This is a genomic window from Clostridium sp. AN503, from assembly GCF_040719375.1.
Lineage (GTDB): Bacteria > Bacillota > Clostridia > Lachnospirales > Lachnospiraceae > Brotaphodocola.
Genome location: NZ_JBFDTP010000002.1, coordinates 749091 through 979776 on the forward strand (window position 1 = coordinate 749091; position 230686 = coordinate 979776).

The window sequence follows — 230686 nt, forward strand, 5'->3', positions numbered from 1 at the left end:
TCCGGTGGCAAGCTGCAATGAAAAGGATTTTCAGAACCTGATGGATGTTTACATGGATGCCGTGCTGCATCCCAACATCTATAAAGAAGAAAAGATCTTCCGGCAGGAGGGCTGGCACTACGAGCTGGAATCTGAGGATGCGCCGCTGATCTACAACGGCGTTGTGTACAATGAGATGAAGGGCGCTTACTCCTCCCCGGAGAGTCTGCTGGACAGCTTTACCCAGAAGACGCTGTTCCCGGACAACTGTTATGGGAAGGATTCCGGCGGTGATCCGGCATTTATCCCGGAGCTGACCTATGAGAAATTCCTGGATTTCCACAGCACCTATTATCATCCGTCCAACAGCTATATCTATCTCTATGGAGATATGGATATGGCAGAGAAGCTTAAGTGGCTGGATGAGGAGTATCTCTGCCATTATGAGGAGCGGACGGTGGATTCACGGATCCCGGAGCAGAAGGCGTTTGACCAGCCGGTGGAGCGGGAGCTGCATTATTCCATTACGGACGGGGAACCGGAAGAGGATGCAACCTATCTGTCTGTGAATACGGTTGTGGGAACGGACTTGGATCCGAAGCTGTATGTGGCGTTCCAGATCCTGGAATATACCTTGCTGGATGCACCGGGAGCGCCGTTAAAACAGGCGCTGATCGACGCGGGCATCGGCAAGGATGTGATGGGCGGATACGAGAGCGGGATCTTACAGCCGTTTTTCAGCGTGATCGCAAAGGATGCGAACCCGGAGCAGAAGGGCGAATTTCTTGCGGTGGTAAAGGGCACGCTGCGGAGGCTGGCGGACCAGGGGATCAATAAAAAGAGCCTGCTGGCAGGCATGAACTTTTATGAATTTAAGTACCGGGAAGCGGATTATGGCTCTGCGCCAAAGGGGCTGATGTATGGTCTCCAGTGTCTGGACAGCTGGCTGTATGACGGGGATCCGATGATGCATTTACAGTACCAGGAGACCTTTGATTACCTGAAAAATGCAGTCCATGAGGGCTTTTTTGAACAGCTGATCCGTGATTATCTGCTGGATAATCCGTTCGAGGCGGTGCTGGTGGTAAGCCCGGAGAAGAACCTGACGGCAAAAGAGGATGAGAAGGTGGCAAAGCGCCTGGCGGACCATAAGGCGTCCCTCAGTGCAGATAAGATCGCCGGACTGATCGAGGATACCAAGGCGCTGAAGCTATATCAGGATACTCCGTCCACGCCGGAGGCCATGGAGAAGATCCCGCTTCTTAGCCGGGAAGACATTGATAAACAGGCGGAGAAGTTTTATTGGACCGAGAAGACAGAGGACGAGATAAAAGTCCTGCACCACAACTTCTTTACGGCGGGGATCGGTTATCTGAAGGTGCTGTTCATGACGGATACGGTGCCGCAGGAGGATCTGTATTATGTGGGGCTCTTAAAATCCGTGTTGGGCAGTGTGGATACGGAGCATTATACCTATTCCGATTTGACCAGCGAGATCCATTTAAACAGCGGCGGCGTGGATTTTTCCGTGTCTTCCTTTGCAAATCTGCAGGATGAGGAGAAGTTTACCGGTGCATTCGTGGCGAGTGTTCGGGTGTTGTATGACAGGCTGGATTTCGGTTTTGGGATTCTGGAGGAGATCTTGAATCATTCTGTCTTTACCGACAGGAAGCGTCTGGGTGAGGTCATCCAGGAGACCCGCTCCCGTGCCAGGATGAAGCTGGAAAATGCGGGCCACTCCACGGCGGTTTCCCGGGCCACCTCCTATTTCTCCGCTACCTCCTGGTACAATGAGATGACAGGCGGAACCTCCTACTATCATTTCCTGGAAAAGATCGCTAAGGATTACGAGACGGAGAAGGATGCCATCGCTGCGAAGCTTCAGGAGGTGTGCGGGAAACTGTTTACCCGCTCCAATATGCTGGTGAACTATACAGCGGATGACAAGGGGTATGGGTATCTTCCGGAGAGTTTAAAGCTTCTGGTTTCCAGGCTGCCGGAGGGAGGCGGCGAGCGGTACCCGTTCACCCATCCGGTGGAAAACTTAAATGAGGGCCTCAAGACCTCGGCTCAGGTGGATTATGTGGCGCGGTGCGGCAATTTCAGAAAAAAAGGGTATGAATATACCGGCGCGTTGAAAATTTTGCAGGTGATCTTAAGTTATGACTATCTATGGCTGAACATCCGTGTGAAGGGCGGCGCTTACGGCTGCATGAGCGGGTTCGGACGGTCAGGCGAAGGGTATCTGGTCTCCTACCGGGACCCGAACCTAAAGGAGACCAATGAGGTTTATGAGGGGATTCCTGCATATCTTGAGCAGTTTGACCCGGATGAGCGGGACATGACCAAGTATGTGATCGGGACCATAAGCAATTTAGATACGCCGCTGACTCCGTCCATCAAGGGCAGCAGAGGCCTGTCTGCCTATCTGTCGGGTGTGACGGAAGAGATGCAGCAGAAGGAGCGCGACCAGGTGCTCGGCGCGACCAGGGATGATATCCGGGCGCTGGCCGACCTTATCCGCGCAGTACTGGCAACCGGCAGCTTCTGTGTGGTTGGCAATGAAGAAAAGATCGAGGCAAACCGCGCCATGTTTGGCGTAGTGGAGAACCTTACGAGAGGATAAAAGAAAGTCTATGACAAAGAAGATGGAAACACAGGATATCGAAAAACTGATGGAGACGCTGGGCAAACCGGGAGAGAATGACGGGGCGTCGTCGAAAGACCAGGCTGGCATGCAGAAAAAATCCGGTTTCGTGACGCTGATCGGCAGGCCCAACGTGGGCAAATCCACGCTGATGAATCACCTGATCGGCCAGAAGATCGCCATCACCTCGGATAAACCGCAGACCACCAGGAACCGCATCCAAACTGTGTACACGGATGAACGCGGGCAGATCATTTTCCTGGACACTCCGGGCATCCATAAGGCCAAGAATAAGCTTGGCCAATATATGGTCAATGTGGCGGAGCACACCTTGAAGGAGGTGGATGTGGTTATGTGGCTGGTGGAGCCGACCACCTTCATCGGGGCGGGGGAGCGGCATATTGCGGAGCAGCTGCGCACGGTAAGAACTCCGGTCATCCTGGTCATCAACAAGATCGATACACTGAAGAACCAGGAAGAGATCCTGACCTTCATCGACGCTTATAAGGATATCTGCAATTTTGCGGAGATCGTGCCTGTGTCGGCTCTGAAGGAGAAGAACACGGATCTTTTGACGGAGCTGATCTTTAAATACCTGCCCTACGGTCCGCAGTTTTACGATGAGGATACGGTGACGGACCAGCCTATGCGCCAGATCGCGGCAGAGCTGATCCGGGAGAAGGCCCTGCGCCTGCTAAATGAGGAGATCCCTCACGGCATTGCGGTGACGATCGAGAAGATGACGGAGCGTTCAAACGGTATCATGGATATTGAGGCGACGATCGTCTGTGAGCGGGACTCCCACAAGGGCATCATCATTGGCAAGGGCGGCGCCATGTTAAAGCGCATCGGTTCTGCCGCCAGACGGGAGCTGGAGGAGATGCTGGAGACAAAGGTCAACTTACAGCTCTGGGTAAAGGTGCGTAAGGAGTGGCGCGACAGCGAGACCCTGATGAAGAATTATGGCTACACGCCTGAGAAATAAGCAGCGTAAAAGGGAAGGTCGGTTTGGAAATTGAGGGAGACGACAAATCTGACGGGGATGGTATTAAAGGCCACCCCTTCAGGAGAATATGACAGGCGCCTGGTCCTTCTGACCCGGGAGCGGGGGAAGCTGACAGCATTCGCCCGCGGGGCCAAACGGCCGGGCAATCAGCTGATGGCGGTGAGCCGTCCGTTTGTGTTCGGGCAGTTCCGGCTGTTTGAGGGGCGGGACGCCTACAGTCTGCAGAGCGCAGAGATCAGCAATTATTTTACGGAGCTTGCCGGGGATGTGCAGGCGGCCTGTTACGGCTCCTATTTCCTGGAACTGGCAGACTATTACTGCCGTGAGAATGTGGACGGCACCGAGATGCTCCTTCTGCTCTACCAGTCCATGCGGGCGCTCTTAAAACCGGCGCTGCCCGATGACCTGGTGCAGTTAGTGTTTGAACTGCGCGCCATGGTCATCAATGGAGAATATACAGAGCATCCCCCGCGTGCGGTCAGTGACTCGGCCACATATGCGTGGGAGTACATTATCGCCTCTCCGATCGAGTCATTATATACCTTTGTCTTGACGGAGGAGGTGCAGAGAGAATTGAAAATCTGTGTGGATATCAACAAAAAGAAGTTTATCGACCGGGAATTTCATTCTCTGGAGATCCTGGAAATGATGGAATTTTCATGTAGGTATTGAAAATCCCGGCATTTACAGGTATAATCCAAAATAGCTGTGCGCAAAAGCGCCGGCATAAGGTTTTAGGAGGAAAATTATGAAAAAGAAATATGCTGTGCTGGCGGCTGGCAGTCCTTACAGGAATACTGATCACCGGATGCGGGCAGAAGGCAGCGGCTTCCGGGTGGGAAGCCAACGAGAACAGTATCTACGTGAGCAAAGGGCTTGAGGTAGAGAGCGCACTGATCTATACATCGGAGAAGACCAATGATCTGTACACGCAGGATGGGCTTGCTTCTTTTGTAAAGGAACAGATCGCGGTTTATAATGCAGCACAGGGAGCGGCTGAGGCTGCGGAGAATACAGAGGGCGGCGAGGCGCTTCCCGTGGCGCTTAAGAGCTGTACGCTGGAAGGGCAGACAGGAAAGCTGGTCCTGGATTACAAGACTGCGGAGGACTTTGTAAAGTTTGCGCAGGAAACCGGGGACAATACCAACACGGTAACCGCCCTTACAGTTGCAGATATGGCAGGCGGCCTGCCGGAGGACTTGAAATTCACCGCACCGGACGGCAAAGCTGTGGATGCAGCAGAGGTGTCGAAGCTGTCCGACGCCCATGTGGTTGTCGTGGAGGGCGCCGCGACTGTTTATACGGAAGGCAAGGTTGCCTATGTATCAGAAGGCGTGACAATGAAGAGGGAGAATGCGGTACAGACTGCGGAAGGCAAAAACTGTATCGTATTTAAATAATTATTATTAATAATTCGGAAGAAAGAGGTTATCTGACATGGAAAAGACGATGGAAAAGATTGTGGCGCTGGCCAAGAGCAGAGGTTTTGTATATCCAGGTTCCGAGATCTACGGAGGCCTTGCCAATACCTGGGATTACGGCAACCTGGGTGTGGAGCTTAAAAACAATGTGAAAAAAGCATGGTGGCAGAAATTCGTTCAGGAAAGCCCCTACAACGTGGGTGTGGACTGCGCGATCCTGATGAATTCCCAGACATGGGTGGCATCTGGCCATCTGGGCGGTTTCTCCGACCCGCTGATGGACTGTAAGTCCTGCAAGGAGCGTTTCCGCGCCGACAAGCTGATCGAGGACTACATGGACGAGAACGGCATCACCATCGAAGGCTCCGTGGATGCATGGTCCCAGGAAGAGATGAAGCAGTACATCGACGAGAAGAATATCTGCTGTCCCAGCTGCGGCAAGCATGATTTCACTGATATCCGCCAGTTCAACCTGATGTTCAAGACCTTCCAGGGCGTGACGGAGGATGCCAAGAACACCGTATACTTAAGACCGGAGACCGCACAGGGTATTTTCGTGAACTTCAAGAACGTACAGCGCACCTCCAGGAAGAAAGTGCCGTTCGGCATCGGACAGATCGGTAAATCCTTCCGTAACGAGATCACTCCGGGCAACTTCACCTTCCGTACCCGTGAGTTTGAGCAGATGGAGCTGGAATTCTTCTGCAAGCCTGGCACCGACCTTGAGTGGTTCGCCTATTGGAAAGAATTCTGCATCAACTGGTTAAAAGCTCTGGGTATTAAGGATGATGAGATGCGGGCCAGAGACCATTCTCCGGAAGAACTCTGCTTCTACAGCAAGGCCACTACAGACATTGAGTTTTTATTCCCGTTTGGCTGGGGTGAGCTGTGGGGCATCGCAGACCGTACTGATTACGATCTGACCCAGCACCAGAATACCTCCGGCGAAGATATGACCTATTTTGACGACGAGGCTAAGGAGAAATATGTACCGTATGTCATTGAGCCGTCCCTGGGCGCAGACCGTGTGACCCTCGCATTCCTGTGCGCCGCTTACGATGAGGAGGAGATCGGTGAGGGCGATGTGCGTACCGTCCTGCATTTCCACCCGGCCATCGCTCCAGTGAAGATCGGGATCCTGCCGCTGTCCAAGAAGCTGAACGAGGGCGCGGAGAAGATATACGCAGAGCTGTCCAAGTACTACAACTGTGAGTTTGACGACAGAGGCAACATCGGCAAGCGTTACAGAAGGCAGGACGAGATCGGTACTCCGTTCTGTATCACCTATGATTTTGGTTCCGAGGAGGACCATGCAGTGACCGTCCGCGACCGCGATACCATGGAGCAGGTGCGCGTACCGGTTGCTGAGCTGAAAGCCTACTTCGAGGATAAGTTCCGCTTTTAATATGTTCTGATTTCTATCAGTTTACCTTAATTTCTATAGTTTGCGGCGGTTTCTATGTAAGCCGCCGCAGGCTATCATGATTGAATTATCTTATTTGAATCCTGTTGTGAATGTGATCGAATAAAAATTTGTAACCCCTTGACAATATGTCGTAAACGACATATACTGGTACATAGAAGGAGAAAACCTTGAATAAGTTTGAGATTTTGTTTTATCAAAAAGCGAATGGAGAGGAACCGGCAAAAGATTTTATTTTGCAGCAGGATCCTAAGATGAAGGCAAAACTGCTGCGGATCATTGAGATGATTGGGACCAATGGCAATGTGTTGGGAGAGCCTTACACGAAGAGTCTTTCGGATGGCATTTATGAGATCCGGGCAAAACACAGTTCTGATATTACCAGGGTTTTATATTTTTTTGAAGTGGGAGGAAGGATCGTGCTGACCAACGGTTTTGTCAAAAAGACGGATAAAACCCCGCGAAGAGAGATTGAGACAGCGAAGAAATACAGAAATGATTATAGAAGGAGGGCACGACATGACCAGATTTGATGATTTTTTGAAAGAACAGCTTACGGATCCGGAAGTGAAAAAGGAGTACGATGCGTTGCAGCCGGAGTTTGACATTATCCAGGCGATCATCGATACCAGGAAAAGCCAGAATCTGACCCAGAAGGAGTTGTCCGAACGGACCGGCATCACCCAGGCAGATATCAGCCGTATCGAGACCGGGACCAGGAATCCCAGCCTGGATATGCTGAAGCGGCTGGCTGATGGGATGGGGATGTATCTGAAGGTGGAATTTATACCGAAGAAGATGAGATGACATAGTTTAAGAAAGTCCAGGTGCTTACAGGCATTCCCGGACTTTCTTTACAACCAGAGAAATGATCTCGTTCATGGACAGATCCTCACAGCCAACTACATGATGATTGCAGCGGTTGACCGGCATCAGGATCTGGCAGGCGTGACTGCGTCCGATGGCTGCGGCCATCTTTTCCGTAACCTCGCCATAGAGAGAATCGGCGATGACGATTCCGATGGGGCCGATGATGATATCGGAGTCTTTCGCTGCGACGAGCACAGGATTCTCGCCGGTGGCCCCGTAGTCCGCGCCGGCCTTTAACATGGCGCTTGTTGCGATGCTGTTGGTGCCGATAGCCAGAAGCTCCTGCTCCGGAAATGCTTTCTTTAGCTGCTCGATGATGGCCTTGCCCATGCGCCCGCCCTGTCCGTCTATGATCGTGATTTTTTTCATAATGTGCCAGATCCTTTCTTATCCCATAAATATACAGATGATAAACCGATGATGTGTTTTTAAATTCTATCAGAAAATCCTGCTCAAGCGCAAGTACTTTCTGCTTGTGAATCCCTGGATTTGTGATAAAATAGGGAAAGATGGGATTTTAATGAATATAAGGAGGCATAAAGATGGCAAAAGTATATGCGTTGATAGCGGATGGTTCTGAGGAAGTGGAGTGTCTTGCAGTGGTGGATATCTTAAGACGCAGCGGGATTGAGACCGTACTGGTCTCTGCTGGTGAGACGCGAGAGATCGTAAGCTCCCATCAGATCCAGATCCGGGCGGATGCGACTGTGGCAGAGACGGATTTTTCTGATGGGGATGTGATCTTCCTGCCGGGTGGAATGCCGGGAGCGGAGAATCTGACTGCATGTGAGCCGCTGATCGAGGCGCTTCGGCAGGCTGATGATGACGGCAGAAGGATTGCGGCGATCTGCGCGGCGCCTGGTGTTGTGCTGGGACGCCATGGTTTCCTGGAGGGAAAGACAGCAACTTGTTTCCCTGGTTTTGAACGGGATTTCCGGGGAGCTGCAGAGTATACCATGCAGGGTGTGGTGACAGACGGCAATATCACCACGGCCAGAGGACTTGGTTTCGCGATCGATCTGGGGCTGGAGCTGGTGAGGATCCTGGCCGGTGAAGCCGCGGTGGAGGATGTGAAAAAGAAGATCCAGTACAACTGATCTGCGGGAGAGCGCAGCAGGCAGATAGATTTTGCGGAATATATACAGAGATTTACAGAGGAGCCGGAAGGATACCGTCATTGTGAGCGGTGTTCTTCCGGCTTTTATAAGGTTATAGCAGTCATTCCACAATATTATAACTGTAGGTACTACAATATATTGACTTTGATAAAGCGGTGTGATACACTACACAAAAACAAAGTTGCAGGATTGACAGCAGAGTATAAGATGGTGGAGGGCTGGTAATATGGATAAGATAACCGTATTTAAAGGAGATGGGATCGGACCGGAGATCACGGATACGGTCATGGAGATTTTAGATGTGGCGGGGGCCAGGCTGGAATATGAGGTGTTCCGGGTGGGCAATCAGGAATATTTGGAGAACGGAGCGCTGATACCGGAGGACGCCTTTTCCTCGTTTGAAAAAACAAAGATACTTTTAAAATCCCCGATCACCACGCCGATCGGCAAAGGCTTTCGTTCGCTGAATGTGACCATGCGGGAGAAGTATGACATGTATGCCAATATCCGTCCGGCCAAATCCAATAAAGCAGTGAACACCCCGTTCCGGGATGTGGATATCGTCGTGTTCCGGGAGAATACGGAGGATCTTTATGTTGGCGTGGAGGAGTGGGCGGACGAGGATACGGTGGTTGCCAAAAAGATCATCACCCGCAAAGCCAGTGAGCGTATCATCCGCGATGCCTTTGAATATGCCAGGGCACATGGACGGAAGAAGGTTACCTGTGTGCACAAGGCGAATATCTTAAAACAGACGGACGGATTTTTCTTAAAGATCTTCAATCAGATAAAAGAGGAATATCCGGAGATCCTGGGGGATGACCGGATCGTGGATGCAGTCTGCATGCAGCTCGTCCTGAATCCACAGCAGTTTGACGTTATGGTGATGCCGAATCTGTATGGGGATATTGTGTCAGATCTGACCAGCGGCCTGATCGGCGGCCTGGGACTGCTGCCGTCCGGCAATCTGGGAAGGGATTATGCCATGTTCGAGGCCGTACACGGAAGCGCGCCGGATATCGCCGGAAAAGGCATTGCAAACCCGACCGCCCTGCTCTGGTCAGCCTGTATGATGCTGGAACATTTAAAGCAGAACGATGTGGCGGACGGGATCCGCAGGGCCGTTGATAAGGCGCTCTGCAATCTGGATGTGATCACCCCGGATCTGCATGGCAGAGGTAACACGGAGAGTTATAAAAATGCGATCATTGCGCAGCTTGCGTGACTGCACGGATTAGAAAAACCTACAGCAAACCATAAGAATCAGAACAAAGCGAGACGGCATATCAGGTAAAATCGATATGCCGTCTCGTTTTTTTATATCATGGGAAAGTTCTCTATGATATAAAAATTTATTCTAAATCCGTCCCGGAAATTTGAAAAAAATATCAAAAATTTATAAGCTGTTTAAAAAAATATCAAAAGATTTGTAAAAACTCCGGAATATTTTATATACTGTCAGTAAAAAACATTGTAAAATCAGTTCAGTAAGAAACGTTACAGGAACAATGGACGGGAAGTCCTGGTGAAGAAAGGGAGGTTTTACAGGATGAAGAAACGATTTTTAAGTTCACTTATGGCAGCAGCAATGGTGGCGGCGTCACTGGCAGGCTGTGCACCGAAGCCGGTGGAGTCCACGACGGCGGCTCCGGCAGCGGAAGCAGCAAAGACTGAGGCAAAGGCAGAGGGCGGCGAGACTGCTGCGGAGACGAAAGCGCAGGATACGGCAGATCTGCCGGTCTTAAAGGTTGCAGTGATGCCGTTCCTTAACAGTATCCCGATCGAGTATATGATCAACGAAGGCCTGGATACGGCCAACGGTTTCAAGATCGAGCCGGTATACTTTGCAAATGGCGGAGCCATGAACGAAGCGCTGGCGGCGGATCAGTGGGAGGTAGGTACCTTGAGCGCGGCGGCGGTCAACTCCCTGGCGATTTACGGAGCATACTGTATCGCAGATATCGGGCATTCTGAGGGCGGCCTGTATACGCTCTGCAAACCGGATTCCCCGATCGCACAGGTAAAAGGCGCAAATCCCTCTTACCCGGATATCTACGGCGATGCGGAAACATTAAAGGGAGCGGTCATTGCCACGAACACCGGAACCATTTCCCATTTAAACGTGATCAAGTGGCTGGAGAAGTTTGGACTGACCACCGAGGATGTGGAGATCGTACATATGGATTTCCCGTCCGCATATCAGGCGCTCATGACCGGAAACTGTGACGTGGCGGCCCTGAACCCGCCGACCTCCTATGCGGCAGAGGGCGAGGGCATGGTGGTGACTTCCAGCCTGACGAACCTGGAGGTTCCGCAGTTTGATTCCATCATCGTCAGCAACAAGGCGTTTACCGAGCGCAAAGATGTTCTGGTAAACTATGTGAAAGCGTTTTTCCAGGCAACCGATGCACTCCAGGCGGACCCGGATATGGCGGCGCAGCTTCTGCTTGACTGGTATACGGAGAATGGTTCCGAGTCTTCGCTGGAAGCCTGCAAGAACGAGATCGAGACCAGGCCGTTTGTAACCTCTGAGGAGGAGAAGACCATCACCGTCGGCGATTCCGTACAGATAACCGGTGAATTCTGGGTATCCCAGGAGCTGCTTGATGAAGCCAAGTTCCCGGAGATCGCAACCCATATTGATACGACGATCGTCAAGGAAGCGCTGGGTTTCTAAGATTTTGAAGGAGTACAGGAAGGTGTCGGCGACGGCACCTTCATTTTTACCGGGGCGCAGGCCGCGCGGGCCTGGTGGCGGAGAACCCGGTGACAGAAAAGAAAGGTGGTTACTGACGTGACAGAATTGGAGAAAAAGAAACAGCGGGACAAGAGGAAATTTGCGTTTATATCTGTGTGTTCCCTGAGTACATTTTTTATAGTCTGGTACATAGCGACGGCAATCCTGCACCTGATGCCGGATTACAGCCTGCCAAGCCCCGTCCAGGTGCTTCAGGCATTCATCTACAAGTTAAACCACAAGGCGCCGGACGGAGGCACGCTGTTCCAGCACATCGTGGCGAGCTTGAAGGTGGCGCTGAGCGGATATGTGTTGGGCGCGGTGATCGGGATCCCGCTGGGGATCTGTATGGCGTGGTTTCGCAGGATCGATCTGTTTGTCACACCGTTGTTTGACCTGGTGCGTCCGGTCCCGACCATCGCCTGGATCCCGCTTATGATCCTGTGGTTCGGCATCGGCCTTGGAGCAAAGGCAGCGATCATCTTCGTATCCGCCTTTATCCCGTGCGTGATCAACTCTTATGCGGGGATCAAACAGACCAAACCCGTACATCTGTGGGTGGCCCAGACCTTTGGGGCGTCCAGGACCAAAATGCTCTTTACGGTGGCGATCCCAACGGCGATGCCGCTGATCTTCACCGGTCTGCGCATCTCCCTGCAGGCGGCATGGACGACCCTGTGCGCGGCGGAAATGCTGGCGGCCAACAAGGGGTTAGGGTATATGATACAGCTCAACCGTTCCCTTGCAAGGGCGGATCTGATCATCGTCGGTATGCTGACCATCGGGTTTATCGGGACCCTCTTTGCCGTTGTACTGGGCAAGATGGAGAACCGGCTGGTGAAGGGAGGTAAAAAATCATGAAGAAATATTTTACCGGAGAAAAGCTGGAAAAGACCATTTACGCGGTCTGCGCGATCGCAACCTTTTTCCTTGCATGGGCCTTTATCACCACATTCACGGCGGCAAAGGAGACTACGCCCGGACCGGTTGAGGTTTTAAGGCTCCTTGTGGATTCCTTTTTTAAGCCGATCGGAAGATATACCATATATGGCCATCTGTATTACAGTATCCGGCGCGTGCTGATCGGTTATACGGTAGCTACGGTGCTTGGGATCATTGTGGGCATCGCCATGGGCACCTCCCGCTATGCGGAGGCGATCATCAAACCGATCTTTGAGCTGATCCGCCCGATCCCTCCGATCGCCTGGATCCCCCTTGTCATCCTGTGGTTCGGCGTCGGGGAGCTGCCGAAATATGCGATCATTTTTATCGGATCATTTACCAACGTGACCTTAAATGCCTACACTGGCGCCCAGCGGGTAGACCCGACCCTGATCGGCTGTGCCAGAATGCTGGGCACCAGCGACCGGGATATCTTTTTCCGCGTGATCCTTCCTTCCAGCCTGCCCCAGATCTTTGCAGGGATGCAGGTGGCCTTGTCCACCGCATGGATGGCGGTCCTGGCGGCAGAGATGATCGGAGCCCAGGAGGGCTGCGGCTGGATCATCCTGCGCGGCAGTGACACTACCAATATCCCCCTGGTGCTGGTAGGCATGGTGGTCATCGGCGTGGTAGGGCTGTTCCTGGCGACGGTCATGAGAATGGCAGAAAGGAGGCTGTGTTCATGGAACAGAATGGACGTATAGAGAAACCGATCATCACCCTGGAGCATGTCAGCAAGCGGTTTGAGTCTGCGGGCAGGGTCAAAGAGGTGGTAAATGATGTAAGCCTTGAGGTTCGGGAAAATGAATTTGTGGTCCTGTTCGGGCCGGGACAGTGCGGCAAGACCACGATGATCAACCTGATCGCGGGCCTGGAACAGACCAGTGAGGGGACAGTGACCGTAGACGGGAAAAAGGTCGAAGGTCCCGGCGCAGACCGGGGCGTGGTCTATCAGACTACTTCTCTGTTCCCGTTTTGTACAGTCATGGGGAATGTGGAGTTCGGCCCGAAATCCAGAGGGATCGACAAAAAGACGAGACGGGAGCACGCCCAGTATTTTATTGACTTAATGGGGCTGCAGGGTTTTGAGAAAAGCTATCCAAACCAGCTCTCCGGAGGAATGCGGCAGCGCGTGGGCATTGCCCGGGCTTACTGCAACGACCCGAAGGTCATGCTGATGGATGAGCCGTTTGGGCATCTGGACGCCCAGACCCGCTACATGATGGAGGAGGAGCTGGAGAAGATCTGGCAGAAGGAAAAACGGACGGTCGTATTTGTGACCAATAATATCGAGGAAGCCGTATACCTGGCGGACCGGATCATCCTTTTGACCAACTGTCCGACTACGATCAAGAAGGAATATATTGTGGATCTGCCGAGGCCCAGAAGCTATGTGGACCCAGGATTTTTAAAGCTTAGGAAAACCATTTTGGACAATACGGACGAGACACTGTAGGAAAGGAGCGCGTCATGAGTAAAGATAACGTAAAGGTCCGGGTAACCAACCTGACCAAGAAATTCGGAGATCTGCTGGTGCTTGACAATATCTCCTTTGATGTAAAGCAGGGGGAGTTCTTATGCATCGTAGGCCCTACCGGCTGCGGCAAGACCACATTTTTAAACAGTCTGACGAAGCTCTATGACTTAACGGCGGGAGAGATCCTGATCAACGGGGAACCGGTAGACTTAAAGAAACACAATATTGCCTATATCCTTCAGGAGTACTCGGCATTTCCCTGGCTGACCGTGGAGGAAAATGTGAAGTATGGCTTGAAGATCAAAAATCTTCCGGAGGACGAGGTGGTGAAACGCGCCGACCAGGTGATCGGGATGGTAGGCCTTGAGGATTACCGCAGCTATTATCCGGACCAGCTTTCTGCCAGTATGCTGCAGAGAGTGGTGATCGCCCGTGCGTTTGCCGTGCAGCCGGAGCTGCTTTTGATGGATGAGCCATATGGGCAGTTGGATATCTCCCTCCGGTTCCGGCTGGAGGATGAACTGATCCGGCTGTGGAGGGAGACCGGCACCACGGTCATCTTTATCACACACAATATTGAGGAGGCCGTATATCTGAGCGAGAGGATCCTGGTCCTGACCAACAAGCCGACCAGTATCAAGAAGGAGATCATCAATCCGCTGCCATGGCCCAGGGATGTGACAGCCCCGGAATTTGTGGAGATCAGGAACCATGTGACGGATTTGATCAAATGGTGGTAATAGGAGAGCGCTATGGCTGATAAAAGACCCAATATCATATTGTTTATGTGTGACCAGCTGCGGTTTGACGCCCTGGGCTGTTATGGAAACAATCAGATCCATACGCCCAACATAGACCGGATTGCCTTAAACGGCAGCACCTTTGACAATCATTTCGTGCAGAATCCGGTGTGTTCCCCTTCCAGGTGCACGGTGCTGACCGGACGGTATCCGAAGAACCACGGGACCAGGGACAACGGCATCCCGCTGCGGGATTCGGAGATCACCCTGCCGGAAGTCCTGCGGGACAACGGCTATCTCACGGCGGCGATCGGAAAAATGCATATCACGACCCAGTTTGTCCCAAAGGAGGACGAGCAGGATGACTGGCCGGAGGATCACTATGGATTTGATGTGATCCACACGACCTGTGACTGTAAGACTGGGGAATATCTAAACTGGCTGAAGGAGCAGAGTCCGGAGGACTACGAGGAAGTGAAACTTCAGGGTGAGCGGAAGGCAAAGGAGGACCGGGCTTCGGCAGCGGAAAAGGATTTAAGCGGCCCGCCCCAGGTGTATCCGAGCGGGATCAATCCGCAGTACCATCAGTCCCACTGGATCGCGGACCGGATGATCGATCTGATCCAGGAGTCGGAACCTGGGAAACCGTTTTTTGCGTACTGCTCTTTCGTAGACCCGCATCACCCCTTTGACCCGCCGGAGCCATATGCCGGCATGTATGATCCGGATGAGCTGGCGGAGCCTGTTTTTTTAGAGGGGGAGCTTGAAGATAAGCCGCCGCATTTTAAAAAGGCGCGGACGGCCCATGGGTTTTCCAATGAAAAATATGACTACACGAAACTGTCTCCTCATCAGTGGGGGCAGGTGAAGGCGGCGTACTATGGAATGATCACCCTGATCGACGACAACATTGGCCGCGTGCTGGATGCTTTGCAGGAGAAGGGGATCACGGAGGATACGCTGATCATGTTCACTAACGACCACGGGGAGCTGCTGGGGGACCACGGCCTTCTGTTTAAAGGCCCGTTTCACTACGACTGTATCATCAAGGCGCCGATGATCGTAAGCTGGCCCGGCGTGGTCCCGCAGGGGTCGCGCTACAGCCAGGTGACGGAGCATGTGGACATCATGCCCACGCTTCTGGAGTATGCCGGGGTACGCCCGCCTTACGGGGTGCAGGGCTGTTCCATGGCTCCCATCCTCCGGGGGGACAAGGGCGCAGGCCGGGAGTACGCCATGACTGAGTTTAACTGCTATGACTGGGGACTCAGCGTCAAAACCCTGACCGGGAAGAATTACAAGATCACCTACTATGCAGGAGAGGATTACGGCGAACTCTATGACCGCATCCGGGACCCGGAAGAATTCATCAATCTGTGGGAGGATGAAGCATACGCAGGGATCAAAGAATGCCTGCTGAAAAAGCTGATGGACCGAATCATTGAAACCGAGGACCCGCTGCCGCTGCGCATTGGGAAATATTAAATGTCAAACTGAATCTCATGCCGTAGAGACAGGCAGCCCCCGCCTGTCCCCACGGCATGCCCCATTGCCAGTCTCAAGTAATTTAAGCATACGCTCCAGGTGTCCGAATAGATCGGAATGTGATATAATGTTCACGCAGGCAATGAGCAGTGCGAAAAATGGCGGAAGCAAATTTTCGTTGTGCTTGCACAAAAGAAAATTTGCTTTTGCCATTTTTCATAGGGCGAAGCCCGTGAGCGAGATGGAGCGAAGCGGAATCGAGCTGCACTGCGGAGTCGCACTATGAAGTGGAGTCGCGATTTCGTTGTGCTTGCACAAAAGAAAATTTGCTTTTGCCATTTTTCATAGGGCGAAGCCCGTGAGCGACGCATTGAACACTTAGCGAGAGTCAACGAGCTTAGTGAGAAAGCGTACAGAGTAGATGGAGCGAAGCGGAATTGAGCTGCACTGCGGAGTCGCACTGCACTGCGCAGCCACATACGATGAGCAGATAAGGAGGCCACTAACATGCCAGAACAACGAAAAGCACGGCCGTGGAAGCTAAAAGTCCCCACGTCCAGTATGAAAACCAGTCTTTTGACTGCATTTCTGGCGCTGGGCATTTTTCTGACCCTCACGATCTCCCTGATCGGCTATCATATATTTGAGCGGACCATGGTATCGGAGATCGGAAACAACCGGGCCGACGTTCTGCACCAGGTAGGGGACCGGGTACGGCAGGTGAAGTACAATGCTTATACGCTGTCCAACCTGTATTATTACGACCACACGCTGCAGGATCACCTGTTGGAGCTTAAAGGACTTAAAGAGGGCGGTGACCGGGAAAAACGGCAGCAGGACCTCAACCGGTATCTGGAGCGGCTGACCTCCCAGTTTAAAAGCTCATTTCATGAATACAGCATAAGGTTTGACATGGTTCTGGCGCTGGAGGATGGAGGGGGCTACAGTTCCAGTCCGGTGCCGCCGGATTATGACTATATGAGTCCCAGGACCAAGATCTGGTATAAAGATATGCTGGACGCAAAAGGGGAAGTGATCGATATCGCCAACTACAAGGACAAAGCCACGGGGCAGAATTATTTTTCCACGGCGCGGGTGATGGCGGATGAGAACGGGGAAGCCCTGGCCTATCTGATGATCAGTGTGGAGGAGGCGCAGCTCAGGGAGATGTATGAGTCCGTGATCAGGGACAGACAGAACACGATCTATATTGTGGACGGTGAGGGGACGATCATCTCCTGCAGCAACCAGAGGCTGAACGGGTTTAATTTCTTCAATATGAAGAATCTGGACCGGCTCTTTGAGGGCAGCGCCTACACCTTTACGAAAATGCGCGGGAAAGAGATATTATTTACCCGCTATCAGGACCAGGGGTCCGGTTTTACCGTGCTGGAGGAGATCCCTCTGGAGGTGCTGATGGAGCCGATCCGGAATCTGCGTTATATGATCGCCTGGGTGGCATGTCTGGCGATCGGGGCGGTATCGTGGTATGCATGGCTCTTTGCGAAAAGGACGGCGCAGCCCATATCCCAGCTCTGTAACTTTATGCTCCAGGTGGAGGAGGAGAATTTAGACCGTCCCTGCCAGGTGGAGGGATATGTGGAGATCAATATCCTGCGCAACCGCTTAAACCTGATGCTGGGGCGGATGCGGGAGCTGATGCAGGGGATCAAGCAGAAGGAGCAGCAGAAGAGGAAAATGGAGCTGAGCTTTCTGCAGGCCCAGATCAATCCCCATTTTATGTACAATACCCTGTTCTCCATCAAGTGTATGGTGGACATGGAAAAAAATGAGGAGGCATCCCGGATGCTGGTGTCCTTTATCCAGCTTCTGCGCAGCACCCTCTCAAGCCCCAGCGAATTTGTCACGATCCGCGATGAATTCCGCGTGCTCCAGCAGTATGTGGATATCCAGAAATTCCGCTACGATGACGGGTTCCAGGTGGTATTTGAGTGTGATGAGGCAGTGGAGGAGAAAAAGATCCCCAAGCTGCTGATCCAGCCGCTTCTGGAAAACGCTATTTTCCATGGGGTTGAGTTTAAGAAGGGGGAAGGGCTGATCATCATCACGGCCCGGAAAAAGGACGGGGATGTGGTGGTGACGGTGGAGGACAATGGCATGGGGATCGCTCCGGAGGTGATTGAAAAGATCGAACGGGGGGAGCAGATCAACGAGAAGACCCATGTGGGGATCGTCAATGTAAAGGAACGCATCCAGCTTAATTTCGGGGAAAGTTACGGAATGAACATAGAGAGCAGGCAGTGGGAGGGGACGAAGATCGTCCTGACCTTCCCGGCCATTGACTGACAAAAGACAGAGAGGGGATGATGTCATGGTACGTGTGATGGTGGTGGATGATGAGGTGCCGATCCGGCAATGGCTGGAGTTCTGTATTGGCAAGCTGGCGGGATACCAGGTTGTGGGGCTTGCGGCTAATGGGGCGGAAGGCTTTTCCCTATACCGGAAGACTCTGCCGGAGATCGTGATCACGGATATCCGCATGCCGGTCATGGACGGCCTAGAGATGCTGAAACTGATCCAGAACAGCAACCCGGCGGTGGTCAGCGTGGTGCTCACAAGCCATGAGGATTTTGAATATGCGAGAAAGGCGATCAAGCTGGGGGCCTCCGAGTATATCCTGAAAACAGAGATCACGGAGGAGAGCTTAAAGGAGCTCCTTGACAAGGCCGCCAGAACCATGAGAGGCAGCACGGGCAGCGACCGTGAGAAGACCTTTGAGGAGCTTTCCAACCGGAACCATTATCTGCGGTCTCTGGTGCTGAGCCAGCATGCAGGGACGGCCAATGAGAAGCTGCTCAAGGAGTATGAGATCCCTTTGAGCCAGGGGAACTACGCAGCCCTCGATGTGATGGCGGGTGAGGAGGAGTCCATGCGGATCACCCTGCCCCAGGAAGGGATACTGACTAATATCTTCAAGGTGTCTCTGGACTTAAACCACACTCTGATCGTCGGCAACTTGGACCGCAGCGGTTCTGCCAGCGGTTTGCGGCAGCAGGAGGAGATTGGCCGGTACTGCAGGGAGATCATAAAACAGGCGCCCTGCATGATCGGGTGCAGCGACATCTACAGCAGTCCGGGGCGTTTGGGAGACGCCATGCGCCAGGCTCATGACCGGGTGCTGCTGCATTTTTATTATCCGAATACGGATATCTTTTTAAACCAGCCGGTGGGCGTGCGCCAGATTCCCAATGGGGAAAAATATAAGATCCGGTTCAGCAAGGAGCTGGTGAACCAGAATTTTAAAAAAGCGGTGGAGATCAAGGAGAGTATGATGGAGGAGGTGCGGCAGACCAGGCCGACGGATATTGACTATGTGCGGAAGCTGTTTCTGTTCTTTTTGACCTCCCTCTATCACATTACCCGGGATGACATCGACAAGACGGAACAGCAGCTTGGCGAGGTGGGGGAAATGGTACAGGCCGCAGATACCCTGGAAAAGCTGGAACTGGTGATGGAGCGGGGGTTTGCCTCCTGCGGCAGCGCCGCCATGGGCAACTCAGAGTATTCGTCCTCCGTCCGCAGCGCGATCCGGTATATGGAAGAGAATTATGCAGAGCCGCTGGCATTGTCCGATGTATCCTCCCATGTGGGACTGAGCGCGGAATATTTAAGCCGTCTGTTCCGGGATGAGACTGGTGTGAAGTTTGTGGTCTATCTAAATAACCTGAGGCTGAAACACGCGCTGAGGCTTCTGGAGACAACAAATCTCAAGGTGTATGAGGTGGCGGAGCAGGTGGGGTATTCCAATCTGAGCTATTTTTCTACGGTATTTAAGAAAAACTTTGGTCAGAATCCGTTTGATTATAAAAATAGCTGCAAGTAAATCGTATATACGAACGAAAAACAGATATGCGAAAATGACAGAAATTGAAAGTACTTACACAGGTTTTTACTGAAATTTGCACAAGTTTTTCCTGATTTTTGAAGAAAAAAACTTTACTCGCAAAAAAAATATGATATACTAGTACCAGACCGTTGACGGGCTTTTTCTTTGCGCAATTTTGGAGGGAACTGCAACCGGAGGCGGAATGAAACCAGCGGGGGAGACCCTGCATACATGTTGAGGAGGAAAAAACTTATGGCAACAAAGTGGGTGTATTTATTCACAGAAGGCGATGCCAGCATGAGGAACCTGTTAGGCGGTAAAGGTGCAAACTTAGCCGAGATGACCAACTTAGGTCTTCCGGTACCGCAGGGCTTTACCATTACGACAGAGGCCTGTACCCAGTATTACGAGGACGGCAAGAAGATCAATGACGAGATTATGGGTCAGATCATGGAGCATATCACCAAGATGGAGGAGATCACCGGCAAGAAGTTCGGTGACAAGGAGAATCCGCTCCTGGTTTCCGTTCGTTCCGGTGCAAGAGCTTCCATGCCGGGCATGATGGATACCATCTTAAACCTGGGCCTGAATGAAGAGGTGGTTGAGGTTCTGGCAGAGAAGTCCGGCAACCCGCGTTGGGCTTATGACTGCTACAGACGTTTCATCCAGATGTACTCCGATGTTGTTATGGAGGTTGGCAAAAAGTACTTCGAGGAGCTCATCGACAAGATGAAAGCCGAGAAGGGCATCACTCAGGACGTGGATCTGACCGCAGAGGACTTAAAGGTACTGGCTGACCAGTTCAAGGCTGAGTATAAGAAGATGATCGGCGAGGATTTCCCGACCGATCCGAAGGAGCAGCTGATGGGCGCGATCAAGGCTGTATTCCGTTCCTGGGACAACCCCCGTGCGAACGTATACCGCCGCGACAACGATATCCCGTATTCCTGGGGTACCGCAGTGAACGTTCAGATGATGGCATTCGGCAACATGGGCGAGACCTCCGGAACCGGCGTAGCATTTACCCGTGACCCGGCTACCGGCGAGAAGAAGCTGATGGGTGAGTTCCTGATGAACGCACAGGGCGAGGACGTGGTTGCAGGTGTCCGCACTCCGCAGAAGATCGCACAGCTGAAAGAGGTTATGCCGGAAGTTTACGATCAGTTCGTTGCGATCTGCGACAAGCTGGAAGACCATTACAGAGACATGCAGGATATGGAGTTCACTATCGAGGACCGCAAGCTGTACATGCTTCAGACCCGTAACGGTAAGAGAACTGCCAAGGCTGCTCTTAAGATCGCATGTGACCTGGTTGACGAGGGAATGATCGACGAGAAGAAGGCTGTCAAGATGATCGATCCGCGTAACTTGGACACCCTGCTGCATCCGCAGTTTGACGCTGCTGCACTGAAGAGCGCAGAGCCGCTTGCAAAAGCACTGGCTGCATCTCCGGGCGCTGCATGCGGTAAGATCGTATTCACCGCTGAGGACGCAAAAGAGTGGGCTGCAAGAGGTGAGAAGGTTGTCCTGGTACGTCTTGAGACCTCCCCGGAGGATATCGAGGGTATGAAGGCTGCTCAGGGTATCCTGACTGTCCGCGGCGGTATGACCTCCCACGCAGCAGTAGTTGCACGCGGCATGGGTACCTGCTGTGTATCCGGCTGCTCCGAGATCACCATGGACGAGGAGAACAAGAAGTTCACCCTGGCAGGCAAAGAGTTCCACGAGGGCGATGCGCTGTCCTTAGACGGTTCCACCGGTAAGATCTACGATGGCCTGATCCCGACCGTGGACGCTGAGATCGCAGGCGAGCTTGGCCGTATCATGGACTGGGCTGACAAATACAGAAGACTGAGAGTAAGAACCAACGCAGATACCCCGGCTGACGCAAGGAAGGCAAGAGAGCTGGGCGCAGAGGGTATCGGCCTTTGCCGTACCGAGCATATGTTCTTCGAGGGCGACAGGATCGATGCATTCCGTGAGATGATCTGTTCTGATACCGTTGAGGAGAGAGAAGCTGCTCTGGAGAAGATCCTTCCGGTTCAGCAGGGCGACTTCGAGAAGCTTTATGAGGCTTTAGAGGGCAACCCGGTTACCATCCGTTTCTTGGATCCGCCGTTACATGAGTTCGTTCCGACCGAGGAAGAGGACATCAAGAAGCTGGCTGACGCTCAGGGCAAGACTGTTGATCAGATCAAAGCGATCATCGATTCCCTGCATGAGTTCAACCCGATGATGGGCCATCGTGGATGCCGTCTTGCAGTTACCTATCCGGAGATTGCAAGGATGCAGACCAAGGCTGTGATCCGTGCGGCGATCAACGTTCAGAAGGCTCACGCTGACTGGAAGGTTTGCCCGGAGATCATGATCCCGCTTATCTGTGACGACAAAGAGCTTAAGGTTGTTAAGAAGATCGTAGTTGAGACCGCAGACGCTGAGATCGCTGCTGCAGGCATCGACTTAAAGTATGAAGTAGGTACCATGATCGAGATCCCGAGAGCATGTCTGACTGCAGATGACATTGCGAAGGACGCTGAGTTCTTCTGCTTCGGAACCAACGATCTGACCCAGATGACCTACGGCTTCTCCCGTGACGACGCAGGTAAGTTCCTGAACGCTTACTACGACAGCAAGATCTTCGAGAGCGATCCGTTTGCAAAGCTGGATCAGACCGGCGTAGGCAAGCTGATGGAGATGGCGATCAAGCTGGGCAAATCCGTTCGTCCGGATATGCATGTAGGTATCTGCGGCGAGCACGGCGGCGATCCGACTTCCGTAGAGTTCTGCCACAAGATCGGCCTGGACTATGTGTCCTGTTCTCCGTTCCGCGTTCCGATCGCGAAACTGGCAGCGGCGCAGGCAGCTCTGGCAGAATAAGCTTGATTAATAGAATAACAGTATCTTTTATGGGGCCCCGGCGTTTCGCCGGGGCCTTTTTATATTGCCATGGGGATACTCTGTGGGGCAAGACGGGGATGATCTTAAGGGGGGTCATGTGTGAAAAACATTGCTATTCGCATGTTAAAAATGTATAATGATGACAGTAGAATGTATGGAAATAGTTTGAAGCAGACACTGACAGGATATGAGAGGCCGATTGTCCGCAGAGAAATGATTGCCTTAACGGCAGGGAGTATAGAACAGTGATATTTTTATCTGATTTAAAGGGACTTAACAATACCATATTGTGCTTTGACGAGAAAAAGCTCCAGGATAAACTGTCCTTATGCAGAGAATATCTGGATAAAAGCGCAGATTATGAGCTGGAGACAGATACAGTCCTTTTGGATTCGTTTCACTCAGCCACCATTGAAGGGGCAAGGACCACCATAGAGAGCGTCAGGAGATCCCTGCGCGATCCTAAAAGTAAGAGTGACAGAATGGTAGTCAACAATATGAACGCGCTAAATCTGATCTATTCCGGATATCCTGTCTCTGATCAGAGCCTGCGTACACTCTGGGAGACTGTCGTCAAAGATGTCTGTGAAAATGAGCGGTTAAAGGGAGTGAAATACAGGTCAGGAAATGTTACGATATCTTCCTATGAGAGAGTCATTCATACACCGGCGCCTTATAAGAAGATAGAGAGCTACATGGCCGGATTATTCCAATTCATGGATCGCCGGGATTTGGATGCCATATACAAAGCGATCATTGTCCATTTTTATTTTGTGTATATCCATCCCTATTGTGACGGCAATGGTCGGACAGCAAGGATTCTGCAGAACTACAGCCTGTTTCAGGCGGGGTATCCGGGCGTCAGGAGAATCCGTATATCTCAGGCAATCAATTTCCACCTGGGCGGCTATTATAAGTCCCTGGAACTGTCGGAAGTCCCGTCAGTTCTGGATAATCAGGTGACGCTTAACCTAACAATATTTATGGATTACATGCTGGACCGCATCATAGAAGCCTGCCGATCCGCAGAAAAAAAACAGGATCATCTGTCAGCGCTTGAGAAAAAGCTGTTGATAAGAATGTCCAGACGGGGAATCGGCGCGGAGATCACGGTGACTGCGGCGGCGGGGATCCTGGGCATCAGCGACGGATATGCGCGAAAAATCCTGAATGGGCTCAGTAAAAAGGAATATCTGTTTAAAACAAAGATAGAAGGAAAAAACAAGAATCTCTACAGGTTGTTGGTTTTAATTTCAGAGTAGGGGAGGAGAAGAATGAAGAAAAGCAGGTTATATAGAATCGTGGCAACGGTATTGATTGCCCAACTGCTGTCGGTTCCATCGATATCAGCAATGGCGGAGTCCGGTCTGCCCGAATTGAAGCCAGAGTTTATAACAAGAAGCATCACGGATCTGTCGGCTGCTGGTGTCCAGACAGATTCCGATAATCTGATACCGGATGAAGACCAGAGTGTACTAGAGACAGAACCGGGGACAGACCTGGAGCCAGAGACAGACGCGGAGATAGAACCGGAGACAGACCCAGAAGCAGAAATAGAAGAAGACCTGGAGACAGATATGGAGATCGTCTCAGACATCCTGGAAGAACAGGTGATTTCGGCATCTGGCCGTGCAGCCTCTTATAAAGGCGGCGATGGTCTGGAGTTTGCCAGCAGTTCCTCCGCACGTGTGGAGTACACCGTTGATGGTGATGCCAGGGACAGTATATCGTTCTATATGGAGCGTGACCCCGCAACCAATCAAGCAGATCTTCCTGAGCCTGTGGTGCTCCGGTTTGAGCAGGTGGCCGGCGAGGTGGATTTTGGGGAGATCAGGGTCAGCGCAGGAATCCCGAAATCGCCTTATGGTCCGTCGGATGGCCTGAATACGAATGAGATCACAAGAGTACGGATCGAACCGGCGTCCGGATATTTAAAGGCCGGTGAGAGCCTGGAGTTTCAGGTTTATTTTGTGGATCAGGCAGTAGCGGACGGAAAAGAGAATGTGAATAACAACGGCAGGATGCATTTCCTCACAATATCCGGAGCGGGAATAGAAAAGGATATCCCGGTCTATTATGGTGCGGACGGGCTTTATACCGAGTACAGCGCCGATTCAGTGGGGCAGTATGAAGGGACTCCGTTTAAGGATGCGGATACCGGGGCGGTATACAGGCTGGTCGGCCATGTGAAACTGAATGAAGAGGATGCGCCCACAGTCACGATCCGCCACCAGTTTGGCGTTTATACAGACATGATGGCGGGGACAGACGCCCAGGGGAACCCGATCCCTCTGCGGATCAGCCGCTTAAAGCTGAACCCGGATGGGAATTTCACATTCACAAACGGTTCTTATGAGCGAACACCCCAGATGGATGAGCATGGAATGATAACGATCTCCATTAAATTCAAGGAGGATGTGTTCAAAAAGATCAGACGGCAGGCTGAGCGGGATAAAAAAATGCTGTTGAACTATGTTCTTCTGACAGATCTGGTCATGGAATATAATGACGGTTATCTGGCTGGCGGAAACATAAATACTCTGCCGCTGGTATATGCGGTAAGCTATATTCCTCCTTCAAACAACCGGCCCAGCGGCGGAGGCGGAGGAGGAGGTGGTGGTGGCGGTGGTTCCAGTTCGGGATCAGGCGCCAGTGTCTCAGGCTCTGTTGTGGGACCGGGGATGGCTCCGCGCGTGACGAACGCTTCTTCTGAAGATATCGGCTGGGTACAGAAGGACGGTCTCTGGTATTACATGAATGCTGCCAATGCGCCGGTGACAGACTGGCTGCTGGGTACGGACGGGCGCTGGTATTTCCTGGATGCAGCCGGCGTCATGAAGACTGGATGGCTGTCTCTTGGCAGCAAGTGGTATTTCTTGAACGGCGATGGGGCCATGGCGATTGGCTGGGTGCAGGGAGCCGATGGGAAATGGTATTATCTGAATCAGGATGGAAGCATGGCGGTGAACACCACGACCCCGGATGGTTACGCGGTGGATCAGGATGGTGTTTGGCAGTCTGTTTAGAGAAATGAGTGGATATCTTCAAAGGTATCCACTTCTTTTTAGCAGCCCAGGCTGCGTCGGTAATGAAAAAGGGGTTGTTTATCTTTTCAAAAAATAGTACAATTATAGCAAGTGACAGATAAGACATACAGAAAAGCGTTTAGACAGAGAGGGAAGTTACATATGAGACAGGAGCATGGGATGGCGGTGAAGAGACGGGGAATGACAAAGGATCTGGCGGTTTGCGGTTTGTTTGCGTCCCTGATTGCGGTTGGAGCATTTATTAAGATTGTCATCCCGGTTGGAGTGGATACCATGAACTTTACCCTTCAGTGGCTTTTTGTGATGCTGGCGGGGCTGCTTTTGGGTTCGAAGAAAGGTTTTTTGAGCGTATTTACCTATCTAATCATTGGCCTGGTGGGGTTCCCGGTCTTTGCCCGTGGCGGCGGTCCGGCGTACTTGATCCGTCCGACCTTTGGCTTCCTTCTGGGATTTGCGCTGGCGGCATATGCCATCGGCAGGGTCTGCGAGTGGATGCACACCTCAAAACCAGGAGCCTGGTTGTTTGCGGTGACGGTGGGGTATGTGGTCTATTATGGGATGGGGATCTTATATTTTTATTTTATCACTCACATTGTTGTTGTGACTCCTAATACGGTAGGCTGGGCGGCGATCTTCATGATATATTGTCTGCCTACGATGCTGCCGGATTATATGCTCTGTGTACTGGCAGTCATGGTGGCCGGGCGGCTTAAGCCGGTGGTGTCACGGATTATGGAATCATAAGATATGAGTGAATGTAACATGCAATACAGGTACATGGGAATCGGCAAAGCCCGGTTTTCCCGTGTGCGCTGTTTGAGAAAAGTCTGATTTTATCTGGGAATTTCAAGGTTTACCGAGGGGAGCCATTCCTGAGGCTCGTGATCATTATAACAATCCACGGAAGGCATGGAAATAGGCAGAAAAGCAATAAGCAGGTAATAACAAGGAGAATACAGTGATTTTATGGAAAAATACAGGGATAAATATGAAGTATTAAAACAATTTTTTGGTTACGACAGTTTTCGGGAGGGGCAGGAGACTTTGATCGACAGTATTCTCCAGGGTCGGGACACCATGGGGATCATGCCCACCGGTTCCGGGAAGTCGCTGTGCTATCAGATACCGGCCTTAATGATGGATGGGGTCACCCTGGTGATCTCTCCGCTGATCTCCCTGATGAAGGACCAGGTGACGGCGCTGAACCAGGCGGGGATCCACGCGGCATTTTTAAACAGCACGCTGACCATGACGCAGTATACGAAGGCTCTTGCCTATGCAAAGGAGGGCCGGTATCCGATCATCTATGTGGCGCCTGAACGGCTGGCTACCGATGGGTTCCTGGACTTTGCCTTACATACGAAGATATCCATGGTAGCGGTGGATGAGGCCCACTGTGTTTCCCAGTGGGGACAGGATTTCAGGCCCAGCTATCTAAAGATCGTGGAATTTATCCATAAACTGCCAAAACGGCCTGTGATCAGTGCTTTTACGGCGACGGCCACAAAAGAGGTGAAGGAGGATATTATCGATATCCTGATGCTTGAGGAGCCTACCGTGGTGTCCACCGGGTACGACCGCCCCAATCTGTATATGGGGGTGCAGTCCCCAAAGGATAAGTACGCAGCCCTTAAGAATTTTGTCGAGACCCATCCTGGGCAGTGCGGGATCGTGTACTGCCTGACCAGAAAGCTGGTGGAGGAGGTAAGCGGCAGGTTGAAGGCAGATGGATTTTCCGTTACCCGGTATCATGCGGGGTTAAGTGATGCGGAACGGAAACAGAACCAGGAGGATTTCATTTATGACCGTTCTCTGATCATGATCGCAACCAATGCGTTCGGAATGGGAATTGACAAGTCGAACGTCCGGTTTGTGATCCACTACAACATGCCGCGCAGCCCGGAAGCGTTTTACCAGGAGATTGGGCGGTGCAGCCGTGACGGGGAGCCGGGCGAGTGTATCCTGTTCTACAGCGGGCAGGATGTGATCACGAACCAGTTTTTTATAGACAATAACCAGGACAACCAGGAGCTTGACGCGCTGACCCGTCAGATCGTCATGGAGCGGGACCGGGAGCGGCTGAGGAAAATGACCTTCTACTGTTTCACCAACGAATGCCTCCGGGACTATATCCTGCGGTATTTCGGGGAGTACGGCTCCAATTACTGCGGGAACTGCCAGAACTGCATCACCCAGTTTGAGACGGTAGATGTGACGGAGAGCGCCAGGGCGCTGATCGGCTGTGTGTCTGCCTGCCGCCAGCGGTACGGGGTCAATGTGATCTTAGATACGGTGCACGGGGCGAATACCGCCAAGATCCGCCAGTACCGCATGGATGAGAACCCCTTTTACGGGGCGCTGTCTAAGGTTCCAACTTATAGGCTGCGGCAGATTATGAATCATCTGCTTCTGAAGGAATTTTTATCTATTACCAATGATGAATATGCGATCGTGAAGCTGACAGAGCATTCCGACCAGGTCCTTAAAACGGAGGAACCGGTTGTGATGAAGATGGCAAAGGAGCAGGAGCACGCGGCGAAGGGGAAGCCGGAGAAGAAATCCAGGAAAAGCAAGGGCGTGGAGGTCTCTCTGTCCGAGAGCGAGGAGGCGTTGTTTGACAGGCTTCGGACGCTCCGCATGGAGATCGCAAGAGAGGCGAAGGTGCCGCCGTATATTGTATTTTCCGACAAGACTCTGGTGCATATGTGCAGGGTGAAGCCGGGGACCAGGGCGGAGATGCTGACGGTGTCCGGCGTCGGGGAGTTTAAGTTTGAGAAATATGGGGAACAGTTTTTGGAGCTTTTGAAAAATTATGATGAGTAAGGGGAAGGCTATGGTTGAGGTGAGGTTCTATGACCAGGCAGATGATGAGCTTCTCAAGTTTGCGGTCCTGATCGCGAGGTCCGGCGGCAAGTGGGTATTTTGCAGGCATAGGGACCGCAGTACCCTTGAGTTTCCCGGCGGACACCGGGAAGCGGGGGAGGATATTGCAGAGACCGCCAGGAGAGAGTTGATGGAGGAGACCGGAGCGGCATCTTTTTCCATAAGCCCGATCTGTGTATATTCGGTAACCCGGAGTGCGGAGGCAGGAGAGACCGTGGAAGAGACCTTCGGCATGTTGTATGCTGCGGAGGTGGAGTCTTTTGAGGCGGAGCTGCACAGCGAGATCGAGGAGATCTATCTTCAGGATGAGCTGCCGGATAACTGGACTTATCCCCAGATCCAGCCGAAGCTTTTAGAGGAAGCAAAACGCAGGGGCTTTTTATAAAAAGTCATTCTTGCGGGAAAAAGGAGTAAAACAGCAGCTATGGATTTACATTATGAACCGGTTGGGAAGGACAACCGGGAGGCGATATCAAAGCTTGAGATACTGCCGGAGCAGAGCGGTTATATAGAGACGGTGGCCCAGTGCCTGTCGGAGGCGGACCGGGACAGGAAATGGCATCCTGTGGGTATTTATGACGGAGAGCAGCTGGTTGGATTTGCCATGTACGGGTATTTCTTCTGGGAGTATTTCCCGGTTGGCAGGCTGTGGCTGGACCGGTTCCTGATCGACTGCCATTATCAGGGCAGGGGATATGGAAAGGCCGCTCTTATAGGGCTTTTAGAGCTTTTGTCCCGGAAATACCCCAAAAAGAAAGTGTATCTGAGTGTGATCCGGGAGAACAGTACGGCGATCCGCCTGTATCAGGAATTTGGATTCCGATTTAACGGGGAAAAGGATATCCATGGGGAGGATGTTATGGTAAAGGACAGCAGAAGGCAGTAAAGGTCTACGCTTCGTAGGTTGAGGGATCGGGTCCTCCGGTTTATGATATGGGTAGCTTCAGCGCAGCCATGTGCCCCGGTCAGGGTACGGACTGGCTGAGACATTGGATCAAGGCGGTTAAAGCCAGCTATCAGAAAACAGGAGGAACGACATATGAATTACATTACAGGAAACACCATCAGGTCACTGAGGGAGAAAAAGAGGATTACCCAGAAACAACTGGCAGATGTGCTGTCTGTCAGCCATAAGACGGTCTCTAAGTGGGAGACGGACAAAGGGCTGCCGGATATCGGGATTGTGGGGGAGTTGGCGGAGGCGCTGGGCGTTTCCATGGCTGAGCTGCTTACAGGAGATATCGTCACCAACCAGAACCGTTCCGCCAATATGCAAAAAAGCAGCTTTTACGTCTGCCCCGTCTGCGGCAATGTGATCCATGCTGTGGGAGAAGGAGCCTTTTGCTGCTGCGGGATTGCGCTTCCTAAGCTGGAGTCCGAAGAAGCAGACGGGATACACAGTCCTAAGGTAGATATCATGGACGGGGAATATTATGTTTCTGTGGACCATGGGATGACAAAGGACCACTATCTGTCATTTTTTGCTTATGTTTCGTCAAACTGCGTACAGATTGTGAAGCTGTATCCAGAGCAGACCGCAGAGTGCCGGTTTGCCAGGCGGGGTCATGGAAGTATTTATGCTTATTGCAACCGGCATGGGCTGTATGAAGTGCGGGTGTGAGAGAAAAAAGAAGAAAAGAGGAAAAAAACATGTCATACACATTGAAAGAGGTTACGGTCAGGACCGACAATTCCCTGGAGGGAATGAAGAAGATCGAGGAGCTGTGGGCCGATGTTGCAGGCGGCAGGCTTCCGGTCCTGTTTGACAGCGAACACAATTTCCAGCCGGGTATATCCCCGGTGTCCCGTTACAGCAATTATGAGAGCGATGAGAAGGGCAGCTATGATCTGAGCATCATCGGAGTGACGGCTGATTTTTTCCGTCAGATGGAATCGGAGGTCATGGCCGGAAGATACCGCAAATATGATGAGAGCGGTGAGGATATGGGGCAGTGTACGAAGGCGGCATGGGAAAAAGTCTGGGGCGACCAGGCATCCGGGGCCATGAAACGTGCGTTCACTGTGGATTATGAGAGCACAGTCCCGGCAGAATATACGAAGGATGGGAAGGTGCATTGCTATCTGTATATTTCGGTGATCTGATGAGTGATCATATGTGTTGGGTTCTGGGGAGCTGTAATAAGTTTTAGTAAAAGGATAAAGGTCTTCTATGGTAAACATGGGAGGCTTTTATTTTTTTATGTTACTGATCAGATACAACATGTAGTGAAGATTAGCCATGCATGTTCTTAACCGCCAGCATTGTGATTGTCAGCCCTGGCGGGATAAAAACGGGATACAAAAACCAATCAACTGTAAAATAAAGGCACATTGGACTAAAAAGCCAAAAATAATAAAAAATGTAAAAATTTGGATAAAATGCATAAAATTATGATGGAATATTGAAAATATTTATATAATATGCTAGAATCCGGATATGAGTTGGATGCAACATCCAAGTCGTTTGCCTTGGCCAGGACAAAAAGAGAGGAGAAGCTGTGTATGGGACAAGATGAGGAGAAGGAACAATTTGATATCATGGATGGATATCTGACCCTGCAGGAACGGGTTTACCAGATTCTGCGGGACCAGATCCTGACGGGGAAGCTGCCGCCCAATGCCCCATTAAATACAAACAGATTATCCAAACAACTGAATGTCAGCCGGACGCCGATCCGGGATGCGGTAAATAAACTGGTGTCTCTGGGCCTGGCGGTAAAGCTGCCGCACAGAGAGGCGAGAGTGGCGGATTTTATGTCAGATGAGATGTACGAGATCTTCTGTGCACGGGCTGCTCTGGAGGGAATTGCCGCCAGGTCAGCTTCCAGGTACATGTCTGATGAAATGCGCCAGACTCTGGTAGAGCTGGCAGACCGCACCGAGGAATGCTTCCTGAATGAGGATGACGCCGGTTTTATGGAGGCGAACAAGGAACTGCATTTCCTGATCTATGGGAGTCTGAAAGCGCCGATCCTTCAGGATATGGTAAAGCAGCTTTATCTGATATCCCAGCGGAACAGGGAAACCGGCTACCATCTTGCAGGACGGAGCGCGCAGGTAGTCCGGGAACACAAGGAGCTGGCAGATGCAGTCAGGAGAGGGGATGGGGAACAGGCCGAGAGGATTGGCTCGCGGCATCACTATAACACGATCATTAACCTGAAGAAGAAATTTGAAATGTTGCAGAGAGAAAGTAAAGCAGGAAACTAGATCATTGATGGGAAAAAGGAGAGGAACTATGATTAAAATGAAAAAAAGTGCAGCGATCTTATCAGCCATAGCCCTTGTGGCATCCATGGCAGGATGTGGAGGAGGAAGTTCACAAACTGCCGGTGGAACTGCGGCTGAGACAGCGGCATCCTCTGCGGCGGCAGAAGCGGAGAGCGCAGCAGCAGCTTCTGATGGTGAGAAACCGATCATTGGCGTTATGATCTTTGACTATGCCAATAACTATGTCACTTATGTCCGCAATGCGATCACCACAGTTGCCGGTGACGACGTGGAGATCCAGATGGTAGATGCGCAGAACGATCAGGCGCGTCAGGTGGAGCAGATCGATCTGATGATCAATAAGGGAGCCAGGGTCCTTTGTGTGAACGCCGTGGATCCAACAGCTGCATCTTCTATTATTTCCAAGGCAAAAGCTGCTGATATTCCTCTTGTATTCTTTAACCGCTGCCCGTCCGAAGCAGATATGATGAGCTACGATAAGTGCTGGTATGTGGGAAATGACCCATATGAAAGTGGAAAAATGCAGGCGGAAATGGCAATGGAAGCATTTAAGGCAAACCCGGCGTTTGATAAAAACGGGGATGGCATCATGCAGTATGTGATCATTCAGGGGACCATGGGGCATCCGGATGCAGTTGCCAGGACCCAGGCCAATCAGGATATTTTTACAGAGAGCGGATTTAAGGCGGAGCTTTTGGATACTCAGACCGGTGATTTTAAGACGGCGGCAGCAAAAGATGTTATGGATGTGTGGATGGGAAAATACGGGGATGAGATCGAGATGATCCTTTCCAACAATGATGCAATGCTCCTTGGCGCCATTGAGTCCTGTAAAGCAGAAGGCTATTTTGGAGCAGGTGATAAAGTCATGGGAGCCGTGGGAATCAACGCGCTTCCGGAGGTGCTGGATCTGATCGAGAATGAGACGATCATCGGCTCCATTATGTCGAATGCATACGAGGAGGGAGCTTCCATCTATGCCATGGCGCACAATGCCCTGGAAGGAAAAGACGTTATGGACGGCGTGAACGGTGAATTGGGCGGCATGAAGGATCTTAGAGTTCCCTATGTCCCGGTGGGAAAGGACAACGTTCAGATTGCACGGGATATGTATGCCAAGGTGCTGTCAAACTAACATAACCTGAAAAGCCGGGAAACTTTCATACGGAAAGCTTCCCGGCAGTTTTATCAGAGAAAAGAGACGGTGGTGAAACATGACTGAGAAGGAGATAAGCTATATTCTTCAAATGAAACATATCGTGAAGACATTTCCGGGAGTGAAGGCCTTAGATGACGTAAGCCTGGATGTCCGCCCCGGAACCGTTCATGCGTTGATGGGGGAAAATGGTGCAGGAAAATCCACGCTGATGAAATGCCTGTTTGGTATTTATATTCCGGACAGCGGAGAGATCTTTTTCAGAGGACATAAGGTGCAGTTTACAAGTCCCAAGCAGGCTCTGGATCATGGCGTGTCGATGGTCCACCAGGAACTCAACCAGGTGCCGGAGACTTCGGTTATGGAGAACATCTGGATGGGGCGTATGCCTAAAAAAGGGATCGTGGTGGATGACAACAAAATGTACGAGGATACAAAACGTATCTTTGAGAGGCTGGATCTAAGGATAGACCCCAAAGAAAAGATCGGGCATTTATCCGTATCCCAGCGGCAGATGATCGAAATTGCGAAAGCAGTGTCTGCGGATGCCCAGATCGTGGTTTTGGATGAACCTACATCCTCCCTCACAGAGAAGGAGGTGGATCATCTGTTCCGCATCATCAGGACCTTGAAGGATCAAGGATGTGGAATCATATACATTTCTCACAAAATGGAAGAGATCCTTAAGATTTCCGATGATGTCACGGTCATGAGGGACGGACAGTATGTCTATTCCGGGCTTGCCAGTGAGATGAATACAGACCAGCTGATCGCGCTGATCGTGGGAAGGGAGCTTACGAACCGTTTTCCAAAAAAGATCAGTATCCCCCAGGAAGAGATCCTGTTGAGCGTGGAGAATCTGAAAGGAATGTACGGCCCCACTGTGACAGATGCAAGCTTTTCACTCAGAAAAGGAGAGATTCTGGGGATTTCCGGTCTGATGGGATCAAGAAGGACCGAGACTGTAGAAACCATCTTTGGCATCCGGACACTGGAGAGCGGAGCCATGGAAAAGGATGGGCACAGGATCGGCAATCACACTACTCGGGAAGCCATCGATAATGGTTTTGCGCTGATCACGGAGGACCGGAGGCAGAGTGGTATTTTTGCCGGACTGAGCATTGAGTTTAATACAACCATTGCAAATGCAGGGAATTATACAAATCGTTTTGGCGTGCTTGACAAGAAAAAAATGGAGCAGGATACAGACTGGGTGATCGAACGACTGCACGTAAAAACACCTTCCCAGAAGGAGAAGATAGGAAACCTGTCGGGAGGCAATCAGCAGAAAGTAATCATGGGACGGTGGCTTCTGATCGATTCCCAGGTGATGATGTTAGACGAGCCGACCAGAGGCATCGATGTGGGAGCCAAATATGAAATATACCAGCTTGTCATGGAATATGCGGCAAAGGGGAACGGGGTGATCTTCATTTCCTCTGAAATGCCGGAGCTTCTCGGAATTACGGACAGGATCATGGTCATGAGCAATGGCCGGGTCGCCGGTATCGTTGATACGGCGTCCACCTCTCAGGAGGAGATTCTGAGATTGTCTGCCAAGTATTTATAAAAGATAAGGGGAGAAAAAGATGCAAAAAATAAAAAATATCCTGCCGGAGGGGCATGAAAAATCATGGAAGGCCATGGTCTTAGACTGGTCAATCTATATTGTGCTGCTGATCCTGGTTTTTGTGATCATCTATATTGATCCCAAGTTCTTAAGCCTGAAAAATGTATCCGCGATCCTCAGCCAGGCGTCCACCAGAGTGATCCTGGCATTGGGCGTCAGCGGGATCATCGTGCTGGGCTGCACGGATCTTTCGCTTGGGCGCAGCGTGGGTATGGCGGCTATTTTCACAGCGTCACTCCTGCAGGACCCGTCCTACGGCTCAAGAGTATTCCCGGACCTGCCGGAGCTTCCGGTGGTCATTCCGGTCCTTGGCGCTATTGTACTTTGTTCTGTATTTTCTCTGATCCACGGCATGTTTGTGGCAAAACTGAAGGTGGCGCCGTTCATTGCATCTTTGGGGATGCAGCTTGTTATCTACGGTTTAATGTCGATTTATTTTGACGTGGTGAACGATTCCGCGCCCATCGGTGTGCTGAATCCGAAATTCTCAAAAATGGCGCAGGGGGCTTTTGAGTTTGGAGCGGTCCGAATTCCTTATCTTGTCTGCTATGCGGTCATCGCCATTGTTGTGATATGGTTTATATGGAATAAAACTGTGCTGGGGCGCAATATGTTTGCGATCGGCGGAAATTCAGAGGCCGCCAATGTATCTGGCATTAATCTGATCCGGAATATGCTGATCATCTATGTGATCGCAGGGATCATGTACGGCATCGGAGGGTCCCTGGAGGTTGCCAGAACAGGAAGCGCTACCAATGCCCTGGGGGCATCCTATGAGTTGGATGCGATCGCGTCCTGCGTTGTGGGAGGTGTGTCCATGCGCGGCGGCGTAGGTTCCATCGGCGGGGTGGTGACCGGTGTTCTGCTGTTTCAGATCATCAGCTATGGGCTGGTGTTTGCACAGGTAAACCCGTATCTGCAGTATTTTGTAAAAGGCGCGATCATTTTGCTGGCAGTTTCAGTTGATACACAAAAATATATTAAAAAGAGATAGAGCGGGGGAGATCACAATGCAAAAGTTTGATATTCCAGAGACAATGAAAGCAATGACGCTTGCTGCATATGACAAATTAGAGCTGGCAGAAGTTCCGGTACCACAGCCGGGGCCGGGCGAGGTACTTTGCCAGATTAAATCTGTAGCAATCTGTGGGTCAGATCCCAAGATGATCCATGGAGGATATAAGTTTGCCAACTGGCCACCATACTATCCGTTCATTATGGGACATGAGTGGGCGGGACAGGTGGTTGCCGTGGGGGAAGGGGTAAACAGTTTTGCCCCGGGGGACCGTGTGGCTGGCGAGGCTCATGTGGGCTGCGGTAAATGTGATAACTGTAAGAGAGGCCATTATACAGTCTGCTTAAATTATGGCAGGGACGGAGCGGACGGCGGACTTGATATGGGGCATCGCCATTATGGCTTTTACTGGCAGGGAGCGAATGCGGAGTACAATGTATATAAAGAGAGCGCACTCCATAAGATCCCGGATAATGTCAGCTATGACGTGGCGTCCATGTGCGACTGCGCGGGCGTGGCGTTCCACGGGGTGCAGCTGGCAGGAGTGACGCCGGGAGGAACCAGCGTGGTGTTTGGACCCGGCGCCATCGGACTGTGTGCGATGATGGAATGTAAGGCGTTAGGGGCCGGCAGGGTGATCATGATCGGCCGAGGGGCCAAGCTGGAGAAGGCGAGAGAGCTTGGCGCAGATATCTGTATCGATTTTGAGAAGGAGGATCCGGTAAAACGGGTGCTGGAGCTGACAGGCGGTATTGGTGCGGACGAAGTGATGGAGTGCTCCGGTGCGGCAGATTCTCCGATGAAGGCATGCCAGATGGTCCGCAAGACCGGATCGGTGGCGATCATTGCCACTTACCATGCAGGCGATGTGACGATACCGGCAAACACGGTGAACTTCAATGAGATCCAGATCGTTGGTTCCAAGGCGAATCCCAATGTGTCGGAGGAGGTTTTACATTTCTTTTCCACCGGGGCAATACAGGGGGAGAAGCTGATCACACATACCTTTCCGTTGGAGGAATATGAGAAGGCGGTGGATCTGTTTGAGCATAAAAAAGACGGGTCGATTAAAGTAGTAATACATCCATAAGAGAGGGACAATGCAATGGCAGGATTAATGAAAGCGGCGGTGCTTAAGGAATTTGGGAAACCGCTTGTGATAGAAGAAAAAGCAATTCCGGTGCCAGGACCGCACGAAGTCTTAGTACACGTGAGGGCCAGCGGCCTGTGTGTGTCGGATATCCATATTCAGGACGGCATCATCAAAACTGTGAGGACACCCTATACGCCGGGGCATGAGATGGCAGGGATCATCGAGGCAGTGGGTGAGGGGGTGACCCGGGTAAAGAAAGGGGATCACATCGTTACTGCGATCGATATTGTATGCGGTCACTGCAGATATTGTCTGAGCGGACGTACCAATCTCTGCCCGTCCCTGGTCAGGATCGGGTTTGAGCGGGACGGTTCCCATGAAGAATACTGTGTGATACCGGAAGGGAATGCATATAAGATTGCTGACCACATTCCCTTTGATCAGGCAACCAGTCTGACCGATGCGGTGGGCTGTATGTATAATGCGATCAAGAACCGGGCAAGGATCCAGCCGGGCAGCAGGGTGCTTATCCTTGGAACCGGAGGCCTGGGCATGAACGCGATCCAGATTGCCAGGGTGTTTGGGGCGGAGGTATATGCGACCAGCAGACAGCCTGAGAAGCTTAAACTATCCCTGGAAATGGGGGCCGATGCAGTGATCAACACAAAAGAGCAGGATTTAAAGGAGGAGATCACCCGCCTGACCAACGGGGAAATGTGTGATGTGGTGATTGATAACATTGGTATCCGCGGTTCTGTAAATCAGGCGCTGAGCGTGGTCTGTGCGGGGGGACGGGTGGTCGTATCCGGATATAACGATCCTTTGTTTGAGGCGGATTTTCAGGATGTGATGAAATTCGAGAAAGAGATTGTAGGAATCCGTGGAATGACCGGAACAGACTTAATGGAGGTGATCGCGCTGGTGGAAAAGGGGAAGATTGTCCCCTATGTTTATAAAACCCTTCCCTTCCACCAGATCAACGAGGGCCTGGAGATGCTGCGGACCGGCGCGGCGAAGGGACGGGTCGTTATGATGATGGAGGATGGAGCATGAGAGATTATGTGATGGTTGTGGGAAGCGGGATGATGGGAAGCGGGATCGGGGCCATGAGCGCGCTTGCGGGAAATAAGACAGTCCTGATCGATGTGGAGGAAAGCCGCGTAAGATCTGGAATAGAGAAGGCTGTATCCTGCATTCGCCTGCGGGAGCAGCAGGGGCTGAACAGCCGTGAGGAAGCAGACCGGGCAGTGCAGTTACTGGAAGGCAGTACAGATATGGCTGAGTCTGCGGGATCTGCCAGACTGGTGATCGAAGCGATCGTTGAAAATCTGGAGGCAAAGCAGAAGCTTTTTCAGGAACTGGATGCGGCTCTGCCGATAGAAGTCCCGATCTGCAGCAATACCAGTGGACTGCGGATATCGGATATCAGCACGGGGTGTGTTCACCCGGAACGGACCATGACAACCCACTTCTGGCTTCCGGCCCATCTGGTTCCGCTGGTGGAAGTAGTCATGGGTGAGAAAACAAAAGAAAAAATAGCTGTTTCGGTCCGGGATGAACTGAGACGCTGGAAAAAGGCTCCTGTCTTAGTGCGACGGGATCTTCCAGGACAACTGGCAAACCGTGTTTTCCAGGCGATCATCCGGGAGTCCATTGCAATTGTGGCTTCTGGTCTGGCAAGCGCAGAAGATGTGGATACGGCGATCAGCTGCGGCATGGCGATGCGTTTCCCTGTATGGGGGCCGCTAAAGCATTTGGATGCAATCGGCCTGGATCTGGGGCTTTCCGTTCAGGAGACTGTTCTGCCGGATATCAGCGCTGACCGTCATGCCAGTGAATACATACGGAATCTGGTGGCGGAGGGGAAGCTGGGCGTGAAAACCGGCCTGGGATTTTACGACTGGTCAGAGCGGAGCATAGAACAGGATATGGATAAGCGGGATCAGTTTATCATTGAGGCGGTGAAGGCAACTGGACGGCTGAACCGGGAATCGGAGGGAGATAGTTGAAACAGTATTTTGCGCTGGGGAGTTATACGGAAGATATCCTGTTTGGAACAGGAGAGGTTTTTCACGGAAAGGGCAAAGGGATCTCCATATGTGAATTTGATGAGGGGGTTATAACGATGATCGGGGAAATCCAGGTCAGAAACCCTTCGTTCCTGTGTCTGGGAAAAAAGAATAAAAAAATTTATGCAGTGAATGAAATGAAGGAATATAATGGGAGCTTTGGCGGGGGCGTGACCCAGATTTCTTATGATGAAGATTATCATATGGTAATCGAACGGGAATTTCAGGCGAAGGGGACCGACCCATGCCACATCATCATGTCGCCAGATGAGACGTTTCTCTCGGTTGCAAACTTTGCCAGCGGATCGGTCACGGTCTTTCCGATGGATGAGGGCGGGAATATTTGTGGAGAAGGACAACTGTATCAACATCAGGGAAGCAGTATAGACCCGGTCCGCCAGAAAGGTCCCCATGCCCATAGTTCAATCTTTGCACCGGATCAAAACAGGATGTATGTTCCGGATCTGGGTACAGACCGGCTGATGGCATATGAATATAAGGAAGCAGCACTCCGGCTTGATGAGCAGTCGTGCATTTCAGTGCCGGCTGGAAGCGGGCCAAGGTTTGGAGAGTTTGACCGGACGGGAAACCATTTTTATCTGATCAACGAGATCAGCTCCCAGATCATCCACTTTGCCTATTCAGGCGGAAGGATGAGGTACAGAGAAACGGTAAATACACTTCCTGATGGATTTGACGGGAATAACATCTGCTCAGACCTCCACCTCACTCCCGATGGGCGGCGGCTGTTTGCTTCCAACCGTGGGCATGACAGTATTACAGGCTATCTGGTCAAGCAGGATGGAAGCCTGGAGTTTGTCTCACGGACCGGCTGCGGCGGAAAAACGCCCCGCAACTTTGCGGTCGATCCAACCGGGCGGTTTTTGCTGTGTGGGAATCAGGACAGTGATGATATCGCTGTATTTGAGATCAAGGATGACGGTACTCTGAGGCAGATTGGAAAGATGGGGACAGGGTCTCCGGTGTGTATCAGGTTCTTTTAGAGAGAAAAAAAGGTATTTGCAGTATATTCAGTAATTTCAAGAAAGTTGTCAGGTTCTAACCGGCAAACGTGTGCTATACTAGTAAAATATTTAACAGGCACCAGGTCTGGTGGGATACACGGAGGGGAAAAATGGATCTGAAATTTGCTGAATACATTGTAGCGTTGGATGAGGAACGCAGCGTTACAAGAGCTGCGGAAAAAATGAATATCTCTCAGTCTGCCCTCAGCAATTTTCTTATAAGGCATGAAAAAGAGAAGGGCATGAAGATCTTTATCCGCTATAAAAATACCCTGATTCCGACAGAAAAAGGACAACGCTACATCAATGCCCTGCGGCAGATGTGTACCTTGAAGGCCTATGCATACCAGCGTATCAGGGCATGCTGCGGACAGGTGACAGATATCATACGGATCGGAGTGACTCCAAGCCAGGGGATGAAGCATCTGGCGGATGTCTATCCGGCATTTGTAAAAAGTTGTCCTTCCACGAAGCTGGATATCAGAGAGGAATATGGTCCGCGTCTGCGGGAGCTGGTAGCAGAAGATGAGATTGATCTGTTTTTTTGTACCTTGAATGAGGACGAAACAGAAACGGAACACTGGATGACATATAAAACCCATCCGATCCAGCTTGTGGCGACGATGCATAAATATTTTGCAAAGGATCTGGCGGGCAGCCCGGACGGGAGTAGATATTCGGTCATTGAATGTGGACAGCTGCAGGGGATTCCGGTCATTCTTCATGGGGAGGGAACAAGCATGCGGTACGCTCAAGATAAGCTGTTTTTAAAGGAGCGGTTTACGCCGGTGGTGATTGCAGAGGGAAATAACAGCCGTATGATAAAGACGCTGGTAAAACGCGGTCTTGGAGTGGGTTTTTTGCCAGAACATTATGTGGAGGAAGGGGATATGGAGGATGTAGCAGCTTTCCATGTTGATGCCATGATGAGCATATACCGGGGGATCAGTGTGAGGCGGGGCCATCACTTGAGCGAAGCGGAAGCCTGTCTTGCAGATCTGGTCTGGTCCTGTGAGACCAGAAGGGGGGAGGCACATGGAACTGCAGCAGATTAGATATATCCTGGCAATCGCTGAGGAGAAAAATATCACAAAGGCAGCAGAAAAATTGTTCGTTTCCCAGTCAGCATTGAGCCAGCAGCTGCTGAAGCTGGAGCAGGAACTGGGAACGCCCCTGTTTGAGCGGGGCGGAAGGATTTTGGAGTTGACGGAAGCAGGACGGATCTATGTCAATACGGCGGAAGCTGTCCTGAATGTGGAAAAATCCTACTTGGAGGAAGAAGAACAGTATGACAGGAGTACGCCGGTCATACGGATCGCCGTCAGCAAGGAGGTGCCTGTACAGGCAGCGGATAGAATGATAGCAGCCGCTGGAAAAAAACTGGATATGAGGAATACCAGGATCTTTTATGCCTGTCAGGAGGACGGCAGTGAAATGAACAGGCTGCTGTTGGAAAACATGGCGGATATCGTGATCGGGGCATGTGATAAAGCCCAGGACAGTGGAATAGAGATTATTACGCAGGAATCTGAGCAGTTTTTGTTTCTTTACTGGGAAAAAGCGACGAATGAAGGACCAATCCGTGTGTGGTTGTCGCCTGAGTCATGGCAGAGGAGACGGCTGGAGGAGGAGGCACTGCGAAGCGCAGGGATCAGGGCTTCTGTAGTTGGAACCAGTGAACTGCTTTTGACTGAAGCTGCCCAGAGGATGTCAGCCTGTATGTTTTTCCCTAAATCCCAACTTGGAAAACATGTCTGTAGTACGGTAGGATTTACGCAGCAGTTTGCAGCGAAATGTTTAAAAAAGAATGGATAATCATTTATTTTGCTTATGGATTTGATTTAAGATACTTGTTTGACTTATTGGGCTTTCTGCTATATATTCGTATTAGCAGAAAGCTTTTTTATTGCATTTTCCATATATTGGAAGGGCGATACAATGTTGGAAGATAATGGGAAATGTGCGTGTGAAGTGGGCGTGCAGATATTAATCTTATGAAAAGGAGGCAATTATGAAAAGGAAGCTTAATACAAAGGTGTATTTGGCGAGAGAGTTCTATGTGGGGCTGTTCAGTGTGGGCTTGGGCCTGTTTTTAATGAAAGCACCGGACCGGAACCAGGATCTGTATCTGATCTATCCAAAGGTTGTGTTCTGCGGTTTGGTCCTGATCGGGGGAGTGATGGTTCTGGCATCGCTTTTTGGAAACGAGGGAAGCAGTATTGGAAGAGCCAGAATCGGCATCTATGAGCTGTTTATGCTGGCAGTGATCATGCTGGCACGTCCGTTGATCAGTTCTGCGGGTTTGTATACGGCTACATTTCTGATCTGCTTTTCCATAAGTATCCTGATGGAAAAGGACAAAAGCCTGAAAGGGATTTTAAAGACGCTGCTGTTTGATCTGGTCTTGATCTGTGTGCTATATGCAGCGTTTGCAGTGGTATTGCAGGTGAATGCGCCGGAGGCCTGGTTTATTTAGAGAGAAACTTAAAATGTAAAATAAAACAAGGGGGTATTTGAACATGAAGAAAAGAATTACCATGATTTTCGTAACGCTGTTAGCGGTAGGGTTATGTGCATGCGGAAGTTCCGGGCAGAAGAAGGCTGCGCCGGAGGACGCGGGTATTGAGACGAAGGAGGCTGGTAAAGGTTCTGAAGAAACGGCTGAGACAAATGGCCTGGTAGTCTCATGGCCGGAAAAAAATGTGCAGATCAGCGTACCCTATAAAGCGGGCGGAGGTGTGGATAAAGCAGCCCGGCTTGTATGTTCCGAGTTGGAGAAATCGACAGGTAAAACGTTTGTTATTACCAATAAGCCGGAAGGGAATGGGATCATTGCAATCAATGAACTGATGGGACAGGCGCCGGACGGATATAATCTGATGGTAGTTTCCAACCGGGATCTGTTTGGCCATATTGTCAATCAGATCGAGGGTGTGGAATATGGCAAGGACAGTTTTACTTATATTGCAACGCTTCTGGAAGGTGCGGATTCCCTGTTTGCGCAGAACGGTAAATATGCCAGTTTTGATGAGATGATCGAATATGCAAAATCAAATCCCGGTAGGCTTACGATCGCAACATCCAACAATACCGGGTTGGATACGCTGAATCAGATCTGTGAAAAGCTGGGGATCGAGATTTCCGGGGTAGCGTACAGTTCTGGAGCTGATGCATTTGCAGATCTGCTGGGCGGTCATGTGGACGGGGCGTTGGTAGCATTGTCTTTCTATGCACAGGGAAAAGAAAACGGAGTGACGCCTATCCTTACCATGACAGATAAGCAATTTCCAGTGGATGACCTGAAAGTGGAATGCCTGACAGATTATGGGGTGGAGGAAGCTGCCAGTCCCATGTCGCGCTTTTTGATAGGGCCTGCAGGCATGGACCAGGCACTGGTTGACGCTATCGTGGCTCAGATGGATATTGTATACGCAGATGGAAGCAGTTTGAATGCCAGCATCATGTCTCAGTATGACAATCCTGAATATTTGACAGGGGATGAACTCAAGGCGTTTGTGGATGGGAATTTCCAGATGCGTCAGGAACAGGCAGCAGTACAGTAAAACGGAGGAGGGATTTTTGTGGGGGAGATTTTTCAGGCGTTTATTATGACGTTTACTCCTCTGTCATTGCTTGCTGCATTTGCAGCGACTCTGATAGGGATCGTTCTGGGAGCCATCCCGGGGCTGAATGGAGGGATTGGTATTGCAGTGATGATGCCATTTACTTATAGTATGTCACCGACGCTGGGGCTCTTGTTTCTGGGGGGGATTTATATGGGATCCAGTTATGGCGGGGCTATTACGGCAGTTCTGATCAACTGTCCAGGCACGTCCAATGCAACATGCACCGCCATAGAGGGATATCCCATGGCGAAGCAGGGAAGAGGTAAGGAGGCGCTCTATTACGCAGCTTATGCAAGTACGGCAGGCGGTCTGGTAGGTGTCATTGCACTGATCTTTTTCACACCGGCCCTTGCACGCCTTTCGTTGAAATTCGGGCCACCGGAAATGCTTCTGGTATCTGTCTGCGGCCTGGCGATCATCGGAAGTATGTCTGCGGGGAGGGTGAAGCAGGGGATATTTTCGGCGGTATGTGGACTGGGACTAAAAATGATTGGAATGCAGGCCTCTACAGGAATGCCGCGTTTTACCTGGGGAACCAAACTTCTTCTGTCGGGAATTGATACAATTCCTGCGATCATTGGATTGTTTGCTCTTGCAGAAATGGTTAATCAGGCGAATATCCTGGTCAAAGGAAACGCAAAAGTAGAGAAAATGGAACTGGAAAAAGGAAAAACCGCTTTCTTGACTTTTAAGAAGACGTTTTCTTTAAAAGAATATGGCGTTACCCTGTGGAAATCCTCTCTGATCGGAACCATTGTGGGAATACTGCCGGGAACAGGGGGAGCGATCGCATCTTTCATAGCCTATGGAGATGCAAAACGGTCTTCGAAACATCCAGAACGGTTTGGACATGGCGCGGAGGATGGGCTTGTAGCTGTGGAAAGCGCTAATAACGCGGCGGTTGGAGGTTCTATGGTGCCGATGTTGGGACTGGGAATTCCCGGCTCCACAAATTCGGCGATCATGCTGGGGGCAATGACGGTGCATGGATTGGTGCCGGGCTATCAGTTGTTTCGGGAGACGCCGGGGATTGCGTACGGTTTTTTGTTTGGTATGCTGCTTACGGTCATCTTTATGTTTATCATAGGTACATATGGCGTGCCGTTGTTCTCCCTGATCCTTAAGGTGAGGATGGAGCAAATCGTACCGATTGTGATTGCCTGCAGCCTTTTGGGGGCGTACAGCTCCCGCAATTCCATGGCGGATGTGTTTTTCGCCTGTGTGTTCGCAGTGATCGGATTTGTGTTCCATAAATTTGATATTCCCTGTGCTCCCATGCTTCTGGGCTTGATCCTGGGAGGACTGATCGAGAATTATTTTGTAAAGACTGTTATGCTTGCCAATGCAGCGCAGCAGAATGTCCTCCGCTATGTCGTGACAAGGCCTGTGTGTATTGTTATTGTGCTGGTCTGTGCATATTTGATCTACAGCAACGGCAAAGACGCAGTCAAAACAGCAAAGATCAGGAAAGAGATCCATGATAAGAAATAAGGAGATAAGTATGGACAAGTTGAATATCATAATGGTGTTTACCGATCAGCACAATGGCGCGGTGGTGCATACCGCGGGGGACCCGTGGGTCCGTACTCCCAACATGGACAGGCTGGCAGAGGAAGGAGTCATGTTTAAAAATGCATACTGCAACTCCCCGCTCTGTGTTCCCAGCAGGAGTTCCATGTTGTCTGGACAAATGCCGCACAGAACAAAGATATTTAATAATGCACAATGTCTGCCAAGCGACAGGGCCACGTTTGTACACAGCATTGCGGCGGCAGGTTATGATACCGTGCTCTCCGGCAGGATGCATTTTAATGGGCCGGATCAGCGTCATGGATTTGAAAAGCGCCTGGTGGGGGATATTACAACAGCGTCTCTGGGAATATCCTACGCTGAGGATCGCTATGGATATTTTAAGGGCTGTTCCATGCCGGGCAGGGAGTCTATCGAAAAATCGGGAAAAGGAGAGTGCTCCGTTATGGCATTTGACCGGGATGTGACGGACGCTGCCTGCGACTATCTTCATACGAGAAAAGATAAACGGCCCCTGTTCATGGTGGTGGGGATGTATGGTCCGCATCCTCCGTATGTAGGTCCGGAGGAACTGTTTGATTATTACTATCGCGTCCTTCCTGATCCCAGGCCGATGACGGAGGAGGAGTTGCAGGCCGCCCATCCGTTTGAGCGGCGTTTTATGGAGAAACGGAAGATAGGAAAAGAGACTCCTGAGGAGATTAAGCGGGTAAGAGCCGCATATTACAGTATGGTAGAGTATGAGGACAGACTGCTCGGAGAGATATTGTCAGCAGTTGAGGACACCATGGGGATGGAAAACACTTTGGTCTTATATGCTTCCGACCACGGGGACTGCATTGGTGAGCACGGTCTGTTCTGGAAATCCAATTTAAGAGAAGGCGCCCTTAAAGTCCCGATGATCTTCTGCTGGAAGGGGCATACTATGGCCGGGAAAAAGATGGACGGTCTTGTAAGCCTGGTGGATGTGGCTCCCACATTTTTGGAGGCGGCTCAGGCACAGATGCTTCCTGTCATGGATGGAGAAAGTCTGTTCCAAACCATTACAAAGGGCGCAGGAATCCGTGCTGACAGGATTGTGATGAGCGAGATCTGTGATATTAAAGGGGATGATCCGGCGGCAATGATCAGAAAAGGCAGATATAAGCTGTGCCAGTATTATGGGTATGAGGAGTTGATGTTGTTTGATCTGGACACAGACCCAAGTGAACAGATTAATCTGAGTGGAGATGAGGAGTACCGGGAGATTCGGGAGGAACTGCTCGAAGAACTTAGAAAGAGCTGGGATCAGGAGGAGATATATCGGGAGAGATTGCTGGCAGAACAGGACATTGCAATCCGCCGCGGATGGGCCAAAGCGCAGAATCCGGTGCTTTTCTATGATGAGTGGAGACAGGCAGGCACACGGAGGAATCAAAATTATCTGATCGTAGATGGAAACAGGGTTTTTGAAGAAGAGTGATCAGGAGAATATGATATAGATAAAACCCAGCCGGGAGGAACACTTAAATAATTCCGGCTGGGTTTCGATGTAATTGTGTATTATTTACAGAAGTAAGTATAATCTCAGCAGTTTGCCTTTTTATAGATCTGATAGATCATCTCCTCATCCAATTTCTTAAAGGTTCCAATGGTGCGCGTCTGCTGGTAGCTGCACCGGAATGCCAGATCCCTCAAAACGGTGTCCTCCTGAATCCCGATATCTTTATTATCACCGAAGCTTACAGGCATACCCAGGGAGCGGAAATAATCTACAGTAGCCTGGATACCGGCCAGGGCAAGGGTCTCTTCGTCATCCCCATCCAGACCCCAGACATTCTTTGCATAGCGCGCAAACCGTCCCGGCTTCGCGTCATAGACTGCGAGGGCCCAGGAGCCCCAGACCGTGGCGAGAGATGCGCCGTGGGCCGTGTCGAACATGGCGGACAGCTCGTGCCCCAGCTGGTGGACCGCAAAATCCTCGCGTCCGCCGAGGCCGGTCAGCCCGTTGTGGGACAGGGAACCGGCCCACATCAGTTCGCTCATGGCATCATAATCAAGGGTGTCTTTTATGGCGACAGAACCTTTGGCGATCACCGTGCGCAGAGCGCTTCGGCAATGGAGTCGGTCAGCTCATTATCGAGGGGATTGAAATACCGGTCCAGGGTGTGCATCATGATATCGGTGACGCCGCAGGCTACCTGGTATACCGGGAGTGTGTAGGTCAGCTCTGGATTCATGATGGCGAATCTGGGGCGGTTTAAGTCAGAGCTTAAGCCCCGCTTGCTGCCGGTCTCCATATTGGTCAGTACGGAAGAGTTGCTGGTCTCGCTTCCTGCCGCAGGGATCGTCAAAACGGCTCCGACCGGGAGGGCGCGGACAGGTACCTTTCGCTTGCTCCAGTACTCCCATATATCGGTGTCCGGGTTTGCCGCACCGATGGCAATAGCCTTGGCCGTGTCGATGGCAGAGCCGCCTCCGATACCCAGCACAAAATCTGCGCCGGAATCGATGGACAGACGGATGCCCTCGCGTGCGTGTTCTAAGGTTGGGTTCGCTTTGGCGCCTCCGAAAACCTCAAAGGACAAATCGCTTTCCTTTAAAGACTGTTTTATCTGGTCCAGCAGACCGCTGCGGACCACGCTGCCGCCGCCGTATACAAGAAGAACCTTTGAACCCCCATATCTGCGGACGTATTCCGCGGTCCGTCCCTGGGCGCCCTTCCCGAAAACAACTTCGGTGGGGCTTAAGTATGTGAATGCCTGCATGATAGATACCTCCTCTTTTTGGTACTATCATATCACGGTTATACATGATATGCCAGACGGAAAAAGCAGAAGATTTTTATTATGCTGACGGAGCAGGGGCGGATGCTCCGCCTGCCAGTTCATCCAGGGAATGGAACTGGTAGCCCATTTCCTCCCATTTTGTCAAAAGTTCATCCAGTATCTCGGCATTGGTTTTGGAGGTGCTGTGCAGAAGTACGATCGCGCCCGGGTGGATGCGGCCGAGGAGTTTTTTGAACGCTTCCTCGTGGGTGGGCTGTTTATTCTCATACCAGTCCACATAGGCGAGGCTCCAGAAAAAGGTGTCATAGCCTAAGTCCTTTGCCATCTGGAGGTTGGACTCGCTGTATTTTCCCTGGGGAGGACGGTAATACCGTTTCATCGGCTGTCCGGTGACCTCCTGGTACAGGGCTTCCAGGGATTTCAGTTCCTCCGAGAAGGTCTCCGAGGTGGAGATCTTTGACATATCCGGGTGGTGGAAGGTGTGGTTGCCCACGTTGTGCCCTTCAGCCACCATGCGTTTTACCAGGTCGGGACTGGTGTTTATGTAGTTTCCCACCAGGAAAAAGGTGGCCGGGACATTGTGTTTTTTGAGGGCGTCTAAAATGGCGGCGGTGTTGCCGTTTTCGTAACCGGCGTCGAAGGTCAGGTAGATGATCTTTTCCTGGGTATTGGCTACGTAATGGGCGTTGTACTGTTTTAGATAGTCGGGGGTGGCGTTTCCGATGGGAGGCCTGCCCTCCTGCTGAAAGCTCAAGCCCCAGTTGCCGTCGGCTGAGGCGGTGACGGCAGGCTCCTCACGGTGGGTCACATATGCCAGCCCATGGCCCAGAAGAAAGGACATAAGGAGTAAAAAGGCACAGGCCGCGATGCGTTTGCAGTAGAACCGGTCGGGACAGTAAAATCGTTTCATAACAGTCTCCGTATAGAATCTTATTACTGCCAATATATGGATAAAATGGAAATGTCATACCGGTAAGTTTAAGAAAGTTGTCAGATTCTAACAGGAAAAATTATGCTATACTAGGAATACTTAGCGAAGCCGGGCCGTCAGGCGCAGATCAAAGTCAGCGACCATGGCGTGCTGGATAAGAGCTTAGACAGACAACAGGATACAGGAGACAGTTATGAGACAGTGGAAAAAAATTCTGGCTTTAGGCCTTGGATTTACGTTAACATTTGGGCAGGCGGCATATGCGGAGATCATCATCCCGCCTATTTCATCGATTGGCGCGCCGGAGAATGAGACGGCGGGGGCCGGTGCGATATCCGGCGAAGCGCCGGTCACCGGGACAGCGGCGGTCACCGGGACAGCGGCAGCGCCGGGGAATGCCGGGACAGAGGCGGTACCTGGTAATAATGGCACATCCGCGGCACCTGGTAATACAGGTACAGCGGCAGCTCCGGGAAACTCTGGGACAGCATCTGTACCTGGAGGTTATAATGATACCACAGCGATCCAGGAACCGGTGGTCGTGGCGGAGGGCGCTGTGCTGCTGGACGCCTCCACGGGGAAGGTCCTGTATGGGAAGAACCAGGATAAGCAGTTTTATCCTGCAAGCATTACGAAGATCATGACGGCACTGGTTGTTCTGGAACGGTGTGATCTGAAGGATAAGGTGACCTTTTCCTCCACTGCCACGACGAATCTGGAATCCGGGGCGGTATCTTTAGATATCACGGAGGGCGACGTACTGACTGTGGAGCAGTGTTTATACGGTCTCTTGCTCAAGTCGGCCAACGAGATCGGCAACGGCCTGGCGGAGCATGTAGCCGGCAGCGTCAGCGGGTTTGCAGACCTGATGAATGAAAAGGCAAAGGCCCTGGGATGCAGGAATACCCATTTTGCCAATCCTCACGGACTGAATGACTCTACTCACAAGACGACCCCCTATGATATGGCCCTGATCATGCGTGCGGCATTGGAAAATGCTACATTCCGGAAGATCGATACGACTACCTCCTACAGTTTCCCGGCCACGAAGAAGTCGGCGGCAAGGACTATCACCATGGGGCACAAGATGATGTATCCGTCGGATTCCCGTTATTATGAAGGAATTATCGGAGGAAAGACAGGATATACTTCACTGGCGGGGAATACACTGGTAACGGGCGTTGAGAAAAACGGAGTCCGTCTGATCGCCGTGGTCATGAAAGCCAGGAGCACTCAGTATACGGATACCAAAGCGATGCTGGATTATGGTTTTGAGCATTACGCTGCGCTGACAGGTGGCAATGGTTCGGCTGGCGGCGGGACTTTGGCGGGCCCATCCGCTTCTGCGGGAGATTCTGCCACAGGCAGTCAGGCTGCACCGGGCAGCCAGAGCGCGCAGAATGACCAGACTGGCACGGCAGGGGCAGCGGGGACTGTCGCAGCAGGCTGGAAACAGGATGCAGCCGGATGGTATTACATAAAGGCGGACGGTACGCGGGCAGCCAATGAGTGGCAGACCTTAGAGGGGGCTGACTACTGGTTTGACGGGAACGGATATATGGCGACCGGGTGGCGCAAGTTCACCAACGGGGCCTGGTATTATTTTGCCCCGGAGAATGGGAAGATGGTTTTTGGCAACTGGGTTCAGGACGGAGGCGCCTGGTATTATCTGGGAGCGGACGGCGTGCTGCTTATGAATACCACGACCCCGGACGGCAATCGGGTGGATGAAAACGGAATCTGGATCCAGCAGTAAAGGAGTGAGGCCGGTGAAGAAGGCAGAACAGAGTTTGCATAGTAAAAACGAAATGATTGAAAATACAAGAGCGGTGACAAAAAAACAGGCATCGGTGCGCAGATTGTGGAGCGCACTGGTGCCTGCCGCCATTATCTGTGTGCTGATCCTGGGCGGATGTAAAAGCGGAGTGGGAGAAGAACCGCCGGGAGCAGCTCCGGATGAGGCGGGGAACCCGGTGGCGGAGGGCAGTGCCGGCACGGAAGGAAGCTTTGGGCCAGAGCTTGGTGAAGCTGCAGAAAGAGGCCAGAACCCGGAGGATCGAGAGGGCATGGCAGAGGGCCCGGCAGCATCTTTGGAAGCGTCATCTGACTATATCCTCCCCGGCAGTGATCGGGAATTAGTGGAATGGGCGGACGTGAAGAGCCTGACAACAGAGCAGGTCCGGCTTGCCAGGAACGAGATCTACGCCCGCCATGGAAGAGGTTTTAAGTCCCAGGACCTGCAAGCTTATTTTGACGCCAGGCCATGGTATGAGAAGACCGTGGAGCCTGATGACTTCAGTGAGAGCCTGCTGAACGACTATGAGAAGCGAAATATCCGGTATTTGAAGGGGCTTGAGCCGGTGGATGGACTGCCGGGACTTTCGGATGCGCCGTCAAAGCCGGTCGTCGACCAGTACGGATATGAGGGCGGGCACTCGCTGCTGTCATTTGAGCTGAAGCCGGGTACTGTAAAGGACTGTGGGGAATATTATCAGGTGGACGCGGTATTTGCGCAGGCTATTGAGGCACCGGGCGATCTGTCCTATGGGGACCGGATAACGCTGGTATTCAATGAGCTGACTGGAGAGACAAAGACGCTGGAGTACCGGGAGGAAGGCCTTTATCCTTTGAATGAAGGCCCATATCCTTCGGTGTATTATTACAGGAAGCATGAAGATGGCAGTCCGGTTGTGCTCTATCAGGACAGTGACGACAGGGTGGATAAGCCTTTTTACGAAGGGCAGCTCTATATCCGTAAGGATGCCACGAAAGAGATTGATATTGAAAGACTGTCCGCTCCGGTCACGTATGAGGATCTGAATGGGGAATTTAACTGGTATAACGGCGTATTTTTTGACAGGAAGGGCTATGCGGTCCGCCTGGTATTTTACGGAGACTAAAGATGATGAAAGAAAAATTATATACGATCGAACTGACAGATGCGGTAAAGGCGGGAGACGAGTGCCTGTTCTGCTGGCTGGAGCGCAAGCTGGAACAGGAAAATCTGGAATTCGTGCTGGGTTCGTCCTATATGGAAAGTGACATCCGGGAGAAGACCAGTGAAAAAGGTTTTTGCCGCCATCACACAAAGATGATGTATGATTATGGAAACACTCTGGGCAACGCGTGGATTCTCAAATCCCGGATGGAACACATGAACCGGGAATTCAAGGAGCAGATGAAGCGGTATGGTCATGGAAGCAGCCCTAAGAAAACTGCCGGGAAGATATCCCTGTTTTCTGCCATAAAGGCAGGCGGCAGCAAAAATACCAGATCAGCTGTGGGAGAATGGCTGCTTTCGGAGGAGGATCATTGCTATATCTGCAGCCGGATGCAGGAAATCTATGGACGGATGCTGGATACGTTTGTGTATATGCTGCGGGAGGACGCTGCTTTTGGAGCACTTTTGATGGAGTCCAACGGTTTTTGCCTGCACCATTTTGCTGACGTTTTAGAGATCTGCGAGGAAAAATTGAATCCGGCGGAAAGAGAAGCGTGGGTACCCAGACTGGGCGGGCTGATGGAGAAGAATTTAGACCGGATCCAGGCAGATATTGACTGGCTGATCGAGAAATATGATTACCGCAACAAGGATGCGGACTGGAAGCAGTCGAAGGATGCGGTGCAGCGCACCATGCAGAAGCTGACCGGCGGACATCCGGCAGATCCAGTATTCCAGAACAGAAAATAGTGGAATAATCTGGCGGGGCTGGGAGATATTAATGAAAAGCAGAGAAAATAAAAGGAGGCTTTTCATTATGGATTTAAAAAGCAGCGAGACAGCAAAGAATCTGATGCGCGCATTTGCAGGCGAGAGCCAGGCCAGAAACCGTTATACATTTTCGGCGGGTAAGGCGAAAGCAGAGGGATATCCGGTGATCGGATCTGCCTTTTTGTTTACGGCGGAGCAGGAAAAGGAACATGCGGAAATCTTCTATAATTATTTAAAGGAGCTTTGCGGACAGAATATTTTTATTGACGGCGGTTATCCGGTGGACCAGTATGATAAAAGCCTGGACCTTTTAAAAGCGGCAAGACATAATGAGTATGAAGAATACCAGGATGTATACCGGAATTTCGGAAATATCGCGAAGGAGGAGGGCTTTAGCCAGATTGCGGGAACCTTCTATAAGGTTGCGGATATTGAGCGGATCCACGGAGACCGGTTCCAGATGTTCGCGGATTATTTAGAGCAGAACAAACTGTTTGTATCAGATGTGGAGACCGGATGGATGTGCCTCAACTGCGGCTACGTGTTTACCGGCACGCAGGCGCCGCCGAAATGTCCGGTATGCAGCCATGAGCAGGGATATTTTATCCGATTGGAGCTTGCGCCATATATCCGGTAAGCTTATAATAGATTTGATGCAGCGGTGAGGGTACTGACCGGTTGCGATTTGATTTGAATAATCCGGAGGACCGGAGGTTTGAGAGGCAGATACGAATGATAAACAGAGACGTGAAAGCGGTCATATTTGACCAGGATGGACTGATGTTCGACACAGAGCGCATATCGGTGGAGGCATGGCATTTGGTGGGAGAGGAGTGGGGAATCCACTTAGAGGAGGAATTCTTAAGTACCGTACGCGGCATGAATGTGCGGGATGCGGCAGAGCGGTTCCGCCAGGAGTTGGGCGGCTCTGTGGATTACGTGCGTTTTAAAGAGGAAAAGCAGGAGCGTTTTGAGGCCATGCTGAGGCAGCGGGGGATTCCGGTGAAGCCGGGCCTTAAGGAGCTTCTGGCATTTTTAAAGGAGCATGGCTACAAGATTGCCATGGCTACTGCCAGCACAAAAGAATATTCCCTGGAGAATTTAAGAGAAGCGGGGATTGAAGATTATTTTGATTATATCATTACCGGGGATATGGTGGTTCATGCAAAACCGGACCCGGAGGTGTTCTTAAAGTCTGCGGAGGCTCTGGGAGAAAGACCGGAAAACTGTATGGTTTTAGAAGACAGTTTAAACGGTCTGGAGGCAGGGCTCCGGGGTGGTTTTATCACGGTCATGGTGCCGGATCTGACCCAGCCCGACGAGGCGCTCCGCAGCCGGGTGGACAGTGTATGTTCATCCCTGTTTCAAGTAAAGGAATTGCTGGAGGGCGTATCTTAAGTGAGTTCATCTGTAAAAGTGATATCTGCACTGCTGGCGGCTGGAGCCGCGGGTGCAGCCGGAGGCCTGGCCCGTTCCCGCTATGAAAGGGACTGCCTGACCGTGGAAGAGACTGAGATCATATCCCCGAAGATAAAGAAAGCCAGGACGGTGGTTTTTTTGTCAGACCTGCATGATAAAGAGTTTGGAAGGGAAAATGAGAGGCTGTTCCAGGTTCTCCGTGACGTAAGGCCGGACCTGGTGTTGATCGGAGGCGACACCATGGTAGCAAAGGCCGGTGCTGCAAAGCTGGATGTGACGGAGCGGCTTCTTGACGGGCTTTGCAGGATACTGAAAGAGGATGGCTCTTCCGGCCCTGCCGCGTCCTTCCGGATATTCTACGGCAATGGGAACCACGAGCAGCGCATGCGCAGGGAACGTACGGTATATGGCAGCCTGTATGGAGAGTTTCAGGCGCTTTTGAAAGCGTATGGGATCTGTTATCTTTCCAACCGTACCGTACAGTCCGGGGACGACATCTGCATCAGCGGACTGGACATTGATCAGAAATACTACCGGGATCTGGTCCCGGCGAGGATGAAAGCAGAGTACTTGACGAAACACCTGGGAAATGCGGATCGCAGCCGCTTCCAGATCCTGATGGCGCATTCCCCGCTCTTTTTCGACGCCTGTGCGGATTGGGGAGCGGACCTTACACTTTCGGGCCATTTTCATGGAGGTACCATAAGGATACCCGGACTGGGCGGAGTGATGACGCCCCAGTACCAGTTTTTCCTGCCGGTATGCGCAGGAACATTCGAACAAAACGGCCGCTATATGATCGTCAGCCGGGGACTGGGTACCCACTCCATCAATATCCGTATTTTTAATAAACCACAGGTGGTCGTTGTGCGGTTAAGGCCGGAAAATGACTGATGATAAAGTTTTGGCTGTTGTAGAAATCCCTGTTCCCTTGAGTTTCCGCATTTTGCAGCGGCGGCGGGCGGCGGTTCGGATAAACTGGTTTTTGTGACTTTGCAGGTCTTTAGAAGCTGTTAGTCCTCAGGATTTTCTGTTCTGACAGCGGAAGGGGGTGTCTGAGCGTTAGCGAGTTGCCCTTTCCGCTGGCAGGTTTTTAAGAAAATTCTGAGGGCTTACAGATTCTTAAGACCGAAACCGGAACAAAAACCAGTTTATCCGAACCGCCGCCCGCCGCCGCTGCAAAATGCGGAAACTCAGGCTCTTCTTTATTTACAGAACAGGGGTTTTTTGTTATACTGGTAGATACGTGAGAATCCGGGAACAGCCCGGAATGGCGATTTTAGGGAACAGGACAGGAGCGTCATGGCAGTATCAATATCGTACAAGCTGGAAAAGTTTGAAGGTCCCCTGGACCTGTTGTTGCATTTGATTGATAAGAATAAGGTGGATATTTACGATATTCCGATCGTGGAGATCACCCAGCAGTATCTGGATTATATGAACCAGATGGATAAGGAAGACTTAAACATTGTCAGCGACTTCCTGGTGATGGCAGCCACCCTTCTGGACATCAAATCCCGGATGCTCCTTCCCGCCCCGGTGGATGAGGAGGGCGAGGAGGAAGACCCGCGTGCGGAGCTGGTGGCGCGTCTTCTGGAGTATAAGAAATACAAGATGATGGCGCAGGAGCTTGCCGACATGGAAGAGAATGCACAGGGACTGCTCTTCAAAGCGCCGACTGTGCCGAAAGAGGTGGCGAAATACGAGCCGCCGGTGGATCTTGACAATCTTTTAGATGGCCTGACGTTAGCGCGGCTGCAGCGGATCTTTGAGTCTGTGATGAAACGGCAGCAGGACAAGGTGGACCCGATCCGCAGCAGCTTTGGCACCATAAAAAAAGAGCCTGTGAGCCTTGAGGACAAGATCTTAAATGTGCTGGGGTATGCCAGGAAGCACCGCAGCTTCAGCTTCCGGCAGATGCTGGAGCGGCAGAGCGACAAGCTGGAAGTGGTCGTGACATTCCTGGCGATCCTGGAGCTGATGAAGATGGGGAAGATCCAGCTGACCCAGGAGCATACGTTTGACGATATGTATATCGAGACCCTGGAGGCTGAGGGAGAGGAAACAGAACTTGACCTGGAGGAAATTGCAGGTCTGGAGGGATAGATGGGAAGTTTATTTGAAGAGGATGATGATTTCGATCTGGCTGCCATAGAAGCGAGACATGCTGAGATGGAAGCGGAGGCGCTCCTGGACAAGCTGGACGCCGGAGCGGCGCCAGGTGATGCTGAAAAGGACCGTGAGGAAACTGGCGGGATATTCCCGGAGAGCGACTGGGAGGCGATTGTGGAAGCCGTGTTGTTTACCATGGGGAATTCTGTGGAGCTGCGTCAGCTGGCGGTCGCCATTGACCAGAGCGAAAAAGTGACGAGACGGATTGTAGAAAACCTGCAGAAGCGGTATGAGCTTGAAAACCGAGGGATGCAGATCATTGCCCTGGAGGACTCTTATCAGATGAGTACACGGGCCAGGTTCTATGAAAATCTGATCCGGGTTGCAGCGACGCCTAAAAAGCATGTGCTCACGGACGTTGTTCTGGAAACTCTGTCGATCATTGCGTACAAGCAGCCGGTTACAAAGATGGAGATATCCAAGATAAGAGGCGTGTCCTCCGACCATGCGGTGAACCGTCTGGTGGAGTATGGGCTGATCTATGAGGTGGGCCGTCTGGATGCACCGGGAAGGCCGGCACTATTTGCCACCACAGAAGAGTTCCTGCGGAGATTCGGCGTTGGGTCGGCGACCGATCTGCCGACCATGAACCCGGAGCAGGAGGAAGAGATCATTCAGGAAGTGGAAGAAGAGCTGCAGATGAAGCTGAATGAGGTTCCTGAGGAGGGAGAGGAAGTCTCTGAAGGGGAAATGCCTGCGGTAGAGGAGTTGGCGGAAGAGGCAGCAGCGTCAGCGGAGACGGTGGTCGCGTTGGAAGAGGCAGCAGCGTCTGAGGAGACGGAGACTCCTGCAGCAGGGACAGCCGGCAAGCGGCAGGAAACAGATGAGGATGAGAGGAGCAGCAGAGATGCCGAAGATCAGGATTAAATATTTTAATGACAACATAGAAAAACTCACATACATAGGTGGTAAATCGGACTGGATCGATCTGCGGGCGGCAGAGGATCTGGAGCTTGCAGCGGGAGAGTTCAAGCTGATCCCTCTGGGAGTTGCCATGGAGCTGCCAAAGGGTTATGAGGCGCATGTTGTTCCGAGAAGCAGTACATATAAGAATTTTGGGATTATTCAGACGAACCATATGGGTGTGATCGATGAGACCTACTGTGGGGATAATGACCAGTGGTTTTTCCCGGCTTATGCCATGCGGGATACGCAGATCCATGCAGGAGACCGGATCTGCCAGTTCCGTATTATGGAGCACCAGCCGGCGATTGTATTTGATGAAGTAGAGTCACTTGGACATGAGGACCGGGGCGGTCATGGAAGCACCGGCAGAAAGTAGAGAAAGCAGACTGACGTGGAACGATACGAGAGAGAGAATGAGGGGCGCAGGCGCAGCCAGACGATGTCTGGACAGCCGGAACGCAGGCGTGGTCAGACGGCATCCGCTCAGCCGGAACGCAGGCGTTTTCAACCGGAAACAGGAGATGCCAGGCAGGGACAGATGCCTTCCGGACAGGCAAGGGCGCGCGCCATGGCCCGGCGCAGGAGGAAACAGAGACAGCGCAGGATGATCCTGGGCAGTTTGCTGCTGGTGATTTTGCTGATTGCGGGCGGGACCAGCTTTGGCGTGGTCCATTACAGGAATTTAAAAGAGAAGCAGGCCTTCGCATCAGCAGGGATCGAGGCCATGGAGCAGGGCGATTATGAGGCGGCGATCGTAAGCTTTGACCAGGCGCTTTTAAAAGCGGACGGAAAGATCGGGGCCTTTGAAAAAGATGTATTACTTTACCGGGCCGAGGCAGAATATAAGCAGGAGGATTATCCGGCAGCAAAGAATACCTATGAGCTTCTTTTAAAAGAAGACAAAGACAATGCTGAATACAAAAAGGGCATGGTACTCTGTCTGGTAGAGGCAGGCGATTATGGAGCGGCGCTGGACTTAGAGGTGCTTCAGGGGACCGTTTACAACCGGATGGCGAAGGAACAGATCGAAGCCGGACAGTACGACCGGGCGCTGGAATACATTGAGCAGGGAAAGACATTTGCGGAAGAATCGGCGGGCAGGGAGCTTGCGTTCAATGAGGCGGCTGCCTGGGAGTACAAGCATGACTATGCAAAGGCCCTGGAGCTGTTTGAAGCATATGTGCAGAAATATGGCGCGGATGAGACCGCAGAACGGGAGATTGCCTTTTTAAAGACCCGCCAGGGCAGTCATTAAGGAGTATAGATGGCAGAACTTATAGAAGTAAAAGAAGTAGAAGAGCGAGTGATCCTGATCGCAGTCAGTTTAAGCGACGAGGATGATACGGCGGCCTCTCTGGACGAACTGGAGGAGTTAGTCAAGACAGCGGGAGCCGTGACCGTGGACAAGATGATGCAGAACCGGGAGCGGATCCATCCGGGAACCTATCTGGGAAAGGGAAAGATCGAGGAGGTTCGGGAGCGTATCTGGGAGCTTAACGCCACCGGAGTTGTCTGTGATGATGAACTCTCTCCGGCCCAGCTTCGGAATCTGGAGGATGCGCTGGATACCAAGGTCATGGACCGGACTATGGTCATCCTGGATATCTTTGCGGCAAGGGCTACCACCAGCGAGGGGAAGATCCAGGTAGAGCTGGCCCAGCTCAAGTACCGGGCAGCCCGGCTGGTGGGACTTAGAAGCTCCCTGTCCCGTCTGGGCGGCGGCATCGGGACCAGAGGTCCGGGTGAGAAAAAGCTGGAGATGGACCGTCGTCTGATCCATGAGCGGATCGGACAGCTGAAAGCAGAGCTGGAGGAAGTGAAGCGCCACCGGGATGTGATACGGAAACAGCGGGAAAAGGCCCACACGCCTGTTGCCGCGATCGTGGGCTATACTAATGCGGGGAAGTCCACACTGTTAAATCGTCTGACGGATGCAGGGATACTGGCGGAAGATAAGCTGTTCGCAACCCTGGACCCGACCACCCGCGGCCTGGAGCTGGAGAGCGGACAGAAGATTCTTCTGACGGATACCGTAGGATTTATCCGGAAGCTGCCCCACCATCTGATCGAAGCGTTCAAGAGCACGCTGGAGGAAGCAAAATACAGTGATATCATCCTTCACGTAGTGGACTGCTCCAACCCCAATATGGATATGCAGATGCATGTGGTGTATGAAACCCTGCGTGAGCTGGAAGTGGAGGACAAGATCATCGTCACGGTCTTCAATAAGACGGACAAAAAAACAGATGATGAATTTCCGAGAGATCTTAAGTCGGATTATCAGGTGCGGATCTCTGCAAAAACCGGGGAAGGATTAGGAGAGCTTATAGATACCCTGGAAAAGATCTTAAGAAGTCAGAAAGTGTATCTGGAACGTCTCTTTTCTTACCAGGAAGCGGGAAAGATTCAGACGATTCGGAAGTATGGGGAGCTGCTCTCGGAGGAGTACGAGGCGGACGGAATCGCCGTAAAAGCCTATGTTCCGGCAGAATTATTCGCCGGTCTGGTGACAAAACCGTGATGTCCCGTTGGACAGATCAGTTATAAGAAAATGTGATAAGACACAATATCTATGTTTCGCGTTTTTGAGCAAAACTAGATATTGTGTTTTCTTTTTGGCTCTGCTATAATCTATAACATAGCGCGATGATCGCGGTGAATTTTTTGGGAGTATTCGGTGGTTGAACCGGCAGGTGCGAAAGGAGAAAGGGATTTCATGATCAATGTAGTAAAACGCGACGGGGAAGTTGCGGAGTTTAGTCTGAATAAGATCACAGAGGCGATTAAGAAAGCATTTAAGGCTACGGGAAAGGATTACAACAACGAGATACTGGAGCTGCTGTCTCTGCGTGTGACCTCTGATTTCCAGGGGAAGATGCATGAGGGCAGTATTTCCGTAGAGCAGATACAGGACAGTGTCGAGCATGTGCTGGAGCAGACCGGTTATACGGATGTGGCGAAGGCTTATATTTTGTACCGCAAGCAGCGGGAGAAGATCCGCAACATGAAGACGACCATCCTGGATTACAAGGATGTGGTGAACAGCTACGTGAAGGTGGAAGACTGGCGTGTCAAGGAGAATTCCACTGTTACATATTCTGTGGGGGGACTGATCTTAAGCAACTCCGGTGCGGTCACTGCCAACTACTGGCTGTCTGAGATCTACGACCAGGAGATCGCGGAGGCACACCGCAATGCGGATATCCATATCCACGATCTGTCCATGCTGACCGGATACTGTGCAGGCTGGTCCTTAAAGCAGCTTTTGATCGAAGGGCTGGGCGGTATCCCGGGCAAGATCACCTCTGCACCGGCGAAGCATTTATCCGTGCTCTGCAACCAGATGGTGAACTTTCTGGGCATTATGCAGAATGAGTGGGCGGGCGCCCAGGCATTCTCTTCCTTTGATACCTATCTGGCTCCATTTGTGAAAGCGGACAACCTAACCTATCAGGAAGTAAAGAAATGTATTGAATCCTTCATTTACGGCGTCAATACTCCAAGCCGCTGGGGGACCCAGGCACCGTTCTCCAACATCACCCTGGACTGGACCGTTCCGAATGATATGGCGGAGCTTCCGGCGATCGTGGGCGGCAAGGAGATGGATTTTAAGTACAAGGACTGCAAACGCGAGATGGATATGGTCAATAAGGCATTTATTGAGACCATGATCGAGGGCGATGCCAACGGCCGCGGTTTCCAGTATCCGATCCCTACCTATTCCATTACCAGGGATTTTGACTGGTCAGACACGGAGAACAACCGGCTGCTGTTTGAGATGACCTCCAAGTACGGCACCCCGTATTTTTCCAACTATATCAACAGCGATATGGAGCCGAGCGATGTGCGCAGCATGTGCTGCCGTCTGCGCCTGGACCTTCGGGAGCTGCGCAAGAAGACCGGCGGATTCTTCGGTTCCGGCGAGAGCACCGGATCTGTAGGCGTTGTGACCATCAATATGCCGAGGATCGCATATCTTGCAAAGGATGAAGAGGATTTTTACGATAAGCTGGACAATATGATGGATATTTCGGCCCGTTCCTTAAGGGTGAAGCGGGAAGTGATCACGAAGCTTTTAAACGGCGGTCTGTATCCCTATACAAAGAGGTATCTGGGCAGCTTTGAGAATCATTTTTCCACCATCGGGCTGATCGGTATGAATGAGGTGGGCTTAAATGCCAGATGGATCGGAAAGGATATGACGGACCCGGAGACCCAGCAGTTTACCAAGGATGTGCTGAACCATATGAGGGAGCGTCTGGTGATGTACCAGGAGCAGTATGGCGACTTATATAACCTTGAGGCAACCCCTGCGGAGTCCACTACCTATCGTCTGGCAAAACATGATGTGAAGAAATACCCGGACATCAAGACAGCGGGCTGCAAGGGAGACACCCCTTACTATACCAACAGCTCCCATCTGCCGGTGGATTATACCGCGGACATTTTCGAGGCGCTGGATATCCAGGATCAGCTTCAGACCCTGTACACATCAGGGACCGTGTTCCATGCATTCCTGGGAGAGAAGCTGCCTGACTGGAAGGCCGCAGCAAAGCTGGTGCGGACCGTTGCGGAGAACTACCGCCTGCCGTATTATACGTTGTCGCCCACTTATTCGATCTGCAGGGACCACGGGTATCTGATCGGCGAGCACAAGACCTGTCCGATCTGCGGACGGGAAGCCGAGGTATACAGCCGTATCACCGGGTACTATCGTCCGGTGAAGAACTGGAACGAGGGCAAGACCCAGGAGTACAAGAACCGTACCGCATATGATGTGACTCACTCTGTCTTGAGGAAGAACCCGGAAGCTGCAAGGCAGCTGTCGGAGGCTCTGACCGGGAATGAAGGAGCAGTGGAGTCAGCTCAGTCCCGGACTGAGTCCGGCGCGTATCTGTTCACAACAAAGACCTGTCCTAACTGCAAGATGGCAAAGGAGTTTTTGAAGGATGTGGACTATAAAGTGGTAGATGCGGAGGAGAATCCGGAGCTTACCAGCCAGTTTGGCATTATGCAGGCGCCGACCCTGGTGATCGTGAAGGACGGGAAGGTTGAGAAGTTTGTAAATGCTTCTAATATCCGGAAGTTCACAGAAGCATGTGTGAAATAGGCAGGATTCCGATTTAAAAAGAAGGATCGCCAGAACCAAAACTACAGTGGATTTGACAGCACTGTAGTTTTGGTTTTTTGTTTTCTGTTTTAAGGAGTAAAAGAGTGACATCTATATTCCGTGATGGTATAATATGAACACTTAGTGAAGACAAAACAATATTTCAGAAAGGAATATCTGACATGGCACTGCTGCGTGAACTTTTTTTCACATTTGCAAAGATCGGGACCTTTACCTTTGGGGGCGGATATGCAATGATTTCGCTCATAGACCATGAGTGTGTGGAAAAGAAACAGTGGATCACCTCAGATGAGCTGATGGATATTACCGTGATTGCAGAGTCCACTCCCGGACCGATCGCGATCAACTGTGCCACCTATACCGGCTACAGGAAGGCAGGTGTCGCCGGAGCTGTGATGGCAACGCTGGGAATGATACTGCCGTCGTTTTTTATTATTCTGGTCATTTCCATGTGTATGGAGAATCTGCTGAAATATCCAGTAGTTGTAAGTGCATTTCGGGGGATTCGGGTAGCCGTAGGGTTCCTGATCGTTCGGGCGGCCGTAAAGATGATCTGCAAGATGCTTAAGAAATCTTCAGCAGATATCCCGGCCAGGATCCGAAGTGTCAGCTTTGTAGCAGTGTCCTTTGGCATCACACTGGCGCTTGATCTTCAGGGCATCCGGTTTTCAACGATCTACCTGATCGTGACCGCAGGGGTGTTTGGATATTTTCTTTACTTTCTGCAGGAGCGGAAAGGGGCGGCATCATGATATACATCTCTCTGTTTCTGGCATTTTTTAAGATTGGAATGTTTGCATTTGGCGGGGCGTACGGGGCAGTACCGCTCATTCAGGAGAGTGTGCTGGCCCATGGGTGGATGGACGAAGCCATGTTTTCCAATATCGTAGCGATCAGCGAATCCACGCCGGGACCGATCATGGTCAACACCGCAACGTATATCGGGAACAGCCAGGCGGGGATACCGGGCGCTGCCGTTGCTACGCTGGGGGTAGTGCTGCCGTCATTTTTAATCATTCTGGTGATCACATCGATGCTGCATGGATTTCTGAAGAACCGGATCGTACAGGCAGTCTTAAAAGGTGTAAAACCATGTCTGATGGGAATCATCCTCGCAACAGGTGTTTTTATGGTGATAAAAGCTGTTTTTCCGGCAGTCGGGATTCCGAGCGTGGACTGGAAGGCGTGTGCCATCGTCATTTTTCTGGCAGCAGCGGCAGGAGTCAGCCGGTGTGTCAGCAGACGGGAAATATCCCCTGTTTTGCTGATCGTTTTTGCGGGTGTTTTGGGAACCTTGCTGTATTGAGCGGAGGAGACTATATGAAGGTTTACAGTTGGAAGACATTATTGGTGACGGTACTGGCAGGAGGGGCGGGTATTATCTTTTCAGTGTATGGAATGATCCAGGGGCAGATATTGAGCTATTTATGGCTTGTGATTTTTATATATTTTGTATGGAAGGGGATGCATGCCGCTTTAACTGACGAGGGTTACAAAAAGGATATGGAAAATTCTGAGAAGGGGAAACGGGTATACCAGGAGCTGTTCGGGAGATTTGCTCCCATTGCTCCATATGGAGCGCTTTTTTGTTTTCTGGCAGCCGCCATACTGGTCCGTCTGTTTCCGGACCGGATATGGATTGGCATGTGTTTTATCTTTGCGGCGCCGGTTTATCAGTTTTGGCTGACCAGAAAAGTAGGAAAGGAAATGGATAAGCATGAATGACAGAATACCATGGGGATTTTCTTAGGAGGAGATGAAATGTCTGGATTTATCATATGGGCGGCAGCCGGGATTGTGATAATCGGTTTTGGGGTTTTTTCTTTCTGTTTAAGGAAACCGGTGGGATTCTGGGCTAATGCAAGGATGTTTGAGGTGTCGGATTGTAAGAAATATAATGGTGCCATGGGTAAGCTATTCTGCGTGTATGGAATTGTTTTCATTGTGCTGGGGCTGCCTTTGCTTGAGGGGCAGGGTTCCCCGCTTGTGATGTTTTCGGTAATAGGTGTGATGATAGAAACGATTGTGGCTATGGCAGTTTATACCCTGGTCATAGAAGAAAAGTACCGGAAAAAGCAATGATGATTAAAAATGGGAGGTAAATGGAGTATGTGGATATTATTTGCATTGTTGTCTGCCATATTTGCGGCGCTGACCTCAATTCTGGCAAAGGTGGGAATTGAGGGAGTGAATTCCAATCTGGCAACGGCGGTCAGGACTGTGGTGGTCGTCATTATGGCGTGGGGGATGGTATTTCTGACCAATACCCAGAGCGGTATCTCTGAGATCAGTAAGAAGAGCTGGATCTTCCTGATCCTGTCGGGACTGGCAACAGGTGCGTCATGGATGTGCTACTACCGGGCTCTGCAGATGGGGGATGCCTCCAAGGTGGTGCCGATCGATAAGCTTAGTGTCATTATCACACTGGTGCTTGCTTTTGTTTTTTTGCATGAGGAGTTTACGGCAAAATCATTGATCGGATGCGTGCTGATCGGTGTTGGGACTCTGGTCATGGTCCTGTAACCGGAGAGGATCGATACCGGTGGAGACTGATACCAGCGGAAATTGACAGCGGCAACAATATAGAAAATATGGAGTTGACAGAACATGAGTGACAGAATCAACAGAGATGATATGATGGAGCTGACCAGACGGCTGACTCTTTCCCGCAATTCCATCGGAAGGATCGCGGGCTGTTATGTGGACAGGGACGGAGATTTTGATGGGAGTTTTAATACGAATTTTCTGAAATTATCAGCACAGGAGCGGATGAAGAAGCTGAAGCTGGCCAAGGCGGTTTTATTTGCGGAGACCAATCAGAATCTGAAGAAATATGGATTTTCAGAAAATACACGGAAGCCGGGCAGCATGTGGCAGTTGCTCATGGGGATGCGGGAGTGCGGGCTGAAAAATGATGCCCTGATGGACACCTTCTATGATATTATAATGGAAAAATATCGGGCGGATTCGGAGTATGCCATTTTAGTATACCATGGCAGCTATGACGTCCCCCTGAAGGCTTCCGACAAGGAGAGCCTGTGGGATTCGGAGGAGGTGTATACCTATATGATCTGCGCCATCTGCCCGTTATCAGGGGAATATGAGCCGGGAGAGCCCACATGCGGTTTTCTGTTTCCGGCATTCACGGATCGGAGCAGCGATGTGAATCATATTGCGGTATTTAAAGAAGGCGCAGACAACTCCTGTATGGAATTGCTGGAGATCTTGGGAGTTGACAGGAAGCCATCCGGAAATGTGTGAATAGAAGACGGATATGAAGGAGGAAATGTGGAGATGGGAGAGCTTTCAGGATTGCCGAATATTGGAAAAGTAGTAGAAGAACAGCTGAACCAGGTGGGAATCCATACGTTTGAAGACTTAAAAGAGCTGGGAGCGGAACAGGCGTGGTTAAAGATCCAGGAGATTGACGATTCTGCCTGTATCCACCGGCTTTTGGCGCTGGAAGGCGCGCTTAAGGGGGTTAAGAAGACGATGCTGCCGGAAGACAGGAAAGCAGAGCTGAAGGAATTTTATAAGTGGCACAAGAAATAGGTTAGAGGAGAACTGGAGTGAAATTAAAAAATATACTGATCGTGGTAAATGACATGGAGCGGTCAAAGGCTTTCTATAAAGATCTGTTCGGTTTAGATGTCATTCTGGACCAGGAGGGCAATGCCATATTATCGGAGGGGCTGGTACTTCAGGACGCCTCCGCATGGGAGCATGTTCTTGGAAAGGAGATCATTTCGAGGAACCATGCGGCGGAGCTTTACTTTGAAGAACCGGACATCGTGGGATTTGCAGCAAAGCTGGAGAATTATAAAGAGCCGATCCAGTATGTGAACCGGCTGACGGAGCACACATGGGGGCAGAAGATGATCCGCCTTTACGATCCGGATGGGAATCTGATCGAGGTGCGGACACCTGTGTGACCAGAAGGAATCATTCAGGGAGGCAGATGATGAAGTACGGTCATATCATTGTCATATTATCAGCAGTTGTAACGGCGGCGGGCTTTGGAATCACGGGCTGTCATATGATACCGCAAACTACAGCGTCAGAAAGCACGCAGGAGAGTGCAGCTGAAAGTAAGGTTACAGTCCGGCAGGGGGACAAAAGTATATGTCCATATGAAATTGTTGTATCTGCCATGACCTATGAAAAGAGCGCTAAGGCATGGCTCAGCGCAGATGGCGCGAGGCTTTCTCATCAGCTTCCCCAGGTGGCGGATCAGCTGCCGGATATCCAGTGGAAGGATGACTTTTCTGTGGATCTACCAGATGATGTTTCACTTTATTATATAGATCTGTTTGATCGTGAGTATGGGAGCCTGGAGCGCATCTATCCTGACGGGGAGAAAGATGGCGGGGATCAAATGGTAAATTCCATGGCAGGTTTTATGGAGTATGTATCAGAACTTCCCTCAGGCGCCTACTATATTTCTATTGCGGTCAATCGAAATGGCCGGTATGTAGAGTCAGAGGGAGAGTACGAACGGTTTGTGAACGAGTATGCATTTCGGCTGGAGAAATAACAGCAGATTTGAGACAGCGGTTATGGAATGCGGCAGGTGACACTATGGGAAAACAAAATTCTTTTTTTTACGTGCGCATAGAACGGGCAGATGAAATGCCTGTGGGAATGTGGAAACTGGTATTTCAAACGATGTTCAGCAGAAAAATATGGTTCAGCAAAAGCTCCTGGAAGGTCTGGGCCATATGGGCGTTTCTGTCGCTGTGGCTGTTGTCTTCCATGTCACGGTGGCTCCCGCATTTTGAACATATGCTGCCCCGGTTATTGGTCTGGGTGGCGGCCACTGCAGTATTGATGGCTGCGGCTATAGCCGCCGTTGCATTGTTGTGTATCTTTTATCTGAAACATTCCTGGAATGACCCTGAAAAAAGAACGCAGTTTTGTCAGGATATATGGTTTTACGAAGATCATATTCTGGTGGAAAAAACTTCCTGTACCGTAGAGATCCCCTGCGTAGAAATTGCAGATATCAAAGAACAGGAAAATCAGTTTATTCTGCAAATGAATAATGGAAACACTATGATCCTTCCTAAGAAAAGTTTTTTAGAAGGGAATCCGTCAGAATTTTGTGCTTTTATGCAGAAGTCGGTCAGGCTGGCTAAAGAAGCTGCAGGAAGCCAGAGAGTCATCCCCCTATCCTCAAACGGGATGGCTGCCGCATTTACGATTTGCCGCCATAGGTCGATGGAAGGGGCGTATGCTGCAAAACTGTGTGAAACTTGGAGCAATGGGGGAAATAAAGACAGAAGCTGGATCTGGAAAGAGTTCCTGTTTCCGTTTGGAGCGACAACGATCATTCTGATCTGGGTGCTGTTTGTGCAGCAGTCAGGAGCTGTTTGGCATATGGTATTTCCATACTTCCTGTTGACGGAAGGTATCCTGTTTGTCCTGTGCCTGGGATTTACCGGCTGGGGCAACAGAAAGCGAGCTATTCGGAAAAAGCTGAAAAGGGAAGTCCGAAGGGACTGGAATAAGCAGCGGAGGGAAGCCTGTGAGGAGGCATGGGAGTTTCGTTTTTATGATACCTGTTTTAAAAAGTGCATGCAGGGAGGCTCGATCACCTATGGCTATGAAAATATCAGGAGGCTCGTTCTCTGCGGGCAGTATCTGCTGTTTTTGATGGAGCGCCCGGAAGGGACTGCCTATGTCCTGGATTTTGATATGAGAGAGGTGGCCATTCCAGAACAGTTCTGTATGTTTATCCAGGAGAGATGCGGCAGGAAGATAGAAGAAGACAACTATGGAGAGAGATGGAAATGATTGTATATAAGAGACTGAAAAGCCAGGATATCACCCGTTCCCTGTTTGACGGATTTATCAGGACCCAGAAGGTGACAAAGTGCTGGCGCCGGGAACACGGAGAGTGGGTGATCCGGGACGCCGCATTTGTGGACGACTGGGGAGAAGCGGAATACAAAGAGCTGATCCGGTGTCTGCAAAACACAGCTGAGACAGGAGGACTGGTTATGGGGGCATTTTTTGGTCAGCGCCTTGCAGGGTTTGTTTCTGTGGAACAGGCGCCGCTTGGCAGCCGGGGGCAGTATATGGACTTGTCAAGTATCCATGTATCCCATGATATGCGAGGGCATGGGATAGGAAAGAAGCTGTTTTCCATGGCTGCGGATTTTGCCAGGGAAAATGGCAGGGAAAAGATTTATATATCCGGTCACTCCGCAGTGGAAACCCAGGCATTTTACCAAAGCCTGGGCTGTGTAGAGGCAAAAGAGTATGATCCGGCGCATGTAAAGCGGGAACCTTTCGACTGTCAGTTGGAGTATGATGTCACGGCGAGGTGACTGCAGATCGGATCAGGATACAGGTCGGGGAGGATCGTTTTGGACAGAGATTTGATATATGCCATTGTTATACTTTGGATCATCCTGTTGTATGCAGGGATCAGCTCTTACATCAAAGGAAAGTCAAAAATAACGGAAATGGATTCGAGATGTACAAGGCGGACCATGGGTACGATCCGTTATCTGTCAAAGGGACTTTGTTTTGATGGGATTGGGAATATCAATACAAGGGGGCCGGCGAAGGAGTACGGGCTAAAGTATTCGGTGCTCCGGTACATGGTGTACGAGTTTTCCGTGGAGGGTGATACTTTCAGCGGGATTGACGCCAGGGTCCCATTTTCCATATTTTCGGCTGGAAAACCTGGTGAAGAGGTTGAACTTTACTATAATGAGAATAAACCGGAGGAGTTCATCTGCCATAAAGAAGATGTCAATGTCAGATATGGCGGGATGATATCAGCTGCGTTTATAGCGGCATGTATTACCATTTTCATATGTGTTACGTCTGTCTGGGGCTGAATGTTTTCTCCTATGATGTTTGGACAGCCTATAGGCCGGAAGTCCGCTGCGGACTTCCGGCTTTTTAAATGTGTTACGGATTCAGTTCTCCGATCCCGGACACGCCCACATAAATATGGGAGATCTTATACCAGGTTGCAAAGTCGATCACGCCTGTCTGAGGCAGTCCGAAGATGGACTGGAATTCGCTCACGGCAGCGGCGGTAGCCGGGCCGTAGATTCCGTCCGGCGTTACCCGCGGGATTGCGGAATAGACGGTTGCGATGGCGTCAAGCTGTTCCTGGACCTGTTGGACTTTTTGTCCGGTGGAGCCGATGGTCAGGTCATATCCGGGCCAGGAGGCGGGGATTCCGGAGATTTCCTCGGCTGTGTTGATGTACATGCTGTCGCCGTAGTAATGCCGCAGGATCTCAATGGGGCTGTAGCCGCGCTCGCCCAAAGAGCAGGAACCCCACTGGGTCATCCATCCCCGGTTTAAGCACTGTACCTTCCGGCCGTCACAGTATTGGGTGAGGATCGGCTGTTTGACCTCCGGGCGGGACAGATAGTTGTCGAAGATCTCATCTACGATCACAGAAATACTCTCAAAAATATTTCGGCCATAGATCCACTTGTGGTCAAAAGCGGTGGAAGAGGTGATGGTAAAATCATATCCCCGGTTCCGGTAGTGTTCTGTATAAACACGATTTAAAGTAAAGCTCATGATCGCAAGCACATTCGCAGTGATCGTGGCCTGAGGCCAGGTGGCATAGATCTCACTGGAAGCCACGTTTTTGATGTAATCCCGGTAGGGCACATAATAATTGGGGGCGGAGGCATCCGTTGGAACCCCATCGTGTACAATGACAGTCTGCGGGACTACAACACGGCTCAAGACAATCTCGCCGCTCTCCCCGACCGGCTGGATCTCCGGTTCTGCGATCTTGGGCGGATAGTCGCCGTAGAGGGTGTGTTCCGGAATGATGATCGGATTTTCCACTGCCTCCGGGTCGTCTTCCGGCTCTAAGCGCACAGGCTGGATGGCGGTGGCATCAGGCAGAACCTCAGTGCCCTCGATCAATGTTGGCTTAAAACCAGGCGCGGTGATGCGCAGGGTATAGTCTGAATAAGGCTGATTGCTGCCAGGTTCCAGGCTGTATTCAAGCGGCGGAGCGGCAAGCTCGATGTCCTCTGACTGCCCGGAGCTGTTGGTAGTCAGTTCCTCAAGCGTATTTGTGGGAGCGCCGGAGTAGGAGATAGAGATCCTTGCATCCCGAATGGGGAAATTATTGACCATATTTACTACATTTACCTGTAGAAAACCGCTGGACGGAAGCTCTGTGGCGGTGGCTCTCATATCTTTTTTCATAGAAATCCTCAAAGTTTGTGATTACTATTAATATATTTGTTTTGTGGAACAATGTGCCTGGAGATATGAATTTTTATAATAAATCTTTTCCATTATGCTTGAGTTTCCACATTATCAGGTTGCATCTGTGAAAATTATATGATATTCTATACCCACATTGATATTTCAGATATCGATAAAACTCTTATTTAGTCACAAAGATATGAATCAGGCGGATCGCCGGATAATCACAGACAGGGAAAGCAGTGGAGGGGATGGTCTTGTATTTCACGGTAAATTCTATTACAATATCCATATATGGGCAATGTATTCTCCCGGAAGCTGCTGGGGGAGGGGGAATGGCGGGGAGCGCGGGAACTGTACGAATTGATGGATTATGAGGCTCTTCCGGAGCCGGTGAAGCAGATGCTCAACAACTACAGGATCTATGTGCTGGATGTGCGGAGGTTTAAAGAGATAGAACGGTTCCGGACCGACCTGCGGGAGCTGTTTACCTTTTTGCAGAATATAAAAGACAAGAACTCAATGGAGCAGATTGTGCAGAACGATAATTTTTTAAGTTTAGATGAGGATACCTATGAGGCTATGGCGGCCCTGGGAGATATCCCGGACTTTGAAACCATGAAGGACAAGCTTAGGATTGAGGGAGGGAAGATCAATATGTGCAGAGCATTTGAGGAACTGATGGAGAGCAAGTGGCTGGCGGGACGGGAAGACGGCATAGAAGTGGGAAAGTCTGAAGGCAGGACAGAAGGCGCTTTTCTTCAGGCGGAAAAAACGGCTTATAACATGTTCCGGCGAGGATTTTCCGTGGAGGATGTGTCGGTCATCTGTGAACTGGATCATAAAAAGGTCTCTGAACTGTTTGAGAAATGGAAGGGAAAGAATCGGAAATAGAAACCTGATAAACGAATGAGAAATGCTTTCGTTGGAGACCATCTTACTGGGGAAATGCTCGAGCCTGGCGGCTCAATGATTCCGGCATCAGGCCGGACCGTCAGTCTTCATTTCATGCCGGAACAATTAATAAAAAAACTTCTTGAAAAATAAATCGAAATCATGTATAATCTTATCAATTTGGGCTTAGACACGAAAACGCCCGATGGAAGACATGTTTTGTCGAAAGAGAAGCATGATGCAGCTATAAAGTTTTGACTCAGAAAGGACAGGTACCCCAATATATGAAAGCATTTCTCATTCTGGAAGACGGCACCGTATTTGAAGGAACGAGTATCGGTTCCGCAAGGGAAGTTATCAGCGAAATCGTATTCAATACATCCATGACCGGTTACTTAGAGGTCCTTACCGACCCTTCCTATGCAGGACAGGCAGTGGTGATGACATATCCGCTTATTGGCAACTACGGCATCTGTTATGAAGACATGGAATCAGAAAGACCGTGGCCGGATGGCTACATTGTTCGTGAATTATCTCGGATCCCCAGCAATTTCCGAAGTGAGGATACCATTCAGAATTTCTTGGAAAAACATGATATTCCCGGTATCAGTGGTATCGATACAAGAGCCCTTACAAAAATATTGAGAGAAAAAGGCACAATGAACGGCATGATCACGACAAACGAGTATGCTGATCTTGCAGAGCCTTTAAGCCGGATGAAGGCTTATACCGTAAAGGGCGTGGTAAAGGCGACCTCCTGTAAGGAAACCTGTGTGTTAAAGCCTGCGGCAGAGTTTGAAAAGCCGGTAAAGAGAGTGGCGCTTCTGGATCTGGGGGCTAAGAAAAATATCGCCCGCTCTTTGTGTGAGCGAGGCTGTGAAGTGACGGTTTATCCCTGCGATACCACCGCGGAGGAGATCCTGGGAGCAGACCCGGACGGCATTATGCTGTCCAACGGCCCTGGGGACCCCAAAGAGAATGTTAAGATCATAGAAGAGATCCGCAAACTGTATCAGTCAGATGTCCCGATCTTTGCGATCTGTCTGGGACATCAGCTTATGGCGCTGGCTACTGGCGCAGATACCTTCAAGCTGAAATACGGTCATCGCGGTGGCAATCATCCGGTGAAGGATTTAGAGACCGGACGAGCCTACATTTCCTCTCAGAACCACGGCTATGCGGTGGATCCAGAAAGCCTGGATGAGAAGGTGGCGGTGCCTGCGTTTGTAAATGTCAATGACGGCACCAACGAGGGCCTTAAGTATATCGGCAAGAATATATTTACCGTGCAGTATCACCCGGAAGCCTGTCCGGGACCGCAGGATTCTGCGTACCTGTTTGACCGGTTTTTAAACATGATGGGAGGGAATGAATAATGCCAAAAAATCCTGAGATAAAAAAAGTTCTGGTGCTGGGTTCCGGCCCGATCATCATCGGACAGGCCGCGGAGTTTGACTATGCGGGCACCCAGGCCTGCCGTTCTCTGAAAGAGGAGGGCATCGAGGTAGTGCTTCTTAATTCTAACCCGGCTACCATCATGACCGACAAGGATATTGCAGACCGGGTGTATATCGAGCCTCTGACCGTGGAGGTTGTGGAGCAGCTGATCAAAAAGGAGAAGCCGGACAGCGTCCTTCCGACCCTGGGCGGACAGGCGGGCTTAAACCTTGCCATGGAGCTTGAGGAGGCCGGATTTTTCAGGGAAAACAACGTGCGCCTGATCGGAACCACCGCGCTGACCATCAAAAAAGCGGAAGACCGGGAGATGTTTAAGGAGACCATGGAGAAGATCGGCGAGCCGGTAGCCCCCTCCGACATTGTGGAGAATGTGGAAGACGGTCTGCGGATCGCGGAGAAGATCGGCTACCCCGTGGTCCTGCGTCCGGCATACACCCTGGGCGGCAGCGGCGGAGGTATCGCGGAGAATCCGGAAACATGCCGGGAGATCCTGGAGAATGGTCTCCGTCTGTCACGTGTCGGACAGGTTCTGGTAGAGCGCTGCATCGCCGGATGGAAAGAGATCGAGTATGAAGTGATGCGCGACGGCGCTGGCAATGTGATCACCGTATGTAATATGGAAAATATCGACCCGGTAGGCGTTCATACCGGTGACAGCATCGTAGTGGCTCCGTCCCAGACCCTGGGCGACAAGGAATACCAGATGCTTCGTACCTCTTCATTAAACATTATCACGGAGCTTGGCATCACCGGGGGCTGCAACGTGCAGTATGCGCTGCATCCGACCAGCTTTGAATACTGCGTGATCGAGGTGAACCCGCGAGTGAGCCGTTCCTCCGCTCTGGCTTCCAAGGCTACCGGCTATCCGATCGCAAAGGTGGCGGCGAAGATCGCTCTGGGATATACCCTGGATGAGATCAAAAATGCGGTAACGAAGAAGACCTACGCAAGCTTTGAGCCGATGCTGGACTACTGTGTGGTAAAAATGCCGAGACTGCCCTTTGACAAGTTCATCAGTGCAAAGCGCACCCTGGGAACGCAGATGAAAGCGACCGGGGAGGTCATGAGCATCTGCACCAACTTTGAGGGCGGTCTGATGAAGGCGATCCGGTCCCTGGAACAGCATGTGGACTGTTTGCGGTCCTATGATTTTACGGATCTGGACGAAGACGGGTTAAAGAAACAGCTTGCAAAAGTGGACGACCGCCGGATCTGGGTGATCGCCGAGGCGCTGCGCCGCGGCATGTCCTACGATGTGATCCATGAGATCACAAAGATCGACCACTGGTTTATCGACAAGCTGGCGATCCTGGTAGAGATGGAGGCTGCGCTGGAGAAGGGACCGCTGACCCCGGAGCTTTTAAAGGAAGCAAAACGTCTGGAATTCCCGGACAATGTGATCTCCAGGCTCACCGGTGTAGCCCAGGAAAAAGTGAAGGCGATGCGCCATGAAAATGGGATCCGGGCGGCATTTAAGATGGTGGATACCTGTGCTGCGGAGTTTGCCGCTGAGACGCCCTACTACTATTCCTGCTTTGACGGGATCAATGAGGCGGCTGAGACTCACGACAGGAAAAAGGTCCTGGTGCTAGGCTCCGGGCCGATCCGGATCGGACAGGGGATCGAGTTTGACTTCTGCTCCGTGCACAGCACCTGGGCATTTTCAAAGGAAGGCTATGAGACCATTATCGTAAACAACAACCCGGAGACCGTGAGTACGGACTTCGACATTGCAGATAAGCTGTATTTTGAGCCGCTGACCCCGGAGGATGTGGAGAGTATCGTGGACATCGAAAAGCCGGACGGGGCCGTGGTACAGTTCGGCGGACAGACTGCCATCAAGCTGACGGAAGCCCTGATGAAGATGGGCGTGCCGATCCTGGGCACCGCAGCGGAGGATGTGGATGCAGCGGAGGACCGGGAGCTGTTTGATAAGATCCTTGAGGAGTGCCAGATCCCGAGACCCGCAGGCCACACGGTATTTACGGCGGAGGAGGCCAGGAAGGCGGCCAATGAGCTGGGCTATCCGGTGCTTGTAAGACCGTCCTACGTATTGGGCGGCCAGGGAATGCAGATCTGTATCAGCGACAATGATATCGACGAATTTATCGGCATCATCAATCAGATCGCCCAGGACCACCCGATCCTGGTAGACAAATATATCATTGGTAAGGAGATCGAGGTGGATGCAGTCTGTGACGGCACGGATATCCTGATCCCGGGCATCATGGAACACATTGAACGCACCGGCGTCCACTCCGGAGACAGTATCTCCGTATATCCGGCGCCCAGTATCACTCCGGCCGTGGAGGCGAAGCTGGTGGACTACACGGAGAAACTGGCGCGCGCCCTGCATGTAAAGGGCATGATCAATATCCAGTTTATTGTGGCGGATGAGGAGGTCTTCATCATCGAGGTCAATCCGCGTTCCTCCAGGACCGTGCCGTATATCAGCAAGGTAACGGGGATCCCGATCGTGCCGTTAGCCACCCAGGTCATCTGCGGCCACACCTTAAAGGAGCTGGGCTACACGCCGGGCCTTCAGAAGAAATCCGAGTATATCGCCATCAAGATGCCGGTATTTTCCTTCGAGAAGATCCGCGGCGCAGATATCAGCCTGGGGCCGGAGATGAAGTCTACAGGAGAATGCCTTGGCATTGCAAAGACCTTCAACGAGGCGCTTTATAAGGCGTTTGAGGGTGCGGGCATGAAGCTGCCGAAGCATAAGAATATGATCATTACTGTCCGTGAGGATGAGCAGGAAAATGTGGTTGAGATCGCCAGACGGTTTCAAAAGGCAGGCTACAAGATCTTTGCCACCAGAGGGACTGCCAAAGCGCTTAACGCCCACGGGGTAAAGGCTCTGACGGTCCGGAAGCTGGAGCAGGAATCTCCCAATATCCTGGATCTGATTCTGGGACATGAGATCGATCTGGTCATCGATATCCCGCAGCAGGGGGCAGAGCGGAGCCGCGACGGTTTTATTATCCGCAGGAATGCCATCGAGACCGGCGTTCACGTGCTGACCAGCTTAGATACGGCTGAGGCGCTGGCTACCAGCCTGGAAAACAGGGCAAAGGAGCTGACGCTGATCGATATTGCGACGGTAAAAAATATATAAAGATCAGAATCGGGGCCGCGTTTGGAAGTCAGGATCCATGTGCGGCCCCGATCCTGATCTTTTTAAATATTTTTTTGTCAGCAGTCTGCGGCAGATTTTAAGATAACACATGAAATCATGATTATAATGAAACCTGTTACTGTGATTCATGCTGACAGTGGTGCTGCGGGATGCAGTTTATGACAAAAAACTTACATTTTATGTACAGACCTGTACAGAATTGTCGAAAAATGGTAAACTAATGGAATCCATATGGAAAGGAACAGGTGAGGTATGGGACAGGCTAAGGAGCATATGCTTATAGCGGAGCAGATCAGGAAGTCATACCGGGGGCGTCAGATCCTGGATGGGGCGGCTCTAACTGCAGATGCAGGAGAATGCATCGGAATTGTTGGAAAGAATGGCTGCGGAAAGACCACGCTTTTGTCCATTCTGGCCGGGGCTGTCAAAGCGGATTCCGGGAGTATCTGTTACCGGGGCCGGGAGGCGTCCGGACATCCGTCCGTATTTTCTGAGCTGACGGCTTATGTGCCTCAGGAGAATCCGCTGATCGAAGAACTGAGCGTCCGTGACAATCTGCTTTTATGGCACCATGGGAATCGGGCGGACTGCAGGGAAAGCCTGTCATCCGGGACGGCAAAGCTTCTTGGGATCCCGGAGATGCTGGACTATACGGTGAAGAAGCTGTCTGGAGGCATGAAGAAGCGGCTCAGCATTGCCTGCGCATTATCAAACCGTGCACCGGTGCTGATCCTGGATGAGCCGGGAGCCGCACTGGACTTGGAATGCAAGGAGATCATCCGCGGCTATGTAAAAAAACACATGGAAGACGGCGGACTGGTTCTTCTGGCGTCCCATGAGTGGCCGGAGCTGTCGCTGTGTACCCGGACCTGTATCCTGAGAGATGGGATCCTGCATCCGGTTTTGAATGGCTTGTCAGAAAAAGAACTGATTGGGCATTTCTGATCCGGTGGATGAAAAGAAAAGAGGAGGAAGAGATTATGAAATGTAAAAACTGTGGGGCAGATATCCCTGAGAATCAGGAAATCTGCAGTGTCTGCGGAACGCAGGCAGGGTCTGAAGGACAGACTGGAGACAAGGCTGGAAGCCAGGAGGAAGTGACGGCAGAGGCTCCGGCGGCGGACGCGGAGACTGTACAGGCAGAGGCTCCGGCAGCAGAAGAGGAGACTGCACAGACAGAGGCTCCGGCAGCAGAAGTAGAGGCTGCACAGGCAGAAGCGCCGGCGGAAACAATTGTAACAGAGGCGGCAGTGCCGGAAGAACCGAAGAAAAACAACACCAAGCTGATCATCGGTGCGGTAGCGGCGGTTGCAGTAGTTGCGGCTGGCGCATTTGGCCTTTCCAAGATGAATGAGAAGGACCCGAAGCAGACCGTGATCGATGCTTTCGAGAGCGTATACCCGGAGGGACAGGTATATCCGGTAGATGAACTTTTCGGCATCACTCAGTTTGCCGATGAGGCAGGGACTGCCAACTCCGAGGGCAGTATGACATTAAAGCTGGACAGCTGTTCTGATGAGAGTGTCAATGCATATGCAGGCAGCGGCATCCGTGTCAACGGCAAGAGTGATATCACAAACAAGAAATCCTCCGCAGAGCTTGCGGCTATCTATAATGGCATGGATCTGGTGACCTTTAAGATGTATTACGGTGATGACATGCTGAAGGCAGCTCTGCCGGAGATGTCAGGAAAGGTTTTCACCCTGGATCTGGGAGATGGCCTGGCCGATCGCATCAGCCAGTCGCCGGTTGTGGGACCGATGCTTGAGCAGAACAACATTGATGTCACAGGCATGGCGGAGTATTTCACCCAGCTGATCGACGAGGCTGAGCAGAACCAGGCTGAGGGCAAGAGCACTTATGACCTGGAAGGCCTCTGGAACCGCTATAAAGAGGGAAGCAAGGCACAGGAGAACTTCAAGGCAGCGCTGACTGTGGAGAAGGGCGACAAGGCAAGCTTTACCATAGACGGCAGCCAGGAGTCCTGCAAGGGCTATAAGGTACTGGTCAGCAAAGCGTCTATGATGGACTTTTTACGTACCTCCTCTGATTTCTTTTTACAGGATGAGGAGCTGAAAGACCAGTATATGAAGCAGCTTGAGATGACTGTGAAGATGAGCGGGTTCATGGGCGGGAATACCGCTGGTGTAACCATGCCTTCTGCAGAGGAGATGCAGCAGCAGACTTATGAGGAGCTGCAGTCAACCGTAACAGAAATGCTGGATACTCTGGATGCTGTGCTGGATGACGTGACCATGACGGTATATGTGGACAAAAAAGGACGTCTTGCAGCTGTGGACGGAACTACAGTGCTGCATAATGATACAGATGCAGAGGATACGATCAATGTAGCCTTCCATCTGGAACTGGCAGGCGGCGCTTATCTGACCCAGAATGCAACTGCCAATGTAACGCTGTCCAACCCGGCTGATGAAGGGGATTCCATCACTCTGAACCTTGTTAAGCAGGGCACCTATGACGGCAAACAGCTTACGGCAGACTGGTCCCTGGATTTTGTCAGCCTTCCTGAGAATGATAAAGGGAATTTAACCTATACCGGAACCTACAATTCTGAGAGCGGCGATTATCATATGGCTTTTGAGGTAGGAAATGGAGACGAACAGCTTGCGAAGCTCTCTGTGACCGGTGTGATCGACAGCCTGGAAAAAGGAACTTCAATCCATGCTACTATGGATTCTTTAGAGATTTCTGCTGAGAGCGGTTTATATTCTGCAGTATTAAGCGGAGAATATGAGTACAAACCTCTGGCAGGCGAAGTGACTGCTCCGGAAGGTGAGGAGATGGATGTACTGGCTGCAACAGAGGAAGACTGGCAGAACGTCGTGATGGAGATGATCTACGGCGCTATGGGTCTGATGGAGCAGATGGGTGTTTCCTTATACTAAGATACAGGACATAGAAACGGGGATCAGTTATGGCGATGCATCTTACTTTTTTCAAACTTGAATTGAAAAGAGCGTTAAAAAAACTTCCCAATATGGTTTTCGGGGCAATCGTGCTTGGGGTTTTACTGGGCACGATTGCCCTTTTGTCCAGCCGGGCGCTTTATGGGGAAGCGAAGACCGGGCGGATTGCGGTGGGCGTTGTGCTGCCGGAGGACGATCTGGTTGCAAAACAGGCTGTCTCTATGATCAGTTCCCTGGACAGTGTCAAGAGCCTGTGTGATTTTAAGTTTGTGGACAAAAAGGAGGGGCTTGAAGCGCTGCATACAGGCGGGCTCTATGTCCTGATGGAGGTTCCGGACGGGTTTGTGCAGGATATCATGAATGGGACCAATACTCCGGTGAAGCTGGTTTTTCCGGCAAATGCAGGACTGGAAAGCCGTCTTTTCAAGGAGCTGGCAGATGCGGGAGCCCGTACCCTTTCGGCGGCGCAGGCTGGGATCTACGCGGGAGATGAGTTGTACAGAAGCTACGGCCTGGAAGGTAAGATCGGGGAACTGGAGGCGGCGCTGAACAAGATCTTCATGTCTTACAGCCTGCCCCGGGCAGATTATTTCCGGCATTACCAGGTGAATGCTGCAGGTGATGTGGATCTGGTGCATTTTTTCGGGATCAGCGGGTTTGTACTGTTCGTGCTCTTGTCAGCGATCCCCGTTTCCGGTTATCTGATACCCTGGAATACAGGAATGAAGCGGAAGCTCAAGCTGGCAGGAGTGGGCTGCACAGGCATGGCTTTTGGCAGGATACTGGGGCTGGGCGCGCTGTTTTTGACGGCAGTGATCCCGATTGGCGTTGTTTTTGCCCTCAATGGGCAGATCCAGGCGGACGTATGGGTTTTGGCAGGGACGGCAGTCCTTATCTGTCTGTGCGCAGTGCGCTGGTGGTATTTCTATACCAGGCGGCAGGCACACTGCTTGGGGGTACCATGCTCCTGTTCTTTGCCGTCTCTGGACAGCATTTCCTGGCTGGAGGTTTCCTCCCGCTGGTATTCCTTCCACCTGCACTGCAGAAGCTTGCTCCGGTACTGCCTTCCACGATCCTGATGGACGGGGCTAAGATGGCAGTGACCGGTGTGTGGAGCATGGATGCAGTATGGAAGCTGGCTGTGATGGCAGCAATGGGACTTGCCCTGACAGCTGCGATGGAGGTGAGAGAGGGATGAACAGAGCATGGCTGTGGTTTGTGCTTTCCTGTAAACGTTACGTGAGGCGGCTTTCGTTTCTGCTGATCCTCTTGATCCTGCCCCTGGCAGTACTGGGAATCCGTACAGCGGAGGAAGATGGGGCGACAGAGATCAGGGTTTCCGTGTATGCAGAAGGTTCGGAAAATGCAGCACTGGGAGGCGGAACTGGAGGAGGTGCGGAGAAGGCAGCAGAGGAGCTGCCTCTGGAGCAGGCTCTGGCTCAGAGTTTGACATCCGGTAGGCAGGTCCAGGACGGTTCGATCCTTACGTTTTACCTCTGCGAAAGCGAGAAGCAGGTGAGGGAAGATGTAGCGTCAAAACGGGCAGAATGTGGTTATGTGATCGCACAGGACCTGCGGGAGAGGTTGGAGAAGAAGGATTATAAGCGCAGCATCCGTGTCTATTCTGCACCATCCACGGTGGCAGCCGGATTGTCCACGGAGGTGGTGTTTGCGGCGCTGATGGAGCTGTATGACAAGGAACTGTTTGTGGACTATGTGGAAAACGGGGGGCTTTTTGATGAGGCAGCCCCGAAGGAAAGCCTTCAGCGGGAAGCTTTGACCGAGCAGGCGGGAAGCCTGTATGAAACCTGGCTTTACAATGGGAGCACCTTCCGTTTTGTGGCCGAGGCCGTTGACAGGCCGGCTGCTGAAGCAGGATATTCGGATGAGGGAGCGCCGGGATCTGACCAAAAGGGAGCAGTACAGGAAATGGATGCCGTGTTCCCAGTGCGTGGGATCGTGGCAGTCTATATCTTTATTATCGGACTGTACGCCGCGGTAATGAACCTGACAGACGAAGCCAAGGGGCTGTTTCTTGCAGTTCCTTATAACTGCCGTACGGCCTGTCGGATATCAGCCATGGCTGCGCCCATATTTCTGGCGGCAGTGTCCGGAATGGCTGCGCTCTTGAGCGGGGACGCCATGACCGTGTGGTTTCAGGAAATGCCGGTTATGCTTTTGTATCTGGCAGCAGTCACTGGATTTGCATGGCTTCTGCGGGTGATGGTAAAAAGCCCGGAGGTTCTGTGCTGTCTGATCCCGTTTTTCCTGATAGGCAGTCTTTTATTCTGTCCGGTCATCATTGACGCCGGACGCTATTTTCCAGCCCTGGAGACTGTACAGAAGCTGTTTTTACCATGGTATTATCTGAATTATTTTGGCTGATCCATTGTTGGAATACCCGGCCGGCAGTTAAGAAATCCGTAAGAAGTTAAAGATTGCCAGCCGGGTATTTTTGTGGTATAAGTGTATTAACAATCTTAATACACTTATCAATGTGGATTGTGGTAGAAAGGAGAATACGGATGATTCTGCTGGATTATAAAGACAGCCGCCCCATCTATGAACAATTGGTGGAAAAGCTGCAGGAGATGATGCTTCTGGGCATTCTGGAGGAAGACAGCCAGATGCCGTCTGTCCGGAGCCTTGCCACGGAGCTGTCCATCAACCCCAACACCATACAGCGTGCATATGGGGAGCTGGAGCGAGGTGGTTTTATCTATATGGTAAAAGGCCGGGGAAGCTTTGTTGGGAGTATCAGGCGCCTCCGGGAGGCAAAACGTGAGGAGCTGGCGAAGAAACTGGGCGTGGTGGCGAAGGAGGCCATCGGCCTGGAACTGGACAGGGACACATTTGTGCAGATGGCAGACCAGGAGTATGGAAAGATCATTGCAGGACAGCCGCATGGATCCGGTCAAGAATATAACAAGGGGGATGTGACAGTATGATAGAAGCGGTAAAACTGACAAAACGGTTTGATGATATCCTGGCAGTGGACCATATCGACGCGACTATTAAAGATGGCAGCGTATTCGGACTGATTGGAACCAACGGCGCAGGGAAAAGCACATTTCTGCGGATGGTTGCAGGAGTGCTGAAGCCCGATGAGGGGACGGTCACCATCGACGGGATGAGCGTATTTGAAAATGAAGAAGCGAAGCACCGTTTTTTCTATATTTCCGACGATCAGTACTTTTTTAACAATGCAACACCGAAGGATATGATGACTTATTACAAGATCACCTATCCGGGATTTAATGAAGAGCGTTTTCACTCTTTGATGAAAAGCTTTGATCTGAGTGAGAAGCGAAAGATCAACACTTTTTCCAAGGGCATGAAAAAGCAGGTTTCCATTATCTGCGGCGTTTGTGCAGAGACGGAATATCTGTTCTGTGACGAGACCTTTGACGGCCTGGACCCGGTGATGCGCCAGGCGGTGAAGAGTATTTTTGCCAATGACATGGAGGAGCGGCATCTGACGCCCATCATCGCCTCCCACAACCTGCGGGAGTTGGAGGATATCTGCGACCATGTGGGGCTTCTCCACAAGGGCGGCATCCTCTTGAGCCGCGACTTGGATGAGATGAAGATGAAGATCCATAAGGTGCAGTGTGTGCTGCGAGCCGGGGATGGAGCCGGAGGATCTGGTTGGTCTTACGATACTGAAGACGGAACGGCGTGGCAAGCTTCTGACTCTGACTGTACGCGGAGACTTGAGTATGATAGAGTACATTATGCAGAATGCCAACCCGATATTCTATGAGACGATTCCATTGTCCCTGGAGGAGATCTTTATCAGTGAAACGGAGGTAGTCGGCTATGACGTCAAAAAACTTATATTTTAAGCTGATGAAAGAGGATTTGAAGAGCCGTCTGTGGGCGGTGTGCCTCATTGGGCTGGGATTCTTTTTCCTGTATCCCATATGGGTGGCGTTTGCAGCCGGGGATATAGAGAATTTCCAGACGTTTGAAAAGGGCATTGAGTGGTACTCGCAGGAGGTTACAGGATGGCTTTCCTTTGAAAACGGGATGACTGTATTTGTGATGATGCTGACAGGGCTGATCTGCGGGCTCAGTGGATTTTCTTATCTGAATTCCAGGAGTAAGGTGGATTTTTACCACAGCCTTCCGGTGAAACGTGAAAAGCTGTTTATCGCAAATTATATCAACGGGATCCTGATATTGGCAGTGCCATATGCTGCCGCTATGGCCCTTGCCGTACTGGTGGGCATTTCAAACGGCATTGCGGGAGGGCCGCTGTGGCAGACAGCGCTTGCCGCATATGGGCTGCATCTGACCTATTTTATCCTGGTATATACCACGGTTGTGGTGGCGGTCATGATGACCGGCAATCTGGTGGTTGCATTTTTAGGCTGTATGGTATTTTCCTTTTTTGTACCGCTTGCTGCTGCCCTTGCCAATGGATATTTCGGCGTGTATTTTCATACTTATGTTTGGGATACCGGGGAAAAGCTGATGGAGCGCTTTGTGCGCATTTCGCCGGTCATGGAATATACATATCAGGTTTCCAGATACGCTGAAGGAGAAACGGTGTGGACCGCTGCTGTGTTAGCTCTTATTGTGTCGGCAGCGCTTGCGGCGCTGGGATGTTTTCTGTACCGCAAAAGACCGTCTGAGGCGGCGGGAAAAGCCATGGCATTCGCAGCCAGCAGGCCGGTGATCCGCATCCTGATCACACTGATCTCCGCCATGGGACTGAGTGTGTTCTTCTGGACTATGCGTGAATCTACAGGTTGGGCGGTATTTGGGGTCCTGTGCGGTGCGGTGATCTCCCATTGTGTGATCGAGATCATTTACCATTTTGACTTTAAGAAGCTGTTTACCAATTGGGTCCAGCTGATAGGCTGCATCCTGGTATCACTGGCGGTTTTCTTTGTGTTTCGTTATGACCTGGCAGGGTACGACCGGTATCTGCCCAGCGCCGGCAAGGTGGAGGGAGCGGCCGTGGAGATCTCCAGGTTAAGCGACTGGGTTTCCTACGGCAGGACGCGTCATCTGCCGGATGGAGCCTATGACTGGGAATACGACGAGCCGCTGGAGTATGCGGTCGAACATATGAAGTATACGGATGTGGAGAATCTGCTGTCTATCGCCGCAGCGGGGATGGAGGACACCTTAAAGGATGAGGAGGGCGGCGACGCGTATCCTGAGAACGCGCTTCCGTCAGAGACGATAGACGGGGGCATTCAGGGCACTTTCTCACAGATGACCATCTGTTATACCCTAAAGGGCGGCAGAAAGGTTTACCGCAGATATTGGGTGAACCTGGACCGGATCATGCCTCAGATAGAAAAACTGTATGCAAGCAGAGAGTACTTAGAGGGCGCTTACCCTGTGATGTCCATGAAGGCGGAAGATGTGTCCGGGATCTATTATTCTGAGATGCAGAAGGAAATTCGCCTGGATAAGTTGACACAGGAACAGAAAGCGGTTATTCTTGAGACGTATCAGAGAGAATTTGCGGCCATAACACCGAGTCAGATGAAGTCAGAGTTCCCCTCCGGGCTGATCAGGTTTACTACGGAGACGGATGAGGCAGGAATCCAGTGGTGGAACCGGCAGGTGGCGGCGGGCTTTGAAAATTATCCCAAATACCGCTACAGGGGAAGCCTGACAAACCGCAGCTATTATCCCATATATCCGTCCTGCACGGAGACCATAAAGCTTTTAAAAGAGCAGCAGGTTGATGCGGGAAGCTATTTTGAGAACATGGATATCCAGTCGGTTACCATGCGCTGGTACGGACCGTCCGATGAATATGACAGCAGCGGAGTGAGGGAGATCATGGTCACGGATCCAGATGAGATAGACCAGCTGAAAAAAGCTGTGGTGGGTACAGGACGCCGGTATTATAACCAGGTATTTTCCATGTCGGATATCGATGTGGACATAACTGTGGCGGAGGACGGCACTATGCAGAATTACCGCGCAGGCTTTCCACGGGGAAAAGTGCCGGGGTTTGTGATTGAACGGCTGATGGCGGCCAAACCAAGATAAAGGAGTATACTATGACAGACCAGGAATTTGACAGAGAACTGGAGGATCTGATGTCTGAGGATTCGCCGGGAAAGAAGACAAAACAAAAGAAGAACAGGAAATCCTTTAAGTCATGGAGCCGGAAACGGAAGCTCATAACCGGAGTGGCAGCGATCGCTGCCGCTCTGATTGTGGTTTCAGGTGCTTTTGGCGGAAAAAAGGAAGTGGGGATGCCGGTCATGACGGCGGCCCTGACCAAAGGAGAAGTAGAGGAGGTACTGTCCATCAGCGGACCAGTATCCGGTACGGACAGCGCGGAGGTTGTTTCCCGCCTGCATGCCGAGATCCTGGAGATCCTGGTGAAGGAGGGCGACAAGGTGGAGAAGGATCAGGTCCTTGCAAGGCTGGATCCCACCGATGTGCAGAAGGAAGTGGACATTGCCCAGAACGCTTATGATCTGGCGGTGGCGAACCGGGATGAAGCGCAGATCGCGGCGGAGAACGGATATGCCAGGGCAGTTCAGGACAGACAGGCGGCACAGCTTGATTTTGACCGCAAATCGGCCCTGTTTGCAGCCGGTGATATCTCCCAGGCGGAGATCGAAGCGGCGAGGGATGCCTTAAATAACGCAAAGCGCCAGATTACCACCTATACTCTGAAGAATGGGCGTCCGGTGGCGAACGAATCCTTTGACCTCCAGGTAAAGAATGCGGAGTTTGAGCTGGACCAGAAGAAAAAGCAGCTGGATGAGACCGAGGTCACCAGCCCGATCGCCGGTACGGTGGTGCGGGTCAATTCCCGGGTCGGCCGTCTTGCAGATACGGTAGACGATGACAAGCCGCTGTTTGCCATCGACAATCTGGAAAAGCTGGAGATGAAGATCAATGTCAGCGAGTATTCCATCGGAAAGGTGAAGCTGGGCCAGGCAGCAGAGATTTCGGCAGATATCTTGAACGGTGCGACAGAGGAGGGGATCATCACCTCGATCTCTCCTACAGGAGAGGAGAAGGGCGGCGGCTCCACGGAGCGGGTGATCCCCACTACGATCCAGATCCAGAATCCCAACACGGGCCTGATCGCAGGGATCACTGCCCGCGCAAAGATTGTCTTAAACCGTGCTGAGGATGCCTGGACGGTCCCCATAGCGGCAGTGATCCAGAATGATGAGGGTAAATTTATCGCATCGGTGGAAAACAACACGGTGAAGATGGTTCCGGTGGAGACTGGAGTGGAAGGCGATGTGTCTGTTGAGATCAAGGGCGGCGGGCTGACGGAAGGACTGAGTTACATAACCGCTCCGAATGCTGCCCTGCAGGACGGGATGGCAGTGCTTGCCACTCCGGTAGCCTGATAGACGGAGGTCGGATATGAGATGGATAAAAAAGAAAACAGAGCCTGAGCAGGCTGAAAGAGAAGTGATCGAGGATCTGATCCGGCTGGAGGACATGGCAAAGGTGTATGATACAGGAGCCTTGAAGGTCCTGGGGCTAAAGCGGGTCAACTTAACCATCCGGCGCGGTGAATTTGTCGCCATCATGGGGCAGTCCGGTTCCGGCAAGTCCACGCTGATGAATATTTTGGGTTGTCTGGACCGTCCGTCACTGGGACATTATTATCTGGACGGCGTGGATGTGGCGGGGATGGATTCAGATGAACTGTCCAGGATCCGGAACAAAAAGATCGGATTTGTATTTCAGTCCTTTAACCTGCTCTCCAGGATGTCGGCTCTTAAAAATGTTGAGCTGCCCATGACCTATGCCCGGAAGAACAAAAAGCTCCGGGAGGAGAGGGCAGAGGAGCTTTTAAAACGGGTGGGCCTGGGCAAACGTGTCCATCACCAGCCCAACGAGCTGTCCGGCGGACAGCGCCAGCGTGTGGCGATCGCCCGCGCCCTGGCCAATGATCCGCCGCTGCTTCTGGCCGATGAGCCGACGGGAAACTTGGACACTGCGGCGTCTGTGGAGATCATGGAGCTGTTTTGCCAGCTGCATGAGGAAGGGACTACGGTCGTGGTGGTCACCCATGAGGAGGAGATTGCGGCGTTTACAGAGCGGATCATCCGTTTCCGGGATGGGGAAGTCATCAGTGACAGGCCCAACAAACCGAGGAAGCCGGAGATCTTTAAGTCACTGGAAAAGAATACGGATTTTGAGGAGGATGCGCCATGCTGATAGAGAATATGCTGATGGCATTTTCTGCCATACGGGCCAACAAGATGCGCTCTTTCCTGACCATGCTGGGCATTATCATCGGTATCGGATCGGTCATTTCGATCGTATCGATCGGTGATACCATGCGGAATATGTTTGCGGATCTCTATAAAGAGATCGGCGTGACCCAGGCGTACTTAGCCATTGGGTACTGGATTGACGATACGCGTCAGAGCGATTATTTTACGCTGGATGAACTGGAGCGTATGAAGGATGTATTCGGTGATGAGATCGCTTATATAGACAGCGCTGCCAGTACCTCTGCCGATGCAACCCATGGGCACAGGAAGGTGAAGTTCAGCTACCAGGGTATTGATTACAATTACCAGGATGTGCAGCCGGTCAACATCGTTTATGGAAGATATTTGAATGATGGAGATATCAAGGGGCGCAAGAAAAATGTGGTGATGGATACGGACAGCGCGGAGAAACTTTTTGGAGTGGAGAACGCGGTGGGAAAGACCTTCCGCACCACGATCTACGGCAGCACGGATGAGTATACGGTAGTGGGGGTTTACCGGAAGGAGGTCAGCCCGTTCCAGGCTATGCTCATGGGGCAGAGTGACGGCGGGAGCGCCTTTATTCCATATACGATACTAACCTGGCCCAACGACTATTTTTATTATCTCCATGTGTTTGCCAGCGACGATGTGAACCTTACGGATTTTTTTGCAAGGCTGACAGATTATGTGGCGAGGATGAAGGGACGGCAGCCGGAAGATTACTATATGGAGACTGCGGTTGACCAGATGGGTATGTGGGATAACATGCTGGGCGGCCTGTCGGCGGCAGTCGGCGGAATCGCGGCGATATCCCTGCTGGTTGGCGGTATCGGCATCATGAATATCATGTTGGTGTCGGTGACGGAACGTACCCGTGAGATCGGCGTGCGAAAAAGCCTGGGAGCCAGGACCCGGGATATCATGATCCAGTTTTTGACGGAGTCGGCGATCCTTTCGGCATGCGGCGGCCTGATCGGAATCCTGCTGGGCGTGGGATTGGTATCCTTAGGCGGTATGATCTTAGGCGTACAGACGATCGTCCGTCCAATCGTGGTGATGCTGGCGGTGGGATTCTCTGCCATGGTGGGTATCTTCTTTGGGATCTACCCGGCGTCGAAGGCGGCGAAAAAAGATCCGATCGATGCCCTGCGGTACGAATAATACTATAAGGAACAATACGGGATCTGCTCAAATACCGAGCAGATCCCGTATTGTTTCCCCTGCGATCAAAAGCCCGGCTACCGGGGGGACGAAGGAGATGCTTCCCGGCACGGCGCGTTTTGCGGTCACTTCCTCGGAAGGCATGACCGGAGTCAGAGGCTGTTCTTTGGAGTAAAGTACTTTTAAATGACTGATCCCGCGGTTTTTCAGCTCTCTGCGCATCACGCGGCAGAGCGGGCATACAGAGGTTTTATAGATATCGCTTATCTCAAAAAGCTCCGCGTGCAGCTTGTTCCCGGTCCCCATGGAGGCGATCAGCGGAATCTGGTGCTTCTTGGCATATTCCGCAATGGCCAGTTTGGCGGTCACGGTGTCAATGGCGTCGATCAGATAATCGATCTGGCCCATGCCGTCAAGGAGGGGATCTAAATTATCCGGGAGCACAAAGGTTTCGAAGGTATCCACCTGCGCAGCCGGATTGATATCGGCGATCCGCTCTTTCATTACCTGGGTCTTGTATCTGCCCACGGTGCTGTGATAGGCGATGCTCTGCCGGTTTATATTGGTGAGGGAGACGGTGTCGCTGTCAACCAGAGCCAGATGGCCGATACCGCAGCGCGCCAGCGCTTCGATACAGTGGGAGCCGACGCCGCCGACTCCGAAGACTACGACGGTTGAGGCGGATAGTTTTTCCTGTCCATCGGCGCCGATCAAAAGCTCTGTTCTGGAAAATTCGTGCATATCGCATATCCTTTCTTTTAAAACGAAAACCGGCGGGCGCATGGCACATGCCTGCACCGGGCTGCTCCTACATTAAGTTAGCGTCTGGCATCCGTTTTTGTTCTTCGATCAAGTCAGCCAGGGTCACACTGTCCACAACCTGGTCGATGGCGTCCTTTAACTGCTGCCATACTGTTAATGTGGCGCACTGACCCGCCCGCTCGCACAGGTTGATATCGTCATCCAGGCAGGAAACTGGCGATAAGCTGCCCTCGGTCTGGCGGAGGATCATGCCGACCGTATACTCTTCCGGCTTTTTCGTCAGCATATAGCCGCCCTGGGCGCCGCGGATGCTGCGCACATAACCGGCGCGGTGCAGGATGGTTACGATCTGCTCTAAATACTTGTCAGAGATACCCTGGCGGGCGGCTACCTGATTGATCTTGGTGCACTGGTCGGGATTTAAACCGAACTCGATCATCATACGCAGGGCATAACGCCCTTTTGTGGAAATCTTCATAAATATTTCACTCTCCAATCTCTATCAGATTAATAGGATATAAATCTATTGTACAAAATAATCGCAAAAAAGTCCAGTCACCACAAAATATAGAAAGCCATATCAATCAAGATACAGTTCCCGCAGCCGGTTCTTTTCCTGGTCGGTAAGCCCCAGGAACTCCCGCAGGTAATGGTCCATGGAGCCATAGCTCCTGTCGATATCATCCAGGGTCTGTTCCATATATTCCCTGGACACGCCCACAATATTTTTCACTGCAAGGATCAGGGCCTCGTCGTTGGTATAAGCGGCGGCTTTCTGCACAATATAATTGATATTCTGAGCAAGAAACTGATTGGAAAGTTCAAAATCATCCAGGATTGTTTCCCGGTCTGCGCCTAGAGCGGAGAGCAGAAAAGCAGCAGCCAGTCCAGTCCGGTCCTTGCCTCCGGTACAATGCCAGAGAATAGATCTTCCAGGGGGATTTTCAAGAAGGATCCGGAAGAACCTGCGGTAGCCTGTCCGTGCATTTTCGCCGGAAAGAATATCGCTGTAGGTGTGCGCAGTGATCCCATGGCTGGACCTTGCCAGTTCAAGGACAGCGCTAGCGGGATCGGCACTGCTGAAAAAAGATGCGGCAACAGATGCAGCAGAATTGATCGTTGATGCTTCATCGAGGATCTTCAGCTGGATATTCTTTACCCCGTCAATAACAGGATCCGGTCCGGCGGCAATCTCTGTGGTGGTGCGGAAATCAATGACGGTCCCAAGTTTTAAATCCTCCGTCAGATGCCGGATATCCTCCGGAGTCGCACCGGTCATCGCGCCGCTTCTCAGAAGAAGATCCTTCTTCACGGCCTTATGGCCAAAGCCCCGGTAGCCGCCGAGCTGCCTTGCGTTGGCAATACCTGTTAAATGGATTGTTTGCCCATCGACCGTTACAGTATCAGACAATTTCATATCAAAGACCTCCATATGGAAAATATAGTATATTAATTAGAAAGTATAGAGCATATTTTAAGTTTGTCAAGAAATGCCGGTCCCGATCTTAAAATCACCCGTGAGATACCATATGACCTTAATACAGTAATAAGCACAGTATAAATCAAGCACAACTCAAAAGACAGTGCCCTTTATTTTTTTGGTGGGGCGTGATATAATGTTCACGAAAGCAATGAGCAGTGCAAAAAAGGGCGGAAACAGATTTTCGTTGTGCTTGCACAAAAGAAAATCTGTTTTTGCCCCTTTTTATAGGGCGAAGCCCGTGAGCCCGATGGAGCAAAGCGGAATCGGGCTTACGCACTGCGGAGTAGCGGGCAAGCCACCTCAATCTCCCCCGCGCTCACCCACCCCCGATACTAAACAATTCCAGGAGGAAATAAACATGAAAGACGGCTTTTTCCGTGTTGCAGCGGCTACTCCCAAGGTAAAGGTGGCAGACCCGGTGCATAACCGGGAGCAAATATGCATAATGATCGAAGAAGGCGAAAAGAACGGTGCAGGGCTTATGGTTTTCCCTGAACTGTGTCTGACTGCATACACCTGCGGAGATCTGTTCCTGCAGGACACCCTGATCAGAAGTGCAAAAAAAGAACTGAAAAATATCGTAACATTTACCAGAGGAAAACAGATCCTGGTGATCGTGGGCCTTCCCTGGGAACACTGCGGGAAGCTTTACAATGCCGCTGCGCTTATCTGCGGGGGCCATCTGCTGGCCATCATACCAAAGACCAATATCCCGAATTATAATGAATTTTATGAGCAGCGCTACTTCACTGCCGGGGCGAAGGAACCCACCGTGACGGATTGGGAGGATGATTTCGTACCCATCGGCACCAGCATTCTTTTCAAATGCAAAGAGATCCCGGAGCTTGTAGTGGGCGCTGAGATCTGCGAGGACGTTTGGGTGCCGTCGCCGCCCAGTATCCATCATGCCATGGCTGGAGCCACCGTGATAGCCAACTGTTCTGCCAGCGATGAGGTGGTCGGCAAAGACGCTTACCGCAGAGAGCTTGTCGGCGGACAGTCGGCGCGTTTGATCTGCGGATATGTCTATGCGAACGCAGGAGACGGGGAGTCTACCCAGGACCTGGTTTTCGGCGGGCACAATATCATTGTCGAGGACGGGACAGTCCTGGCAGAGTCTGCCCGGTTCGAGACAGGCATTATCTATGCAGATATGGATCTGGACCGGATCGTCTCAGAGCGGAGAAGGGCCAGCACCTTTCCTTCCGCAGAATATGAAAAATACGTGCTGCTTGATTTTTCCCTGGAAACAGGCCTTATGGAATATGCACAGCAGAAAAAAATGCTGCGGAATATAGACAGCCGTCCGTTTGTGCCGCATGATGAGGCAGAGCGCAGCAGCCGTTGCGAGGAGATCTTTATGATCCAGGCCATGGGTCTTAAGAAGCGCCTGGAGCATACTGGTGTCACTCATGCGGTGCTGGGGATCTCCGGCGGCCTGGACTCCACCCTGGCCCTGCTTGTGACGAGACGGGCATTCGACCTGCTGGGAATCGACAGAAAGCAGATCCATGCAGTGACCATGCCGTGCTTTGGCACCACGGACCGCACTTACCAGAATGCCTGCAGGATGACAGAGAAGCTGGGAGCCTCCCTGACCGAGATCGACATTAAGAAATCCGTCACACAGCATTTCGCCGATATCGGCCATGATATGGACGATCACGACGTCACCTATGAGAACAGCCAGGCGAGGGAGCGGACCCAGGTACTGATGGATGTTGCGAACCAGGTGGGCGGCCTTGTCATTGGCACAGGGGACATGTCGGAGCTGGCTCTCGGATGGGCTACCTACAACGGGGATCATATGTCCATGTACGGAGTCAATGCATCGGTGCCGAAAACCCTGGTCCGCCATCTTGTCCGCTATTGCGCGGATACCTGCGGGGAGCCGGAGCTTGCGGCGGTGCTGCTTGATGTATTGGATACGCCGGTCAGCCCGGAGCTGCTGCCTCCGGAGGACGGAGTGATCTCCCAGAAGACGGAGGATTTAGTGGGTCCTTATGAGCTGCATGATTTCTTCCTGTACTATGCCCTGCGCTTTGGATTCATGCCTTCCAAGATTTACCGGATGGCTCTTGCGGCATTTGAGGGAGAATATAATAAAGAAGTCATTAAAAAATGGCTGAATGTATTTTACCGAAGATTCTTTTCCCAGCAGTTTAAACGTTCCTGCCTGCCGGATGGTCCAAAGGTCGGGTCTGTGTCAGTGTCCCCGAGGGGCGATCTCAGGATGCCCAGCGATGCTTCGGTGAGGATCTGGATGGACGATCTGGCGCGGATTGACGGTTGATGAAAGGAAATACAGACGTGATAAGCAGTACGACAAATAAACAGGTCAGATATGTAAATGCATTAGTAAAAAAAGCAAAGACACGCCGTGAGGAGGATCTGTTTGTGGCAGAGGGCCTTCGGATGTGTTCTGAGATCCCCAAGGAAAGGATCCGGGCGCTTTACGTTTCAGAAAGCTTCAGGAAGCAGCCGGAATACAGCCGTCTGACAGCCGGAGTGCGTCAGGTGGAGGTTGTGACGGACGAGGTGTTTAAGGCCCTGTCCGACACCCAGACACCGCAGGGCATCCTGGCGCTGGTGAGGCAGTACCATTATACACTGGACGAAGTGGCCCGCACAGGAAGAGAGAGCCAAAGGCCAGCGCTCCTTATGGTCCTGGAACGGCTGCAGGACCCGGGGAATCTGGGGACGATCCTGCGGGCGGGAGAGGGCGCCGGAGTGACCGGGGTCCTTATGGATTCCGGCACTGCGGATATCTACAATCCGAAGGTGATCCGTTCCACCATGGGATCCGTGCTCAGGATGCCGTTCGCCTATGTGGAGGATTTAGAGGAGACGCTTCGCGGCTTAAAGAAAAAGGGCATCCGCCTCTATGCCGCCCATTTAAAAGGAGAGCGCTCTTACGATAAAGAGGACTACACGGCAGATACCGGTTTTTTGATCGGCAATGAGGCCGGGGGCTTAAGCGACGCCATTGCCGGACTGGCAGACACCTATATCCGGATTCCCATGGAAGGTCAGGTGGAGTCCCTAAATGCCGCAGTCGCCGCATCGGTCCTGATGTTCGAGGCCGCAAGGCAGAGGCGGGGCTGACAGCAGAGACATGTACAATTTGCCGAATGTTCAGAAAAATTTAAGCTGCGTGTCAGATGAATGTGATTGTAAAGAACCTGGAATTATAGTATGATATAACTATTCAGGACGGCCGAAGGCCATACAAGAAGATGCCCGTCCGTAGCCATCGTACAATCTTGTACAGATATAAAAAGGAGGTTCCCAGGATGACATCCATTTATTGGCTGGTTGCTTTTGTAATACTGGTAGGGATTGAGATCGCTACCATGGCGCTTACTACCATATGGTTTGCCGGAGGCGCGTTTGTAGCCTTTCTGCTGTCTCTATTCGGCGTCCCGCTGGAGGTTCAGCTGGCAGTATTCGTGGTGGTATCCTTCATACTTTTGTTCCTCACGCGGCCGTTTGCATCAAAGTATGTGAACAGCAATACGGTGAAGACCAATGCGGACAGTCTCGTCGGAAAGGAAGCCCGTGTCACGGAGGAGATCAACAATGACCTGGGCACAGGGACTGCGGTTGTAGGCGGCCAGGAATGGACTGCGAGGGCGGCAGAGGACCCGGAGATCTATGGGGTAGGAACCAAGGTCCGGATCAAAGAGATCCAGGGCGTGAAACTGATTGTCACTACATCTAAGGAGGACATTTAAATGGGACTTATTTTTTTCTTTATCTTGCTGATCATTATTCTGTTGATACTGGTATCCTGTGTGCGGATCGTACCTCAGGCGCAGGCGCTGGTCGTAGAGCGGCTTGGCGCTTATCTGGGCACATGGTCCGTGGGTGTGCATTTCCTGATCCCGTTCTTTGACCGTGTGGCAAAAAAGGTGATCTTAAAAGAGCAGGTCGTGGATTTCGCGCCGCAGCCAGTGATCACAAAGGATAACGTTACCATGCGGATCGACACGGTTGTATTTTTCCAGATCACAGACCCGAAGCTTTTTGCTTACGGCGTGGAGAACCCGATCATGGCGATCGAGAACCTGACGGCCACAACTCTGAGAAATATCATCGGCGACCTGGAGCTGGATCAGACCCTGACCTCCAGAGAGACCATCAACACCAAGATGCGGGCGTCCTTGGACGTCGCCACTGACCCGTGGGGCATCAAGGTAAACCGTGTGGAGCTTAAGAACATCATCCCGCCGGCGGCGATTCAGGACGCTATGGAAAAGCAGATGAAGGCAGAGCGTGAGCGCCGTGAGTCCATCCTCCGTGCAGAGGGTGAAAAGAAGTCCACGATCCTGGTTGCGGAAGGTAAGAAAGAATCCGTCATCCTGGATGCGGAGGCTGACAAACAGGCGGCTATCCTGCATGCGGAGGCTGAAAAAGAGAAGCGTATCCGTGAGGCGGAAGGTGAGGCTGAGGCGATCCTGAAGGTTCAGCAGGCCAACGCCGAGGGCATCCGTTTCCTGAAGGAGGCGGGCGCCGATGCTGCGGTGCTGCAGCTTAAGAGCCTGGAGGCATTTGCGGCGGCAGCCGACGGCAAGTCCACCAAGATCATCATCCCATCCGATATCCAGGGCATTGCCGGACTGGTGAAGTCCATCACGGAGGTTGCAAAAGAGAACTAAGTAATACTGAGACCGGGTATGGATCTGTCCTGTGTATACAGGCAGACTCATATCCGGCTTTTTCCATAAAAACAGGATCAGGGGGGATGGGATGAAACTTCAGATTGATGCAGACAGGCCATATGGGATCGTGCTGGAGGGAGGCGGAGCCAGGGGCGCTTATCAGATCGGCGCATGGAAGGCGCTTAGGGAGGCCGGCATACAGATAAAAGGGATCGCAGGAGCTTCTGTAGGCGCTTTGAATGGGGCCCTGATGTGCATGGACGACTATGAGAAGGCGGAAGATATCTGGAAAAATATCACTTATTCCCGGGTGATGGATGTGGATGACAGCCTGATGGAACAGATCCGTGGAGTGAATTTAAAAAAGCTCAATCTGGATCTGAAGATCGTGGCGGAGCAGGCGGTCCGGATATTCCGGGACGGCGGTTTTGATGTGGCGCCTTTAAAGGCGCTGATCGGGGAGGCCGTGGACGAAGAGCGGATCAGGCGATCGGACCGGGAACTGTATGTGACTACATTTTCTGTGGATGATATGAAGGCTCAAATCATTGATGTGAAAGGGCTGCCGGATGGAGAGATATCCAATGCGCTCCTTGCAAGCGCTTATTTCCCTGCATTTAAAAATGAAAAGCTCAGCGGCAAACGTTATATAGACGGCGGGGGCTTCAACAATGTTCCGGTCAACGTGCTGATGGAGCGGGATTATAAGGACATTATCGTCATACGCATATATGGGCTTGGGTTTGATACGGAGAAGGTTGTGGAGATCCCGGAGGATGTGAAAGTAGGCCATATCGCTCCCCGTCAGGACTTGGGCGGTATCCTGGAATTCGACAAAAAACGTGCGAGAAAGAACATGCAGCTTGGATATATGGATGCAAAACGTTACCTTTACGGTCTGGCCGGACGCAGCTATTATTTTGACGCGCCTCAGTCGGAGGCATATTACTTTGACAAGATGATGTCGGAGCTGGCCCTGGTCAGCCATTATATCACACCGGAGTTAAATGAAGAAGAAGCGGCGCGGCTGAACGGATACCGGGCATTTACCGAGCAGATATTCCCTGCCATGGCCCGTGAGATGAAGCTTAAGGCTGACTGGGACTACAAAGAGCTGTACCTGGCGGTCCTGGAGGAATGGGCCAAGGAGATGCGGATGCCGCGGATGAAGGTCTATACACCGGATGAGGTGGTGCATAAAATACACTTGCGCATAAGAACTTGAGTTTCTGCACTTTGCAGCGGAGGCAGGCGGGAGATCGGACGGCATGGTTTTTGTTCCGGTTTCGGTCCTAAGAAGCTGTAAGCCCTCAGAATTTTCTTAAAGACCTGCCAGTGGAAGGGGCAACTCGCTAACGCTCAGACAACCCCTTCCGCTGTCAGAACAGAAAATCCTGAGGGCTAACATCTTCTAAAGACCTGCAAAGTCACAAAAACCATGCCGTCCGATCCCCCACCTGCCTCCGCTTCAAAATGCGGAAACTCAAGCATAAGAAAACTTGACAGTGTTTTGCCGGTATAGTAAGTTATAGGTATCAGTTTTTTAGAAAAAGACAGGACAGACGGAGGAGAGACAATTATGGATTTAAAAGGAAGACATTTTCTGACGCTCAAGGATTTTACCCCGGAAGAGATCTTATATCTTCTGGATCTGGCGGCAGAGTTAAAGAGAAAGAAAAAGGCGGGAATCCTGGTGGACAGCCATAGAGGAAAGAATGTGGCTCTGATCTTTGAAAAGACCAGCACCAGGACGCGCTGCTCCTTTGAAGTGGCAGCCCATGATCTGGGGATGGGGACCACCTATTTAGATCCCAAGAGCTCCCAGATCGGGAAAAAGGAGAGCATTGCCGACACGGCCCGTGTGCTGGGGCGTATTTATGACGGCATTGAGTACCGGGGATATGGACAGGAGATCGTGGAAGAACTGGCAAAGCATGCAGGTGTCCCGGTCTGGAACGGACTGACGAACGAATATCATCCGACCCAGATGCTGGCGGACATGCTCACCATCCGGGAGCAGCTGGGGCGTCTGACTGGCGTGAAGCTGGTATATATGGGCGATGCCCGCTACAACATGGGGAATTCCCTGATGATCACCTGCGCAAAGCTGGGCCTTCATTTTGTGGCCTGCGCTCCCAAAAAGTATTTTCCGGATGCGGCTCTTGTGAGACAGTGTGAAGAATATGCGGCAGTTTCCGGAGGCACGATCACACTGACCGAGGACGTGGCTGAGGGCACGAAGGGGGCGGATGTGATTTACACCGATGTCTGGGTATCCATGGGGGAGCCGGACGAGGTTTGGGAGGAACGGATCAGGGAGCTGAACCCATATAAGGTGACTATGGATGTAATGGACAACGCTGGGGATCAGGCTATATTCCTCCATTGCCTGCCTGCTTTCCATGACTTAAAGACCGAGATTGGCAGTGAGATGGCAAAACGGTTTGGCATAAGCGATATGGAAGTGACCGACGAGGTGTTTGAGTCGCCTAAGTCCCGGGTTTTTGACGAGGCGGAGAACCGGATGCATACCATCAAAGCCGTGATGGCGGCAACCTTAGGAGAATAAGCTATGTATGGTCAGGAAAAGAAGAAGAACCCGCGCAACACGGCGCTGATGCTGGATCTTCTGCATATTGTGGTGGGGGTCCTGGTGGTGGTCTGCGCGGTGCTGGCGTTTTTGAATCCGGAGAAGAACCAGTTTTTATTTCCCGTGATATTTTGTCTGGCGGCGCTGCTCCACGGCGTGAATGGCTGGCATAAGCTGCAGACCAGCGGACGGGATAAGAAAAAGAAAGCAGGCGGGATCGCTCTTTGCATCATCGCAGGAGTGCTGCTGATCGTAGGCATTTTGAGCGCCGTGAGCATCTGGAGGTAAGATTGAAGACAGAAATTTTAACATGCCTGAAAGAGGCAGAGGGCTATATATCCGGTCAGGAGCTGTGCGAATGTCTGGGGGTATCCCGGACAGCCGTATGGAAGGTTATAAGGCAGCTCCAGGAGGAAGGTTATGAGATAGAGGCGGTGCGCAACCGGGGCTATCGTCTCGTGGAAAGCGGTGACGTCCTGTCAGAGGCGGAGTTAAAAAGTGTGTTAAAGACCAGTTGGGCAGGCCGGAATATCAAGTATTGTGAAGAGGTGGATTCCACCAATAATGAGGCCCGCAGACTGGCAGAGCAGGGAGCGCCCCACGGGACCCTGGTGGTGGCGGAGCTTCAGACGGCTGGGAAAGGAAGGCGTGGGCGGTTTTGGACTTCTCCTCCCGGAACGGGTATCTGGATGAGCATGGTCCTGCGTCCGGATTTTGCGCCGGAGCACGCTTCCATGCTGACCCTGATCGCGGCTATGGCGGTGGAGACAGGTGTCCGGGAGATGACTGGCCTGGACTGCCGGATCAAATGGCCCAATGATATTGTTCTGGAGGGAAAGAAAATCTGCGGAATCCTCACGGAGATGAGTACGGAGGAGGACGTGATCCGACACGTTGTCGTGGGGATCGGGATCAATGTGAATATCCGGGAATTTCCGGAGGAGATAGGAAAGACCGCCACATCTCTTGCGATTGTATCCGGAAAGGAGCTGCGGCGGGCGGTCCTGGTGGATGCAGTGATGCGGGCATGGGAGCATTACTATGACTGTTACAGGAAGACGCTGGATATGAGCGCCCTGAAGGATGCCTATAACGCACGGCTGGTAAACTGCGGACGGGAAGTGAAGGTGCTTGCCCCGAAAGGGGAATACTGCGGAATTTCCCATGGGATCAATGACACGGGAGAGCTGTTGGTGGAGCTGGAAAATGGCGAGATCAGGGAAGTGATGTCCGGGGAAGTGTCGGTAAGGGGAATCTATGGGTATGTATGATGCCGGGAAGCTTTATGACCGTCTTCAGGTAGCGGAGCGCGAGGATGCTCCTCTTGATCTGGATGAACGCTTAAGGGCCATGAACCGCCCGCTGCTGGCCTGGTATGAGGAGCACGCCAGGATCCTGCCCTGGAGGGAGGATCCCAAACCTTACCGGGTATGGATATCGGAGATCATGCTGCAGCAGACCCGTGTGGAGGCGGTTAAACCATATTTTGAGCGCTTTATGTCGGCGCTGCCGGATGTAAGTTCGCTGGCATCTGTTCCGGACGACCGGCTGATGAAGCTTTGGGAGGGACTTGGCTACTATAACAGGGCCAGGAACCTAAAGAAGGCGGCTTGTGTGGTGATGGAGCAGTATGGAGGCGAGATGCCGGCTGAATACGAGGAGCTTTTAAAGCTCCCCGGGATCGGCAGTTACACGGCAGGGGCCATTGCATCCATTGCATATGGGAAGCCGGTGCCTGCGGTGGATGGCAATGTGCTGCGGGTCATATCCAGGGTGACGGCCAGCCGGGAGGATATCCTCAAGGCATCCACGAAGAAGTGGATGGAGGAACATCTGCAAAGAACCATGCCGCAGGAGCGTGCAAGTCATTTTAATCAGGGACTTATTGAGATCGGAGCCATCGTCTGTGTGCCCAACGGCGCGCCAAAGTGTGCGGAGTGCCCCCTTGCATCCATCTGCCTTGCATCGAAGCAGGGACTTACCGGGGAGATCCCGGTGAAGACACCGCCAAAAAAACGCAGGATCGAGGAGCGCACCGTATGTATTTTGGAACATGGCAGCCAGGTGGGAATCCGAAAGCGGCAGGACAGCGGGCTTTTGGCGTCCCTCTATGAGTTACCCAATGTGGAAGGGCATTTGAAACCGGGGGACCTGTATGAGGCCTTTGGCCTGCGGGAAGACTCCGTAGAGGAGATTTCGATCCTGCCGGAGGCGAAGCATATCTTTTCCCATGTGGAATGGCGTATGACCGGTTACCGGGTGCTGCTTAAAAATACCATCCCACAGACATATATTTCAGTGGAAAAGGATGATTTAAAGACGGTTTATGCCCTGCCGAACGCATTTGGCAGGTATACAAAGCTGATAAATTGAGGATAATGAGAGAGAGGCGGGTGTGACGGATGAGCGAAAAAAAGCAGATGCTTCTGATAATCAACCCCAGGTCAGGGAAAGCGCAGATACGCAGCAGACTTTTGGAGATCCTGGATATATTTACAAAAGCAGGATATCAGATCCAGGTGCACATTACCCAGAAAGCTTTAGACGCCAGGGATACAGTGCTTTGCGACGGGGTGGGGAAGGATCTGATCGTGTGTAGCGGAGGGGATGGTACGTTGAATGAGACGATCTCAGGAATACTGGGTCTGCCTGACTGTCCGCTGCTCGGTTATATCCCTGCCGGCTCTACCAATGATTTTGCGTCCAGCCTTCATATTCCAAAGCAGATGTCGGAGGCGGCCCGCGCAGTGGTGGAGGGAACTCCCTATCCCATAGATATCGGATGTTTCTGCGATGACCGCTATTTTGTATATGTGGCGGGGTTTGGCGCGTTTACCGAGGTCTCTTATCTGACGTCCCAGGACAAGAAGAATCTGCTGGGCCACCAGGCGTATATGCTGGAAGGTGTAAAGAGCCTTACTTCCATCAAATCCTACCCCATGAAGATCACCTGGGAGGAGGACAGCCTGGATGACATCGGGCAGAGAGAAGTAAGCCTGGAGGGGGAATTCATCTTTGGCATGGTGACAAACACCATAAGCGTCGGTGGGTTCAAAGGACTGGTGAACCAGGCGGTGGCGCTCAATGACGGGCTTTTTGAGGTGCTTTTGATCCGCACCCCCAAGACGCCGCTGGATTTAAGCAATATTGTGTCGGATCTGTTCCTGCGGGATACACAGGGCAGTGAGCAGGTCTATAAGTTTAAGACAAGTTCTCTCCGGATTCAGTCAGAGGAGCCGGTGGACTGGGTTTTGGACGGAGAATTCGGTGGTAGCAGGACCGATGTGAGGGTCGAAAATCTCTGCTGCCGCATGGAAATCCTCAGATCTTTCCCAAAACTTCAGCAGATCACAAAAAATGTGTAAAACTTTGAAAGAAATATGTTGAAATCTGGAGTTTGGTGTTATATAATGATTAGTTGTGTAGGCTTTTAGTAGACCCTTAGCGAAAGGACGTTACTGTGGAAAAAGACAATTTTTTAGATAAGCTGAAAAAGCTGGTAGAAGTTGCCAAAACAAAACATAATGCGCTGGATGTGACTGAGATCAATGATTTCTTTGTCGGAGACAATTTAGGTCCGGAGCAGATGGAGCAGATTTACAGCTTTCTTGAAGAGAAGCATATCGATGTGATTCCGATCATAGATGACAGCGTTCTGATCGAAGAACCGCTGCTTCTGGATGATGATGATATTGATGCAGACGACGGTTTTTTAAAGGAAGCAGAAGAGATCGAGCTGGATGCTGTAGACCTGCTTGAAGGGATCGGCACGGAAGATCCGGTGCGCATGTATTTAAAGGAGATCGGTACGGTGCCGCTGCTCAGCACAGAGGAAGAGCTGGAGCTGGCAAAGAAAAAGGCCGAGGGTGATGAGCATGCCAAGGAGCGTCTGATCGAGGCAAACCTGCGTCTTGTTGTCAGCATTGCCAAGCGCTATACAGGCCGCGGTATGAGCTTCCTGGACCTGGTCCAGGAGGGGAACCTTGGGTTGATTAAAGGCGTAGAGAAGTTTGATTATACAAAAGGATATAAGCTGAGTACATATGCTACTTGGTGGATCAGACAGTCCGTGACCAGGGCGCTTGCAGACCAGGCACGTACCATCCGTGTACCGGTGCATATGGTTGAGACCATCAACAAGATGTCCAAGATGCAGCGCAAGCTGACCCTGGAGCTGGGGTATGAGCCTTCGGTGACGGAGCTGGCAGATGCTCTTGAGATGTCGGAGGACAAGGTGATGGAGATCATGCAGATCGCCAGGGAACCAGCCTCTTTGGAGACTCCGATCGGCGAGGAGGATGACTCCAACCTGGGTGATTTTGTTGCAGACAACAATGTGCTGACCCCGGAGGGGAATGTGGAGTCTGTGATGCTCAGAGAGCACATTGACGCACTTCTGGGAGATTTAAAAGAGCGCGAACGTCAGGTTATCGTACTGCGTTTTGGCTTGGAGGATGGTCATCCACGGACGTTGGAAGAGGTTGGCAAGGAGTTCAATGTTACCAGAGAGCGTATCCGCCAGATAGAGGCAAAAGCCCTGCGCAAACTGCGCAATCCGGTCCGCAGTAAGCGAATACGGGATTTTCTGTAAGATTATGAGTGAAGGGCGGACGTTACGGCCCGCTTTCACAGGAGATGATTTTTATTATGAACCGTAAGAATTACCAGAAAGAACTGGAAAAGCTTATAGCAGAGAATGAGAGCGAGAGTCGGGTTCCCCGGCTCTTGTTGCATAGTTGCTGCGCGCCCTGCAGCAGTTATGTGCTGGAGTATTTATCGGATTATTTCGAGATTACGGTGTTCTACTACAACCCCAATATTTCTCCGGCGGAAGAATATGAAAAGCGGGCTGCAGAGCAGCAGCGTCTCATTGATGCGTTGAGGGTGAAGCATCCCATCAGGCTGGTCGTGGGCACATATGAGCCGGAACGGTTCTATGCCCAGAGCAGGGGGCTTGAAGGGGAGCCTGAAGGTGGAGAACGCTGTTTTAAATGTTACCGTCTGCGCCTGGAGGAAGCAGCCAGGCTGGCAGAGGAGGGCGGCTATGACTATTTTGCCACCACACTGACTATCAGTCCTTTGAAAAATGCGGAAAAGCTCAATGAGATCGGGGAAGAGATGTCCCGGATCTATCATGTGGAGCATCTGCCGTCCGACTTTAAAAAGAAAAACGGCTACAGGCGTTCGGTGGAGCTTTCTGCACAGCACGGCCTTTACCGGCAGAATTACTGCGGATGCGTATTTTCCAGGAGAGAACAGCAGGAGAGAGAGCAGAACCAGATATCTGAAAAAAGCGTCGAAAATTCTGTTGTTGAAAATGACGGAAAAGAAGGCGGTTTGACTTGACACCCACCATGATTTGTAATAAACTTTTAGTGAGAGAATTTGTACATACTCTGTGCAGATTGAGGGAATTATAATATAATTAAAGGAGAACGTAAATATGCTTAGTAAAACATTAACCGTTGTGAATCCGTCCGGGTTACACTTAAGACCAGCAGGAGTGCTGTCCCAGACAGCGATGAAGTTCAAATGTGACGTCATCATCGAGTGCGGCGACAAGAGGATCATTGCAAAGAGCGTGCTGAATGTTATGGCAGCAGGCATCAAGTCCGGTACCGAGATCACACTGATCTGTGACGGCGAGGACGAGGCAGCGGCAATGGAGACCATTAGCCAGGCAATCGAGAGCGGCTTAGGCGAGATGTAAGGAAGTGATCATGGGGCCACGTATGAACAGCGTTTGTGAGGATGCTTTTCGTGCGCGGCTCCTTTTTGATTTTATAGGAAAGTGTGTCCTGTGAAATCAAAAAAGAGCCGCGAGGATCGCTATACACTGTGGGCTTGTTCACTAAGCTCGTTTTACTCGCTTATAGGAATCAGGTGATATAGTTTCTGTAACCATTTGCTTAAAAGGAGGTGCACTATGAATTGGCTGATTGAAAAGGGAAACCAGTATGTACGTGAGTCAGACTGGAAGACCATGGCGCTTTTAAAGATCTGTCTTTGTGCCATGGGCGTGATGATCGGACTGAAGGTTCCACGAAAAAAGATGCAGGTGGTTGGATGTACGGCATTTGCGGTATTCCTGGCCTGCTATGTACCGCTTGTGTGGAAGCTGGTTGAGATCGTGAGGAGAGTGGAAGCAGAGTGAGATACTCTGGCTGGATCAGTTGAGGATGAGTTGATCCGTTTTGGGGAACCGGCAGCATCTCTTGAGAGGCTGCCGGTTTGCTGTGCCTGGAAACAATTATTTTGCATTTTACTGGTAATTGTGTTATACTGTTTTTGTCAATGCAGGACTCTCCTGCATGATTCAGGACCGTTTCGGTCATGATTCCATTTACTGACTTTATTGTGTTTTACAAAGTCTTATTTTCTATTATTCTAAAGGAGGAAATCTATGAAATCAAATGCAAGGTCTAAGGCGGCAGAAAAAACAGAAAATCTTTCAGTTAAGAGCAGAAAAGAGGAGGTGGGTAACGAACAATCCAGGCGTGTTTTTGGATATCAGGAGACAAGGGAGGAGGTGATGGTGCGCGTCAGGGAGAATCAGGAGATATATGGAGCTTTTTGCCGCCTGACATCGCAGCTTCAGGAAGAATTTATCTCTTTTTGTATGGGTGTACGTGGACTGAATGTTACATATGACAAGGTGTTCAAATCGGTTTTTGATCCTGTCCGGTACCCGGAGCGGCTGGAAGATTTCCTGAAAAGATGTCTGAAACGGGATTTAAAGATTCTGGAGGTGCTGCCCAATGAGTCGGCAAGGATCACACAGGAGGGGTCTCTTCTGGTGATGGACATTATTGTGCGCCTCATGACCGGGGAAGTAGCGAATGTGGAGATTCAAAGAATCGGCTATCTGTTTCCGGGGCAGAGGTGTGCCTGTTATTCCAGCGATCTGGTGATGCGGCAGTATTCCAAAGTCCGTTTGGAAAAAAAGAATGAAGGAAAGCCATTTTCCTATCAGGACATTAAAACGGTTTACACAATCGTATTGATAGAGCAGAGTACGGAAGAATTCAAGAAACTGCCGGGCAATTACCTGCATTACAGCAGACAGGTCTTTGATACGGGATTAGAGCTTGATATGGTCCAGGAATATTTATTGATACCACTTGACATCTTTATGGAAACACGTCAAAATATAAGTAGTAAGCTGGATGCGTGGTTATATTTTATCGCTTCGGATGCGCCGGAGGATATCCTTAAAGTGATCGAGGCATATCCGGAGTTTGAGGAGATATACCGGCAGGTGTTTGAATTCCGTTTTCAGATGAAGGAGTTGATGAGTATGTTTTCAGAAGCGCTTAGTATTCTGGATAAAAATACGGCGCAGTATATGATCGATCTGCAGAGAGAAGAGATCGAGAGGAATAAGGAAGAAATTAAACGGCAGATGGAGGAAATCCAGAGGCAGAAGGAAGAGACCCAGAGGCAGAAGGAAGAAGCCCAGAGGCAGAAGGAAGAAGCCCGGCGTCAGAAAGAAGAAAACCAGCGCCAGGCTAAAGAGATCGAGCGTCTGAAAGCGCTGCTCGGGCAGCGTGGGGAGAACGTTTCTTTATAAATAGTAGGTTAGTATTTACAGACGTTTCCTCACCTGCTCATACCTGTCTTTGAAGATTGCCCAGTATTTCACCGTAACGCTTTGTCGCCGGAATGCTGGGCATTCCCTTTTTGCAGAAAGACAGCTTTGCGAGCTTTGGCACAACTCGTTCAACCACTATGCTGCCATCGCAGGTTTTTTCTTTGAGAGCTGCCAGCGCATCCAGGAACCGCGGGTCTTTTTGGGCGCAGTTATAGAAGGACAATACGTAGGTATAATAAAACAGGTTATATCCCCGGAACGGATATTCTATCTGCATGAACAGGGAGCCTATCCCGTAGTGGCAGGGACTGATCGGTTTGCGGATCAGCCAGTGTTCCAGCAGAAACTCTACAGCTTTGTCCAGTTTTGGTTCCCGGTTGATGAAGTCCGTGTGTCGGAATGCATCCAGGACTGCCAGTGTTGTATAGGGCGTTGAATACTCTGTTTCAGGGCCGCGGCCAAAGCTGTATTTATTGCATTTCCATCCGCCGTCTGGTTCCTGCGTATCGAGAAAATAGCGGAAGGTCCTCTGCAGCCTGCTGTCAGAGGCATAACCCAGTCGGCACAGCGTATTGAGGGCCAGGGCTGTGTGGCATGGATAGATGCCACCTGCCGGGGAGGTTTTGAATCGACCATCTTCCTTCCATGTGCTGAAGATCAGCTCCGCCGCTTCTTGTAATATATCGTCGTCGGGAGAAAGACCTGCTTCCAGCAGATAAGAGACACTCTCCAGGGTAGTGAAGGGTGCGCCTTTTAGCAGCTTTTTATCGGGAGTAGACCAAAGATCGGCACCGTTATCGTACCGATGTGCCAGGATCTGAGCAATATCTTCCGGGTAGTCGATTTTCTGAGTAGTCATACATAACCTGCTTTCGTGCGGGAGTAAGAGCGTTCCTGATAAATCGATTATAGATCAGAAAAGACTAAAAATCAATGAAAGAAACGGAAACAGGCTTAAGGCCAGCTTACGATTTCTTACATTTTCAGATATGGCTTGCGTGAAGGAGAAATGGTGTGTAAAATAAAACTTAACTGGTAAAATCAGGAATCAAGTCTGGAGGGTTGATCTATGGATAGAATAGCGTCGGCGGTTTCTATAATCGGAGGTGCGGACGGACCTACAAGCATCTTTATAGCAGGCAAGCTGGGAGGGCACTTTTGGCTGGGAGCGGTTGCTGTGGGGATCATAATCATGGGAGTTATTGTGTGTATCCTGCTGAATAAACATAAATAACCGGTGTGACGGGATACAGAAGCATTCACTTTCACAGTGGGTGCTTTTTTGTTTTTCTCATGCATATTTTCCTGAGCTGCTGCATTTCAAATTGCAATCCAAACTCCCGTGTGCTAAACTAGAAAAGCATCAACGCAAATCAATCTAAAGAAGGAACCCTTATGATAAAAAAATGGAACATTACTTACCCGGCCCACACCGGAGAGGAACAGCGCGGCGTATATCTGTATCTGCCGGAGTCCTACGATTTTGACTCTGGACGCCGTTATCCGGTCCTCTATATGTTTGACGGTCATAACGTTTTTTTTGACAGTGACGCGACCTACGGGAAGAGCTGGGGAATGAAAGAATATATGGACAGAACAGGGACTCAGATGATCATCGCGGCGATAGAATGCAGCCACGGTGAGAACAACGAGAGGCTCTCGGAATACTCCCCTTTTGATTTTTCTGATCCGGGGCTTGGCCGTTTTAAAGGCCGTGGCAGGGAGACGATGGACTGGCTGGTAAATACATTTAAACCTGAGATCGACCGTACATACCGCACGATCCCAGACCGTGAGAATACCTGGATTGCGGGCAGTTCTATGGGCGGTCTGATGAGTCTTTACGCAGTCATGGAATACAATCACATATTTGCAGGAGCTGCCGCGCTGTCGCCGTCTGTGTGGGTAGCCCCGGCGAAATTGAGCCGCCTCGTCCGGGAGTCGAAGCTGTATCCACGGACCACCGTTTACATGGATTACGGTTCTGACGAAAACGGTTTTTATCCGAAGATCCAGACTCAGTTTGCAAAGATCGCATCGTCTCTCATGGAGCGCCGGGTCCTGGTTACAAGCCGGGTCGTACCGGGAGGAACTCACTGTGAAGCGTGCTGGGAGCGGCAGATTCCTTTTATGATAAGTACACTCCTGTATGGCAGGGACCAGGAAGGAGAGGCGGCACATGGAAACTAACTATCACAGATGGTACAGTCCAGCCTTAGAACGCGATATGGAGTGCAAGGTCTACGGCCATGCCGGGCGTCCGGTGCTCTTTATACCGTGTCAGGACGGTCGGTTTTATGATTTTGAGAATTACCATATGACAGATTCCTGGGCGCCCTGGATCGATTCCGGGGAGGTCATGGTGTTTGCAGTGGATACGGTGGATGGAGAGACCTGGTCGGACCATGTCAGAGATGCATATTGGCGTATCCGCCGCTATGAGCAGTGGATACGCTATATCACAGATGAGATCATTTCCTTTATTCATGACACTGTAAACCGGCATAACGGATGGAGCGGGCGTCCGGGGGTGTTGGCATTTGGATGCAGCCTGGGTGCGACCCATGCAGCCAACTTATATTTCCGCAGGCCGGATCTGTTTGACGGGGTTTTAGCGCTGAGTGGGATCTACAGTGCAGACTTTGGGTTTGACGGCTATATGGACGAGGTGGTTTATCAGAATTCCCCGGTCCACTGCCTGCCCAATATGCCGGAAGATCATCCCTATATTGGCCTGTACAATCAGAAGAAGGCGATTTTCTGTACAGGACAGGGACCATGGGAACAGCCGGAGGCGACCCGCCTGCTGGGGGATATCCTGGAGCGCAAGCGCATATCTGCGTGGGTCGATTACTGGGGGCATGACAGTGCCCATGACTGGTACTGGTGGCATCGGCAGGTGTCCTATTATGTACCGTATCTGCTGGGAAAAATGTAACGGAAAGAGAGGAAAAAGACATGAAAAATGTTGTATTTATATCGCCGAATTTCCCGACCAATTACTGGCAGTTCTGCCGGGAATTAAAGAAAAACGGGATGAATGTGCTGGGGATCGGAGACCAGCCATATGAGGAGCTGGACGAGAACCTGAAAGCAAACCTGCACGAATATTATAAGGTGGGGAACCTGGAAAATTACGATGAGGTATATCGCGGAGTGGCGTTTTTGATTTTTAAATACGGTCATATAGACTGGCTGGAATCCAACAATGAATATTGGCTGGAACGGGATGCAAGGCTGCGTACGGAGTACCATATTACCAGTGGATTCCAGACGGAGGATATACCCCGGATCAAGTTTAAGTCCCGCATGAAGGAGTATTATAAGATGGCGGGCATCCCCACGGCACGATACCATATGGTCGGGGATGTGGATGGCTGCCGGGAATTTATCCGCCAGGTGGGATATCCTGTGGTGGTGAAGCCGGACAATGGAGTGGGGGCGTCCCATACCTACAAGCTGAAGAATGAGGAAGATCTGGAGCGTTTCTTTATAAAACGTGAAGCTGACGTGCCTTATATTATGGAGGAATTCATCTATGCGGAGGTCAACTCCTACGATGCGGTCATCGATTCCCAGGGGGAGCCGATGTTTGAGACCGGCAATGTAACGCCCATGTCCATTATGGATATCGTGAACCACAATGACAATTCTATTTATTATATCTTAAAAGAGCTTCCGCGGGATACGAGACAGGCGGGGCGCGCTACAGTCAAAAGCTTTGGTGTCAAAAGCCGTTTTGTGCATTTTGAGTTTTTCCGCCTGACCAGGGATCAGGTGGGGCTTGGAAAGAAGGGGGATCTGGTGGCGCTGGAGGTGAACATGCGTCCATGCGGCGGATTTACGCCGGATATGATCGACTTTGCCCACGAAACGGACGTATATAAGATCTGGGCAGATATGATCGCTTTTGACAAGACAGAGATGCCGGAGGGGAAGCATAATTACTGCGCATTTGCAGGACGGCGGGACGGTAAGAATTTCACATACAGCCACGAGGAGATCCTGAGGCGCTACAGTGCACAGATCAAAATGTCACAGCGCCTGCCGGATGTCCTCGCGACTGCCATGGGCAATCAGATGTATGTGGCCCTTTTCCCTGAGAGAGAAGAGATGGACCAGTTTTACAGTGATGTGTTGCAGTGTGAGCCGAACGTGCTGCCGGATTAATCCGCCATCACGATTTTGCCGGTCTTATGTATTTCCTTTTCCGGAGCCGGTGCCGGATAACCCAGGGCAGCGATGCCGTAGACGACGTGGCTGTCCGGTACGCCCCACTCCTTTAGGAGAGCGCGGGCAGCAGGCGCATCACAGATGTCCCGGATCTGATTGATCCATACAGAACCGATCCCAAAAGAGTGGGCAGCCAGGAAGATATTTTCCAGAGCGCAGGCATTGTCCTCCTTGCCGAAACGGCTGTCTCTCTCGTTGGACGGGATAATGATGACTTCCGGTGCATACATGTCGTAGCCGGGGCGGTTTAGTTCTTTTTCCACCACAGCCGCCAGCTTCTGGATCTTCTCGCGGTCGGTCACGACTGTGAACTGCCAGGTCTGGCGTCCCATGCCGCTGGGGGCATAGACAGCCGCCTGTAAGATCTGGTCCAGCTCATCCGCAGGAATCGCCTTTTTCTCAAATGCACGCACGCTTCTTCTTGTCAGCAGATTTTCCATAACTGAATTCATAGCAAAGCCTCCTTATAATGAAAAATAGATATTACAGTTCATCGGGTTCTTCAAAGTCGCAGATGCCGTCACCATCCAGGTCCACATGACCATGTCCCCCGCTGCCGTAGAATTCCTTGCCTACCACGTTGCGCTTCTGACGGCTGTCCTCCACCGCATTGGAGATGAGGGTCCGGACTCCAAAGGGATTGATGATATTCTTGAGGACGATCTCTGGTGAAGTATCGACTTTTGTTTTTAAGATAATGTCCCCGGTCCCAAAGATCTTGCCGGCAAGAGACTGCCTGCAGGTCAAGTCGACGATGCGGTATAAAAGCGTCTCCTCCATCTGGGTATTCAAAAGTCCTGTTTTTATCATCAGACGGTCGTTTTCAATAAAATAGGATGTAAAGCTGATGGGAAACCAGAGATGGTGCTTTCTGTCCTTCCACAATATGGTGTCGCCCTGCTGCGCCATGATGTTACCTCCTTCATAATGGAATTATTATTTATTACTTTATCACGATATGCAGAGATTGTAAATTAAAATGATCTTTAGAGGTTAATAGGGATGGAAGTGGAACAACCGGGAAACTTGTGATATGATAGGGGGCGGAGAAAGAGAAAGGTACAATGGCTTATGAAAATTTATTTTGCACCGATGGAGGGCATCACTGGATATGTGTACCGGAATGCGCACCATCAGTATTTTGACCATGTGGATCAATATTTCACACCGTTTATCACACCAAACCAGACCAGGAAACTGACATCCAGGGAGTTAAATGATGTGATGCCGGAGCATAACCGGGAGGTGCCGGTGGTGCCCCAGATATTGACTAATAAGGCGGAGGATTTTGTATGGGCTGCTGGAAAGCTTAAGGAGTTTGGTTACCGGGAAGTTAACTTGAATCTGGGCTGTCCATCGGGGACGGTGGTGTCCAAAAACCGAGGGTCCGGGTTCCTGGCCTGGCCGGTGGCGCTGGACCGTTTCCTGAGGGAGGTAAGCCAGGGGCTGGAACAGGCAGGGATGAAGCTTTCTGTTAAGACACGCATTGGCAAGGACGATCCGGAGGAATTTGAGGATCTCTTAAAAATATTTAACCGCTATCCGATGGAATCGCTGATCATCCATCCAAGGATACAGACGGATTTCTATAAAAACCATCCAAATATGGAGGTGTTCCGGATGGCTGTAAAGGAGAGTGTGAACCCGGTATGCTATAACGGGGATCTGTTCTCGGTACAGGATGTGGAGGAATTCAGGCGTCAGTTCCCCACGGTGGAAGCTCTGATGCTTGGCAGGGGCATCCTTACAAACCCTGCGCTGCCATCCATGCTCTGCGGGGGCGGTACATCGCCTGCATCTGTTTTGGATAAACAGCGCCTGAAGGCCTTTCATGACGCAGTCCTTTTCGGATACCGCCAGGCGATCCAGGGGGATAAAAATGTCCTGTTCAAGATGAAGGAGCTCTGGTTTTATCTAAGCGATGCCTTTGAGGACAGTAAAAAACCTGTAAAGAGGATCAAGAAGTCCCAGTGCATGGAGGACTACCAGACAGAGGTGGACAGCCTGTTTGCTTCCTGCAGCCTGTCTGCGCCTCCGGTTTTCCATGGATGAAATCGGACTGTAAAATTTCTTCTTTCCGGTGAAACTTTTTGATGGTTTCCTGCGTCTAATAGGTGTAACTGAAAAACAAAAAGGAGGAAACCGGTGGTGCGGCAGCCAATGGAGCGGGCGGCAGAATCACTGCTGATCCGCAATTACGAGAGGTATTACCGTCTGGCATATGCTTATGTGAAGACGGAGGAGGACGCCCTGGATGTGGTCCAGGAAAGCGCTTATAAGGTCATGTCAAACTGCAGAAAGGTGAAGCAGGCGGAATATCTGGAAACCTGGATTTACCGGATCGTTCTCAACACGGCAAAGGATATGCTCAGGAAGCGTATGCCGGTGCTGCCTCTGGATTTAGAAGCAGAAAACCGGCTTGCGGGATATGAGGATACTTATGCGGATTTAGATCTCGAGGAGGCGCTTGACCGTCTGGAGGAGAGCGAGAAAACTATCGTGCTTTTGAGATTTTTCGAAGACAGGACGCTGGATGAGATCGCCAGGACTACAGATATGAATGTCAGTACGGTCAAATCACGGCTGTATAGGGCGTTAAAGAAGCTAAAGGTCGCATTGGAAGTGTAAAGGAGAGAGCAGGATGAACGATAACGGCATGAAAAGTCATGACAGGGATCATAATATGGAAACAGGGCCAGAACAGGAAACGATGGACCGCCTGAGGGCAGAGTACGAGGAGATCTCTGTTCCAGAGGAGGCGCGGCTCCGGGTGCAGCAGGGTATCCGGCAGGCCAAAGCGGAGCGTGGCAGGAGGAGCGCAGTCAGATGGTTCCGCAATACCGGAACGGTGATGGTGGCGTCGCTGGCAGCGCTTATGGTGGTGGTGAACACCAGCCAGGCCGCGGCTCAGACCTTAGAGCAGATTCCGGTGCTGGGCAGCATTACCCGTGTGGTGACATTCCGGGATTATACGGACCAGAAAGAGCATTTTGAAGCAAAAGTGGAGGTACCGAAGGTGGAGCTTGAGCCTTCTGCCTCTGACAGCGGTATCAGCGAGGAGCTGAAGAAGAACTACGAGCTGACTAACGAGCAGATCGACGCATATGCACAGAAGTTCATCAATGACTATGAGGAGGCTTTGCGTGAATTCGGAGGCCAGGGCAATTATGCGCTGGAATCCTCATACAAAGTCCTGAGGGATGATGAGAAATACTTGTCCATCCGCATTGATACTACCGTGGTGATGGCAGGAGGCACCCAGTATGTGAAGATCTACAATATTGACAAAGGATCGGGAAAGGCAGTTTCCTTGAGCGAACTGTTTAAAGTCCCGCAGGAAGCGCTTGCAGCTGTCAGCGGAAACATTATGGAACAGATGAGAACGCAGATGCAGCAGGACACCGGTAAGAGCTATTTCCTGGACAGTGAGATGCCGGACCTGGATTTTAAAGGGCTGACCGGGGAGGAGAGTTATTATTTCAATGAAAACGGGGAGCTGGTCATCTGGTTTAATGAATATGATGTGGCCCCGGGATATATGGGAGCAGTAGAATTTACCATACCGGCGTCCGTGTTTTCCCAGTATCTTATGAATTGACCTTGAGTTTCCGCATTTAGCAGCGGCGGCGGGCGGCGGTTCGGATAAACTGGTTTTTGTTCCGGTTTCGGTCTTAAGAAGATGTAAGCCCTCAGAATTTTCTTAAAAACCTGCCAGTGGAAGGGGCAACTCGCTAACGCTCAGACAACCCCTTCCGCTGTCAGAACAGAAAATCCTGAGGGCTAACATCTTCTAAAGACCTGCAAAGTCACAAAAACCAGTTTATCCGAACCGCCGCTGCAAAATGCGGAAACTCAAGGAATTGACATATTTCTCCCATCCGTTATAATTAAACGTAGGAAAATGAGTAAGAAAAGGCAGGATGGGATATGTCGGTCAATGTTGTGGCGGTGGATAATGCGCCGGATCTGCTGGAAAAGATCACGGGAATCTTCCACGGTTTAGAGGACGTAACGCTGCTGGGCTGCTTTGAGGAGGCTGTTGCAGTGGTGGAATTTGTAAAAGAGAATCAGGTGGATATGGTATTTACAGACATTGTTATGCCGGATATCAGCGGCATCAGCCTGGCGTCAGAACTGCATAAGCTGCCTGACGCCCCGGCGGTGGTGCTGATGTCCAGTATTCCGGGTTTTTCCCTGGAAGCGTGGAAGATCCAGGCCTTTGGATTCCTGGAGAAACCTTACACCAGAGCGCAGGTTGCCCGGATGGTGAAAAAGTATCAGGAGCGTGAGAAGGATATGGAGTGGTGATCCTTTTCACGCTCAACAGTTTCAAAATCGAAAAAATAATAGAAACAGGAATAATAATCGATATTATTTTGTCAAATTTCCCAGTAGGAAGTTCTTTTTTTGCATGTTAAAATAGGACAGAGTGGAGATTGCTATAATATTAGGAGGAAACGAACATGAGTGATACCTTTATATCTGATTCTGTTTTATATATCGGCGTAAACGACCGGACCCTGGATCTGTTCGAAAGCCAGTACGTGATCCCCAATGGGGTTTCATACAATTCATATGTGATACTGGATGATCAGATCGCCGTGATGGATACGGTGGATTCCAGGGCGACGGAGCAGTGGTTTGCCAATCTGGAACAGGCTCTCGCCGGAGAACCGGTGAGCTATCTGGTGGTATCTCATATGGAGCCGGACCATGCGGCTAATATCAGCCGTTTCGTGGAACAGTACCCGGAGGCGAAGATCGTAGGCAACTCCAAGACCTTTGCCATGATCGACCAGTTTTTTGAGGTGGATTTAACGGGACGCAAGGTGGAGGTGAAGGAAGGAAGCACCCTAGAGCTTGGGCACCATACACTGCAGTTTTTCATGGCTCCCATGGTCCATTGGCCGGAGGTGATGGTGACTTATGAGCACAGCGAGGAGCTGCTGTTTTCCGCCGATGCTTTTGGCAAGTTTGGAGCGCTGGATACGGACGAAGGCTGGACGGAGGAGGCTGCCCGCTACTACTTGAATATTGTTGGAAAATACGGAATGCAGGTGCAGAGCCTGCTCAAAAAAACGGCTGCACTGGATATCAGTATGATCTGCCCGCTGCATGGCCCGATCCTGAAAGAAGATCTGGATTATTATTTTGGCAGGTATCAGGCGTGGAGCACCTACCAGCCGGAGGAGCATGGCGTGCTGGTGGCCTATGCGTCGATCCATGGCAATACGGCTGAGGCTGCCAGACAGCTGGCGGGCCTTTTGGAGGACCGGGGAGAGACCCACGTGGAGGTACTGGATCTGTCCCGGACGGATATGTCCCTTGCGGTGAGGAAAGCCTTTTACTATGACCGCATGGTGCTGGCGGCGGCTACCTATGACGGAGGGATCTTCCCATGTATGGAAGAGTTCCTTCTGCATTTAAAGTCCAAGAATTATCAGAAGCGAACGGTGGGACTTATGGAGAATGGCTCCTGGGCGCCGCTGGCCAACCGGGTCATGCGCGGGCTCCTGGAATCCATGAAGGAGATCCAGGTGGCGGATACCATGGTGACTGTCAAATCTGCGGTACATGCAGAAGCGGCCTCAGCCATGGAGCAGCTGGCGGACGAGCTGGCTTCGGGGAGAGGAGAACAGGCTCCTTCCCGCCGACAGGAAGTGTGAACAGGCTAATTGCCTGACAACGGGGCTGCGAAGGTATCGCGGCCCTTTTTGTTTCAAGGAAAGTGCGTCCTGTGAAATCAAAAACGCTCTGCAAGCGGGATTCTTTTTTCTACGCTTTCTTCAAGTTAAGAAATATAAAGAAACTGTAAAGTTGCAGATTTAATTTACATATAATAAAAAATGTGATATAATTGACGAAGTTGTTGGAAAATATCCCACAGAAACCGAGAGAATCATCCCCATACAGGAGGTATCAACTATGAAAATTATCTATGCGATCGTAAGTTCTGATGATGGAAACCGTGTGACAGATGTGTTGAATGAGCATCATTTCAGCGTGACCAAGCTGGCGACTACCGGCGGCTTTTTGAAGAAGGGCAATGCGACTCTGATGATCGGTACCGATGAAGAGCGGGTAGACGAGGCGATCGACCTGATCCATACCACCTGCGGCAAGCGCCAGAAGATCACCTGTGATATGCCTGCGCCCAGCATTGGTTCCATGTCCACCGGATACATGATGATGCCGGTCACTGTAGAGTTGGGAGGCGCTACGATCTTTGTCACAGACGTGGAGCGTTTCGAAAAATTCTAAATAGCATTATCTGTTTATAAATTAAAAATATTTTAAATTGTTCGAAAATTTATATACAATACAACAATTAACAATTAGTATAAAAATATTTTTAAAAAAGTGTTGACAAATTAGGGCGTGTCTGGTATTATAAAGACAACAAAGAAAGAGAAACAAAACAGAGAACAAGAAAAGTTCTCAAAGAGAAATTCCAAACGTGAAGGGATTTCGAAAAATCTAAAAGAAGGAGGTACGGACCACCGAAGTAGCTAATTAAGTTTCCATTATCAAAAAGATAATCCGGAAACAAAGGAAAACGAATCTACCAAGTGAAAAACCACAGTAGTTGAGAAAAGTCCATATCAGAAGGTTATCAAAAATTGAAAAGGATCGTTTTAGTTATATGACGAGAAAGTATAATTAGAAAGATATATTTCAAAACCGGATAACGAAGAACAAAAGTAAAATGACTGGAAGAAGATCAGGTTGGTTGAGTAACAAAAGTAGAGGGAGAAAATTTAATATAGAAGGACGAAAAAGAAAAGAGAGGTAAAGTCCAATGGACGAAGTAAATTGAAAGAGGATATCAAAGATGTCAATCATTGGTATCCTCTTTCACATGTTTCCTCACAATCCTTCCAGGTCAAACGGCGGCGTATATTCTTCTTTAGCGCTGCTTTTTTCTTGCATAAATCCCTGTTCCAGGCCAAGCTCCAGTGCAGCGTCCACCACCTTCTGGTATTCGTAGGAGGTGATCCTGCGGTTTAACTCCGGGTAATCTGGATTTTTCCGGTAGGGGGTGTACTGGCTCATCAGACTGATATAGTACTGACCTTTTGGCAGGGCATCCGCCATCCAGTGGAGAAGGCGTATGGAATCCTGCCGTTGTCCGGGCAGTACCATATGGCGGATGATCACGCCCCTGTCCATGATGAGCGTGGATGAGGGACTATTTTGGCAGCTGTGGAATACGGGCGTGCCGGTCTGCTCGATCATCTGTAAGACCGCTTCTGAGGCCACTGCAAAGTAATCGGGAGCTTTGGAGTACCGTGCCGACAGTTCCCTGTCATAATATTTTAAGTCCGGGAGCCAGATGTCCACATAGTCCTTTAGGGCTTTCACCGTCTCGGTCCGCTCGTAGCCTCCGCAGTTGTAAACCACGGGGATCGAAAGCCGTTCCTTTGCCAGGTCCAGTGCGGGCAGAATCCAGGGAAGGTACTGGGTGGCAGTTACCAGGTTAATATTGTGGGCGCCCTGATCCTGGAGGCGCAGAAAAATATCAGCCAGTTGGCGGATGGTCAGGGTCTTGCCAAAATGCTCCTGGCTGATCTGGTGATTCTGGCAGAAACAGCAGCGCAGAGTGCAGCCGCTGAAAAAGACGGTCCCGCTTCCGCGGACGCCGCTGATGCATGGTTCCTCCCAGTGGTGTAGGGCTGCCCGGGCCGCTCTCACCTCACTTCCGGCGCCGCAGTAGCCCGCAGCGCTTCGCCTGTCTGTCCTGCACCTGCGTGGACAGAGTTCACAGGATGTTGTCTGGTCTTCTACAGAAAAGGAGAACGCCTCCATGATAATTCCTCCTTATGGCAGCTATAACCTTTTGGTCTGTCTGATCGCCGCCTGATCGCCGCCTCCGGATTGACAAAACCGGCCGGCAAATGATAAATTAGTACTTAATGCGATATCCGCACTGTTTACCAGTATACGAAAGACCAGGCGGGATTGCAAGCGTCTGTTCGGAAAAAGGGGAGGAAAGGTTATGTGGGAAAAGAATAGGGCAGAATTCCAGTACGCGTTTCCCAGGACGGTGCCTGTTATGGTGGGGTATCTGTTTCTTGGGGCGGCGTATGGTATTTTGATGAATGTCAATGGATTTGGAGTCTGGTGGACCCTGGCTGTCAGCGTTTTAGTGTTTGCCGGGAGTCTGCAGTATCTGGGCGTTACCATGCTGGCGTCCCTGGTGCATCCGGTGACGGCGTTTTTTATGTCCGTGATGCTGAACGCCAGACACTTGTTTTACGGGATTTCCATGCTGGGAAAATACAGCGAAGTGAAGAAGGGGAAGCCTTACCTGATCTTTGGATTGACGGACGAGACCTTTTCCGTGGTCTGTCATGAACAGATCCCGGAGTCACTTGATAAGGACCGGGTATATTTCTGGGTTACATTTCTGGACCAGTGTTACTGGGTCCTGGGGAGTGTGGCCGGAGCTATTGCCGGCAGTTATATCACCTTTGACACGACAGGGCTGGATTTTGCGCTGACGGCGCTGTTTGTGGTGATTTTTGTGGACCAGTGGAAACAGAAGGAAGGACATCTGTCTGCGGTCATCGGCGTAGGTGCGTCGGTGGTATGCCTGGTCCTGTTTGGGACCAGTTCCTTTATCATTCCGGCAATGGTACTGATCTTTGCCATTCTGGGATTTCAATACAGGCAGGGCAGAAAGACAGAGAGCGAAGAGGGGCGTGCGGTATGAGCGGAGAACTGACAAGAGAGATTTTGATCGTAGCGGCGATGATCGCGGGTACAGTGCTTACCCGCTTTCTGCCATTTATTGTATTTCCGGCAGGTAAGGAGACGCCCAGATTTGTAGGCTATCTGGGGAAGACCCTGCCGTTTGCCACGATGGGGCTTTTGGTCGTTTACTGCCTGAAAGGGATCCAGATCACGGCGGCGCCCTATGGACTGCCGGAACTGCTGGCTGTAGCTGCCATTGTACTGCTGCACAGATGGAAGGGCAATTCCCTTTTGAGCATTGGGGTGGGGACTGTATTTTATATGTTCCTGGTACAGGTGGTCTTTTAGGTACGCCGGCCTGCAGGCTCAGGGTGCTAAAATGACGTGCTGCTGCCTGAATTCAGTGGGAGACAGTCCGTATTCCTTTTTAAAGGCGCGGTAAAAGCTGGAGTAGTCGCTGAAGCCGTACTGCTGGAACAGGCTTCCCACAGGGGAACCGGCGAGGATTCCATTTTTACAGGCGTGCAGGCGTTTTTTGAGCACATACTGATGCAGGGAGATGCCCATGTTGTTCTTGAATACATGGGAGATATGGTATTTGCTCACAAAAAAGAAGTCTGCCAGCGCATCCAGGCTGAGATCCTCCTCCAGATGGCTGTTGATGTAATCGCAAACATTGACGTAGAGGGCGCTTGTGTAGACGGAGGATACCTCGTGGAGCCGGTCATAGGTGAGCCGGTTTACGTACAGCAAAAACTGGCAGAGCAGAAGGTTCCGGCTCAAATTCTGGAATGCGCGGCTGCTGCGGCTCTCCTCGATCAGCTCCATAAGCTGCCCCTGAAGCTGCTGTACCTGGATAAAATCGGCGCGGTAGTGGTAGATCTCCTTCTGCTTTACATAGTCAAAGGCATAGGAGAAGTCGGCGCATTCGCTGCAGAGCTTCTGGAAGCAGGCGTCGCTGATCCACAGGACGAACCTGCGGTAGGGCACGGCGGCGCTGTGGAAAACAGGGCGGTGCAAAACGCCCGGCGGTATCAGCAGATAATCCCCATATTCCAGATGGTGGGACTGGGAGGCGAACTCATAGCTCACATCCCCCTCCAGAAAGAAATAGAATTCATAGTAATCGTGGCGGTGGGAGGAGACATGCGCCGGGGTGCTGTCATTATAATAAAAAATCTCAAAATCACCGTCCTGCATATACTGGCGTGTAGTGAATCCAGTGATCAGTTCCTTCTTGACCGGAGTTTTGACCGGCGTTTTGGCGATACGTTCTGTTTTCGACATATCTGGCCTGTTCCTTTCATCTCTTTATCAGTCTCATACAACTGTTCCGTACCTTTATAGTGTCAGTTTAACATAGTTTCATTGAAATAACAACTTTTGCAATCTTCATCACAATTCCGGGAATTGCAAAATTCTGCGGGAATCGGTTATAATCATATCAGAACTTAAAAACGTGATATCACAAGGAGGTTTACACATGAAATTATCATTCCGCTGGTATGGAGAAGACGACAAAGTGACCCTGGAGAATATCCGTCAGATCCCGGGGATGCAGGCGATCGTTACGGCTGTTTATGATGTTCCCGTAGGAGAAGTATGGAGCAACGAAAGCATTTTAAAGCTTAAAAAGCAGGTGGAGGATGCAGGTCTTGCATTCGAGGTGATCGAGAGCATCCCGGTCCACGAGGATATCAAGCTGGGCAAGCCCACCAGAGACCAGTATATTGATAACTACTGTGAGAATATCCGCCGTGTGGCTGCAGCAGGCATCAAGTGTATCTGCTACAATTTCATGCCGGTGTTTGACTGGACCAGGACTCAGTTAGACCACGTGCTGCCGGATGGTTCCACTTCCCTGGTCTACTATCAGGAGCAGGTGGACAAGGTAAACCCTTTAGAGAGCGACAGTGATCTAACCCTTCCCGGTTGGGATTCCAGCTATACCAGGGATGGATTAAAGGCTGTGGTGGCAGAGTACAATGCCATGAGCGAGGATGACCTGTGGAACAACTTGAAATATTTCCTGGAGCGCGTGATCCCGGTAGCGGCTGAGTGCGACGTGAATATGGCGATCCATGAGGACGATCCCTGCTGGAGCATCTTCGGTCTGCCCCGCATCATCACCTGCGAGGAGAATTTAGACCGCTTCTTAAAGCTGGTGGATGACAGCCACAATGGCATCACTCTGTGCACCGGTTCCCTGGGATGCTCCGCGAAGAACGACGTAGTCCGCATGGCAGGCAAGTATGCAGCTATGGGCCGGATTCATTTTGCCCATATCCGTAATGTGGCAGTATTGGAGAATGGCTTTGAGGAGCGCGCCCATCTTTCCGGCTGCGGTTCCTTAGATATGTTTGCCATCTTAAAAGCTCTTCACGACAACGGCTTCACCGGCTACGTGAGACCGGACCACGGCCGCATGATCTGGGGGGAGACCGGGCGCGCAGGCTATGGCCTCTACGACCGCGCTTTAGGAGCTACCTATATCAACGGATTATGGGAAGCGATTGAAAAGACCAGCAAATAAATTCATTTGGCAGGAGAGGTTGGCAACCAGAAAAAGGAACTTGAAAAACGGCATCAGCTGTTGTATAATTAGTTCATAAGAAAAGACAGTTTGTAATTCCTGGGATGCACGACAACCTTACCCATTTTGAACCTACATTTGTGACTACGGGATTCCAATATTTGTGAGTGGATGTCAGGCCTCCTTCGAGTGGAAGGCAGAAGCCCACGTGAGGTTGCCCACCTAGCTTTGCTAGGCGTCAATAAGTAAGACCGACATTCTGGGATTACAAAAGAGAAAAGCAGCGAGCAATCGCTGCTTTATCTTTTTGGTGCGCCCGGCGGGCGCATGCTTTTGGAATGTTTCATTAGAAGTCAGGTCACAGACAACATATTATAGAGTTTTAAAAGGCGGATGTCGTCTTTGGTCACCTTTAGCTGCTGTACTAATTCCATATCCTCCTTAAGCCTCGTCTTCGACAAGAGCATCTTTATGGCTATCGGCATCATGGGGCGGGAGGAAAAGCCGTTGAAAAGGCCCCATTTTGTGTCAGAGTCCAGATAAGATGCCAGTATCTGGACACTTGCTTTTTCCATGGATGTGTCCTGGTTTGTCAGAGATATGTGAGTCATGGCATCATAATGCTCAATATAACCCCAATATGTATTTTCACAGTTCTGATAATTCTTGTAATCCTTGTAGTTCATATACATCATGATCTTATAACGATGATCCTCGGTCTCAGAAAGAACGTCGAATACGCACCGAATGATCCGGTTGCTTCGCCCATCGAAAAGATAGGAATAAAATTGTGATACTCCGCTGAAGAACGCGGGGCTGTTGCTTCCTGCGGAGATGACAGTCCGTTTGGGAGGACAGTACAGCAGCTGTTCCACATGGACCTGTACGGCGTCTGCTATTTCGTAGAGTGTCTCAACATCGACGGCAATCTCGCCTTTCTCATATTTCGATATGGTGGATTTGCTCTTATGAATGACTGCGGAAAGTTCGTCTAACGTCATGCCGTGCATTTTGCGGAAGGTGCGGATCCGGCTGCCGATCTGGTGGCTGATCTCTGACATAACAATCTCCTTTTCAACAAGTTTCGTATAAATCAACAATCCCATGATTTTTTGAAAATATCATAAGATTGTGTTTATTTTAGCACAATCAGCAGAAAAAATCCACTGTGAATAGAAAAAAGGAGCAAAAAGTTTATTGAAAGGAAACTTCACCTGCTTTGACGAATCAGCAGGGGGTTGTTAAAATGACATCATAAAGCAGCTGCCTAAAAAGAAAGGATGTAACAATATGTACAATTTTGATGAGATTATTGACAGACAACACACCAATGCGATGAATACGGACGGCTTTCGTGATTACATTTTTCACGCGGATGAATCTATGACCTTTCCGTATCGGGATGAGGAGTTTATCCGCATGTGGGTGGCCGACATGGAATTTGCTACGCCGGATGTGGTGATCGATGGCATGAGGGAGCGGCTGGACAAACGTATCTTTGGTTATACCAGGGTTTTTGAAAAATCTTATTATGATGCGTTTGCAGGCTGGTGCAAGAAACGGTATGACTGGACGTTTAAAAGAGAAGAGCTGGTGATGTCCAACGGGATCATTCCCGCCCTCTATGAGATGGTGGAGTATATCTGCAAACCGGATGAAAAAGTACTGTTCCTGACACCGTCTTATGCGTATTTCAAATATGCGGCTGATTTTAACAGACGGGATTATGTGTGTTCCGATCTGCTGTATGAGGACGGACGTTATTCCGTTGATTTTGACGATTTTGCAGAGAAAGCGGCAGACGTGAAGACGACCTTGTTTATTTTCTGCAATCCCCACAATCCCAGCGGACGCGTCTGGACGGAGGAGGAACTGAAGAGAATTGCTGATATCATCGAGCAGAATCACCTTTGGGTGATTTCCGATGAGATCCACTGCGATCTGATCCGCTGCGATCAGAAACATATCCCACTTGGCAAAGTGATGCCGGATTATGGCCGCCTTGTAACGTGCATGGCTCCCAGCAAGACCTTTAACCTGGCGGGCATGATGATCTCCAATGTCATGATCCGTGATGAGGGACTTAAGAACACCTGGCTGAGCCGGCATTATAATTTTGATAACCCGTTAAGCATCGCGGCTGCCCAGGCGGCATATGAAAAAGGGGAGCCGTGGCTGGAAGAATTGAGGGTTTATCTGGACGGCAATTTCAGTCTGGTGCAGAGCTATCTGGCGGAGCATCTGCCAAAGGCAAAATTCCGGATCTCCGAGGCGACCTATCTGGCCTGGGTGGACTTAAACGCATATTTTGAGCCGGATGAGCATCTGCCGCTGTTCTTCGCATATAAAGCGGGGGTTCTGCTGGAGGGCGGCAATATGTTTGTTCAAAATTCTGACGGCTTTATCCGCCTGAATCTGGCATGCCCGAGAGCAGTACTGGCAGAAGGCTTAAAACGGATATGCGAAGCAGTGAATACGAAGCATACGGAGAAATATTTGGGAGAATAACAAATAACAGCAAGTTGGGGAATAGCTGAGGGGTAAATATCATGAAAGAGACGAGAAGCAAAAAGAATTATGGCAGCAAGGCGCTGATACCGATACTGGTGTTTTTGGGTTTGTATCTGGGGTGCGGTACTTATTTTTCCGTAAAAAGTGTAGAATCGCCATTTTGGCTGATGCCCCGTTACGTGGCACTGATGATTGGGATTCTGGTGGCGCTCATCTGTTTTGAAAGAGATGAGAAATTTTCCGGCAAGGTAGATATTTACTGTAAGGGAGCCGGTGCGTCCGGCGTTATGCTTATGGGAATCATTGTTCTTTTGGCAGGCGGTTTTGCAAGCGCTACAGCAGCGATGGGGGGAAAGATTCCGTGGTGAATCTGGGGATTTCCCTGATTCCGACGCAGTTTTTAATACCGGGCATCTTTCTGATCTGCTGTATTATTTCCACTTGTATCGGAACCTCCATGGGAACCCAGGTCACCATGATACCAGTTGCGATCGCCCTTGCACAGGGAGCCGGACTGAATGTGGGGATGGCTGGCGCGGCAGCGATAGCAGGGGCATATTTTGGCGATAACCTTTCCATGATTTCGGATACGACCATAATCGCCACAAAAGGTGTGGGCGCCGAAATGAAAGATAAGTTTATCATGAACTTTAAGATTGCCATACCCGCAGCCGTGATCACGATGCTTCTGTATGGTGTTCTTAGCCTGAAAGGCGGGACGGTTTCAGGAGCGGCAGAGGCAGGCGCTTATAATATCCTGACGATCCTCCCGTATGTTACGGTGATCTCACTGGCGATCATGGGACTTGATGTGATCCTGGCTCTTGCCATAGGAACAGGGCTTGCATGTGTGATCGGCATGGGGATTGGGAGCGTAGGATTCTTTGACTGGGCCCAGGCTGTAGGGGCAGGAATGGAAGATATGTTCTGGCTTGCGGTATTTGCCATGATGGTATCGGGGATGATGGAGCTGGTCCGCCATTATGGAGGCGTGCAATGGCTTGTAGATACGGCGATGAAGCATACAAAGAGCAGAAAAAGCTGCCAGTATGTGATCGGACTGCTTTCTATGGCGATTTCGGGAACCACTCTGAACAATCCGGTGGCCTGTCTGATCAGTGCGCCTATTGCGAAAGAACTGGGAGAAGAGTATAAAATTGCGCCAAAGCGTATGGCGTCGCTCCTGGATATCTTCTCATGTGTGATTTTGATGGTGGTTCCGCATGACAGCGGCTGCCTGTTAGTACAGCAGTATAGCGGTTGTTCCTATCTTGATATTGTCAAGTACGCATTTTATCCGGTGCTGCTGATATTATTTACCTGCATTACCATCCAATGCGGTTTGTTGATGACAAAGGAAGAAAAGGAAGCAGTTGCATTAGAAAAAAACAGTTGAATTTAAGGAGGAAAACATCATGAAATTAGTAAATACAGAGAAAGCTCCGGGAGCGATCGGACCCTATTCCCAGGCATATGAGATAAATGGAGTAGTGTATACATCCGGACAGATCCCGGTTGATCCGGAAAATGGACAGGTTCCGGAGGGGATTGCAGCACAGGCGCATCAGAGCTGCAAAAATGTAGGTGCAATCCTTGAGGCAGCTGGCAGCGGGTTTGATCAGGTGTTTAAAACTACCTGTTTTCTTGCGGATATGGGGGACTTTGCGGCGTTCAATGAAGTGTATGCGGGTTATTTTGTGTCAAAACCGGCGAGAAGCTGTGTGGCGGTAAAAACGCTGCCCAAGGGTGTTTTGTGCGAAATTGAAGCTTCGGCAGAATTATATCCGGCTTGATCAGGCGGAAAGGGGAGGCTATGGACAAACAGAAGTTTTTGGAGAAGTATGTGGTTGACCGTCATGGCACCTGTTCTGCCAAGTGGGACGGTATGCAGGGGAAATTCGGAGATTCGGATCTGATCTCTATGTGGATCGCGGACATGGAGTTTAAGACCTGCGATGCGATCACAGATGCATTGATGGAGCGGTGCAGGCATGGGGTTTTCGGCTACAGCCTTGTGCCGGATGAGTATTATCAGGCGTTTTCCGACTGGATGGAAACCCGGTATCATTTCCCGGTGAAGAGCGAATGGGTGCGTTTTTCCACCGGCTGTGTGACGGCGATCTCCTGGATGATCCATGCATTTACCAGGCCCGGGGATGCCTGCATGATCCTGACGCCGGTATATTATCCGTTCCACAATGTGGTCACCAATAATGACCGGCGTCTGGTGAAGGCGGATCTGCGTTATGAAGACGGATATTTTACCATGGATTATGATGCCATAGAAAAAGCGATCACGGAGAACCAGGTGAAACTGTTTTTGCAGTGTTCTCCGCATAATCCCGCGGGCCGCGTATGGACGGAGGAGGAACTGGACCGGGTGCTGGCTATCTGTAAGAAGCATCATGTACTGGTGGTCAGCGATGAAATCCATCAGGATCTGGTGCTGGGGGAGAGATCCTTTGTGCCGGCAGCCGTAGTGTCAAATGGAAAATACCGGGATATGGTACTGACGCTTAATTCGGCTTCAAAGACTTTTAACCTGGCAACCCTGCTCCATTCCCATATCATCATTACAAATGACGGACTGAGAAAACAGTATGATGAGTTTGCGGCGGGACTCAACCGCACGGATGTCAGCATCATGGGCATGATCGCGGCCAGAGCCGGGTATGAGCAGGGCGGTGAGTGGCTTCAGAATATACTGGAGGGGGTCCGTGACAACTATGATTACCTGAAAACAGAACTGGGCAGGAATCTTCCGGGAATCACGGTCTGTGCGCTGGAGGGGACCTATCTGGCATTCCTGGATATGCGTTCTTATATAGATCCGGAGGAAATCCAGAATGTGATCCAGGGCCGCTGCCGTCTGGCAGTGGACTATGGAGAGTGGTTCGGAGACGGCTATAAGGGATTTATCAGGATCAACCTGGCTACGGATCCTGCTTATGTAAGGGAAGCGGTGGGGAACCTGGTAAAGGAGTTAAAGAAAGGGGAAGCGTAATGAATGCATTGGGGATTAAAGAACTTGCTTACGGGTTGCAGGACTATATCGTACATATGAGGCGGGAGTTTCACCGCCATCCGGAGCTTTCCGGAGAAGAATTCCGAACCAGGGATATCCTGGTCCGGGAGATAGAGAGCATGGGAGTTCCGTACAGGCTTTTAAAAGGAACCGGGATCATTGCGATCATCCAGGGGGGAAAACCGGGTAAGCACCGTGTGCTCCGGGCAGATATAGACGGACTGCCGGTACAGGAGGAAAGGGAAAATCTGAAACAGGAGAAAGCCTGTGTATCGGAGACTGACGGGGTATGCCATGCCTGCGGGCACGATGCCCATATGGCGGTATTGCTTGGAACCATGAAAGTCCTTTTAAAGCTACAAAGCGAGATCGAGGGAACCGTATATTGCTGCTTTGAAGAGGGGGAAGAAACGAACTGCGGGATCGATACGATGCTGGAGGCCCTTGCGGAGTACCCGGTGGATGAATGCTTTGCCCTGCATGTCTACAGCGGACTGGAGGCCGGGAAGGTCAATGTGGTACCGGGGCCCCGCATGGCGGGAACCGTTGGAATCGGGTTTTATGTGAAAGGGAAAGCCGGTCATGGTTCCAGACCGGATCAGGCGGCCAATCCAATCGTGCCGGCAGCGCACATTGTAACCCAGATCGATTCGGCATTTTTGAATCAGATCAATGCGGAGGAGACCGTAACCCTGGGGCTCTGCGTGTTCCAGGCGGGAGAGACTACCAATGTAATTCCGGAGCAGGCATATATTGGAGGCACCGCAAGATATTTCAACAAAGAAGAAGGGGAAAAGGCCCTTTATATTATTAACACGGTTGCAGAGAATACCGCTGCATGCCATAAATGCGCGATTGAATTCGCGCCGAGAAACAGGATCAGCCTGCTACCCGTGGTAAATGACGGTGAGGTGGCGCTGAATGTGCAAAGATCCCTGGAACAGATATGCGGAGAAGCTGTGATGGCGGATTGTGACAGATGGTACGCGTCGGAGTGCTACAGTATGTATCTGGAGAAGTATCCGGGGGCATTGGGATTTCTTGGCATCTGTAATCATGAATTGGGAAGCGGCGCTGCGCACCACAATGGAAGGTTTGATATTGATGAAACTTCTCTGGTGCTGGGCGTCTGTGCTGAAGCAGCATTTGTGTTTGATTTATCATAAGGGGGAAACTATGGAAACAAAAGCGAAAAAACAATTTAAGATGCCGCATTTACTCTGGATCATGACGGGCATCATCCTGTTGTCCTGTCTGGCCACTTATCTGATCCCGGCGGGACAGTTTGTCACCAATGAGGCAGGTGAGATCATTGGAACGGATTTTCAGTATCTGGGACACCAGACACCGGTCAGTCCCTGGGATGCTTTGATGCTGTTAAAAAGCGGACTGACGGGGGCGGCTACGATCATGTTCGTGGTCATGTCATCCGGAGCCACGATCAATGTGGTTTTGGAGACAGGGGCGATGGATGATCTGATGAACTGGGCCGTCTATAGGCTGAAAGACAAGGGGACGAATCTTTTGATCATCCTGATGATGGTACTGATGGCTTACCTGGGCGGCTTTGGCGGAACCGACGCGCTGATCGCTGTGGTCCCTATCGGTATCCTGTTCTCGAAAAAGCTGAAGCTGGATCCGATCTGCGCTCTGGGCGTCACGACCTTCGCGGCTTTGGTTGGATTTGGAACTGGACCGGCGCAGCAGGCCACCACGCAGATGCTGATGGGGGTCACACCGTACTCCGCGTTCTTTACCCGGCTGGTGATCATGAACTTCTTTCTTGCGATCGCTATTATCATGATGCTGGGGTATGTGAAAAAAATCCGTAAAAATCCTCAGGCCTCGCTATTATACAGCGATGGCTGGAGGCCGGAGCAGTCCGGTGAGATGGTGGACGAGGATCAGGTCATTAAAAAGGTGGACATGAGCTGGAGAAAATTTGCAGTCATCATCATCTTCCTGCTTCAGTATCTGATCATAGCGCTGTATTCCCTGCTGGGAGGAAGCCAGACCTTTGATTTTATGATGGCGGTCATGTTTGTCACCATGATCATCGTAGGTATCATCGGCGGGATGTCAGCCGAAAAGCTGGGACAGACCTATGCGAAGGGACTGGCGTCCATGGCGTTTGTGGCCTTCGTGATAGGTCTGGCAAAGGTGATCTCGCTGGTGCTGGGGAATGGAAATGTGATCCACACGATCGTTCATGTGCTTACCCTGCCGTTGATGACATTGCCAAAATCGGTTTCCAGTATCGGACTGACCCTGATCGTATCGGTCATTAACCCGTTGATCCCGTCGGCCACGTCAAAAGCTGCGATCCTGGTTCCGATCATGAAGCCGGTTTCAGAAGCCCTCGGCATGCAGCCGAATCTGGCGGTCGTGGCATACCAGATGGGCGACAGCTTTACCAACCTGCTGTCTCCTCTGCTTGGCTGGATGGTGGGATCCTGCGCCATGGCGAATGTCCCGTTTGCTAAATGGTTCCGATGGGTATTTCCGAAGGTGTTATGCTTTATTTTGCTGGCCGGTGTGATCGTATTTATTCTGACGGCAACTGGGTGGTCGGGCGTGATCTAAAATGATAAAGGAGTGAGCAGCGATGAAAAAGAAAGATCTGGATTGGGAGCATATCGGCTTTGCATATCATCAGACTGATATGCGATATGTGGCAAATTTCCGAAATGGCGCATGGGATGAGGGAACTCTGACACCGGAGGCGTCCATTGCTTTAAATGAATGCGCCGGTATCTTTCAGTACTGCCAGGAGATTTTTGAAGGTCTGAAGGCATATGAGACGGAAAACGGTGATATCGTTACGTTCCGTCCCGACCAGAATGCAGAGCGGATGATCCACTCCGCAGAAGGCATGGTCATGCCGCCGTTTCCCAAAGAGCGATTTCTCGATGCGTTAGACCAGGTGGTGCGGGCCAATGCTGCATGGGTTCCACCCTATGGAAGCGGCGCATCCCTGTATATACGCCCTTATATGTTTGCATCCTCCCCGGTGATCGGTGTAAAACCGTCGGAGGAGTATCAGTTCAGGATGCTGTGCACTCCGGTCGGCCCATATTTTAAAGGTGGAGCAAAGCCTTTGACTCTGTGCGTCAGTGATTTTGACCGCGCCGCGCCTCATGGTACAGGCCATCTGAAAGCGGGACTGAACTATGCCATGAGCCTGCACGCTTATGTGGAAGCACATCGGGGCGGATATGATGAGAACCTCTATCTGGATCCGGCTTCCAGAACCTTTGTGGAGGAAACCGGCGGGGCCAATTTCCTTTTCGTGACAAAAGAGGGAAAGATTGTCACGCCAAAATCTGATTCAATCCTTCCATCTATCACAAGGCGTTCCATGGTTTATGTGGCGGAGCATTATCTGGGAATCAAGGTTGAAGAGCGTCAGGTGCGTTTGGATGAACTGTCTGGCTTTGCAGAGTGTGGATTATGCGGGACGGCAGCAGTCCTCTCCCCTGTTGGAAAAATCGTGAATCATGGAGAGGAGATATGCTTCCCAAGCGGGATGGAAAAGATGGGCAGCGTGACTTATGAATTGTATAAAACCCTAACTGGAATCCAGCTTGGTACAGTAGAAGCGCCGGACGGATGGATCCGAAAAATCAATTAATTTATTGTAAGGAATCTATGCATCTAACAACATGCCCCAGCGGCCATGCAGTAAACTCCAAATGGAGTGATGGCCCTGGAGCATGTTTTATTTGCATTTACAATGACATACATCACAACAGTTTCCGCGCCGTAGCCTGTGCCGTGGCCTCGCTGGCCCGGGCACAAAGATCCTGGTTCTGGATGCAGTAGGTGTGGAACAGGTAGTCAATGATAAACAGCTGTCCGATTCTGGCGGCGATGGAGCCGGACTGCAATGGGCTTTCGGTGGCTCCGCACAGCAGGACCACGTCGGACAGCACAGCAGCCGGGGAGTTGAAAAAGTGGGTGATCAGTATGATGCTGGCGCCCCCGTTTTTGGCCGGGCGCAGGACGTCCAGCATATCCCGGGTGCTTCCGGAGTAGGAGAAGAACAGGATCACATCCTCTGAGGTGCACAGGGAGGCAGCCATGGCCTGCATGTGGGAATCTTCAATATGAAGGAATTTGGAGGATGCAGTGGAAAATCGGACCCATGCCTCCTTCGCCATGATATTGCTTCCGCCCTGTCCGAAGCAGTAGATGCGCTGGGCTTGGGATAAAAGGTCCACCGCCTTGTGTGCGCTCTCCGGATTCATCAGCTCCAGGGTCTCAGTCAGAGCTGTTACGTCCGTATGGTAAAGTCTGCGGCAGAGGCTCTCGATGCTATTCTCATCAGCCCCTTCAGTTTCAGCCGATAGCGGGCTTAAGTGATGGGCGCTCTGGTCTGCACGGGCGATAGCCAGCTTAAATTCATTATAGCCCCCGAGCCCCAGACTGCGGCAGAAGCGGGTGATCGTAGCTTCGGATACGCCGCTGGCCTCTGCCAGGGAGGTGATCGACATATACTGCACCATGGACTTGTTTGAAAAAATATAGTCCGCCAGTTTTTTGGCAGAACGGGTCATGGTATTGTGCTGGTTGGAAATCTCGTCTAAGATATTGGGCTGCATGAATGGGACACCTCCGTTATGTAAAAGTATGGGATAGATACCGGACTACTCTGCACTGTGTGCTCACGCAATCCTCAAAAACATTCGCAATCTGCTCAATTTCCTGAAAAAATGGCTTCTTCCTACCTTTTTACTCTGGTATCATTATAATAGATTTATGAAAATAAGACAACAAAATTTAACATTGAAAGAAAAATATTTTCAATGAAAATTGGATGATTTTATAAACGAATTTTGCAGAGCTAACAGTGAAAATTCCGACAAAAGCAGGTATTAACAAAAACTTAACAAGGTTTTTGTGCAAAATGCATAAAAATAAATATTTTTTTCATGTATAATATTTATTGAAAATTATTTTCATAAAGAGTATATTGGTATCACAACATAAGACACGAAAATCTGTTGATTAAAGGAGGAAACAAAATGAGAAAAATGTTAGCATTGCTGCTGGCGACTACCCTGGCGGCTACAGCCATCACAGGCTGCGGTTCCAGCAAGACCGACACGGGAGCAGGGACCACCCAGGCGGCAGCCCCGGCGGACAAGGCCGGTGACACGGCTGGAGGCGCAGCGGCAGGAGATGCAGCGGGAGCTGCGGAAACCCTGAAGCTGGCGGTGACCACCGGAGACGGTTCCACCACAGACGACCGGATCCCGACTCCATGGTACAACCGGATCATGGCGACGAACCTGATGTTCCGCGGCCTGTTCCTGGCTGACAGCACCTTGACGGAGGTGAAACCGGACCTGGCTGAGTCCTATGAGGTCAGCGACGACGGACTGGTTTATACCATTACCTTAAAGGACGGCCTTAAGTGGTCCGACGGCGAGGCTCTGACCGTGGACGATGTGCAGTGGTCCATCGAGACCGGCTTAAAAGCAGCGACCATCAACTCCATCTACACGGCTGCATTTAAGAATATCGACTCCATCAAGACCGAGGGCAGCACCATCACCCTGACCCTTACCGAGCCGTATGCAGCCATGCTGAACGTGCTGGCACAGTTTGCGATCCTGCCGAAGCATTCCTTAGAGAGCGCAGACCCGCTGAAGCTGGAAGCTGACGCATTCTGGACCAATCCGGTCACCTCCGGCATGTTTGCACTGGACGAGCTGAACGTGGGCAACTACTTCACCCTGAAGTTAAACGAGAACTACGAGGGGACTGCTCCGAAGATCCAGAAGGTGATCTGCTACTTTGTATCGGATTACGTGACCGCCGCCCAGTCCGGCAACACCGACTACGTGTTCGGCAATGCGGCTGACCTGGTGGAAGCTCTGCAGGGCATGGACAACTTTACCTCCCACGAGGTGGACGTGCTGTTCTACAAATACTTCATCTTCAATATGAAGGGCGTTGACGGCAAAGAGAATGAGGCCATGCAGAACGTGGAAGTGAGAAAAGCCATCATCGAGGCGATCGACCGCGCAACCCTGGCAACCCTGTACCCGACCGCCAACGTATTAAACAGCGGCGTTCCCAACTCAAACGCAGCCTACAACGGCTTCGAGTACAAGTTTGACGCAGAGAAGGCCAAAGCGGATATCGCGGCTTCCGGTTACGATATGGGCCGCACCTTGAAGATCTGCTACTACAACAACGACCAGACCAGCATTGACTTAATCAACACCGTGGTCTACTATCTGGAGCAGGCAGGCCTGACCGTAGAAGCCACCCTGTCCAACGACGGAACCACCGACCTGTTCACCACCAGGGCTTACGATGTGGGCTTCAAGGGCAAGAGCGCATTCTCCATCGACGAGTGGTACACCGAGTACATGAGCAGCGACGGACTGTTTGCCAATATCTTTGGCGGCGACACCGATTTTGACGGACTGGTTGCCGATCTGTCCAAGGCTGTGAAAGAGGAAGACAGAAACAATATCTTAAAAGAACTCCAGACACTGGAGCAGGAGAAGGTTTACAAGGTCCCGGTATTCACCGTAGGCACCTATATCTTCACCAGCGACCATGTGATCCTGCCAGAGGGCGTGAAGTTCTGCAACCCGCTGTACATGAGTGATCTTGATTTTGCCAACTGGGAGATCGCGAAGTAGAGGTACTGATCAAATTTCAGGCGGCTTGTGACGCCGCAGTGTCAGGGGGGAGACAGTGAGCATATCTCCTGTCTCCCCTTTCTGATCCTGCAGACCGGAAAACCGCCTGCCCTTAGTAAGATGGGAGAGATAACATGCTGAAATTTATCACCAAAAAGCTGCTCATGATGATCCCCATGCTGCTGCTTATCAGCTTTATAGTGTATTATGGCCTCCAGATGACCGGCATCGACCCGATCAACTTCATGGTCAGCCCGGAGATGCTTTCCGCCAACAAGGAAAACGTGGAAGCCCTCCGTGAGTCCCTGGGATTAAATGATCCGCTGATCATCCAGTATTTCCGCTGGCTGGGCAACGTGCTGCACGGCGACCTGGGATATTCCTTCGATGGTTCCTCTATTGCATCCATCATCAAGGTACGCCTTCCCTACACCTTTGAGCTGGCTGGATATTCCCTGGTGCTGTCCGCAGTGATCGGGATCGGGATCGGTATCATTTCTGCGGTGCGGCAGAACGGCGTCATCGACTACGTGGGCCGTGTGCTGGCAGTGCTCGGTCAGGCAGTCCCCCAGTTCCTGGTAGGGATCATCCTGATCCAGATATTCTCCATCAAGTTAGGCCTGTTCCCGTCGGCCAACCGCGTAAGCCCGGACGCCGCCAATGCGTTTGTGGACGCGTTCAAGCATCTGTTCCTTCCGGTGCTGACCCTGACCATCGGCATGGTGGCGGTGCTGATGCGCTACGCCCGCAATACCATGCTGGATGTGTTAAACAGTGACTACATAAAGACGGCCCGGTCCAAAGGCATCCCGGAGTGGAAGGTCTATCTAAAGCACGGGTTCCGCAATGCCATGAAGCCGGTACTGGTCATCCTGGTGTTCCGTATCCCGATGCTGGTGGGCGGCTCCGTTGTCATTGAGAGCGTATTTTCCTATCCCGGCATAGGCCTGACCATGACCAACGCCATCGTATCCGGCGACTATCCGATCGTGCTGATCACGACGCTGATCATCGCGGCGGCCATGCTGATCTGTTCCTTCATGGTGGATGTGTTCAATGCCCTGCTGGATCCGAGAGTGCGCCTTGGCGAGTGATGAAAGGAGGAGTAAAGAATGAGCAATACTGAAAAGACAAGTATCAAAGATCAGAATAAAAATGCAGCCTCCTCTCTGTTTAAGCGAAATGTGCGCAAATTTATGAACAACAAGCTGGCCTTGTTTGGACTGGTCGTGGTGGTGGCGATCACCATCGCCTGTATCGTGGGCTTTGTCCTGGGCGTGGATTACAATACCCCCGCCCTTCCCGATATGAAAAAACCGCCGATGGCGGGGCATCTGTTCGGCACGGACACCATCGGGCGGGACTTATTTGCCCGCGTTTTGGTGGGCGGCTGTTACTCCATCGTGATCGGCGTGTTCTGCGCGGTCATGAGCTCCGTGATCGGCGCGGCCTTAGGCGCTGTGGCCGGTTACTTTGGAGGCAAGGTTGACACGGTCCTGATCCGGGTCTCCGAGATCTTCCAGGCATTCCCGCAGCTTGTGCTGGTCATGATGCTGGTTGCCATTGTCAACAAGCGGGGGCTGGGAAACCTGTTGTTCATCTTCGTGCTCACCGGCTGGATGACCACCTTCCGCATGGTGCGCAATGAGTTCATGAGCATCAAGGGCGAGACCTATGTAAAGGTCTGCGAGGCCTTCGGCATGGGCAAGAACAACATTATGTTCAAGCAGATCCTGCCCAACGTCATGAGCCCGATCATCGTATCGACCAACACCAACGTGGCGTTCTTCATCCTGCAGGAAGCGGCCCTGTCCTTTATCGGCCTGGGCGTTGCGGACAGCACGCCGACCTGGGGCAATATCTTAAACGCCGCCAAGTCTGTCTCCGTGGTGACGAACCAGTGGTGGATCTGGCTGTTCCCGGGTCTTGCGATCAGCCTGTTCGTTCTGGCCATCAACTTTTTGGGTGACGGCCTGCGCGACGTGCTGGATGCCAAGCAGCAGTAAGGAGGAAGGTCATGGATAACAGAGAGATTATTTTAAATGTAGAGAAGTTAAATACGTCGTTCATTTCCGACCGGAAGAAGGTCCAGATCGTCAAGGACGTGTCCTTCCAGTTAAAGAGAGGGAAGACCCTGGCGGTGGTGGGCGAGTCCGGCTGCGGCAAGAGCGTGACCATGAATTCCATCATGCGGTTTACCGGCAAGAATGCGATCGTGGAGGCAAAGAGCATCCAGTACAATGCTTTAAAGAACGGCGAGGTAAAAGAGTATCATTTGGAGAGCATCAAGGAACCCAACGGCCCGGAGATGCGTTCTCTGCGCGGCCCGGACTTATCGATGGTGTTCCAGGACCCCATGTCCAGCTTAAACCCTGTCTATAAGGTTGGGGATCAGGTGGCTGAGGGCCTTCTGCAGCACAATCCGGGGATGACGAAGGCGCAGGCCAGGGAGAAGGTCCTGGAGATGTTTAAAAAGCTTGGCATCCCGGACCCGGAGGAGCGGATCGACTGCTATCCCCACCAGTTTTCCGGCGGCATGAAGCAGCGCGTGGTGATCGCCATCGCCATGATCTGCAACCCGGAGCTGATCATCTGCGACGAGCCGACCACGGCCCTGGACGTGACGATCCAGGCGCAGATCATGGAGCTGTTAAAGGATTTACAGGTCAATGACGGCAAGTCCATCATCTTGATCACCCACAACATGGGCCTGGTGGCGGAGATGGCCGACGAGGTCTGTGTCATGTATATGGGCCGCGTGGTGGAGTTTGGAAGCCTGGAGGATGTGTTCGACCGCACCAGCCACCCCTACACCAGGGCGCTTCTGCGGAGCGTGCCGGTGCTTGGCCTGGCGGACGGACAGAAGCTTGAGACCATCCCGGGAGCAACCCCCAACCCTGCCGATCTAAAGGGCGGCTGCGAATTCGCGGACCGCTGCCCGGAGTGCACCGAAGCGTGCCGTAAAGGCGTGATCCCCTGTTACGAGGTTGGCCCCGGTCATCATGTACGCTGCCTGAAGTTCAGCAACTGTCCGGAGGTGGAATAGATGAGCGAGAAAAGAGAAGTAATATTTAAGATAGAGAATCTAAAGACATGGTTTCCCATCACAAAGGGCATGTTCAAAAAAGTGGTGGGCCATGTAAAGGCGGTAGACGACGTGAGCCTGGAGGTCTACAGAGGCGAGACCCTTGGGATCGTGGGAGAGTCCGGCTGCGGCAAATCCACCTTTGGAAAGACCGCCATGATGCTGGAGCGTCCCACAGGCGGCCAGGTGATGTTCAATTTCGGCGGAGAATTTAAGGATATTACCAAATTCAGCAAGGACGAGATGTTCCAGTTCCGCAAAAAGGTACAGATGGTGTTCCAGGACCCCTACTCCGCTTTAAACCCTCAGAAAAAGATCTACAGCTCCTTTGAGGAGCCGCTGAAGGTCCACGGGATCGATTCAGTGGAAGAGCGGGAGGCTGTGATGCAGAAGGTCCTTAAGATGGTCAACATCCAGTCCGACTACCTGATGCGCTATCCCCACGAGTTTTCCGGCGGACAGCGCCAGCGTCTCTGTATCGCCAGGGCCCTTGAGGTGATGCCGGAGGTGCTGATCTGCGACGAGCCGGTGTCTGCCTTGGACGTATCGATCCAGGCGCAGGTCTTAAACCTGATGAAAGAGATCCAGAAGGAGATGAATTTAACATACCTGTTCATCGCCCATGACTTATCGGTGGTGCAGTACATGTCCGACCGGATCATGGTAATGTATCTGGGGCGGATCGTGGAGGTGGCGGATTCCCGCGCACTGTACGACGAGCCGCTGCATCCCTACACCAGGGCGCTGCTTTCTGCGATCCCGGTGGCGGATATCCATAAGAAGAAAAAACGCCAGGTGTTGGAGGGCGAGGTGCCAAGTCCCATCCACAAACCGGACGGCTGCCCGTTCCACAACCGCTGTCCGAAATGCATGGAGATCTGCAAGACCCAGGCGCCGAATATGGTCCATCACGGAGCCGAGGGGCATATGGTGGCCTGCCATCTCTATGATAAGGAGGCGGTGGAGGCGTGATCTACACAGACAGGGAGCATCTGGCCCGCTACAGAGGGATATCGGAAAGCCTTGACACAGCGCTTGACTATCTGATGGAGCATGGCACGGATGGCCTGATGCCGGGCCGCAATGAGGTGGACGGCGATGAGGTATTTATCAACCGTTTCCACTATACCACCATGCCTCAGGAGGAAGCGGCTTTCGAGGCCCATGAGGTTTATGCAGACATCCATCTGGTGGTGGAAGGCAGAGAGTATATCGGCGTAACGCCCCTAAACCGCCTTCAGATCACGAAGGTGGATCAGGAGAGTGACAACATCGAGTGCGGCGGGGAGGTGGAGCTTCTCCTTCCCATGGAACCGGGAAAGGTGCTGGTCGTATTTCCGGAGGACGCCCATATGGTGAAGATTGCAGACGGCAGTCCGTCCCATGTGGAAAAGGCAGTTGTTAAGGTACGCATGTAGTGGTATGATAGAAAACAGCATAAAAAATAAAAATGAGTATTTTGTACGAAATTTATTATAAGAAAGGAGCGGCAGCCCGGCAGTCCCGGGCGCCGCGGACAGGGGAAAAATCATGAGAGATATCACAAAGTATCAGGGGATCATCCCGGCATTTTATGCATGCTATGATGAGAAAGGCGAGATCAGCCCGGAGGGCGTGGAGGCACTGACCCGTTACATGATCGATAAAGGCGTGAAGGGTGTCTATGTAGGCGGTTCCTCAGGCGAGTGCATTTACCAGGGCGTGGCAGAGCGCAAGCTGGTGCTGGAGCACGTGATGAAAGCGGCAGATGGAAAGCTGACCGTCATCGCCCATGTTGCCTGCAACAACACCGCAGACAGCTGTGAACTGGCTGCCCATGCGGAAAGCCTCGGCGTCGATGCCATCGCGGCGATCCCGCCGATCTACTTCCATCTGCCGGAGTACGCCATCGCCCAGTACTGGAACGACATCTCCGCCGCTGCTCCCAATACGGACTTCGTGATCTACAACATCCCGCAGCTGGCAGGAGTGGCCCTGACCATGCCTCTGTTCCACGAGATGCTTAAGAACCCCAACGTGGCGGCAGTCAAGAACAGCTCCATGCCGGTACAGGACATTCAGATGTTCAAGATGGACGGCGGCGACGGCTTCGTCGTGTTTAACGGGCCGGACGAGCAGTTAGTCAGCGGCCTCGCCATGGGCGCAGACGGCGGGATCGGCGGAACCTACGGCGTGATGCCGGAGTTGTATGTAAAGATGTTTGACCTTGTAAAAGAGGAGAAATATGCGGAGGCCAGAAAGATCCAGTATGCAGCCGACGCCATCATCTACAAGATGTGCAGCTGCAGGGGCAACCTGTACGCAGTAATGAAAGAGATCTTAAAGATCCGCGAAGGCCTGGAGCTGGGCAGCGTGCGCAAACCCATGCCGGGCCTGGCGGAGAGCGATATGCCGTGCGTAAAAGAATGCGCGGAGATGATCGGCAAAGCGATCGCTGAATTCTGCTGAGACCGGCCGGAAATCACACCGGAATCTGATTCGGCCAGGCCTTGCTTAAGCGGTGATCTGCCGGATCAGACAGCCGTGAGACTGTGAATGATAAACATGTATCTGCCCTTGATGCGGGAATATCCGTACCGGGCAGCCGTATCCCCGGTGGACTGGCATTTTGGCAGGACATCCGGGGATATTTGTTTCACCCGCAGTGACGAATCTGTAGAATCATACAAAGAAAGGAAATCCTATGGAAAAATATCTGATGCTGGACCGCCGCCTGCTAAGTCCGCAGGCAATGGAGAATATCCGTCTGGAAGTGGCCCATCCCGTAAAAGACGAGGCCCATAACCCGCTGTTCACCCAGGATAAGCCCTGGGAAGTACGGATCGACAACGGCTACCCCAATGTGCTGTATGACGCAGCCCCCGGCCTGTACCGCTGCTACTATACCCTGTTCATCGAGGATGAAGATACCCGCTGCGCAGAACGCGCAGAACGCCTGTCCCGGAACTATATCCCCAGGCCGGACCGCGCCCCGGGCCTGGCCTATGCCCAGAGCAAGGACGGCATTCACTGGGAAAAACCGTCCTTAAACCGTGTCTCATGGCACGGAAGCAGAGAAAACAACTTAATCTTTCCCTACGCCCACGGCACAGGCGTCATGATCGATCCTCACGACCCGGACCCATCCCGCCGCTACAAGATGGTGACCAAGATAGACGAACCCGGAGCCGGAGCCTATATGGCCGTATCCTTCTCCGCAGACGGTACAGACTGGTGCGACCCGATCCCGTGGCCCGAGCACAACCCGCCCGCAGACAGCCACAACCTTCCCTTCTGGAACGAAAAAGAGCGCTGCTACATGCTGCTTTCCCGGATCTGGAAAGACGGAATCCGCATCACCACCCTAAGCCGCAGTGAAGACTTCCTCCACTGGAGCGAACCCAAAGAGACCCTGCGCGGCACCGGCTTCGAAAACCAGATCTACGCCATGCCCGTATTCCAGTGGGGAGACTTATACTTGGGCCTGGCCTCCATGATCCACGAGGGCGACCGCACCGTCTCCGACTTCGACCAGGTAGACTTGGAACTGACCTGGGCAGCCGACCCGGAGAAGTTTGACTTTGCCGCCGCTGGCCAGCACCTGATCCCCCGAAGCCCCGGCCATTATCCCGATGGCCCCTTCGACTGCGGCTGCATCTACGCCTCCCCGCCCGTAACCACCCCCGACGGCGAGATGTGGATCTACTATATGGGCGGAAACGGCTGTCACACCAACTGGCGCGAGACCTCCTTAGCAAGAGCCAGATGGGAACCAGACAAATTCGCAGCCCTGGTCCCCCGTGACCGCCAGAAACAAAGTACACTCGCCACCTGCCGCCTCCAGCTGGACGGCCCCCGCCTGGAAGTCCTTGCCGACCCCTTAACCCCGCCGCCTTCCCAGTCCCCGCCGACCCCATGCGCCTCCGGGTCTGCCGCCGGGACAGTCGCCCAGACTCCCCCGGCCCCAATGATCCAGGCCGAACTCAGCCCCCTCTGGAACGATCCCCCGCTCCCAGGCTTCTCCTACGCCGACAGCCACATCGTCCCCCAGGAAAACGGCTGGCTGAGCATTCATTTTAACGGAGACTTGAAAATTTTATCCGGCAAAAAAGTCACCCTGAAGTTACGCACCCAAAACACCAAAATCTGGGCCATCCAGGGCGATATCCTTATGGCCGGACACCGCTTATGGGAAGGCGCTGAATAGAGAAAGACTTGGCCCTCCCGCGGCTGTCCCTGGCGTTCCCGGCTGCGTACACAAACATTCTCCCCGATTCCGCCTTCCTTTTTTTGACATTCTATGGTAATCTATGTATTAGGGAAAATCCGCCTGGTTTACACCATACATTCCCTGGCAATACTATCCATAAAAGGAGAAATCATGAAAAACGAAAAGTATCGGCGATATATATACTGGGGTGTGACCGCATTCATCGTGCTGTCCCTCCTGGCGGGCCTGGTGTTCGTGATGATAAAATGGCCGAAGGTGAAGGCCAACTTCGGTATGCTTGAGGGAATCCTGGCCCCTATTATTTACGGAGCCGTATTCGCCTACCTTATGACCCCCATCTATAACCGGGTGAGGCGGGGCGTACTGAAAGCCACGGAAAAAACCATCGATTCAGAAAAGGCGCGGCGCGGCCTTGGCTCTTTTATGGCTACGGCAGTAAGCCTGGTGGTGCTGGTCGCAGTGGTGACCGGCCTGATCTCCATGCTGATCCCACAGCTCATCACCAGCGTGCGGACGATCATTGAGGCGCTGCCTTCCAGCATCAATAACCTGGAACTCTGGCTGGAGCAGCTGTTTGCAGACAATCCGGATATGGAAGCCAAGGTGATGGAACAGTACGGCATTGCGACCACCTATTTCCAGAACTGGCTGACCAATGATGTGGTTCCGAACATTTACAACATATTAAGCGGCCTTTCCAGCGGCCTTGTCAGTATTTTAAATACACTGATGGATGTGCTGATCGGCCTGATCGTCATGGTTTACCTGCTCAACATGAAAGAAAAGCTGATCACCCAGGCGAAGATGATCATTTATGGGGTATTACCGCTTAAGGTGGCGAATAAAGTGATAGAAGAGGCGCGGTATGTACATCTGGTGTTTGGCGGGTTCATTATCGGAAAGCTCTTAGATTCGCTGATCATCGGCGTGATGAGCTTTGTGCTGTTGAATTTTATGAATATGCCTTATGTGCTGTTAGTCAGTGTGATCATCGGCGTGACCAATGTGATCCCGTTCTTCGGGCCATTTATCGGGGCAGTGCCGAGCGCATTTTTGATCCTGCTGGTCAGCCCGATGAAATGCCTGTACTTTATTATCTTCATCTTCCTGCTGCAGCAGTTTGACGGCAATATCCTGGGGCCGAAGATCCTGGGGGATTCCACCGGGCTTTCCAGCTTCTGGGTGCTGTTCTCCATCCTGCTGTTCGGAGGCTTATTCGGCTTTGTGGGAATGATCATCGGTGTGCCGACCTTTGCGGTGTTCTACAAGCTGATAACGGAATTTGTCAGCTATATGCTGGAGAAAAAGGAACTGTCTGCGGATATTGAGCAGTATGACGGACTGGACCATATAGACGAGGAGAAGAAATCTTATATCAAAAAATAAGGGGCGTCTATGAAAAACAGGAGATTTATCGGATGGGTGATCGGGATACCGTTTCTGGTGGTAGTCCTGATCCTGATCATAGTGTTTCACGAACCGGAAAAAGAGGGGATCAGCAGGGCGATGGCTGCAAAGTCGGTCGCCCTTGTTTTGCAGTCCCCGGAGGAGCTGGCAGCGTGGCAGAAGGAGTATGGGGCCTCCCATTTCCCGGCGGATACGTTAAAAGAGTGGTATGTGCCGTATCTGGACTATCTCTATGAAAAAGGTTATCTTTTCGAGGATGAGGCCCCTGCAGATGAAAAGCACGCGGAAGGGCAGCTTACCTATGGGGAGGCGGCACAGATCGCAGCACTGCTGTCACCGGATCTGGAGGAGCTTGTCAAGGTGACGAAAAAGAACCGGGAGAAGCCGTATCCGGAGGAGTCCTGGTGGCTGCTTTACGACTCGGTTTTAAAGGCGGCTGACCCGGACGGAAATGTAAAGACAGAAAACCTTGTCATATACGGAACGCCGAAGAATATTCCGGAGGCGCCTGCATGGACGGCCTACACCAATCTCGGCACCCAGCAGTTTTACGGGCTTGCCCTGGATCAGTATCTGGATCATGAGCTGAGCGCTTACGTGCGGGGGACGGAGATCCTCCACGTGCTGGAGGACAAAGGGCAAAAGCCGGTCTACCGCAATGTCTGGATCATGGACGGGGATGAGGAGGAGCTTTTAGTCTATCTGGGGGACATTGAGCGGCGGATCCCCTTCCGTAAAAAATCCAAAAAGACCGACGAGATGATACATAAGCTGGCCGATATCCAGATGGAGAATGGAAAGGTCTCAAAGGTTTCCCTAAAGCAGGATAAGATCACCGGAAAGGTCTTGTCTGTGCAGGAGGACGCCATTGAGATCGAAGGCTACGGAGCCGTGCCTTTGGACGAGGAATACAAGGTGTTAAAGACTTACGGAGAGATCAGACGGCAGAAACTTACGGATATTTTAGTGGGTTATGACATGGAGGAATTTGTGGTGGCGAAGGGGAAGATCTGCGCGGCCCTGACGGTGCGGGATTTCCATGCGGAGACCATCCGTGTGCTTCTGATGAACAATGGTTTTAAGGGACTGTTCCACGACGCGCTTACGATCGTGGGAAATGGCCCGGTGACGGTGGTGCAGGGCGAGGAGGAGCATACGCTTGATGCCGGGACGGAGCTTACGATCACTTCCGGCGACGGGCAGTTGTCGGAGGGCAGGATGATCCTGGAACCCCTTAAGGGTGAGGAGCTTACGGTCAGCTCCATAGCCAGGTCCCAGGGCGCTCCTTCCTACGGCGGAAGGCTGGAGGTGATCGATACGGAGGATGGGCTGGTGCTGATCAACGAGCTGTATCTGGAGGACTATTTAAAAAAGGTGGTTCCCAGCGAGATGCCGTCCAGCTATGAAAAGGAGGCATTAAAGGCCCAGGCGGTCTGTGCCAGAACCTACGCCTACATGCAGCTTCAGAGCAATACCTACAGCCAGTACGGGGCCCATGTGGATGACAGCACCAATTTCCAGGTGTACAACAATATCGAGACGGACGGGCGGACTGCGGAGGCGGTGCAGGAGACCTACGGGAAGATGCTGCTCTATGAGGGAGCGCCCATCTCGGCTTACTATTTCTCCACCTCCTGCGGGACCACCACGGACGCTTCCGTGTGGGGCAGTGATCCGGAGAAGACGCCGTATCTAAAGAGCATTGCGCTCCAGCCGGGAAGAAAGCATTTAAAGCTGGCAGCCAATGATGATTTTGCCGCATTTATCAAGCGGAAGGATTATCCTGCCTATGACTCCTCGTTCCCGTTCTACCGGTGGAACGTGACGACGAATGCAGAGATCCTGACTGCCAATATCGGCGGCGTGGGCCAGGTGAGCAGTATTCAGATCACAGAGCGTGGAACCGGGGGTGTGGCCCAGAAGATGCTTGTGAAGGGCAGCGAGGGTGAGAAGACCATATCCGGGCAGAATGCGATCCGCGCCGCTTTAGGGGATGGAAGCCTGACGATCAACCGGGCTGACGGGAAGACCTCTGAGGGCTGGAGTTCCCTGCCAAGCGGTTTTTTGACAATTGAGGATGCAGGTACAAATGACGCCGGTGTGAAGCGGTTTAAGATCTACGGAGGCGGCTACGGCCACGGCGTTGGCATGAGCCAGAACGGCGCCCAGGGCATGGCGAAGGACGGCATGGGATATGAGGAGATCTTGAAATTCTTTTATGACGGAGTGTCAGTGGAAGAATTGAACTGAGGAAAGTAAGAAAATATAAGGAACAAGAGGAAAAGACACATGGAGCAGTACAGCACAAAGCAGAGAAACGCCGGATTTTACGCATTTTTCATCAGCGGGATCTGCGCGATCAGCAGCGGGATCATCGTAAGCCTTTTGCAGGAGCAGATGGGATTCTCTTACGGGATGACGGGGACGCTTCTGTCGCTGATGAATATCGGGAACCTGATCGCCGGATTCGCCACGGGGGCGCTTCCGGGCAGGATCGGCATGAAGCGCACCGTGGTGATCCTGACGGCGGGCTACGGGATCGGCTATCTGATGATGGCAGTGTCCGGATGGGCCGGGCTTTTGCTGGCTGCGTTTTTCCTGGCAGGAGTGGGAAAGGGGAGCACTATCAACACCTGCACGATCCTGGTGGGCAATAATTGTGCAAACCGGACGAAGGGGATGAACCTGATGCACAGCTTTTATGCCCTGGGGGCGCTTCTGTGTCCGTTCATTATCGCGGCGGCGGGAGCCGTGTCGGGCAGGCTGCCCATGCTGATCCAGGGGGTGCTTGGTGCGACGCTGTGGCTTGCATTTGTGATGACTCCCATGGAGGTGAAGAAAAAAGACGCTTCCGGCGGCACCGACTGGAGTTTTTTAAAGAGCCGCAAATTCTGGCTGCTGACCGGGCTGATCTTCTGCCAGAATGCGGTGGAGATCAGCGTCACGGGATGGATGGTGACGTATTTTAAGGGGAGCGGGATCTTAAGCGGCGCCCTGAGCACTTACACGGTGACGGTGATGTGGGCGGCAACCCTGGCGGCCAGAATGCTGATCGCTTTTGTGTTCCCGATCAGGAAATCGGAGAAAGCTATGATCTGGATGGGGATTGGCTGTACGGTGTTTTATTTTGCCCTGATGCAGGCGCAGACCCAGACCATGGCGATCGTCCTGCTGTTCGCCTTTGCGGCGTCCATGGCGGGCATGAATCCGACGGCGGTGGCAAGCGCCGGGCGGATGACCAGCGTTGCCAGCATGGGCATCATGCTTCCGGCTGCCAGCAGCGGCGCGATCCTGATGCCCTGGATCATCGGGATCGTGGCGGAGCGCGCCGGGATCGAGGCCGGCATGGCCAGCATCATCGTGCCCTGCGCCGGGATGCTGGCGTTTGGCGTGGCGGTGAAGCGGCTGGCAGACGCGGAGTCTGCGGGGAGACTGTAGGTTTTGGCTTTCTGGTATCCAGCGCCGGGGCGATCCGCCCACACCTCACCGCATCTGACAGCTATAGAGAATAAGAATGGGGCTATAAGCAACTTAAAAATCCCAAATGGGCAAAAAGGTGTTATAATAGGTTTATGTTAAAAATAAAACGAAAAGCAGTAAAGAACACGAAGGCAAGCCCCAGGAGGTTATAAAATGGCAAGAGAGGCAGTACGGGAAGATTTTGATCTGATCATTATCGGGGGAGGTCCGGGCGGACTGGCTGCCGGTATTTACGGCGGACGTGCAAAACTGAAGACCCTGATCCTTGAAAAAGGAACGGTAGGCGGCCGTGCGCACACCACCCGTGAGATCGTGAACTATCCGGGAACACCAAGCATATCCGGCCCGGCATTGTCCGAGGAGATGAAGGGACATGCAATGGGATTTGGAGTTGACATTCGCACCCAGGCGGTGAAAAGCGTTGATTTTTCCGGTCAGGATAAGATTGTAAAGACAAAACGGGGAGAGTACCACGCGCCGGCGGTGATCCTGGCGACGGGAACCTCCGCGAGGATTTTAGGGATTCCGGGTGAGAAGGAATACACCGGCATGGGAGTCGGATACTGTGCGACCTGTGATGCGGAATTTTTCCAGGATCAGGAGGTCGTTGTGGTCGGAAGCGGAGACCAGGCGATCGAGGAGGGCATGTACATAACGAAGTTCGCTTCCCGTGTTACGGTAGTGGTCCTTCATGACGAGGGGATCTTAGACTGCAATAAGCAGGCGGCGGAGAAAGCGCTGGCCCATCCAAAGATGAATTTCATCTGGAACAGCGTTTTGGATGAGATCTTGGGAGACGGCAATGAGGTGACCGGTGTCCGCATTAAAAACGAAAAGACCGGGGAGCTGTCGGATTTTACCTGCCAGGGAGTATTCTTCTTTGTCGGGATGGTGCCGGAGACCGAGTTTGTAAAGGGGCAGATCGAGCTGGATAATAAGGGCTGGATCCATACCAATGAGATGATGGAGACTTCCGTGGAAGGGGTCTATGCAGTCGGTGATGTCCGGGAAAAATATCTCCGCCAGGTGGCAACCGCGGTCAGCGACGGGGCCATAGCGGCAACTGCAGCGGAGCGCTATATCGAAGAACAGCAGGATTTTAAGCACAATGTGCTGGAGAGCAGCATCCCGGTGATCCTGGCATTCTGGAGCCCGGAGGTGGACCAGAGCCTGGAAGCGATGACGGCGGCCCGTGCGGAGGCTTTAAAATCAGGCGAAGCATGCAGATTTATGGAGATTGACATCACCAGGAAAAAGGGCCTTGCCCGAACCTACGGGGTGGTCTTAGACCAGGAGCATCCGGCGGTCTGTGTGAAGATCGTGGACGGAACGGCAGTCACGCAGTAACAGGGCGCAGAGGATCAGCCTGTTAAACGCGATAATAAAACTGCATAGACGGAATAATGAAATACGAAAACAAAACAAACACAGGAGGATACACAGATGGAGAATCTGAATGCAACAGAATTTGATGAGAGAGTATTTGACGATGGGGAGAAATGCCTTGTGCTTTTTTCCAGGAAGGACTGCCATGTCTGCAAGGAGGTCCATCCCATGCTGGAGGAGATCGAAGAAGATTATGAGGACAGCGAGTTCGGTTTTTACCATATTGATGTAGACGATCAGAAGGATCTGTTCCAGAGATTCGCTTTAAAGGGAGTTCCGCAGGTGCTGTTTTTCGATGATGGGGAGCTGGTAGGAAAGCTTGCAGGCAAACAGGAAGAGGATGCATACACGGATAAAATCGATGAGATTATCGGTTGATCATAATTAAATTAAAGGAGGAATACGAAAATGGGAGCAAGTGTATTTCCAATGGGCGTAACAAAATATGACCCGGAAAAGGCGTGGAGCGGTTATACGCTGATGCCGGTTAACGGCGTGGGCGCAGTCCTGATCGACATGAACGGCAATGTGGTGAGAACCTGGACGGATCTTCAGGGTTTCCCCAACAAGCTGCTTCCGGGCGGACAGGTATTAGGTTCCCTGGGACGGCGTGAAAACCAGTACGGCTATCAGGATATGAGCGACTTGACCCAGGTGGACTGGGATGGCAACATTGTATGGTCCTTCAACAAAAAAGAGCAGTTAAAGGATGGGGACAAGGAGTACTGGCTGGCCCGCCAGCATCACGATTACCAGCGTGAAGGAAACCCGGTGGGATATTATGTTCCGGGCATGGAATGCAGGACCGACGGCGGCAATACGCTGATCCTCTGCCATGAGGATAAGTATAAGAAGAATATCTCAGACAAGCGTCTTTTAGACGACTGCTTTATCGAGGTGGACTGGGAAGGCAACATCCTCTGGAAATGGTGCGTGAGCGACCACTTCCGCGAGCTGGATTTTGATGAGACCGCTAAGAACGTCCTGTTCCGCAACCCCAATTACCATCCCAACGGCGGCGGACAGAGCGACTGGATGCACATCAACTCCATGAGCGTTTTGGGGCCGAACAGATGGTATGACGCCGGGGATGAGAGATTCCATCCGGACAATATTATCTGGGATGCCCGCGAGAGCAATATCCTTGCGATCATCAGCAAGAAGACCGGAAAGATCGTATGGAAGATCGGCCCGGATTTCACAAAGACCAAAGAACTGCGCGCGATCGGCCAGATCATCGGGCAGCACCATGTACATATGATCCCCAAGGGACTTCCGGGCGAGGGCAACATCCTGATCTTCGATAACGGCGGCTGGGCCGGCTACGGCGCTCCGTCCAGAACCTCCAAGGACGGCACCAAGACGGATATCCGCGACCACTCCAGAGTCATCGAGCTGGATCCGGTGACCTTAAAGGTCGTATGGGAGTTTGACGGCTCCATCTGGCCGGGCATGATGGGGATCACCAGCAAGAGCAAGTTCTACAGCCAGCTGATCAGCTCTGCTCAGAGACTGCCAAACGGCAATACCCTGATCGATGAGGGCTGCAGCAGCAGGATCCTTGAGGTTACCCCGGAGAAAGAGGTTGTGTGGGAGTACATCGCTCCGTTCAGGGTTGAGGGCGCTCATATTTACCGTGCATACCGCTATCCGTATTCCTACGTTCCGCAGCTTCCGACGCCGACTGAGACGCCGGTAATTCCTGTGGACAATCACGAATTCCGTGTGCCAGGCGCCGCTGAGGGCTTTGCAGCAAACCGTGTATCGGTTGCAGGTACATGGGGGTACGAAGGAAAGATGGATGCATGCGTGACGGAAGACCAGATCCATGACGGGGATGAGGAAGAAATAAAAGCAGCATTCTAGAACAGAGAAAAAGCGCGGAAGGAAATGTCCTCCGCGCTTTTTTAGTTATATGCTCTGCCTGTCAATCCCAGCCGCTGCGCCGTCAGTTGCTCTCATCGTCGCAAAGTACGGTGATACCGATCTTTTCCGCCGCTTCCTGAGCCATCTCGCAGTCAGCTCCGGCGGGAACCACCATATCCGGTTTGATGGGGTCATCGTCGCACATTACATTTATGTTTGGAGCGGCTTCTTTTATCTTATGACATTCATTTGTCACCAGCTCTTCCATGGAACTCTGTCTTGCAATCTCTCTAGCCTTGGCTTCTGCGGCAGCTTTTCTCTCTGCGCCTTTTTCACTTAATGCCATAGTCATTACCTCCCGAATGTCTGTTTAATAGGATATCTGTAATCAGTATAGCACAACTCATCACAGTACGGGAAGGGGATATAGATAATCTCAATGTACTGATAAAGATTATCAAATAGCGGAAAAGCGGGAAATGGGGTATAATAGGAACAACGACAAAAATTTCACAATCAGGGAAGATACAGTGATCTTGTCGAAAAAAACGTAAGAATAAGGAGAATGTCTTATGGGTGCAAATGAGAAGAAGTCTGCCGTGAAGTGGACTTACTGGCTGTTTCTGGCTATTGGATTGGGGTTCATGCTTCTGTTTCCAAGATTAAAGCCGTTCAGTACGATCACACCGGTGGGAATGACGGTGCTTGGGGTATTTATCGGAATGGTATTTTTATGGTCTACCATGGACAGCATCTGGCCGAGTCTGCTGGGGCTTTTACTGGTGGCGCTGGCAGGCTATCTTGGAGAGGATTTTAAAGGTTATGCTGCTGTAAAAGAAGTATTTTTACAGGCGATCGGTTCGGAGACCGTGATCGTCTGCCTGCTGGGTATGATCCTGTTTGGCGGGGTTTCCTATGTGGGAGGCACCAAATACATGGCGCGCTTTTTCATGAGCCGGAAGATCCTGGAGGGACGGCCGTATGTGTTCCTGTTTTTAGTATTCCTCTGCTCCTTCTTCCTGGGCGGCCTGACACAGCCGATCGCCAGTATGCTGATCCTGTGGCCTCTTGCCATTGAGATCTGCGACAAGACCGGTTATAAAAAGGGGGACAAGGTTTTTTACATACTGATCTGCGGAATCTATCTGGCGTCCACCCTGGGACAGCCGATGCTGCCGTTTAAAGGCGCGCCGTATATCATCATCAGCGCTTTTGAGAAGGTGACGGGGCTGACGGTGAATTTCGGAAACTACATTGCGTACAACCTGATCATGTCAATGATCCTGCTGGTACTGTTTATCCTGTATGTGAAGTTTATTGTCCGCCCGGATGTGACCGGACTGAGAGAGATCACGGTGGAAGATTTAACGAAAGAGAAGCTGCCGCCGATGAACATGCAGCAGAAAGCGTTTTTCATCATGCTGGCGCTTTTGTGTATCGCACTTGTTATCCCGGCATTTTTGCCGAAGACATTTCCCGGCATTGCATTTATCAACAAGATGGGAAATATCGGAATCTTCCTGACTGCGATCATCATTATGATGATCGTCCCGTTTGAGGGAAAACCGATCCTGCCGTTCAAAGCGGTCGCCCAGAAAAATGTATCCTGGGACATCCTGTTTTTGGTTGCGGCAGCGATCTATGTATGTAACTGTATGACGGCAGACGTGACGGGGATCAAACCGTTCCTGGTAAGCGTACTGCCAGCCGATGCTTGGCGGCAAGCCGGATCTGGTGTTTGTATTTTTACTGCTTGCATTTGCGATCATCACGACCAACTTTGCCAACAACGCAGGTATGGCGGTTGTGCTGATGCCGGTTATCCTGGCATTCTCAACCCAGTATCCGGGAGTGAACTTAACCGCGCTTGGAATGTCCGTCACCATGATGGTATTCGTAGCCCTGCTTACCCCGGCGGCTTCTCCGTACTGCGGAATGCTCCATGCACGGAAAGACCTGGTCAGCTATAAAGAGATCATGTCCCTGTTTATACCCATGTTCCTCATCGCGCTGGCTGTTTATGCGACAGTAGGGTATGGTATCGCCTGTGTTCTGTTTTAATGATCGGATTTAAAAAATGTAAATACACATGCAAAAAAGGAGGAAATCAATATGGGAACACCGAATGTACATCCAATGGGAGTCACAAAGTATGATCCGGAGAAGGCCTGGGGCGGATACACGGTCCTGCCTGTTTCAGGGATCGGAACGGTACTGATCGACATGAACGGAAATGTGGTGAAGACCTGGAAAAATCTTCAGGGCTTCCCCAACAAGCTGCTTCCGGGCGGCCAGGTGATGGGGAGCCTGTCGAGGAGAGACAGCGCTTACGGATACCAGGATATGGGAGATGTAAGCCAGGTAGACTGGGACGGGAACGTGGTGTGGTCATACAACAAAAAAGAGCTGCTGAAAGACGGCGACAAAGAGTACTGGATGGCGCGCCAGCATCACGATTACCAGAGAGAGGGGAATCCGGTCGGTTACTATGTTCCCGGCATGGAATGCAGGACGGATGGCGGAAATACCCTGATCCTCTGCCATGAGGACAAGTATAAAAAGAATATTTCCGATAAGAGGCTGTTAGATGACTGTTTCATTGAAGTGGACTGGGAGGGAAATATCCTGTGGCAGTGGAATGTCAGCGACCATTTCCGTGAGCTTGGCTTTGATGAGACAGCAAAGAATGTGCTGTTCAGGAATCCGAACTATCATCCAAACGGCGGCGGACAGAGCGACTGGATGCATATCAACTCCATGAGCCTGTTAGGGCCGAACCGCTGGTATGACGCAGGGGACGAAAGGTTCCATCCGGACAACATCATCTGGGATTCCCGCGAGGCGAATATCCTGGCGATCACCAGCCGGAAGACGGGCAAGATCGTATGGCAGATCGGGCCGGACTTCACCGTTTCCAAAGAGCTGCGCGCCATCGGCCAGATCATCGGCCAGCATCACGTGCACATGATCCCCAAGGGACTGCCGGGAGAGGGCAATATCCTGATCTTCGACAATGGCGGCTGGGCTGGTTACGGCGCACCCTCCAGAACCTCCAAGGACGGCACCAAGACAGACATCCGCGACTATTCCCGCGTGATCGAGCTGGATCCGGTTACCCTGCGGGTTGTATGGGAGTTTGACGGCTCCGTATGGGGCGGCATGATGGGAATCACTTCCAAGACGAAGTTTTACAGCCAGCTGATCAGCTCCGCCCAGAGACTGCCCAACGGCAATACCCTGATCGATGAGGGCTGCTGCTGCAGGATCTTTGAGGTTACCCCGGAGAAAGAAGTGGTATGGGAATACATCGCGCCATTCGCCTTTGACCAGCCGAAGATCTACCGCGCATACCGTTATCCGTATTCCTACGTACCGCAGCTTCCGACCCCGGTTGAGACCCCGGTCGTACCCATTGAGAACCGCAGATTCCGCGTGGCGGGCGCAGCAGACGGCTTTATCGATAACGTGACGGATGTTGCAGGAGCCCAGGGTTATGAGGGCAAGATGGATGCCTGTGTGACAGAGAATCATGATTCGGATGAAGAAGAGCAGAAGCCGGCGTTCTAAGCAATCTATTAACATAGAAAGAGGATCCCAGTCTGAATGGCTGGAATCCTCTTTTTATGTGGGGATACTGTCTGGATCTATGTACATCACCGTATCATCACAGCATCTAATAATACAGATGGCAGCCGGAAGAGCCTTTTTCGGAGGACTTCTGCAAATTGCCGGCGATCTGTTTTTGCTGTGCCTGCAGCAGGGAATATTCCGTGCGCAGCAGGAGCAGGGCGCGCTGCTCGGCTGAGGGCAGGATGAACTGGTTGCAGTAGGCCAGGAATGTGGTCAGAGTGGGCTGCCCGTCAGAAATGGGAACCGCAAAGACCATACCGCTGGTCACATAGATATCATCCACGGCGGACTGATGCGGCAGGACCGCATAGCCAAGCCCCTTTGCAACTGCCTTTTTAATACAGCTCTGATCAGAAAAACTAAAATAGTTGTGCGTCTCCTGATGGAAGGGCGGCGCAGTGTCTAAAGCATCCATCTTTACAAAATCATTAAACAGGATCGGCGTGTCATGTTCCAATTCCTCCATGGATACAGAGCTTCGATGGGCCAGAGGATGGTTCCGGTGCAGGTAGGCGCACATGTTATCCTCAAAGACAGTCTCGATGTGGATATCATGGCTGGTCGCCTCCTTTAAGATCTGTTCCCTGGTGCTTGGGACATAGGTGCCGATCCCGATGTCGGCTGTATTGTCGATCAGGGAGGCAAGGATCTTGGTGGGGCGGCGCTCCTGGATATTGATGGTGATCCCGGATTCCTGCTGGCGCAGGACATTGACAAGGTCAATGATCAGAGAAGCTGCAGGCCGCAGGGACAGCCGCGATATTGACTGTTGCGTTTAACGGCGCTTCTGATTCGGACAGGGATTTGACACGCTCGAGCTGCTGCACCATAATATTGGAAATCTTTAAAAATTCCTCCCCCTTTTCGGTGAGGGCAACACCCTGAAAGGATCTTTTAAATATCTGAAACCCCAGCTCGCTTTCCAGATTCTGGATCGCCATGCTGAGGGACGGCTGCGTGATATAAAGCTTCTTGGAAGCCTTGGACATGGATTTGCAGCGGGCGATCTCCACCACGTATTGAAACTGCTCAAGTCGCATAAACTGTCTCCTTATCAATGATTTTACTGTTTCATTATAACACAGAAATACAGAAAACGGCTGAAAAAGTTAAAAATATATCAAATGGACGCCATATAAATAACGCCGGTCCCGGGAGCGATCGGTGAGCGATCCGCAATTTCTTATTGCCAAATTCCATAAAGCCTGATAAAATAAGTCGGAATGTCAGAGTAGATTATGTAGGATATAAAAAATCCGGCCTGCCTACACTGCGGTAAGCAAACCGGATTAAAAAGGGGAGGATAAGTATTTCTTTTTTCTTTGGTACTAATCTCATTATCCCCCTGCATCGCCAGTTTATACAAAAACCGTAAATTTTTTTTATTTTTGAGGAGCACATATGAAAAATCTTATTGTCGGTCAGTCCGGAGGGCCTACGGCAGTCATCAACGCAAGCCTGTACGGGGTGGTGAAGGAAGCGCTTGGACATCAGGCGGAGATTGGGCATGTCTATGGCATGGTCTATGGAATTGAAGGATTTTTGCAGGATAAGTACATGGATCTGGGCCAGGAGCTTTCTGCGGAGGAGTTAGAGCTTTTGAAGCTGACGCCGGCGGCCTATCTGGGTTCCTGCCGATACAAGCTTCCGGAGGATTTGTCCGCTGCTTTTTATGCAACGGTCTTTGAGAAGTTCAAGGAACTGGATATCGGATATTTTCTGTATATCGGCGGGAATGATTCCATGGATACGGTCAGCAAGCTGTCCCGCTATGCAGCGGAGCACGGGAGCGATATCCGTTTTATCGGCATCCCCAAGACCATTGACAACGACCTGGTCCAGACGGATCACACGCCGGGATATGGCAGCGCGGCCAAATATGTGGCGGCTACGGTCCGGGAGATCGTGCTGGACGCTTCTGTGTACCGCCAGAAGGCGGTTACCATCATCGAGCTGATGGGGCGTCATGCGGGCTGGCTGACAGCAGCCAGTGTGCTGGCGAGGAAGCATAAGGGGGACAACCCGGTTCTCATCTACCTGCCGGAGACGGATTTTGAGCTGGAGCATTTTGCCAGGGATCTGGAAAAGGCCCTGAAGGAGCAGAACAGTGTGATCGTCTGTGTCTCAGAAGGGATTTCTGATGGGTCCGGCACCTTTATCTGCGAATATGGGGACGAGGCCATGGTAGACAATTTTGGACACAAGATGCTGACCGGATGCGGCAAGGTATTGGAAAGCTTTGTAAGGCGCCGGTTTGGGGTGAAGGTCCGTTCTGTGGAGCTGAACGTAAGCCAGCGATGCTCCGGGATGGCGGCGTCTGCAGTGGATATTGAGGAGGCTGCCCTGGCAGGGAGTACAGGGGTTTTAGCTGCTTTGGCAGGGGAGACCGGAAAGATGATCGCATTCCGGCGTGTTGGTACAGATCCTTACCAGATGGAATGTTGTACAGTGGATGTAACTCAGGTGTGCAATCAGGAACAGCCAGTGCCGTCAGAATGGATCACGGGGGAGGCCAATGATATTGCCCAGGCCTATATCGATTATGCTCTGCCGCTGATCATGGGGGAAGCGGACCGGCCAATGGAACACGGGCTTCCCAAATATCTGTACCGCAGATAAGGTTTTGGAGACTGGGCAGGAAGCGGGGATTCATGCAGGTTCTGACAAAAAGCGGTGATTCTGCGCGAAAAGAGGCCTATGAGACAAGAAAAGGATTTGCAAATTTTCCCGAATTGTTATATACTATGGGAGAATATGCACGGTATGATCTGTGCGGCAGAATAAAGTAAACAAAGCAAAGGAAGGATATGTGTTATGGCATTATTGGAGACATGGAGAAACCTTGCGTACGGCGAGGGTTTGAGTGATAAAGAAAAAGAGAATCTGTGGAATGGATATTTTACGATTGAGAAGGGGATCTACGAGCAGCTTCTTGCAGATCCGGCTCAGGTTGTCACCGGCACTGTGAAAGAACTGGCTGAGAAGTATGAGACCGAGGTCCTGATCATGACTGGATTCCTGGATGGTATCAATGAGAGCCTGAAGGGATACGAGAACCCGATCGACACTATGGAGGAGGATACCGAGGTCAAGATCGAGATCGATCCGGAGAAGCTTTACTACAATATGGTAGAGGCGAAGGCACAGTGGCTGTATGAGCTGCCGCAGTGGGAGTCCATCCTGAGTGAAGAGAAAAGAAAAGAGCTTTACAAACAGCAGAAGGCTTCCGGTACGATCCGCAAGGAGAAAAAGATCGGAAGGAATGATCCGTGTCCTTGCGGCAGCGGTCTGAAATATAAAAAGTGCTGCGGGAAAAACGTATAAGACTAGAGAGCTGACAAACAGGCAGGGGCATCCGGGTGAGGAGGTGCGCCTGCCTTCTTTCTCTTGCGGGACGCAGGGAATGATCACCTGATATGCTGGTGAATGCAGAGTGGAATATGCGGATGGAAGAAAGGAAATGTCATGGATGCATATACAGGATTTGCAGAAGTATATGATATGTTTATGGACAACATTCCCTATGAGGAGTGGTGCGTCTATCTGACCGGGCTTTTAGAGGAGTACGGGGTCCGCGACGGCCTGGTGCTGGATCTTGGCTGCGGCACAGGCACGCTGACCAGGCTTTTGGCGGCGCGGGGTTATGACATGATCGGTGTGGATCTGTCGGATGAGATGCTGGAGATCGCCATGGAAAAGCAGGTGGGGCAGGGGGATGGAGTTCCGGGAAGCATCCTCTATCTAAACCAGGATATGCGGGAGTTTGAGCTTTATGGTACGGTCCGGGCTGTTGTGAGCATCTGCGATTCCATGAATTATCTGATGGAATATGAGGATCTGGTCCGGGTCTTTAAGCTTGTCAACAATTATCTGGACCCGGGCGGAGTATTTATTTTCGATCTGAACACTTTATATAAATATCAGGTGGAGTTGGGAGAGCAGACGATCGCAGAGAACCGGGAGGAAGGGAGCTTTATCTGGGAAAACTTCTATGATGAGGAGGAGATGGTCAATGAATATGATCTGACCCTGTTTATCCGTCAGGAGGATGGCCGCTACCAGAAATATGAGGAGACCCACTACCAGCGCGCCTATGCGCTGGAGACGGTGATGCAGGCGATCCAAGCTGCGGGGCTGGAGCTCGTGGCATTGTATGATGCGTTTACAAAAGAGCCGCCGCGGGAGGACAGTGAGCGCGTGTATTTTGTGGCGCGGGAACATGGGAAACGCGCGTGACACGCTTGAGCCGGACCACAGGAGTACTGTGATGACAGAAACACGGAAACATAGAAATACAGAAACACAGAATAACAGAATCGATATATCAGGAGGGAATACAGCATGTCAGATTATATGATCAGGGCGACGGCAGCAGACGGGCAGATCCGTGCATTTGCCGCCACCACAAGGGAATTGGTGGAATTTGCGCGCAGCGCGCACAATACCAGTCCGGTGGCGACGGCGGCGTTAGGACGGCTTTTGACGGCCGGCGCTATGATGGGTGTGATGATGAAGGGGGAGAAGGATCTTTTAACCCTTAAGATAGAAGGAGACGGGCCAATCCAGGGACTGACGGTGACTGCGGACTCCAAAGGCAATGTAAAGGGCTATGTGTTTAACCCGGAGGTGCTGCTGCCGCCCAATGAGAAGGGCAAGCTGGATGTGGGCGGCGCACTGGGGATCGGAGTGCTCAGCGTGATCAAGGACATCGGACTGAAGGAGCCATACGTGGGGCAGACGATCCTGGTGACCGGAGAGATCGCAGAGGATCTGACCTATTACTTTGCAACCTCGGAACAGACGCCGTCCAGTGTGGCGCTGGGCGTGCTGATGAACCGGGAAAACACAGTGCGGCAGGCGGGGGGATTTATCCTTCAGCTGCTGCCGGGGGCTTCGGAGGAGATGATATCCGGGCTGGAAAAAAGACTGGGAGAGATCACCTCTGTTACGGACCTTCTGGACCGGGGGATGACGCCGGAGGAGATCCTTGAGTATATCCTGGGAGATTTTGGGCTGGAGATCCTGGACCGGATACCGGCGCAGTTTACCTGCAACTGTTCTAAGGAGCGGATTGAGAAAGCCCTGATCAGCGTAGGCAGGCATGAGCTTCAGGATATGATCGACGAGGGAAAGACCATTGAGGTGAACTGTCATTTCTGCAGCCGGCATTATCCGTTTGAAGTAGAGGAATTGAAGGAATTGCTGGAAAAGGCAAAATAGAAGCTGGAGGTGGAGCATATGATCAATTATTCGGAACATGAAGAGAAGCTGTATCATATCCAGGTGGGCAAAGGCGAAGTGGGAAGGTATGTGATCCTGCCGGGTGACCCGAAGCGGTGTGAGAAAATCGCAAAGTATTTTGAGGATCCTGTCCTGGTTGCCGACAGCAGGGAGTATGTGACTTATACGGGAACCCTGGACGGAGTGAAGGTCAGCGTGACTTCCACCGGGATCGGCGGGCCTTCGGCGGCGATCGCCATGGAGGAGCTGTTCCAGTGCGGCGCAGATACTTTTATCCGGGTCGGTACCAGCGGCGGTATGGATCTTGATGTGAAGAGCGGTGATCTGGTGGTGGCAAATGGAGCTATCCGCATGGAGGGGACCAGTAAGGAGTATGCGCCCATCGAATTTCCCGCGGTGCCGGACTTTGATGTGACGACGGCCCTCAAACAGGCTGCGGTGAACCTGGGGCTGCCCCATCATGTGGGAGTCGTACAGTGCAAGGATTCGTTTTACGGACAGCATTCCCCGGAGACCAAGCCGGTCGGGTATGAGCTGACGGCAAAATGGGATGCCTGGGTGAGGCTGGGCTGCAAGGCGTCGGAGATGGAATCGGCGGCAGTTTTTATCGTAGCGGATTATTTAAAGGCCAGGGCCGGATCTGTGCTGTTGGTGATGGCGAACCAGGAGAGGGCGAAGGCTGGTCTTGAGAATCCGGTGATCCATGATACGGACGCGGCTATCCGCACGGCGGTGGAGGCCATCCGTATCCTGATCCGGGAGGATGGGGCCAGAGCGTGATGCAGGCGTTTTTTGAGAGTGAAATGTGAAGAGGAGAATAGAATATGGAAGTAAGAGAGATGCTTCAGTATGTAGACCATACACAGCTTGGACAGACCGCTGTGTGGGAGGATATCCGGAATTTATGTGATGAGGCGGTGGAATACGGCACTGCGTCTGTCTGCATCCCGCCGTCCTACGTAAAGCAGGCGAAGGAATACGTGGGAGATAAGATGGCAGTCTGTACGGTCATCGGTTTCCCCAACGGTTATAACACCACGGCGGTGAAGGAGTATGAGACAAAGGATGCCCTGGCAAACGGCGCGGATGAGATCGATATGGTCATCAACCTGGGGTGGGTCAAGGATGGACGTTATGATCTGGTGGAACAGGAGATCCGCAGTTTAAAAGCGGTCTGCGGGGAAAAGATCTTAAAGGTGATCATCGAGACCTGCCTGCTGACAGACGAAGAGAAGATCCGCATGTGCCAGTTGGTGACGGACGCAGGCGCAGATTATATCAAGACCTCCACCGGGTTTTCAAAGGCAGGGGCTACCTTTGCTGATATTGCCCTGTTTGCGGCCCATGTGGGGAGCGGAGTGAAGATGAAGGCGGCGGGCGGCATCAGCAGCCTGGAGGATGCGGGGAAGTTTCTTGAGCTGGGAGCGCACCGGCTGGGAACCAGCCGGATGGTGAAGCTGGTACAGGAAAAGAAGGACTGAGGTTTACCACAGAGGAAGCAAATACGGAACCGGAAACTGGAACAGAGAGGAGGCAGGCGATGGATAGAGAAACTTTGATCCGTATGGCAATTGAGGCGATGGGACGGTCTTATTCCCCCTACTCAGGCTTTCGAGTAGGAGCGGCGCTGCTCACAAAGGACGGCGCGGTCTATCAGGGATGCAATATTGAAAATGCCGCCTATACCCCGACCAACTGTGCAGAGCGGACCGCATTTTTTAAAGCGGTCAGTGAAGGAAAACGGGAATTTGAGGCAATCTGCATCGTGGGCGGGCCAGACGGTGTCCTTACGGATTATACCGCGCCCTGCGGCGTCTGCCGACAGGTAATGATGGAATTTTGTGATCCTGATACGTTCCGTATCATCCTGGCTGTGGACGAAGAACACTGTCGGGAATTCCGGTTGAAGGAGCTGCTTCCGATGGGATTTGGACCGGCAAACTTAGAGAGGAGCATGTAAGCATGGCAGAAAAAGCATTTAAACGCGTGTTTGTGATCGTCATCGATTCCCTGGGGGCCGGTGCCGCTGCGGATGCGGAGGATTATAACGATGTGGGAAGCGATACTCTGGGACATATATCCCAGAGCGTGGATACCTTTAAGATACCAAACCTGCAAAGGCTGGGCCTGGCCAATCTTCATCCGTTAAAGCAGGTGGCGCCGGCGGAGTATCCGCTGGGATATTATACGAAGCTGAGTGAGAAGAGCCGCGGCAAGGATACCATGACCGGCCACTGGGAGCTGATGGGCCTTCGGACGGAGAAGCCGTTTATCACCTTTACAGAGACCGGGTTTCCGCCGGAGCTGATCGCAGAACTGGAACGGCGCACGGGACACAAGGTCATCGGCAACAAAAGCTCCAGCGGTACGGCGATCCTGGATGAACTTGCGGAGGAAGAGATTGCGACGGGGCATATGATCGTATATACATCGGCGGACTCCGTGCTGCAGATCTGCGGGAATGAGGAGACCTTTGATCTAAAGGAACTGTACCGCTGCTGTGAGATTGCCAGGGAATTGACCATGAGGGATGAGTGGAAGGTGGGCCGTGTCATTGCGCGCCCTTATGTGGGTAAGAAGCGCGGGGAATTTAAGCGGACCAGCAACCGCCACGACTATGCGGTGGAGCCTTTTGGAAAGACCGCCCTGGATGCGTTGAAGGATCATGGGCTGGATGTGATCTCAGTCGGGAAGATCAATGATATTTTTGCCGGCTGCGGGATCACGGAGGCGCTGCATTCCGACAGCTCTGTGCATGGGATGGAGCAGACGATCGAGATCGCGAAGAGACCGTTTCACGGCGTCTGCTTTGTGAACCTGGTTGATTTTGACGCACTCTGGGGGCACCGGCGTGATCCAAAAGGATATGCAGAGGAGCTGGAGCGGTTTGATGAGAAGCTGGGAGTACTTCTTGAGGAACTGGGAGAAGACGACCTGCTGATGATCACGGCGGACCATGGCAACGATCCGACCTATACGGGGACCGACCACACCAGGGAAAAAGTGCCGTTACTCATCTATTCTAAGTCCCTGGAGGGAAGCGGACCGCTGCCGGAAACCGATACCTTTGCGGCGGTGGGAGCTACGATCACGGATAATTTTGGTCTGGATATGCCGGAGGGGACGATCGGGACTTCCTTAAAGCCCTGGATCAAGTAGGATCATGCGGCTTTTAAACGGTCAGCATGAGAGAAATACTGCAATGAAAAACAGCCGTCAGGAAAACCTGATGGCTGTTTTGTGGTCAGGATATCTGAATTACAGTGTGGTCACATGAATGGCCTGCGGGCCCTTTGCACCTTCTGTTACCTCAAACTGAACCTGCGCGCCTTCTTCAAGCGTCTTGTAGCCGTCCATCTCGAGACCGGAGAAGTGCACAAATACGTCGTTGCCCTGCTCGTCGCTGATGAAACCGTAGCCCTTCTGGTTGTTAAACCACTTAACTGTACCTTTGTTCATGATACTACCTCCAAAGTCCATAAAAAAATAGAATTTATTGCCGCTTCGGCAACTGCCCTAAGAATAGCATAGAAAGAGGGTGGTGTCAAACGGTTTTCTGGATAAAAAAGCATTTTTTAACAAAATAAGGAAATAAAGAAAAAAGTACAAAAAATCTAGTATCCGCAGGGGAGTTGTGATAAACTTAAAAGATATGGCAGAAGCTTATGGCTCTGCTTTGACAGGAGGTATGACATGGATGGAAACAAGGCGTGGCGCCATCTGGTGACGATCACAGAACACAAACTGCTGGTGATGCAAAACTGCTTCCGGGTGGGACTTTACCGCCAGGGGCTTTTGCATGATCTGTCAAAATACAGTCCGGCGGAGTTTTTGACCGGCGTCCGGTACTATCAGGGTACCAGGAGCCCTAACGCTGCGGAGCGGGATGAAAAGGGCTATTCCACTGCATGGCTGCACCACAAGGGGCGCAACAAGCACCATTTTGAATACTGGATTGATTTTTCCAAAACCAGCAAGGGGTTAGTGGGCTGCCGGATGCCGGTGTGCTATCTGGTGGAGATGGTGATGGACCGGATCGCGGCATCCAGGGTTTACCGCGGAAAGGATTACACGGATGCGGCTGCATGGGAATATTATTTACATGAGCAGCCCTATCTGGAGGGAGTCATGAATCCGGAGACCAAGGCGGAGCTGGAGAAGATCCTTAAAATGCTGAAGGATAAGGGTGAGCGCAAAACATTTGCTTACTTGAGAAAGCTTTTGAAGCGCGGCGATTATGGGATAGGAGGAGAAAAGGTATGAGCATTCAGACCGGGAGAGCGAGAACATTGCTGGCAGGGCTGCCCAAAGTGCAGCTGGGATTTTTCCCTACGCCGCTGCACAGGCTGGACCGCCTGTCAGAGCAGCTGGGCGTGGAGCTGTATATCAAACGGGATGATTTTACCGGGATCAGTTTGTTTGGCGGCAACAAGATACGGAAGCTGGAGTATCTGATCGGCGATGCGGAGGCCAGGGGCTGCGAGTATGTGTTCACATTTGGGGCCACCCAGTCCAACCATGCCATGCAGACCGTATGCGCCTGCCGCAGGCGCGGCCTGAAGCCGGTGATCTATCTGGTGGCGATCGTAAAGCCGGATGAGGCGGATGTGCGGTCCAATCTTTTGCTGGATAAGATCCTGGGGGCGGAGGTACATATTGTGGAGATCGAGGCGGGCGAGACGGAGGAGGACGCGGAAGAACGTTCCTTTGTGCTGGCCCGGGAACATATGGCCAGACTGGAGGCAGAGGGGCACCGCTGCTATGAAGTGCCGATGGGCGGAGCCAGCGATGTGGGAAGCGTGGGTTTTATTGACGGGTATGTGGAGCTGGAGGAACAGCTGGAGGCAGCGGGCATCCATGCGGACTATATATTCCATGGCACCGGTACCGGCGGAACCATGGCCGGCCTGCACGCGGGACGGAAGCTCACAGGTTCGGATGCGGAGATTATTTCGATCAACGTGAGCTTTAAGGATGACGGGTATCCGGCGAGGTGTGCGGATCTGGCGAACCGCAGCCTGGCCCTGATCGGTGCGGAGGATGTAAGGGTGGATGCACATGAGGATATCCATACGGACTTGGGGTATTATCTGCCGGGGTATGAGATTCCCAACGAGGCTGCCAGCGAAGCGATCCGGCTTCTGGCGCGGGAGGAAGGCCTGTTTGTAGATCCGGTCTATACCGGAAAGGCATTTGCCGGTATGCTGGACCATATCCGGTCCGGCAGGGTAGAAAAGGGCAGCACGGTGGTATTCTGGCACACGGGCGGTGCGACGGCGCTGTTTGCAGAAAAGGAGATCCTGGGGGATATTACAAAAGCGTAGTGCGGCATGAGGATGGGCAGAAAAACATCCGGCGGGAAGATGATCCTTTCTGCCGGATGTTTTTGCAGAATAGCCTGCCGGGTTTTGGTCCCGGTCAATCGTGAAAAATGTCTCCCGGATAATGGTACACCTGGGCGTAAGATTCCATCTCCGAATCCGTCTGCGGAAGCGCCGGGATCAGACCTGTACAGTCTGTGGCGGAGCAGGCCTTGATGTCCAGATAATCCGGATCGTCGAAGCCGTACGGGTCGTTCTTGAACGGTTCGGTAGCCGGTTCCCGCACCGGCTCTTTTTTCGGGGTTTTGTCAGGTTCCCTTACTGGGGCCTTTCTTCTTTCGGCTCCCTCTGGTCCTTGTATCAGCATAAATTATCACCACCTCATGAATAGTATGAGGTGGTGATGGTATTCTTATGTATAGAAAACTGGTTTATCTGCCCAGGTCGCTGCTGCGGTCTTGATAAACGGTGTGAAGCATCTGTTCGGCAAGCTCGCCTAAGGGTTCTCCATAAAATTCCCGGTACAGTTTTTGAATCTCCGTATTTTCGTGGCTTAAGCGCAGGGGCATGTCCAGATCCCGGTTATAGAGGGATGCAATGCGGGAGAAGCGGACCGAGTCGGTCATGGGCACTTCGGTTTTGGGCTGTCCGCCTCCGCCGATGCAGCCGCCGCGGCAGGTCATGACTTCGATAAAATCATAAGGGCAGTTTCCGTTTTTAAGCTGCTCCAGAACTGGGACGGCATTGCGGATCTCGTGGATGACTGCAATGCGCAGGGTTTTTCCTGCTATGGTAACCTCGGCGGTCCGTACATCGTCTACGCCGCGCAGCGGCAGCAGGGTATAGAAATCCTTTGGCGGATTCTCCCCTGTGATCAGGAAATATGCGGTGCGGGCAGCGGCTTCCATGACGCCTCCGGTATTGCCGAAGATCACGCCTGCGCCGGAGGCCTCTCCCATCAGCGGGTCGTAGGAGCTGTCCTTTAAGGACGCAAGGTTCAATCCTTCTTCTTTCATCCATTTTGCCAGCTCTCTGGTGGTGATCACATAGTCCATATCCCGCATGGATTCGTCGCCGTGGAAGGTTCCGCTGGCGTTCATCTCGTCCCGGCGGATCTCGAACTTTTTGGCGGTGCATGGGGTCAGCGCTACATTCACGATCTTTTTCGGATCAATGCCCATCTGCTTTGCAAAGTAGGTCTTGATGGTCGGCCCCTGCATGCCGATGGGGCTCTTCGCCGAGGAGATATGGCCCGTAAGCTCCGGATAAAAGGTCTCCACAAACTTGACCCACGCCGGGCAGCAGCTGGTGAACTGGGGCAGAGGAGCGCTTCCCTTCGTAACGCGGGAGACCAGCTCGGAGGCTTCCTCCATAATGGTCATATCCGCAGCAAAATTGGTGTCCAGGACATAGTCTGCACCCAGGGCGCGGAGGGCGGCGACCATCTTTCCCTCCACGAAACTGCCGTTTGGCATGCCAAAGGCCTCTCCAAGGCCTACACGGACGGAAGGGGAGGTTGAAAAGATGACGATGGATTCCGGATCTTTTATGGCAGCCCTGACCTGGAGGTATTCCTCGCGCTCTGTCAGGGAATTGACCGGACATACGTTGGTGCACTGTCCGCAATGGATGCAGATCGGTTCGTCACCGGTCTTTAACAGATCGTAGAGCTTTCCCACCACAACGCTTTCCTCGCACACGCGGCGGCACTGCCCACATTTGACACATAAGTCCTCGTGGCGGAAAATGGATGGATTGGAGTCTGATACCGGGATGCGGATGTCGGAAAATAAATGCTTTGACATAAAAAGCCCTCTCTTTCGTATGAAACAATTAATAATGATAACTATTATCAATTATAATCTTGTTGAGAAAAAATGTCAATACAAATATAACTTGAAATATTAGAAATGAAGTGAAAATAGATGTATTAAGACGGAGCATTTCTGCAAATATAGAAACAGGGCGGATATAAAACAGGACCGGCCTGTGTAAAGCCGGTCCTGCTGGATAAAACATGTCAGCGGTTTTTGACAGCCGCTTCTATAAATCCGCGAAAAAGAGGATGGGGGCGGTTAGGCCTGGATTTTAGCTCCGGATGGGCCTGGGTTGCCATAAACCATGGGTGGGAAGGAATCTCAACCATCTCTACAATCCTTCCGTCGGGAGAGATGCCGGAAAGCATCATTCCGTTTTCTTCCAGGACGGCACGGTAATCGTTGTTGACTTCATAGCGGTGGCGGTGGCGTTCATGGATGGTCTCCTCCCCATACAGCTTATAGGCTTTGGAGGTTTTATCCAGGATACAGGGATAGGAGCCGAGCCTTAAGGTTCCGCCGATATCCTCAACGCCGTTCTGGTCCGGCATCAGATGAATGACGGGATGGGAGGTGCCCGGGTCCAGCTCGGAGCTGTGGGCGTCGGCAAGGCCTGCTACATCACGCGCAAATTCTACGATGGATAGCTGCATGCCCAGGCACAGTCCTAAAAATGGGATGCCGCGTTCACGGGCATAGCGGATGGCGATGAGTTTTCCGTCAATTCCGCGGGAACCAAAGCCGCCGGGTACCAGGATCCCGCTCACGCCGCCAAGCAGCTCCTCTGCGTTTTCTAAGGTGAGTTCCTCCGAATCCACCCATCTGATATTGACGTTTACATGGTTTGCAACAGCTCCGTGCTTTAAGGCTTCGACCACGGAGATATAGGCGTCGTGAAGCTGGATGTATTTGCCGACCAAAGCCACGGTGACTTCATCCTGAGGATGCTTCCAGGCATCGATCATGGCGCGCCAGTCCGTGAGATCCGGCTTCGGGCAGTCCAGCTTTAAGCACTCACAGGCCACCTCCGCCAGATGTTCTTCCTCCATGGCAAGGGGGGCCTCATAGAGCACGTCCACGTCAAGATTCTGGAGCACGTGGGTTGGGGGTACATTGCAGAACAGGGCGATCTTGCTGCGGATGCTGTCGTCCAACGGAAGCTCGCTGCGGCAGACAAGGATATCCGGCCAGATCCCCATTCCCTGCAGATCCTTTACGCTTGCCTGGGTGGGTTTTGTCTTTAATTCTCCGGATGCTCTCAGATAGGGAATGAGGGTCACGTGGATCAGAATGGCGTTATCACGGCCGACCTCATGCTGGAACTGGCGGATCGCTTCCAGAAACGGCTGGCTCTCAATGTCGCCGACTGTGCCGCCCACCTCGATGATGGCGATCTCTGTTTCGGTGGTGGAGTAGTTGCGGTGGAACCGGCTCTTGATCTCGTTGGTAATGTGGGGGATTACCTGTACGGTGCCTCCGCCGAAGTCTCCGCGGCGTTCCTTCTGGAGCACGTTCCAGTATACCTTGCCGGCGGTCACGTTGGAATTCCGGGTCAGGCTCTCATCGATGAAGCGCTCATAATGTCCAAGATCCAAGTCTGTTTCGGCGCCGTCGTCCGTGACGAACACTTCACCGTGCTGGACCGGGTTCATGGTGCCCGGGTCGATGTTTAAGTATGGGTCGAATTTCTGCATGGTGACTTTGTAGCCGCGCGCTTTTAAGAGGCGGCCCAAGGATGCAGCAGTGATTCCCTTGCCCAGACCGGATACAACGCCGCCTGTGACGAAGACATATTTTACTGGCATAAATTTTGAAACCTCCTTTTCGTATGGGGATGATACCTGATAGTGTGAACAGTTGCAAAAAAAATAACCCGTCCATTATACAATCCCATGCTGCGGAAATCCAGAACTTTTTAAAATTTTAATATTTTTAAGAGGAGTTTCCTTGATTTCTTTCAGGACACCCAGTATAATGAGGAATAGTTGTGTAAAACAGCCAATGGATACAAGAGGAACAGGAGAAATTACCCAATATGGATAATAATGCAAACAACCAGCCGGGGGATAACGGCAATAATAATAAATTCCCAAAGAATCAGCTTGTGATCATGCTGTTTGCCGCAATGATCACGCTTTTTGCGGCGACCATGATGAAGAATTACATGAGCGACCGGAGCCAGAAGGAGATCAGCTACGACCAGTTTGTTCAGGAAGTGGAACAGGGCGAGGTGGCGTCTGTCACTGTGCGGAATGCCCAGATCGATATCCAGTATAAGGAAGAATCCGATAAATTCAACCCGGCGATCAAGACCTACACGATCCCCATGGAGCGGGATTACCGCCTGGCGGACCGTCTCCTCGGCAACGGAGTGGAGGTAAAACGGGAGCGTCAGGATACCACAGCCATGCTGGAGTCCATACTGGGACTGGTGCTGCCATTTGTATTTATCGTCATTTTCATGAACTTTATGATGAAGCGCATGGGCGGTGTGGGCAAGAGCAACGCCAAGGTCTATATGCAGAAGGAGACCGGCGTGACCTTTGCAGATGTGGCTGGTCAGGATGAGGCGAAGGAATCCCTGGTGGAGCTGGTGGATTTCCTGCACAATCCGGGGAAATACACCCATATTGGGGCAAAGCTGCCCAAGGGCGCTCTGCTTGTGGGACCGCCTGGAACCGGTAAGACCCTGCTTGCAAAGGCCGTGGCGGGAGAGGCGCAGGTGCCGTTTTATTTCCTGTCCGGTTCGGATTTTATGGAGCTGTATGTGGGCGTGGGCGCATCCCGTGTCCGCAATCTGTTTAAGCAGGCGCAGCAGACGGCTCCGTGCATCATCTTTATCGATGAGGTGGACTCCATTGGACGAAGCCGCAGCGGATACGGCGGCAGTGATACTGAACAGCAGCAGACCTTAAACCAGCTGCTCTCGGAGATGGATGGTATGGATTCCTCAAAGGGGCTTTTGATGCTGGCTGCCACCAACCGGCCGGAGGTCTTAGATCCAGCCCTTCTGCGTCCGGGACGCTTTGACCGGCGCATCATCGTGGATAAACCGGATCTGAAAGGACGTGTGGATATCCTGAAGGTGCACTCCAAGAATGTGGCGATGGATGATACGGTGGACTTAGATGCGATCGCCCTGGCGACTTCCGGGGCAGTGGGTTCCGACCTTGCCAATATGATCAACGAGGCGGCCATCCTTGCAGTCAAGCAGGGACGGAGCGCTGTGTGCCAGAAGGACTTATTCGAGGCCGTGGAAGTGGTGCTGGTGGGCAAGGAGAAAAAGGACCGCGTGCTGAACAAGGAAGAACGCCGGATCGTTTCCTACCACGAGGTGGGTCATGCACTGGTGAGCGCCCTGCAGAAGGATGCGGAGCCGGTACAGAAGATCACCATTGTACCCCGGACCATGGGTGCGTTGGGATATGTGATGCATGTCCCGGAGGAAGAAAAATACTTAAACAGCAAAAAGGAACTCCAGGCGATGCTGGTGGGCTGTCTGGCAGGCCGTGCTGCTGAGGAGATCGTGTTTGACACTGTGACAACAGGCGCTGCCAATGATATTGAAAAGGCGACCAGGCTGGCCCGCGCCATGGTGACCCAGTACGGCATGTCCGAGAAGTTCGGGCTTATGGGTCTTGCGACCCAGGAGGACCAGTACCTGACGGGACGTATGGTGATGCAGTGCGGTGACGCCACGGCTGCGGAAGTGGATGATGAGGTCATGAGGATCTTAAAGGAATCCTACGACGAGGCCAAACGCCTCCTCTCTGAGAACCGGGAGGTCATGGATCAGATCGCAGAGTTCCTGATCGAGAAGGAGACCATCACCGGCAAAGAGTTTATGGAGATATTCCGGCGCTGCAAGGGCATCCCGGAGCCGGTGCAGGATCTGACTGCGGCTGAGAAGCTGGAAGCGGAGACCATGGAAGCGAAACAGGAGATCGCAGACGGCGGGGCGGCGCAGCCGGAGGATGAGGGCAGCGCGGCAGAGCCGAAAGAAGACCGGCTGGAAACTTTAGCAGGCGAAGCTGGCTGGGTTGGACCAGAAGACAAGGCTGAATAAGATAAACAGACATAAGCTGAGGGTACCGCTTTATCACCTTATACAGGTGGTCAGGCGGCGCCCTCTTTTTATGGTCACTTTACTTCTGCCTTTTTCAGGGCTTTCTCTATGGCCTGGATCAGTACCTGCGAGGTGTAACGGGCATCCTCGGAGTAGGTCAGGTTCTCTAAGGACTGGGTGTCGCAGATCTGTTTTGTCAGACTCTGTAAGGACGGCTGCACCAGCGGGTACATGGTGGCGACCGAATCACTTAAGGGCACCATGGAGATGGAGGAGATGTGGTCAGAATCTACCGCTACCTCTACATTTACTTCCTGGGAGCCGAGGGTCAGGGACGCAGAATAGACGCCGGGTATGTAGAGAACCTGGTCGGAGGCGGCAGGTGCATCTTTCTTTGGACGGAACATGATGAAGAGCAGTGTGACCAGCAGTATGCCAAGACCGATAAAAATGGCGGTATATATGATTTCTTTCATTCGCAGTACAACGATTTTTGTTTTGGAACTCATGGGAGACCTCCGTGCATGTTTGTTATAATCTATTCTCCGGTTCTCGTTTTTATGATATACTACTTATTATCAGTATTGGAAAGGGGCAGCAATATGTCTTTACAGTTGATTCTGGGTGGTTCTGGCTCGGGTAAGACCACCTTTTTATATGATAAGATCATTCGTTCTTCTATAGAGCATCCGGACCGGCAGTATTTTCTGATCGTGCCGGAGCAGTTCACCATGCAGGCGCAGAAGGATATTGTATCGGCGCATCCGGGGCATGGCACGATGAATATTGACATTGTCAGCTTTAACCGTCTGGCCTACCGGATCTTTGAGGAGCTGGCAGTGGCAAAGCTGCAGGTTCTGGACGATATGGGCAAGTCCATGGTGCTGCGGAAGGTGGCGGCGGCCCAGAAAAAGAAGCTGGGCCTTTTCTCCGGTCATTTAAGCCAGACTGGATTCATCAACCAGATGAAGTCCCAGCTCTCGGAGTTCTATCAGTACGGGATCACGCCGGACACCCTGCGGGAAATGGCGCCCCTTGCGGGAAGTCCGCTGCTGAAGCAGAAGCTGGAGGATTTATCAGTGGTGTTTACCGCTTTCCAGGATTATATCAGGGAGCATTATGAGAACGGGGTGGTCAGCGAGCAGGTGCTGGATATTCTCTGCAAGGTCATTCCGGATTCTGGACTGCTGAAGAACAGCGTGATCGCTCTGGACGGATATACAGGCTTTACGCCGGTACAGTACCGGCTGGCCGAGCTGTTTATGGTATATGCCAGGCAGGTAGTGGTGACGGTGACGGCAGACCCGGAGATATCCATGTACCGGTCCATGGGAGTCCAGAACCTGTTTTACATGAGCCGCCAGATGACCGTAAGGCTCTCAGAACTGGCAGAGAAGAATAATATAGAGAAGCTCGATGATATCCAGATGGAAAAAACTGCCCGCCATGACCGGTGCGGAGCGGAAGGGGAGAAGGCACAGGCAGGACGGTTCCCGGAGGGCGGCGAGCTGGCATTCCTGGAAAAGAGGCTGTTCCGCTATGGGCGCGGCAGCTATACCGGGGAGATGGATGGGAGCCTGGAGCTTTATCAGGCGGTGAACCCATCCGGCGAGGTGGCCTGCGTGGTCCACAGGATCCAAAAGCTTCTTCGGGAGGAGGGGCTTAAGTACCGGGATATCGCGGTGATAACCGGGGATTTAAGCGGCTATGGGAAGGAGATCGCTCACCAGTTCGAGCAGAGCGAGATCCCGTATTTCCTGGATGATAAGAAGAATATCCTGGACAACCCGATGGTGGAGCTGATCCGGGCTGCCCTTGAGGCGGTGCGGCGGGATTTTGATTATGAGAGCGTGTTCCGTTTTCTCCGCACCGGGCTGGTGAGCCGTGACCGGGAGATGACGGACCGTCTGGAAAATTACGTGATCGCACTGGGTATCCGCGGCGGCAAACGCTGGCGGGAGACCTGGGAGAGGACCTACCGGGGGGCGGCGGGGTTAAACCTGGCGGAGTTAAATGCCTATAAGGACCAGACTATGGCTCCGCTGTTTGCCATGCAGGATGCATTCCGGCAGGAGCATGTCACCATCGCTGTGATGGTGCAGGCGGTCCGGCAGCTTCTCGCGGACTGTGGTGTGGAGGAGAAGCTGCAGGCGTACCGGGAGTATTTTGCCGGCATCCGGCAGTTCCGGCTGGCCAAGGAGTATGGACAGGTATACGGTCTGGTGGAGGAGCTTTTTGAGCGCCTTTCGGAGCTGCTTGGCGAGGAGAAGGTGGGACGGAGAGAATTTATGGAGATCCTGGATGCGGGATTTGCAGAGCTTTCTGTAGGAGTGATACCGGCGACCGTGGACCGGGTTGTGGTCGGGGATATCACCCGGTCCCGTCTGGCTCATGTAAAGGCGCTGTTTTTTGTGGGCGTGAATGACGGCATTGTGCCCGCGAGGAAGGATGGCGGGAGTCTTTTGTCTGACCGGGAGCGGGAGTTTTTCGGGGAGCACCAGCTGGAGCTGGCGCCGACCGCCAGGGAGGAGAGCTTCCAGCAGAGGTTTTACCTGTATCTGATGATGACAAAGCCTTCAAAGAAGCTGGTGGTGTCCTTTTCCATTGTGGGAAATGACGGGAAGAGCAGGAGGCCGTCCTATCTGATCGGAGAACTGAAAAAGATCTTTCCCCGGTTAAAATGCCGGGAGGCTGAAAAAAGTGGGGAGAGCGCAGCCTACACGGTCGTGGAGGCCAGACAGCAGCTGATCGGCGGACTGAGGCAGTACCGGGACGGAGGCCTTACGCCTGACTGGGGATCGGGATCAGACGCAGGACAGCAGACGGAGGACGGGACGGAGCCTGGCACAAGGCCGCAGCCGGAAGCGCAGTTTTTAGAACTGTATAAGTGGTTCTGCACCTCGGAGGAGTACAAAAGGGAAGCCCGTCGTCTGGTGGACGCGGCCTTTTATGTATATGAAAAGCAGGGCATTGGACATGCGGTGGCGCAGGCGCTCTACGGCAATATCTTGAGCGGCAGCGTGACCAGGCTTGAGCAGTATGCAGCCTGCGCTTACGCCCATTTTCTGAAATACGGGCTGGAGCTTTCTGAGCGGCAGCGGTTTGAGCTGGCGGCGGCGGATATTGGCAACCTGTTCCACGACTCCATCGACTTATGCTTTAGGAAGGTGGAGGAGGAAGGGCGTGACTGGAGGTCTATCACCGACGCAGAGCGGACCGGACTGGTAAAACAGTGTGTGGAGCAGGTGACCTCGGATTACGGCAATACCATTTTAAACAGTACCGCGCGAAACGCCTATCTTGCCCGCAGAGTGGAGAATATTACCCAACGGACCATCTGGGCATTGCAGCAGCAGATCAAACGAGGGGACTTTACCCCCGCCGGCTTTGAGGTGTCATTTTCCGCTGCGGACAATCTGGAAGCCATGAAGATCGCCCTGTCGGATCACGAATCCCTGCACCTTAAGGGAAGGGTCGACCGCATGGACTTATGCCAGGATGAAGATCAGGTATACGTAAAGATCATCGACTACAAATCCGGCAGCACATCCTTCGATCTGCTGGCTCTGTACTATGGCCTCCAGCTCCAGCTTGTGGTGTACATGGACGCGGTGATGGAGCTGACCGGCCGCAGCTATCCGGATAAGGAGGTGGTCCCTGCGGGAATCCTCTATTACAATATCGCTGACCCGATGATCCAGAAATCAAGACAGACGGATCAGGAGTCCATCAATGCACAGATCCTGCGCCAGCTGAAGATGAACGGCTTGATCAACAGTGAGCTGGATGCCATCCATCATCTGGACAATACCATTGAAAAAGAATCCGATATTATCCCGGTGGTGTTAAAGGATGATGCCGTGCAGGAAGGGAAATCCTCCGTCGCCAGCCGGGAGCGGTTTGAATATCTGCGCCGTTTTGTCCATGAGAAGCTGAAGACTGCCGGACGGGAGATATTAGACGGGGAGGTTGGCGCAGTGCCGTACAAGAGCGGGCAGCGGACTGCCTGTGATTACTGCCCGTACCATGCGGTGTGCGGATTTGACAAAAAGACTGCCGGGTATGATTACCGGAGATGGAAGAACAGGAAAACAGAAGAGATCTGGGAGGAATTATGTCAGCAAGATCAGTAAACTGGACGAAAGAGAGCAGCAGGTCATCGAGAGCCGTGGGAAGAACCTGCTGGTCAGCGCCGCGGCGGGCAGCGGAAAGACCGCCGTGCTGGTGGAGCGGATCATCCGTATGGTGACGGAAGGAGAGCATCCTCTGGATATCGACCGGCTGCTGGTGATGACCTTTACCAATGCGGCGGCTGCGGAGATGCGGGAACGGATTGGCGCTGCCATTGAAGAAAAATTGAACGGGGACCCGGAGAATGCGCACCTGCAGATCCAGGAGACCCTGGTCCATCATGCCCATATCACGACCATCGACAGTTTTTGCCTGAATGTCATAAGGGAGCATTTCAATCTGCTGGATCTGGACCCCGCCTTTAAGATCGGGGATGAGGGCGAGCTGCTTTTGCTGCGGGGCGATGTGATGCAGGAAATGCTGGAGGACCGCTATGACTTAAAGGATACGCGGTTTGAACGGTTTGTGGAGACCTATGCCCAGGGGAAGGGGGACGCGGGGATAGAGGATTATATCATGCAGGTGTATACCTTTTCCCAGAGCAATCCTTATCCGGAACAGTGGATCGCCCAGTGCCGCCAGGAGCTGTCCGCTGGATTTTCCATGGACTGTGCCTGGATGGAGTTTCTCATGGAGGACATAAAGCGGCAGGCGTCAGAGCTGAAGCTTCAGATTACGGATGCGCTCCTGGTGTGCCAGGAAGACGAATTCTTGTGCGCTTATGCGCCCATGCTCACCCAGGATGCCCGCCAGCTTGACCTGGTCTGCGGGGCGCCGGATTTTGAAGCCCTGTACGGCTGTCTCGCCCAGATTGCCTGGGACAGGTTGGCGACAGTCCGGAGCAAGGAGGTGGACCCGGAGAAAAAGTCTTATGTGACCGGGTGCCGCGACCGGGTAAAGAAGGCTGTGGGCAAGATGCGGGAGCTTTACTGCTTTGCGCCGCCCCAGGAGATGATGCAGGACTTAGAGGGCACCAGTGAGGCGGTGGCCGTGCTCTTAGATCTGACGGAGGAGTTTGCCAGCCGTTACCAGGAAAAGAAGCGGGAGCGGAACCTGGTGGATTTCAATGACCTGGAGCACGAGACGCTGAAGGTGCTGATGCGCCAGGAAGATGGAAAGACGGTGTACACGGAAGCGGCAGACGAACTGAGCCAGCAGTTTGAGGAAGTGCTGGTGGATGAATACCAGGACAGCAACCTGGTGCAGGAGGCCCTTCTCCATGCAGTATCGAGGGAGCGGTTTGGCAGGAACAACGTATTTATGGTGGGGGATGTGAAACAGAGCATCTACAAATTCCGTCTCGCAAGGCCCGAGCTGTTTCTGGAAAAATATGATACCTACGAGCCGTACGATGAGGGGGACGGAGGCTGCAAAAAGATTGAGCTGCACCAGAATTTCCGAAGCCGGGAGCAGGTGCTTTCCGGGATCAACGATGTATTTTATAAGATCATGACGGAGAATCTCGGGAGCATCCGCTATACGGAGGATGCTGCGCTGCATCCGGGAGCGAAATTCCCGGAGCCGGAGTCTCCCGGGCAGGTGGAGGAAGCACAGGACTGCGCAGAGCGCCGCCCGGATGATCCGGGGAAACGTCTGGCCGGGATCCCGGAGCTGCTTGTGATGGATACGGGGGATGCTGCGCTTTCTCAGATGGATGAGGATGCGGCAGATTATACGGCGAAGGAACTGGAGGCGAAGCTCATAGCCGGAAGGATCCGGGAGCTGACGGATACAGAGCACGGAATGCTGGTCTGGGATAAGCGCTTAAACGGTTGCGGGGGGTACCGGATTGCAGAATACCGGGATATCGTCATCCTTCTTCGCAGCGCCGCCGGATGGACGGAAACTCTGTTGTCCGTGCTGATGAATGAAGGAATCCCTGCTTTTGCGGAGTCACGGATGGGGTATTTTAACACGCTGGAGGTGGAGACGGTCTTAAGCCTTTTGTCTGTTATAGATAATCCCATGCAGGATATTCCCCTGGCGGCGGTCCTGAAATCGCCGGTCGTGGGACTGACGGACAAAGAGCTTGCGCAGGTTATGGCGAAATACCGATCCTGCGCCGATAAAGGGCAGGACCGGGGGCTGTATGGAGCGGTCCGGTATTATCTGTTGTCTCATGAGGAATCGTCTGAAGGAAACGGCGAAATGGCAGGAACCGCCGGTCAGGAGGCTGGGACCGACGGAGCAACGGTCCGGAAGCTGAAGGATTTTAAGCGCATGCTGGAACACTTCCGCATGCAGAGCACCTATCTTCCGATCCATGAGCTGATCTATGGGCTTTACGGAGAGACCGGCTATTACCATTATGTTGCGGCCATGCCTGCCGGGGAGACCAGAAAGGCAAACCTGGACATGCTGGTGGAGAAGGCCGCGGATTATGAACAGACCAGCTACAAGGGACTGTTCCATTTTGTCCGGTATATTGAAAAACTGAAGAAGTATCATACGGATTTTGGTGAGGCTGTGACGGTCGGGGAAGAGGATAACACGGTACGGATCATGAGCATCCATAAGAGTAAGGGCCTGGAGTTTCCGATTGTGTTCCTGGCCGGGATGGGAAAGAAGTTCAACCGGCAGGATGTATACGGGAAGATACTGATCGATCCGGAGCTGGGGATCGGGACAGATTACCTGGATATAGAGAACCGGCTGAAGACCACAACCTTAAAAAAGAATGCCCTGCGCCGGAAGATGGAGCTGGACAATCTGGGGGAGGAGCTGCGGGTGCTTTATGTGGCGATGACCCGTGCAAAGGAGCAGCTTATCATGACCGGAACGGACCGCTATCTGGCAAAGAATCTGGAGAAGCATGCACAGGTCCCGGTTGTGGACGGACAGATCCCCTATACCATTCTGGCTACCGCAGGCTCGTATCTGGACTGGATCCTGATGTGTTTAAGCGGCGGTCAGGCGCGCATCCGTATGACAGAGGTGCCGGTTGAAGAGATTGTGGGCGGCGAGATGGTAAGGCAGATCCAGACAAGACAGTCGAGAGAACGTTTGCTGGGGCTTGACACGGAGAGGGAGTATGACGGCGCTTACCGCCGGCAGCTGGAGCGGCATCTGGGTTTTTCCTATCCTTATGCGGCGGATATCCGGCTGCACACCAAGATGTCCGTGTCGGAGCTTAAAAAGCAGGGACAGATGACCGATGAGGCGGAGAGCGTCTGCATGGAAGGCCCATTGACGCCCGACTGGGAGGAATGGCTTACAAAGCGGTGGGAGAATGCCGGAAAGCAGGAGGAATCCATATCTTACAGTGATATTGCCCCGGACGGAGGCGCCGGTGCGGCGAGAGGTACGGCGTATCACCGGGTCATGGAGCTGCTGCCTTTCGACCAGATGGAGAGCCAGGCGGACGTGGAGGCGTACCTTGCCCGGATGGTGGAACGAGATCAGATGACGGCGGAGAGCTGCGGTCTGATCGACAGCAGCGCCGTCTGGACCTTCCTTTCCTCGGAGTTTGGGCAGCGCATGAAGCGGGCGCAGGCCAAAGGGCGGCTTCACAAGGAGCAGCAGTTTGTTATGGGAATACCCGCGCGGGATATGGGAGCCGGGGATTCAGACGAGCTGGTGGTGATCCAGGGTATTATCGATGCGTTCTTCGAAGAGGAAGAAGGTCTGGTGCTGATGGACTATAAGACAGATAAGATCAGCCGGGAAGAGACCCTGGTGGAGCATTATAAAAAACAGCTGGATTATTATGAGCGGGCGCTTGAGCAGATGACGGGAAAGCCGGTCAAAGAGAAGGTGATCTATTCCCTTACCCTTCAGAAGGCGATCACGGTCGCATGAAAAGTGATTGCAGAATTTTTCAAAAGTGCTATAATTCATGAGGGGTTTGAGGGGAATCAATAGGATGAGAGGACAAAACACATGATACGAGACTTGACAGAAGGAAATCCACAAAACCTGTTATGGAGATTCACCGTTCCAATGTTCATCAGCGTTATATTCCAGCAGCTCTACAATATTGCAGACAGCGTGATCGCCGGTAAGTTCGCCGGGGAGGATGCGCTGGCAGCGGTAGGGGCTTCCTACCCGATCACCATGATCTTCATGGCTATCGCTGTGGGGAGTAATATCGGTTGTTCCGTGGTGATCTCCCAGTTTTTCGGGGCAAAGCGGTATGACCAGATGAAGACGGCAGTCTATACGACCCTGATATCAGCGACTGCTTTGTCGGTGATCCTGACGATCGCGGGACTTTTGGGAAGCCGCGGGCTGATGCGCATGATCCAGACCCCGGAGAATATTTTTTCGTCCGGAGATCTGTATCTGAGGATTTATATAGCCGGATTTTTGTTTCTGTTTTTATATAATGTGGCGACCGGGATCTTCACATCCCTTGGGGATTCCAAAACGCCGCTGTATTTTCTGATCGGTTCTTCCCTCGGCAATATCGTGCTGGACTACTGGTTCGTGGCGGGATTTGGCTGGGGCGTGGCTGGTGTGGCGTGGGCGACCTTTATCGCGCAGGGGATCGCCTGTGTGCTGGCGCTTGTCACGATGGTGGTCCGGTTAAGGAGCGTGAAGACCGAGAAAAAGCCGGTGGTGTTTTCCATGGAAATGCTGGGGCGCATCAGCCTGATCGCAGTACCCAGTATCCTGCAGCAGAGCTTTATCTCCATCGGAAATATCTTTGTTCAGGGACTGATCAACTCCTTTGGTTCTTCCGTTATCGCGGGATATTCGGCGGCGGTGAAGCTGAATACATTTACACTCACCAGTTTCACTACCCTGGGGAATGGTATTTCCAGCTTTACGGCGCAGAATATCGGCGCCGGGAAGGTCGAACGGGTGAAAGAGGGAATGAAAGGCGGCGTAAAGCTGGGGATCATCCTGACGGTGCCGTTTCTTGTGGCGTTCTTTGGGTTCGGCAGCCAGATGATGTCCCTGTTCATGAAGGAGGACAGCACCGTGGCGATGCAGACCGGCGTGGAGTTTTTGCGGATCGTCTCACCGTTCTACATTGTGGTGGCGATGAAGCTGGTATCAGATGGGGTGCTGCGCGGTTCCGGCTCCATGAAGGAATTTATGGTGGCGACCTTCTCGGATCTGGTATTGAGAGTGGTCTTGTCGTTTGTGTTTGCAGGGTTCTTTGGCGTGACGGGCGTGTGGCTCTCCTGGCCGGTGGGCTGGGTGACCGGCAGCGTATTGTCACTGTGGTATAACCGGAAGGTGACGAAGCGCCTGGAGGTCCGTCTGGCACAGAGCCCGCAGGCGTAGATTTTTTAGCGCTGGAAAGGAATGGGATATATGAAAGAAAAACAGCAGTCCAACTGTGAGAGCTGTATGTATTATGAGTATGATGATGATTATGAATGTTATACCTGCGGCATGGACTTAGATGAGGATGAGATGGTGCGGTTTTTGTCAGATCGTTTTTTCAACTGTCCTTATTATCGTCTGGGTGATGAGTATATGATCGTGAGGAAACAGCTTTAGCATCTGCGGCCGGGGCATTTGTCCCGGCCTTTTAGATCATGGCTTCCAGAATCATAGCCTCCAGGATCCCTGCGGCGTCAGCCACCAGCTCCGCGCAGGGACGTTTTTTATAGTAGGCGGCGGTGCGGGCGGAGGGAGTAGGGGCATCGACATGGTGGTCCAGCCCCAGAAGCTCCCGGCACACAATGCTGCCGTTCTTGTCACGGAAGTCCGTTGCCAGCGCCTGGACGCGCTCGTACTGGGCTTTTTTTCCTTCGGTGTCTCTGGGGTCACTGTAGCCGTAGAAAAGCCCTGCGGCAAGAAACATGCCGCTGATAGCGCCGCAGACTTCACGCAGGCGTCCCATCCCTCCGCCGAAGGAGGAGGCCATACGCGCCGCTGTGTCTTTGTCCAGCCCAAGTTCCTCATGGAAGGCCAAAAGGACGGATTGGGCGCAGTTGTAACCTTCCAGAAAATATGCTTTTGCTTTTTGACTGTGATCCCCGGTTATGGGGCAGTTTGGTATATCTGGCTTGTTCATATGGAATTCCTCACTGGATTTTCTCTGATTCTTTTTGGTAAAATGATCTGCCGGATTCAATTTCCATATCCGATCTTTAAGGTCTGGCCATCCAGGGCGATTCCTTTGCTACGCGTGATCGGCAGCTTCTGGTCTTCAGTAAAGCCTATGGTCTCTCCGTCATTTAAGGTGACGTCGCTTTCCAGAATATAGGTGACGATGTCCAGCATGAAGCTGTGGATCTCATTGAAGTCTGCTTGTTCCGTGTCCGTATAGACCTCGATCTCGTCCCGGCCAAATTTCTTCATGCCATAAGTATAGATCCCGGCCTGTTTCTTGTCCCGGTGGATCCCAAACCATACCCAGTTCATGACAGGAAGCGTCCCGTCCTTCATCATCATCGAAAAGTCGCGGTAAAATTCAGGCTGAAATACGGCTCCATCCGTGTACACAGCCACGGCATGTTCCTGGTTCAGACAGGAGGAGACCGCCTTGGTAAACAGTTTGCCGCGTTCAAACGGGCCGGCGTCCTCTCCAAGCACTGCAACCAGGATCTGCGCTTTATGTTTTTTGGTCGTCTCAACAGCATCGGGCCACATGTAATTAGCTGCCGCATATGTTTCCGCCTCTCCATTGGGAACCGGCATATCCATAAAGCTGACAGCCAGGCGCATCCCGTCCAGCTCCAGAACGAGGATATCCCTGTATTTTTCATCCTCTTCGTCATCGATGGCCGGCGCGGCGTCGATGTCCCAGTCTTTCTTAAGATCCTTTACGAACTGCTCCCTGTCCCAGGATGGTTCGGACAAAAGCACAAAGCCTATGAAGCCGCTTGCCTCCTGATTCTCAGTCTGTTTCTTTTTCTTCTTTCCAAAGCTAAATAAACCCATGGTTGGTTCCTCCTGTGAAATTCTGTGGACTAATTGAAAGTTTTCTCTCTGACAAGCCGGAAATTATAAATCAAGCCTCATATAAATTGATGTATCCATAGGGCTATCGTTATAACTTTTAATTTCATAAAAACCATATTTTTTATACAGGCGTACTGCACTCTGCAAAAAAGGCAATGTGTCTAACAACATATGGATATATCCGATTTCTTTTGCAGCTCTGATAATTTCTTGCACCAAATAATCTCCAATATGCTGCCCTCTAAACTGTGGCCGTACATATAAGCGCTTCATCTCACAATTAGCTTCATCAATCTTTCGCAGTCCGATGCAGCCTGCCAATTTATTGTCATAATACGCCAGCAGAAGTCTCCCCGCAGGAATACCATATTTCGCCTCTAAATGTTCCAATTCTTCATCATAATTCTGGACTTTAAGATATTTTTCAAAGCTGGGATCTCCCGCAATCAACATATTTGTATATTCAGAAAACAATGTTTTCACTTCTTCCTTATGCGAATACGCCGGAATCAGTTCTACGTCCATGTTGTCCTCCTTCATGACTGAGTTTCTACCCTATAGAAATTTTCTTCGGATAATTTTTGCTTTCTCATTCAACAGTTGTAATAAATCTTCATGCAGTTCATAGCAATCATGTCTGCCATGAACAGCCATATCATATTCTGTAAAGTTGTTACATTCTATTCGCCGCCCTGTTTGAATCCCAAGTGGTTGTAATTCATATATGATTTATTTTACCTCTGTAACTTCCCATTTAGTGATTTCATCTTATCATATTATGAAGCAGCCTACAACAGGGAATGATGTTGAAAACAACGGAATTTGAACCATTACACTGCCTTGTCACCAGATTGCCGCAGCTGTAAAATGTGGAAGCTGATGACGATCATTTCTTGACAACAGCAGATGGGTATTGTATAGTATAGACAGTTTTCCGCGGGACTCCTTCCCGCGACAATTTCCGAAATCTTTTTTGCAGTTTTGACGGCGGCTCGCCGGAGATTTCCTGGTTTGATGCAGTACATGAATTCTACCATTTGTATCAGCGTTTTTACAGTTTTCCGTTGTCTGGACATTTCTCTTGTCTCAGGCGGATTTCATGATTGAAAACACATCTAAAACATCTTATAATGGAGGTATCAGCAATGAGAAGAAACAGAAAACACAAGGACAAGGTATTTGTGATGGTTTTTAAGAGACCGGAGGATCTTCTGGATCTGTACAACGGCCTGAATAAAAGCCACTATGACAATCCCGATGATCTGGAGATCACGACACTGGAGGATGCCATTTACATCCATATGAAGAATGACATGTCGTTCCTGATCGATAACACCCTAAACCTGTGGGAACATCAAAGCTCCTACAACCCTAACATGCCGGTGCGCGGGCTTTCCTATTTTGCGAAGCTGTATCAGAAATATATTGATCAGCACAAGATCAATATATTCAGCACCAGTTTAAAACCGCTGCCATTTCCTCAGTATTTTGTATTTTACAACGGACCGCAGGAAGCGCCTGACCGGAAAGAACTGCTGCTTTCAGATGCATTTAAGATATCTGTAAACGGGCATGAGGATAGCAGTGAGAGGATATCCAGGATACCGTGTCTGGAGGTACGGGCTACGATGCTGAACATCAACAGTGGTCACAACCGGGAGTTGATGGAGAAGCTGCAGGAGGCTTAAGGAGTACGCCCAGTTTGTTGAGAAGATCCGGGATTATCAGAGGAGCGGGCTGCCTGTGGAAACTGCGTTGGACCAGGCGGTTAATGATTGTATCCGGGAAGGTGTCTTAGAGGATATCTTGTCAGGACATAAAGCGGAGGTGATGACAATGTTTCTGACAGAATATGACGAAGAACGCCATATGGAGATGGAGCGGGAAGAATGGGAGGCAATCGGTATCACGAAAGGAGAGGCGATCGGCATCGCTAAAGGCGTAAGAGCCCTTGTGGAGACCTGCCAGGAGCTTGGACTTTCCCGTAAGGAGGCGGGCGGAAGACTTCAGGCAAAGTTTTCAGTAAGCGCTGACACTGCGGAAGCATATCTGAAATCGTACTGGAAAAATGACGCTGAGACCGGGACTGCTGACGAAAAAAGCAACACTTAAATGAAAGGATGAAGAGCGCTGAAAAAGTCTGGTTCTTTGAAAAAATCAGGTTTTTCAGTGCTCATTTTGGCTTATCTGGCATTTTCCTGCAGGTTGCCTTTTATGCGGATTTATGCTATAATTCGACGGTACGTGTGTGGAGAGAATCTCATGGCAGATTCTCTCCACATTGTCGGTTTTGGGATTGTTTAACAGATTAATGTGTTAACAGTCCATAATATAACTAAAGGAGATTAAGAAAATGGAACAAAAAGGCGGGGACAAGAAAATCCTATGGTACAGCCTGGCATTTATGGCATTTTCCACAGTGTGGGGCTTTGGAAATGTAATTAACGGCTTTTCCGAGTACGGTGGGCTGAAGGCTATCGTATCATGGATCATGATTTTTGCTATTTATTTTGTACCGTATGCATTGATGGTCGGCGAAATGGGATCTGCCTTCAAGAACGCGGGCGGCGGTGTCAGCTCCTGGATCCAGGCCACGATCGGGCCGCAGATGGCTTACTATGCGGGCTGGACATACTGGGTGGTGCATATGCCCTATATTTCCCAGAAACCAAGTTCTACGGTGATCGCTGCAAGCTGGGCGATCTTCCAGGACAAGCGCGCCAGCAGCATGAACACGACCATCCTGCAGATCATCTGCCTGGTGATCTTTATTTTCGCCATGTATTTGGCAAGCAAAGGTGTCAGCATGCTTAAGAAGCTGTCCACACTGGCTGGTTCTACCATGTTCATCATGTCCATGCTGTTTGTACTGATGATGATCGCGGCGCCGGCTATCACGGATGCAAACCTGTTGGAAATCGACTGGTCGCTTAAGAACTTCATGCCGACTTTTGACGCAAAGTTCTTTATGGGATTGTCCATCCTGGTGTTTGCGGTGGGAGGCTGTGAGAAGATTTCACCATATGTAAATAAGATGAAGGACCCTGCCAGGGATTTCTCAAAGGGTATGATCGCACTGGCGGTCATGGTTGCGGTTACCGCTATCCTTGGAACCGTATCTCTCGGCATGATGTTCGATTCCAACAATGTGCCTCAGGATCTGATGACCAACGGCGCTTACTATGCATTCCAGAAGCTGGGAGAGTATTATCATGTGGGCAACCTTTTTGTGATCATCTATGCGATCACCAACCTGATCGGCCAGTTTTCCGTTATGGTAATATCCATCGATGCGCCTCTGCGGATGCTGCTTGACAGCGCGGACGAGCGGTTCATTCCGAAAAAGATGTTTAAGCAGAATGAACATGGCGCATATGTGAACGGACATAAGCTGATCATGGCGATCGTGTGCGTATTGATCGTAGTACCGGCATTTGGTATTAAAAATGTGGATGTACTGGTCAGATGGCTGGTAAAGGTAAATTCCGTGTGTATGCCTCTGCGTTATCTGTGGGTATTTGTGGCATATATTGCGCTGAAAAAGGCCGGCGAGAAATTCCCTGCGGAATATCGTTTTGTGAAAAATAAGACACTGGGAATCATTCTGGGCGCATGGTGCTTTGGCTTTACCGCATTTGCCTGCCTCACTGGTATCTATTCTGAGGATCCGTTCCAGCTGGTGCTCAACATTGTTACCCCGTTCGTACTGGTGGGACTTGGGTTTATCCTGCCGATGATGGCGAAGAAGGAACAGAAAGCATAGGAGGAAAGAAGACCATATGGCTCTGATCGTACAGAAATTCGGCGGAAGCTCTGTCGCAGATGCGGACAGGCTCCGCCATGTGGCAAAAATCATCACGGATACGTATCGTGCGGGCAATCAGGTAGTTGTGGTGCTGTCGGCTCAGGGAGACACCACGGATGAACTGATTGAAAAAGCGCATGAGATCAATCCTCATGGCTCCAGCCGGGAGATGGATATGCTGCTTGCCACTGGAGAGCAGATCTCCGTGGCGCTCTGCGCTATGGCGGTGGAAGCTCTGGGCTGCCCGGTCATTTCCCTGACCGGCTGGCAGTCCGGCATGGTGACCAACACCAAGTCCATGAAGGCCCGGATCAAGCGGGTGGAAACGGAGCGGCTGGAAGCGGAGTTAAGCCAGAAAAGGATCGTCATTGTGACGGGATTTCAGGGGATCGACCGCAATGAGAACATAACCACCCTTGGCCGGGGCGGGTCGGATACGTCGGCGGTTGCGCTGGCGGCGTCGCTTCATGCGGACCTCTGCCAGATCTATACCGATGTGGACGGCGTTTATACGGCGGATCCCAGGCTCGTACCGGGCGCAAGGAAACTGGATGAGGTCACCTACAACGAGATGCTGGAGCTTGCCACGCTGGGGGCGCAGGTTCTGCACAACCGGTCGGTGGAGATGGCGAAAAAATACAATGTCAGGCTGGAGGTTTTATCCAGCTTCACGGGCAATCCCGGAACCGTAGTGAAGGAGGTCGTAAAACGCATGGAGAAATCATATATCAGCAGTGTGGCTGTGGACAAGAATATCGCGCGGATCGCGCTGATCGGAGTGCCTAACGAGATCGGCACCTCATTTAAGGTGTTTTCCCTGCTGGCCCAGAACAATATTAATGTGGATATCATTCTTCAGGGAATTGGTCATGAGGACGGAAAAGATATCTGTTTTACCGTTGCAAGCTCCGATTTAGAGGCAGCGTCTGAGCTTTTGGAGCAGAATAAAGACCGGATACTCTTTAACCGTCTGGAGACCAATGAGGATGTGGCAAAGGTTTCTGTGGTGGGAGCCGGAATGATCAATAACCCTGGCGTCGCTGCCAAGCTGTTTGAGGCGCTGTATGACGCCAACATCAATATCAACATGATCTCCACAAGTGAGATCAAGATATCTGTGCTGGTGGACCGGAAGGATGCGTCGAAAGCGGTGGAGGCTATCCACGACAAGTTTTTTGAGATGATGTAGAGGACATAAGATGAGAAATAAGAATTTTTGGATACTTCTGCTCTTGCTGCTTGCAGGGATTGTTCTGGGAGGTTTCCTGGGGAGCCTGGCGGAGGGGACCGCATGGCTGTCATGGCTGAATTTTGGTCAGTCCTTTGGGCTGGATTCGCCGTTAATCTTGAACTTTGGGGTACTGGTCATTACCTTTGGCCTGTCTATCAAGATCACTATGGCAAGCATCATTGGAGTGGCGGTGGCTTTGATCATTTACCGCCTGATCTGAGGCTGTTCTTCAGAAAATACATAATTGTTTAAGAGAGGCTGTCACGCCTTTGATCGGGAGATCCGTATCCTCCAGGTCAAAGGTGCGGCAGCTTTTTGGTATGGCTTTTCCGTGATTTTTGTACAGTTCTTGCCAATAGGAATGCCGGGCAGTATAATGGTATTAATTTTATCCATGTTGAAGGAGGGGTTGAGGATGTGGCAGTTACAGGAAACGTTCAAGAGACGGGAATCTCCCTGTCTGGGCAGGAGGCAAGTCCGGGTAACGCTTGCTGCGCTGGCCCTGGCAGCAGGACTTGTGGCCGGATGGGGTTCAGTGAAGGCGGAGGCGGCAGAGGCATCCGGGGAGCTCACACTGGATGAGCGGTTTAATGAGCTGTATTATGGGAATCTGGAAGCGCAGGAAACCAGAAACGGGATCGGTTTGACAAAGGAGCAGATGTTGGAGGATTATGATTACCTGTATCGGTCGATCCGGGAGAACTGGCCTTATGTGGGGGTTGCCAGACGTAAGGCGGGGGCAGACCTGGATGCCAGTTATAAAGAAGGAAGAATGCGGCTGGAAGCCGCTGGGACAGACGTGGATTTCTATATTGAGGTATCGAAGCTGGTGGATTCCATGAAGGGGATCGGCCATCTCAGCGTTTATGATCCCTACACAGTATCCAGTGAGGTGAGGGGATACAAACAGTATCAGGACTCAGGGCAGTGGCCGGAGGAACTTGACTGGTACAGGCCCTGGATCGCTGACTGGCTCAGTGATCCGGTGGTAAGGAATGAGTCTGCATGGAAGGAGCTTTTAAAAGCTTCTTTCAGCTCGGCCTATGACCAGACTATGGAAGAATTCGGGATTGATCAGGGGAATGCGGCAGAAAATGTGCACACGGAGATTATCGAAGAGGGAAAGACGGCTTACTTGTCCATCGCTGCTTTCGATATGGATTCCTACGATGAGGACAAAGAGATCCTGTTTGACTTTTACAGGCAGGTGGCTGATTATGACAATCTGATCATAGATATAAGGGAAAACGGGGGAGGAGGGATGCCCTACTATATGGACCTGATCGTGGCCCCCAACACGGAAAAGGATCTCTGCTGGCTGAATTATGTGTTTGTAAAGGATGGGGAGATCAACCGGAAATACAACTCTGATCTGCATGAGGTGTTTTTTTCTCTGGATACGCCAGTTGATCAGATAAGGGAGCAGATGCTGAAGAGCTGGTCCGGAAGGCAGAGGGAAGCGGTGGAACCTCTTCTGGAACATATTGGAGTTCCGGAAAAGATGAATCAGGAGGATTTAAAAGAGCTGGATCTGTATGCGCCGGATGTGATGTACATAGAGTCACTTAATGGGGAGCGGATGTTTCAAGGAAAGATATGGGTCCTTGTGAGTGGAAATGTTTATTCCTCATCAGAATCTTTTGCGTCCTTCTGTAAGACGACAGGCTGGGCGGCTCTCGTCGGAACCCGCACCGGCGGGGACGGCATCGGGTCTGATCCGCTGATGATCGTGCTGCCCAACAGCGGACTTGTGAGCAGATATGCCTGGATTTATGGAACGGTGCAGGATGGGACCGGGAGCGAAGAGTTTGGGACGGAGCCAGACTATATTTCCGGACCGGGAGAATCAGCGCTGGAAACATGTCTGAGGCTGATCAGGGAAAATGGCCGGTAAAATGTATGATTCCAACGTTGCCATTCTCAGGGGAACGTGCTAGAATCGTATGTATCAAAATCAAGTAAGCGCTTTCAGCCGTCGACCGCCCTGTGCGTTTGACACTGAAGGCAGGGGAGAAACAGATTATGAATATACGGAAGAAGGCGGTCCGTTCCTATGAGATGGATATGTGCAATGGACCGCTTTTTGGCAAGATCGTGGCGTTTGCCGTGCCTCTGATCCTGTCCGGGATCTTACAGCTCTTATTTAATGCGGCGGACATTATTGTGGTAGGAAGATTTGCAGGAAGTGAGTCTCTTGCGGCGGTAGGCTCCACGTCGTCCCTGATCAATCTTCTGGTCAATATCTTTATCGGCCTGTCCGTCGGAGCCAATGTCCTTGTGGCCCAGTTTTACGGCGCCCAGAGGCGGAAGGATTTGGAGGAGACGGTTCATACGGCGATGCTGCTGGCGGTATTTGGCGGCGTGTTCCTGATCGTAGTGGGAGTCCTGCTTGCAGATCCGCTTTTAGAAATGATGGGAACGCCGGATGATGTATTGCCGCTTGCGGCTCTCTATATGAAGATTTATTTTGTCGGGATGCCTGTGACCCTGCTTTACAACTTTGGAAGTGCGGTCCTGAGGGCCGTGGGCGATACCAAAAGGCCGCTGTACTTCCTTTTGACAGCGGGGATCATCAACGTGGTGCTGAACCTGATCTTTGTGATTGCGTTTTCTATGGGGGTAGCGGGCGTTGCCCTCGCCACCGTCATTTCGCAGTGTGTCTCCGCGGCGCTGATCGTCCAGTGTCTGGTGCGTTCTGACGCGCCGTACCGGCTGCGGAAGGACAGGCTGAAGATGACGAAGGACAAGCTGATGCTCATAGCAAAGATCGGTCTTCCCGCCGGATTGCAGGGAGCGATCTTTTCTATTTCCAACGTTTTGATCCAGTCCTCTGTCAATTCCTTCGGTTCCATCGCCATGGCGGGCAATACGGCTTCGGCCAATATCGAAGGGTTTGTGTACACATCCATGAATGCGGTGTACCAGACGGCGCTCAGCTTCACCAGTCAGAATTTTGGTGCAAAAAAGTTTGACCGGATGACGAAGATCCTTTTGTACTGCCTGGGCTTTGTGGTTCTGGTGGGTATCGTGATGGGGGACGGAGCAGTCCTGTTTGGCCGTCAGCTTTTGGGGATCTATTCTTCCGATCCGGAGGTGATCCAGTACGGGATGAACCGGCTGCGGCTCATAAGCGGTCCTTATTTCCTGTGTGGGATCATGGATGTGATGGTGGGCGGGCTGCGCGGCGTCGGGTATTCGGTGATCCCTATGCTCGTGTCGCTGACCGGGGCCTGTGCGTTCCGGGTACTGTGGATCTTTACGGTGTTTGCGGCAGACCGGACCCTTAAGACACTTTATCTGTCGTATCCAGTGTCCTGGACGATCACGTTTACGGCCCATGTGATCTGCTATATCCTGATCCGCAGGAAACTGGCAAGGAATCATATGAAAAGTCAGGCGGCAAGTTAAAATGTAATGGCAGGCTCAGGATATTTATGGTATGATAAAAGAAGCTGAAAAGACATGAAGGAGGTCAACCATGGACAAAGAAGTATTAGGATACGTAGTAGAAAAGACAAAAGAACTGATCGCTGCGGCGACCTGCAGCAGTGAGACAAGGGAAGCAGCCCAGGCCTGGCTGGATGCGGTTGGGACAGAAGGCGAAGCGGCAGAGACAAAGAAATACATAGAAGAGCTGGAAGCTGATATCATGCCGATTGACAATCTGATCGGTTTTGCAGAGTCAGATGCAGGGAGCCAGGTTTTCGGAGCGGCAGCGCCCAATGTGGCGGCACATGCGAAAGAGATCAAGGCTGCCGGAGCCAAATTCTGCGATTGCCCGGCCTGCGCAGCAGTGGAAGCGATCCTTGAGAAGAAGGAGCAGATCCTTAAATAGCAGGTATTTTTGATTCGTGGAATATCGTTTTATATAAAGAAAAAGCATCAGTCAGCGATGATTGATGCTTTTTCTTTATTAAATCGTTTATTTGTGGTACAATATCCGGGATATCCGCCTAAAGGCACGGTGCACTACATAACCTCCCAGGCAGATGACTGCCAGATACAGAAGGTTTGCGGGCAGGATGCCGATGCGCAGGGCGATGTCATGGAAGATGATCTGTGTGGTGGGATAGTAGGGGGAGATATAGAACATATCCGCCCGTCCATGTCCCGGAGCATAGATATTGATCAGCGTGGCGATGCAGCAGCAGATCACAAAGACCGGGATCGTGCGGGCAAAGCCTTTGCCGGACAACGCCGACCGTCCGGTCAGGAAGATAAAGATTCCGATCAGGATCAGCATGGTGTGCCAGACATAGCCATGGACAGACAGAGTCCAGTGGATGCCCAGAAATCCCTCCGGCACCAGGAGCGCTGCAATGCCCCCAAGCAGGTTGTAGTCCTGCATAAAGGTATACAGTGTGGTCTTGACTGTCCGGTCCTTTATAAATGGCAGGAGCAGGCACAGATACATGGGCAGGCTGCAGAGCTGGAAGGGGAAAAACCACCAGTCGTAGCTTCTGTGATTGATGAAATAATATAAAAACAGTTGTTTGTAGGTTTCGCTGACAGCCAGAAACAGCCCGCAGGCAAAGAGGATACGGTCTGCGGTGCGGTCCGGCAGGGAGCGGAGCCGGAAAAAAATTGAATTGTTCATAATAATATAGTATAACATTCTTGATGAAAAAGAACAAGGCAGGGGAGATATCGGATTTTGCGGCAGCGGCGGCCCTCATGCCGGAGCAGCACAGATTCCGGCTCCGGTTTCGACCATAAGAAGCTGTAGGCATCCGGAATTTTCTTAAAAGCCTGCAAGGGGAAGGGGCAACTCGCCTGCGCTCAGACAACCCCTTCCCCTTGCAGAACAGAAAATCCTGTATGCCAACAGCTTCTAATGGTCTGCAAAGTCGCCGGAATCTGTGCTGCTCCGGCGCAAGGGCCGCCGCTGCCGCAAAATGCGGAATCTCCGGCTACGTTTTCTCAGGAAGAGGAGAAAAGATTGATGATGGAAGACGGTATGAAAAACAACGAGAATATGAAAAACGAAGAAAATATGGTGAACAAAGAATGTGGTGAACGTATGACAGAGTTAAGAGTGTTGGATGCAGGACAGGTGAAGGAGATTTATGATACTTATATGACTACGGATTTTCCGAAGAGCGAGCTGCCGCCGGTGGAGGCGTTTTTTGAGCGGTTGGAGCGGGGGATCTATGAGTGTCTGGGGCTTTATGAGAATGGGGCGCTGAGGGCATATGGGTATTTTACGAGAAATGATGAGCGGGGATATATGCTTTTGGATTTTCTGGCGGTCTGCCCGGAGTATCGAAGCGGCGGCTATGGCAGTAAATTTTTGCAGATGGTCAAAGAATATTTTCCGGAGAGAAATGGTATCCTTCTGGAGTGTGAGTCTCTGCGGACAGCGCCGGATGAGGCGCAGCGGGAGATCAGAAGCAGGAGAATCAAGTTCTATCTGAGGAACGGCTGCCGGGAGACCAATGTGTCGTCCTGTTTGTTTGGGGTAGATTTTGATATTCTGTATCTGCCGCTTAAGGAGGAGGAACCGCAGGTGGATGTGGAACTGTGTGGAATCTATCGCCTGATGTTTGGGGAGGAGAGATTCAGGAAATATGCAAAGGTATCCTTACGGTAACAGAGGAACCTGCAGGACACGTATTGATTTTTTGCTGTAGTTTGTGGTATGATATCACACAATCTTATGTAAAATTCCGCTTGTCAGCCTGATATGGCTTCGTTATAATAGAGGGCAGGCAATATGCGATGAAAGGACAGGAAGGATGATCAAATTAGAACGTACCAGTGTGATGAACCTGGAGAACGCGATCCGCGGCGCACGTAACCCTATGAACAGTTGGAACAGGATGGACAGCGCCTACGATGAGGATGGCAATTATATCCTGGGCCCCAATGATCTGGGGCTGGCGAAGCGCCTTCGCAGAGCAGGCAGTGATCACCGTAAATATATCCGCCAGGTTTTTGTATCGGTAGATATTACAGCGCCGCTGTACTGGTGGAAGGAATATGACACTTATAAGGTGGGGACGGTGGCGAACTCCACCAGCACCATGCACAAGATCCACAGCAAGCCCTTTGAGCTTGATGATTTCAGCACGGACCACATGACGCCGGAGACCCTGGCATTTATGGGGACAGTGGTGGAACAGCTGGAGCAGATCCGGCTTAAATATATGGAGACGAAGGATAAGGCAGACTGGTATGATCTGATCCAGCTGCTTCCGTCCAGCTACAACCAGATGCGGACCTGCACGCTGAATTACGAGACGCTGATCAATATCTATTTTGCCAGACGCAGCCATAAGCTTTTAGAGTGGCATACCTTCTGCGACTGGATTGTATCCCTTCCTTACGGGAAAGAGTTGATCCTTGCGGAGGATGGGGAGGAATCTGTTTGAATATTATCGTAGCAGTGGATAAACATTGGGCCATCGGCAGCAGGGGTCAGCTGCTGGTGAGCATCCCCCATGACCAGAAGCGTTTCCGGGAGATGACCCTGGGAAAGGTCATTGTCATGGGCAGGAAGACGTTGGAGAGCCTTCCTGGGGGACAGCCGTTATACGGACGTACCAATGTGGTGCTGAGCCGGAACCCGGAGTATCAGGTGAAGGGAGCGGAGGTCTGCCACAGCATGGAGGAGACGCTTTCCTTTTTGAAGGCGTATCCCTCGGAAGATATTTATATCATCGGCGGAGGCAGCATCTATGAGCAGTTTTTGCCCCTGTGTGACAGGGCGGAAGTGACCTGGATCGATTTTGCTTACGATTCAGACACGGGATTTCCGAATCTGGAAGAACTGCCGGGGTGGGAGCTGAGGACAGAGAGCGATGAGCAGACGTATTTTGACCTGTGCTATACCTACCGGACTTATGAAAAGACGGAGTGAGAGTGACAACGGCGGAATCATGAATGGGAAGCCGAATATACAGGAAGATGATCAGGAGGATGGAAATGTATAAGATTTTAAAAGCGGAAAAGCTGGCGGATAAGATTTTCCTCATGGATGTGGAAGCGCCGCGGGTGGCAAAGTCCTGTCAGCCGGGTGAATTTGTCATTGTAAAGATCGATGAGAAGGGGGAACGGATCCCGCTTACAATCTGCGATTATGACCGGGAGCGGGGGACTGTGACTATCGTGTTCCAGATCGTGGGAGCCTCCACTCAGAGGATGTCGCTCCTTGCGGCAGGAGACGCGTTCCAGGATTTTGTGGGACCCTTAGGGCAGGCGTCCGAGTTCGTGAAGGAAGACTTGGAAGAAGTGAAAAAACGCAGATATTTATTCGTGGCGGGCGGTGTGGGAACCGCTCCTGTCTATCCGCAGGTGAAGTGGATGAAGGAACACGGCATCGATGTGGATGTGATCGTGGGAGCCAAGAATAAGGAACTGCTGATCCTGGAAGACATGATGAAGGATGTGGCAGGCAATCTGTACATAACTACCGATGACGGCTCCTATGTGCGAAAAGGCATGGTGACAGATGTGATCAGGGATCTGGTGGAGAACCAGGGCAGACACTACGACGTGTGTGTGGCCATCGGACCGATGATCATGATGAAGTTTGTCTGCAAGCTGACAAAGGAGCTGGGACTCCATACGATTGTCAGCATGAACCCGGTCATGGTGGACGGGACCGGCATGTGCGGGGCCTGCCGTCTGACTGTAGGCGATGAGGTAAAGTTCGCCTGCGTGGACGGACCGGAGTTTGATGGGCACCTGGTGAATTTTGACGAGGCGATGAAACGCCAGCAGATGTATAAGACCGAAGAAGGCCGGGCGATGTTAAAAGCCTTAGAGGGCGACACTCATCACGGCGGCTGCGGCAACTGCAACTGACCGTTACGGATACCAGGAACAATCGGAGGACAAAGAAGATGGACGTATTAAAGAAAGTGCCTGTGAGAGAGCAGGATGCAAAGGTTCGCGCAACCAATTTTGAAGAAGTTTGCTATGGCTACAATAAAGAAGAAGCGATGGAGGAAGCCTCCAGATGCCTGAAATGTAAAAATGCAAAGTGCATGGGCGGCTGTCCGGTCTCCATCAACATTCCCGGTTTTATCAAGGAAGTGGAGGCTGGCAATTTTGAGGAGGCAGCCAATGTGATCGCGGAAGCCTCCGCCCTTCCGGCAGTCTGCGGCCGCGTGTGCCCGCAGGAAAGCCAGTGCGAGGGCGTATGTATCCGCGGTATCAAGGGCGAGCCGGTCTCCATCGGGAAGCTGGAGCGTTTTGTGGCGGACTGGTCCCGGGAAAATGGATTTGTCCCCAGGGCTGCCAAGGAAAAGCTTGGGAAGAAGGTAGCTGTAGTCGGTTCCGGCCCGGCAGGACTTACCTGTGCCGGGGATCTGGCAAAGCTGGGCTATGATGTGACGATCTTTGAGGCGCTCCATGAGCCGGGCGGCGTTCTGACCTACGGTATCCCTGAGTTCCGTCTGCCGAAGGAAACGGTGGTGCGCGCTGAGATCGAGAACGTGAAGAAGCTGGGTGTGGAGATTGAGACAGACGTGATCATCGGCAAGTCCGTGACCATCGATGAATTGATGGATGAGGAAGGGTACGAAGCTGTATTCATCGGTTCCGGCGCAGGTCTCCCGAAGTTCATGGGCATTCCGGGCGAGAATGCCAACGGCGTGTTCTCCGCCAATGAATACCTGACCAGAAACAACCTGATGAAGGCGTTTCGTGAGGACTACGATACCCCGATCGTGGCAGGGAAAAAGGTAGCTGTGGTCGGCGGCGGCAACGTGGCCATGGATGCGGCAAGGACCGCGCTGCGCCTGGGCGCTGAGGTCTACATCGTGTACCGCCGGAGCGAGGCGGAGCTTCCTGCCCGTGTGGAGGAGGTCCATCATGCACAGCAGGAGGGCGTTGATTTCCGACTGCTGACAAATCCGGTGGAGATCCTGACGGATGAAAATGACTGGGTCAAAGGGATCCGTGTGAGAAAGATGGAGTTGGGCGAGCCGGACGCTTCCGGCAGAAGAAGGCCGGTGGAGATCCCGGGTTCTGATTATACGATGGATGTGGATACGGTGATCATGTCCCTGGGCACCTCCCCGAACCCGCTGATCTCCTCCACCACGGAGGGGCTGGAGAGCAATAAGCGTGGCTGCATCGTGGCGGAACCGGAGAACGGGCAGACCACCAGGCCGGGCGTGTTTGCAGGCGGCGACGCGGTGACCGGCGCGGCTACGGTCATTCTGGCTATGGAAGCAGGTAAAAAGGGAGCCAAGGGCATCCACGAGTACTTAAGTGGGAAAAAGTAGTTGAGAATCTACATAGTTCTATGCTATACTGTTAACAGAATAGTTGAATAATTCAAGCAGGGTGTTGCGATATCTGTCGCAGCACCCCTCTTTTTCGAGAAGTTCCGGAAATTTTGACTTATGTTGAACAGAAAATCCCGAACGTATAGATGAACCAGCAAATAGAAAGGTACTTTAGGAATGGAACGAAAGAACAGGCATATTGACTTGCTGCACGGCAGCATCCTGCCATCCCTGACCGGGTTGGCGGTGCCGATCATGGCAACCTCTATGGTGCAGACCGCATACAACTTAACAGACATGGCGTGGATCGGAAGCGTGGGCAGCGGCGCGGTGGCGGCGGTCGGAGCTGCGGGCATGTACACCTGGCTTTCGACCGGGATCGTGACCTTGGCCAGGATGGGCGGACAGATCAAGGTGGCCCACAGCCTGGGGGAGGGCAGTGAGAGCGAGGCGGCCGAGTATGGGCGGGGCGCCCTGCAGATGACGGTTCTCCTGGCATTTGCCTTTGCCGTGGCTGTGAATCTTTTTTCTGCGCAGCTTATTGGATTTTTCAGATTGTCCAATGGAAGGACCGTTCAGCAGGCAGTTGATTATCTGCGGATCGCAGGCGGACTGATCCTGTTCTCCTTTTTAAACCAGACGCTGACGGGGCTGTTTACCGCTGTTGGGGACAGCCGTACGCCGTTTTTGGCAAACTGTACCGGTCTGGCGGTGAACATGGTCCTGGATCCAGTGCTGATCTTTGGCCTGGGGCCGTTTCCAAGGCTGGAGGCGGTGGGGGCAGCAGTTGCTACGGTGACCGCACAGTTTGTAGTGACTTTGGTCATGCTGCGGCGCGCATCCAGAGATACCGTGCTGTTTGATAAGATCAGGTTCTGGCAGAAGACTTCCGGCCGTTATATCCGGACGATGTTAAAGCTCGGGGTTCCTTCGTCCCTGCAGAGTATGCTGTATTCCAGCATATCCATGGTACTGACCCGAATGGTAGCGTCCTGGGGGGATTCTGCGGTGGCGGTACAGCGTGTGGGTGGTCAGATCGAATGTATTTCCTGGATGACCGCAGAGGGATTTGGTTCTGCGATGAATGCATTTACCGGACAGAATTACGGGGCCAGGCTGTATGAACGGGTCAAAAAGAGCTACTGGCTGGCGCTGGCTGTCATTGGCATATGGGGCGTCATGACCTCCTGTCTGCTGGTATTCGGCGCGGAGCCGGTGTTCCGCCTGTTTATCCGGGAGCCGGAAGTGGTGCCTCTTGGCATCAGTTATCTGGTCATCATCGGATATGGACAGATGCCCATGTGTGTGGAACTGATGACTGTGGGAGCGCTGCAGGGGATGGGAAAGACCATGTCCTGTTCGGTCCTGACCATTATCTTCACAGCTGCCCGTATCCCTCTTGCAGTCCTGCTAGCAGGTACGGCGCTGGGGCTGGATGGGATCTGGTGGGCGCTGACGATCACCAGCATCACGAAGGGGATCGTATTTCTGGCCTATTATGCCCGGACACTTGGGAGGCTGCCTGGAGCGGCAGCAGTGAAGGGGCTTTGATGGACGGGATGCTTCAGATATGGACTTAGGGTATGGGTTTCGGATACAGGCAGAATATAGGGATAGAGGGGAGACAGAATACAGATATGGCAGGGATATTAACAAAGGAAGAAAAATTCAGACAGATGATAGAGACTCCGGTGAACAAGCTGATTCCCAGACTGGCGGTGCCGACGATCATCAGTATGCTGGTGACATCCATTTATAATATGGCGGACACATTTTTTGTGAGCCAGATCGGGACCAGCGCCTCCGGTGCGGTGGGCATCATGTTTTCCGCCATGGCGATGATCCAGGCGATCGGTTTTACGCTGGGTATGGGGAGTGGGAATAATATCTCACGTTCCCTTGGGAATCGGGATGAGGACAGGGCCAGCCTTTTTGCTGCCACGTCATTTTTTACGGCGGGAGCCATTGGCATCCTGATCATGATATTCGGCACCCTGTTTTCCAGACAGATGGTATTTTTCCTGGGGGCAACGAATACGATTGCGCCTTATGCCCAGGATTATGCCAGATATATCCTGATCGCGGCTCCGTTCATGATGACCTCTTTTGTAATGAACAATATTCTCCGGGCACAGGGCAGCGCCATGTTTGCCATGATCGGGATCACCACCGGAGGCATACTGAATATGATTCTGGACCCTATTTTTATTTTTAAGTTCCACATGGGGATCTCAGGGGCGGCGATCGCGACGATGGTGAGCCAGATGATCAGCTTCTGTATCCTGCTCTACCAGTGCAACTCCCATGAGGACTGTATCAAGATCCAGGTTTCTAAATTCCGTCCAACCTTGAAGGTTTATGGGGAGATCCTTCATGCCGGGCTGCCGTCCTTCTGCCGCCAGGGGCTGGCGAGTGTGGCGGCGGTGGTGCTGAATTTTGCAGCCGGGCCTTATGGAGACGCGGCGATCGCAGCCATGTCCATTGTTACGAGATTTATGATGTTCATCAATTCCAGCCTGATCGGATTTGGACAGGGCTTCCAGCCGGTATGCGGATTTAACTTTGGCGCAAAGCGTTACGACCGGGTGCTGGAGGCGTACTGGTTCTGCGTAAAGGTGGCGGTAGCCATGCTGACCGTGTTCGGCATCGTGGCGTTTGTCATCAGCCGCCCGATCATCACGTCTTTCCGGCGGGAGGATCTGGAGGTGATCGAGATCGGTACCCTGGCCCTGCGGCTCCAGCTGCTGACCATGCCGTTCCAGGCCTGGGTCATCATGGTCAATATGCTGACCCAGTCCATCGGTTACGGCTTTAGGGCATCCATTGTGGCCATGGGGAGGCAGGGGCTGTTTCTGATCCCCACGCTGTTAGTCCTGCCGCGGACCATGGGACTTTTGGGCCTCCAGATGGCTCAGCCGATCGCGGATATGCTGACCTTTGTGCTGGCGACGGTGATCGTGGTGGGGATCTTAAAAGAACTGCGTCAGTTGAAGCTTCAGCAGCCGGAATTTGCAGGCGGACCGGCGGCGGAGACGGATTCACAGACAGTCACGGGCGGGCAGGCATAGGCGGGGCCTTATGAATGCGATAACTTCTTACAAAAAAATACAAAAATCACTGGACTAATTCAGATGTTTGTGAGAAAATAGAATCAAGTATGGTGTGATAAATTTAACAAATTGTGTGCCGCCTTTTTGGCCTGTTGCGAGAGGCCGGGCGGCTGCAGGCTGTTAAAACGCGTACTTCAGGACATTACACAGTTGAAAGGAGTTTTAACATGATTTATTCACATGAAGTAGAAGAAATGTGCACAGTTGCACAGGGCGTTCATCATGGCGCCGCTCCGATCCCGGAGGAAGCAAAATGGGTACAGTCCAAACAGGTTTCTGATATTTCCGGTTTGACCCACGGCGTGGGCTGGTGTGCTCCGCAGCAGGGTGCATGTAAGCTGACTCTGAACGTAAAAGAGGGTATCATCCAGGAGGCTCTGGTAGAGACCATTGGATGTTCCGGTATGACCCACTCCGCTGCTATGGCGGCTGAGATCCTTCCTGGAAGGACTGTTCTGGAAGCGCTCAACACCGATCTGGTATGTGACGCGATCAACACCGCTATGAGAGAGCTGTTCTTACAGATCGCATACGGCAGGACCCAGAGCGCGTTCTCCGAGGACGGTCTGCCGATCGGCGCAGGTCTGGAGGATTTAGGTAAGGGTCTCCGCTCTCAGGTGGGAACCATGTATGGCACTCTGAAAAAAGGTCCTCGTTATCTGGAGATGGCGGAAGGCTATGTTACCGGCATTGCACTGGATGCTGACAACGAGATTATCGGCTATCAGTTCGTAAGCCTTGGCAAGATGACTGACTTCATCAAGAAGGGCGATGACCCGAACACTGCATGGGAAAAAGCAAAAGGTCAGTACGGCCGTGTAGCAGATGCAGTAAAGATCATTGACCCACGTCAGGAATAATTGAAGGAGGACTACATATCATGGCATTATTTGAATCATATGAGAGACGCATCAAACAGATTGATGCAGTATTAAACAGCTATGGCATTGCTTCTATCGAGGAAGCGGAAAAGATCACGAAGGACGCAGGTCTTGACGTGTACAAGCAGGTTGAGAGCATCCAGCCGATCTGCTTTGAGAATGCAAAGTGGGCATACACCGTTGGCGCAGCCATCGCCATCAAGAAAGGCTGCAGAAAAGCAGCTGACGCAGCGGCAGCCATCGGCGAGGGCCTTCAGGCTTTCTGTATCCCGGGTTCCGTTGCTGACCAGCGTAAAGTAGGTCTGGGACACGGCAACTTAGGCAAGATGCTTTTGGAAGAGGATACCGACTGCTTCTGTTTCCTGGCAGGCCATGAGTCCTTTGCAGCAGCAGAGGGCGCGATCGGTATCGCTGAGAAGGCAAACAAGGTTCGCCAGAAACCTCTGCGCGTTATCTTAAACGGCTTAGGCAAGGATGCAGCGCAGGTCATCTCCAGAATCAATGGCTTCACCTATGTTGAGACTGAGATGGATTACTACACCGGCGAAGTGAAGGAACTGTGGAGAAAGTCTTACTCCGACGGTCTCCGCTCCAAGGTAAACTGCTACGGCGCCAATGACGTAACCGAGGGCGTTGCGATCATGTGGAAAGAGGGCGTTGACGTTTCCATCACCGGAAACTCCACCAACCCGACCCGTTTCCAGCATCCGGTAGCAGGCACCTACAAAAAAGAATGCAACGAGAAGGGTAAAAAGTACTTCTCCGTAGCTTCCGGCGGCGGCACCGGCCGTACCCTGCATCCGGATAACATGGCGGCAGGCCCGGCTTCCTACGGTATGACTGATACCATGGGCCGTATGCACAGCGATGCTCAGTTCGCAGGTTCTTCTTCCGTTCCGGCTCACGTAGAGATGATGGGCCTGATCGGCGCAGGCAACAACCCGATGGTTGGGATGACTGTAGCTGTGGCTGTTTCGATTGAAGAAGCGGCGAAGGAAGGGAAATTCTAAAGAATATAGTACCAAGATAGTAGAAGAGGCGAGGAGGATTAGTTTAAATTCTCCTCGCTTATTTTTTCAAGATCAGTTCTTAGCCATTTTATATCTCGCACGGTGTAGGTGGATTCTGCGATGTCCTGAACCTTATGTCCAACCATGGCTTTGATGGCATATTCATCAACATCGGACTTCTTTGCAATAGTGATAAAGGTCATGCGCGGATCGTGGGGGCGGTGGAGTGGATTCATATGAAGTACCTGGATGACCTTGTCGAAGCGATGCCGATATTTATCATCGGACATTTTGCAAGAACCAGAGTGTGTTTGGCTCTTGTCGTTGAAAAGGTATTCGCTATTGATGGATACTGCGTATTCGTAATTCTTCTTGGCAAGATTGCGGATTTTACTATGTATGGGAACCAGTCTTGGTTTTCCGGCGTCAGTTTTCATACCTGCCTGCATATACCATTGATCCAGATCGATTTCATCCAATCGGAGCGTGGCAAGTTCCTGTGGGCGCCATCCCATGTAAGTCTGGATCAGTATCCAGTCCGTAAACTTTATTTTGCCGACATTGTCCCAGAATAGATTTAATTCGGTTTTTGTGAATGGAATGTGATCCCGGTTGGTTTCTTCTTGTTCTTTTACGATCTCATCTGAAATATCAAACGTTCTGGCATAATTGATTGCTGCAATTTCAAATTCTACAGCATAGTCCAACATCAGGTTGAATATGGATTTTATGCGTGCCTTGGTTCCCGCAGAGGCATATACTTTTTCACCCTTCATTTTTCCTCTGGTTTCAATGCGAAAACCACTGTCCATTACACCTTTTATGTGGCGCGCTCTGACATCTTCTGAAAAGTATTTCTTTGACCACTTTTCATATAATTCTTTTACCGTGATATCGCCATTTAAGTCGTAGGGATTTTTATTGTATTCGACAAGGGCGGCATAAGCAGCATTATAGGTGGAAAAAGAGCATTGTGGTTTGAGGGGGTTCAGAATTGGTTTGCCAAATTCTTTTTTTCCAATACATACTCTGGCCCAATATGAGTTTTTTAAATTCTTATCCCGCCGTTCTGTTATACTTCCGAATCCGTTTGGCAGTCGCCTGCGCTTGCCGGATCCGCGTATTCTTTTGACAAGACTTTTATCTAGTGGGTAGCCACAATGTGGGCAGGTCAAGGCTTTAACACTAACTTGCAGTGCGCATTCCGGGCAATTTAACAGTGCAATGATATCATTCTTCATTTAAATTAGGTATAAAAATACGTTAAAATCAGGTTAGGGCAAGATGTTATAAAAAGTGAGGACATTTTGAAATAGGGGTGTTATAATAATAGCATGGAATTAGGGCTCTTGGGAGACCAGGAGCCTTTTCTATTGAAAATCCGGAGCCTGGAAGCCAGGGTGCCGGTCCTCCTTTATACTTTCATTTTGCCGATGTTTGATGTATGATAGGATGAGAACGGAGGATAGCATGGCGAAAAAGGAAAGCATTCGAGAAAAAATATATGATTTTAACAGTGTTAAGGAATTTTGCATTTATAAAGACCTATGCACATCAAAAGAACCAAAGAAATCTGATATGAAGAAGATGGAAGGAATCCGTTTTAAAACATATGATGAATGGAATACATACGTAAGAAAGAAGTATGCTGATGCGCCATTGAAAGGGCTAAGAGAATTCAGACGTTATTTAAATAACAGAAAAAGGGCGTTGGGGGTAATCAATAACTGGTGGTACTTATTTCTAGTACCGTTTATAATAACGGTTTTAGGAACATTCATCATGGATTCATTAAAAGATATATCACTTTTTCAAAAATTGGATTTCGGGACAGCGTGGCAGGCATTTCCACAGTTTAGTGGGTTAGAAAAGATTCTGTTCTTACTGTTGGTTTTGGTTGTTATACTTTTGACCGCTTCACCAACTTTTGTAATCATAGTTGGAATGTTTGTTTTTATGTGGAATATGCTGGGCACATCAATGGAGAATGAGCAGGAGACTTCATTTTATGAGGACTATATGGAAATAATAGATGAAATAATCAAAGAAAAAGAAAATTTGGTAAAATCGGACACATGGATAACATAATTAATTCACATAAGAGACAGCCGCCGGGTGTCACAGTCCGGTGGCTGATGCGGGCTTTCTGCCCGGTGCAGATGGGTGCCCTGAATCCGATTTGCCAGGATATCGGATAACGTAAGCGCACATAGTGCATTCCTGGCATCGTGTGGAGCATACCATCAATGGCAGATGGACAGGGCAGTACCCTGGGTTCCGGTTCGATTCTGGATGTGCCGCTTGCGAAGAAAAATTATAGCCAGTTGAGTAGTGAGAATACTCTCTAAAAGCATCGGAAAAATATGAGGTAGTCCCGCGCTGCCTCTTTTATATTGCAAAACAACACGAAATGAGGTAAGGATGCATGGACAGAGCGTCAGATCCACGAATCGAGCAGACGATGGCCATGTCCTGAAATATTCATCGTAAGTACATGATTTTCTTTTAGTTATTTGCCCCATGTAATAGGTCATTCACAAGAATCTATTGAAGTCCTGGCTATGATTAGCTAGAATGAAAGTAATCAAATTGTGGGGGGCTAGGGATGGAGCGAGTAAAAAAGAAAGAAGGACAGAAGGTTGCCAATGAGACAAGATTAATGAATATAGCAAGTGCGATAGGAAACCAGACAACATGTCAAATGATGCCTGTTGTGCAGAATCAGTCAATAAAGATTACAGATAGTGAATTAACTGAGTTAGAGTCTGTTCATTATGATGACGTTGTCCATGAAAGTCATGAAGAACTTATTGAACATCTTCAGCGCGATGGTCACTTAGATCCAAATGCGATTTATATGGTAATTGACCCTGGTGAAAAAGATGAGACCACCTATGGTGTTCACGAGGGGCAATATCTTAGCCCGCAAGAATTAAGAGCGTCGTTAGGGGCAGGAACTGCCGGAGGAGAAGCACATCATATTATTCCCAGTTGTATTGCTGCTGTACATAAGTATCCGAAAGATTTATATAATAAAGATTGGAATGGAATAATGTTGCCAGGTAGTAAAAAAGAAACAACAGGTAAAATAATCAGACCACTGACAATTGCATCTGCGTTACCATATCATCGAAGAAATGATACGTTTGATCATCCTACATACACCAAAATGGTCAGAAAAGAAATAGACAAAGGGGTAAATCCGGCAACGTTGGCGGCTACCTTAAAAACTAAAATAAATACCATGGGAGCTGGTAAATATATAGATGATATAAATATATAGTTATTACTTAACCAAGAAGAGTCCAAGTTATTTTTTTTCTACCTAAAAAACCCGAGGTAGCACCGGCTGCCTCTTTTTGAGTCCAAGAAAGTGAGGTGAGCCCGATGGCATTAACGCCAAAACAGAAGATATTTGCAGATGAGGGTGCAATCGGTTGGTGGTTTGCGAGTAGCATGGCATATTTGTGTGAATGTCGTAAAGAGTGGCTGGGAAAGCTTGAAATTGGCAGTTATGAGTGCTGGAATGGCAGCGTATGTGACCCTGCGGACGGGACCGGCGACTGGTACGTGGAGTAACTGGGAATGGGCGGGGACTGTTATGGTGACCCGCCCTAAAATAGTGTAATTAAATTTTGAAAATTACGTAGGAGATAGGCACAATTTGGATAAACTATTTGTCATCTTCAATATAAACATCAAGACATAAATGTTTAAATGGGTCTTTGTCAGCTACTGCATTTAACCAATCTTCCTCGGTCATATAAAATCGTGTATAAATTTTTTCCCTTGAATTGAATCTGGAAACCACATGGGATTGGAAATATATTCTCCAATTTTCTTTGCTAATTCTTGTGAAAGTTGAGAATATGGGTTGTTTTTTTCATCTTCAGAATCAAACTCATAAATAAGTGTTTTGTCTATATATAACCTGGTTTTTCCAGTACAGATAGCAGATAAGTTACTAATTGGCAAATAAATAGTACAATTTTCATCCGCTAATAGACATAGGCAGTATGATCATGACTGCGGCACAGAGTTCAAAGGTTCCGGTAGCAGTTCATTTTGATCATGGTGTATCTATAGAGAACATTATCCGCGTACTGCATCTTGGCTTTTCCTCGGTGATGTATGACGGTTCCATGCTTTCTTATAGAGAAAATATAGAAAACACATCGAATGTGGTTTGGCTTGCCAGGCTCTTCGGAGCGTCCGTGGAAGCGGAGCAATTTATACAGATCCGGAACAGGCAGGGGATTTTGTAGAAACGACGGGGATCGATGCTCTGGCTGTATCGATCGGTACCGTTGGTACTCCATGGCGGATCCGGTTTAAGCGATATGGATTTTCAGAGATGTATCAGCCATGGGATTTCAAAATCAATATATATACAGAAGTGGTAAACGCTGCAATGCATCATTCTGAGCCGGTTCCTGAATCTTATGCCAGATGGCTGGATATGACGAAAAAAATATGAAGCGGGTTGTAAGCGAAAAAATAAGGATCTTCGGTTCAGCAGGAAGGGCCTGAAGAAACCAGCGGAAAGGGTGCCAAAGTCACAGGATGATTTTGGCATTTCTTTTTCGTTTAAAACGGTACTTGATTTTTATTTAAGACGCCCGTATCATATGAATTAAAGATAGATACTTTAATTATCATAAAGCGGGTGAACACATGGATAAGCATGGAAAGGAACGCATCTGTTACCCGCTTGTGAACAGGCATGCAGCCGCAGGAGATGGGAATGGATAATAAGGTTTTACTGGTTGACGATGAAAAAGACATTGTTGACATGATGGAGGAAGTATTAAGAAGAGAGGGCTTCTCAAACATACAGAAGGCTTTGAACGGAACTGATGCGTTAAAGCTCTGCCGTGACTTTCGCCCGGACGTCGTTATTTTGGATATCATGCTCCCGGACATCGACGGGCTGGAGGTATGCCGGCGGATCCGGGAGTTTTCCTACTGCCCGGTCCTGTTTTTGTCATCCAGGAATGATGATATCGATAAAATCCTTGGGCTTTCCTGCGGCGGCGATGATTATGTCACTAAGCCGTTCAGTCCGAGGGAGGTGGTGTTCCGTGTAAAGGCCCAGCTTCGCCGTCAGCAGTATCAGATGGCTGCCATGACGGAGCAGTCCCCCCGTCTGACTGCCGGCCGGCTTTCCATTGACCAGGAAAGCTGCCGGGTCTATAAAGAAGACAGGGAAATCGGGCTGACTGGGCGTGAGTACCAATTGCTCACCTATCTCATGGAGAACCCGGATAAAATCATCAGCAAGGAACGGCTCTATGAGCAGGTATGGGGAGAATACAGCAGTATCTGTGACAATACCATTATGGTGCATATCCGGCATCTGCGGGAAAAGATAGAGGATACACCCTCGGACCCACAACAGCTCATCACCGTGAAGGGGCTGGGTTATAAGCTTAAAAAGAGGATCTGATAAATGAAACGCTCAGGATACCGCACGATTTTACACATCTATTTTATTTTCTTTCTGTCGCTGCTGGGCGCGGTTTTGCTGGCGGTCTGTCTTTGCCTGTTGACGGTCACCATCCAGAAGCCGGACGGCAGCATTGCGGGAACCGACTGGCCCAGTCAGTTTACAGAGGAATTCAGGGATCAGATCATATTTATTGATACGCTTCCCCAGATCAGGCAGGCGGGGATTGCCAGACTGCAGGACTATGGGATTGGCGTCCAGCTTCTGGATGCTTCCGGCAGGGAAGTATACAGCTATCAGAAGCCGGAATGGGTTGGCGTCACATATTCCTGGGTGGAGCTGCTGGAGCTATGCAAAACCGGGGGAGCGGCAGATAAAGAGATGACCGCTTTTGCAGGCACAGTTTCCAATGACGGGAAAGATTACGCCTATATTCTGTACTTTCCTGTAAATATCTCAAAGGTTATGATGTACCTGAACGGAGAGCGGTTTGCAGGCGGCAAGGCTATACTCCTGCCGATTTTGGCGGCGCTGCTTTTGATGATCCTGATTTCGGGCGCCCTCTATGGTCTATTTACAACCAGGGCGATGAAGCGCCTTGCAGCCGCCGTGCAGGAGATATCCGTCCGCAGCTACCTTCCTGTACACGATTCCGGCATGTTCCATGATCTGTATGAGAGCCTGAACACTCTGGATGCGGAAATCAGGGCAAGTGACCAGCTGCGGTCGCAGACAGAAACGATGCGCGAGGAATGGATCGCCAATATCACCCATGACTTAAAGACGCCACTTTCTCCTGTCAGAGGGTATGCGGAACTGCTGGGAGAGGCAGGCGAAAAGAGCGAAGAGCAGTGCAGACGTTATGGGGAGATCATGCTGAAAAACGTCTCTTACATGGAGGCGCTGATCGATGACCTGAAACTGACTTACCAGTTGGAGAACGGAATGCTCCCCGCTAACCGGACGGAGCAGGATCTGGTCCGTTTTCTGAAAGAGCTGGCGATCGATGTTTTGAACACCCTGGAGTATGAACACCGGATCATTCATTTTGAGAGCACGGCGGATACGGTTTCCTTTTCGTTTGACCGGATACTTTTCACGAGGGCCTTCCGCAATTTGATCATCAATTCTTTCGTGCACGGGGAGGAGAATACCCAGGTATCCCTGCGGATATCGGTTTCCGATACCGTGGTGAATGTGGAAGTGGCTGACAATGGAGCGGGTATAAGGCCGGAACAGGCAGAGCATCTTTTCGACCGCTATTACCGGGGAACCAGCACGGAGGAAAAACCCGAGGGAAGCGGCCTGGGGCTGGCGATCGCAAAAAATATTATAGAACTGCATGGAGGTAAAATAAGGGTTGTAAGCATTCCTGCGGTTGGGACGGCATTTGTCATTGAGTTTTTAAACGGTTAAGGAAAATTAAGGTTACTTCAATATCAGATTAAGGTTGGCAGGTTATCATGGTTTTAGTGATAGCTGCCAGCCTTTTTTTTGGCCGGCCGCGTTCACGAGCCATCCCAAAGAAAGCAGGTGTTTATATGAATGTCATTTGGAAGTATATTTTTACGAATGTCAAAGAAAGAAAAATGAGGACTGCCGTTATGCTTCTGTCCATCCTTCTGTCCACAACACTGCTGTTTGTGTCGTTTTCCATCGGCGCGTCCTATGAAAATGCCCAGCAGAAAATGGCGCGGGGGATAGCCGGAAGCGCGACCGTCTCGGTGACCGCGGTGGATGGGGTGATTCAAGGGACAGCCCTGCCGGTGCTGCCATCCATCGGGAACAGCGTATGCATGGTGGAGGGGACAGCCCTCTATCATGAAAAGGGTTACTACGAAACCATCGACTTGATCGCGGCGGATCTGTCAGCTCTTGACAGGATCAATCCACTCCGCCTGGTAAATGGCGGTGAGATAACCGGTTTTACCGGAAATTCCGTCATCCTGCCGGACCGTTTTACTTCAAAATACGGGATTCAAAAGGGCGATGTCATCACACTTTTGATCGGCGGACAGCCATTTTCTTTCCAGGTTGCGGAAATAGCCGCATATGATACGGTTTTTCTGCGCCATACAAGAGGGGCCACAGCCCTTTTGCCTGTATCCACGCTGTCCGGGGTATTGGGACAGACAGGTGGGCATACCAGGATTTTAGTGAAGCCTGCCGAGGGCGTCTCTACTCCTGAGCTGAAGCATCAGCTGGAAATGAATCTGCCTGCCGGCCGATATCGGGTTTCGGAAGTGGTAAATGAAGCGCAGATCGCTGCGGACGCAAGGCAAAAATCCATGCCGTTTTTCCTGATCAGCTTTTTCTCCCTGACCATAAGCGTTTATATTATTTATGGCAGCTACAAGGTCATCACCCTGGAACGTCTGCCGGTGATCGGAACCTTCCGCAGTATTGGCGCGACACAAAAAAACGTGACCCGTATTCTTCTGTTGGAGAGCGCGCTCTATGGGATCGCAGGCGGGCTGGCCGGTATCCCCATCGGTGCGCTGGTCTTACATGTGATCCTGCGGGGGATGGGCAGGTCTCTCTCCCAGGGAACAGAGATTCCTGTTGTGATCGCTCCATCCAGCATTGTTTTCTCGTTTGCCGTCGCTGTGACGGTATCTCTGCTTTCTGCATGGCTTCCGGTGCGCAGGGCAAGCCGCCTGCCGGTTAAGGATGTGGTCCTGGGCTGTGTGGAGGAAACGCGATTGTTGCGGCGCCGGATTGTAGGGGCAGGAGGCGTCCTTTTTGCGGCGTCCGTCCTTCTGCCGAAGCTGGCGTCCGGAAAGCTTTTATATCTGGCAGGAGGGCTCTCCCTGCTGGGGATGATTGCTGCCACAGTTCTGACCGTACCGGTGATCACGAACCTGATTTCCAGAGGGTTAGAGCCGATCTATGGGGCATTTCTGGGGAATGTGGGCAGGCTTGCCACCCGAAATATGCGGGACAATAAAAACACCGCGCAAAATATCACGCTGTTGTTTATCAGTATCTCAGCCGTGATTGCCATTACCGTTGTGGGCAGTTTTGTGACAGCCTACGTGGGGGACGTATTCCGGGATGCAGAGCTTCAGGGATTTGCGGACGGGATGATGGAGCCGGAATTTGTGGAGCAGGTGAAGGAACTGGAAGGAGTAGAAAAGGTGCTGCCGCTCTATGTTTACAAAGATCAAATGCAGGTTGGCAAAACAGTACTCACCCGCCTGGAAGCCACCGATAACCTGGATTGGTACAACTCCATGATGGCGCTCCATTATACGGACAAGGATATGGAGGAACAGGCGCTTTTAAGTTTTGCGGACGAACGGGTGATTCTGTTCAGTGAGAGTGGTTTGGAGCGAACCGGATTTTCCGTGGGGGACCGGATCACCCTGACCGGAGGAGCCGGACAAAATGAGTATCAGATCGTGGGCAGCTTTAAATCAAGGGCTACGGATGTGGAAGCGGTGATCTCATCTGCTTATGCGGTTTCTGATTTTGGCGCGTCGGTTTACGGCTTCCTGGCCTATACCGCCGCCGACCCGGACGCAGTTATGGTACAGATCCGGGATTTATTTGGAGAAACTTCAAACTGGAGCAGGACAGTGGAAGAATTCAATGAGGATGCACTGTCTACCGTAGGCGCATTTTTGCAGCCAATGCACAGCATGACTTATTTTATCCTGCTATTGGCGGCTGTGGGAATCATCAATAACCTGCTCATCAATTACATGCAAAAACGCCGGAGTACCGCCATGTATAAATCGGTTGGGCTTTCCAACCGGCAGCATGTGAAAATGACTTTAATAGAAGGCTTTTCCGCTGGCCTGATCGGAGCGGCCATAGCCATTTCCGTCTCTTACATGGAAATACAGACGATCTTTCTTGTGGCCGGTCCCAGGATCGCAATGACGCCAAAACTGGACGCGGGGATGTTCCTCTTTGCCGGCGCAATGGGGGTCCTTGTAACGCTGGCCGGTTCTGTCGTTCCGGTCTACAAGAGCCGCCGCATGAATCTGGTGGAGGAAATCAAATTTGAATAGGATCAGAGGAGGTATTTACAATGAAATTGCCAGCAGGCAGGATTGCCGTTGAGGGAAAACATATCGTAAAGGAGTTTCATACGGGGCTCACAACGACCAGGGTCCTTGAGGATATTTCCATACAGGTCATGCAGGGGGAATTTGTATCCATCATGGGGCCGTCCGGCTCCGGGAAAAGCACGCTGCTGTATATTCTTAGTGGACTGGATGCACCGACCAGAGGTCAGGTCCTTCTGGACGGGATGGATATTTCCTGTTTTGGGGATGAGAAGATGAGCCGTATCCGGCGGCAGAAAATTGGCTTTGTTTTTCAGTTTTATAATCTTATTCCCAATCTAAGCGTAGAGGAAAATATCATGCTTCCCCTGCTCCTGGATGGGAAAAAGATGGGGGCTTATCAGGCGCAGTTGAATCAGATCCTGGAGGTTGTCGGGCTTTCCAACCGCCGCAGGCATACGCCCCGTGAATTATCCGGGGGGCCAACAGCAGCGCGTGGCAATCGCCCGGGCGCTGATTGGCAGTCCTGAGATCCTGTTTGCTGACGAGCCAACGGGGAACCTGGACAGCAGGACCGGCGCTGAGATCATGAAGCTTCTGCGGGAGATCAATCAGGGCATCGGTCAGACGATAATCATGGTGACGCATTCACCGGAAGCTGCAGGAAACAGCACCCGGATGATCACTGTGCAGGACGGCAGGATCCTCAGCTAAAATAAGGGTTTCAGGATGTATTGTAAATTCTACTGGCCCATGATAGTATATCTGTAAGGACTGGGATGTCCTTAAGGAGAACGCTATGTATGAAAGAATGCTGAACAAAAAAGAAGTCCCCACAATGACGGATCTGACTGCATATTGTGGAGCAGCCGCGGAGTGGTTTACTCTGCTGAATGGCTGGCTGACAGAAACATACAAAACGGAACAGAAGATTGTTTTTCCCTACGGCAACAATTATGGCTGGGGCGTTGCCCACCGGAAGAAGCAGCTAATCTGCAATATTTTTGCGGAGGACAATGGATTTACCGTGATGGTGAGATTGTCGGACCGCCAGTATCAGTCGGTTTATGGGCAGCTGAGCGAGTATGCGCAGGCATATATTGATAACAGATACCCCTGCGGTGACGGCGGCTGGATCCATTACCGGGTCACGTGCAGAGATCAGCTTGGAGATATCCAGAGACTGCTGGAAGTGAAATTAAATGGGAGTTCTTCCATACCATAAGGTTTTACGGAGCAGGAGATCCTCTCAATGGGATTGTGGGCAATGCCTTTTCGGCGGCAGCCGTTGCCTGCGGCTTTATGTGCATCCCGGTATTACGCGCCCGGTATGGGAAAGCATTAAAATTTGTATTGGCGGCAGGGCTTTTGCTCTCATTTGGCATTCCGCTTGTGCTGATCTTTCTCTGATCAACTACTGGTATTTAAAATATCGCAAGAGAAAATTAATATCTTTTTCAGAAGGATATAGTATACTGATAGTCGGGAATACATAGAGACAGCCAGGAGAGGAAAATACGATGATATGTCCGAAATGCGGATGTGAGATAACCGGCAATTACTGCAGCAACTGCGGTATGCCGTTAAAGACAGAGGGGTATGAGGAGCAGGAACATATAGAATATATAGAGGATATAGCAGAAATTCGCCTGAAGCGGGAGGCTTTGGCATCCCGGCCGCGCAGGTCCAGGAAGAGGGTGGATAGAGGCTCCGTTTCCAAATCCGGTAAAAAGGAAATGCACAAAAAGGATGCGCGGCTGAAAAAGATGGAGGGTGAGCTGTCCAGGCTTCGGACGCGCGCGGAGGAAAGCCGGAAAAGCCTGGAGCGTATGGAGACATTACGCAGAGAGCATGATGACACGAGGCAGGAACAGGCCGGTTATCCGGGAGAAGATCCATATCAGACCATGAGAGCGGCAGGCGCAGGGATAGTCGTTCTTTTGTCCCGTCTGATGCAGCTTGCCTCAGCGTTTTTGATGGCAGCGATGACGGTTGTCATGATGCGCTCCTTCTGGGATCACGGACAGACCTTGGGAGATATCCGGTATGTGGCCGAGGAACACAACTATGGCCTGGCAGTCTATGCCGGGTTTGCGGGAATTGCCATATTCATGGGATTTATCTGGTGTCTCTGGATCCTTTCTAAGAAGGGGGCCGGGGGCGGCGTGCGCATGAAGAAGTACGATGTGGGCAGAGGCTTTCTTCCGTTTCTGTTTTGCATGGTTGTGGTTGTGGCAGCGGGGACGCTGCTGTTAAAGATCCCTGGGGATGCGCAGATATGGAGCGGTCATTTAAAAGGGGCGTATGCGGCTATAAAAGCAGTCTATGCCCATCGCAACGGTCTGTTTTTCTGCAGTGTTTCAGGCGCAGTGCTTTCTTTTATAAGAAAGCTTCTGAGGGTCTGACCGGTTCATGAAGGCAGTGCCGGATCGGCGCCTGAATATATTTATGGTATGTAAGTGAAAATGGAGGTATGGAGGATGGAATACCGAAGACTTGGAAATACGGGTTTAATGGTGAGTGAGATTGGCATAGGCTGCGAGGGGTTTGCAGAAAATGACGGAAAAAATACGAAGGCGCTTCTGGACGCAGCCCGGGAGGAAGGGATCAACTACATAGATCTCTATACCTCCAACCCGGTTGTGCGCACCAGCGTGGGGGCAGAGCTTCTGGGGAGACGGGAGGAGTTTATCCTGCAGGCCCATCTGTGCTCTGTCTGGAAGAATGGGCAGTATACAAGGACCCGGGAGATCGGAGAAGTGAGGGCTGCATTTGAGGAGATGCTTGAGCAGCTTCAGACAGATTACGTTGAAGTTGGGATGATCCATTATGTGGATTCTTTAGAGGATTGGAAGCATGTACTGGAGGGACCAGTCCTTGCTTATGCGCAGGAACTGAAGGCGGCAGGCAGGATCCACCATATCGGTCTCAGCAGCCACAACCCGCAGGTGGCTCTGGCAGCGGCAGGCAGCGGCCATATCGAAGTGCTGATGTTCAGCGTAAACCCCTGTTACGATCTGCAGCCGGCCGGGGAGGATGTGGAGGAGCTGTGGAACGGGGAAAACTACCGCGAGCCGCTTGTGAACTTTGATCCGGAACGCCAGGAGCTGTATGAGACCTGTCAGCGTCTGGGGGTCGGCATCACGGTGATGAAAGCCTTTGGCGGTGGGGACCTGCTGGATGAAAAGCTGTCTCCGGCCGGAAAGGCGCTGACGCCCAGCCAGTGTCTTCACTACGCGCTGACCAGACCGGCTGTTGCCACGGTGCTGGCAGGCGCCCGCACGGTGGAGCAGTTAAAGGCAAGCGCCGCTTATGAGCGGGCAGCCGACGCAGAAAAAGACTATGCGCCGGCGTTTGCTTCCTTCCCTAACATAAGCTGGAGGGGACACTGTATGTACTGCGGTCACTGCGCTCCATGTCCGCGCCATATTGATGTGGCTTCGGTCACAAAGTTTTTGAACCTGGCAAAAGCCCAGGGGGAAGTGCCGGAGACAGTGCGGGAGCATTACGCCCTTCTTTCCCATCACGGCGGAGAGTGTGTCCGGTGCGGAGCCTGCGAGACCCGCTGTCCCTTTGAGGTGCCCATCATGGACAATATGAGGGCGGCGGCTGAAGTGTTTGGAAAGTAGATATAAGGTGATGAAAGACGAAAGAACAACCATAGCGGCAAAGAATTTTTCCATAGGACAGATCTGCGAATCCGGCCAGTGCTTCCGCATGCGGCCTCTTGAGGATGGCAGGTTCCATCTTATCGCGGGGGGCCGGAGGCTGGAACTGGAGCAGGATGAGGAGGCGGTGGTATTTCACTGCGTGCAGCAGGAATATGAGGATTTCTGGAGGTATTATTTTGACCTGGATACAGACTACAGTGCATACATGGACGCGATCAGTGAAAAAGACCGGTATCTGCGAAATGCAGCCGCTTTCGGCAGCGGGATCCGGATCCTGAACCAGGATCTGTGGGAGATGACCGTCTCATTTATTATCTCACAGCAGAACAATATCAAGCGGATCCGGAAATGTATCGATACGGTCTGTGAACACTATGGGACCCCCAGGGACGGGTTTTACGAATTTCCCACACCGGAGCAGTTGGCGGCTGCCTCCGAGGATGAGCTGCGGTCTTATGGACTGGGGTACCGGAGCCGGTATCTGGTGGGGACGGCCCGGATGGCTGCGGCAGGGGAAGTGGATCTGGAACGGATCAAGGGGCTGGATTATGCCGGGGCCAGGGAGGAGCTTTTGAAGCTTCCCGGGGTGGGCGGTAAGGTGGCGGACTGTATCTGTCTGTTTGGACTTCATCATCTGGATGCATTTCCGGTGGACACCCATATTAAACAGGTCCTTGAGGCACATTATCCGAAAGGCTTTCCAAAACGGAAGTATAAAGGGTTCCGGGGAGTCCTGCAGCAGTATATATTTTATTATGACCTGATGGAAGGGCGGCAGGATCAACGCGGGGCTATAAATTGAGCAGGTGTTAGGAGCAGGAACACGGATAAAAAGGATTTGACGGGATAAAAAATCTCATCAAATCCTTTTATGTATATTTGCGTTTTACTGTGAAGCAGCTGCATTTACAGCCAGAAAGATGTTATGCCTGATTCTGTTTCTTCACATTTTTCAAAATGAAGGAGCTCAGCAGGAAACCGGCAACTGCAAAAGCCGCCATGATGAAGAATACAGCGCGGTATCCGGCCAATCCCTCGGTGCGGTCCAGGATATTTCCGTAGACGGCATACATGAATGCGCCGGGGAGATAACCGATAAAGGAGCCGATTGACATGGTGGAGCCGGTGATCTCACGGGGAACACCCACCTCATCCATCGGCGCGAAGAAGATGGCGCGCATACTGAATACACAGGCGCTGATACACAGGGTGATCGTCATGCCCAGAATGATGCTCATATTCTGGTGGGGCAGGAACGAGAAAATTGCCAGGGATGCCGCTACGATAACAAACAAAATCTGGAGGTATTTGGTGGCGGAATGCAGGACCTTGTCTGAGACAATCCCACCGACCGGTCCGCCTAACATCTTAAGACCATACTGATTGATGATACCGTATGCACCGATCAGGGCAGCGGGCAGCGCGTATGCCTCCTGCAGGAACGGAATAAAGTAGGTCAGTCCGCAGTATACACTGTAAACAAAGAATATATTAAAGGAGACAAGCCAGATCCTCTTGTCTTTGAGTGCACGGACAACCCCTTCCCATGCCTGCTTGTTTGCACTGACATGGTCGCCGGTTTCTGCCGCCTTGACCGGCTTTGCATCCGGTTCCAGCAAAAAATACATGATAATGCCGATGATGCCGGGTACGATGGAATAAAACAGGATCGCCATGCGCAGGCCCGTGGCATTGCTTCCGAATGCGGAGAAGATCCCCAGTGCGCAGAAAGCGACGATCGTATCCATCAGGCCTCTGCCTGCTTCCATAATGCCGAACATGCGTCCCTGCTCATCTTCATTGCCTAAAAGCCTTACGGTCTTTAGCATCGTTGGCCAGTAGAGCATATCCGCACATATGGCGAGCAGGCAGTAGATCAGAAGGAATACGGGATAGGATGGAAACGTGGAGAGCCACAGCCCGCACAGGCAGATGCTGACCAGCGACAGGGGAATCATAATTTTTTTGGAAATACGGTCAGTTAAATAAATGGAAGCAAGGAAGCCAAATGTAGAGATCAACCCGGCAATACTCATAGCTGTTCCGATCTGCGTGTGGGAAAGCCCCATGAATTCCTGCATTGGAACATAAAAGGCATCCTTTAAAAAGCCCAGTTTGTAGATTGTTCCTGCGCCAAGCATCAGCGTGCCGAACGAGATCCATTTTTTGTCTAATACTCTGTTCTTCTGTTCAGACATAATCAATCACCTCATAAATGTAATATGGAAAAGTTTTGTGAAACGAATTTGACAGTTCTTAGTATAGTTGCATTTGTGTGTAATGTCAAGTAAAAATGTGCAAAAAGTTGCAATAAGTTGCAATAAAACGAGGTGCACGATGCTTTTATGGGTAATATAATGTAATTATGTGCAAAAATTTTTGAAAAGGTGTTGAAATGTGTGTGATAATGTGCTATGCTTTGGGTAGGAAACGAGTTTGACACGAAAAAAGGAGCATGATTTATGTTATCAGAACAGAGATATAAAGAAATATTAAGTCTATTAGAGAAGGAAGGCAGTGTAAAGACGATTACTCTTTGCAATCTGTTTGGAGCGTCCAGGGAGACGATCCGGAGGGATTTGGAGAATATGGAGGCGAGAAACATGCTAAAACGCATCCACGGGGGCGCGATGCGCCTTGATCCCCAGCCGGAGGAAGGAATGTTATATACCTCCTTTGAGAAAAGACAGAGAGAACGTTCTTTTTATAAAGAAGAAATTGCCAGAGAGGCTGCCACACACATCCATGAGGGACAGTCTGTCGCCCTGGATTCCGGAACGACCGCTCTTGCCCTCGCCAGGGTGATCAAGGAGACATTCCGTTCTCTCACGGTGGTGACCAATTCTCTTGCTGTGGCAAATGAACTGGCGGACGCTGACGGGATAACCCTGGTAGTGACCGGGGGCGTGTACCGCGCGGATGAAGAGGCCTTTGTATCTGATATAGCGACGCTTATTTTTTCTAAGATTAATGTGGACATATTTTTTCTCACGACCTGCGGCATTTCTGTGGAGCGGGGGATCACTTACCAGAGGATGGATGAGGTGCTGGTCCAGAATAAGATGATGGAAGCTTCAGAACGGACCATTGTCATAGCGGACAGCTCTAAACTGGGGGTGAATTCTCTGGTGAAGATGTGTGGAATCGATGCGGTATCCATGATCATTACAGATTCCAAAGCTGCCGGCGAGCAGATCGAGGCTTTTGAAAACGCTGGTGTGAGAGTGGTGGTCTCAAGAGAAAGGAATGAAAGAGATGATGGATTCTAAGATGATAAACAGTGACAGCCGCCCAAGTATCCTCCTGATATCGGTGGATGCCTTAAAACCGGAGTTTGTATTTGAACAGGAACGGCTGGGGATCAGTCTCCCCAATATCACCCGTTATTTTGTGGAAGGCGGCCTGACAGCCAGAGAAGGGATGAAAAGCGTGTTTCCCACCTTTACATACCCCTGTCACCAGAGCATGATCACCGGGACCAATCCGGCAACCCATGGAATCGTGAACAATGGTATATTTGATCCCACGGGGGAACATCTGGGGGCATGGCACTGGTTTGTCAACCGGAACGTAAAGACATTATGGGAGCTTGCCAAAGAAAATGGCTATTGCAGTGCAAGTGTCGCCTTTCCTACATCTGTAGGAGCTAAAGGTGATTTTATTGCCCCGGAATACTGGTGGGACGGCTCGGAACTGGACAGCCAGTTTATCGATGCGGTGGCGGTTCCGCAGGGATTGATCGCCGAGATGGAAGCGGATATCGGTCGGTATGCCGGTGGCCTTGATCTATCAGATGCAGGGGATGCACAGCGGGGAAAAGCGGCGCTCTGGGTGCTGAAGCATAAGCTTGCGCCGCTGGCAGCGGAAAAACCGTTCTTTTTATCCGCTTATTTTGCCAGCTTTGATGAAAGCGCCCATCAGAATGGCGTATACAGTAAGGAAGCAGCAGCCAGCCTTGAGAAGATCGATAAGATGCTGGGAGAATTGATCGCAGAAGCAGACAGGATCACCGGAGGACATCTGGTGGTCTGTGTGGTGTCCGATCACGGCTCCCTGGACAATACCCACAATATATCTCCGAATATCCTTTTAAAGAAAGCGGGACTGATCGAGACGGATCAGGACGGAAAGGTCGTAAGCTGGAGAGCTTTCAGCCAGAGAGCAGGGGGAACAGCCGAGGTACGTCTGGCAGATCCGTCTGACACTCAGGCGGCGGAGGCGCTGGAAAAGGTGATGAAACAGCTAAGGGAGGACCCGGAAAGCGGAATCCTTGAGGTGCTGACCGGAGAAGAAGCGAGGGCGCGGGGTGGTTTCCCACAGGCGGCATATGTGCTGGTATCGAAGAAGGGTTATGAACTGCGCGATGATGTGGATGGGGATTATGTAAGGACCCGCCTTACCCAGAAGGCCCAGCACGGTTACAGCGAAGAATTTGCCGAGATGCGCGCTTCCTTTATGATAGCGGGAGCGGGAATCACGAAAGGGCATGTAGAAGGCGTGCGGCTGATCGATGTGGCGCCCACTCTGGCTGCTTTAATGGGAGCCGTGCTGCCGGATGCGGAAGGAAGAAACCTGTTGAAATAAGGAGTTGGAACGTGGAGATAATAGAATCCTTTTTGGGGACGGTCGCAGACTTTTTGTGGGGCGACTGGCTGTTAGCAGCGCTTTTGGGACTTGGTTTTTTTTATACACTTACAACCGGCTTTATCCAGCTTCGCTGTATTCCCCTGATCTGGAAGGGACTGTTTAAAAGCAGCCGGAAGAAAGGAAACCGGGAATCATCGGGGAAAAAAGAAGGTTCCAGCTGTTCCTCCTATCAGGCCCTCTGCACAGCGATCGCAAGCTGTGTGGGAAGCGGCAATATCGTGGGGGTATCCACGGCGATCCTCGCAGGAGGTCCCGGGGCGTTGTTCTGGATGTGGGTTGCCGCATTTTTTGGAATGGCGACGAAATTCGGGGAAATTGTCCTGGGTATCCGTTACCACGGCTATGATGAGAAGAAGAACATAACCGGCGGCCCCATGTATTATATTGCAAATGGACTGAACTGGAAGCGGGCCGGAGCCCTGGTCGCAGCACTGTTGTTCATCCAGAATGCAGGCGCTACCCTGATCCAGTCCAACACCATATCGCAGGTGGCGGGAGAGGCGTTTCACATGCCGGGGCTGGTCATGGGGCTTTTGCTGGCGGCAGTTATGAGCCTGGTCATCAGCGGCGGCTTCAAACGCCTGGTGGATGTGGCCCAGCGGATCGTTCCGGTCATGGCGGGACTCTATATTGCCGGCGGTATCCTGGTACTTTTGATGAATGCGGTACATATTCCTGAGATGCTTGCCTCGATCATCCGCGGAGCTTTTTCCCTGGAGGCGGGAGGGGGCGCGCTGGCCGGGATCACAGTCCGGGAGGCGATGCGTTATGGCGTGGCGCGGGGGCTTTATTCCAATGAGGCAGGGGAAGGCTCTGCTGCGGTGCTGCATTCGTCCGCTGATGTGGATCATCCGGTACGTCAGGGATTCTATGGTGTGGTGGAGGTTTTTATCGATACGATGCTGATCTGCAGTACCACGGGATTTACGGTGCTGATCACCGGAGTGAACTTAGACCATACGAATGCGGCGACACTGACGGCAGCCGCGTTTGAGAAGGTGTTTCCGGGGCTGCAGAATATTATTTATATTAGCCTGATCCTGTTTGCAGGGACATCCATTATGAGCCAGTGGTATTTTGGGCATGTCAGCCTGACTTATCTAAAAAAGCCAAAATGGGCGGCTGTTTACCGTTTTGTGTTCCCCTTTTTGATCCTTCTGGGGAGCATGAGCACCGTTCATATGGTCTGGTCCATACAGGATATTGCTCTTGGGCTTCTGATCATTCCCAATATGGCGGCGTTAGTCTTTTTGGCGCCGGAGGTCAGGAAATTGACAAAAGAATTTTTAGATCCCCACAATGGGTATATGGTTCAAAAGGAGAATAAAACATGAATGCAGAATTACAGAATTTAATCAATACAATACCGGCTGTGGCAGATGCAAGTAAGCTGAAGGAGACCTTTTGGCTGAATGAGAAACAGGTGCCGGAGAAGGAGCAGGATATCAAGGAGGTGAGTCCTTCCCAGATCCAGGATGCCAGCGACCGGCTGCTCCGGTTTGCGCCTTATTTAAAGCGGGTATTTCCGGAGCTGGAGCCTACGGACGGGATCATAGAATCAGAGCTTCGGGAGATCCCCCATATGAAGGATTTTTTAAACCGGTCCTTTGGCGCTCAGGTAGACGGGAAGCTGATGCTTAAAATGGACAGCGATCTTCCTGTTTCGGGTTCTGTCAAGGCAAGGGGCGGTATTTATGAGGTGATCAAGCACGCGGAGGATCTGGCCATAGGGGCAGGACTTCTTAAAGAAACCGACGACTACAGCGTTCTTGCAGAACCGGAGTTCAAACAGTTCTTCGGACAGTATACGGTCCAGGTCGGAAGTACGGGAAATCTGGGGATGAGCATCGGTATTATGAGCGCGAAGCTGGGGTTTCATGTCATTGTACATATGTCGTCAGATGCAAAACAGTGGAAAAAAGATTTGCTCCGCAGCCGTGGTGTAGAGGTCATTGAATATGAGGATGATTATTGTGCGGCAGTGGAGCAGGGGCGGGAAAATTCAGACAAAGATCCCATGAGCTATTTTGTGGATGATGAAAATTCCCAGAATCTCTTTATGGGATACAGTGTGGCCGGGGAGCGTCTCAGAAAGCAGTTGGAGGAGCAGAAGATCCCGGTTGACGGGGAGCATCCGCTGTTCATCTACATCCCCTGCGGGATCGGCGGTGCGCCGGGCGGCGTCACCTATGGTATCAAGCAGATTTTTGGAGACAATGTGCACTGCTTTTTTACGGAGCCAACCCATGCCTGCTGTATGATGTTAGGGATGGCGACCGGGCTGCATGACGGTGTGAGCGTCAAGGATATCGGAATTGACGGGAAAACAGATGCCGACGGCCTGGCGGTAGGGCGGCCCTCCGCATTTGTTGGACGGGTGATCCAGCCAATGCTCTCCGGTATTGCGACTATACAGGATAAAAAGCTGTATGACCTGATGAGAGGATTGTTGGAGACAGAGGATATTTTTATTGAACCCAGTTCCTGCGCGGCTTTTGCCTGTCTGATCCGCCCGGAGGATTTAAACCAGTATGCAGAGAAGGCTGGCTTGTCTGATAAAATGAAGAATGCCACCCACATTGCATGGGCGACAGGAGGCCGCATGGTTCCCGAGGAGACCCGCCAGGAATATTTAAAAAAAGGATTGTAAAGCAGGTTGATGATGGACTGCCGACTGTTAGTATTAGACATAGACGGGACTGTGGCGAATTCAGAAAAAGAAGTGCCGGAGCATACGCGGAAAGCGGTCATACGGCTGCAGGAGCGCGGCGTACGGGTGGTGCTCGCATCGGGACGTCCGCCGGAAGGAGTTTATCCTGTTGCAAAAAGGCTGTGCCTGGAGCAATTTGGCAGCTATATCCTGGCATTTAACGGAGGAAAGATCATTGACTGCCGGACCCGACAGTGTATCTTTGAGCGTAAGCTTCCGCGCCATATACCGATCCGGCTTTGGCAGGATGCGGTGAAGTATCAGGTGGGATTTGCTGTTTACCGGGAGGGCATGATTCTGGCGGGCACAGAGCCGGATGCTTATATGGAGACGGAATCTGCGGTCAGCGGTTTGCCGTTGAGATACTGTAAAGATTTTGGTAATCATGCGGATGTTCTGGTCAATGAATGCCTGCTGACCGGCCCGCCCCAGGAGCTTGAGGCGATTTGTCCAGTGCTTTCCCACCGGTATTTTCATGAGACGCAGGTGTTTCAATCGGAACCATGCTATCTGGAGGTGACGCCGAAAAATGTGGATAAAGCATATGGACTCAAGCATCTGCTGAAGCTCCTTCAGATCCGTAGAGAGGATATGGCCTGCTGCGGGGACAGCTTTAACGATATCAGGATGATACAGTATGCAGGTTTGGGGATCGCTATGGCCAATGCCGTGGATCCGCTTAAGGCGGCGGCAGATTATGTCACGGTAAATGACAATGACCACGACGGTGTTGCAGAAGTGATTGAGACGTTCTTCCTTTCATAACAAAACCGCAGTTCCATTGCCGGATGATCCGGCAGGAGCTGCGGTTTCAATATTGTATCAATCAAATATGCATCATACCTTCTGGTACTTCGCCACATACACCGGGAAGGAGTCGTTGCCTTTTAGCTCTTTGCCTTCGGTAATGGCAACATCCTTATCGGTGATCACATACTCCAAGTTCGCGCCCGGCTCCACAACCGTATCCTGCATCAGCACACAGTTCTTCACCTTTGCGCCCTTGCCGATCTTGACGCCGCGGAACAGGATGCTGTTCTCCACTTCGCCCTCGATCAGACAGCCGTCGGCAGCCATGATGTTCTTCACAGCCGCGCCGCTCATATAGCGGGTCGGGTTGTCGTCGCGGATCTTGGTGTAGATGGGGCTGCCACCGAACAGTGCGTCCACGTTGGCGTCGTCCAACATCTTCATGTTCTCCTGGAAATAGCTCTTCATGTCGCAGATGCGGGCTACGTAGCCTTCATAGCGGAATGCATGTACGTTCAGCCTGTCCAGGTTCGGGGCCAGGATATCGCGCTCAAAGAAGATCTGCCCGCGGACAAATGCGCTGCTCACCTGGTCGATCAGGAACTGGCGGTCCATGATATAGATATTCATGGAGAAGTTCTGGTCGCCCGTTTCCTTGGAGTTGATCTGGATCTCGTTCACCCGGCCGCCGCCGTCGATGCTTAAGGTGTAGTACATATCCTTGCTGGTATGGGGGGCTTCTAACGCGCTCTGGGGCAGAGGCTGCCTTGTGTAAGCAACGGTCACATCAGCGCCGCTTTCCATGTGAGCTTCGATCAGTGCGTTGAAATCAAAGTTCACTGCCAGGTTGGTGTCTGCCATCACTACGTATTTTTCTTTCTGCTCTTTTAAGAAATCAAGGATACTGGCTAATGCCTCCACACGGCCGTTGTAGATCTTGACGGTCTTTTCCGCATAGGGGGGAACCATGTTAAGGCCGCCGTTTTTCCGGGTCAGATCCCAGGAACGGCCGGAACCCAAATGATCCATGAGGGAGTGGTAGTTCTTGCGGACGATGACCGATACGTTGTCAATCCCGCAGTTTACCATGCTGGACAGAATGAAATCCACCAGGCGGTAACGGCCCGCAAACGGGATGGAGGCCATGAGGCGCTCGCCCACCAGTTCGGGAACCAGGGAATCGTAGCTGTTTGGAAAAAGGATGCCCAGGGCATTGGAATTGGAATTTACCATTGTTCTTCACCGCCTTTTACGTTATTGTTGACCATGGCATTGGGACCGATCTTGGCGCCTGCGCCGATCTCGACGCCCGGGCCTACGGTAGCTACGCCCTTCTCATCGCCGGAAGGCATAGCGCCGACCACGGCGTTCTCTCCGATGGTGACATTCTCAGCAAGAATACAGTGTTTCACCACAGCGCCTGCTTTGATGGTACACCCGCCCATGATCACGGCGTCCTCCACCTCAGCGCCTTCCTCCACCTTTACGCCTGCAAAGAGGATGGAATGGGAGATATGGCCGTCAATACGGCAGCCGTCGGTGATCATAGAGTTCTCAACCTTCGCGGTGGCGCTGATCTTGTGTCCGGTCATACCGCTGTTGCGGCTGTAGATCTTCCAGTCAGTGTCAAACAGGTTGATGCCGCTGTGTTCCGGATCCAGCACTTCCATGTTGGCTTCCCAAAGGGAGGAGATGGTCCCCACATCCTTCCAGTAGCCGTTGAAATGATAAGCATACATCTTTCTCTGGTCGCGGAGCAGGTTCGGGATGATGTTGTTGCCAAAATCATTCTCCGAGTTGGGGTCCGCCTCGTCTTCGACCAGATACTTGCGGAGGATATCCCAGTTGAATATGTAGATACCCATGGAAGCCAGGTTGGACTTGGGGTTCTTCGGTTTCTCCTGGAATTCGGTGATGCGGTCGTCGTCATCGGCAACCATCAGGCCGAAACGGGAAGCTTCATCCCACGGGACCTCCATGACAGCCACGCTGAATTCCGCGCCCTTTTCCTTGTGGAAGCGCAGGAAATCACTGTAGTCCTGTTTGCAGATCTGGTCTCCGGAGAGGATGATCACATATTGAGGATTGTAGCGCTCGATGAATGGGATGTTCTGGTAGATCGCGTTGGCAGTGCCCTTGTACCAGTCAGAGCCGGTCGCCTTCTGGTAGGGCGGAAGCACATGTACGCCGCCGTAGAGCCGGTCCAAATCCCAGGGCTGGCCATTCCCAATATACTCATTCAGCACCAGTGGCTGGTACTGGGTCAGGATGCCGACTGTGTCGATACCGGAATTCACGCAGTTGGACAGCGGGAAATCGATGATACGGTATTTGCCGCCGAAAGGAACTGCAGGTTTTGCCAGCTTCTGGGTCAGGGCATAAAGGCGGGAACCTTGTCCCCCGGCGAGAAGCATAGCAATCATTTCTTTTGCCATAATAATATCCCCCTAATAATTTATAGAACCTCATGTTAAAATTGTACCATAATTTCCCAGGGTGCGACACCTTTTTTGTCAAAAATATTGAATAAAAAACGCGCCGGATTTTCTCTGTTTTGCCTATTGAACTAAAAGATGTCCGTACAAATACCGGATGTATTTATTGAAATTATTTGATATAATACAGTTTGGAGTAAAAAGGATAATGAAAAGAAATGAGGAACATGAAGACTATGAACCAGAAACAGAAAGGGATCATCTGCATTATTATATCAGCTTTCAGCTTTGCGCTGATGAATGTATTTATCCGTATGGCGGGGGATATTCCGTCCATGCAGAAGAGTTTTTTCCGCAATCTGCTCTGCTTTTTCTTCGCGCTTGCGGTTATGAAAAAAGATCATGTTGGATTTTCCGGGAAGCGGGAGAATATTAAGCTTCTGGTGACCCGTTCCATTTTCGGGACCATAGGCATCCTGTGCAATTTCTATGCGGTGGATCATATGGCTCTGGCGGACGCTTCCATGCTGAATAAAATGTCGCCGTTTTTTGCGATCCTGTTCAGCCTGCTGCTTTTAAAGGAGCGGATCAGCCTGGTGCAGATGGCGGCAGTGACCGGGGCGTTTCTGGGAAGCCTGCTGATCATCAAACCGACAGGCTTTGACATGGCAAGATTTTCTGCGCTGGTGGGGCTGCTTGGAGGTCTTGGTGCGGGCGTGGCCTATACGTTTGTCCGGCTTTTGGGCACAAGAGGGGAAAAAGGGCCGTTTATCGTATGTTTTTTTTCAGGCTTTTCCACGCTGGTGTTACTGCCGGTACTGCTGTTTGATTATACGCCCATGACTCTGGCGCAGCTGGTCTGGCTTTTGCTGGCAGGCGTGGCGGCGTCTGGCGGGCAGTTCGGGATCACCGCCGCGTATTGCTATGCACCGGCGAGAGATATCTCGGTATATGATTATTCTCAGATTGTATTTTCTGCCATACTGGGATTCTTTTTGTTCGGCCAGCTGCCGGATGTGTACAGCTGGATCGGATATCTGGTGATCTGCGGCATGGCTGTGTGGATGTTCTTTTATCAAAAGCAGGCGATACAGAAGCAGGGGCAAAAGAACTGACGGCAGTAGAGAGAGGGCTTATCATATGAAGAAACGAACAGGACTCAGAGTCCTGGCGCTTTTATTGCTGTGCACGGCATGCGCCTGGTATCTGATCCCCCAGGGACGAAGACAGGAACTTTTAAGACCGCCGGACCGTTTGGCCGGTCAGGAGCGGATCATTCAGGATACTTCCGGGGAACCGGGCCTGAAGGTGCATTTTATCGATGTGGGACAGGGAGACGCCACGTTATTGGAATCGGATGGTCATTTTATGCTGGTGGATGCAGGGGAGGAGAAAGAAGCGGCTCGTGTGGTCGCATATCTCCATGACCAGGGCGTGGACCGGCTGGATTACATCATAGGGACCCATCCCCACAGCGACCACATAGGTGCACTGGATGATGTGGCGGAGAATTTTTTTGTGGACAGGGCGATTCTCTCCCCGGTTTCCTATGATACCTGGACTTACCGGCATTTGAACGACGTGCTGGAAGCAGAGGGGATCGACTGGGAGGATGCGTCGCCGGGGACACAGTATATGCTTGGCAGGGCGGAGTTTACCGTCCTGGCGCCCAACTGCGATTATGGAGAGTCGGTAAACGACTGGTCCGTGGCGGTCCGGGTCGTATATGGGGATACGGCGTTTGTGCTGACCGGTGACGCCCAGGCGGATTCGGAAGCGGATATGTGCAGTAGCGGTCTGGAGCTTCAGGCGGATGTGCTGAAGCTGGGGCATCACGGCAGCAGCACATCCACCACACGGGAATTTTTGGACGCCGTGTCTCCGGACGCGGTGGTGGTAAGCTGCGGCCAGGGAAATGATTATGGATATCCTCATAAACGCACTATGGGAAAGGTGAAAGATCTGGCGGTATACCGCACGGATGAGCAGGGAACCATCATCGCGTCCAGCGACGGCAGACGGGTTGTGTGGAATATGCAGCAGAGCGGCAGTGCGGCAGAATGAACGAAAACAGAGCAATACGAAAGTGGTATACACGGGAAGGAGCGGAATATGAAAAATAGAGGCATATATGCAGGAGTGGCAGTTTTGTTGGCGGCAGCATTGACCGGGGGATGTGCAGGAAAAAATACAGCAGGTACGAGGAAACCCGACCACCGGCTACACATGGCTTTACAGGATGGAGCCGGAAGGGATCGTTTCAGAAAAAGCGTCCGGGTTCTACCAGAATTACCATGAAAGCGGACTGGTGGGAGCGGGCGGGACCTTTGTATTTGATTTTACAGGGGAGCAGGAGGGGACTGCGGAGGTGATCTTTACCTACAGTCGCCCGTGGGAATCAAAGCAGGCGGAGCAGACGAAGGTATACCAGATGACGGTGGATCAGGACGGTTATGTGACGGGGGAGGAAGTAAGGGAAAACGTTCAATGAGAAGCAGAAAAAGCCCTATAAAAAGGGAGGAGCCGACGGTTTTAACAACCGTCGGCGATTATGAAAAAAATTTTATCAAATTGTAGTTGGTAGCTTTTCATTTGATAGTTATAGTATAGCGGGGAATTGTGAAAGAAATTTAGCAAAAGTGTGGAAAGTTTGTAACAGTTTTGTGAACAGGAAATGAACAAAAACGCCGGGCGGAGGACTTGTGAAAACCTCTCCGCCCGGCGTAAAATGTTAAGCTCAGTCGTTGTAATGATAGCTGTCAAGAAGCTGGTTCTTCATATGCCACAGTTCGTTGGATAAATCCACATGGACCCTGTGGGGGAATTCCAGACGCAAGGATTCCTCCCAGAGCGTTGCCAGTTCACCCTTACAGTATTTCTGGATATCCATAACCTTCGGGGATTCATATACGCACTCCCCATTTTTAAACACAGGGACCATCAGCTCGCGCATGGTATAGCTGCCGGGAGCCAGATGGGTCTTTTTCCAGGTCTCGATCGGGTCAAAAAGGAGCAGGGACTTGGAGGTGTCATATTCCTCGCCTACCAGGCAGATCAGATCCGCGATGATCTTTCCGGTATTCTTGTCGTAGATCCTCTGGATGGTCTTGTTGCCCGGGTTAGTGATCTTTTCTGCATTCTCGGACAGTTTGATCTTCGGTATGAATTTGCCGGTATTTTTGTCCTGGATGGCAGCCAGCTTGTATACGCCGCCGAAGGAAGGGCAGTCCTTGGAGGTGATTAAGTTGGTGCCTACGCCCCAGGAGTTGATGGTTGCGCCCTGAAGCTTCAGGGAAGTGATCAGAGTCTCGTCCAAGTCGTTGGATGCGGAGATGACTGCATCAGGGAAACCGGCGTCATCCAGCATTTTTTTCGCTTTTTTGGACAGATAAGCCAGGTCGCCGCTGTCCAAACGGATGCCGTAAAAGGTCAGCGGAATACCGGCCTCGCGCATCTCGGTAAATACCTTTATGGCGTTTGGTATGCCGGAATTCAAGGTGTCATAGGTGTCCACCAGCAGGATGCAGGCGGTGGGATAGAGCTTGGCATAGGTGCGGAATGCGGTCAATTCATCCGGGAAGCTCATGATCCAGCTGTGGGCATGGGTACCTTTGACCGGGACGTCAAACATCTTCCCGCAGAGCACGTTGGAGGTGCCGATACATCCGGCGATCATGGCGGCGCGGGCCCCATAGATACCAGCGTCCGGTCCCTGTGCGCGCCTAAGGCCAAATTCCATGACTCCGTCACCCTTGGCGGCATAGACTACGCGTGCGGCTTTTGTGGCGATCAGGGACTGGTGGTTGATGATATTTAAAAGAGCAGTCTCCACAAGCTGGGCTTCCATGATCGGGGCGATCACCTTGACAAGCGGTTCGCGCGGGAAGATGACAGTTCCCTCCGGGATCGCGTAGATATCTCCGGAAAAATGGAAATTCCGCAGGTAGTCCAGAAAATCCTCCCCAAACAGCCCGGTAGTGCGGAGATAGTCAATATCCTCCTCATCAAAATGCAGGTTCCGGATATATTCGATGACCTGCTCTAAACCGGCACAGATGGCATAGCCACCATTGTTGGGGTTGCTTCGGTAGAACGCGTCAAAAATGACGGTCTCGTTGGCGTCTTTCTCTTTGAAATAACCCTGCATCATGGTTAATTCATACAGATCGGTCAGCAGGGTTAAGTTTCTCTGGCTCATGGCAGTTCTCCTTTGGCTCATTAAGTTTTGGTAAGACTTTTGTTAAATTACTGTGTAGTATAGCACCGTCGGGAGAAAATTACAAACCAAATGTTAAAAAAATAACATATCATGGCTTTGAAGGGATATTTTGGATGATCATTCCAACAGATTATGAAAGATGGCAACTCTGGAAAAGCATTGAATTATTTTTATAAATCTGCTATTCTATAAATACTTCGTCAGGAATTCAAGTCCTGCCCAAAGTTCTTCAGCTTCGTGTCCGGTTGTTCACCGGCAAGAATCCTGAAATGTTGATTTTACTGAATTTAAAAAAGGAGGTATGCTTATGTGCATGCACAAGAAACACGCCGGAGAGGCGCCGCTTCACATTTTTGGGGAGCCGACGCCGCCGGAACAGATCCTGGATTACCTGTGTGAGAATCCGGAGCTTTACTATCGGTATCAGGAGATGCCACCTTATATGCAACAGCAGTTTTTAGATTTTTGCTGTGGGGTCTCGGGACTCTGTATTTGCTACGACCCGTTTTTTAAGTATATTTTCAATGCAGAGCTCCATCCGGAGAGGCTGTCAGAATTTCTGACGGCCCTGATCGGTGTGACGGTCCGGGTGCGAAGAGTGCTCCCGAACGAAGGCGGGCGGCTCGTGGGGGAAGGCTCCCTGGTCATCATGGACATTGTGGTGGAGCTTGAAGATCATTCCCTGGGAAATGTGGAAATACAAAAATATCCCTATGCCTTTCCAGGTCCGCGTGCCGCTTGCTACTCCAGCGATCTGGTACTGCGTCAGTATTCCAGTGCAAGGAGCCGGGGGAAGGGTGATTTTGATTACAGGGAGCTTCGCACGGTATACACGATCGTTATCCTGGAGAAGAGCGGAGCTGAGTTCCATGCATTTCCCAACCAGTATCTCCATCGTTCTTCCCAAGTTTTTGACACCGGATTAGACCTGGATCTGCTGCAGAAATATATTTACATACCTCTTGACGTATTTCGGAAATATCTTCATAATAAAGATATAGAAACCGAGCAGGAGGCATGGCTGTCGTTTCTGGCCTACGACGACCCGGAGCATGTCTTTCAGATCCAGGACCGCTTCCCAAGGTTTCGTGAGCTGTATGCAGATATGGCGGGATTTCGGAAGAATGTGAAGGAGGTGCTTGGAATGTTTTCGGAAGCATTGGCGATCATGGACAGGAATACGGTAAGGAATATGATGGAGGAACAGCAGAAGGAGCTGGAGGAGAATAAGAAGAAGCTGGCAGAAAGCAGGCAGGAGCTGGCGAAAAGCAGGCAAGAGGTGGAGGAAAGCAGGCAAGAGCTGGAAGAAAGCAGGCAAGAGCTGGAAGAAAGCAGGCAAGAGGTGGCAGAGAATAAGAAAGAGCTGGCAGAAAGTAAGCGGGCTCTGATGGAGAAGGATCAGGAGCTGGCTCTGTTAAAAGCCCAGCTTGCAAAGCTCTCTTCCCAGTCTGTATAAGTAGTCTTTTTAAAAATCACTTCCAGACCTTGACATTTTCATGGTAAATCAATATAATATAGAAGAATCTTGATAAAATAAGACGTAGACGGAGACAGTAGCGCCGCGTGGAAAGCCTCAGCGAGCCGGGGAAGGTGGAAGCCCGGAGTCAGTACAGCGGCAGGCGAAGATCACTCCTGAGTTGCAGGCTGAAGGTAAAGTAGGCCGGGCCGGTTTTCCCTCGTTATCGGGAACTCATATAATGGTATGCAGTAATAGGTGGTAGAAAAGGCATGAACTTTGCGCCCTTTCCCTGTTTGCAGGGAAGGGGCGTTTTTAATTCATAGGAAATTACGTCCTATGAATCAAAAACTCTCCGCGCGGCAGCGCGAGAGTTCCGCAAGTGGAACTCTTTGTTTCATTCATATAAAAATTAACGTCATTTCACACCGAAGAAAGAATGGAGGTCTAAGAAAGGCATGTACGAGAAAGTACCTACAAATCTCAACTTTGTGGAAAGGGAAAAGAAAGTTGAGAAGTTCTGGAAAGATGAGAAGATCTTTGAGAAGAGCATGGACAGCCGGAAAGAAGGTGAGACCTATACCTTCTATGACGGACCGCCGACAGCGAACGGCAAGCCTCATATCGGTCATGTGCTGACTCGTGTCATCAAGGACATGATTCCCCGTTACCGAACCATGAAGGGCTGCATGGTGCCCCGCAAGGCAGGCTGGGATACCCATGGGCTGCCGGTAGAGCTGGAGGTAGAGAAGCTTTTAGGGCTGGACGGCAAGGAACAGATCGAGCAGTATGGTCTGGAGCCGTTCATTGGGCATTGCAAAGAAAGCGTCTGGAAATACAAGGGCATGTGGGAGGATTTCTCCGGTACGGTCGGCTTTTGGGCGGACATGGATGATCCGTATGTGACCTATCATAACGACTTCATTGAGTCAGAGTGGTGGGCCTTAAAACAGATCTGGGAAAAGGGACTTCTGTACAAAGGCTTTAAGATCGTTCCTTACTGCCCGCGCTGCGGCACTCCGCTGTCCAGCCATGAGGTGGCCCAGGGTTATAAAGACGTGAAAGAGCGCTCCGCCATCGCCCGTTTCAAAGTGAAGGGGGAGGACGCTTATATCCTGGCATGGACGACCACGCCGTGGACCCTGCCGTCCAACGTGGGCCTTTGCGTAAATCCAAATGAGGACTATGTCAGGGTGAAGAACGGAGACTATGTTTATTACCTTGCCGAAGCTCTTTGTGATACAGTCCTGGAGGGCGAATATACTGTATTGGAGCGGTATAAAGGCAAGGAACTGGAATATAAAGAATATGAGCCGCTTTTTGATTTTGCAGTGGATATCTGCGAAAAACAGCACAAGAAGGCATTTTATGTAGTGTGCGATACCTATGTTACCCTGACTGACGGTACCGGCGTGGTTCATATTGCCCCGGCCTTCGGTGAGGACGATTCCAAGGTGGGAAGAAAATATGATCTTCCGTTTGTACAGCTTGTAGACGCCAAGGGGGAGATGACAAAGGAAACCCCGTGGGCAGGTACTTTTGTGAAAAAGGCCGATCCAATGGTACTGAAGGCATTGGAGGAGAAGGGGCTTTTATTCTCTGCACCGAGCTTTGAGCACAGCTACCCGCACTGCTGGCGCTGTGATACGCCGCTTATCTATTATGCGCGTGAATCCTGGTTCATCAAGATGACTGCAGTAAAAGAGGATCTGATCCGCAACAACAATACGATCAACTGGATTCCGGAGAGCATAGGCAAAGGCCGCTTCGGCGACTGGCTGGAGAATGTGCAGGACTGGGGGGTCAGCCGGAACCGCTACTGGGGTACGCCGCTCAATATCTGGGAGTGTGAGTGTGGTGAGCAGCATTCCATCGGAAGCATTGAGGAGCTGAAGCGTATGTCTCCCAACTGCCCGGATGACATTGAGCTGCACCGCCCATTTATTGACAATGTGACCATCACCTGTCCCAAGTGCGGAAAGCAGATGAAGCGTGTTCCGGAGGTTATCGACTGCTGGTTCGATTCCGGTTCCATGCCGTTTGCACAGCACCATTATCCGTTTGAGAATAAGGAGCTGTTTGAGCAGCAGTTCCCCGCAGATTTCATCTCTGAGGCAGTGGATCAGACCAGAGGCTGGTTCTATTCCCTGCTTGCGATCTCGACCCTGATCTTCAACAAGGCGCCGTATAAGAACGTGATCGTGCTGGGGCATGTACAGGATGAGAATGGGCAGAAGATGAGCAAATCCAAAGGCAATGCGGTGGATCCCTTTGAAGCCTTAGACACCTATGGAGCAGATGCGATCCGCTGGTATTTCTATGTCAACAGCGCTCCATGGCTGCCGAACCGTTTCCACGGCAAGGCTGTCCAGGAGGGACAGCGCAAGTTCATGGGAACTCTGTGGAATACCTATGCGTTCTTTGTGCTCTATGCGAACATTGACAATTTTGACGCTACAAAATACCATTTGGAGTACGATAAACTGACTGTTATGGATAAATGGCTGCTGTCCAAGATGAATTCCATGGTGAAATCTGTTGACGACAATCTGGCCAATTACCGGATTCCTGAGGCCGCAAGGGCATTGCAGGAGTTTGTGGATGACATGAGCAACTGGTACGTGAGACGGAGCAGGGAGCGTTTCTGGGCGAAGGGCATGGAGCAGGATAAGGTGAGCGCCTATATGACCCTTTACACCGCCCTTGTGACTGTGGCGAAGGCCGCGGCCCCCATGATCCCGTTTATGACGGAGGACATCTACCAGAACCTGGTGAGAAACATTGACAAGGATGCGCCTGAGAGCGTACACTTGTGTGATTTCCCGGCAGTGGATGAGCTTCTGATCGACCGTCAGCTGGAGGATGATATGGATGAGGTGCTGAAGGTTGTCGTGCTTG

The 230686-nt window shown here is 51.5% G+C and carries 213 protein-coding genes, 1 other RNA gene and 3 pseudogenes (2 of these 217 only partly in view); 186 read left to right on the plus strand and 31 right to left on the minus strand.

Annotation, left to right across the window (positions count from 1 at the left end; genetic code table 11):
- From AB1I67_RS10685 to AB1I67_RS10715, 7 genes are all read left to right on the plus strand, one after another.
- Nucleotides 1-2605: the 3' portion of an insulinase family protein gene (locus tag AB1I67_RS10685; protein ID WP_367029851.1), read on the plus strand. 332 nt of this gene lie to the left of the window's left edge; only the last 2605 of its 2937 coding nucleotides appear in the window; its start codon lies beyond the left edge, outside the window; the stop codon is at nucleotides 2603-2605.
- Between the two features lie 109 nt (nucleotides 2606-2714).
- Nucleotides 2715-3611, plus strand: coding sequence for a GTPase Era (era, locus tag AB1I67_RS10690; protein WP_367032606.1), 897 nt, complete (start codon nucleotides 2715-2717; stop codon nucleotides 3609-3611).
- A 30-nt stretch (nucleotides 3612-3641) separates the two neighbouring features.
- Nucleotides 3642-4304: a DNA repair protein RecO gene (recO, locus tag AB1I67_RS10695; protein ID WP_367029852.1), complete on the plus strand. Its 663-nt coding sequence runs from the start codon at nucleotides 3642-3644 to the stop codon at nucleotides 4302-4304.
- Nucleotides 4305-4393: 89 nt separating this feature from the next.
- Nucleotides 4394-5032: a hypothetical protein gene (locus tag AB1I67_RS10700; protein WP_367029853.1), complete on the plus strand. Its 639-nt coding sequence runs from the start codon at nucleotides 4394-4396 to the stop codon at nucleotides 5030-5032.
- A 37-nt stretch (nucleotides 5033-5069) separates the two neighbouring features.
- Nucleotides 5070-6458: a glycine--tRNA ligase gene (locus AB1I67_RS10705; RefSeq protein ID WP_367029854.1), complete on the plus strand. Its 1389-nt coding sequence runs from the start codon at nucleotides 5070-5072 to the stop codon at nucleotides 6456-6458.
- Nucleotides 6459-6646: 188 nt separating this feature from the next.
- The gene (locus AB1I67_RS10710; protein ID WP_367029855.1) at nucleotides 6647-7009 is read left to right on the plus strand and encodes a type II toxin-antitoxin system RelE/ParE family toxin; all 363 of its coding nucleotides are present in this window, start codon (nucleotides 6647-6649) and stop codon (nucleotides 7007-7009) included.
- The gene (locus tag AB1I67_RS10715; RefSeq protein ID WP_367029856.1) at nucleotides 6996-7283 is read left to right on the plus strand and encodes a helix-turn-helix domain-containing protein; all 288 of its coding nucleotides are present in this window, start codon (nucleotides 6996-6998) and stop codon (nucleotides 7281-7283) included. Before AB1I67_RS10710 ends, AB1I67_RS10715 begins: the two co-directional genes overlap by 14 nt.
- A gap of 24 nt (nucleotides 7284-7307) precedes the next feature.
- Here AB1I67_RS10715 and AB1I67_RS10720 read toward each other — a convergent pair whose 3' ends face one another.
- Complete coding sequence (locus AB1I67_RS10720; RefSeq protein ID WP_367029857.1) at nucleotides 7308-7715, minus strand: DUF3842 family protein; 408 nt, start codon at nucleotides 7713-7715, stop codon at nucleotides 7308-7310.
- Nucleotides 7716-7888: 173 nt separating this feature from the next.
- Between AB1I67_RS10720 and AB1I67_RS10725 the strand changes: the two genes are divergently transcribed.
- The 34 genes from AB1I67_RS10725 (at nucleotide 7889) to AB1I67_RS10890 (ending at nucleotide 46357) form a co-directional block, all read left to right on the plus strand.
- Nucleotides 7889-8443, plus strand: coding sequence for a DJ-1 family glyoxalase III (locus tag AB1I67_RS10725; RefSeq protein WP_367029858.1), 555 nt, complete (start codon nucleotides 7889-7891; stop codon nucleotides 8441-8443).
- 247 nt (nucleotides 8444-8690) lie between these two features.
- Nucleotides 8691-9689 (plus strand): isocitrate/isopropylmalate family dehydrogenase, encoded by a 999-nt coding sequence (locus tag AB1I67_RS10730; RefSeq protein WP_367029859.1) that lies wholly within the window; start codon nucleotides 8691-8693, stop codon nucleotides 9687-9689.
- Between the two features lie 324 nt (nucleotides 9690-10013).
- Nucleotides 10014-11141 (plus strand): ABC transporter substrate-binding protein, encoded by a 1128-nt coding sequence (locus AB1I67_RS10735; RefSeq protein ID WP_367029860.1) that lies wholly within the window; start codon nucleotides 10014-10016, stop codon nucleotides 11139-11141.
- A gap of 117 nt (nucleotides 11142-11258) precedes the next feature.
- Nucleotides 11259-12062 carry an ABC transporter permease gene (locus AB1I67_RS10740; protein ID WP_367029861.1) on the plus strand — a complete coding sequence of 268 codons (804 nt, stop codon included), beginning with the start codon at nucleotides 11259-11261 and terminating at the stop codon, nucleotides 12060-12062.
- A complete protein-coding gene (locus tag AB1I67_RS10745; RefSeq protein WP_367029862.1) occupies nucleotides 12059-12847 on the plus strand; it encodes an ABC transporter permease in 789 nt (262 codons plus the stop codon). Before AB1I67_RS10740 ends, AB1I67_RS10745 begins: the two co-directional genes overlap by 4 nt.
- Entirely contained in the window at nucleotides 12826-13599 is a 774-nt protein-coding gene (locus AB1I67_RS10750; RefSeq protein ID WP_367029863.1) for an ABC transporter ATP-binding protein, read from the plus strand. The genes AB1I67_RS10745 and AB1I67_RS10750 overlap by 22 nt, the downstream gene beginning before the upstream one ends.
- 14 nt (nucleotides 13600-13613) lie before the next feature.
- The gene (locus AB1I67_RS10755) at nucleotides 13614-14360 is read left to right on the plus strand and encodes an ABC transporter ATP-binding protein (protein WP_367029864.1); all 747 of its coding nucleotides are present in this window, start codon (nucleotides 13614-13616) and stop codon (nucleotides 14358-14360) included.
- A gap of 12 nt (nucleotides 14361-14372) precedes the next feature.
- Complete coding sequence (locus tag AB1I67_RS10760; protein WP_367029865.1) at nucleotides 14373-15845, plus strand: sulfatase-like hydrolase/transferase; 1473 nt, start codon at nucleotides 14373-14375, stop codon at nucleotides 15843-15845.
- Between the two features lie 507 nt (nucleotides 15846-16352).
- Complete coding sequence (locus AB1I67_RS10765) at nucleotides 16353-18152, plus strand: sensor histidine kinase (RefSeq protein ID WP_367029866.1); 1800 nt, start codon at nucleotides 16353-16355, stop codon at nucleotides 18150-18152.
- A gap of 25 nt (nucleotides 18153-18177) precedes the next feature.
- Complete coding sequence (locus tag AB1I67_RS10770) at nucleotides 18178-19689, plus strand: response regulator (protein ID WP_367029867.1); 1512 nt, start codon at nucleotides 18178-18180, stop codon at nucleotides 19687-19689.
- 255 nt (nucleotides 19690-19944) lie between these two features.
- Complete coding sequence (gene ppdK / locus AB1I67_RS10775) at nucleotides 19945-22569, plus strand: pyruvate, phosphate dikinase (protein WP_367029868.1); 2625 nt, start codon at nucleotides 19945-19947, stop codon at nucleotides 22567-22569.
- 120 nt (nucleotides 22570-22689) lie between these two features.
- Entirely contained in the window at nucleotides 22690-22839 is a 150-nt protein-coding gene (locus AB1I67_RS10780) for a hypothetical protein (RefSeq protein WP_367029869.1), read from the plus strand.
- The gene (locus AB1I67_RS10785; RefSeq protein ID WP_367029870.1) at nucleotides 22836-23852 is read left to right on the plus strand and encodes a Fic family protein; all 1017 of its coding nucleotides are present in this window, start codon (nucleotides 22836-22838) and stop codon (nucleotides 23850-23852) included. The genes AB1I67_RS10780 and AB1I67_RS10785 overlap by 4 nt, the downstream gene beginning before the upstream one ends.
- A gap of 12 nt (nucleotides 23853-23864) precedes the next feature.
- Nucleotides 23865-25616, plus strand: a complete 1752-nt coding sequence (locus AB1I67_RS10790; RefSeq protein ID WP_367029871.1) for a hypothetical protein — start codon at nucleotides 23865-23867, stop codon at nucleotides 25614-25616.
- 162 nt (nucleotides 25617-25778) lie between these two features.
- Nucleotides 25779-26381: a biotin transporter BioY gene (locus AB1I67_RS10795; RefSeq protein WP_367029872.1), complete on the plus strand. Its 603-nt coding sequence runs from the start codon at nucleotides 25779-25781 to the stop codon at nucleotides 26379-26381.
- A gap of 222 nt (nucleotides 26382-26603) precedes the next feature.
- Nucleotides 26604-28460: a DNA helicase RecQ gene (recQ, locus tag AB1I67_RS10800; protein ID WP_367029873.1), complete on the plus strand. Its 1857-nt coding sequence runs from the start codon at nucleotides 26604-26606 to the stop codon at nucleotides 28458-28460.
- On the plus strand, nucleotides 28450-28905 hold the full coding sequence (locus AB1I67_RS10805; RefSeq protein ID WP_367029874.1) for an NUDIX domain-containing protein: 456 nt from the start codon (nucleotides 28450-28452) through the stop codon (nucleotides 28903-28905). The genes recQ and AB1I67_RS10805 overlap by 11 nt, the downstream gene beginning before the upstream one ends.
- Before the next feature lie 39 nt (nucleotides 28906-28944).
- Entirely contained in the window at nucleotides 28945-29406 is a 462-nt protein-coding gene (locus AB1I67_RS10810) for a GNAT family N-acetyltransferase (protein ID WP_367029875.1), read from the plus strand.
- Between the two features lie 153 nt (nucleotides 29407-29559).
- A complete protein-coding gene (locus AB1I67_RS10815) occupies nucleotides 29560-30141 on the plus strand; it encodes a helix-turn-helix domain-containing protein (RefSeq protein ID WP_367029876.1) in 582 nt (193 codons plus the stop codon).
- Between the two features lie 29 nt (nucleotides 30142-30170).
- Nucleotides 30171-30623, plus strand: coding sequence for an AraC family transcriptional regulator (locus AB1I67_RS10820; RefSeq protein ID WP_367029877.1), 453 nt, complete (start codon nucleotides 30171-30173; stop codon nucleotides 30621-30623).
- 399 nt (nucleotides 30624-31022) lie between these two features.
- On the plus strand, nucleotides 31023-31730 hold the full coding sequence (locus tag AB1I67_RS10825; protein ID WP_367029878.1) for a GntR family transcriptional regulator: 708 nt from the start codon (nucleotides 31023-31025) through the stop codon (nucleotides 31728-31730).
- 28 nt (nucleotides 31731-31758) lie between these two features.
- A complete protein-coding gene (locus AB1I67_RS10830; RefSeq protein WP_367029879.1) occupies nucleotides 31759-32886 on the plus strand; it encodes a galactose ABC transporter substrate-binding protein in 1128 nt (375 codons plus the stop codon).
- Nucleotides 32887-32965: 79 nt separating this feature from the next.
- Nucleotides 32966-34477, plus strand: coding sequence for an ATP-binding cassette domain-containing protein (locus tag AB1I67_RS10835; protein WP_367029880.1), 1512 nt, complete (start codon nucleotides 32966-32968; stop codon nucleotides 34475-34477).
- A gap of 19 nt (nucleotides 34478-34496) precedes the next feature.
- On the plus strand, nucleotides 34497-35531 hold the full coding sequence (gene mglC / locus AB1I67_RS10840; RefSeq protein ID WP_367029881.1) for a galactose/methyl galactoside ABC transporter permease MglC: 1035 nt from the start codon (nucleotides 34497-34499) through the stop codon (nucleotides 35529-35531).
- Nucleotides 35532-35547: 16 nt separating this feature from the next.
- On the plus strand, nucleotides 35548-36642 hold the full coding sequence (locus tag AB1I67_RS10845; RefSeq protein WP_367029882.1) for an alcohol dehydrogenase catalytic domain-containing protein: 1095 nt from the start codon (nucleotides 35548-35550) through the stop codon (nucleotides 36640-36642).
- Nucleotides 36643-36657: 15 nt separating this feature from the next.
- Complete coding sequence (locus AB1I67_RS10850) at nucleotides 36658-37698, plus strand: alcohol dehydrogenase catalytic domain-containing protein (protein WP_367029883.1); 1041 nt, start codon at nucleotides 36658-36660, stop codon at nucleotides 37696-37698.
- Nucleotides 37695-38654, plus strand: coding sequence for a 3-hydroxyacyl-CoA dehydrogenase NAD-binding domain-containing protein (locus AB1I67_RS10855; protein WP_367029884.1), 960 nt, complete (start codon nucleotides 37695-37697; stop codon nucleotides 38652-38654). Before AB1I67_RS10850 ends, AB1I67_RS10855 begins: the two co-directional genes overlap by 4 nt.
- Entirely contained in the window at nucleotides 38651-39718 is a 1068-nt protein-coding gene (locus AB1I67_RS10860) for a lactonase family protein (protein WP_367029885.1), read from the plus strand. The genes AB1I67_RS10855 and AB1I67_RS10860 overlap by 4 nt, the downstream gene beginning before the upstream one ends.
- 131 nt (nucleotides 39719-39849) lie before the next feature.
- On the plus strand, nucleotides 39850-40794 hold the full coding sequence (locus AB1I67_RS10865; protein ID WP_367029886.1) for a LysR family transcriptional regulator: 945 nt from the start codon (nucleotides 39850-39852) through the stop codon (nucleotides 40792-40794).
- Nucleotides 40775-41554, plus strand: a complete 780-nt coding sequence (locus tag AB1I67_RS10870; protein WP_367029887.1) for a LysR family transcriptional regulator — start codon at nucleotides 40775-40777, stop codon at nucleotides 41552-41554. The genes AB1I67_RS10865 and AB1I67_RS10870 overlap by 20 nt, the downstream gene beginning before the upstream one ends.
- A gap of 196 nt (nucleotides 41555-41750) precedes the next feature.
- Nucleotides 41751-42215, plus strand: coding sequence for a hypothetical protein (locus AB1I67_RS10875; RefSeq protein ID WP_367029888.1), 465 nt, complete (start codon nucleotides 41751-41753; stop codon nucleotides 42213-42215).
- A 43-nt stretch (nucleotides 42216-42258) separates the two neighbouring features.
- Nucleotides 42259-43302 (plus strand): tripartite tricarboxylate transporter substrate binding protein, encoded by a 1044-nt coding sequence (locus AB1I67_RS10880; RefSeq protein ID WP_367029889.1) that lies wholly within the window; start codon nucleotides 42259-42261, stop codon nucleotides 43300-43302.
- Nucleotides 43303-43320: 18 nt separating this feature from the next.
- On the plus strand, nucleotides 43321-44856 hold the full coding sequence (locus AB1I67_RS10885) for a tripartite tricarboxylate transporter permease (protein WP_367029890.1): 1536 nt from the start codon (nucleotides 43321-43323) through the stop codon (nucleotides 44854-44856).
- A gap of 10 nt (nucleotides 44857-44866) precedes the next feature.
- Complete coding sequence (locus AB1I67_RS10890; RefSeq protein WP_367029891.1) at nucleotides 44867-46357, plus strand: sulfatase-like hydrolase/transferase; 1491 nt, start codon at nucleotides 44867-44869, stop codon at nucleotides 46355-46357.
- Nucleotides 46358-46461: 104 nt separating this feature from the next.
- Here AB1I67_RS10890 and AB1I67_RS10895 read toward each other — a convergent pair.
- A pseudogene (locus AB1I67_RS10895) lies at nucleotides 46462-47642 on the minus strand (iron-containing alcohol dehydrogenase).
- 79 nt (nucleotides 47643-47721) lie between these two features.
- The gene (pdaA, locus tag AB1I67_RS10900; RefSeq protein ID WP_367029892.1) at nucleotides 47722-48573 is read right to left on the minus strand and encodes a delta-lactam-biosynthetic de-N-acetylase; all 852 of its coding nucleotides are present in this window, start codon (nucleotides 48571-48573) and stop codon (nucleotides 47722-47724) included.
- A 214-nt stretch (nucleotides 48574-48787) separates the two neighbouring features.
- Between pdaA and AB1I67_RS10905 the strand changes: the two genes are divergently transcribed.
- From AB1I67_RS10905 to AB1I67_RS11020, 24 genes are all read left to right on the plus strand, one after another.
- Nucleotides 48788-50350, plus strand: a complete 1563-nt coding sequence (locus AB1I67_RS10905) for a serine hydrolase (protein ID WP_367029893.1) — start codon at nucleotides 48788-48790, stop codon at nucleotides 50348-50350.
- 13 nt (nucleotides 50351-50363) lie between these two features.
- On the plus strand, nucleotides 50364-51494 hold the full coding sequence (locus AB1I67_RS10910) for a YARHG domain-containing protein (protein WP_367029894.1): 1131 nt from the start codon (nucleotides 50364-50366) through the stop codon (nucleotides 51492-51494).
- A gap of 2 nt (nucleotides 51495-51496) precedes the next feature.
- A complete protein-coding gene (locus tag AB1I67_RS10915; RefSeq protein WP_367029895.1) occupies nucleotides 51497-52285 on the plus strand; it encodes a DUF6062 family protein in 789 nt (262 codons plus the stop codon).
- A 67-nt stretch (nucleotides 52286-52352) separates the two neighbouring features.
- Entirely contained in the window at nucleotides 52353-52943 is a 591-nt protein-coding gene (gene rbr / locus AB1I67_RS10920) for a rubrerythrin (RefSeq protein WP_367029896.1), read from the plus strand.
- A 95-nt stretch (nucleotides 52944-53038) separates the two neighbouring features.
- Nucleotides 53039-53704, plus strand: coding sequence for an HAD family phosphatase (locus AB1I67_RS10925; protein ID WP_367029897.1), 666 nt, complete (start codon nucleotides 53039-53041; stop codon nucleotides 53702-53704).
- Nucleotides 53705-54619, plus strand: a complete 915-nt coding sequence (locus tag AB1I67_RS10930) for a metallophosphoesterase (protein WP_367029898.1) — start codon at nucleotides 53705-53707, stop codon at nucleotides 54617-54619.
- Between the two features lie 408 nt (nucleotides 54620-55027).
- Nucleotides 55028-55831: a segregation/condensation protein A gene (locus tag AB1I67_RS10935; protein ID WP_367029899.1), complete on the plus strand. Its 804-nt coding sequence runs from the start codon at nucleotides 55028-55030 to the stop codon at nucleotides 55829-55831.
- The gene (gene scpB, locus AB1I67_RS10940) at nucleotides 55832-56764 is read left to right on the plus strand and encodes an SMC-Scp complex subunit ScpB (RefSeq protein ID WP_367029900.1); all 933 of its coding nucleotides are present in this window, start codon (nucleotides 55832-55834) and stop codon (nucleotides 56762-56764) included. It begins immediately after the preceding gene.
- A complete protein-coding gene (locus AB1I67_RS10945; protein WP_367029901.1) occupies nucleotides 56745-57179 on the plus strand; it encodes a dUTP diphosphatase in 435 nt (144 codons plus the stop codon). Before scpB ends, AB1I67_RS10945 begins: the two co-directional genes overlap by 20 nt.
- A gap of 15 nt (nucleotides 57180-57194) precedes the next feature.
- Nucleotides 57195-58058 (plus strand): tetratricopeptide repeat protein, encoded by an 864-nt coding sequence (locus tag AB1I67_RS10950; RefSeq protein WP_367029902.1) that lies wholly within the window; start codon nucleotides 57195-57197, stop codon nucleotides 58056-58058.
- A 9-nt stretch (nucleotides 58059-58067) separates the two neighbouring features.
- The gene (gene hflX, locus AB1I67_RS10955; protein ID WP_367029903.1) at nucleotides 58068-59324 is read left to right on the plus strand and encodes a GTPase HflX; all 1257 of its coding nucleotides are present in this window, start codon (nucleotides 58068-58070) and stop codon (nucleotides 59322-59324) included.
- Between the two features lie 195 nt (nucleotides 59325-59519).
- Nucleotides 59520-61913, plus strand: coding sequence for a ribonucleoside triphosphate reductase (locus tag AB1I67_RS10960; protein WP_367029904.1), 2394 nt, complete (start codon nucleotides 59520-59522; stop codon nucleotides 61911-61913).
- A gap of 182 nt (nucleotides 61914-62095) precedes the next feature.
- Nucleotides 62096-62686, plus strand: a complete 591-nt coding sequence (locus tag AB1I67_RS10965; protein ID WP_367029905.1) for a chromate transporter — start codon at nucleotides 62096-62098, stop codon at nucleotides 62684-62686.
- Nucleotides 62683-63240, plus strand: coding sequence for a chromate transporter (locus tag AB1I67_RS10970; RefSeq protein ID WP_367029906.1), 558 nt, complete (start codon nucleotides 62683-62685; stop codon nucleotides 63238-63240). Before AB1I67_RS10965 ends, AB1I67_RS10970 begins: the two co-directional genes overlap by 4 nt.
- A gap of 14 nt (nucleotides 63241-63254) precedes the next feature.
- Nucleotides 63255-63659 (plus strand): hypothetical protein, encoded by a 405-nt coding sequence (locus AB1I67_RS10975; protein ID WP_367029907.1) that lies wholly within the window; start codon nucleotides 63255-63257, stop codon nucleotides 63657-63659.
- A gap of 36 nt (nucleotides 63660-63695) precedes the next feature.
- Nucleotides 63696-64016: a hypothetical protein gene (locus AB1I67_RS10980; protein ID WP_367029908.1), complete on the plus strand. Its 321-nt coding sequence runs from the start codon at nucleotides 63696-63698 to the stop codon at nucleotides 64014-64016.
- 27 nt (nucleotides 64017-64043) lie between these two features.
- Complete coding sequence (locus tag AB1I67_RS10985) at nucleotides 64044-64457, plus strand: EamA family transporter (protein WP_367029909.1); 414 nt, start codon at nucleotides 64044-64046, stop codon at nucleotides 64455-64457.
- Nucleotides 64458-64541: 84 nt separating this feature from the next.
- Nucleotides 64542-65195, plus strand: a complete 654-nt coding sequence (locus AB1I67_RS10990; RefSeq protein WP_367029910.1) for a DUF4317 family protein — start codon at nucleotides 64542-64544, stop codon at nucleotides 65193-65195.
- 33 nt (nucleotides 65196-65228) lie between these two features.
- Nucleotides 65229-65486 (plus strand): TfoX/Sxy family protein, encoded by a 258-nt coding sequence (locus tag AB1I67_RS10995; protein ID WP_367029911.1) that lies wholly within the window; start codon nucleotides 65229-65231, stop codon nucleotides 65484-65486.
- A 17-nt stretch (nucleotides 65487-65503) separates the two neighbouring features.
- Complete coding sequence (locus AB1I67_RS11000) at nucleotides 65504-65866, plus strand: VOC family protein (protein WP_367029912.1); 363 nt, start codon at nucleotides 65504-65506, stop codon at nucleotides 65864-65866.
- Between the two features lie 26 nt (nucleotides 65867-65892).
- Nucleotides 65893-66468 carry a hypothetical protein gene (locus tag AB1I67_RS11005; protein WP_367029913.1) on the plus strand — a complete coding sequence of 192 codons (576 nt, stop codon included), beginning with the start codon at nucleotides 65893-65895 and terminating at the stop codon, nucleotides 66466-66468.
- Nucleotides 66469-66512: 44 nt separating this feature from the next.
- The gene (locus tag AB1I67_RS11010; protein ID WP_367029914.1) at nucleotides 66513-67727 is read left to right on the plus strand and encodes a YcxB family protein; all 1215 of its coding nucleotides are present in this window, start codon (nucleotides 66513-66515) and stop codon (nucleotides 67725-67727) included.
- Nucleotides 67724-68263, plus strand: a complete 540-nt coding sequence (locus AB1I67_RS11015) for a GNAT family N-acetyltransferase (RefSeq protein WP_367029915.1) — start codon at nucleotides 67724-67726, stop codon at nucleotides 68261-68263. Before AB1I67_RS11010 ends, AB1I67_RS11015 begins: the two co-directional genes overlap by 4 nt.
- A gap of 39 nt (nucleotides 68264-68302) precedes the next feature.
- The gene (locus tag AB1I67_RS11020; protein WP_367029916.1) at nucleotides 68303-68782 is read left to right on the plus strand and encodes a DUF3592 domain-containing protein; all 480 of its coding nucleotides are present in this window, start codon (nucleotides 68303-68305) and stop codon (nucleotides 68780-68782) included.
- 73 nt (nucleotides 68783-68855) lie between these two features.
- On the opposite strand, the gene AB1I67_RS11025 is transcribed toward AB1I67_RS11020, so the two are convergent.
- On the minus strand, nucleotides 68856-70130 hold the full coding sequence (locus AB1I67_RS11025; RefSeq protein WP_367029917.1) for a peptidoglycan-binding protein: 1275 nt from the start codon (nucleotides 70128-70130) through the stop codon (nucleotides 68856-68858).
- A 297-nt stretch (nucleotides 70131-70427) separates the two neighbouring features.
- Between AB1I67_RS11025 and AB1I67_RS11030 the strand changes: the two genes are divergently transcribed.
- From AB1I67_RS11030 to AB1I67_RS11095, 14 genes are all read left to right on the plus strand, one after another.
- Nucleotides 70428-71027, plus strand: a complete 600-nt coding sequence (locus tag AB1I67_RS11030; protein ID WP_367029918.1) for a hypothetical protein — start codon at nucleotides 70428-70430, stop codon at nucleotides 71025-71027.
- A gap of 284 nt (nucleotides 71028-71311) precedes the next feature.
- On the plus strand, nucleotides 71312-72403 hold the full coding sequence (locus tag AB1I67_RS11035) for a carbamoyl phosphate synthase small subunit (RefSeq protein ID WP_367029919.1): 1092 nt from the start codon (nucleotides 71312-71314) through the stop codon (nucleotides 72401-72403).
- Entirely contained in the window at nucleotides 72403-75606 is a 3204-nt protein-coding gene (carB, locus tag AB1I67_RS11040) for a carbamoyl-phosphate synthase large subunit (RefSeq protein WP_367029920.1), read from the plus strand. The genes AB1I67_RS11035 and carB overlap by 1 nt, the downstream gene beginning before the upstream one ends.
- 273 nt (nucleotides 75607-75879) lie before the next feature.
- Nucleotides 75880-76572, plus strand: coding sequence for an ABC transporter ATP-binding protein (locus tag AB1I67_RS11045; protein ID WP_367029921.1), 693 nt, complete (start codon nucleotides 75880-75882; stop codon nucleotides 76570-76572).
- Nucleotides 76573-76607: 35 nt separating this feature from the next.
- Nucleotides 76608-78533, plus strand: a complete 1926-nt coding sequence (locus AB1I67_RS11050; RefSeq protein WP_367029922.1) for a zinc ribbon domain-containing protein — start codon at nucleotides 76608-76610, stop codon at nucleotides 78531-78533.
- 29 nt (nucleotides 78534-78562) lie between these two features.
- Nucleotides 78563-79633, plus strand: a complete 1071-nt coding sequence (locus AB1I67_RS11055) for an ABC transporter permease (protein ID WP_367029923.1) — start codon at nucleotides 78563-78565, stop codon at nucleotides 79631-79633.
- Between the two features lie 115 nt (nucleotides 79634-79748).
- Nucleotides 79749-80939, plus strand: coding sequence for a hypothetical protein (locus AB1I67_RS11060; protein ID WP_367029924.1), 1191 nt, complete (start codon nucleotides 79749-79751; stop codon nucleotides 80937-80939).
- 140 nt (nucleotides 80940-81079) lie between these two features.
- On the plus strand, nucleotides 81080-81502 hold the full coding sequence (locus AB1I67_RS11065) for a GntR family transcriptional regulator (protein ID WP_367029925.1): 423 nt from the start codon (nucleotides 81080-81082) through the stop codon (nucleotides 81500-81502).
- Nucleotides 81499-82317, plus strand: a complete 819-nt coding sequence (locus AB1I67_RS11070) for an ABC transporter ATP-binding protein (RefSeq protein WP_367029926.1) — start codon at nucleotides 81499-81501, stop codon at nucleotides 82315-82317. The genes AB1I67_RS11065 and AB1I67_RS11070 overlap by 4 nt, the downstream gene beginning before the upstream one ends.
- The gene (locus tag AB1I67_RS11075) at nucleotides 82274-82399 is read left to right on the plus strand and encodes a hypothetical protein (RefSeq protein ID WP_367029927.1); all 126 of its coding nucleotides are present in this window, start codon (nucleotides 82274-82276) and stop codon (nucleotides 82397-82399) included. The genes AB1I67_RS11070 and AB1I67_RS11075 overlap by 44 nt, the downstream gene beginning before the upstream one ends.
- Nucleotides 82374-84572, plus strand: a complete 2199-nt coding sequence (locus AB1I67_RS11080; protein WP_367029928.1) for a DUF6449 domain-containing protein — start codon at nucleotides 82374-82376, stop codon at nucleotides 84570-84572. The genes AB1I67_RS11075 and AB1I67_RS11080 overlap by 26 nt, the downstream gene beginning before the upstream one ends.
- A gap of 11 nt (nucleotides 84573-84583) precedes the next feature.
- Nucleotides 84584-85903, plus strand: coding sequence for an efflux RND transporter periplasmic adaptor subunit (locus AB1I67_RS11085; RefSeq protein ID WP_367029929.1), 1320 nt, complete (start codon nucleotides 84584-84586; stop codon nucleotides 85901-85903).
- Between the two features lie 16 nt (nucleotides 85904-85919).
- Nucleotides 85920-86723, plus strand: coding sequence for an ABC transporter ATP-binding protein (locus AB1I67_RS11090; protein ID WP_367029930.1), 804 nt, complete (start codon nucleotides 85920-85922; stop codon nucleotides 86721-86723).
- The gene (locus tag AB1I67_RS11095) at nucleotides 86717-87925 is read left to right on the plus strand and encodes an ABC transporter permease (protein ID WP_367029931.1); all 1209 of its coding nucleotides are present in this window, start codon (nucleotides 86717-86719) and stop codon (nucleotides 87923-87925) included. Before AB1I67_RS11090 ends, AB1I67_RS11095 begins: the two co-directional genes overlap by 7 nt.
- 27 nt (nucleotides 87926-87952) lie before the next feature.
- Here the strand turns inward: AB1I67_RS11095 and AB1I67_RS11100 are convergent, their stop codons facing one another.
- The 3 genes from AB1I67_RS11100 to AB1I67_RS11110 all read right to left on the minus strand — a co-directional run bounded on the left by AB1I67_RS11100 (nucleotide 87953) and on the right by AB1I67_RS11110 (nucleotide 90104).
- Nucleotides 87953-88666: a tRNA threonylcarbamoyladenosine dehydratase gene (locus AB1I67_RS11100; protein WP_367029932.1), complete on the minus strand. Its 714-nt coding sequence runs from the start codon at nucleotides 88664-88666 to the stop codon at nucleotides 87953-87955.
- Nucleotides 88667-88733: 67 nt separating this feature from the next.
- Nucleotides 88734-89165: an Rrf2 family transcriptional regulator gene (locus AB1I67_RS11105; protein ID WP_367029933.1), complete on the minus strand. Its 432-nt coding sequence runs from the start codon at nucleotides 89163-89165 to the stop codon at nucleotides 88734-88736.
- Between the two features lie 102 nt (nucleotides 89166-89267).
- On the minus strand, nucleotides 89268-90104 hold the full coding sequence (locus AB1I67_RS11110) for a tyrosine-protein phosphatase (RefSeq protein ID WP_367029934.1): 837 nt from the start codon (nucleotides 90102-90104) through the stop codon (nucleotides 89268-89270).
- A 424-nt stretch (nucleotides 90105-90528) separates the two neighbouring features.
- Between AB1I67_RS11110 and AB1I67_RS11115 the strand changes: the two genes are divergently transcribed.
- The 15 genes from AB1I67_RS11115 (at nucleotide 90529) to AB1I67_RS11185 (ending at nucleotide 104991) form a co-directional block, all read left to right on the plus strand.
- On the plus strand, nucleotides 90529-92463 hold the full coding sequence (locus AB1I67_RS11115; protein WP_367029935.1) for an NAD(+) synthase: 1935 nt from the start codon (nucleotides 90529-90531) through the stop codon (nucleotides 92461-92463).
- A gap of 104 nt (nucleotides 92464-92567) precedes the next feature.
- The gene (locus AB1I67_RS11120; protein WP_367029936.1) at nucleotides 92568-93275 is read left to right on the plus strand and encodes an RNA methyltransferase; all 708 of its coding nucleotides are present in this window, start codon (nucleotides 92568-92570) and stop codon (nucleotides 93273-93275) included.
- Nucleotides 93276-93463: 188 nt separating this feature from the next.
- Nucleotides 93464-93904 (plus strand): NfeD family protein, encoded by a 441-nt coding sequence (locus AB1I67_RS11125; RefSeq protein ID WP_367029937.1) that lies wholly within the window; start codon nucleotides 93464-93466, stop codon nucleotides 93902-93904.
- Complete coding sequence (locus AB1I67_RS11130; RefSeq protein ID WP_367029938.1) at nucleotides 93905-94828, plus strand: SPFH domain-containing protein; 924 nt, start codon at nucleotides 93905-93907, stop codon at nucleotides 94826-94828. It begins immediately after the preceding gene.
- A 91-nt stretch (nucleotides 94829-94919) separates the two neighbouring features.
- The gene (locus tag AB1I67_RS11135) at nucleotides 94920-96056 is read left to right on the plus strand and encodes a patatin-like phospholipase family protein (RefSeq protein ID WP_367029939.1); all 1137 of its coding nucleotides are present in this window, start codon (nucleotides 94920-94922) and stop codon (nucleotides 96054-96056) included.
- A 354-nt stretch (nucleotides 96057-96410) separates the two neighbouring features.
- A complete protein-coding gene (gene argF, locus AB1I67_RS11140) occupies nucleotides 96411-97400 on the plus strand; it encodes an ornithine carbamoyltransferase (RefSeq protein ID WP_367029940.1) in 990 nt (329 codons plus the stop codon).
- A 3-nt stretch (nucleotides 97401-97403) separates the two neighbouring features.
- Nucleotides 97404-97709 (plus strand): DUF6637 family protein, encoded by a 306-nt coding sequence (locus AB1I67_RS11145; RefSeq protein ID WP_367029941.1) that lies wholly within the window; start codon nucleotides 97404-97406, stop codon nucleotides 97707-97709.
- 2 nt (nucleotides 97710-97711) lie between these two features.
- Nucleotides 97712-98692 (plus strand): biotin--[acetyl-CoA-carboxylase] ligase, encoded by a 981-nt coding sequence (locus AB1I67_RS11150; RefSeq protein ID WP_367029942.1) that lies wholly within the window; start codon nucleotides 97712-97714, stop codon nucleotides 98690-98692.
- Nucleotides 98679-99794, plus strand: a complete 1116-nt coding sequence (gene mutY / locus AB1I67_RS11155) for an A/G-specific adenine glycosylase (protein WP_367029943.1) — start codon at nucleotides 98679-98681, stop codon at nucleotides 99792-99794. The genes AB1I67_RS11150 and mutY overlap by 14 nt, the downstream gene beginning before the upstream one ends.
- 29 nt (nucleotides 99795-99823) lie before the next feature.
- Nucleotides 99824-100786 carry a YegS/Rv2252/BmrU family lipid kinase gene (locus tag AB1I67_RS11160; RefSeq protein WP_367029944.1) on the plus strand — a complete coding sequence of 321 codons (963 nt, stop codon included), beginning with the start codon at nucleotides 99824-99826 and terminating at the stop codon, nucleotides 100784-100786.
- 95 nt (nucleotides 100787-100881) lie between these two features.
- A complete protein-coding gene (gene rpoD / locus AB1I67_RS11165) occupies nucleotides 100882-102012 on the plus strand; it encodes an RNA polymerase sigma factor RpoD (RefSeq protein WP_367029945.1) in 1131 nt (376 codons plus the stop codon).
- 56 nt (nucleotides 102013-102068) lie between these two features.
- Entirely contained in the window at nucleotides 102069-102767 is a 699-nt protein-coding gene (locus AB1I67_RS11170) for an epoxyqueuosine reductase QueH (RefSeq protein ID WP_367029946.1), read from the plus strand.
- 97 nt (nucleotides 102768-102864) lie between these two features.
- Nucleotides 102865-103131 carry an HPr family phosphocarrier protein gene (locus AB1I67_RS11175; protein ID WP_367029947.1) on the plus strand — a complete coding sequence of 89 codons (267 nt, stop codon included), beginning with the start codon at nucleotides 102865-102867 and terminating at the stop codon, nucleotides 103129-103131.
- A gap of 216 nt (nucleotides 103132-103347) precedes the next feature.
- Nucleotides 103348-103575: a permease of phosphate ABC transporter gene (locus tag AB1I67_RS11180; protein ID WP_367029948.1), complete on the plus strand. Its 228-nt coding sequence runs from the start codon at nucleotides 103348-103350 to the stop codon at nucleotides 103573-103575.
- A gap of 249 nt (nucleotides 103576-103824) precedes the next feature.
- Complete coding sequence (locus AB1I67_RS11185; protein ID WP_367029949.1) at nucleotides 103825-104991, plus strand: PD-(D/E)XK nuclease family transposase; 1167 nt, start codon at nucleotides 103825-103827, stop codon at nucleotides 104989-104991.
- Nucleotides 104992-105028: 37 nt separating this feature from the next.
- On the opposite strand, the gene AB1I67_RS11190 is transcribed toward AB1I67_RS11185, so the two are convergent.
- The gene (locus AB1I67_RS11190) at nucleotides 105029-105871 is read right to left on the minus strand and encodes a prenyltransferase/squalene oxidase repeat-containing protein (protein WP_367029950.1); all 843 of its coding nucleotides are present in this window, start codon (nucleotides 105869-105871) and stop codon (nucleotides 105029-105031) included.
- Between the two features lie 210 nt (nucleotides 105872-106081).
- Here AB1I67_RS11190 and AB1I67_RS11195 point away from each other — a divergent pair, with 210 nt between their 5' ends.
- The 4 genes from AB1I67_RS11195 to AB1I67_RS11210 all read left to right on the plus strand — a co-directional run bounded on the left by AB1I67_RS11195 (nucleotide 106082) and on the right by AB1I67_RS11210 (nucleotide 109182).
- Nucleotides 106082-106246 carry a hypothetical protein gene (locus AB1I67_RS11195; protein WP_367032685.1) on the plus strand — a complete coding sequence of 55 codons (165 nt, stop codon included), beginning with the start codon at nucleotides 106082-106084 and terminating at the stop codon, nucleotides 106244-106246.
- A gap of 161 nt (nucleotides 106247-106407) precedes the next feature.
- A complete protein-coding gene (locus AB1I67_RS11200) occupies nucleotides 106408-107202 on the plus strand; it encodes an alpha/beta hydrolase-fold protein (protein ID WP_367029951.1) in 795 nt (264 codons plus the stop codon).
- Entirely contained in the window at nucleotides 107192-107950 is a 759-nt protein-coding gene (locus AB1I67_RS11205) for an alpha/beta hydrolase-fold protein (RefSeq protein WP_367029952.1), read from the plus strand. Before AB1I67_RS11200 ends, AB1I67_RS11205 begins: the two co-directional genes overlap by 11 nt.
- A gap of 20 nt (nucleotides 107951-107970) precedes the next feature.
- Nucleotides 107971-109182, plus strand: coding sequence for a carbamoylphosphate synthase large subunit (locus AB1I67_RS11210; RefSeq protein ID WP_367029953.1), 1212 nt, complete (start codon nucleotides 107971-107973; stop codon nucleotides 109180-109182).
- On the opposite strand, the gene AB1I67_RS11215 is transcribed toward AB1I67_RS11210, so the two are convergent.
- Both AB1I67_RS11215 and AB1I67_RS11220 read right to left on the minus strand, forming a co-directional pair.
- Entirely contained in the window at nucleotides 109179-109697 is a 519-nt protein-coding gene (locus AB1I67_RS11215) for a nitroreductase (protein ID WP_367029954.1), read from the minus strand. The two genes, AB1I67_RS11210 and AB1I67_RS11215, sit on opposite strands and share 4 nt — an antisense overlap.
- 31 nt (nucleotides 109698-109728) lie before the next feature.
- Nucleotides 109729-110154, minus strand: coding sequence for a PH domain-containing protein (locus tag AB1I67_RS11220; RefSeq protein ID WP_367029955.1), 426 nt, complete (start codon nucleotides 110152-110154; stop codon nucleotides 109729-109731).
- A gap of 162 nt (nucleotides 110155-110316) precedes the next feature.
- On the opposite strand from AB1I67_RS11220, the gene AB1I67_RS11225 reads away from it, so the two are divergent.
- From AB1I67_RS11225 to AB1I67_RS11250, 6 genes are all read left to right on the plus strand, one after another.
- On the plus strand, nucleotides 110317-111297 hold the full coding sequence (locus AB1I67_RS11225; RefSeq protein WP_367029956.1) for a tRNA-dihydrouridine synthase family protein: 981 nt from the start codon (nucleotides 110317-110319) through the stop codon (nucleotides 111295-111297).
- A gap of 96 nt (nucleotides 111298-111393) precedes the next feature.
- Complete coding sequence (locus AB1I67_RS11230) at nucleotides 111394-111873, plus strand: sigma-70 family RNA polymerase sigma factor (RefSeq protein WP_367029957.1); 480 nt, start codon at nucleotides 111394-111396, stop codon at nucleotides 111871-111873.
- A gap of 13 nt (nucleotides 111874-111886) precedes the next feature.
- Entirely contained in the window at nucleotides 111887-112843 is a 957-nt protein-coding gene (locus AB1I67_RS11235; protein ID WP_367029958.1) for an RsiV family protein, read from the plus strand.
- Nucleotides 112844-113172: 329 nt separating this feature from the next.
- The gene (locus AB1I67_RS11240) at nucleotides 113173-113553 is read left to right on the plus strand and encodes a response regulator (protein WP_367029959.1); all 381 of its coding nucleotides are present in this window, start codon (nucleotides 113173-113175) and stop codon (nucleotides 113551-113553) included.
- Between the two features lie 155 nt (nucleotides 113554-113708).
- The gene (locus AB1I67_RS11245; protein WP_367029960.1) at nucleotides 113709-114911 is read left to right on the plus strand and encodes an FprA family A-type flavoprotein; all 1203 of its coding nucleotides are present in this window, start codon (nucleotides 113709-113711) and stop codon (nucleotides 114909-114911) included.
- Nucleotides 114912-115170: 259 nt separating this feature from the next.
- The gene (locus AB1I67_RS11250; RefSeq protein WP_367029961.1) at nucleotides 115171-115506 is read left to right on the plus strand and encodes a cyclic-di-AMP receptor; all 336 of its coding nucleotides are present in this window, start codon (nucleotides 115171-115173) and stop codon (nucleotides 115504-115506) included.
- Between the two features lie 606 nt (nucleotides 115507-116112).
- Here AB1I67_RS11250 and AB1I67_RS11255 read toward each other — a convergent pair.
- Complete coding sequence (locus AB1I67_RS11255) at nucleotides 116113-117051, minus strand: radical SAM protein (RefSeq protein WP_367029962.1); 939 nt, start codon at nucleotides 117049-117051, stop codon at nucleotides 116113-116115.
- A gap of 190 nt (nucleotides 117052-117241) precedes the next feature.
- Between AB1I67_RS11255 and AB1I67_RS11260 the strand changes: the two genes are divergently transcribed.
- Nucleotides 117242-117958: an AzlC family ABC transporter permease gene (locus AB1I67_RS11260; RefSeq protein WP_367029963.1), complete on the plus strand. Its 717-nt coding sequence runs from the start codon at nucleotides 117242-117244 to the stop codon at nucleotides 117956-117958.
- On the plus strand, nucleotides 117955-118287 hold the full coding sequence (locus AB1I67_RS11265; protein ID WP_367029964.1) for a branched-chain amino acid transporter permease: 333 nt from the start codon (nucleotides 117955-117957) through the stop codon (nucleotides 118285-118287). Before AB1I67_RS11260 ends, AB1I67_RS11265 begins: the two co-directional genes overlap by 4 nt.
- A gap of 18 nt (nucleotides 118288-118305) precedes the next feature.
- Here AB1I67_RS11265 and AB1I67_RS11270 read toward each other — a convergent pair whose 3' ends face one another.
- Nucleotides 118306-119226, minus strand: coding sequence for an AraC family transcriptional regulator (locus AB1I67_RS11270; protein WP_367029965.1), 921 nt, complete (start codon nucleotides 119224-119226; stop codon nucleotides 118306-118308).
- A 196-nt stretch (nucleotides 119227-119422) separates the two neighbouring features.
- Between AB1I67_RS11270 and uxuA the strand changes: the two genes are divergently transcribed.
- A complete protein-coding gene (gene uxuA, locus AB1I67_RS11275; protein ID WP_367029966.1) occupies nucleotides 119423-120472 on the plus strand; it encodes a mannonate dehydratase in 1050 nt (349 codons plus the stop codon).
- 93 nt (nucleotides 120473-120565) lie between these two features.
- A non-coding RNA gene (gene ssrS, locus AB1I67_RS11280) (6S RNA) lies at nucleotides 120566-120742 on the plus strand.
- A gap of 83 nt (nucleotides 120743-120825) precedes the next feature.
- Here ssrS and AB1I67_RS11285 read toward each other — a convergent pair.
- Nucleotides 120826-121533, minus strand: a complete 708-nt coding sequence (locus AB1I67_RS11285; RefSeq protein ID WP_367029967.1) for a helix-turn-helix transcriptional regulator — start codon at nucleotides 121531-121533, stop codon at nucleotides 120826-120828.
- Nucleotides 121534-121762: 229 nt separating this feature from the next.
- On the opposite strand from AB1I67_RS11285, the gene AB1I67_RS11290 reads away from it, so the two are divergent.
- Genes AB1I67_RS11290 through AB1I67_RS11325 form a run of 8 tightly spaced genes read left to right on the plus strand, consistent with a single transcriptional unit; the run spans nucleotide 121763 to nucleotide 129639 of the window.
- Nucleotides 121763-122980: a PatB family C-S lyase gene (locus AB1I67_RS11290; RefSeq protein WP_367029968.1), complete on the plus strand. Its 1218-nt coding sequence runs from the start codon at nucleotides 121763-121765 to the stop codon at nucleotides 122978-122980.
- A 41-nt stretch (nucleotides 122981-123021) separates the two neighbouring features.
- Entirely contained in the window at nucleotides 123022-123351 is a 330-nt protein-coding gene (locus AB1I67_RS11295) for a hypothetical protein (RefSeq protein WP_367029969.1), read from the plus strand.
- A complete protein-coding gene (locus AB1I67_RS11300; protein WP_367029970.1) occupies nucleotides 123345-124379 on the plus strand; it encodes an SLC13 family permease in 1035 nt (344 codons plus the stop codon). Before AB1I67_RS11295 ends, AB1I67_RS11300 begins: the two co-directional genes overlap by 7 nt.
- Nucleotides 124380-124398: 19 nt before the next feature.
- Complete coding sequence (locus tag AB1I67_RS11305) at nucleotides 124399-124776, plus strand: RidA family protein (protein WP_367029971.1); 378 nt, start codon at nucleotides 124399-124401, stop codon at nucleotides 124774-124776.
- A gap of 20 nt (nucleotides 124777-124796) precedes the next feature.
- On the plus strand, nucleotides 124797-125987 hold the full coding sequence (locus AB1I67_RS11310) for a MalY/PatB family protein (protein ID WP_367029972.1): 1191 nt from the start codon (nucleotides 124797-124799) through the stop codon (nucleotides 125985-125987).
- A complete protein-coding gene (locus AB1I67_RS11315) occupies nucleotides 125987-127174 on the plus strand; it encodes an amidohydrolase (RefSeq protein WP_367029973.1) in 1188 nt (395 codons plus the stop codon). Before AB1I67_RS11310 ends, AB1I67_RS11315 begins: the two co-directional genes overlap by 1 nt.
- A 10-nt stretch (nucleotides 127175-127184) precedes the next feature.
- Nucleotides 127185-128591 carry an AbgT family transporter gene (locus AB1I67_RS11320; RefSeq protein ID WP_367029974.1) on the plus strand — a complete coding sequence of 469 codons (1407 nt, stop codon included), beginning with the start codon at nucleotides 127185-127187 and terminating at the stop codon, nucleotides 128589-128591.
- Nucleotides 128592-128613: 22 nt separating this feature from the next.
- Complete coding sequence (locus tag AB1I67_RS11325) at nucleotides 128614-129639, plus strand: branched-chain amino acid aminotransferase (protein ID WP_367029975.1); 1026 nt, start codon at nucleotides 128614-128616, stop codon at nucleotides 129637-129639.
- Nucleotides 129640-129751: 112 nt separating this feature from the next.
- Here AB1I67_RS11325 and AB1I67_RS11330 read toward each other — a convergent pair whose 3' ends face one another.
- Nucleotides 129752-130609, minus strand: a complete 858-nt coding sequence (locus AB1I67_RS11330) for a MurR/RpiR family transcriptional regulator (protein WP_367029976.1) — start codon at nucleotides 130607-130609, stop codon at nucleotides 129752-129754.
- A gap of 423 nt (nucleotides 130610-131032) precedes the next feature.
- Between AB1I67_RS11330 and AB1I67_RS11335 the strand changes: the two genes are divergently transcribed.
- From AB1I67_RS11335 to AB1I67_RS11400, 14 genes are all read left to right on the plus strand, one after another.
- Complete coding sequence (locus tag AB1I67_RS11335; protein ID WP_367029977.1) at nucleotides 131033-132667, plus strand: ABC transporter substrate-binding protein; 1635 nt, start codon at nucleotides 131033-131035, stop codon at nucleotides 132665-132667.
- 134 nt (nucleotides 132668-132801) lie between these two features.
- Complete coding sequence (locus AB1I67_RS11340) at nucleotides 132802-133761, plus strand: ABC transporter permease (protein WP_367029978.1); 960 nt, start codon at nucleotides 132802-132804, stop codon at nucleotides 133759-133761.
- 18 nt (nucleotides 133762-133779) lie between these two features.
- Nucleotides 133780-134673, plus strand: coding sequence for an ABC transporter permease (locus tag AB1I67_RS11345; protein WP_367029979.1), 894 nt, complete (start codon nucleotides 133780-133782; stop codon nucleotides 134671-134673).
- An 11-nt stretch (nucleotides 134674-134684) separates the two neighbouring features.
- Nucleotides 134685-135713, plus strand: coding sequence for an ABC transporter ATP-binding protein (locus AB1I67_RS11350; protein ID WP_367029980.1), 1029 nt, complete (start codon nucleotides 134685-134687; stop codon nucleotides 135711-135713).
- Nucleotides 135714-136724 carry an oligopeptide/dipeptide ABC transporter ATP-binding protein gene (locus AB1I67_RS11355; protein WP_367029981.1) on the plus strand — a complete coding sequence of 337 codons (1011 nt, stop codon included), beginning with the start codon at nucleotides 135714-135716 and terminating at the stop codon, nucleotides 136722-136724. It abuts the gene before it with no gap.
- Nucleotides 136721-137170, plus strand: coding sequence for a YhcH/YjgK/YiaL family protein (locus AB1I67_RS11360; protein ID WP_367029982.1), 450 nt, complete (start codon nucleotides 136721-136723; stop codon nucleotides 137168-137170). Before AB1I67_RS11355 ends, AB1I67_RS11360 begins: the two co-directional genes overlap by 4 nt.
- A gap of 112 nt (nucleotides 137171-137282) precedes the next feature.
- Nucleotides 137283-138200, plus strand: coding sequence for a dihydrodipicolinate synthase family protein (locus AB1I67_RS11365; RefSeq protein WP_367029983.1), 918 nt, complete (start codon nucleotides 137283-137285; stop codon nucleotides 138198-138200).
- Between the two features lie 235 nt (nucleotides 138201-138435).
- Nucleotides 138436-139938 (plus strand): hypothetical protein, encoded by a 1503-nt coding sequence (locus tag AB1I67_RS11370; protein ID WP_367029984.1) that lies wholly within the window; start codon nucleotides 138436-138438, stop codon nucleotides 139936-139938.
- 174 nt (nucleotides 139939-140112) lie between these two features.
- Nucleotides 140113-141348, plus strand: coding sequence for an AI-2E family transporter (locus AB1I67_RS11375; protein WP_367029985.1), 1236 nt, complete (start codon nucleotides 140113-140115; stop codon nucleotides 141346-141348).
- A 9-nt stretch (nucleotides 141349-141357) separates the two neighbouring features.
- Nucleotides 141358-143619 carry a SpoIID/LytB domain-containing protein gene (locus AB1I67_RS11380; protein ID WP_367029986.1) on the plus strand — a complete coding sequence of 754 codons (2262 nt, stop codon included), beginning with the start codon at nucleotides 141358-141360 and terminating at the stop codon, nucleotides 143617-143619.
- A gap of 39 nt (nucleotides 143620-143658) precedes the next feature.
- Complete coding sequence (locus AB1I67_RS11385) at nucleotides 143659-144807, plus strand: MFS transporter (RefSeq protein ID WP_367029988.1); 1149 nt, start codon at nucleotides 143659-143661, stop codon at nucleotides 144805-144807.
- Nucleotides 144808-145002: 195 nt separating this feature from the next.
- Nucleotides 145003-146196: a thioredoxin-disulfide reductase gene (gene trxB / locus AB1I67_RS11390; protein ID WP_367029989.1), complete on the plus strand. Its 1194-nt coding sequence runs from the start codon at nucleotides 145003-145005 to the stop codon at nucleotides 146194-146196.
- A gap of 96 nt (nucleotides 146197-146292) precedes the next feature.
- Nucleotides 146293-146613, plus strand: a complete 321-nt coding sequence (locus AB1I67_RS11395) for a thioredoxin family protein (protein WP_367029990.1) — start codon at nucleotides 146293-146295, stop codon at nucleotides 146611-146613.
- A gap of 30 nt (nucleotides 146614-146643) precedes the next feature.
- A complete protein-coding gene (locus AB1I67_RS11400; protein ID WP_367029992.1) occupies nucleotides 146644-148101 on the plus strand; it encodes an aryl-sulfate sulfotransferase in 1458 nt (485 codons plus the stop codon).
- An 82-nt stretch (nucleotides 148102-148183) separates the two neighbouring features.
- Here the strand turns inward: AB1I67_RS11400 and AB1I67_RS11405 are convergent, their stop codons facing one another.
- The gene (locus AB1I67_RS11405) at nucleotides 148184-148447 is read right to left on the minus strand and encodes a hypothetical protein (RefSeq protein ID WP_367029994.1); all 264 of its coding nucleotides are present in this window, start codon (nucleotides 148445-148447) and stop codon (nucleotides 148184-148186) included.
- 226 nt (nucleotides 148448-148673) lie between these two features.
- Between AB1I67_RS11405 and AB1I67_RS11410 the strand changes: the two genes are divergently transcribed.
- Together AB1I67_RS11410 and AB1I67_RS11415 are read left to right on the plus strand one after the other, a co-directional pair.
- Nucleotides 148674-150071 carry an SLC13 family permease gene (locus AB1I67_RS11410; RefSeq protein WP_367029995.1) on the plus strand — a complete coding sequence of 466 codons (1398 nt, stop codon included), beginning with the start codon at nucleotides 148674-148676 and terminating at the stop codon, nucleotides 150069-150071.
- Between the two features lie 142 nt (nucleotides 150072-150213).
- Nucleotides 150214-151668, plus strand: a complete 1455-nt coding sequence (locus AB1I67_RS11415; protein WP_367029996.1) for an aryl-sulfate sulfotransferase — start codon at nucleotides 150214-150216, stop codon at nucleotides 151666-151668.
- A gap of 106 nt (nucleotides 151669-151774) precedes the next feature.
- Here AB1I67_RS11415 and AB1I67_RS11420 read toward each other — a convergent pair whose 3' ends face one another.
- Nucleotides 151775-152494, minus strand: a complete 720-nt coding sequence (locus AB1I67_RS11420) for a LysR family transcriptional regulator substrate-binding protein (RefSeq protein WP_367032607.1) — start codon at nucleotides 152492-152494, stop codon at nucleotides 151775-151777.
- Nucleotides 152451-152771 carry a LysR family transcriptional regulator gene (locus tag AB1I67_RS11425; protein WP_367029997.1) on the minus strand — a complete coding sequence of 107 codons (321 nt, stop codon included), beginning with the start codon at nucleotides 152769-152771 and terminating at the stop codon, nucleotides 152451-152453. Before AB1I67_RS11425 ends, AB1I67_RS11420 begins: the two co-directional genes overlap by 44 nt.
- 361 nt (nucleotides 152772-153132) lie before the next feature.
- Between AB1I67_RS11425 and AB1I67_RS11430 the strand changes: the two genes are divergently transcribed.
- The 8 genes from AB1I67_RS11430 to AB1I67_RS11465 all read left to right on the plus strand — a co-directional run bounded on the left by AB1I67_RS11430 (nucleotide 153133) and on the right by AB1I67_RS11465 (nucleotide 160131).
- On the plus strand, nucleotides 153133-154350 hold the full coding sequence (locus tag AB1I67_RS11430; RefSeq protein WP_367029998.1) for a 6-phosphofructokinase: 1218 nt from the start codon (nucleotides 153133-153135) through the stop codon (nucleotides 154348-154350).
- Between the two features lie 195 nt (nucleotides 154351-154545).
- The gene (locus AB1I67_RS11435; protein WP_367029999.1) at nucleotides 154546-155055 is read left to right on the plus strand and encodes an SEC-C metal-binding domain-containing protein; all 510 of its coding nucleotides are present in this window, start codon (nucleotides 154546-154548) and stop codon (nucleotides 155053-155055) included.
- A 141-nt stretch (nucleotides 155056-155196) separates the two neighbouring features.
- Nucleotides 155197-155967 carry a class I SAM-dependent methyltransferase gene (locus AB1I67_RS11440; RefSeq protein WP_367030000.1) on the plus strand — a complete coding sequence of 257 codons (771 nt, stop codon included), beginning with the start codon at nucleotides 155197-155199 and terminating at the stop codon, nucleotides 155965-155967.
- Nucleotides 155968-156072: 105 nt separating this feature from the next.
- Nucleotides 156073-156951 (plus strand): Hsp33 family molecular chaperone HslO, encoded by an 879-nt coding sequence (hslO, locus tag AB1I67_RS11445; RefSeq protein ID WP_367030001.1) that lies wholly within the window; start codon nucleotides 156073-156075, stop codon nucleotides 156949-156951.
- A 21-nt stretch (nucleotides 156952-156972) separates the two neighbouring features.
- Nucleotides 156973-157752 (plus strand): uridine phosphorylase, encoded by a 780-nt coding sequence (udp, locus tag AB1I67_RS11450; protein ID WP_367032608.1) that lies wholly within the window; start codon nucleotides 156973-156975, stop codon nucleotides 157750-157752.
- Nucleotides 157753-157796: 44 nt separating this feature from the next.
- On the plus strand, nucleotides 157797-158453 hold the full coding sequence (gene deoC, locus AB1I67_RS11455; protein ID WP_367030002.1) for a deoxyribose-phosphate aldolase: 657 nt from the start codon (nucleotides 157797-157799) through the stop codon (nucleotides 158451-158453).
- Nucleotides 158450-158932, plus strand: a complete 483-nt coding sequence (locus tag AB1I67_RS11460) for a cytidine deaminase (protein WP_367032609.1) — start codon at nucleotides 158450-158452, stop codon at nucleotides 158930-158932. The genes deoC and AB1I67_RS11460 overlap by 4 nt, the downstream gene beginning before the upstream one ends.
- Before the next feature lie 2 nt (nucleotides 158933-158934).
- Nucleotides 158935-160131 (plus strand): phosphopentomutase, encoded by a 1197-nt coding sequence (locus AB1I67_RS11465; protein ID WP_367030003.1) that lies wholly within the window; start codon nucleotides 158935-158937, stop codon nucleotides 160129-160131.
- Nucleotides 160132-160230: 99 nt separating this feature from the next.
- On the opposite strand, the gene AB1I67_RS11470 is transcribed toward AB1I67_RS11465, so the two are convergent.
- A complete protein-coding gene (locus AB1I67_RS11470; RefSeq protein ID WP_367030004.1) occupies nucleotides 160231-160431 on the minus strand; it encodes a cold-shock protein in 201 nt (66 codons plus the stop codon).
- A gap of 234 nt (nucleotides 160432-160665) precedes the next feature.
- On the opposite strand from AB1I67_RS11470, the gene AB1I67_RS11475 reads away from it, so the two are divergent.
- Both AB1I67_RS11475 and AB1I67_RS11480 read left to right on the plus strand, forming a co-directional pair.
- Entirely contained in the window at nucleotides 160666-161235 is a 570-nt protein-coding gene (locus AB1I67_RS11475; RefSeq protein ID WP_367030005.1) for a DUF5662 family protein, read from the plus strand.
- On the plus strand, nucleotides 161232-162296 hold the full coding sequence (locus tag AB1I67_RS11480) for a D-cysteine desulfhydrase family protein (protein WP_367030006.1): 1065 nt from the start codon (nucleotides 161232-161234) through the stop codon (nucleotides 162294-162296). The genes AB1I67_RS11475 and AB1I67_RS11480 overlap by 4 nt, the downstream gene beginning before the upstream one ends.
- A gap of 94 nt (nucleotides 162297-162390) precedes the next feature.
- Here the strand turns inward: AB1I67_RS11480 and AB1I67_RS11485 are convergent, their stop codons facing one another.
- From AB1I67_RS11485 to AB1I67_RS11495, 3 genes are all read right to left on the minus strand, one after another.
- Nucleotides 162391-162660 (minus strand): hypothetical protein, encoded by a 270-nt coding sequence (locus tag AB1I67_RS11485; protein ID WP_367030007.1) that lies wholly within the window; start codon nucleotides 162658-162660, stop codon nucleotides 162391-162393.
- Nucleotides 162661-162724: 64 nt separating this feature from the next.
- Nucleotides 162725-164098, minus strand: a complete 1374-nt coding sequence (locus AB1I67_RS11490) for a [FeFe] hydrogenase, group A (protein WP_367030008.1) — start codon at nucleotides 164096-164098, stop codon at nucleotides 162725-162727.
- A 215-nt stretch (nucleotides 164099-164313) separates the two neighbouring features.
- On the minus strand, nucleotides 164314-165915 hold the full coding sequence (locus AB1I67_RS11495) for a CTP synthase (RefSeq protein WP_367030009.1): 1602 nt from the start codon (nucleotides 165913-165915) through the stop codon (nucleotides 164314-164316).
- Between the two features lie 230 nt (nucleotides 165916-166145).
- On the opposite strand from AB1I67_RS11495, the gene ftsH reads away from it, so the two are divergent.
- Nucleotides 166146-168176, plus strand: a complete 2031-nt coding sequence (ftsH, locus tag AB1I67_RS11500) for an ATP-dependent zinc metalloprotease FtsH (protein WP_367030010.1) — start codon at nucleotides 166146-166148, stop codon at nucleotides 168174-168176.
- A 74-nt stretch (nucleotides 168177-168250) separates the two neighbouring features.
- Here ftsH and AB1I67_RS11505 read toward each other — a convergent pair whose 3' ends face one another.
- Entirely contained in the window at nucleotides 168251-168685 is a 435-nt protein-coding gene (locus AB1I67_RS11505; RefSeq protein ID WP_367030011.1) for a hypothetical protein, read from the minus strand.
- A 93-nt stretch (nucleotides 168686-168778) separates the two neighbouring features.
- On the opposite strand from AB1I67_RS11505, the gene AB1I67_RS11510 reads away from it, so the two are divergent.
- From AB1I67_RS11510 to AB1I67_RS11525, 4 genes are all read left to right on the plus strand, one after another.
- Nucleotides 168779-172309, plus strand: a complete 3531-nt coding sequence (locus AB1I67_RS11510) for a PD-(D/E)XK nuclease family protein (protein ID WP_367030012.1) — start codon at nucleotides 168779-168781, stop codon at nucleotides 172307-172309.
- The gene (gene addA / locus AB1I67_RS11515; RefSeq protein ID WP_367030013.1) at nucleotides 172218-176105 is read left to right on the plus strand and encodes a helicase-exonuclease AddAB subunit AddA; all 3888 of its coding nucleotides are present in this window, start codon (nucleotides 172218-172220) and stop codon (nucleotides 176103-176105) included. Before AB1I67_RS11510 ends, addA begins: the two co-directional genes overlap by 92 nt.
- A gap of 141 nt (nucleotides 176106-176246) precedes the next feature.
- Nucleotides 176247-177539: an MATE family efflux transporter gene (locus AB1I67_RS11520; RefSeq protein ID WP_367030014.1), complete on the plus strand. Its 1293-nt coding sequence runs from the start codon at nucleotides 176247-176249 to the stop codon at nucleotides 177537-177539.
- Nucleotides 177540-177569: 30 nt separating this feature from the next.
- Nucleotides 177570-177758 (plus strand): DUF6472 family protein, encoded by a 189-nt coding sequence (locus tag AB1I67_RS11525; protein WP_367030015.1) that lies wholly within the window; start codon nucleotides 177570-177572, stop codon nucleotides 177756-177758.
- A 31-nt stretch (nucleotides 177759-177789) separates the two neighbouring features.
- On the opposite strand, the gene AB1I67_RS11530 is transcribed toward AB1I67_RS11525, so the two are convergent.
- From AB1I67_RS11530 to AB1I67_RS11540, 3 genes are all read right to left on the minus strand, one after another.
- Nucleotides 177790-178278: a C-GCAxxG-C-C family protein gene (locus AB1I67_RS11530; RefSeq protein ID WP_367030016.1), complete on the minus strand. Its 489-nt coding sequence runs from the start codon at nucleotides 178276-178278 to the stop codon at nucleotides 177790-177792.
- Between the two features lie 56 nt (nucleotides 178279-178334).
- A complete protein-coding gene (locus tag AB1I67_RS11535) occupies nucleotides 178335-179147 on the minus strand; it encodes a DUF4261 domain-containing protein (protein ID WP_367030017.1) in 813 nt (270 codons plus the stop codon).
- Between the two features lie 63 nt (nucleotides 179148-179210).
- The gene (locus tag AB1I67_RS11540) at nucleotides 179211-179693 is read right to left on the minus strand and encodes a GNAT family N-acetyltransferase (protein ID WP_367030019.1); all 483 of its coding nucleotides are present in this window, start codon (nucleotides 179691-179693) and stop codon (nucleotides 179211-179213) included.
- A 620-nt stretch (nucleotides 179694-180313) separates the two neighbouring features.
- On the opposite strand from AB1I67_RS11540, the gene AB1I67_RS11545 reads away from it, so the two are divergent.
- The 8 genes from AB1I67_RS11545 to AB1I67_RS11580 all read left to right on the plus strand — a co-directional run bounded on the left by AB1I67_RS11545 (nucleotide 180314) and on the right by AB1I67_RS11580 (nucleotide 188039).
- Nucleotides 180314-180856, plus strand: a complete 543-nt coding sequence (locus AB1I67_RS11545) for a hypothetical protein (RefSeq protein ID WP_367030020.1) — start codon at nucleotides 180314-180316, stop codon at nucleotides 180854-180856.
- 55 nt (nucleotides 180857-180911) lie between these two features.
- Complete coding sequence (locus AB1I67_RS11550) at nucleotides 180912-181280, plus strand: hypothetical protein (RefSeq protein WP_367030021.1); 369 nt, start codon at nucleotides 180912-180914, stop codon at nucleotides 181278-181280.
- A 241-nt stretch (nucleotides 181281-181521) separates the two neighbouring features.
- Complete coding sequence (locus tag AB1I67_RS11555) at nucleotides 181522-182931, plus strand: amino acid permease (RefSeq protein ID WP_367030022.1); 1410 nt, start codon at nucleotides 181522-181524, stop codon at nucleotides 182929-182931.
- Nucleotides 182932-182947: 16 nt separating this feature from the next.
- Nucleotides 182948-184162: an aspartate kinase gene (locus tag AB1I67_RS11560; protein ID WP_367030023.1), complete on the plus strand. Its 1215-nt coding sequence runs from the start codon at nucleotides 182948-182950 to the stop codon at nucleotides 184160-184162.
- Nucleotides 184163-184172: 10 nt separating this feature from the next.
- Nucleotides 184173-184424 carry a DUF4321 domain-containing protein gene (locus AB1I67_RS11565; protein WP_367030024.1) on the plus strand — a complete coding sequence of 84 codons (252 nt, stop codon included), beginning with the start codon at nucleotides 184173-184175 and terminating at the stop codon, nucleotides 184422-184424.
- A gap of 195 nt (nucleotides 184425-184619) precedes the next feature.
- Entirely contained in the window at nucleotides 184620-186098 is a 1479-nt protein-coding gene (locus tag AB1I67_RS11570) for a S41 family peptidase (RefSeq protein WP_367030025.1), read from the plus strand.
- Between the two features lie 128 nt (nucleotides 186099-186226).
- Nucleotides 186227-187612 (plus strand): MATE family efflux transporter, encoded by a 1386-nt coding sequence (locus tag AB1I67_RS11575; RefSeq protein WP_367030026.1) that lies wholly within the window; start codon nucleotides 186227-186229, stop codon nucleotides 187610-187612.
- A gap of 70 nt (nucleotides 187613-187682) precedes the next feature.
- On the plus strand, nucleotides 187683-188039 hold the full coding sequence (locus tag AB1I67_RS11580) for a molecular chaperone Hsp90 (RefSeq protein ID WP_367030027.1): 357 nt from the start codon (nucleotides 187683-187685) through the stop codon (nucleotides 188037-188039).
- An 87-nt stretch (nucleotides 188040-188126) separates the two neighbouring features.
- On the opposite strand, the gene AB1I67_RS11585 is transcribed toward AB1I67_RS11580, so the two are convergent.
- Nucleotides 188127-188801 (minus strand): hypothetical protein, encoded by a 675-nt coding sequence (locus AB1I67_RS11585; protein ID WP_367030028.1) that lies wholly within the window; start codon nucleotides 188799-188801, stop codon nucleotides 188127-188129.
- A gap of 345 nt (nucleotides 188802-189146) precedes the next feature.
- Here AB1I67_RS11585 and AB1I67_RS11590 point away from each other — a divergent pair, with 345 nt between their 5' ends.
- From AB1I67_RS11590 to AB1I67_RS11630, 9 genes are all read left to right on the plus strand, one after another.
- Nucleotides 189147-189794, plus strand: coding sequence for a GNAT family N-acetyltransferase (locus tag AB1I67_RS11590; RefSeq protein ID WP_367030029.1), 648 nt, complete (start codon nucleotides 189147-189149; stop codon nucleotides 189792-189794).
- A 145-nt stretch (nucleotides 189795-189939) separates the two neighbouring features.
- A complete protein-coding gene (locus AB1I67_RS11595; protein ID WP_367030030.1) occupies nucleotides 189940-190575 on the plus strand; it encodes a hypothetical protein in 636 nt (211 codons plus the stop codon).
- Nucleotides 190572-191063, plus strand: a complete 492-nt coding sequence (locus AB1I67_RS11600; RefSeq protein WP_367030031.1) for a dihydrofolate reductase — start codon at nucleotides 190572-190574, stop codon at nucleotides 191061-191063. The genes AB1I67_RS11595 and AB1I67_RS11600 overlap by 4 nt, the downstream gene beginning before the upstream one ends.
- A 65-nt stretch (nucleotides 191064-191128) precedes the next feature.
- Nucleotides 191129-192010, plus strand: a complete 882-nt coding sequence (locus AB1I67_RS11605; protein ID WP_367030032.1) for a sulfide/dihydroorotate dehydrogenase-like FAD/NAD-binding protein — start codon at nucleotides 191129-191131, stop codon at nucleotides 192008-192010.
- 38 nt (nucleotides 192011-192048) lie between these two features.
- A complete protein-coding gene (gltA, locus tag AB1I67_RS11610) occupies nucleotides 192049-193437 on the plus strand; it encodes an NADPH-dependent glutamate synthase (protein ID WP_367030033.1) in 1389 nt (462 codons plus the stop codon).
- Nucleotides 193438-193617: 180 nt separating this feature from the next.
- Nucleotides 193618-194991, plus strand: coding sequence for an MATE family efflux transporter (locus tag AB1I67_RS11615; protein WP_367030034.1), 1374 nt, complete (start codon nucleotides 193618-193620; stop codon nucleotides 194989-194991).
- A gap of 86 nt (nucleotides 194992-195077) precedes the next feature.
- The gene (locus AB1I67_RS11620; RefSeq protein ID WP_367030035.1) at nucleotides 195078-196508 is read left to right on the plus strand and encodes an MATE family efflux transporter; all 1431 of its coding nucleotides are present in this window, start codon (nucleotides 195078-195080) and stop codon (nucleotides 196506-196508) included.
- A gap of 209 nt (nucleotides 196509-196717) precedes the next feature.
- Nucleotides 196718-197410 (plus strand): hypothetical protein, encoded by a 693-nt coding sequence (locus tag AB1I67_RS11625; protein ID WP_367030036.1) that lies wholly within the window; start codon nucleotides 196718-196720, stop codon nucleotides 197408-197410.
- 20 nt (nucleotides 197411-197430) lie between these two features.
- Nucleotides 197431-198441 (plus strand): GGGtGRT protein, encoded by a 1011-nt coding sequence (locus tag AB1I67_RS11630; RefSeq protein ID WP_367030037.1) that lies wholly within the window; start codon nucleotides 197431-197433, stop codon nucleotides 198439-198441.
- A 38-nt stretch (nucleotides 198442-198479) separates the two neighbouring features.
- Here the strand turns inward: AB1I67_RS11630 and AB1I67_RS11635 are convergent, their stop codons facing one another.
- Nucleotides 198480-199682, minus strand: coding sequence for a tyrosine-type recombinase/integrase (locus AB1I67_RS11635; protein WP_367030039.1), 1203 nt, complete (start codon nucleotides 199680-199682; stop codon nucleotides 198480-198482).
- Between the two features lie 229 nt (nucleotides 199683-199911).
- On the opposite strand from AB1I67_RS11635, the gene AB1I67_RS11640 reads away from it, so the two are divergent.
- The 12 genes and pseudogenes from AB1I67_RS11640 (at nucleotide 199912) to AB1I67_RS11695 (ending at nucleotide 212373) form a co-directional block, all read left to right on the plus strand.
- A complete protein-coding gene (locus AB1I67_RS11640) occupies nucleotides 199912-200529 on the plus strand; it encodes a hypothetical protein (RefSeq protein ID WP_367030040.1) in 618 nt (205 codons plus the stop codon).
- Between the two features lie 517 nt (nucleotides 200530-201046).
- On the plus strand, nucleotides 201047-201724 hold the full coding sequence (locus AB1I67_RS11645; protein ID WP_367030041.1) for an AHH domain-containing protein: 678 nt from the start codon (nucleotides 201047-201049) through the stop codon (nucleotides 201722-201724).
- A 104-nt stretch (nucleotides 201725-201828) separates the two neighbouring features.
- Nucleotides 201829-202020 carry a hypothetical protein gene (locus tag AB1I67_RS11650; protein WP_367030042.1) on the plus strand — a complete coding sequence of 64 codons (192 nt, stop codon included), beginning with the start codon at nucleotides 201829-201831 and terminating at the stop codon, nucleotides 202018-202020.
- Nucleotides 202021-202457: 437 nt separating this feature from the next.
- Nucleotides 202458-202844: pseudogene (locus AB1I67_RS11655) on the plus strand (class II fructose-bisphosphate aldolase).
- A gap of 341 nt (nucleotides 202845-203185) precedes the next feature.
- A complete protein-coding gene (locus tag AB1I67_RS11660) occupies nucleotides 203186-203887 on the plus strand; it encodes a response regulator transcription factor (RefSeq protein WP_367030043.1) in 702 nt (233 codons plus the stop codon).
- 3 nt (nucleotides 203888-203890) lie between these two features.
- Complete coding sequence (locus AB1I67_RS11665; protein WP_367030044.1) at nucleotides 203891-205303, plus strand: HAMP domain-containing sensor histidine kinase; 1413 nt, start codon at nucleotides 203891-203893, stop codon at nucleotides 205301-205303.
- Between the two features lie 125 nt (nucleotides 205304-205428).
- Nucleotides 205429-207903 carry an FtsX-like permease family protein gene (locus AB1I67_RS11670; protein ID WP_367030045.1) on the plus strand — a complete coding sequence of 825 codons (2475 nt, stop codon included), beginning with the start codon at nucleotides 205429-205431 and terminating at the stop codon, nucleotides 207901-207903.
- Between the two features lie 20 nt (nucleotides 207904-207923).
- A pseudogene (locus AB1I67_RS11675) lies at nucleotides 207924-208614 on the plus strand (ABC transporter ATP-binding protein).
- An 85-nt stretch (nucleotides 208615-208699) separates the two neighbouring features.
- Nucleotides 208700-209125, plus strand: coding sequence for a DUF3788 family protein (locus AB1I67_RS11680; RefSeq protein WP_367030046.1), 426 nt, complete (start codon nucleotides 208700-208702; stop codon nucleotides 209123-209125).
- 295 nt (nucleotides 209126-209420) lie between these two features.
- The gene (locus AB1I67_RS11685; RefSeq protein WP_367030047.1) at nucleotides 209421-210305 is read left to right on the plus strand and encodes a hypothetical protein; all 885 of its coding nucleotides are present in this window, start codon (nucleotides 209421-209423) and stop codon (nucleotides 210303-210305) included.
- Nucleotides 210306-210380: 75 nt separating this feature from the next.
- Nucleotides 210381-211529: an aldo/keto reductase gene (locus AB1I67_RS11690; RefSeq protein ID WP_367030048.1), complete on the plus strand. Its 1149-nt coding sequence runs from the start codon at nucleotides 210381-210383 to the stop codon at nucleotides 211527-211529.
- Between the two features lie 10 nt (nucleotides 211530-211539).
- On the plus strand, nucleotides 211540-212373 hold the full coding sequence (locus AB1I67_RS11695) for a DNA-3-methyladenine glycosylase (RefSeq protein WP_367030049.1): 834 nt from the start codon (nucleotides 211540-211542) through the stop codon (nucleotides 212371-212373).
- Nucleotides 212374-212494: 121 nt separating this feature from the next.
- On the opposite strand, the gene AB1I67_RS11700 is transcribed toward AB1I67_RS11695, so the two are convergent.
- Nucleotides 212495-213769, minus strand: a complete 1275-nt coding sequence (locus AB1I67_RS11700) for an MFS transporter (RefSeq protein WP_367030050.1) — start codon at nucleotides 213767-213769, stop codon at nucleotides 212495-212497.
- A gap of 264 nt (nucleotides 213770-214033) precedes the next feature.
- On the opposite strand from AB1I67_RS11700, the gene AB1I67_RS11705 reads away from it, so the two are divergent.
- From AB1I67_RS11705 to AB1I67_RS11725, 5 genes are read left to right on the plus strand one after another with little or no spacing between them, the layout of a single operon-like run.
- Entirely contained in the window at nucleotides 214034-214840 is an 807-nt protein-coding gene (locus tag AB1I67_RS11705) for a DeoR/GlpR family DNA-binding transcription regulator (RefSeq protein ID WP_367030051.1), read from the plus strand.
- A complete protein-coding gene (locus tag AB1I67_RS11710; protein ID WP_367030052.1) occupies nucleotides 214818-216155 on the plus strand; it encodes an alkaline phosphatase family protein in 1338 nt (445 codons plus the stop codon). The genes AB1I67_RS11705 and AB1I67_RS11710 overlap by 23 nt, the downstream gene beginning before the upstream one ends.
- 11 nt (nucleotides 216156-216166) lie before the next feature.
- On the plus strand, nucleotides 216167-217552 hold the full coding sequence (locus AB1I67_RS11715) for an amino acid carrier protein (protein ID WP_367030053.1): 1386 nt from the start codon (nucleotides 216167-216169) through the stop codon (nucleotides 217550-217552).
- On the plus strand, nucleotides 217549-218868 hold the full coding sequence (locus tag AB1I67_RS11720) for a D-serine ammonia-lyase (RefSeq protein WP_367030054.1): 1320 nt from the start codon (nucleotides 217549-217551) through the stop codon (nucleotides 218866-218868). The genes AB1I67_RS11715 and AB1I67_RS11720 overlap by 4 nt, the downstream gene beginning before the upstream one ends.
- Nucleotides 218869-218877: 9 nt before the next feature.
- Nucleotides 218878-219693, plus strand: a complete 816-nt coding sequence (locus AB1I67_RS11725; RefSeq protein WP_367030055.1) for a Cof-type HAD-IIB family hydrolase — start codon at nucleotides 218878-218880, stop codon at nucleotides 219691-219693.
- Nucleotides 219694-219765: 72 nt separating this feature from the next.
- On the opposite strand, the gene glgD is transcribed toward AB1I67_RS11725, so the two are convergent.
- Both glgD and AB1I67_RS11735 read right to left on the minus strand, forming a co-directional pair.
- Nucleotides 219766-220911, minus strand: a complete 1146-nt coding sequence (glgD, locus tag AB1I67_RS11730; protein ID WP_367030056.1) for a glucose-1-phosphate adenylyltransferase subunit GlgD — start codon at nucleotides 220909-220911, stop codon at nucleotides 219766-219768.
- On the minus strand, nucleotides 220905-222113 hold the full coding sequence (locus tag AB1I67_RS11735) for a glucose-1-phosphate adenylyltransferase (RefSeq protein ID WP_367030058.1): 1209 nt from the start codon (nucleotides 222111-222113) through the stop codon (nucleotides 220905-220907). Before AB1I67_RS11735 ends, glgD begins: the two co-directional genes overlap by 7 nt.
- 236 nt (nucleotides 222114-222349) lie before the next feature.
- Between AB1I67_RS11735 and AB1I67_RS11740 the strand changes: the two genes are divergently transcribed.
- The 3 genes from AB1I67_RS11740 to AB1I67_RS11750 all read left to right on the plus strand — a co-directional run bounded on the left by AB1I67_RS11740 (nucleotide 222350) and on the right by AB1I67_RS11750 (nucleotide 224604).
- Nucleotides 222350-223228, plus strand: a complete 879-nt coding sequence (locus AB1I67_RS11740; protein WP_367030059.1) for a DMT family transporter — start codon at nucleotides 222350-222352, stop codon at nucleotides 223226-223228.
- A gap of 25 nt (nucleotides 223229-223253) precedes the next feature.
- The gene (locus tag AB1I67_RS11745; RefSeq protein ID WP_367030060.1) at nucleotides 223254-224177 is read left to right on the plus strand and encodes an MBL fold metallo-hydrolase; all 924 of its coding nucleotides are present in this window, start codon (nucleotides 223254-223256) and stop codon (nucleotides 224175-224177) included.
- A 112-nt stretch (nucleotides 224178-224289) separates the two neighbouring features.
- Nucleotides 224290-224604 carry a protease inhibitor I42 family protein gene (locus tag AB1I67_RS11750; protein WP_367030061.1) on the plus strand — a complete coding sequence of 105 codons (315 nt, stop codon included), beginning with the start codon at nucleotides 224290-224292 and terminating at the stop codon, nucleotides 224602-224604.
- A 246-nt stretch (nucleotides 224605-224850) separates the two neighbouring features.
- Here the strand turns inward: AB1I67_RS11750 and AB1I67_RS11755 are convergent, their stop codons facing one another.
- Entirely contained in the window at nucleotides 224851-226311 is a 1461-nt protein-coding gene (locus AB1I67_RS11755; protein WP_367030062.1) for a nicotinate phosphoribosyltransferase, read from the minus strand.
- A 334-nt stretch (nucleotides 226312-226645) separates the two neighbouring features.
- Between AB1I67_RS11755 and AB1I67_RS11760 the strand changes: the two genes are divergently transcribed.
- Entirely contained in the window at nucleotides 226646-227788 is a 1143-nt protein-coding gene (locus AB1I67_RS11760; RefSeq protein WP_367030063.1) for a PD-(D/E)XK nuclease family transposase, read from the plus strand.
- Between the two features lie 458 nt (nucleotides 227789-228246).
- Nucleotides 228247-230686 carry the 5' portion of an isoleucine--tRNA ligase gene (gene ileS / locus AB1I67_RS11765; protein ID WP_367030064.1) on the plus strand. Its footprint extends 695 nt past the window's final position, so the window shows 2440 of its 3135 coding nt (coding positions 1-2440); its start codon is at nucleotides 228247-228249; its stop codon lies off the right edge, out of view.

Excerpts from the sequence above, each read along its gene's own strand:
- era (WP_367032606.1), top strand. The coding sequence starts at position 2,715 with ATGCAGAAAAAATCCGGTTTCGTGACGCTGATCGGCAGGCCCAACGTG.
- AB1I67_RS10700 (WP_367029853.1), top strand. The coding sequence starts at position 4,394 with ATGCTGTGCTGGCGGCTGGCAGTCCTTACAGGAATACTGATCACCGGA.
- AB1I67_RS10705 (WP_367029854.1), top strand. The coding sequence starts at position 5,070 with ATGGAAAAGACGATGGAAAAGATTGTGGCGCTGGCCAAGAGCAGAGGT.
- AB1I67_RS10715 (WP_367029856.1), top strand. The coding sequence starts at position 6,996 with ATGACCAGATTTGATGATTTTTTGAAAGAACAGCTTACGGATCCGGAA.
- AB1I67_RS10720 (WP_367029857.1), bottom strand. The coding sequence starts at position 7,715 with ATGAAAAAAATCACGATCATAGACGGACAGGGCGGGCGCATGGGCAAG.
- AB1I67_RS10725 (WP_367029858.1), top strand. The coding sequence starts at position 7,889 with ATGGCAAAAGTATATGCGTTGATAGCGGATGGTTCTGAGGAAGTGGAG.
- AB1I67_RS10730 (WP_367029859.1), top strand. The coding sequence starts at position 8,691 with ATGGATAAGATAACCGTATTTAAAGGAGATGGGATCGGACCGGAGATC.
- AB1I67_RS10735 (WP_367029860.1), top strand. The coding sequence starts at position 10,014 with ATGAAGAAACGATTTTTAAGTTCACTTATGGCAGCAGCAATGGTGGCG.
- AB1I67_RS10745 (WP_367029862.1), top strand. The coding sequence starts at position 12,059 with ATGAAGAAATATTTTACCGGAGAAAAGCTGGAAAAGACCATTTACGCG.
- AB1I67_RS10750 (WP_367029863.1), top strand. The coding sequence starts at position 12,826 with ATGGAACAGAATGGACGTATAGAGAAACCGATCATCACCCTGGAGCAT.
- AB1I67_RS10755 (WP_367029864.1), top strand. The coding sequence starts at position 13,614 with ATGAGTAAAGATAACGTAAAGGTCCGGGTAACCAACCTGACCAAGAAA.
- AB1I67_RS10760 (WP_367029865.1), top strand. The coding sequence starts at position 14,373 with ATGGCTGATAAAAGACCCAATATCATATTGTTTATGTGTGACCAGCTG.
- AB1I67_RS10765 (WP_367029866.1), top strand. The coding sequence starts at position 16,353 with ATGCCAGAACAACGAAAAGCACGGCCGTGGAAGCTAAAAGTCCCCACG.
- AB1I67_RS10770 (WP_367029867.1), top strand. The coding sequence starts at position 18,178 with ATGGTACGTGTGATGGTGGTGGATGATGAGGTGCCGATCCGGCAATGG.
- ppdK (WP_367029868.1), top strand. The coding sequence starts at position 19,945 with ATGGCAACAAAGTGGGTGTATTTATTCACAGAAGGCGATGCCAGCATG.
- AB1I67_RS10790 (WP_367029871.1), top strand. The coding sequence starts at position 23,865 with ATGAAGAAAAGCAGGTTATATAGAATCGTGGCAACGGTATTGATTGCC.
- AB1I67_RS10795 (WP_367029872.1), top strand. The coding sequence starts at position 25,779 with ATGAGACAGGAGCATGGGATGGCGGTGAAGAGACGGGGAATGACAAAG.
- recQ (WP_367029873.1), top strand. The coding sequence starts at position 26,604 with ATGGAAAAATACAGGGATAAATATGAAGTATTAAAACAATTTTTTGGT.
- AB1I67_RS10805 (WP_367029874.1), top strand. The coding sequence starts at position 28,450 with ATGATGAGTAAGGGGAAGGCTATGGTTGAGGTGAGGTTCTATGACCAG.
- AB1I67_RS10810 (WP_367029875.1), top strand. The coding sequence starts at position 28,945 with ATGGATTTACATTATGAACCGGTTGGGAAGGACAACCGGGAGGCGATA.
- AB1I67_RS10815 (WP_367029876.1), top strand. The coding sequence starts at position 29,560 with ATGAATTACATTACAGGAAACACCATCAGGTCACTGAGGGAGAAAAAG.
- AB1I67_RS10820 (WP_367029877.1), top strand. The coding sequence starts at position 30,171 with ATGTCATACACATTGAAAGAGGTTACGGTCAGGACCGACAATTCCCTG.
- AB1I67_RS10825 (WP_367029878.1), top strand. The coding sequence starts at position 31,023 with ATGGGACAAGATGAGGAGAAGGAACAATTTGATATCATGGATGGATAT.
- AB1I67_RS10830 (WP_367029879.1), top strand. The coding sequence starts at position 31,759 with ATGATTAAAATGAAAAAAAGTGCAGCGATCTTATCAGCCATAGCCCTT.
- AB1I67_RS10835 (WP_367029880.1), top strand. The coding sequence starts at position 32,966 with ATGACTGAGAAGGAGATAAGCTATATTCTTCAAATGAAACATATCGTG.
- mglC (WP_367029881.1), top strand. The coding sequence starts at position 34,497 with ATGCAAAAAATAAAAAATATCCTGCCGGAGGGGCATGAAAAATCATGG.
- AB1I67_RS10845 (WP_367029882.1), top strand. The coding sequence starts at position 35,548 with ATGCAAAAGTTTGATATTCCAGAGACAATGAAAGCAATGACGCTTGCT.
- AB1I67_RS10850 (WP_367029883.1), top strand. The coding sequence starts at position 36,658 with ATGGCAGGATTAATGAAAGCGGCGGTGCTTAAGGAATTTGGGAAACCG.
- AB1I67_RS10855 (WP_367029884.1), top strand. The coding sequence starts at position 37,695 with ATGAGAGATTATGTGATGGTTGTGGGAAGCGGGATGATGGGAAGCGGG.
- AB1I67_RS10865 (WP_367029886.1), top strand. The coding sequence starts at position 39,850 with ATGGATCTGAAATTTGCTGAATACATTGTAGCGTTGGATGAGGAACGC.
- AB1I67_RS10870 (WP_367029887.1), top strand. The coding sequence starts at position 40,775 with ATGGAACTGCAGCAGATTAGATATATCCTGGCAATCGCTGAGGAGAAA.
- AB1I67_RS10875 (WP_367029888.1), top strand. The coding sequence starts at position 41,751 with ATGAAAAGGAAGCTTAATACAAAGGTGTATTTGGCGAGAGAGTTCTAT.
- AB1I67_RS10880 (WP_367029889.1), top strand. The coding sequence starts at position 42,259 with ATGAAGAAAAGAATTACCATGATTTTCGTAACGCTGTTAGCGGTAGGG.
- AB1I67_RS10890 (WP_367029891.1), top strand. The coding sequence starts at position 44,867 with ATGGACAAGTTGAATATCATAATGGTGTTTACCGATCAGCACAATGGC.
- pdaA (WP_367029892.1), bottom strand. The coding sequence starts at position 48,573 with ATGAAACGATTTTACTGTCCCGACCGGTTCTACTGCAAACGCATCGCG.
- AB1I67_RS10905 (WP_367029893.1), top strand. The coding sequence starts at position 48,788 with ATGAGACAGTGGAAAAAAATTCTGGCTTTAGGCCTTGGATTTACGTTA.
- AB1I67_RS10915 (WP_367029895.1), top strand. The coding sequence starts at position 51,497 with ATGATGAAAGAAAAATTATATACGATCGAACTGACAGATGCGGTAAAG.
- rbr (WP_367029896.1), top strand. The coding sequence starts at position 52,353 with ATGGATTTAAAAAGCAGCGAGACAGCAAAGAATCTGATGCGCGCATTT.
- AB1I67_RS10925 (WP_367029897.1), top strand. The coding sequence starts at position 53,039 with ATGATAAACAGAGACGTGAAAGCGGTCATATTTGACCAGGATGGACTG.
- AB1I67_RS10935 (WP_367029899.1), top strand. The coding sequence starts at position 55,028 with ATGGCAGTATCAATATCGTACAAGCTGGAAAAGTTTGAAGGTCCCCTG.
- scpB (WP_367029900.1), top strand. The coding sequence starts at position 55,832 with ATGGGAAGTTTATTTGAAGAGGATGATGATTTCGATCTGGCTGCCATA.
- AB1I67_RS10945 (WP_367029901.1), top strand. The coding sequence starts at position 56,745 with ATGCCGAAGATCAGGATTAAATATTTTAATGACAACATAGAAAAACTC.
- hflX (WP_367029903.1), top strand. The coding sequence starts at position 58,068 with ATGGCAGAACTTATAGAAGTAAAAGAAGTAGAAGAGCGAGTGATCCTG.
- AB1I67_RS10960 (WP_367029904.1), top strand. The coding sequence starts at position 59,520 with ATGATCAATGTAGTAAAACGCGACGGGGAAGTTGCGGAGTTTAGTCTG.
- AB1I67_RS10965 (WP_367029905.1), top strand. The coding sequence starts at position 62,096 with ATGGCACTGCTGCGTGAACTTTTTTTCACATTTGCAAAGATCGGGACC.
- AB1I67_RS10970 (WP_367029906.1), top strand. The coding sequence starts at position 62,683 with ATGATATACATCTCTCTGTTTCTGGCATTTTTTAAGATTGGAATGTTT.
- AB1I67_RS10975 (WP_367029907.1), top strand. The coding sequence starts at position 63,255 with ATGAAGGTTTACAGTTGGAAGACATTATTGGTGACGGTACTGGCAGGA.
- AB1I67_RS10980 (WP_367029908.1), top strand. The coding sequence starts at position 63,696 with ATGTCTGGATTTATCATATGGGCGGCAGCCGGGATTGTGATAATCGGT.
- AB1I67_RS10985 (WP_367029909.1), top strand. The coding sequence starts at position 64,044 with ATGTGGATATTATTTGCATTGTTGTCTGCCATATTTGCGGCGCTGACC.
- AB1I67_RS10990 (WP_367029910.1), top strand. The coding sequence starts at position 64,542 with ATGAGTGACAGAATCAACAGAGATGATATGATGGAGCTGACCAGACGG.
- AB1I67_RS10995 (WP_367029911.1), top strand. The coding sequence starts at position 65,229 with ATGGGAGAGCTTTCAGGATTGCCGAATATTGGAAAAGTAGTAGAAGAA.
- AB1I67_RS11005 (WP_367029913.1), top strand. The coding sequence starts at position 65,893 with ATGATGAAGTACGGTCATATCATTGTCATATTATCAGCAGTTGTAACG.
- AB1I67_RS11010 (WP_367029914.1), top strand. The coding sequence starts at position 66,513 with ATGGGAAAACAAAATTCTTTTTTTTACGTGCGCATAGAACGGGCAGAT.
- AB1I67_RS11015 (WP_367029915.1), top strand. The coding sequence starts at position 67,724 with ATGATTGTATATAAGAGACTGAAAAGCCAGGATATCACCCGTTCCCTG.
- AB1I67_RS11025 (WP_367029917.1), bottom strand. The coding sequence starts at position 70,130 with ATGAAAAAAGATATGAGAGCCACCGCCACAGAGCTTCCGTCCAGCGGT.
- AB1I67_RS11030 (WP_367029918.1), top strand. The coding sequence starts at position 70,428 with ATGGGCAATGTATTCTCCCGGAAGCTGCTGGGGGAGGGGGAATGGCGG.
- AB1I67_RS11035 (WP_367029919.1), top strand. The coding sequence starts at position 71,312 with ATGAAAGCATTTCTCATTCTGGAAGACGGCACCGTATTTGAAGGAACG.
- carB (WP_367029920.1), top strand. The coding sequence starts at position 72,403 with ATGCCAAAAAATCCTGAGATAAAAAAAGTTCTGGTGCTGGGTTCCGGC.
- AB1I67_RS11045 (WP_367029921.1), top strand. The coding sequence starts at position 75,880 with ATGGGACAGGCTAAGGAGCATATGCTTATAGCGGAGCAGATCAGGAAG.
- AB1I67_RS11050 (WP_367029922.1), top strand. The coding sequence starts at position 76,608 with ATGAAATGTAAAAACTGTGGGGCAGATATCCCTGAGAATCAGGAAATC.
- AB1I67_RS11055 (WP_367029923.1), top strand. The coding sequence starts at position 78,563 with ATGGCGATGCATCTTACTTTTTTCAAACTTGAATTGAAAAGAGCGTTA.
- AB1I67_RS11060 (WP_367029924.1), top strand. The coding sequence starts at position 79,749 with ATGAACAGAGCATGGCTGTGGTTTGTGCTTTCCTGTAAACGTTACGTG.
- AB1I67_RS11065 (WP_367029925.1), top strand. The coding sequence starts at position 81,080 with ATGATTCTGCTGGATTATAAAGACAGCCGCCCCATCTATGAACAATTG.
- AB1I67_RS11070 (WP_367029926.1), top strand. The coding sequence starts at position 81,499 with ATGATAGAAGCGGTAAAACTGACAAAACGGTTTGATGATATCCTGGCA.
- AB1I67_RS11075 (WP_367029927.1), top strand. The coding sequence starts at position 82,274 with ATGATAGAGTACATTATGCAGAATGCCAACCCGATATTCTATGAGACG.
- AB1I67_RS11080 (WP_367029928.1), top strand. The coding sequence starts at position 82,374 with ATGACGTCAAAAAACTTATATTTTAAGCTGATGAAAGAGGATTTGAAG.
- AB1I67_RS11085 (WP_367029929.1), top strand. The coding sequence starts at position 84,584 with ATGACAGACCAGGAATTTGACAGAGAACTGGAGGATCTGATGTCTGAG.
- AB1I67_RS11090 (WP_367029930.1), top strand. The coding sequence starts at position 85,920 with ATGAGATGGATAAAAAAGAAAACAGAGCCTGAGCAGGCTGAAAGAGAA.
- AB1I67_RS11095 (WP_367029931.1), top strand. The coding sequence starts at position 86,717 with ATGCTGATAGAGAATATGCTGATGGCATTTTCTGCCATACGGGCCAAC.
- AB1I67_RS11100 (WP_367029932.1), bottom strand. The coding sequence starts at position 88,666 with ATGCACGAATTTTCCAGAACAGAGCTTTTGATCGGCGCCGATGGACAG.
- AB1I67_RS11105 (WP_367029933.1), bottom strand. The coding sequence starts at position 89,165 with ATGAAGATTTCCACAAAAGGGCGTTATGCCCTGCGTATGATGATCGAG.
- AB1I67_RS11110 (WP_367029934.1), bottom strand. The coding sequence starts at position 90,104 with ATGAAATTGTCTGATACTGTAACGGTCGATGGGCAAACAATCCATTTA.
- AB1I67_RS11115 (WP_367029935.1), top strand. The coding sequence starts at position 90,529 with ATGAAAGACGGCTTTTTCCGTGTTGCAGCGGCTACTCCCAAGGTAAAG.
- AB1I67_RS11125 (WP_367029937.1), top strand. The coding sequence starts at position 93,464 with ATGACATCCATTTATTGGCTGGTTGCTTTTGTAATACTGGTAGGGATT.
- AB1I67_RS11130 (WP_367029938.1), top strand. The coding sequence starts at position 93,905 with ATGGGACTTATTTTTTTCTTTATCTTGCTGATCATTATTCTGTTGATA.
- AB1I67_RS11135 (WP_367029939.1), top strand. The coding sequence starts at position 94,920 with ATGAAACTTCAGATTGATGCAGACAGGCCATATGGGATCGTGCTGGAG.
- argF (WP_367029940.1), top strand. The coding sequence starts at position 96,411 with ATGGATTTAAAAGGAAGACATTTTCTGACGCTCAAGGATTTTACCCCG.
- AB1I67_RS11145 (WP_367029941.1), top strand. The coding sequence starts at position 97,404 with ATGTATGGTCAGGAAAAGAAGAAGAACCCGCGCAACACGGCGCTGATG.
- mutY (WP_367029943.1), top strand. The coding sequence starts at position 98,679 with ATGGGTATGTATGATGCCGGGAAGCTTTATGACCGTCTTCAGGTAGCG.
- AB1I67_RS11160 (WP_367029944.1), top strand. The coding sequence starts at position 99,824 with ATGAGCGAAAAAAAGCAGATGCTTCTGATAATCAACCCCAGGTCAGGG.
- AB1I67_RS11170 (WP_367029946.1), top strand. The coding sequence starts at position 102,069 with ATGAACCGTAAGAATTACCAGAAAGAACTGGAAAAGCTTATAGCAGAG.
- AB1I67_RS11175 (WP_367029947.1), top strand. The coding sequence starts at position 102,865 with ATGCTTAGTAAAACATTAACCGTTGTGAATCCGTCCGGGTTACACTTA.
- AB1I67_RS11180 (WP_367029948.1), top strand. The coding sequence starts at position 103,348 with ATGAATTGGCTGATTGAAAAGGGAAACCAGTATGTACGTGAGTCAGAC.
- AB1I67_RS11185 (WP_367029949.1), top strand. The coding sequence starts at position 103,825 with ATGAAATCAAATGCAAGGTCTAAGGCGGCAGAAAAAACAGAAAATCTT.
- AB1I67_RS11190 (WP_367029950.1), bottom strand. The coding sequence starts at position 105,871 with ATGACTACTCAGAAAATCGACTACCCGGAAGATATTGCTCAGATCCTG.
- AB1I67_RS11195 (WP_367032685.1), top strand. The coding sequence starts at position 106,082 with ATGGATAGAATAGCGTCGGCGGTTTCTATAATCGGAGGTGCGGACGGA.
- AB1I67_RS11200 (WP_367029951.1), top strand. The coding sequence starts at position 106,408 with ATGATAAAAAAATGGAACATTACTTACCCGGCCCACACCGGAGAGGAA.
- AB1I67_RS11205 (WP_367029952.1), top strand. The coding sequence starts at position 107,192 with ATGGAAACTAACTATCACAGATGGTACAGTCCAGCCTTAGAACGCGAT.
- AB1I67_RS11210 (WP_367029953.1), top strand. The coding sequence starts at position 107,971 with ATGAAAAATGTTGTATTTATATCGCCGAATTTCCCGACCAATTACTGG.
- AB1I67_RS11215 (WP_367029954.1), bottom strand. The coding sequence starts at position 109,697 with ATGAATTCAGTTATGGAAAATCTGCTGACAAGAAGAAGCGTGCGTGCA.
- AB1I67_RS11220 (WP_367029955.1), bottom strand. The coding sequence starts at position 110,154 with ATGGCGCAGCAGGGCGACACCATATTGTGGAAGGACAGAAAGCACCAT.
- AB1I67_RS11225 (WP_367029956.1), top strand. The coding sequence starts at position 110,317 with ATGAAAATTTATTTTGCACCGATGGAGGGCATCACTGGATATGTGTAC.
- AB1I67_RS11235 (WP_367029958.1), top strand. The coding sequence starts at position 111,887 with ATGAACGATAACGGCATGAAAAGTCATGACAGGGATCATAATATGGAA.
- AB1I67_RS11240 (WP_367029959.1), top strand. The coding sequence starts at position 113,173 with ATGTCGGTCAATGTTGTGGCGGTGGATAATGCGCCGGATCTGCTGGAA.
- AB1I67_RS11245 (WP_367029960.1), top strand. The coding sequence starts at position 113,709 with ATGAGTGATACCTTTATATCTGATTCTGTTTTATATATCGGCGTAAAC.
- AB1I67_RS11250 (WP_367029961.1), top strand. The coding sequence starts at position 115,171 with ATGAAAATTATCTATGCGATCGTAAGTTCTGATGATGGAAACCGTGTG.
- AB1I67_RS11255 (WP_367029962.1), bottom strand. The coding sequence starts at position 117,051 with ATGGAGGCGTTCTCCTTTTCTGTAGAAGACCAGACAACATCCTGTGAA.
- AB1I67_RS11260 (WP_367029963.1), top strand. The coding sequence starts at position 117,242 with ATGTGGGAAAAGAATAGGGCAGAATTCCAGTACGCGTTTCCCAGGACG.
- AB1I67_RS11265 (WP_367029964.1), top strand. The coding sequence starts at position 117,955 with ATGAGCGGAGAACTGACAAGAGAGATTTTGATCGTAGCGGCGATGATC.
- AB1I67_RS11270 (WP_367029965.1), bottom strand. The coding sequence starts at position 119,226 with ATGTCGAAAACAGAACGTATCGCCAAAACGCCGGTCAAAACTCCGGTC.
- uxuA (WP_367029966.1), top strand. The coding sequence starts at position 119,423 with ATGAAATTATCATTCCGCTGGTATGGAGAAGACGACAAAGTGACCCTG.
- AB1I67_RS11285 (WP_367029967.1), bottom strand. The coding sequence starts at position 121,533 with ATGTCAGAGATCAGCCACCAGATCGGCAGCCGGATCCGCACCTTCCGC.
- AB1I67_RS11290 (WP_367029968.1), top strand. The coding sequence starts at position 121,763 with ATGTACAATTTTGATGAGATTATTGACAGACAACACACCAATGCGATG.
- AB1I67_RS11295 (WP_367029969.1), top strand. The coding sequence starts at position 123,022 with ATGAAAGAGACGAGAAGCAAAAAGAATTATGGCAGCAAGGCGCTGATA.
- AB1I67_RS11305 (WP_367029971.1), top strand. The coding sequence starts at position 124,399 with ATGAAATTAGTAAATACAGAGAAAGCTCCGGGAGCGATCGGACCCTAT.
- AB1I67_RS11310 (WP_367029972.1), top strand. The coding sequence starts at position 124,797 with ATGGACAAACAGAAGTTTTTGGAGAAGTATGTGGTTGACCGTCATGGC.
- AB1I67_RS11315 (WP_367029973.1), top strand. The coding sequence starts at position 125,987 with ATGAATGCATTGGGGATTAAAGAACTTGCTTACGGGTTGCAGGACTAT.
- AB1I67_RS11320 (WP_367029974.1), top strand. The coding sequence starts at position 127,185 with ATGGAAACAAAAGCGAAAAAACAATTTAAGATGCCGCATTTACTCTGG.
- AB1I67_RS11325 (WP_367029975.1), top strand. The coding sequence starts at position 128,614 with ATGAAAAAGAAAGATCTGGATTGGGAGCATATCGGCTTTGCATATCAT.
- AB1I67_RS11330 (WP_367029976.1), bottom strand. The coding sequence starts at position 130,609 with ATGCAGCCCAATATCTTAGACGAGATTTCCAACCAGCACAATACCATG.
- AB1I67_RS11335 (WP_367029977.1), top strand. The coding sequence starts at position 131,033 with ATGAGAAAAATGTTAGCATTGCTGCTGGCGACTACCCTGGCGGCTACA.
- AB1I67_RS11340 (WP_367029978.1), top strand. The coding sequence starts at position 132,802 with ATGCTGAAATTTATCACCAAAAAGCTGCTCATGATGATCCCCATGCTG.
- AB1I67_RS11345 (WP_367029979.1), top strand. The coding sequence starts at position 133,780 with ATGAGCAATACTGAAAAGACAAGTATCAAAGATCAGAATAAAAATGCA.
- AB1I67_RS11350 (WP_367029980.1), top strand. The coding sequence starts at position 134,685 with ATGGATAACAGAGAGATTATTTTAAATGTAGAGAAGTTAAATACGTCG.
- AB1I67_RS11355 (WP_367029981.1), top strand. The coding sequence starts at position 135,714 with ATGAGCGAGAAAAGAGAAGTAATATTTAAGATAGAGAATCTAAAGACA.
- AB1I67_RS11365 (WP_367029983.1), top strand. The coding sequence starts at position 137,283 with ATGAGAGATATCACAAAGTATCAGGGGATCATCCCGGCATTTTATGCA.
- AB1I67_RS11370 (WP_367029984.1), top strand. The coding sequence starts at position 138,436 with ATGGAAAAATATCTGATGCTGGACCGCCGCCTGCTAAGTCCGCAGGCA.
- AB1I67_RS11375 (WP_367029985.1), top strand. The coding sequence starts at position 140,113 with ATGAAAAACGAAAAGTATCGGCGATATATATACTGGGGTGTGACCGCA.
- AB1I67_RS11380 (WP_367029986.1), top strand. The coding sequence starts at position 141,358 with ATGAAAAACAGGAGATTTATCGGATGGGTGATCGGGATACCGTTTCTG.
- AB1I67_RS11385 (WP_367029988.1), top strand. The coding sequence starts at position 143,659 with ATGGAGCAGTACAGCACAAAGCAGAGAAACGCCGGATTTTACGCATTT.
- trxB (WP_367029989.1), top strand. The coding sequence starts at position 145,003 with ATGGCAAGAGAGGCAGTACGGGAAGATTTTGATCTGATCATTATCGGG.
- AB1I67_RS11395 (WP_367029990.1), top strand. The coding sequence starts at position 146,293 with ATGGAGAATCTGAATGCAACAGAATTTGATGAGAGAGTATTTGACGAT.
- AB1I67_RS11400 (WP_367029992.1), top strand. The coding sequence starts at position 146,644 with ATGGGAGCAAGTGTATTTCCAATGGGCGTAACAAAATATGACCCGGAA.
- AB1I67_RS11405 (WP_367029994.1), bottom strand. The coding sequence starts at position 148,447 with ATGGCATTAAGTGAAAAAGGCGCAGAGAGAAAAGCTGCCGCAGAAGCC.
- AB1I67_RS11410 (WP_367029995.1), top strand. The coding sequence starts at position 148,674 with ATGGGTGCAAATGAGAAGAAGTCTGCCGTGAAGTGGACTTACTGGCTG.
- AB1I67_RS11415 (WP_367029996.1), top strand. The coding sequence starts at position 150,214 with ATGGGAACACCGAATGTACATCCAATGGGAGTCACAAAGTATGATCCG.
- AB1I67_RS11425 (WP_367029997.1), bottom strand. The coding sequence starts at position 152,771 with ATGCGACTTGAGCAGTTTCAATACGTGGTGGAGATCGCCCGCTGCAAA.
- AB1I67_RS11430 (WP_367029998.1), top strand. The coding sequence starts at position 153,133 with ATGAAAAATCTTATTGTCGGTCAGTCCGGAGGGCCTACGGCAGTCATC.
- AB1I67_RS11435 (WP_367029999.1), top strand. The coding sequence starts at position 154,546 with ATGGCATTATTGGAGACATGGAGAAACCTTGCGTACGGCGAGGGTTTG.
- AB1I67_RS11440 (WP_367030000.1), top strand. The coding sequence starts at position 155,197 with ATGGATGCATATACAGGATTTGCAGAAGTATATGATATGTTTATGGAC.
- hslO (WP_367030001.1), top strand. The coding sequence starts at position 156,073 with ATGTCAGATTATATGATCAGGGCGACGGCAGCAGACGGGCAGATCCGT.
- deoC (WP_367030002.1), top strand. The coding sequence starts at position 157,797 with ATGGAAGTAAGAGAGATGCTTCAGTATGTAGACCATACACAGCTTGGA.
- AB1I67_RS11465 (WP_367030003.1), top strand. The coding sequence starts at position 158,935 with ATGGCAGAAAAAGCATTTAAACGCGTGTTTGTGATCGTCATCGATTCC.
- AB1I67_RS11470 (WP_367030004.1), bottom strand. The coding sequence starts at position 160,431 with ATGAACAAAGGTACAGTTAAGTGGTTTAACAACCAGAAGGGCTACGGT.
- AB1I67_RS11475 (WP_367030005.1), top strand. The coding sequence starts at position 160,666 with ATGGATGGAAACAAGGCGTGGCGCCATCTGGTGACGATCACAGAACAC.
- AB1I67_RS11480 (WP_367030006.1), top strand. The coding sequence starts at position 161,232 with ATGAGCATTCAGACCGGGAGAGCGAGAACATTGCTGGCAGGGCTGCCC.
- AB1I67_RS11485 (WP_367030007.1), bottom strand. The coding sequence starts at position 162,660 with ATGCTGATACAAGGACCAGAGGGAGCCGAAAGAAGAAAGGCCCCAGTA.
- AB1I67_RS11490 (WP_367030008.1), bottom strand. The coding sequence starts at position 164,098 with ATGTCAAAGCATTTATTTTCCGACATCCGCATCCCGGTATCAGACTCC.
- AB1I67_RS11495 (WP_367030009.1), bottom strand. The coding sequence starts at position 165,915 with ATGCCAGTAAAATATGTCTTCGTCACAGGCGGCGTTGTATCCGGTCTG.
- ftsH (WP_367030010.1), top strand. The coding sequence starts at position 166,146 with ATGGATAATAATGCAAACAACCAGCCGGGGGATAACGGCAATAATAAT.
- AB1I67_RS11505 (WP_367030011.1), bottom strand. The coding sequence starts at position 168,685 with ATGAGTTCCAAAACAAAAATCGTTGTACTGCGAATGAAAGAAATCATA.
- AB1I67_RS11510 (WP_367030012.1), top strand. The coding sequence starts at position 168,779 with ATGTCTTTACAGTTGATTCTGGGTGGTTCTGGCTCGGGTAAGACCACC.
- AB1I67_RS11520 (WP_367030014.1), top strand. The coding sequence starts at position 176,247 with ATGTTCATCAGCGTTATATTCCAGCAGCTCTACAATATTGCAGACAGC.
- AB1I67_RS11525 (WP_367030015.1), top strand. The coding sequence starts at position 177,570 with ATGAAAGAAAAACAGCAGTCCAACTGTGAGAGCTGTATGTATTATGAG.
- AB1I67_RS11530 (WP_367030016.1), bottom strand. The coding sequence starts at position 178,278 with ATGAACAAGCCAGATATACCAAACTGCCCCATAACCGGGGATCACAGT.
- AB1I67_RS11535 (WP_367030017.1), bottom strand. The coding sequence starts at position 179,147 with ATGGGTTTATTTAGCTTTGGAAAGAAGAAAAAGAAACAGACTGAGAAT.
- AB1I67_RS11540 (WP_367030019.1), bottom strand. The coding sequence starts at position 179,693 with ATGGACGTAGAACTGATTCCGGCGTATTCGCATAAGGAAGAAGTGAAA.
- AB1I67_RS11545 (WP_367030020.1), top strand. The coding sequence starts at position 180,314 with ATGAGAAGAAACAGAAAACACAAGGACAAGGTATTTGTGATGGTTTTT.
- AB1I67_RS11555 (WP_367030022.1), top strand. The coding sequence starts at position 181,522 with ATGGAACAAAAAGGCGGGGACAAGAAAATCCTATGGTACAGCCTGGCA.
- AB1I67_RS11560 (WP_367030023.1), top strand. The coding sequence starts at position 182,948 with ATGGCTCTGATCGTACAGAAATTCGGCGGAAGCTCTGTCGCAGATGCG.
- AB1I67_RS11565 (WP_367030024.1), top strand. The coding sequence starts at position 184,173 with ATGAGAAATAAGAATTTTTGGATACTTCTGCTCTTGCTGCTTGCAGGG.
- AB1I67_RS11570 (WP_367030025.1), top strand. The coding sequence starts at position 184,620 with ATGTGGCAGTTACAGGAAACGTTCAAGAGACGGGAATCTCCCTGTCTG.
- AB1I67_RS11575 (WP_367030026.1), top strand. The coding sequence starts at position 186,227 with ATGAATATACGGAAGAAGGCGGTCCGTTCCTATGAGATGGATATGTGC.
- AB1I67_RS11580 (WP_367030027.1), top strand. The coding sequence starts at position 187,683 with ATGGACAAAGAAGTATTAGGATACGTAGTAGAAAAGACAAAAGAACTG.
- AB1I67_RS11585 (WP_367030028.1), bottom strand. The coding sequence starts at position 188,801 with ATGAACAATTCAATTTTTTTCCGGCTCCGCTCCCTGCCGGACCGCACC.
- AB1I67_RS11590 (WP_367030029.1), top strand. The coding sequence starts at position 189,147 with ATGATGGAAGACGGTATGAAAAACAACGAGAATATGAAAAACGAAGAA.
- AB1I67_RS11595 (WP_367030030.1), top strand. The coding sequence starts at position 189,940 with ATGATCAAATTAGAACGTACCAGTGTGATGAACCTGGAGAACGCGATC.
- AB1I67_RS11605 (WP_367030032.1), top strand. The coding sequence starts at position 191,129 with ATGTATAAGATTTTAAAAGCGGAAAAGCTGGCGGATAAGATTTTCCTC.
- gltA (WP_367030033.1), top strand. The coding sequence starts at position 192,049 with ATGGACGTATTAAAGAAAGTGCCTGTGAGAGAGCAGGATGCAAAGGTT.
- AB1I67_RS11615 (WP_367030034.1), top strand. The coding sequence starts at position 193,618 with ATGGAACGAAAGAACAGGCATATTGACTTGCTGCACGGCAGCATCCTG.
- AB1I67_RS11620 (WP_367030035.1), top strand. The coding sequence starts at position 195,078 with ATGGCAGGGATATTAACAAAGGAAGAAAAATTCAGACAGATGATAGAG.
- AB1I67_RS11625 (WP_367030036.1), top strand. The coding sequence starts at position 196,718 with ATGATTTATTCACATGAAGTAGAAGAAATGTGCACAGTTGCACAGGGC.
- AB1I67_RS11630 (WP_367030037.1), top strand. The coding sequence starts at position 197,431 with ATGGCATTATTTGAATCATATGAGAGACGCATCAAACAGATTGATGCA.
- AB1I67_RS11635 (WP_367030039.1), bottom strand. The coding sequence starts at position 199,682 with ATGAAGAATGATATCATTGCACTGTTAAATTGCCCGGAATGCGCACTG.
- AB1I67_RS11640 (WP_367030040.1), top strand. The coding sequence starts at position 199,912 with ATGGCGAAAAAGGAAAGCATTCGAGAAAAAATATATGATTTTAACAGT.
- AB1I67_RS11645 (WP_367030041.1), top strand. The coding sequence starts at position 201,047 with ATGGAGCGAGTAAAAAAGAAAGAAGGACAGAAGGTTGCCAATGAGACA.
- AB1I67_RS11650 (WP_367030042.1), top strand. The coding sequence starts at position 201,829 with ATGGCATTAACGCCAAAACAGAAGATATTTGCAGATGAGGGTGCAATC.
- AB1I67_RS11660 (WP_367030043.1), top strand. The coding sequence starts at position 203,186 with ATGGATAATAAGGTTTTACTGGTTGACGATGAAAAAGACATTGTTGAC.
- AB1I67_RS11665 (WP_367030044.1), top strand. The coding sequence starts at position 203,891 with ATGAAACGCTCAGGATACCGCACGATTTTACACATCTATTTTATTTTC.
- AB1I67_RS11670 (WP_367030045.1), top strand. The coding sequence starts at position 205,429 with ATGAATGTCATTTGGAAGTATATTTTTACGAATGTCAAAGAAAGAAAA.
- AB1I67_RS11680 (WP_367030046.1), top strand. The coding sequence starts at position 208,700 with ATGTATGAAAGAATGCTGAACAAAAAAGAAGTCCCCACAATGACGGAT.
- AB1I67_RS11685 (WP_367030047.1), top strand. The coding sequence starts at position 209,421 with ATGATATGTCCGAAATGCGGATGTGAGATAACCGGCAATTACTGCAGC.
- AB1I67_RS11690 (WP_367030048.1), top strand. The coding sequence starts at position 210,381 with ATGGAATACCGAAGACTTGGAAATACGGGTTTAATGGTGAGTGAGATT.
- AB1I67_RS11695 (WP_367030049.1), top strand. The coding sequence starts at position 211,540 with ATGAAAGACGAAAGAACAACCATAGCGGCAAAGAATTTTTCCATAGGA.
- AB1I67_RS11700 (WP_367030050.1), bottom strand. The coding sequence starts at position 213,769 with ATGTCTGAACAGAAGAACAGAGTATTAGACAAAAAATGGATCTCGTTC.
- AB1I67_RS11705 (WP_367030051.1), top strand. The coding sequence starts at position 214,034 with ATGTTATCAGAACAGAGATATAAAGAAATATTAAGTCTATTAGAGAAG.
- AB1I67_RS11710 (WP_367030052.1), top strand. The coding sequence starts at position 214,818 with ATGAAAGAGATGATGGATTCTAAGATGATAAACAGTGACAGCCGCCCA.
- AB1I67_RS11720 (WP_367030054.1), top strand. The coding sequence starts at position 217,549 with ATGAATGCAGAATTACAGAATTTAATCAATACAATACCGGCTGTGGCA.
- AB1I67_RS11725 (WP_367030055.1), top strand. The coding sequence starts at position 218,878 with ATGATGGACTGCCGACTGTTAGTATTAGACATAGACGGGACTGTGGCG.
- glgD (WP_367030056.1), bottom strand. The coding sequence starts at position 220,911 with ATGGTAAATTCCAATTCCAATGCCCTGGGCATCCTTTTTCCAAACAGC.
- AB1I67_RS11735 (WP_367030058.1), bottom strand. The coding sequence starts at position 222,113 with ATGGCAAAAGAAATGATTGCTATGCTTCTCGCCGGGGGACAAGGTTCC.
- AB1I67_RS11740 (WP_367030059.1), top strand. The coding sequence starts at position 222,350 with ATGAACCAGAAACAGAAAGGGATCATCTGCATTATTATATCAGCTTTC.
- AB1I67_RS11745 (WP_367030060.1), top strand. The coding sequence starts at position 223,254 with ATGAAGAAACGAACAGGACTCAGAGTCCTGGCGCTTTTATTGCTGTGC.
- AB1I67_RS11755 (WP_367030062.1), bottom strand. The coding sequence starts at position 226,311 with ATGAGCCAGAGAAACTTAACCCTGCTGACCGATCTGTATGAATTAACC.
- AB1I67_RS11760 (WP_367030063.1), top strand. The coding sequence starts at position 226,646 with ATGCACAAGAAACACGCCGGAGAGGCGCCGCTTCACATTTTTGGGGAG.